214 protein-coding genes, 2 tRNA genes and 1 riboswitch (2 of these 217 only partly in view) are annotated in these 221,085 nt (G+C 70.8%); of the genes, 112 read left to right on the forward strand and 104 right to left on the reverse strand.

Annotation, left to right across the window (positions count from 1 at the left end; genetic code table 11):
- Positions 1-857 carry the 5' portion of a BaiN/RdsA family NAD(P)/FAD-dependent oxidoreductase gene (locus J3S20_RS10795; protein WP_216836490.1) on the reverse strand. It extends 379 nt beyond the left edge of the window, so 857 of the gene's 1,236 nt are visible here — the first part of the coding sequence; it begins with the start codon at positions 855-857; the stop codon falls past the left edge of the window.
- A gap of 80 nt (positions 858-937) precedes the next feature.
- Between J3S20_RS10795 and J3S20_RS10800 the strand changes: the two genes are divergently transcribed.
- The gene (locus J3S20_RS10800) at positions 938-1,969 is read left to right on the forward strand and encodes an NAD-dependent epimerase/dehydratase family protein (RefSeq protein WP_216836491.1); all 1,032 of its coding nucleotides are present in this window, start codon (positions 938-940) and stop codon (positions 1,967-1,969) included.
- Positions 1,969-4,341, forward strand: coding sequence for a xanthine dehydrogenase family protein molybdopterin-binding subunit (locus J3S20_RS10805; RefSeq protein WP_216836492.1), 2,373 nt, complete (start codon positions 1,969-1,971; stop codon positions 4,339-4,341). Before J3S20_RS10800 ends, J3S20_RS10805 begins: the two co-directional genes overlap by 1 nt.
- A gap of 5 nt (positions 4,342-4,346) precedes the next feature.
- On the opposite strand, the gene J3S20_RS10810 is transcribed toward J3S20_RS10805, so the two are convergent.
- From J3S20_RS10810 to J3S20_RS10830, 5 genes are all read right to left on the reverse strand, one after another.
- Complete coding sequence (locus tag J3S20_RS10810; RefSeq protein WP_216836493.1) at positions 4,347-7,301, reverse strand: ATP-binding cassette domain-containing protein; 2,955 nt, start codon at positions 7,299-7,301, stop codon at positions 4,347-4,349.
- A gap of 2 nt (positions 7,302-7,303) precedes the next feature.
- Entirely contained in the window at positions 7,304-9,481 is a 2,178-nt protein-coding gene (locus J3S20_RS10815; RefSeq protein ID WP_216836494.1) for an NHLP family bacteriocin export ABC transporter peptidase/permease/ATPase subunit, read from the reverse strand.
- The gene (locus J3S20_RS10820) at positions 9,478-10,767 is read right to left on the reverse strand and encodes an NHLP bacteriocin system secretion protein (protein ID WP_216836495.1); all 1,290 of its coding nucleotides are present in this window, start codon (positions 10,765-10,767) and stop codon (positions 9,478-9,480) included. The genes J3S20_RS10815 and J3S20_RS10820 overlap by 4 nt, the downstream gene beginning before the upstream one ends.
- A gap of 234 nt (positions 10,768-11,001) precedes the next feature.
- Complete coding sequence (locus J3S20_RS10825) at positions 11,002-12,060, reverse strand: dipeptidase (RefSeq protein ID WP_216836496.1); 1,059 nt, start codon at positions 12,058-12,060, stop codon at positions 11,002-11,004.
- Positions 12,061-12,091: 31 nt separating this feature from the next.
- On the reverse strand, positions 12,092-12,865 hold the full coding sequence (locus J3S20_RS10830; protein WP_216836497.1) for an amino acid ABC transporter permease: 774 nt from the start codon (positions 12,863-12,865) through the stop codon (positions 12,092-12,094).
- 121 nt (positions 12,866-12,986) lie between these two features.
- Between J3S20_RS10830 and J3S20_RS10835 the strand changes: the two genes are divergently transcribed.
- On the forward strand, positions 12,987-13,781 hold the full coding sequence (locus J3S20_RS10835) for a transporter substrate-binding domain-containing protein (RefSeq protein WP_216836498.1): 795 nt from the start codon (positions 12,987-12,989) through the stop codon (positions 13,779-13,781).
- Positions 13,782-13,785: 4 nt separating this feature from the next.
- On the opposite strand, the gene J3S20_RS10840 is transcribed toward J3S20_RS10835, so the two are convergent.
- The 4 genes from J3S20_RS10840 to J3S20_RS10855 all read right to left on the reverse strand — a co-directional run bounded on the left by J3S20_RS10840 (position 13,786) and on the right by J3S20_RS10855 (position 16,289).
- Entirely contained in the window at positions 13,786-14,073 is a 288-nt protein-coding gene (locus tag J3S20_RS10840; protein WP_216836499.1) for a hypothetical protein, read from the reverse strand.
- Positions 14,074-14,185: 112 nt separating this feature from the next.
- Complete coding sequence (locus J3S20_RS10845) at positions 14,186-14,917, reverse strand: pyridoxine 5'-phosphate synthase (RefSeq protein ID WP_216836500.1); 732 nt, start codon at positions 14,915-14,917, stop codon at positions 14,186-14,188.
- Entirely contained in the window at positions 14,914-15,897 is a 984-nt protein-coding gene (pdxA, locus tag J3S20_RS10850; protein ID WP_216836501.1) for a 4-hydroxythreonine-4-phosphate dehydrogenase PdxA, read from the reverse strand. The genes J3S20_RS10845 and pdxA overlap by 4 nt, the downstream gene beginning before the upstream one ends.
- Positions 15,898-15,929: 32 nt before the next feature.
- Positions 15,930-16,289, reverse strand: a complete 360-nt coding sequence (locus J3S20_RS10855) for a kynureninase/PvdN C-terminal domain-containing protein (RefSeq protein ID WP_216836502.1) — start codon at positions 16,287-16,289, stop codon at positions 15,930-15,932.
- 110 nt (positions 16,290-16,399) lie between these two features.
- Here J3S20_RS10855 and kynA point away from each other — a divergent pair, with 110 nt between their 5' ends.
- From kynA to J3S20_RS10870, 3 genes are all read left to right on the forward strand, one after another.
- Positions 16,400-17,959 (forward strand): tryptophan 2,3-dioxygenase, encoded by a 1,560-nt coding sequence (gene kynA / locus J3S20_RS31115; protein WP_343215205.1) that lies wholly within the window; start codon positions 16,400-16,402, stop codon positions 17,957-17,959.
- A 63-nt stretch (positions 17,960-18,022) separates the two neighbouring features.
- Positions 18,023-18,781, forward strand: coding sequence for an urease accessory protein UreH domain-containing protein (locus J3S20_RS10865; RefSeq protein ID WP_216836503.1), 759 nt, complete (start codon positions 18,023-18,025; stop codon positions 18,779-18,781).
- A 78-nt stretch (positions 18,782-18,859) separates the two neighbouring features.
- Entirely contained in the window at positions 18,860-21,103 is a 2,244-nt protein-coding gene (locus tag J3S20_RS10870) for a calcium-binding protein (RefSeq protein WP_216836504.1), read from the forward strand.
- Here J3S20_RS10870 and J3S20_RS10875 read toward each other — a convergent pair whose 3' ends face one another.
- Entirely contained in the window at positions 21,104-21,928 is an 825-nt protein-coding gene (locus J3S20_RS10875) for a DUF2189 domain-containing protein (protein WP_246602688.1), read from the reverse strand.
- A 166-nt stretch (positions 21,929-22,094) separates the two neighbouring features.
- On the opposite strand from J3S20_RS10875, the gene ccoN reads away from it, so the two are divergent.
- Genes ccoN through J3S20_RS10920 form a run of 9 tightly spaced genes read left to right on the forward strand, consistent with a single transcriptional unit; the run spans position 22,095 to position 30,043 of the window.
- A complete protein-coding gene (gene ccoN / locus J3S20_RS10880; RefSeq protein WP_216836505.1) occupies positions 22,095-23,555 on the forward strand; it encodes a cytochrome-c oxidase, cbb3-type subunit I in 1,461 nt (486 codons plus the stop codon).
- A gap of 11 nt (positions 23,556-23,566) precedes the next feature.
- The gene (ccoO, locus tag J3S20_RS10885; protein ID WP_216836506.1) at positions 23,567-24,295 is read left to right on the forward strand and encodes a cytochrome-c oxidase, cbb3-type subunit II; all 729 of its coding nucleotides are present in this window, start codon (positions 23,567-23,569) and stop codon (positions 24,293-24,295) included.
- Between the two features lie 11 nt (positions 24,296-24,306).
- Positions 24,307-24,474 (forward strand): cbb3-type cytochrome oxidase subunit 3, encoded by a 168-nt coding sequence (locus J3S20_RS10890; protein ID WP_216836507.1) that lies wholly within the window; start codon positions 24,307-24,309, stop codon positions 24,472-24,474.
- A 13-nt stretch (positions 24,475-24,487) separates the two neighbouring features.
- Complete coding sequence (ccoP, locus tag J3S20_RS10895; protein ID WP_216836508.1) at positions 24,488-25,360, forward strand: cytochrome-c oxidase, cbb3-type subunit III; 873 nt, start codon at positions 24,488-24,490, stop codon at positions 25,358-25,360.
- 10 nt (positions 25,361-25,370) lie between these two features.
- Positions 25,371-26,873 (forward strand): cytochrome c oxidase accessory protein CcoG, encoded by a 1,503-nt coding sequence (gene ccoG, locus J3S20_RS10900; RefSeq protein WP_216836509.1) that lies wholly within the window; start codon positions 25,371-25,373, stop codon positions 26,871-26,873.
- A complete protein-coding gene (locus tag J3S20_RS10905; RefSeq protein WP_216836510.1) occupies positions 26,870-27,349 on the forward strand; it encodes a FixH family protein in 480 nt (159 codons plus the stop codon). The genes ccoG and J3S20_RS10905 overlap by 4 nt, the downstream gene beginning before the upstream one ends.
- Positions 27,346-29,709: a heavy metal translocating P-type ATPase gene (locus J3S20_RS10910; protein WP_216836511.1), complete on the forward strand. Its 2,364-nt coding sequence runs from the start codon at positions 27,346-27,348 to the stop codon at positions 29,707-29,709. The genes J3S20_RS10905 and J3S20_RS10910 overlap by 4 nt, the downstream gene beginning before the upstream one ends.
- Complete coding sequence (gene ccoS / locus J3S20_RS10915; protein WP_216836512.1) at positions 29,709-29,870, forward strand: cbb3-type cytochrome oxidase assembly protein CcoS; 162 nt, start codon at positions 29,709-29,711, stop codon at positions 29,868-29,870. The genes J3S20_RS10910 and ccoS overlap by 1 nt, the downstream gene beginning before the upstream one ends.
- Positions 29,867-30,043, forward strand: a complete 177-nt coding sequence (locus tag J3S20_RS10920) for a hypothetical protein (protein WP_216836513.1) — start codon at positions 29,867-29,869, stop codon at positions 30,041-30,043. Before ccoS ends, J3S20_RS10920 begins: the two co-directional genes overlap by 4 nt.
- An 8-nt stretch (positions 30,044-30,051) precedes the next feature.
- On the opposite strand, the gene J3S20_RS10925 is transcribed toward J3S20_RS10920, so the two are convergent.
- A complete protein-coding gene (locus tag J3S20_RS10925) occupies positions 30,052-30,507 on the reverse strand; it encodes an Lrp/AsnC family transcriptional regulator (protein ID WP_216836514.1) in 456 nt (151 codons plus the stop codon).
- A 111-nt stretch (positions 30,508-30,618) separates the two neighbouring features.
- On the opposite strand from J3S20_RS10925, the gene J3S20_RS10930 reads away from it, so the two are divergent.
- From J3S20_RS10930 to J3S20_RS10950, 5 genes are all read left to right on the forward strand, one after another.
- Positions 30,619-34,026 (forward strand): indolepyruvate ferredoxin oxidoreductase family protein, encoded by a 3,408-nt coding sequence (locus J3S20_RS10930; protein ID WP_216836515.1) that lies wholly within the window; start codon positions 30,619-30,621, stop codon positions 34,024-34,026.
- 21 nt (positions 34,027-34,047) lie between these two features.
- Complete coding sequence (locus tag J3S20_RS10935) at positions 34,048-35,202, forward strand: acyl-CoA dehydrogenase family protein (RefSeq protein ID WP_216836516.1); 1,155 nt, start codon at positions 34,048-34,050, stop codon at positions 35,200-35,202.
- 50 nt (positions 35,203-35,252) lie between these two features.
- Positions 35,253-35,612 (forward strand): hypothetical protein, encoded by a 360-nt coding sequence (locus tag J3S20_RS10940; protein ID WP_216836517.1) that lies wholly within the window; start codon positions 35,253-35,255, stop codon positions 35,610-35,612.
- A gap of 91 nt (positions 35,613-35,703) precedes the next feature.
- Complete coding sequence (locus J3S20_RS10945) at positions 35,704-37,104, forward strand: M20/M25/M40 family metallo-hydrolase (protein ID WP_216836518.1); 1,401 nt, start codon at positions 35,704-35,706, stop codon at positions 37,102-37,104.
- A gap of 125 nt (positions 37,105-37,229) precedes the next feature.
- A complete protein-coding gene (locus J3S20_RS10950; RefSeq protein ID WP_216836519.1) occupies positions 37,230-37,784 on the forward strand; it encodes an EF-hand domain-containing protein in 555 nt (184 codons plus the stop codon).
- Between the two features lie 89 nt (positions 37,785-37,873).
- Here the strand turns inward: J3S20_RS10950 and J3S20_RS10955 are convergent.
- Positions 37,874-37,948 (reverse strand) — tRNA-Val (locus J3S20_RS10955).
- A 97-nt stretch (positions 37,949-38,045) separates the two neighbouring features.
- On the opposite strand from J3S20_RS10955, the gene J3S20_RS10960 reads away from it, so the two are divergent.
- The gene (locus tag J3S20_RS10960; protein ID WP_216836520.1) at positions 38,046-38,843 is read left to right on the forward strand and encodes a DUF3108 domain-containing protein; all 798 of its coding nucleotides are present in this window, start codon (positions 38,046-38,048) and stop codon (positions 38,841-38,843) included.
- On the opposite strand, the gene J3S20_RS10965 is transcribed toward J3S20_RS10960, so the two are convergent.
- Positions 38,820-39,470: an HAD-IA family hydrolase gene (locus J3S20_RS10965; protein WP_216836521.1), complete on the reverse strand. Its 651-nt coding sequence runs from the start codon at positions 39,468-39,470 to the stop codon at positions 38,820-38,822. The two genes, J3S20_RS10960 and J3S20_RS10965, sit on opposite strands and share 24 nt — an antisense overlap.
- A gap of 113 nt (positions 39,471-39,583) precedes the next feature.
- On the opposite strand from J3S20_RS10965, the gene glmU reads away from it, so the two are divergent.
- Complete coding sequence (gene glmU / locus J3S20_RS10970; RefSeq protein ID WP_216836522.1) at positions 39,584-40,894, forward strand: bifunctional UDP-N-acetylglucosamine diphosphorylase/glucosamine-1-phosphate N-acetyltransferase GlmU; 1,311 nt, start codon at positions 39,584-39,586, stop codon at positions 40,892-40,894.
- Positions 40,894-42,717 (forward strand): glutamine--fructose-6-phosphate transaminase (isomerizing), encoded by a 1,824-nt coding sequence (gene glmS, locus J3S20_RS10975; protein ID WP_216836523.1) that lies wholly within the window; start codon positions 40,894-40,896, stop codon positions 42,715-42,717. The genes glmU and glmS overlap by 1 nt, the downstream gene beginning before the upstream one ends.
- Positions 42,718-42,727: 10 nt before the next feature.
- On the opposite strand, the gene J3S20_RS10980 is transcribed toward glmS, so the two are convergent.
- The 5 genes from J3S20_RS10980 to J3S20_RS11000 form a co-directional block, all read right to left on the reverse strand.
- Positions 42,728-43,354 (reverse strand): CDP-alcohol phosphatidyltransferase family protein, encoded by a 627-nt coding sequence (locus tag J3S20_RS10980; protein ID WP_216836524.1) that lies wholly within the window; start codon positions 43,352-43,354, stop codon positions 42,728-42,730.
- Positions 43,351-44,970: a peptide chain release factor 3 gene (locus J3S20_RS10985; protein WP_216836525.1), complete on the reverse strand. Its 1,620-nt coding sequence runs from the start codon at positions 44,968-44,970 to the stop codon at positions 43,351-43,353. Before J3S20_RS10985 ends, J3S20_RS10980 begins: the two co-directional genes overlap by 4 nt.
- Before the next feature lie 18 nt (positions 44,971-44,988).
- On the reverse strand, positions 44,989-45,591 hold the full coding sequence (locus tag J3S20_RS10990) for a class I SAM-dependent methyltransferase (protein ID WP_216836526.1): 603 nt from the start codon (positions 45,589-45,591) through the stop codon (positions 44,989-44,991).
- Positions 45,588-45,947, reverse strand: a complete 360-nt coding sequence (locus J3S20_RS10995) for a hypothetical protein (RefSeq protein ID WP_216836527.1) — start codon at positions 45,945-45,947, stop codon at positions 45,588-45,590. Before J3S20_RS10995 ends, J3S20_RS10990 begins: the two co-directional genes overlap by 4 nt.
- A gap of 79 nt (positions 45,948-46,026) precedes the next feature.
- The gene (locus J3S20_RS11000; protein WP_216836528.1) at positions 46,027-46,203 is read right to left on the reverse strand and encodes a hypothetical protein; all 177 of its coding nucleotides are present in this window, start codon (positions 46,201-46,203) and stop codon (positions 46,027-46,029) included.
- Positions 46,204-46,443: 240 nt separating this feature from the next.
- On the opposite strand from J3S20_RS11000, the gene J3S20_RS11005 reads away from it, so the two are divergent.
- Complete coding sequence (locus J3S20_RS11005) at positions 46,444-47,412, forward strand: Bug family tripartite tricarboxylate transporter substrate binding protein (protein WP_216836529.1); 969 nt, start codon at positions 46,444-46,446, stop codon at positions 47,410-47,412.
- A 102-nt stretch (positions 47,413-47,514) separates the two neighbouring features.
- Positions 47,515-47,952 carry a DUF6481 family protein gene (locus J3S20_RS11010; RefSeq protein WP_216836530.1) on the forward strand — a complete coding sequence of 146 codons (438 nt, stop codon included), beginning with the start codon at positions 47,515-47,517 and terminating at the stop codon, positions 47,950-47,952.
- 63 nt (positions 47,953-48,015) lie between these two features.
- On the opposite strand, the gene J3S20_RS11015 is transcribed toward J3S20_RS11010, so the two are convergent.
- Genes J3S20_RS11015 through J3S20_RS11030 form a run of 4 tightly spaced genes read right to left on the reverse strand, consistent with a single transcriptional unit; the run spans position 48,016 to position 52,133 of the window.
- The gene (locus tag J3S20_RS11015) at positions 48,016-48,759 is read right to left on the reverse strand and encodes a maleate cis-trans isomerase family protein (RefSeq protein WP_216836531.1); all 744 of its coding nucleotides are present in this window, start codon (positions 48,757-48,759) and stop codon (positions 48,016-48,018) included.
- Entirely contained in the window at positions 48,756-49,904 is a 1,149-nt protein-coding gene (locus J3S20_RS11020) for an FAD-dependent oxidoreductase (protein WP_216836532.1), read from the reverse strand. The genes J3S20_RS11015 and J3S20_RS11020 overlap by 4 nt, the downstream gene beginning before the upstream one ends.
- Positions 49,894-51,156 carry an MmgE/PrpD family protein gene (locus tag J3S20_RS11025; RefSeq protein ID WP_216836533.1) on the reverse strand — a complete coding sequence of 421 codons (1,263 nt, stop codon included), beginning with the start codon at positions 51,154-51,156 and terminating at the stop codon, positions 49,894-49,896. The genes J3S20_RS11020 and J3S20_RS11025 overlap by 11 nt, the downstream gene beginning before the upstream one ends.
- Positions 51,153-52,133 (reverse strand): Bug family tripartite tricarboxylate transporter substrate binding protein, encoded by a 981-nt coding sequence (locus J3S20_RS11030; protein ID WP_216836534.1) that lies wholly within the window; start codon positions 52,131-52,133, stop codon positions 51,153-51,155. The genes J3S20_RS11025 and J3S20_RS11030 overlap by 4 nt, the downstream gene beginning before the upstream one ends.
- Before the next feature lie 164 nt (positions 52,134-52,297).
- Between J3S20_RS11030 and J3S20_RS11035 the strand changes: the two genes are divergently transcribed.
- Positions 52,298-52,510, forward strand: coding sequence for a hypothetical protein (locus tag J3S20_RS11035; protein ID WP_216836535.1), 213 nt, complete (start codon positions 52,298-52,300; stop codon positions 52,508-52,510).
- A 6-nt stretch (positions 52,511-52,516) separates the two neighbouring features.
- Positions 52,517-52,672, forward strand: coding sequence for a hypothetical protein (locus tag J3S20_RS11040; protein ID WP_216836536.1), 156 nt, complete (start codon positions 52,517-52,519; stop codon positions 52,670-52,672).
- A 38-nt stretch (positions 52,673-52,710) separates the two neighbouring features.
- On the opposite strand, the gene J3S20_RS11045 is transcribed toward J3S20_RS11040, so the two are convergent.
- Positions 52,711-53,517, reverse strand: a complete 807-nt coding sequence (locus J3S20_RS11045) for an enoyl-CoA hydratase (RefSeq protein WP_216836537.1) — start codon at positions 53,515-53,517, stop codon at positions 52,711-52,713.
- An 11-nt stretch (positions 53,518-53,528) separates the two neighbouring features.
- Positions 53,529-54,737 carry a CaiB/BaiF CoA transferase family protein gene (locus J3S20_RS11050; protein ID WP_246602692.1) on the reverse strand — a complete coding sequence of 403 codons (1,209 nt, stop codon included), beginning with the start codon at positions 54,735-54,737 and terminating at the stop codon, positions 53,529-53,531.
- 91 nt (positions 54,738-54,828) lie between these two features.
- On the opposite strand from J3S20_RS11050, the gene J3S20_RS11055 reads away from it, so the two are divergent.
- From J3S20_RS11055 to J3S20_RS11075, 5 genes are all read left to right on the forward strand, one after another.
- A complete protein-coding gene (locus tag J3S20_RS11055) occupies positions 54,829-55,584 on the forward strand; it encodes an FCD domain-containing protein (RefSeq protein ID WP_246602694.1) in 756 nt (251 codons plus the stop codon).
- Positions 55,585-55,712: 128 nt separating this feature from the next.
- The gene (locus J3S20_RS11060) at positions 55,713-56,735 is read left to right on the forward strand and encodes a TAXI family TRAP transporter solute-binding subunit (RefSeq protein WP_216836539.1); all 1,023 of its coding nucleotides are present in this window, start codon (positions 55,713-55,715) and stop codon (positions 56,733-56,735) included.
- A gap of 96 nt (positions 56,736-56,831) precedes the next feature.
- Positions 56,832-58,862, forward strand: a complete 2,031-nt coding sequence (locus tag J3S20_RS11065; RefSeq protein WP_216836541.1) for a TRAP transporter permease — start codon at positions 56,832-56,834, stop codon at positions 58,860-58,862.
- 136 nt (positions 58,863-58,998) lie between these two features.
- Positions 58,999-60,465 (forward strand): amidase, encoded by a 1,467-nt coding sequence (locus J3S20_RS11070; RefSeq protein ID WP_216836542.1) that lies wholly within the window; start codon positions 58,999-59,001, stop codon positions 60,463-60,465.
- Positions 60,462-61,724: an NAD(P)/FAD-dependent oxidoreductase gene (locus J3S20_RS11075; RefSeq protein ID WP_216836544.1), complete on the forward strand. Its 1,263-nt coding sequence runs from the start codon at positions 60,462-60,464 to the stop codon at positions 61,722-61,724. Before J3S20_RS11070 ends, J3S20_RS11075 begins: the two co-directional genes overlap by 4 nt.
- A 75-nt stretch (positions 61,725-61,799) precedes the next feature.
- Here the strand turns inward: J3S20_RS11075 and J3S20_RS11080 are convergent, their stop codons facing one another.
- On the reverse strand, positions 61,800-62,252 hold the full coding sequence (locus tag J3S20_RS11080; protein ID WP_216836545.1) for an Lrp/AsnC ligand binding domain-containing protein: 453 nt from the start codon (positions 62,250-62,252) through the stop codon (positions 61,800-61,802).
- 131 nt (positions 62,253-62,383) lie between these two features.
- On the opposite strand from J3S20_RS11080, the gene putA reads away from it, so the two are divergent.
- On the forward strand, positions 62,384-65,992 hold the full coding sequence (gene putA, locus J3S20_RS11085; protein WP_216836546.1) for a trifunctional transcriptional regulator/proline dehydrogenase/L-glutamate gamma-semialdehyde dehydrogenase: 3,609 nt from the start codon (positions 62,384-62,386) through the stop codon (positions 65,990-65,992).
- Positions 65,993-65,995: 3 nt separating this feature from the next.
- On the opposite strand, the gene J3S20_RS11090 is transcribed toward putA, so the two are convergent.
- A complete protein-coding gene (locus tag J3S20_RS11090; protein ID WP_216836547.1) occupies positions 65,996-67,882 on the reverse strand; it encodes a bifunctional sugar phosphate isomerase/epimerase/4-hydroxyphenylpyruvate dioxygenase family protein in 1,887 nt (628 codons plus the stop codon).
- A 122-nt stretch (positions 67,883-68,004) separates the two neighbouring features.
- Here J3S20_RS11090 and J3S20_RS11095 point away from each other — a divergent pair, with 122 nt between their 5' ends.
- Positions 68,005-68,877 carry a shikimate dehydrogenase gene (locus J3S20_RS11095; protein ID WP_216836548.1) on the forward strand — a complete coding sequence of 291 codons (873 nt, stop codon included), beginning with the start codon at positions 68,005-68,007 and terminating at the stop codon, positions 68,875-68,877.
- A 3-nt stretch (positions 68,878-68,880) separates the two neighbouring features.
- On the opposite strand, the gene J3S20_RS11100 is transcribed toward J3S20_RS11095, so the two are convergent.
- The 3 genes from J3S20_RS11100 to J3S20_RS11110 form a co-directional block, all read right to left on the reverse strand.
- The gene (locus tag J3S20_RS11100) at positions 68,881-69,522 is read right to left on the reverse strand and encodes a TetR/AcrR family transcriptional regulator (protein WP_216836549.1); all 642 of its coding nucleotides are present in this window, start codon (positions 69,520-69,522) and stop codon (positions 68,881-68,883) included.
- Positions 69,523-69,583: 61 nt separating this feature from the next.
- A complete protein-coding gene (locus J3S20_RS11105) occupies positions 69,584-70,249 on the reverse strand; it encodes a GntR family transcriptional regulator (protein WP_216836550.1) in 666 nt (221 codons plus the stop codon).
- Positions 70,246-70,977 (reverse strand): GntR family transcriptional regulator, encoded by a 732-nt coding sequence (locus J3S20_RS11110; protein WP_246602695.1) that lies wholly within the window; start codon positions 70,975-70,977, stop codon positions 70,246-70,248. The genes J3S20_RS11105 and J3S20_RS11110 overlap by 4 nt, the downstream gene beginning before the upstream one ends.
- A 159-nt stretch (positions 70,978-71,136) precedes the next feature.
- On the opposite strand from J3S20_RS11110, the gene dctP reads away from it, so the two are divergent.
- The 9 genes from dctP (at position 71,137) to J3S20_RS11155 (ending at position 77,516) form a co-directional block, all read left to right on the forward strand.
- Positions 71,137-72,126, forward strand: a complete 990-nt coding sequence (gene dctP, locus J3S20_RS11115) for a TRAP transporter substrate-binding protein DctP (RefSeq protein ID WP_216836551.1) — start codon at positions 71,137-71,139, stop codon at positions 72,124-72,126.
- 4 nt (positions 72,127-72,130) lie between these two features.
- Complete coding sequence (locus J3S20_RS11120) at positions 72,131-72,610, forward strand: TRAP transporter small permease (RefSeq protein ID WP_216836552.1); 480 nt, start codon at positions 72,131-72,133, stop codon at positions 72,608-72,610.
- The gene (locus J3S20_RS11125) at positions 72,607-73,899 is read left to right on the forward strand and encodes a TRAP transporter large permease (protein WP_216836553.1); all 1,293 of its coding nucleotides are present in this window, start codon (positions 72,607-72,609) and stop codon (positions 73,897-73,899) included. Before J3S20_RS11120 ends, J3S20_RS11125 begins: the two co-directional genes overlap by 4 nt.
- Before the next feature lie 27 nt (positions 73,900-73,926).
- A complete protein-coding gene (locus J3S20_RS11130) occupies positions 73,927-74,367 on the forward strand; it encodes a type II 3-dehydroquinate dehydratase (protein ID WP_216836554.1) in 441 nt (146 codons plus the stop codon).
- Positions 74,368-74,432: 65 nt separating this feature from the next.
- Entirely contained in the window at positions 74,433-74,651 is a 219-nt protein-coding gene (locus tag J3S20_RS11135) for a hypothetical protein (protein ID WP_216836555.1), read from the forward strand.
- 4 nt (positions 74,652-74,655) lie between these two features.
- Positions 74,656-74,805, forward strand: a complete 150-nt coding sequence (locus tag J3S20_RS11140; RefSeq protein WP_216836556.1) for a hypothetical protein — start codon at positions 74,656-74,658, stop codon at positions 74,803-74,805.
- Entirely contained in the window at positions 74,802-76,613 is a 1,812-nt protein-coding gene (locus J3S20_RS11145) for a Rieske (2Fe-2S) protein (protein WP_216836557.1), read from the forward strand. Before J3S20_RS11140 ends, J3S20_RS11145 begins: the two co-directional genes overlap by 4 nt.
- Positions 76,610-76,813, forward strand: a complete 204-nt coding sequence (locus J3S20_RS11150) for a hypothetical protein (RefSeq protein ID WP_216836558.1) — start codon at positions 76,610-76,612, stop codon at positions 76,811-76,813. Before J3S20_RS11145 ends, J3S20_RS11150 begins: the two co-directional genes overlap by 4 nt.
- Complete coding sequence (locus J3S20_RS11155; protein WP_216836559.1) at positions 76,806-77,516, forward strand: SDR family NAD(P)-dependent oxidoreductase; 711 nt, start codon at positions 76,806-76,808, stop codon at positions 77,514-77,516. Before J3S20_RS11150 ends, J3S20_RS11155 begins: the two co-directional genes overlap by 8 nt.
- A gap of 16 nt (positions 77,517-77,532) precedes the next feature.
- Here J3S20_RS11155 and J3S20_RS11160 read toward each other — a convergent pair whose 3' ends face one another.
- Positions 77,533-78,447, reverse strand: coding sequence for a LysR family transcriptional regulator (locus J3S20_RS11160; protein ID WP_216836560.1), 915 nt, complete (start codon positions 78,445-78,447; stop codon positions 77,533-77,535).
- 123 nt (positions 78,448-78,570) lie between these two features.
- Between J3S20_RS11160 and J3S20_RS11165 the strand changes: the two genes are divergently transcribed.
- Both J3S20_RS11165 and J3S20_RS11170 read left to right on the forward strand, forming a co-directional pair.
- The gene (locus J3S20_RS11165) at positions 78,571-79,338 is read left to right on the forward strand and encodes an enoyl-CoA hydratase/isomerase family protein (protein WP_216836561.1); all 768 of its coding nucleotides are present in this window, start codon (positions 78,571-78,573) and stop codon (positions 79,336-79,338) included.
- Between the two features lie 28 nt (positions 79,339-79,366).
- Positions 79,367-80,188: an SDR family NAD(P)-dependent oxidoreductase gene (locus J3S20_RS11170; RefSeq protein WP_216836562.1), complete on the forward strand. Its 822-nt coding sequence runs from the start codon at positions 79,367-79,369 to the stop codon at positions 80,186-80,188.
- A gap of 10 nt (positions 80,189-80,198) precedes the next feature.
- On the opposite strand, the gene J3S20_RS11175 is transcribed toward J3S20_RS11170, so the two are convergent.
- The 4 genes from J3S20_RS11175 to mutL all read right to left on the reverse strand — a co-directional run bounded on the left by J3S20_RS11175 (position 80,199) and on the right by mutL (position 84,570).
- A complete protein-coding gene (locus J3S20_RS11175) occupies positions 80,199-81,200 on the reverse strand; it encodes an NAD-dependent epimerase/dehydratase family protein (RefSeq protein WP_216836563.1) in 1,002 nt (333 codons plus the stop codon).
- Positions 81,197-82,168: a Bug family tripartite tricarboxylate transporter substrate binding protein gene (locus J3S20_RS11180; protein WP_216836564.1), complete on the reverse strand. Its 972-nt coding sequence runs from the start codon at positions 82,166-82,168 to the stop codon at positions 81,197-81,199. Before J3S20_RS11180 ends, J3S20_RS11175 begins: the two co-directional genes overlap by 4 nt.
- A gap of 95 nt (positions 82,169-82,263) precedes the next feature.
- Positions 82,264-82,722, reverse strand: coding sequence for a BLUF domain-containing protein (locus J3S20_RS11185; protein WP_216836565.1), 459 nt, complete (start codon positions 82,720-82,722; stop codon positions 82,264-82,266).
- A gap of 39 nt (positions 82,723-82,761) precedes the next feature.
- Positions 82,762-84,570 carry a DNA mismatch repair endonuclease MutL gene (mutL, locus tag J3S20_RS11190; protein ID WP_216836566.1) on the reverse strand — a complete coding sequence of 603 codons (1,809 nt, stop codon included), beginning with the start codon at positions 84,568-84,570 and terminating at the stop codon, positions 82,762-82,764.
- A 177-nt stretch (positions 84,571-84,747) separates the two neighbouring features.
- Between mutL and J3S20_RS11195 the strand changes: the two genes are divergently transcribed.
- Positions 84,748-85,341, forward strand: a complete 594-nt coding sequence (locus tag J3S20_RS11195; protein WP_216836567.1) for a hypothetical protein — start codon at positions 84,748-84,750, stop codon at positions 85,339-85,341.
- Positions 85,342-85,432: 91 nt separating this feature from the next.
- On the opposite strand, the gene J3S20_RS11200 is transcribed toward J3S20_RS11195, so the two are convergent.
- The gene (locus J3S20_RS11200; RefSeq protein WP_281419505.1) at positions 85,433-86,062 is read right to left on the reverse strand and encodes a YqgE/AlgH family protein; all 630 of its coding nucleotides are present in this window, start codon (positions 86,060-86,062) and stop codon (positions 85,433-85,435) included.
- Between the two features lie 118 nt (positions 86,063-86,180).
- Between J3S20_RS11200 and J3S20_RS11205 the strand changes: the two genes are divergently transcribed.
- From J3S20_RS11205 to J3S20_RS11215, 3 genes are all read left to right on the forward strand, one after another.
- Positions 86,181-86,663 carry a peroxiredoxin gene (locus J3S20_RS11205; protein ID WP_216836568.1) on the forward strand — a complete coding sequence of 161 codons (483 nt, stop codon included), beginning with the start codon at positions 86,181-86,183 and terminating at the stop codon, positions 86,661-86,663.
- Entirely contained in the window at positions 86,660-86,929 is a 270-nt protein-coding gene (locus J3S20_RS11210) for a hypothetical protein (protein WP_216836569.1), read from the forward strand. Before J3S20_RS11205 ends, J3S20_RS11210 begins: the two co-directional genes overlap by 4 nt.
- Positions 86,930-87,064: 135 nt before the next feature.
- A complete protein-coding gene (locus tag J3S20_RS11215) occupies positions 87,065-87,502 on the forward strand; it encodes a hypothetical protein (protein WP_216836570.1) in 438 nt (145 codons plus the stop codon).
- A 56-nt stretch (positions 87,503-87,558) separates the two neighbouring features.
- On the opposite strand, the gene J3S20_RS11220 is transcribed toward J3S20_RS11215, so the two are convergent.
- The gene (locus J3S20_RS11220) at positions 87,559-87,969 is read right to left on the reverse strand and encodes a rhodanese-like domain-containing protein (RefSeq protein ID WP_216836571.1); all 411 of its coding nucleotides are present in this window, start codon (positions 87,967-87,969) and stop codon (positions 87,559-87,561) included.
- 76 nt (positions 87,970-88,045) lie between these two features.
- Here J3S20_RS11220 and ftrA point away from each other — a divergent pair, with 76 nt between their 5' ends.
- The 5 genes from ftrA (at position 88,046) to J3S20_RS11245 (ending at position 92,630) form a co-directional block, all read left to right on the forward strand.
- Positions 88,046-89,092, forward strand: a complete 1,047-nt coding sequence (ftrA, locus tag J3S20_RS11225) for a transcriptional regulator FtrA (protein ID WP_246602696.1) — start codon at positions 88,046-88,048, stop codon at positions 89,090-89,092.
- A gap of 79 nt (positions 89,093-89,171) precedes the next feature.
- Positions 89,172-89,750 (forward strand): GbsR/MarR family transcriptional regulator, encoded by a 579-nt coding sequence (locus J3S20_RS11230; RefSeq protein WP_216836572.1) that lies wholly within the window; start codon positions 89,172-89,174, stop codon positions 89,748-89,750.
- Positions 89,751-89,753: 3 nt separating this feature from the next.
- Positions 89,754-91,136: a cytochrome ubiquinol oxidase subunit I gene (locus J3S20_RS11235; protein WP_216836573.1), complete on the forward strand. Its 1,383-nt coding sequence runs from the start codon at positions 89,754-89,756 to the stop codon at positions 91,134-91,136.
- Positions 91,133-92,146, forward strand: a complete 1,014-nt coding sequence (locus J3S20_RS11240; protein ID WP_216836574.1) for a cytochrome d ubiquinol oxidase subunit II — start codon at positions 91,133-91,135, stop codon at positions 92,144-92,146. Before J3S20_RS11235 ends, J3S20_RS11240 begins: the two co-directional genes overlap by 4 nt.
- 22 nt (positions 92,147-92,168) lie before the next feature.
- The gene (locus J3S20_RS11245; protein ID WP_216836575.1) at positions 92,169-92,630 is read left to right on the forward strand and encodes a DUF427 domain-containing protein; all 462 of its coding nucleotides are present in this window, start codon (positions 92,169-92,171) and stop codon (positions 92,628-92,630) included.
- Positions 92,631-92,634: 4 nt separating this feature from the next.
- Here the strand turns inward: J3S20_RS11245 and J3S20_RS11250 are convergent, their stop codons facing one another.
- From J3S20_RS11250 to J3S20_RS11265, 4 genes are all read right to left on the reverse strand, one after another.
- Complete coding sequence (locus J3S20_RS11250) at positions 92,635-93,201, reverse strand: DedA family protein (RefSeq protein ID WP_216836576.1); 567 nt, start codon at positions 93,199-93,201, stop codon at positions 92,635-92,637.
- A gap of 172 nt (positions 93,202-93,373) precedes the next feature.
- On the reverse strand, positions 93,374-94,114 hold the full coding sequence (locus tag J3S20_RS11255; RefSeq protein ID WP_216836577.1) for an ATP-binding cassette domain-containing protein: 741 nt from the start codon (positions 94,112-94,114) through the stop codon (positions 93,374-93,376).
- A complete protein-coding gene (devC, locus tag J3S20_RS11260) occupies positions 94,114-95,301 on the reverse strand; it encodes an ABC transporter permease DevC (protein WP_216836578.1) in 1,188 nt (395 codons plus the stop codon). The genes J3S20_RS11255 and devC overlap by 1 nt, the downstream gene beginning before the upstream one ends.
- Positions 95,298-96,278, reverse strand: coding sequence for an efflux RND transporter periplasmic adaptor subunit (locus J3S20_RS11265; RefSeq protein WP_216836579.1), 981 nt, complete (start codon positions 96,276-96,278; stop codon positions 95,298-95,300). Before J3S20_RS11265 ends, devC begins: the two co-directional genes overlap by 4 nt.
- A gap of 334 nt (positions 96,279-96,612) precedes the next feature.
- Between J3S20_RS11265 and J3S20_RS11270 the strand changes: the two genes are divergently transcribed.
- Entirely contained in the window at positions 96,613-97,215 is a 603-nt protein-coding gene (locus J3S20_RS11270; protein ID WP_216836580.1) for a TetR/AcrR family transcriptional regulator, read from the forward strand.
- 34 nt (positions 97,216-97,249) lie between these two features.
- Here J3S20_RS11270 and rnhA read toward each other — a convergent pair whose 3' ends face one another.
- Genes rnhA through ispH form a run of 3 tightly spaced genes read right to left on the reverse strand, consistent with a single transcriptional unit; the run spans position 97,250 to position 99,692 of the window.
- Positions 97,250-97,720 carry a ribonuclease HI gene (gene rnhA / locus J3S20_RS11275; RefSeq protein WP_216836581.1) on the reverse strand — a complete coding sequence of 157 codons (471 nt, stop codon included), beginning with the start codon at positions 97,718-97,720 and terminating at the stop codon, positions 97,250-97,252.
- Positions 97,704-98,684, reverse strand: a complete 981-nt coding sequence (locus J3S20_RS11280; protein WP_216836582.1) for a homoserine kinase — start codon at positions 98,682-98,684, stop codon at positions 97,704-97,706. Before J3S20_RS11280 ends, rnhA begins: the two co-directional genes overlap by 17 nt.
- 9 nt (positions 98,685-98,693) lie before the next feature.
- A complete protein-coding gene (gene ispH, locus J3S20_RS11285) occupies positions 98,694-99,692 on the reverse strand; it encodes a 4-hydroxy-3-methylbut-2-enyl diphosphate reductase (protein WP_216836583.1) in 999 nt (332 codons plus the stop codon).
- Between the two features lie 204 nt (positions 99,693-99,896).
- Between ispH and J3S20_RS11290 the strand changes: the two genes are divergently transcribed.
- On the forward strand, positions 99,897-100,481 hold the full coding sequence (locus J3S20_RS11290) for a hypothetical protein (RefSeq protein WP_216836584.1): 585 nt from the start codon (positions 99,897-99,899) through the stop codon (positions 100,479-100,481).
- Between the two features lie 3 nt (positions 100,482-100,484).
- Here the strand turns inward: J3S20_RS11290 and J3S20_RS11295 are convergent, their stop codons facing one another.
- From J3S20_RS11295 to J3S20_RS11310, 4 genes are all read right to left on the reverse strand, one after another.
- Positions 100,485-101,093, reverse strand: coding sequence for a glutathione S-transferase family protein (locus tag J3S20_RS11295; protein WP_216836585.1), 609 nt, complete (start codon positions 101,091-101,093; stop codon positions 100,485-100,487).
- Between the two features lie 75 nt (positions 101,094-101,168).
- A complete protein-coding gene (locus J3S20_RS11300; RefSeq protein ID WP_216836586.1) occupies positions 101,169-101,639 on the reverse strand; it encodes a GlcG/HbpS family heme-binding protein in 471 nt (156 codons plus the stop codon).
- Positions 101,640-101,707: 68 nt separating this feature from the next.
- Positions 101,708-103,159, reverse strand: a complete 1,452-nt coding sequence (locus J3S20_RS11305) for a hypothetical protein (RefSeq protein WP_216836587.1) — start codon at positions 103,157-103,159, stop codon at positions 101,708-101,710.
- Between the two features lie 25 nt (positions 103,160-103,184).
- Positions 103,185-104,834 carry an electron transfer flavoprotein-ubiquinone oxidoreductase gene (locus J3S20_RS11310; RefSeq protein ID WP_216836588.1) on the reverse strand — a complete coding sequence of 550 codons (1,650 nt, stop codon included), beginning with the start codon at positions 104,832-104,834 and terminating at the stop codon, positions 103,185-103,187.
- 180 nt (positions 104,835-105,014) lie between these two features.
- Between J3S20_RS11310 and J3S20_RS11315 the strand changes: the two genes are divergently transcribed.
- From J3S20_RS11315 to moaB, 3 genes are all read left to right on the forward strand, one after another.
- Positions 105,015-105,806, forward strand: coding sequence for a uracil-DNA glycosylase (locus J3S20_RS11315; protein WP_216836589.1), 792 nt, complete (start codon positions 105,015-105,017; stop codon positions 105,804-105,806).
- A 264-nt stretch (positions 105,807-106,070) separates the two neighbouring features.
- On the forward strand, positions 106,071-107,753 hold the full coding sequence (locus tag J3S20_RS11320; protein ID WP_246602697.1) for a lytic transglycosylase domain-containing protein: 1,683 nt from the start codon (positions 106,071-106,073) through the stop codon (positions 107,751-107,753).
- Positions 107,754-107,800: 47 nt separating this feature from the next.
- Positions 107,801-108,340, forward strand: a complete 540-nt coding sequence (moaB, locus tag J3S20_RS11325) for a molybdenum cofactor biosynthesis protein B (protein WP_216836591.1) — start codon at positions 107,801-107,803, stop codon at positions 108,338-108,340.
- Between the two features lie 169 nt (positions 108,341-108,509).
- On the opposite strand, the gene J3S20_RS11330 is transcribed toward moaB, so the two are convergent.
- Positions 108,510-109,409 (reverse strand): hypothetical protein, encoded by a 900-nt coding sequence (locus tag J3S20_RS11330; protein ID WP_216836592.1) that lies wholly within the window; start codon positions 109,407-109,409, stop codon positions 108,510-108,512.
- Positions 109,410-109,581: 172 nt separating this feature from the next.
- Here J3S20_RS11330 and J3S20_RS11335 point away from each other — a divergent pair, with 172 nt between their 5' ends.
- The 5 genes from J3S20_RS11335 to J3S20_RS11355 are packed head-to-tail and all read left to right on the forward strand — an operon-like array spanning position 109,582 to position 117,049.
- Positions 109,582-110,313, forward strand: a complete 732-nt coding sequence (locus J3S20_RS11335; RefSeq protein WP_216836593.1) for an inositol monophosphatase family protein — start codon at positions 109,582-109,584, stop codon at positions 110,311-110,313.
- Positions 110,222-111,751, forward strand: coding sequence for an N-acetylneuraminate synthase family protein (locus tag J3S20_RS11340; RefSeq protein WP_216836594.1), 1,530 nt, complete (start codon positions 110,222-110,224; stop codon positions 111,749-111,751). The genes J3S20_RS11335 and J3S20_RS11340 overlap by 92 nt, the downstream gene beginning before the upstream one ends.
- 34 nt (positions 111,752-111,785) lie before the next feature.
- Positions 111,786-112,496, forward strand: coding sequence for an acylneuraminate cytidylyltransferase family protein (locus J3S20_RS11345; RefSeq protein WP_216836595.1), 711 nt, complete (start codon positions 111,786-111,788; stop codon positions 112,494-112,496).
- Between the two features lie 36 nt (positions 112,497-112,532).
- Complete coding sequence (locus tag J3S20_RS11350) at positions 112,533-115,139, forward strand: glycosyltransferase (protein ID WP_216836596.1); 2,607 nt, start codon at positions 112,533-112,535, stop codon at positions 115,137-115,139.
- Entirely contained in the window at positions 115,136-117,049 is a 1,914-nt protein-coding gene (locus J3S20_RS11355; protein WP_216836597.1) for a DUF6212 domain-containing protein, read from the forward strand. The genes J3S20_RS11350 and J3S20_RS11355 overlap by 4 nt, the downstream gene beginning before the upstream one ends.
- Positions 117,050-117,091: 42 nt before the next feature.
- Here the strand turns inward: J3S20_RS11355 and J3S20_RS11360 are convergent, their stop codons facing one another.
- Genes J3S20_RS11360 through J3S20_RS30805 form a run of 4 tightly spaced genes read right to left on the reverse strand, consistent with a single transcriptional unit; the run spans position 117,092 to position 121,915 of the window.
- Positions 117,092-118,267 (reverse strand): M20 aminoacylase family protein, encoded by a 1,176-nt coding sequence (locus J3S20_RS11360; protein ID WP_216836598.1) that lies wholly within the window; start codon positions 118,265-118,267, stop codon positions 117,092-117,094.
- 17 nt (positions 118,268-118,284) lie between these two features.
- Positions 118,285-118,941 carry a DUF1028 domain-containing protein gene (locus J3S20_RS11365; RefSeq protein WP_216836599.1) on the reverse strand — a complete coding sequence of 219 codons (657 nt, stop codon included), beginning with the start codon at positions 118,939-118,941 and terminating at the stop codon, positions 118,285-118,287.
- Between the two features lie 23 nt (positions 118,942-118,964).
- Positions 118,965-119,657 carry a glutathione S-transferase family protein gene (locus J3S20_RS11370; RefSeq protein ID WP_216836600.1) on the reverse strand — a complete coding sequence of 231 codons (693 nt, stop codon included), beginning with the start codon at positions 119,655-119,657 and terminating at the stop codon, positions 118,965-118,967.
- Positions 119,654-121,915 carry a hypothetical protein gene (locus J3S20_RS30805; protein ID WP_216836601.1) on the reverse strand — a complete coding sequence of 754 codons (2,262 nt, stop codon included), beginning with the start codon at positions 121,913-121,915 and terminating at the stop codon, positions 119,654-119,656. Before J3S20_RS30805 ends, J3S20_RS11370 begins: the two co-directional genes overlap by 4 nt.
- Before the next feature lie 163 nt (positions 121,916-122,078).
- Between J3S20_RS30805 and J3S20_RS11380 the strand changes: the two genes are divergently transcribed.
- Genes J3S20_RS11380 through J3S20_RS11410 form a run of 7 tightly spaced genes read left to right on the forward strand, consistent with a single transcriptional unit; the run spans position 122,079 to position 130,640 of the window.
- A complete protein-coding gene (locus J3S20_RS11380; protein ID WP_216836602.1) occupies positions 122,079-123,788 on the forward strand; it encodes a hypothetical protein in 1,710 nt (569 codons plus the stop codon).
- Positions 123,778-124,875: a hypothetical protein gene (locus J3S20_RS11385; protein ID WP_216836603.1), complete on the forward strand. Its 1,098-nt coding sequence runs from the start codon at positions 123,778-123,780 to the stop codon at positions 124,873-124,875. Before J3S20_RS11380 ends, J3S20_RS11385 begins: the two co-directional genes overlap by 11 nt.
- Complete coding sequence (locus J3S20_RS11390) at positions 124,872-125,957, forward strand: hypothetical protein (protein WP_216836604.1); 1,086 nt, start codon at positions 124,872-124,874, stop codon at positions 125,955-125,957. The genes J3S20_RS11385 and J3S20_RS11390 overlap by 4 nt, the downstream gene beginning before the upstream one ends.
- Positions 125,954-127,441 carry a glycerol kinase GlpK gene (glpK, locus tag J3S20_RS11395; protein ID WP_216836605.1) on the forward strand — a complete coding sequence of 496 codons (1,488 nt, stop codon included), beginning with the start codon at positions 125,954-125,956 and terminating at the stop codon, positions 127,439-127,441. Before J3S20_RS11390 ends, glpK begins: the two co-directional genes overlap by 4 nt.
- Positions 127,438-128,619 carry a PLP-dependent transferase gene (locus J3S20_RS11400; RefSeq protein WP_216836606.1) on the forward strand — a complete coding sequence of 394 codons (1,182 nt, stop codon included), beginning with the start codon at positions 127,438-127,440 and terminating at the stop codon, positions 128,617-128,619. Before glpK ends, J3S20_RS11400 begins: the two co-directional genes overlap by 4 nt.
- Positions 128,620-128,639: 20 nt before the next feature.
- Complete coding sequence (locus J3S20_RS11405; RefSeq protein ID WP_216836607.1) at positions 128,640-129,278, forward strand: hypothetical protein; 639 nt, start codon at positions 128,640-128,642, stop codon at positions 129,276-129,278.
- A 51-nt stretch (positions 129,279-129,329) separates the two neighbouring features.
- Complete coding sequence (locus tag J3S20_RS11410; protein WP_216836608.1) at positions 129,330-130,640, forward strand: cation:proton antiporter; 1,311 nt, start codon at positions 129,330-129,332, stop codon at positions 130,638-130,640.
- A gap of 16 nt (positions 130,641-130,656) precedes the next feature.
- Here the strand turns inward: J3S20_RS11410 and phaC are convergent, their stop codons facing one another.
- Positions 130,657-132,729, reverse strand: coding sequence for a class I poly(R)-hydroxyalkanoic acid synthase (phaC, locus tag J3S20_RS11415; protein ID WP_456305694.1), 2,073 nt, complete (start codon positions 132,727-132,729; stop codon positions 130,657-130,659).
- A gap of 130 nt (positions 132,730-132,859) precedes the next feature.
- Here phaC and J3S20_RS11420 point away from each other — a divergent pair, with 130 nt between their 5' ends.
- From J3S20_RS11420 to J3S20_RS11450, 7 genes are all read left to right on the forward strand, one after another.
- A complete protein-coding gene (locus tag J3S20_RS11420; RefSeq protein WP_216836609.1) occupies positions 132,860-133,471 on the forward strand; it encodes a hypothetical protein in 612 nt (203 codons plus the stop codon).
- 51 nt (positions 133,472-133,522) lie between these two features.
- On the forward strand, positions 133,523-134,734 hold the full coding sequence (locus J3S20_RS11425; RefSeq protein ID WP_216836610.1) for an LL-diaminopimelate aminotransferase: 1,212 nt from the start codon (positions 133,523-133,525) through the stop codon (positions 134,732-134,734).
- A gap of 16 nt (positions 134,735-134,750) precedes the next feature.
- Positions 134,751-136,043: a homoserine dehydrogenase gene (locus J3S20_RS11430; RefSeq protein WP_216836611.1), complete on the forward strand. Its 1,293-nt coding sequence runs from the start codon at positions 134,751-134,753 to the stop codon at positions 136,041-136,043.
- Between the two features lie 119 nt (positions 136,044-136,162).
- Positions 136,163-137,179, forward strand: coding sequence for a class II fructose-bisphosphatase (glpX, locus tag J3S20_RS11435; RefSeq protein WP_246602698.1), 1,017 nt, complete (start codon positions 136,163-136,165; stop codon positions 137,177-137,179).
- Positions 137,176-138,978 (forward strand): single-stranded-DNA-specific exonuclease RecJ, encoded by a 1,803-nt coding sequence (gene recJ, locus J3S20_RS11440; RefSeq protein ID WP_246602705.1) that lies wholly within the window; start codon positions 137,176-137,178, stop codon positions 138,976-138,978. Before glpX ends, recJ begins: the two co-directional genes overlap by 4 nt.
- Positions 138,979-139,042: 64 nt before the next feature.
- Complete coding sequence (locus J3S20_RS11445) at positions 139,043-139,342, forward strand: hypothetical protein (protein WP_216836612.1); 300 nt, start codon at positions 139,043-139,045, stop codon at positions 139,340-139,342.
- Positions 139,282-139,680 carry a hypothetical protein gene (locus J3S20_RS11450; protein ID WP_216836613.1) on the forward strand — a complete coding sequence of 133 codons (399 nt, stop codon included), beginning with the start codon at positions 139,282-139,284 and terminating at the stop codon, positions 139,678-139,680. The genes J3S20_RS11445 and J3S20_RS11450 overlap by 61 nt, the downstream gene beginning before the upstream one ends.
- A gap of 318 nt (positions 139,681-139,998) precedes the next feature.
- Here the strand turns inward: J3S20_RS11450 and J3S20_RS11455 are convergent, their stop codons facing one another.
- Positions 139,999-141,048 carry an LLM class flavin-dependent oxidoreductase gene (locus J3S20_RS11455; RefSeq protein ID WP_216836614.1) on the reverse strand — a complete coding sequence of 350 codons (1,050 nt, stop codon included), beginning with the start codon at positions 141,046-141,048 and terminating at the stop codon, positions 139,999-140,001.
- Positions 141,049-141,103: 55 nt separating this feature from the next.
- On the opposite strand from J3S20_RS11455, the gene J3S20_RS11460 reads away from it, so the two are divergent.
- Positions 141,104-141,574 (forward strand): nucleoside deaminase, encoded by a 471-nt coding sequence (locus J3S20_RS11460; RefSeq protein ID WP_216836615.1) that lies wholly within the window; start codon positions 141,104-141,106, stop codon positions 141,572-141,574.
- A 192-nt stretch (positions 141,575-141,766) separates the two neighbouring features.
- On the forward strand, positions 141,767-142,417 hold the full coding sequence (locus J3S20_RS11465) for a PEP-CTERM sorting domain-containing protein (protein WP_216836616.1): 651 nt from the start codon (positions 141,767-141,769) through the stop codon (positions 142,415-142,417).
- 265 nt (positions 142,418-142,682) lie between these two features.
- Here the strand turns inward: J3S20_RS11465 and J3S20_RS11470 are convergent, their stop codons facing one another.
- The gene (locus J3S20_RS11470; protein WP_216836617.1) at positions 142,683-144,005 is read right to left on the reverse strand and encodes a DUF445 domain-containing protein; all 1,323 of its coding nucleotides are present in this window, start codon (positions 144,003-144,005) and stop codon (positions 142,683-142,685) included.
- 82 nt (positions 144,006-144,087) lie between these two features.
- Between J3S20_RS11470 and J3S20_RS30810 the strand changes: the two genes are divergently transcribed.
- Genes J3S20_RS30810 through J3S20_RS11480 form a run of 3 tightly spaced genes read left to right on the forward strand, consistent with a single transcriptional unit; the run spans position 144,088 to position 145,845 of the window.
- Complete coding sequence (locus J3S20_RS30810; RefSeq protein WP_281419508.1) at positions 144,088-144,222, forward strand: hypothetical protein; 135 nt, start codon at positions 144,088-144,090, stop codon at positions 144,220-144,222.
- Positions 144,219-144,974 (forward strand): metal ABC transporter ATP-binding protein, encoded by a 756-nt coding sequence (locus tag J3S20_RS11475; protein ID WP_216836618.1) that lies wholly within the window; start codon positions 144,219-144,221, stop codon positions 144,972-144,974. Before J3S20_RS30810 ends, J3S20_RS11475 begins: the two co-directional genes overlap by 4 nt.
- Before the next feature lie 7 nt (positions 144,975-144,981).
- Positions 144,982-145,845: a metal ABC transporter permease gene (locus J3S20_RS11480; RefSeq protein ID WP_216836619.1), complete on the forward strand. Its 864-nt coding sequence runs from the start codon at positions 144,982-144,984 to the stop codon at positions 145,843-145,845.
- A 4-nt stretch (positions 145,846-145,849) separates the two neighbouring features.
- On the opposite strand, the gene J3S20_RS11485 is transcribed toward J3S20_RS11480, so the two are convergent.
- Together J3S20_RS11485 and J3S20_RS11490 are read right to left on the reverse strand one after the other, a co-directional pair.
- Positions 145,850-146,059: a hypothetical protein gene (locus tag J3S20_RS11485; protein WP_216836620.1), complete on the reverse strand. Its 210-nt coding sequence runs from the start codon at positions 146,057-146,059 to the stop codon at positions 145,850-145,852.
- A gap of 42 nt (positions 146,060-146,101) precedes the next feature.
- Complete coding sequence (locus tag J3S20_RS11490; protein ID WP_216836621.1) at positions 146,102-146,602, reverse strand: YqhA family protein; 501 nt, start codon at positions 146,600-146,602, stop codon at positions 146,102-146,104.
- A gap of 51 nt (positions 146,603-146,653) precedes the next feature.
- On the opposite strand from J3S20_RS11490, the gene J3S20_RS11495 reads away from it, so the two are divergent.
- From J3S20_RS11495 to J3S20_RS11525, 7 genes are all read left to right on the forward strand, one after another.
- The gene (locus J3S20_RS11495; RefSeq protein ID WP_216836622.1) at positions 146,654-147,007 is read left to right on the forward strand and encodes a RidA family protein; all 354 of its coding nucleotides are present in this window, start codon (positions 146,654-146,656) and stop codon (positions 147,005-147,007) included.
- 132 nt (positions 147,008-147,139) lie between these two features.
- Complete coding sequence (gene rfbB / locus J3S20_RS11500) at positions 147,140-148,201, forward strand: dTDP-glucose 4,6-dehydratase (RefSeq protein WP_216836623.1); 1,062 nt, start codon at positions 147,140-147,142, stop codon at positions 148,199-148,201.
- A gap of 68 nt (positions 148,202-148,269) precedes the next feature.
- Complete coding sequence (locus J3S20_RS11505; protein WP_216836624.1) at positions 148,270-149,256, forward strand: NAD-dependent epimerase/dehydratase family protein; 987 nt, start codon at positions 148,270-148,272, stop codon at positions 149,254-149,256.
- Between the two features lie 24 nt (positions 149,257-149,280).
- The gene (locus J3S20_RS11510) at positions 149,281-150,411 is read left to right on the forward strand and encodes a DegT/DnrJ/EryC1/StrS family aminotransferase (protein WP_216836625.1); all 1,131 of its coding nucleotides are present in this window, start codon (positions 149,281-149,283) and stop codon (positions 150,409-150,411) included.
- Positions 150,412-150,706: 295 nt separating this feature from the next.
- The gene (locus J3S20_RS11515; RefSeq protein ID WP_216836626.1) at positions 150,707-153,538 is read left to right on the forward strand and encodes a phosphoenolpyruvate carboxylase; all 2,832 of its coding nucleotides are present in this window, start codon (positions 150,707-150,709) and stop codon (positions 153,536-153,538) included.
- 68 nt (positions 153,539-153,606) lie between these two features.
- On the forward strand, positions 153,607-154,095 hold the full coding sequence (locus tag J3S20_RS11520) for a DUF305 domain-containing protein (protein ID WP_216836627.1): 489 nt from the start codon (positions 153,607-153,609) through the stop codon (positions 154,093-154,095).
- A gap of 300 nt (positions 154,096-154,395) precedes the next feature.
- Positions 154,396-155,568, forward strand: a complete 1,173-nt coding sequence (locus tag J3S20_RS11525) for a glycosyltransferase family protein (RefSeq protein ID WP_216836628.1) — start codon at positions 154,396-154,398, stop codon at positions 155,566-155,568.
- 6 nt (positions 155,569-155,574) lie between these two features.
- Here J3S20_RS11525 and J3S20_RS11530 read toward each other — a convergent pair whose 3' ends face one another.
- Genes J3S20_RS11530 through J3S20_RS11555 form a run of 6 tightly spaced genes read right to left on the reverse strand, consistent with a single transcriptional unit; the run spans position 155,575 to position 159,668 of the window.
- A complete protein-coding gene (locus J3S20_RS11530; RefSeq protein ID WP_216836629.1) occupies positions 155,575-155,955 on the reverse strand; it encodes a rhodanese-like domain-containing protein in 381 nt (126 codons plus the stop codon).
- Between the two features lie 29 nt (positions 155,956-155,984).
- Complete coding sequence (locus J3S20_RS11535) at positions 155,985-156,383, reverse strand: DUF3574 domain-containing protein (protein ID WP_216836630.1); 399 nt, start codon at positions 156,381-156,383, stop codon at positions 155,985-155,987.
- Between the two features lie 10 nt (positions 156,384-156,393).
- Positions 156,394-157,539 (reverse strand): MFS transporter, encoded by a 1,146-nt coding sequence (locus J3S20_RS11540; protein WP_216836631.1) that lies wholly within the window; start codon positions 157,537-157,539, stop codon positions 156,394-156,396.
- A gap of 5 nt (positions 157,540-157,544) precedes the next feature.
- Positions 157,545-157,895 carry a DMT family transporter gene (locus J3S20_RS11545; RefSeq protein ID WP_216836632.1) on the reverse strand — a complete coding sequence of 117 codons (351 nt, stop codon included), beginning with the start codon at positions 157,893-157,895 and terminating at the stop codon, positions 157,545-157,547.
- On the reverse strand, positions 157,892-158,917 hold the full coding sequence (locus J3S20_RS11550; RefSeq protein ID WP_343215206.1) for a glycosyltransferase family 2 protein: 1,026 nt from the start codon (positions 158,915-158,917) through the stop codon (positions 157,892-157,894). Before J3S20_RS11550 ends, J3S20_RS11545 begins: the two co-directional genes overlap by 4 nt.
- A gap of 13 nt (positions 158,918-158,930) precedes the next feature.
- Positions 158,931-159,668: a class I SAM-dependent methyltransferase gene (locus J3S20_RS11555; protein ID WP_343215207.1), complete on the reverse strand. Its 738-nt coding sequence runs from the start codon at positions 159,666-159,668 to the stop codon at positions 158,931-158,933.
- Positions 159,669-159,848: 180 nt separating this feature from the next.
- Between J3S20_RS11555 and J3S20_RS11560 the strand changes: the two genes are divergently transcribed.
- The 5 genes from J3S20_RS11560 to J3S20_RS11580 are packed head-to-tail and all read left to right on the forward strand — an operon-like array spanning position 159,849 to position 165,003.
- Positions 159,849-161,453 (forward strand): hypothetical protein, encoded by a 1,605-nt coding sequence (locus tag J3S20_RS11560; protein WP_246602707.1) that lies wholly within the window; start codon positions 159,849-159,851, stop codon positions 161,451-161,453.
- The gene (locus J3S20_RS11565; RefSeq protein ID WP_216836633.1) at positions 161,453-162,286 is read left to right on the forward strand and encodes an FAS1-like dehydratase domain-containing protein; all 834 of its coding nucleotides are present in this window, start codon (positions 161,453-161,455) and stop codon (positions 162,284-162,286) included. The genes J3S20_RS11560 and J3S20_RS11565 overlap by 1 nt, the downstream gene beginning before the upstream one ends.
- Entirely contained in the window at positions 162,279-163,223 is a 945-nt protein-coding gene (locus tag J3S20_RS11570; RefSeq protein WP_246602708.1) for a DMT family transporter, read from the forward strand. Before J3S20_RS11565 ends, J3S20_RS11570 begins: the two co-directional genes overlap by 8 nt.
- Positions 163,223-164,134 carry a DMT family transporter gene (locus tag J3S20_RS11575; RefSeq protein WP_216836634.1) on the forward strand — a complete coding sequence of 304 codons (912 nt, stop codon included), beginning with the start codon at positions 163,223-163,225 and terminating at the stop codon, positions 164,132-164,134. Before J3S20_RS11570 ends, J3S20_RS11575 begins: the two co-directional genes overlap by 1 nt.
- A complete protein-coding gene (locus J3S20_RS11580) occupies positions 164,131-165,003 on the forward strand; it encodes an MBL fold metallo-hydrolase (RefSeq protein WP_216836635.1) in 873 nt (290 codons plus the stop codon). The genes J3S20_RS11575 and J3S20_RS11580 overlap by 4 nt, the downstream gene beginning before the upstream one ends.
- A gap of 3 nt (positions 165,004-165,006) precedes the next feature.
- Here the strand turns inward: J3S20_RS11580 and J3S20_RS11585 are convergent, their stop codons facing one another.
- The 6 genes from J3S20_RS11585 to J3S20_RS11610 all read right to left on the reverse strand — a co-directional run bounded on the left by J3S20_RS11585 (position 165,007) and on the right by J3S20_RS11610 (position 171,471).
- Complete coding sequence (locus J3S20_RS11585; RefSeq protein WP_216836636.1) at positions 165,007-165,774, reverse strand: hypothetical protein; 768 nt, start codon at positions 165,772-165,774, stop codon at positions 165,007-165,009.
- 90 nt (positions 165,775-165,864) lie between these two features.
- A complete protein-coding gene (locus J3S20_RS11590; RefSeq protein WP_246602709.1) occupies positions 165,865-166,542 on the reverse strand; it encodes an NUDIX hydrolase in 678 nt (225 codons plus the stop codon).
- On the reverse strand, positions 166,535-167,347 hold the full coding sequence (locus J3S20_RS11595; RefSeq protein ID WP_216836638.1) for a nitroreductase family protein: 813 nt from the start codon (positions 167,345-167,347) through the stop codon (positions 166,535-166,537). Before J3S20_RS11595 ends, J3S20_RS11590 begins: the two co-directional genes overlap by 8 nt.
- Before the next feature lie 22 nt (positions 167,348-167,369).
- Positions 167,370-169,409 carry an acetate--CoA ligase family protein gene (locus J3S20_RS11600; RefSeq protein ID WP_216836639.1) on the reverse strand — a complete coding sequence of 680 codons (2,040 nt, stop codon included), beginning with the start codon at positions 169,407-169,409 and terminating at the stop codon, positions 167,370-167,372.
- Positions 169,406-170,560, reverse strand: a complete 1,155-nt coding sequence (locus J3S20_RS11605; RefSeq protein ID WP_216836640.1) for an acyl-CoA dehydrogenase family protein — start codon at positions 170,558-170,560, stop codon at positions 169,406-169,408. The genes J3S20_RS11600 and J3S20_RS11605 overlap by 4 nt, the downstream gene beginning before the upstream one ends.
- Complete coding sequence (locus J3S20_RS11610) at positions 170,560-171,471, reverse strand: SDR family NAD(P)-dependent oxidoreductase (RefSeq protein WP_216836641.1); 912 nt, start codon at positions 171,469-171,471, stop codon at positions 170,560-170,562. Before J3S20_RS11610 ends, J3S20_RS11605 begins: the two co-directional genes overlap by 1 nt.
- A 114-nt stretch (positions 171,472-171,585) precedes the next feature.
- On the opposite strand from J3S20_RS11610, the gene J3S20_RS11615 reads away from it, so the two are divergent.
- The 3 genes from J3S20_RS11615 to J3S20_RS11625 are packed head-to-tail and all read left to right on the forward strand — an operon-like array spanning position 171,586 to position 174,084.
- Positions 171,586-172,356 carry an ABC transporter ATP-binding protein gene (locus J3S20_RS11615; RefSeq protein ID WP_246602710.1) on the forward strand — a complete coding sequence of 257 codons (771 nt, stop codon included), beginning with the start codon at positions 171,586-171,588 and terminating at the stop codon, positions 172,354-172,356.
- A complete protein-coding gene (locus tag J3S20_RS11620) occupies positions 172,349-173,110 on the forward strand; it encodes an ABC transporter permease (RefSeq protein ID WP_216836642.1) in 762 nt (253 codons plus the stop codon). Before J3S20_RS11615 ends, J3S20_RS11620 begins: the two co-directional genes overlap by 8 nt.
- Before the next feature lie 20 nt (positions 173,111-173,130).
- Complete coding sequence (locus J3S20_RS11625) at positions 173,131-174,084, forward strand: ABC transporter substrate-binding protein (RefSeq protein ID WP_216836643.1); 954 nt, start codon at positions 173,131-173,133, stop codon at positions 174,082-174,084.
- 132 nt (positions 174,085-174,216) lie between these two features.
- On the opposite strand, the gene J3S20_RS11630 is transcribed toward J3S20_RS11625, so the two are convergent.
- The 3 genes from J3S20_RS11630 to J3S20_RS11640 all read right to left on the reverse strand — a co-directional run bounded on the left by J3S20_RS11630 (position 174,217) and on the right by J3S20_RS11640 (position 176,868).
- A complete protein-coding gene (locus J3S20_RS11630) occupies positions 174,217-176,169 on the reverse strand; it encodes a hybrid sensor histidine kinase/response regulator (RefSeq protein WP_216836644.1) in 1,953 nt (650 codons plus the stop codon).
- Between the two features lie 175 nt (positions 176,170-176,344).
- A tRNA-Leu gene (locus J3S20_RS11635) sits at positions 176,345-176,429 on the reverse strand.
- A gap of 28 nt (positions 176,430-176,457) precedes the next feature.
- Positions 176,458-176,868: a cupin domain-containing protein gene (locus J3S20_RS11640; RefSeq protein WP_216836645.1), complete on the reverse strand. Its 411-nt coding sequence runs from the start codon at positions 176,866-176,868 to the stop codon at positions 176,458-176,460.
- A 126-nt stretch (positions 176,869-176,994) separates the two neighbouring features.
- On the opposite strand from J3S20_RS11640, the gene otsB reads away from it, so the two are divergent.
- Both otsB and J3S20_RS11650 read left to right on the forward strand, forming a co-directional pair.
- Entirely contained in the window at positions 176,995-177,723 is a 729-nt protein-coding gene (gene otsB / locus J3S20_RS11645; protein WP_216836646.1) for a trehalose-phosphatase, read from the forward strand.
- A complete protein-coding gene (locus tag J3S20_RS11650) occupies positions 177,720-179,132 on the forward strand; it encodes an alpha,alpha-trehalose-phosphate synthase (UDP-forming) (protein ID WP_216836647.1) in 1,413 nt (470 codons plus the stop codon). The genes otsB and J3S20_RS11650 overlap by 4 nt, the downstream gene beginning before the upstream one ends.
- Positions 179,133-179,245: 113 nt before the next feature.
- On the opposite strand, the gene J3S20_RS11655 is transcribed toward J3S20_RS11650, so the two are convergent.
- The 4 genes from J3S20_RS11655 to J3S20_RS11670 all read right to left on the reverse strand — a co-directional run bounded on the left by J3S20_RS11655 (position 179,246) and on the right by J3S20_RS11670 (position 184,294).
- The gene (locus J3S20_RS11655) at positions 179,246-181,198 is read right to left on the reverse strand and encodes a TonB-dependent receptor plug domain-containing protein (protein WP_216836648.1); all 1,953 of its coding nucleotides are present in this window, start codon (positions 181,196-181,198) and stop codon (positions 179,246-179,248) included.
- Between the two features lie 158 nt (positions 181,199-181,356).
- Positions 181,357-181,587: riboswitch (cobalamin riboswitch) on the reverse strand.
- Positions 181,588-181,625: 38 nt separating this feature from the next.
- The gene (locus J3S20_RS11660) at positions 181,626-182,264 is read right to left on the reverse strand and encodes an exopolysaccharide biosynthesis protein (RefSeq protein ID WP_343215208.1); all 639 of its coding nucleotides are present in this window, start codon (positions 182,262-182,264) and stop codon (positions 181,626-181,628) included.
- 19 nt (positions 182,265-182,283) lie between these two features.
- Positions 182,284-182,913, reverse strand: coding sequence for an exopolysaccharide biosynthesis protein (locus tag J3S20_RS11665; RefSeq protein ID WP_216836649.1), 630 nt, complete (start codon positions 182,911-182,913; stop codon positions 182,284-182,286).
- Positions 182,914-183,316: 403 nt separating this feature from the next.
- Positions 183,317-184,294: a Bug family tripartite tricarboxylate transporter substrate binding protein gene (locus tag J3S20_RS11670; protein ID WP_246602712.1), complete on the reverse strand. Its 978-nt coding sequence runs from the start codon at positions 184,292-184,294 to the stop codon at positions 183,317-183,319.
- Between the two features lie 89 nt (positions 184,295-184,383).
- On the opposite strand from J3S20_RS11670, the gene J3S20_RS11675 reads away from it, so the two are divergent.
- Together J3S20_RS11675 and J3S20_RS11680 are read left to right on the forward strand one after the other, a co-directional pair.
- On the forward strand, positions 184,384-185,007 hold the full coding sequence (locus J3S20_RS11675) for a DUF1194 domain-containing protein (protein WP_216836651.1): 624 nt from the start codon (positions 184,384-184,386) through the stop codon (positions 185,005-185,007).
- Positions 185,008-185,055: 48 nt separating this feature from the next.
- On the forward strand, positions 185,056-186,171 hold the full coding sequence (locus tag J3S20_RS11680; RefSeq protein WP_216836652.1) for a 2-aminoethylphosphonate--pyruvate transaminase: 1,116 nt from the start codon (positions 185,056-185,058) through the stop codon (positions 186,169-186,171).
- A 75-nt stretch (positions 186,172-186,246) separates the two neighbouring features.
- Here J3S20_RS11680 and J3S20_RS11685 read toward each other — a convergent pair whose 3' ends face one another.
- The 4 genes from J3S20_RS11685 to J3S20_RS11700 form a co-directional block, all read right to left on the reverse strand.
- Positions 186,247-187,224, reverse strand: coding sequence for a Bug family tripartite tricarboxylate transporter substrate binding protein (locus J3S20_RS11685; protein ID WP_216836653.1), 978 nt, complete (start codon positions 187,222-187,224; stop codon positions 186,247-186,249).
- 69 nt (positions 187,225-187,293) lie between these two features.
- A complete protein-coding gene (locus tag J3S20_RS11690) occupies positions 187,294-187,503 on the reverse strand; it encodes a DUF1289 domain-containing protein (protein ID WP_216836654.1) in 210 nt (69 codons plus the stop codon).
- Positions 187,504-187,567: 64 nt separating this feature from the next.
- Positions 187,568-188,206 (reverse strand): OmpW/AlkL family protein, encoded by a 639-nt coding sequence (locus tag J3S20_RS11695; protein ID WP_216836655.1) that lies wholly within the window; start codon positions 188,204-188,206, stop codon positions 187,568-187,570.
- A 157-nt stretch (positions 188,207-188,363) separates the two neighbouring features.
- Positions 188,364-189,338 carry a Bug family tripartite tricarboxylate transporter substrate binding protein gene (locus J3S20_RS11700; RefSeq protein ID WP_216836656.1) on the reverse strand — a complete coding sequence of 325 codons (975 nt, stop codon included), beginning with the start codon at positions 189,336-189,338 and terminating at the stop codon, positions 188,364-188,366.
- 144 nt (positions 189,339-189,482) lie between these two features.
- Here J3S20_RS11700 and J3S20_RS11705 point away from each other — a divergent pair, with 144 nt between their 5' ends.
- The 4 genes from J3S20_RS11705 to J3S20_RS11720 all read left to right on the forward strand — a co-directional run bounded on the left by J3S20_RS11705 (position 189,483) and on the right by J3S20_RS11720 (position 194,548).
- Positions 189,483-190,469 (forward strand): Bug family tripartite tricarboxylate transporter substrate binding protein, encoded by a 987-nt coding sequence (locus tag J3S20_RS11705; protein ID WP_216836657.1) that lies wholly within the window; start codon positions 189,483-189,485, stop codon positions 190,467-190,469.
- A gap of 8 nt (positions 190,470-190,477) precedes the next feature.
- Positions 190,478-191,620, forward strand: coding sequence for a M24 family metallopeptidase (locus J3S20_RS11710; protein ID WP_216836658.1), 1,143 nt, complete (start codon positions 190,478-190,480; stop codon positions 191,618-191,620).
- Positions 191,621-191,657: 37 nt separating this feature from the next.
- Positions 191,658-192,644, forward strand: coding sequence for a Bug family tripartite tricarboxylate transporter substrate binding protein (locus J3S20_RS11715; RefSeq protein WP_216836659.1), 987 nt, complete (start codon positions 191,658-191,660; stop codon positions 192,642-192,644).
- Positions 192,645-192,877: 233 nt separating this feature from the next.
- Positions 192,878-194,548 carry a formate--tetrahydrofolate ligase gene (locus tag J3S20_RS11720; protein WP_216836660.1) on the forward strand — a complete coding sequence of 557 codons (1,671 nt, stop codon included), beginning with the start codon at positions 192,878-192,880 and terminating at the stop codon, positions 194,546-194,548.
- A 24-nt stretch (positions 194,549-194,572) separates the two neighbouring features.
- On the opposite strand, the gene J3S20_RS11725 is transcribed toward J3S20_RS11720, so the two are convergent.
- From J3S20_RS11725 to J3S20_RS11735, 3 genes are all read right to left on the reverse strand, one after another.
- Positions 194,573-194,749, reverse strand: a complete 177-nt coding sequence (locus J3S20_RS11725; RefSeq protein ID WP_216836661.1) for a hypothetical protein — start codon at positions 194,747-194,749, stop codon at positions 194,573-194,575.
- Positions 194,750-194,833: 84 nt separating this feature from the next.
- Positions 194,834-195,619, reverse strand: coding sequence for an SGNH/GDSL hydrolase family protein (locus tag J3S20_RS11730; protein ID WP_216836662.1), 786 nt, complete (start codon positions 195,617-195,619; stop codon positions 194,834-194,836).
- Positions 195,620-195,627: 8 nt separating this feature from the next.
- Positions 195,628-196,791, reverse strand: coding sequence for an OpgC family protein (locus J3S20_RS11735; RefSeq protein WP_216836663.1), 1,164 nt, complete (start codon positions 196,789-196,791; stop codon positions 195,628-195,630).
- A gap of 29 nt (positions 196,792-196,820) precedes the next feature.
- Between J3S20_RS11735 and J3S20_RS11740 the strand changes: the two genes are divergently transcribed.
- Positions 196,821-198,026 carry a methyltransferase gene (locus tag J3S20_RS11740; protein ID WP_246602714.1) on the forward strand — a complete coding sequence of 402 codons (1,206 nt, stop codon included), beginning with the start codon at positions 196,821-196,823 and terminating at the stop codon, positions 198,024-198,026.
- Here the strand turns inward: J3S20_RS11740 and J3S20_RS11745 are convergent.
- The 10 genes from J3S20_RS11745 to J3S20_RS11790 form a co-directional block, all read right to left on the reverse strand.
- Positions 198,023-198,757: a nucleotide-binding protein gene (locus J3S20_RS11745; protein ID WP_216836664.1), complete on the reverse strand. Its 735-nt coding sequence runs from the start codon at positions 198,755-198,757 to the stop codon at positions 198,023-198,025. The two genes, J3S20_RS11740 and J3S20_RS11745, sit on opposite strands and share 4 nt — an antisense overlap.
- The gene (locus J3S20_RS11750) at positions 198,754-199,653 is read right to left on the reverse strand and encodes a flagellar biosynthesis protein FlhF (RefSeq protein ID WP_216836665.1); all 900 of its coding nucleotides are present in this window, start codon (positions 199,651-199,653) and stop codon (positions 198,754-198,756) included. The genes J3S20_RS11745 and J3S20_RS11750 overlap by 4 nt, the downstream gene beginning before the upstream one ends.
- A 28-nt stretch (positions 199,654-199,681) precedes the next feature.
- Positions 199,682-201,745: a flagellar biosynthesis protein FlhA gene (flhA, locus tag J3S20_RS11755; RefSeq protein WP_216836666.1), complete on the reverse strand. Its 2,064-nt coding sequence runs from the start codon at positions 201,743-201,745 to the stop codon at positions 199,682-199,684.
- 3 nt (positions 201,746-201,748) lie between these two features.
- Positions 201,749-203,137: a sigma-54-dependent transcriptional regulator gene (locus tag J3S20_RS11760; RefSeq protein ID WP_216836667.1), complete on the reverse strand. Its 1,389-nt coding sequence runs from the start codon at positions 203,135-203,137 to the stop codon at positions 201,749-201,751.
- Positions 203,138-203,141: 4 nt separating this feature from the next.
- Positions 203,142-203,465: a flagellar motor switch protein FliN gene (fliN, locus tag J3S20_RS11765; protein ID WP_246602715.1), complete on the reverse strand. Its 324-nt coding sequence runs from the start codon at positions 203,463-203,465 to the stop codon at positions 203,142-203,144.
- The gene (locus tag J3S20_RS11770) at positions 203,462-204,097 is read right to left on the reverse strand and encodes a FliH/SctL family protein (RefSeq protein WP_216836668.1); all 636 of its coding nucleotides are present in this window, start codon (positions 204,095-204,097) and stop codon (positions 203,462-203,464) included. The genes fliN and J3S20_RS11770 overlap by 4 nt, the downstream gene beginning before the upstream one ends.
- Positions 204,094-205,092 (reverse strand): flagellar motor switch protein FliG, encoded by a 999-nt coding sequence (fliG, locus tag J3S20_RS11775; RefSeq protein ID WP_216836669.1) that lies wholly within the window; start codon positions 205,090-205,092, stop codon positions 204,094-204,096. Before fliG ends, J3S20_RS11770 begins: the two co-directional genes overlap by 4 nt.
- Positions 205,089-206,795 carry a flagellar basal-body MS-ring/collar protein FliF gene (gene fliF / locus J3S20_RS11780; RefSeq protein WP_216836670.1) on the reverse strand — a complete coding sequence of 569 codons (1,707 nt, stop codon included), beginning with the start codon at positions 206,793-206,795 and terminating at the stop codon, positions 205,089-205,091. The genes fliG and fliF overlap by 4 nt, the downstream gene beginning before the upstream one ends.
- Before the next feature lie 236 nt (positions 206,796-207,031).
- A complete protein-coding gene (locus J3S20_RS11785) occupies positions 207,032-207,484 on the reverse strand; it encodes a GNAT family N-acetyltransferase (RefSeq protein ID WP_216836671.1) in 453 nt (150 codons plus the stop codon).
- Positions 207,481-208,056, reverse strand: coding sequence for an NUDIX hydrolase (locus tag J3S20_RS11790; protein WP_216836672.1), 576 nt, complete (start codon positions 208,054-208,056; stop codon positions 207,481-207,483). The genes J3S20_RS11785 and J3S20_RS11790 overlap by 4 nt, the downstream gene beginning before the upstream one ends.
- A gap of 118 nt (positions 208,057-208,174) precedes the next feature.
- On the opposite strand from J3S20_RS11790, the gene J3S20_RS11795 reads away from it, so the two are divergent.
- The 4 genes from J3S20_RS11795 (at position 208,175) to J3S20_RS11810 (ending at position 211,713) form a co-directional block, all read left to right on the forward strand.
- The gene (locus J3S20_RS11795; RefSeq protein ID WP_216836673.1) at positions 208,175-208,621 is read left to right on the forward strand and encodes a YHS domain-containing (seleno)protein; all 447 of its coding nucleotides are present in this window, start codon (positions 208,175-208,177) and stop codon (positions 208,619-208,621) included.
- Between the two features lies 1 nt (position 208,622).
- Positions 208,623-209,255, forward strand: coding sequence for an RNA polymerase sigma factor (locus J3S20_RS11800; protein ID WP_246602716.1), 633 nt, complete (start codon positions 208,623-208,625; stop codon positions 209,253-209,255).
- Positions 209,242-209,883, forward strand: coding sequence for an NrsF family protein (locus J3S20_RS11805; RefSeq protein ID WP_216836674.1), 642 nt, complete (start codon positions 209,242-209,244; stop codon positions 209,881-209,883). The genes J3S20_RS11800 and J3S20_RS11805 overlap by 14 nt, the downstream gene beginning before the upstream one ends.
- Positions 209,884-210,291: 408 nt before the next feature.
- Complete coding sequence (locus J3S20_RS11810; protein WP_216836675.1) at positions 210,292-211,713, forward strand: FAD-binding oxidoreductase; 1,422 nt, start codon at positions 210,292-210,294, stop codon at positions 211,711-211,713.
- A gap of 6 nt (positions 211,714-211,719) precedes the next feature.
- Here J3S20_RS11810 and J3S20_RS11815 read toward each other — a convergent pair whose 3' ends face one another.
- The 9 genes from J3S20_RS11815 to J3S20_RS11855 all read right to left on the reverse strand — a co-directional run bounded on the left by J3S20_RS11815 (position 211,720) and on the right by J3S20_RS11855 (position 219,930).
- Positions 211,720-212,478: a GntR family transcriptional regulator gene (locus tag J3S20_RS11815; protein WP_216836676.1), complete on the reverse strand. Its 759-nt coding sequence runs from the start codon at positions 212,476-212,478 to the stop codon at positions 211,720-211,722.
- A gap of 84 nt (positions 212,479-212,562) precedes the next feature.
- Entirely contained in the window at positions 212,563-213,399 is an 837-nt protein-coding gene (locus J3S20_RS11820; RefSeq protein WP_216836677.1) for a sugar phosphate isomerase/epimerase family protein, read from the reverse strand.
- Between the two features lie 10 nt (positions 213,400-213,409).
- Positions 213,410-214,135, reverse strand: a complete 726-nt coding sequence (locus J3S20_RS11825; RefSeq protein WP_216836678.1) for an SDR family NAD(P)-dependent oxidoreductase — start codon at positions 214,133-214,135, stop codon at positions 213,410-213,412.
- Between the two features lie 2 nt (positions 214,136-214,137).
- Positions 214,138-214,920: an SDR family oxidoreductase gene (locus tag J3S20_RS11830; RefSeq protein WP_216836679.1), complete on the reverse strand. Its 783-nt coding sequence runs from the start codon at positions 214,918-214,920 to the stop codon at positions 214,138-214,140.
- A gap of 1 nt (position 214,921) precedes the next feature.
- Entirely contained in the window at positions 214,922-215,821 is a 900-nt protein-coding gene (locus J3S20_RS11835) for a dihydrodipicolinate synthase family protein (protein WP_216836680.1), read from the reverse strand.
- The gene (locus J3S20_RS11840) at positions 215,818-216,894 is read right to left on the reverse strand and encodes an ABC transporter ATP-binding protein (RefSeq protein ID WP_216836681.1); all 1,077 of its coding nucleotides are present in this window, start codon (positions 216,892-216,894) and stop codon (positions 215,818-215,820) included. Before J3S20_RS11840 ends, J3S20_RS11835 begins: the two co-directional genes overlap by 4 nt.
- Entirely contained in the window at positions 216,891-217,709 is an 819-nt protein-coding gene (locus J3S20_RS11845) for a carbohydrate ABC transporter permease (protein WP_216836682.1), read from the reverse strand. Before J3S20_RS11845 ends, J3S20_RS11840 begins: the two co-directional genes overlap by 4 nt.
- Positions 217,706-218,602 carry a carbohydrate ABC transporter permease gene (locus J3S20_RS11850; protein WP_216836683.1) on the reverse strand — a complete coding sequence of 299 codons (897 nt, stop codon included), beginning with the start codon at positions 218,600-218,602 and terminating at the stop codon, positions 217,706-217,708. Before J3S20_RS11850 ends, J3S20_RS11845 begins: the two co-directional genes overlap by 4 nt.
- Positions 218,603-218,610: 8 nt before the next feature.
- Positions 218,611-219,930, reverse strand: a complete 1,320-nt coding sequence (locus tag J3S20_RS11855; protein WP_216836684.1) for an ABC transporter substrate-binding protein — start codon at positions 219,928-219,930, stop codon at positions 218,611-218,613.
- Positions 219,931-220,122: 192 nt separating this feature from the next.
- Between J3S20_RS11855 and J3S20_RS11860 the strand changes: the two genes are divergently transcribed.
- Positions 220,123-220,926 (forward strand): IclR family transcriptional regulator domain-containing protein, encoded by an 804-nt coding sequence (locus J3S20_RS11860; protein ID WP_216836685.1) that lies wholly within the window; start codon positions 220,123-220,125, stop codon positions 220,924-220,926.
- Here the strand turns inward: J3S20_RS11860 and J3S20_RS11865 are convergent.
- Positions 220,904-221,085 carry the end of an NAD(P)/FAD-dependent oxidoreductase gene (locus tag J3S20_RS11865; RefSeq protein ID WP_216836686.1) on the reverse strand. The gene runs 961 nt beyond the window's last position, so the window shows 182 of its 1,143 coding nt (coding positions 962-1,143); its start codon lies off the right edge, out of view; the stop codon is at positions 220,904-220,906. The genes J3S20_RS11860 and J3S20_RS11865 overlap by 23 nt on opposite strands.

The raw sequence follows: 221,085 nt of genomic DNA on the forward strand, positions 1-221,085 counted from the left end.
GACGCGAGCCGTTCCGCCACGATCGCCTCGCTCAGATCCGGGCGCAGGTCGAGCTCGATGCGGGTCGATCCCTGCGCGGCGATCGCCTCCCGCAGCGGGGCCGAGAGGGCATAGAGCGCGCCGCCTTCCAGGCCGGTCCGCGTCACCATGGCCTCTCCGCGCACGGCGATCGCGCCGAAGCGCAGGCCAATGCGCTTCAGGGGCGTGCCCTGGTGGCGATCCCGGAAATGGTCGGACCAGGCGACGGTGAATCCCATATTCGCCGGGGCCCAGGGCGCCGTCCGGATGCCCGGCAGCAGCGCCGGCCAATGGCCATCCGAGCCCAGCCTTGGCCAGGAGGCGCCGCCGAGCGCCAGCACCGTGGCGGCCGGCGCCTCGGCTGCCTGCTCGCCCTCGAACAGCGGCTCGCCGGCGGGACCCCACCCGATCCAGCAGCTTCGGCTGCGCAGTTCCACGCCGAGGCCGGCCAGACGCTGCAGCCAAGCCCGGAGGAGCGGGGAGGATTTCAGGCTCGTCGGGAAGATGCGCGCGCTGCTGCCCGCGAAGGTCGGCACGCCCAGCCCCTCGCACCAGGCGATCAGCGCGGCGGGCGGAAAGCCGCGGACCGCCTCGATCAAGGGTGGCGCCGCAGGGCGATAGCGGGTGAGCAGAAGCTCGAGCGGCTCGCCATGCGTCAGGTTCAGGCCGCCCCGCCCAGCCATCAGGAACTTCCGGCCGACCGAGGGCATGTGGTCATGCACCGTCACCGCGAGACCCGCCGTGGCCAGCACCTCCGCCGCCATCAGCCCGGCGGGGCCGGCACCGATCACGGTGACGCGGTTGTGGGGCGGTGCAGGCGGGGCGGGCAGTTCATTCATGGCGGCTTTCTGCGGCGGGTGGCTCGGGATATCCAGGGGCTGGGCCTCATTTCGGGCTGATCGCTGCCAGGGAGTCGCGCATGACCGCCGTCCTCGTCACCGGAGGGGCCGGGTTCGTCGGTCTCAACCTTGTTGAGGCCCTGCTGGGCCGCGGTGAGCAAGTGGTCGTCTTCGGCCAGGAGGCGACGCTGCCGGAGCCGGCCGGCGAGATCTTCGGCCGGCTGCCGGGCCGGCTCGAAGTGATCTCCGGCGATATCCGCGATCCGGAGGCACTGGCGCGGCTGTTCCGGGAACGGCGCATCGACCGCGTCTTTCCCTTCGCCGCCGTCACCGCGGGTCCGGCGCGAGAGGCGGCCTCGCCCGGGTTGGTGCTGGACGTCAATCTGCAGGGTGTCATCGCCACCCTGGCCGCGGCGCGGGATGCCGGCACGGTGCGGCGCGTGGTGCTGCCGGCCTCCTCTGCCGTCTATGGCGAATCGGCCTATGACCATGCCTGGCTGGACGAGGTGACGACGCCCTGCATCCCCATCAGCCTCTATGGGGTGACGAAGTACGCGGTGGAACGCGCCGGCCTGCGGCTCGCCGGCCTCTGGGGACTCGATGCGGTGGCAGCCCGGATCGGCGCGACCTATGGCCCCTGGGAACGTGATACCGGCCTGCGCGACACGCTGAGCCCGCATCTGGCGATCGCCCAGGCGGCCTTGCGGGGGGAGGAGGCGGTGCTGCCGCCGGCGCCCCTGCCGAGCTACGACTGGGTCTATGTGCGCGACCTCGCCGCGGGGCTGATCGCCCTGCTGGACTGCCCCGCGCCCCCGGGACGGGTCTTCAACCTGGCCTCGGCGACGGATTGGTCGCCGCATGCCGCGGCCTGCTGCGACACCATGGCCCGCGCGATGCCGGGATTTCGCTGGCGCCATGCGGCGCCGGGCGAGGCGGCCACCATCCCCTTCAACGATACGCGCCCGCGCGGCCTCATGTCGATCGAGCGGGCGGCCGCGCTGGGCTGGGCGCCGGCCTTCGCGCCGGAAGCGGCCTATGCCGATTATGCCGCCTGGCAGAAGCAGACGCAGCGCCCCTCCCTCTCTCCCGCCGAAGCGACCGTGAGGACCTGATGCCAGACACCCATCTGCTGGACGCGACGCGCCTGAAGTTCGGAATTGGCCAGCCGGTGCCCCGGGCGGAGGATCCAATCCTGCTGACCGGCCAGGGCCGCTACACGGATGATATCGCCCTGCCGGACCAGGCCTGGTGCGTCATGGTGCGCAGCCCCTATGCGCATGGCGTCATCAACCACATCGTGACGGAGGCCGCGCGCGCCATGCCCGGCGTGCTCGGCATCTGGACCGGCGCGGATCTCCTCGCCGCCGGCTATGGGCCGATGACCTGCGCCATGCCGCTGAAGAACCGCGACGGCACCGCGCTGCGAACCACGCAGCGCCACGCGCTGGCGACGGACAAGGTCCGCTTCGTCGGCGACCCCCTGGCCTACGTGGTGGCGGAAACCCGCGCGGCGGCGAAGGATGCCGCCGAGGCGGTGGAACTCGACATCGACATGCTGCCCGCGGTCACCCAGGCCTCGGCTGCCGCCGAAGCCGGCGCGCCGCAGCTCTACGACGGGATCGCCGGCAACCTGGTGCTGGACTTCCACCAGGGCGACAGCGCCAAGGTCGCTACGGCCTTCGAGGCGGCGGCGCATGTCACCCGCCTGTCCATCCGCAACAACCGCATCGTGGTCTGCGCCATGGAGCCGCGCAGCGCGATCGGGTCCTTCGAGGACGGTCGCTACGTGCTGCGGGTCGGCTGCCAGGGCGTCTTCGGGCTGCGCGCGCAGATGGCGAAGGACGTGCTGAAGGTGCCGGTGGAGCAGGTTCGCATCCTTACCGGCCAAGTCGGCGGCAGCTTCGGCATGAAGGCGAATGCCTATCCGGAATATGTCTGCCTGCTGCATGCCGCGAAGCAGCTGGGCCGGCCGGTGAAATGGACCGATGAGCGCACCGGCAGCTTCCTCTCGGACCAGCATGGCCGCGACCATGAGGTGGAGGCGGAACTGGCGCTGGATGCGGAGGGCCGCTTCCTGGCCGTGCGGCTGACCTCCTTTGCCAATATGGGCGCCTATCTCTCCACCGTCGCGCCGCTGATGGGCACGGCGAATTTCTGGAAGAACGTGCAGTCCAACTACCGTACACCGCTGATCGAGGTGGCCACGCGCAGCTACCTGACCAATACCAGCCCCGTCTCGGCCTATCGCGGCGCGGGCCGGCCCGAGGGCAATTACTTCATGGAGCGGCTGATCGAGGCCGCGGCGCAGGAAATGGGCCTCGATGCGGTTGAGCTCCGCCGCCGCAACCATATCCGCCCCGCCGAGATGCCCTATGCCGCCGCCTCCGGCAGCACCTATGACGGCGGCGACTTCACCGCGCTGATGGAGCGGGCATTGCAGGCCGCGGATGTCGGCGGCTTCACCACACGGAAGGCGGAGAGTGCCGCGCGCGGCCTGCTGCGCGGTCTGGGCATCGGCAACTTCCTGGAATGCACCGCGCCGCCGACCAAGGAACAGGGCGGCATCCGCTTCGAGAAGGATGGCACCGTCACCATCATCACCGGCACGCTGGACTATGGGCAGGGGCACTGGAGCGCCTTCGCCCAGGTGCTGCACCAGTCGCTCGGCATTCCCTTCCAGCAGATCCGGCTGCTGCAGGGCGATTCCGACGAGCTGGTCGCCGGCGGCGGCACCGGCGGCTCCAAGTCGCTGATGGCCTCGGGCGCGGCCATCGTCGAGGCGTCCGAACTTGTGGTCGAGAAGGGCCGGGCCGCCGCGGCCTGGGCGCTGGAGGCCGCGGTCGCGGACATCGAATTCGAGGCGCATGCGGAGGGCGGGCAGGGCCGCTTCCGGATCGTCGGCACCGATCGGGGCATCGGCATCATGGAACTGGCGCATCGGCTGCGCCAGGCGCCGTCCCTGCCGGAGGGCGTGCCGGCGACGCTCGACGTCACCCATGTCTTCAATGAGGCCCCCCAGGCCTATCCGAACGGGTGCCATGTCGCCGAGGTCGAGGTCGATCCGGAAACCGGCGTCGTGCGCATCGACCGCTACACCACGGTGAACGATTTCGGCGTGATCGTGAACCCGATGCTGGTGGCCGGCCAGGCGCGTGGCGGCATCGCCCAGGGCATCGGCCAAGCGCTGCTGGAGAAGGTCGCCTTCGGCGAGGACGGGCAGTTGCAGACCGGCAGCTACCTCGACTATGCGCTGCCGCGGGCCGGAGACCTGCCGGCCTTCGGCTTCCTCAGCCACCCGGTTCCCGCCACCACCAATCCGCTGGGCGCCAAGGGCTGCGGCGAGGCCGGTTGCGCCGGGTCGCTGCCGTCGGTGATGAATGCGGTGGTGGACGCGTTGTCCGGCCTCGGTATCCGTCACCTCGACATGCCGGCAACGCCGGAGCGGGTCTGGCAGGCCATCCAGTCGGCGCGCGCCGGCGCCTGAACGGATCAGTCCGCTTTGGCCGCCGGCGTTGGTGCGCTGGCGGCCTGCCAGCGGGCTTCCTCGGCATATTGGCGGGCGAAAAGCCCGCCCTTGCGCTGGATCAGCTGGTCGAAGGTGCCGCTTTCGACGATGCGGCCGCCATCGAGGACGATGATCCGATCGGCGTTGCGGATGGTGGAAAGGCGATGCGCGATGACGATGCGCGTCGCCGGCATGGTGCGGATCGCCCGCATGGTGGCGCGCTGGGTGACGTTGTCCAGCGCGCTGGTGGCCTCGTCCAGGATCAGCACCGCGGGCTTCTGCAGCAGCGCGCGGGCCAGCAGCAGGCGCTGCACCTGGCCGCCGGACAGCACCCGGCTGGCATCGGTCAGCATCGTCTCCAGCCCCATCGGCATGGCGCGGATATCCGAGGCAAGGGCGGCCTGTTCCAGCGCCTTCCAGATCTCCGCCTCGCTCACCTGCGCCAAGCCACGGACCGCGTCGCGCAGGCTGCCCGGCGGCACGCGGCCGGATTGCAGGACGGTCGCCACCTGCTGCCGAAGCACGGCCAGGTCCAGGCCGCGGATGTCGTGGCCATCCATGTAGATGGCGCCGTTGCTGGGCTCCTCCAGCCCTAGCAGAAGCCGGACCAGGGTGGACTTGCCGGCGCCGGAGCGGCCGACGATGGCGACATACTCCCCGGCCTCGATGCGCAGCGACAGGCCGGCGAAGACCCAGGCCTCGCTTGGGCCGTAGCGGAAGGCGAGGTTGGACAATTCGATCGCGCCGCTCAGCCGGCCCGGATCGACCTTGCCCGTATCGGCCTCGGGCAGCGCATCCAGCAGGGGCTGCGCGAATTTGCGGGTGGGCATCAGGAACCACAGGGCGAACATGGTCTTCGCCAGCTGCGTGCCGGAGGCGACCATCAGCCCATAGGCCGCGATGAAGGTCATGACGGAGGAGAGGCTGGGCGGCGGCTCGCCGACCTCCACCCGCTGCATCATGGCGATGATCAGGAAGGCGGCGGCGGTCGAGAGCACGGTGAAGCCGGCGGCGAAGGCATCGTAGCCATTGCTGATCTGCCGTGCCGCGGCCAGGCGCCGCCGCATCTCGGCAAAGCGGCCGGCCCAGACGGTCTGCGCCCGCGCCTCCGCCCCCGCGAGGCGCAGCTTCACCAGGCCGGAGACGATCTGGAAGACCATGGCATCGGCCAGGCCCGACAGCGCCTCGCCGGTGGCGAAGGCGCGGGCCTGCAGCCAGCCCGCCAGATTGGCCGCGGCCAGCTGCAGCACCAGCATGCCCACCGCCACCGCGGCGGCCAGCGGCTGGGCCAGCAGCATCAGCACGCAGGAGGACAGGATGGTGGCTACCGCGCTGACGATGACGAAGCCGAAGGCGCGCAGCTGCGTGGCGAGCGAGATGGCGGAGACGGCGCGGCCGGATGTCTCGCCCACCGTCTGGCGGTTGAGCGTCGCCAGCGGCAGGCGCATCACCCGGTCCCAGATCGCCGCATGCAGGGCAGGGCCCGCCTGCGCCTCGATCCTTTGTCGCGCGATTTCGCTGCCCAGCTTCACCATCCAGCCCACGGCCGCGACCACGACCAGGGCGAGGCCCAGCTGCACCAGCTCCCCCAGATGCCCACCCGGGATGAGCAGGGAGAAGGCGACGCCGGTGGCCATCGGCACGGCCTGGCCCAGCGCGGCGCCGATCAGCATGGTGATGAAGATTGCCGAAACGTCCCCGCCGGTGCCGCGCATGCCGCTGCCGATCAGGTCCATCAGGCCGAGGGGCTTGCGCGGCAGCGGGATCAGGGGGGCGAGCGCCTCGCGACTCACCCGCTGCGCGAGGGCCTTGTCCACCCGGACGCCCGCCAGATTGTTCGCGGCGTAAAGGCGATAGCCACCGCGATGCGGCAGCAGGGCGACCGGCCCGACGCCTTGAAGGCTGCTGAAGAGCGGACCGTGGTCGTCGTCCCACCAGGCATCCGGCAGATGAGCGGGCCGCAGGCGCAGGCCGGATGCGCGGGCAAGTTCCTCCAGCGTCGGCACGGCATCGATATCTGCCCGGCGGACGCGGATGGGCCGCTTGGCGCGGATGCCGAGATGCGCCGCCACGATGCGGAACACCGGCATCAGCGGATCGCCATCCGCCGCCGCCGGTAGCTCCGGCGCATTGCCCAGGATGGCGGCAAAGGCCGAACGCTGTTCCGCCCCGGCCTCCTCATCCCGCTCCCGCCGCAGCGTCAGGCGGTTGAGCTCATCCGCTGCATCCAGGGCGAGGGCCGAGGAGAGCGCGGCCAGGCCCGCCGCGTTGAAGGTCTCGAGGCCCGCCTGCCAGGCCGGCTCGGCCACCGCAGCGCTCGCCGGCACAGCCTCGATCGTGCCGCCGCTGCCGGTGAGCCAGGCCTCTGCCGGCAAGGGGACCAGTCCCGCCACGGGTTCCAGGCCGAGCAACAGCCAGGACCCCTCCGGCAGGCGAACCCAGATCGGCGCGCCGCGGGCGGCAATGGTCGCGCCCGGCGCCGTCCTCACCGCGCCCAGCGCTGCGGAGACGGCGACATCCGTGCGCGGGCGCGGCGACATGGGGCGGGCCAGGCCTTCGGCCAGCGCGCGGCACCAGGCGGTGGTCGCGGCGGCGAGACGGCTTTCGCCGTCAGGCGCCTCCGTCAGGCTGGGCAGATCGAAGGGCGCGATCTGCGTCTCGGCGGTGCCGATGGCGATCAGCGTGGCGCCGGCCTCGTCGGTCCCGAGGCCGCAGAGCATGCCCCCAGTCGCGACCGTGCCGATGTAGCGGCGCGGGCCCTCCGTCGCTGGCGCGCGCGGAGGACGGGTGGCGAAGAGGGAGACGCTGCCGGCGGTGACCAGCCAGCGCTGCGTCGGGTCATCCAGGCGCAGGGGCGCATGGGCCGGCAGCGGGAGGCTCGGCGGCGGCTCGGCGCGGGCCGGCGCCTGCCCCTGATCGGCGGAGAGGTTGTCGGACATGGTCAACCGCTGGCGAGCATCGTGCGGAAGGGGCCCTCGATCCGCGCCAACTCGTCGGGATGGCCGCGCTGAACGATCTGCCCCCGATGCATCACGACCACCTCATCGCAATCGCGCACAAGGGCCAGGCGATGCGCGATCACGATCATGGTGCAGCCGCGCCGCCGCAGGTTTCGCATCAGCGCGGCCTCGGAGCGGTTGTCGAGCGAAGCGGTGGCCTCATCCAGCACCAGTATCGCTGGATCCGTCACGATGGCCCGGGCCAGTTCCAGCCGCGCGCGCTGCCCGCCGGACCAGTTGCGGCCTTCCTCTGCCACCACCCCGGCATAACCGCCGCGGCGGGCGAGGATCTCGTCATGGATGGCGGCATCCTGCGCGCATTCGACGAGACGCTCATCGGCCAGGGTCGGGTCCCACATGGCGATATTGTCGCGGATCGTGCCGTCGAAGAGGTAGCCCTGCTGGTCGACCACCGCGACCTCCCGCCGCAATTCCTCGCGCGGGATGGAGTCGAGCGGTCGGCCATCGATCCGGATCTCGCCGGACCAGGGTCGGTAGAGGCCCGCGATCAGCAGAGCCAGGGTCGACTTGCCGGAGCCCGAGCCACCGACGATACCGAGCCGGCGCCCGGGCTCGATGGTCAGGGAAATGCCGTCGAGCAGCGGCGCTTCCAGCCGGCTATGCCCGAAGACGACGTCGCGCAGCTCGATATGGCCGGCGAAGCGGGCCGAAGCCGCCCGAGCCGGCGGCTGGGCGAATTCCTGCGCCAGCGGGTGATGCAAGGTGTCTTCGAGCAGGGTCAGATTGGCCTTCGCGTCCTGCATCTGCGTCGCGACGCCGAGCAACTGCGCCACCGGCCCCATGAAGCCCATGGTCAGCGCCTGGAAGGCCACAAGCTGCCCCACCGTCATCTGGCCTTCCATGATACGCGCGCCGCCCAGCACCAGCACGGCGGCAGCGGCCAGGATGGCCACGAAGGCGGGCAGCCCTTCCAGCATGCCCCTGCGCAGCGCCAGGCGCTGGGTGATATTGGCGACGCCGGCGCGGGTTCCGGCCAGCTGGGCCAGCAGCAGGCTCTCGCTGCCGGCGGAGCGATAGGTCTCGATCATCTGCAGCCCCTGCTTGCCGAGCCCATCCGAGCGGAGGGTGCACGACAGCAGGCGCTGGTTGTCGTCGCTAAGCGAGCGGCTGAGCAAGGCGAGAGCCACCAGGTTGACGATCGCCGCCAGGACCACGATGGCGGTCAGAAGCAGGTCGTAGAGCGCCATGGCCAGGGCGTAGACAAAGGCGGTGACCAGCCCCAGGAGGCCGCGGCCGACATCGCCCGAGACCAGTCGCGCGATCCTGTCGTTCAGCACGACGCGGCCGGTGACATCGCCGGGATGGCGCTGGGCGAAGAAGGAAACCGGCAGCTTCGTCAGCCGCTCCAAAAAATTGGCGGATCCGGCGACCGAAAGCCGCGTCTCCAGTCGCAGCAGCAGGTTGAGCTGCAACCAGGTGATCAAGGCCATGGCCGCGGCGGCGCCGGCCATGCCGTAGAGCAGCGGCTCCAGCCATGAATCGAAGCGGCCGACCAGAACATCGTCCACGAAGATCTGGGAGAAAGCCGGAACCAGCAGGGCGGGGATCATCAGCAGCAGGCTGATGCCAAACAGGAAGCCGAAACTGGCCTCGTTGCCGCGCAGGCGGCGGAGGATGCCACCCAGCGCGCGCGGCGGCTCGCCACCCTTGCGGAAGTTCGGACCGGGTTCCAGCACCAATGCCACCCCGGTGAAATTGCGGTCCAGCTCCTCCTTCGTGATCCGTCGAGGGCCGCTGGCGGGATCGTTGATGTAGACGTGGCGAGGCCCGATCCCCTCGATGACAACGAAGTGGTTCATGCCCCAATGCGCGATCAGCGGCATCTTCATGCCGGCAAGATGGCCCGGTTCCATGCGGAAGGCCTGCACTGCCAGGCCGTACTGTCGGGCGGCCGCGGCCACATGGCTGGCGCGGCTGCCGTCGCGGGACACGCCGCAGGCCACGCGCAGCTCCTCCAGCGCCAGCCAGCGGCCGTAATGGGCCAGGACGATGCCGAGTGCCGCGGCACCGCATTCCACGGCCTCCATCTGCAGGACGGTGGGGGTGCGGACCCGGGTGCCGGAACGTCCGGGCCGCGGCGTCGCGGTGCCGGCATTCATGGCGTGGCCGCGTCGGCGGTCCGGGTCAGCCAGCCGCGCAGGGCCGGGAAGGCGAGCCCGATCAGCCGCACGGAGCGGACCGTGAACTCGGCTTCGGCCAGAGTGCCGGATTCGACCGCGAAATCAGGTCCACCGCCGGTGGACCAGCGCAGGCCGCTGCGGGTGGTCGGGTCACGCTCCAGAGCCACCTCCACCTCGAAGGGCGTGCCGAGCGCGGTGGTGAAGTTGCGCACCAATTGGTCGTTCTGCAGGGTGCGCAGCAGGCCGGCGGAGGAGGCGGGAACATCGGCCACCCGGACGACGCGCCCATACACGAAGCCATGCTCCTCGCGCCGCGTCGAGGAGGGCGAGACTTCCACGCGCAACCCCTCGGCCAGCCGCTTGCCATCCTGGGCGGTGACATAGACGACGGCCATGGTTCCGCCATGGCCTTCGGTGGGATCACGTTCGATCGTCAACAGGGCCGTGCCGCGCTGGACGACCTGGCCCTCGTTCACCTTGGCCTCGACCACAGTGCCCGAATAGGGCGCCAGCACGGCGCCCAGGCGCAGCAGGCGATCCCGCAGGGCCTGCGCCTGGCGTTCCGTCTCATCCGCCCGGCGCTCGGCCTCCATCGTCTCCCGCTCACGCTGCGTGCGCTTGAGGGCTTGGTCCAGCACAAGCTGCTCGCGTTCGTTGCGGGCGGCGGCGATCTGTTCGCGGACCTGGAAGACCTCCACGCGGGCGAAAAGCGCGCGGTCACGGTTCACCAGATTCTGCTGCGAAAGCCCGCGAAGCACGTCCTCCCGCTGAATCATCATGGAGAGACGTTCCTCCAGCAGCCGGAGGTTCTGCGTCAGCGCCGCGTCGCGGGCGACACGGAAGGCATCGGCCGCCGCTTCCTCGCGGCGATGGAACTCGATGAGCTCGCGGCGGTGCCGGGCGGCATCGGCGGCCTGGCCTTCGGCAAGGGAGAGCTGGAGGCGGACCTCGGATTGATCGACCTGGGCCACCGGCCGCCCGGCCTCAACGCGGTCGCCCGGTCGCACCAGCAGGGACTCGATCCGGCCATCCGTGTCCGCGACGATGTCCACCACGCCACCCGGCGGCAGAAGGATCCCGCGCCCGGACACCTTGACCGGAACGTCGATCAGGGAGGCCCAGACCAATCCGATGATGGCCATGGCCAGCAGGGCCCCGCCGACCGCCCAGGTCCAGGGCCGCATGACCCGCAGCGCCTCATCATAGCGATCTGGCGCCGCGGCCTCGGTAACGGCCTCCGAGCGGAACAGGGATGGTGACGACATGAGCGCGGCAAGGTTCCCAGGCTGCGTCTCAAGCTCTGCGCAGCTGGCCTTGAGTGTGCCGCAAGTTCTTCATCTTGCAAACGGGCAAAGAAGTTGAGATTCGCCCAGCGCTTGGCGCTTCATTGCTGGCCCATATGGGGGGCGGCGATCCAGGACGATTGACGTTCCATCCGGCAGGGCCTGCGCCCAAGGAAGCTTATTGAGATGGCTGCGTAGTGCCAGGTCTCACCGAGGTCAGCCTGCTGCGCGCAGGACGGCGCGCCAGATGCGAAGGAAATTTCCTGACCAAAGGAGGCCTAGCTCCCGTGCGCCGTAGCCCCGGCGAAGCAACTCGGCGCTCAGCTGCCCCGTGGTGGAGGCGTCCTGCCACCCCTCCACGCCGCCGCCGCCATCGAAGTCGGAGGACAGCCCGACATGGTCGATGCCGATCCGGCGCACCGCATAGTCGACGTGATCGGCCATCTCCGCGACGCTGGCGCGCGCCGTGCCATCGGGACCCGGATTAACCAGGAAACTCGGCATGGCCGTGATCTGGATCAGCCCGCCCACATCGCGCAGCGCATCGAGCTGGACATCGTCCAGGTTGCGCGGATGGTCGCGGAGCGTCCGGCAGCAGGCATGGGTGGCCACGATCGGCGTGCGCGAAAGCTCCGCCGCCTGCAGCATGCCGCTGCGCGCCACATGCGAGACGTCGACCATCAGGCCGACCCGGTTCATCTCCCGGATCGCATCCCGGCCTAGCGCGGAAAGCCCGCCATGCAGCGAGACGGCGTCGCCCAGCTCCGCGCGCGGGCGCGCCGCATCGGACAGCGCATTGTGCCCGTCATGAGTGACGGTAACATAGATGGCGCCGAGGCTGCGCCACAGGGCGAGCCGGGACAGATCCGTCCCCATGGCATAGCCATTCTCGACCCCAAGCAGGATGGCGAGCGTACCTTCGGCCGCGCAGGCCTCGAACTCATCCGGGGTGGTGCAGAGTTGGCGCCGCATCGGCGCATCGCCGGCGGTCGCGGCAATGGCCCGCAGCATGGCCTCCGCCCTGGCCCCGGCTGCGTCATGCCCCTCCGGCGTCCGCGGGCCCTGCGGGACATAGGCGATGAAGACCACGCCCTTGAGCCCACCGGCCAGCATCTTCGGGTAGTCCACCCGCCGCGAGGTCGCCGTCGCGGGGTCGGGCGTGGCCGGCCAGGGGATGTCGACATGGGTGTCGAGGGTCAGGGTGCTGGCATGGATCGCCTGGTACGCGGCCAGGGCATCCGGCGCGATCGCCGGGAGGTCGGAGGACTGGGTCATGCTGCGACGCTGGCCGGGCGCGCCGCGGGCGTCAACCGTCCCGCCGACGCCCCTGGTCGGCGCCCAGCCGCCGCTCCAGCCATCGCGTGCCGGCGGAGATCAACAGGATCAGCACCAGGTATTCCAGGATCAGGATGGTGTAGATCTCGAGTGGCCGGAACACCGACACCACCAGCTCATTGGCTCGCCGCGTCAGGTCCTGGTAACCGATCACGCTGGCCAGGCTGCTCATCTTCACGACATAGACGAACTGGTTGGCGATGGGCGGCAAGATGCGGCGCACCGCCTGCGGCAGGATGACAAACCGCATGGTCTGCCAGCGCGACAGGCCGAGTGCGGCGGCGCCCTCGCGCTGTCCCTGCTCGATGCTCTGGATGCCGCCGCGCAGGATCTCGGCCTCGAAGGCCGAATCGCAGATAGCGATGGCGAGCAGGGCCGCGGTGAAGACATCGAGCCGGATGCCGAGCACGACCGGCAGCCCGTAGAAGACCCAAAGGATCAGGACCAGGATCGGCACGGCGCGGAACAGCTCGACCCAGAGGCGGTTGGCCAGCCGCAGCGCCCGGTAGCGGGAGAAGCCGAGCAAAGCGACGGCGGTGCCAAGCAGGACCGAGAGCAGGATGGCGGCCAGGGAGAGCGAAACCGTCGCCCAGAGCCCCTCCGCCATGAAGCCCAGATTGGCGCGCCCCCTTGCGTCGAAGGGGTCGACCACGTGCCAGCCCCAATTGCCGCCACATCCCGCCAGAAGCACGGGTAGCAGCAGAATCCAGGGCCTGGGCAGGGTGCGCGGCGGTTGGGGTGGCATGGCGCCTGTCTCCCACGCTTTGCCCGGGCCGGCGAGATGGACCGTTGCAGTTGATTTCCGGTCTGGACGTTGCGCATCTGCCAGCGCAACCAAACTCCGCTTCCGAAACAGGAGCCACCGCATGCACCGCCGACACATCCCGGCCGCCGCCGCCGCAGCCGCCCTTCTGGTGCCCGCCCAGGCACTGGCGCAGCCCGCGGCGGCAGGGCGCCTTCAGGCGATCCAGTCGGCCGGCCGCATTCGCATCGGCACGACCGGCGACTTCAACCCGATGAGCTTCCGCGACCCGGCGACCCGCTCCTATCGCGGCCACCAGATCGAGGCCGCGGAGCAACTGGCACGCGACATGGGCGTGCGCGCGGAATTCGTGGCGACGGATTGGCGGACGCTCATCAGCGGCCTGCAGGCCGATCAGTACGACGTCGTCTTCACCGGCACCTCCATGTCGGTGGCCCGCGCCCTGGCGGCCAGCTTCACCATCCCCTGGGGGCGCACCGGCTTCATCCCCCTGACGACCAGGCGCAACGCGGCGCGATTCGCCAATTGGGACTCGCTGAACCAGAGGGGCGTGACGCTGGCGACCAACCTCGGCACGACGATGGAGCAATTCGTGCAGCAGGCGCTGCCGGCCGCCACCCTACGCCGCGTCGAAAGCCCTGCGCGAGACTGGCAGGAACTGCTGGGCGGGCGGGTGGACGCCACCATGTCCACGGTGATCGAGGCGGCCTTCCTGACCCGTGAATACCCGGACCTGGTCGCGCTGTTTACCGACCAGCCGCGCAATCCGATCCCCATGGCCTTCATGGCGCCGCTGCAGGATCCGGTCTTCCTGAACTTCCTCAACGCCTGGGTGACCATCCGGCTGGCCAGCGGCTTCTTTGCCGAACTGGGCCAGAAATGGGGGGTGAGCGCCTGACCTCTCAGGCCAGGAGCTGCAGCAACAGCATGCCAAAGCCCAGCAGGGCGGTGGGCGTGGCCAGAGCCAGCAGCGCGGTCAGCGGCAGCGGAGCCTCCGGCATGCCCCGTTCTGCGCGCGACGGAATCGCGATGGCCGCGGGATAGGTCAGGACCCTGCGCCGACGCGCGGAGGGCGGGGGCAGGCGGATCACCTTCGCGCCGCGCCCCGTGGCCTCCTCCGGAAGGCCTGCGTCATCGGTCCGCAGGAACCAGAGCGGGATGGTCTGCCGAGCAATCCGGGCTGAGGTCATGATGGTCTCGCATCCTGCAATGCGGCGCCCCCCGGCCGCTGACCGGCGGGACAGCCGCTGCGACCCGAGGCAACCGCCATGCCATGCAGATTGCAAGGGCGTGGCCTCAGGCCTACCCGGCGCGGGCAGCGTCGATCAGGTCGCGCATGCGGCGCACCGCGCTGGGCAGGCCTTCGAAGATGCTCTGGCCGATCAGGAAATGCCCGATCGAGACCTCGGACACCTCCGGGATCGCGGCGATGCCGCCGATGCAGTCGAAATCCAGCCCATGCCCGGCGTGGCAGAGCAGCCCGGCCTCGGCGACCAGCCGCGCGCCCTCCACCAACCGGGCCAGGTGCGGCGCGCGGGCCGCCGGCGCCGCATCGGCATAGGTCCCGGTGTGCAGTTCCACGCAATTCGCTCCGATCCGGGCCGCGGCCTCGATCTGCCGCGCATCCGCTTCGATGAAGATCGAGGTCCGGATGCCGGCGCCGGTCAGGCGCTTGACCATCTCCGCAAAGGCAGGACCGGCCCGCAGGATGTCGAGCCCGCCTTCGGTCGTCAGTTCCTGGCGCTTTTCCGGCACCAGGCAGACGGCTTCCGGCAGCAGCGCGGTGGCGATGCCGACCATCTCCTCGGTCGCCGCCATCTCCAGGTTCAGCTTCGTCGGCACTTCGGCCTTCATGCGCTCCACATCCCGGTCGCGGATGTGCCGGCGATCCTCACGCAGATGCACAGTGATGCCCTCGGCCCCGGCGGCCAGGCAGAGATGGGCCGCGGCGACGGGATCCGGGAAGTGGCCGCCGCGCGCGTTGCGGAGGGTGGCGACGTGGTCGACGTTGATCGACAGCAGCAAATGATTCATGGCGTGCTCCTCGCGCGGCTTTGGGCGATCTCGGCGGCCAGGCGCAGGGCCGCGATCAGGCTTCCGGCTTCCGCCTGGCCTTTCCCCGCAATATCCAGGGCCGTGCCATGGTCCGGGCTGGTCCGCACGATGCGCAGCCCCAGCGTCACGTTCACCCCGCCATCCATGTCCAACGTCTTCACCGGGATCAGGGCCTGGTCGTGGTACATGCACAACGCACAGTCGTAGCTGGCCCGGGCGCGCGGCGTGAACATCGTGTCGGCCGGAAGCGGTCCACGGGCATCGATGCCCTCGTGGACAAGGGCGGCGATGGCAGGCGCCACGACCTCAATATCTTCCCGGCCCATGGTGCCGGCCTCGCCCGCATGCGGGTTGAGGCCGGCAATGGCGATTCGGGGGCGGGCGATTCCGAAATCCCGGCGCAGGGCCGCAGCAACGACACGACCCTGGTCGAGGATCATGGCCGTGGTCAGGCTGCGTGCGGCGGCGGCCAGCGCCATGTGCACCGTCACCGGCACCACGCGCAGCCCCGGGCAGGCCAGGAGCATGACGGGTGGCTGGCCCGTGCCGGCGAGCTCGCCGAGGAATTCCGTATGGCCAGGATGCTGGAATCCTGCCGCCGTCAGAACGGATTTCTGAATCGGGTTGGTCACCACGCCGGCAATGCGTCCATCCAGGGCGTGCTGGACTGCCGTGCGGATGGAGCCGATGACGGCGCCGGCATTGGCCGGGTCCGGATGACCCAGGCAGGGTGGGCTTGGCAGGCGCTGGGTCAGGACGGGCAGAGCCTGTTGGAATACGCCCACCGCCTCTTCCGGCGCCTCGATGCGGCGCGTCGGGATGCCCTGCAGCGCCTCCGGATCGCCCAGGAACAGGAAGGCGGGCCCGGAGGTCCGCAGCGCCTGCCAGGCCTTGCACGTGATCTCGGCGCCGATCCCGGCCGGCTCGCCCATGGTCAGGGCCAGTGGAAGTGCTGTCATGGCTGCGGCCTAATCCCTCCGCGGCTTCGCGCCTAGACCTGCCGCAGGCGGGCCAGCAGCGCATCCACCTCCTGGGCCGTCTGGTAGATGCCGAAGCCGAAGCGCAGCCGGCGGCCGCGGCGGTCGGTGACGATGCCGGCCTGGTGCAGGCGCTGCTGCCAGGCCTCCGCCTCGTCGAGGTCGAAGCTGAGGAAATTGCCGCGCCGCCACTCCTCCAACGGCACCACCAGGCGGTCGGCCGACAGGCCGGTCCCGTCGAGCCCGGCGACGAAGCGGGTCTGCAGCGCATGGGCATGCGCCTGGATGGCGGCGGTGGAGAGACCGACCTGGTCCACCCAGCCCAGCGCCGCATCCAGCCGGTAGAGGCCGGCGGGATCGAAGGTGGCGCCCATGAAGCGCCAGCCATCCGCGGCATAGCCGGTGCCGCCGCCAGGCTGCTCCAGCGCACCGAAGGCGGCATACCAGCCGGTGGCGCGGGGCCTCGGCAGCCAGCCGGGCGGCAGTGCAGGAAGCAGGCGCCTTCGCCCGCCATGGCGTATTTGTAGCCGCCCGCCGTGTAGAAGGCGCGTTCGGCCAAGCGACCGAGTTGCACCGGGCGGGCCATGAAGGCGTGGTAGCCATCGATGACCAGCACGGCCTCCCCGGCTGCTGCGGCCAGTTGCTCCAGACCCTCCAGCGCGAAGCCGGAGGCGAAGAAGACCTCGCTGACCCAGATCAGGTCGAAGCCCACCGCGGCCGCTTCGACCAGGCGCGGCAGGCACTCGGCGCCCGGCTCGCTGGCAATGCGCGTAACGGCCACGAGCCCCTCTTCCTCCAGCCGTGCCAGCTGGCGCGCCAGGCTGTGGAATTCGCCATCCGTCGTCAGGATGCGCGGAGGACGATGGCAAGGCAGCGCGGAGAGGATGCGCAGGATGAAGTCGTGCGTATTGGGCGCAAAGACGAGCGTCGCAGGATCAGGCAGGCCAAGCTGGGCAGCCACCTGCTTCTGGCACCGCGCGAGAAGCGGGCCCAGCACTTCCTCCCACTTCCCGTCCTGCAGCCGTGCGGCACTGTCCCAGGCCGCAAGCTGGGCCTCGCGCGTGACATCCGGCCAGGGATGGTGGCTATGGGCCGCGAAGTGCAGCCGGTCCGGATCCGCGCCGAGGAAGCGGGAGAAGTGGGATCGCAGGTCGAGCATGGAGGCTTCCATGTGGCATTCCCGGGCCGGCCGTCTAGATTGCCACGATTCTGCGGTGGAGATGGGCGAATGGTCGAGGGCGCGGAGACGGATTTCAGTCGCCGGATGAGCTATGGGGATTATCTGGGGCTGGACCAGCTGCTCGCGGCGCAGAATCCCCGCAGTGGGCAGCATGACGAGATGCTGTTCATCGTCATCCACCAGGTCCAGGAGCTTTGGCTCAAGCTGATGGGGCATGAGCTGGACCTGGCCATGGACCGGATCCGCGCCGATGACCTGGCGCCGGCCTTCAAGGCGATGGCCCGCATCAGCCGCATCCAGCGCCAGCTGGTGGAGGCCTGGGACGTGCTGACGACACTGACGCCGCACGACTACCTGGCCTTTCGGGAAAGCCTCGGCGCCTCCTCCGGCTTCCAGTCCTGGCAGTATCGCCTGATCGAATATCGCCTGGGCAGCCGGGAAGCCTTCATGATGCGCCCGCATGCTCATGTGCCGGAGGTGCATGGCAAGCTGCGCGCCGCCTTCGAGGCGCCCAGCCTGTATGACGAGGCATTGCGCCTGCTGCAGCGGCGCGGGCTGCCGGTGCCGGACGAGGTGGTCACGCGCGATGCGCGCCAGGCGCATGAGCCGCATCCTGGGGTCGAGGCGGTCTGGGCCACCGTCTATCGCGACGCATCCGCCCATTTCGACCTCTACGAATTGGCCGAGGAACTGGTGGATCTGGAGGATGCCTTCCAGACGTGGCGCTTCCGCCACCTGAAGACGGTGGAGCGGATCATCGGCCATCGCCAGGGAACGGGGGGAAGCGCGGGCGTGTCCTATCTGCGCACCGTGCTCGATCGGCGCTTCTTCCCCGAACTTTGGTCGGTGCGGACCAGCCTGTGACATTCCTCCGCGGCAGTTGACCTGCCGCAAGGTCCCGGGCGGGCGCCCGCGCTAGCCTGCCGCATGCTCGCTAATTGTCTGCACGACCTCACGGCGCTCGGCTCCGGAGCTTTGGCCTCGGTCGCCCTGGCAATGCTGCTGGCCGGCTTGGCGGGTGGGGTGACGCATTGCGCCGGAATGTGCGCGCCCTTCGTGCTGGCGCAGGCTGGCGCGGCATCCGGACGGGGCGGGGGAGGTTTCCTGTCCCGCATGAGTGGCGCGGCGCTGGTGCCGTATCATGCGGGCCGGATGATCGGTTATGCCGCGCTCGGCGGGCTGGCGGGCGCGACGGCCGGCGCGGTCAGCCAGGTCACCGGGCTGCGGCAGCTTCTTGCCGCTCTGCTGCTGCTCGCCGCCGTGATGATGGCGCGGCAGGCGGTGGGCAGGCTGCCGCTGAGCTGGCGCCGGCGATTGCTGCCGCGCGGCGGGCCTTCCGCAGCCGTGGCCGGCAGCTACCCCGACCTTTTGCTGCGTCCGATCGGCCGCCTGATGGCCGCGCCGGGGGGATGGAACGGTTTCGGCCTGGGGCTGCTGCTGTCAGGCCTGCCCTGCGGCCTGCTTTACGCGGCGCTGGCCGCGGCCGCGGCGACAGGCAGCGCGCTGGCTGGCGCGCTGGCCATGCTCGCATTCACGCTCGGGACCATCCCTGCGCTGCTGGGCGTCGGCCTGTTCGGGCGCTTCTTCCTGCGTCGCGCCGGCCCATTGACGCAGATGGTGGGCGGCGTGTTGTTCCTGCTGAACGCGGCCCTGTTGGCGACGATGGCGGTCCAGCTGGCGGCCTGACCGATCGAATTGCCTCCTCGTTGACGGCATCTCAACCATGCCGGCGCTTTCTGCACGGGCACCAGGATGGGGCCCAGCATGTGCGCGTCGTTCGTCGGGACGATACCCGACACGATCTATGAGAATGCCCAGCGGGGCGACTGGATCGTCTATCTCACCTTCTCGTCGGATGTACTCTCGGCCGGGCTGACCGGAAGGGATGCGGGCCTCTTCGTGTCGACCTTCAGCAGCGGCCGACGCCTCATGACGATCACCCCGCTGCAGGCCTTCGATGCCGAGGCCTGGGCGGAACCGCCCGAGTTTCGTATCGGCCTTTCGCTGAAGACGGCTGCGGCCGGTTGGAATCCTCTGCCCGACGTCTTCACGATACGGCTCATCGATGTGGACGACACGGCACCCCAGGATCTCCGTTTCAGCTCGGGCGGGGTGGTGCTGGCCAACGACGTCGGCGCACCGATCGGCAACCTGATCGCGACTGACCCGGATAGCGTCGGACCGCTGGAATACCGCGTAGCCTGGCCGGATTCCGATTGGTTCGAGATGGTGGGCGATGAATTGCGCCTGCGGCAGGGCGTGGACCTCATCGGCCTGGGTGGCACCCAGCGCGAGGTGGTGATCGAGGTATCTGACGGGCGCAACCTGGCAAGCTACCCGATCACCATCACCATCCTCCAACCCGGCCCTGCCTCACCCTTCCAGGTTGTCGATGGAACGCTGGGGGCGGATACACTGGTCGGTAGCGCATCCGACGATGCGCTGTTTGGGCATGCCGGTGATGACGTTCTGACGGGTGGGGCAGGCGCGGATAGCCTTCATGGCGGAATGGGCTCCGATCGGTTGAGTGGCGGCGACGGGGCGGACACGCTGCGCGGCGAGGAGAGCAGTGACCTCCTGGAAGGTGGCGAGGGCGCTGACAGCCTCTTCGGAGATGCCGATAACGACTGGCTGGTGGGTGGACCAGGCATCGATCGCCTGGTCGGTGGGGAGGGCGCCGATACCCTCGACGGCGGTGGCAACGGCGATCGCCTGATCGGGGGCAATGGGAATGATGTCTATCTGCTGCGCAGCATGAATGACACCTGGCTGGAACTGCCAGGTGGCGGCATCGACGAACTCAGCGTGCGCTGGTCCATGACCATACCCGCCGAGATCGAGCGGCTTCGGCTTCGCGCAGGTGCTGGCGACGTCTCCGCCTTCGGCGCTGACGGTGACGACTCGCTCTATGGGAATGAAGGCGCCAACACCCTGTCCGGCGGCCTGGGCAACGACATGCTGGAGGGCGGCGCCGGTGCTGACACGCTGTTCGGCGGCGGCGGCGCCGATACGCTGCTTGGCGGCTCGGAGGATGACCGGATATTCGGCGAGGTGGGTAACGACACGATCAACGCAGGTGATGGGGCCGATGAAGCGACCGGCGGGGCGGGAGCGGACTTGCTGGACGGCGGCGCCGGTGATGATCGACTCGCGGGTGGGGATGACAATGACTGGCTGTTCGGCGCGGCCGGCGATGACCTGCTTGCAGGAGGGTCCGGCGCCGACACCCTCGATGGTGGCACTGGCCGGGACCGGTTGCTGGGTGGCGACGGCAACGACGTGCTGTTTGGTGGCGAGGAGGCCGATCTCCTGGATGGAGGGGCGGGCGCCGACACCCTCGACGGCGGGGCCGGAGCTGATCAGGTGCAAGGTGGACCCGGGGACGACGTGTTGCGGGCGGGAGCGGGTGCCGGCGACTTTCTGCGCGGGGGGGCTGGCGCAGATACCTTGGATGGCACCGCCGCCGATCGGCTCGCGGGACGCTTCTTCGGCGGCACCGGGGACGATCTCTATATCATCGACAACCGCGGCGACCTGGTGTTCGAGGAAGTTTCGGGCGGCATCGACACGGTCTGGGCGCAGCTGCCGAGCGGTGGCTATGTCCTGCCAGTCAATGTGGAGCGCTTGGTCCTGCTCGGCGCCGCCTTGTCCGGCTTCGGGAACGGCCTGGATAATCTGATCATCGGCAATCCCCTGCCCAACCTTCTGCTGGGTGGTGCGGGGGCGGACACGCTGCGCGGTGGTCTGGGCGATGACACGCTGGGTGGCAGCCTGGGCGCCGATTGGCTGCAGATCGACGCGAATGCGGGCATCGACACCGTGCTCGATTTCACGCCCGGGCAGGATCGCTTGCTGGTGCCCGCCGCCATCTACGGAAGTCCGGCCGCCGCCCTGGCTGCGATCCAGAGCATCTCCGCCGGCGCCTACCTGCCCCTGGGGTCGGGTGGGGCCGTCCTTGTCGGGCTGGCGCCCTGGCAGCTCAGCGCCGGTGATTTCCAGCTGTTCTGATCAACGGACCAGGTCGCGATAGGCGTGCCAGGTGGCGTGTCCGATCAACGGAAGGACGAGCGCCAGGCCCAGGAAGAAGGGCACGAGTGCCATGGCGGTGAAAACCACGATCAGCCCTGCCCAGAGCGCCATGGCGCGCCAATTCTGGGTGGTGACCCGGATGGAGATGAGGATCGCCTCGATCACCGAGATGTCCCGGTCGATCATCATCGGGATGGACACCGCGGAAATGGCGAAGGCGACCGCCGCGAGGACGAAGCCCACGCCTGTGCCGATCACCAGGAAGGGCAGCAGCATGCCGGACCGGAGCATCGCCATGGGCAGCATCTCGATGGCTGGCGAGAAGCCGATGCCGAAGAAGACGGCGAAGAGAAGGCCCGCCGTGCGAATCCAGAATAGATGCAGCAGCAGCAGCACCACGCCCATGAGCGCGAGCTGCGGCGCATTGCGGCGGAACCCCTGCAGGCAGAGCGCGAGCGTGACAACCTCGCCCCGCTCCCGCCTCCGGCTGGCCTCGTAGAGGCCTGCGCCGATCAAGGGGGCGACCAGGAAGAAGCCCGCGGTTGCCGGCAGGACCGCCCAGGCGATCCCCGCATTGAGCAGGAGGGCGCTGAGCAGCCAGCCGGCCGCGACAACCGCCCCTCCGTAGACAAATCCGATATGCGGCATTGCCCTGAGATCCTGCCAGCCCGCGTTCAGCCACAGCCAAGGGCGGTCTAGCGGGACCAGCTGCGCGACCTGCTCTTGCGGCTGGGCCATCGGTGCGGCGGCGTCTTCCATCTCGCTGTGCCCTGCTTTCCTGGATCTCGTCCCGGCAGCCACCATAACCGCCGCGCAGCATCGTTCCATTGATCCGCATCAAGGACAGAGGCGCCCCAGGCGGGTCATCTGCGCCGACCACACCGCCCAATTCGCGACCACGGTGTGCCGAGGGGAGAGTTTTGCCATGGCTGCAGCAGGCTACGCCGCCAATCCAGCCGGAGCGGCTGCGATGTCGCGGTCCGAGCCCTATGTGGAGGCGCCGATCAGGGCCTTCGCGATCGCGACCGTCTTCTGGGGCGTGGTCGGCTTTCTGGTCGGGGTCGTCATTGCCTCGCAACTGGCCTGGCCATTGCTCAACCTCGACCTCGAATGGACGACCTTCGGCCGGTTGCGGCCGGTGCACACCTCCGCCGTGATCTTCGCCTTCGGCGGCAATGCCCTGCTCGGCACAAGCCTTTACGTTGTCCAGCGCACCTGCCGGGCGCGGCTCTTCGGCGGCGAGTCGATGGGCTGGTTCCTGTTCTGGGGCTACCAGTTCTTCATCGTCGCGGCGGCCGTCGGCTACGTCTTCGGCGTGACCCAGGGCAAGGAATACGCCGAGCCCGAGTGGTTCGTGGACCTGTGGCTGACAGTGGTGTGGGTGCACTACCTGGTCGCCTTCGGCGGCACGATCCTCCGGCGCGAGGAGCCGCATATCTACGTGGCGAACTGGTTCTACCTCGCCTTCATCGTCACCGTGGCGATGCTGCATATCGTCAACAACCTGGCGCTGCCGATCACGCTCGGCCATGGCAAGAGCTACGGCCTCGCGGCCGGGGTCCAGGATGCGATGATCCAGTGGTGGTACGGCCACAACGCGGTGGGCTTCTTCCTGACCGCGGGCTTCCTCGGGATGATGTACTACTTCATCCCGAAGCAGGCGGACCGCCCGGTCTATTCCTACCGCCTTTCGATCGTGCACTTCTGGTCGCTGATCTTCCTCTATATCTGGGCGGGTCCGCACCACCTCCACTACACCGCGCTGCCCGACTGGGCGCAGACGCTGGGCATGGTGTTCTCCGTCATGCTGTGGATGCCGTCCTGGGGCGGCATGATCAACGGCCTGATGACGCTCTCGGGCGCCTGGGACAAGCTTCGCACCGATCCGGGCCTGCGCTTCTCGGTCACCGCGGTCGGCTTCTACGGCATGTCGACCTTCGAAGGTCCGGTGATGTCGATCAAGGCGGTCAACGCCCTGTCGCACTACACCGACTGGACCATCGGCCATGTGCACTCCGGCGCCATGGGCTGGGTCGGCTTCATCACCTTCGGCGCGCTCTACTGGCTGTATCCGAAGCTCTGGGGAAAGAAGGCGCTGTATAGCCAGAAGCTCGTCTCCTGGCACTTCTGGATCGCGACGCTGGGCATCGTGCTCTACATCACCGCGATGTGGGTCTCGGGCATCCTGCAGGGCCTGATGTGGCGCGCCTATGACGAGCTGGGCTTCCTGCAATACGCCTTCATCGAAAGCGTGGCCGCGATGCATCCCTACTACGTCATCCGCATGATGGGCGGTGTTCTCTACCTCAGCGGCGCGCTGATCATGGCCTTCAACCTCTGGAAGACTGTGACGAGCGACGAATTGGCTGATGCGGTGCCTGCGCCTGGCTCGGCCGGCATTTCCGCCCCCATTCCCGCACCTGCCGAATAAGGACGCCCGCCATGCGCTGGTTCAACCACGGGATCATCGAAAAGAACCTCATCCTGATGGGCGTGCTGACGCTCATCACCGTGTCGATCGGCGGGCTTGCCCAGATCGTGCCGCTTTTCACGGTGGAGAGCACGATCGAGCGGGTCGAGGGCGTGCGCCCTTACACGCCGCTCGAGCTCGCCGGACGCAACATCTACGTGCGTGAAGGCTGCTACCTTTGCCACAGCCAGATGGTGCGACCCTTCCGCGACGAGCTGGAGCGCTACGGGGCCTATTCGCTGGCGGCCGAGAGCATCTACGACCATCCCTTCCAATGGGGCTCGAAGCGCACCGGTCCGGATCTGGCGCGCGTTGGCGGCCGCTATTCGGATGACTGGCACGCCGCGCATCTGCGCAGCCCGCGGGCGGTAGTGCCGGAAAGCGTGATGCCGCCCTATGCCTTCCTGGATCGTCCGCTCAATGCAAGCGACATCGCCTCCCACCTGCGGGCACAGGTGGCGGTTGGGGTCCCCTATACGGCGGAGATGATCGCCAACGCGCGCGCCGACCTTGAAGCCCAGGCGCGGCCTGAAGCGGACGGTGCGGCATTTGCGGCCCGCTACCCGCGCGCGCGCCAGGGCAGCTTCGACGGCAACCCTGCCGTGGTGACGGAGATGGATGCGCTGGTGGCCTATCTGCAGATGCTCGGCACGCTGGTTCGCTTCAGCGACGTCACGCCCGACCAGGTGCGGCAGCAGTAGGAAACGCAGCCATGGATATCGTCGCCCTGCAGCCCTTGTTCTCCACCCTCTGGGTGGTCTGGTTCTTCGTCCTCTTCATCGGAATCCTGCTTCGGGTCCTCGCGCCCGCGCGCAAGCGCGAGTTCGAGCAGGCCGGGGGCATCCCCTTCCGTGAAGACGTTTCTGACCGCCGGCGCTGAGGAGTCCCGCAGCATGCCTACCAAGATCGAGAAGGACAGCCTCACCGGCAAGGATACCACTGGCCATGAGTGGGATGGGCTGCGCGAGCTGAACACGCCGCTGCCGAAGTGGTGGCTCTATACCTTCTATGCCTGCATCCTCTTTGCCGCTGTGTATGTCGTGGTCTATCCGGCCTTCCCCTTCCAGGGTGCCACCGGCATGACCGGCTGGATCGCACGCGAGGCGGTGGTGGACGATGTCCGCAACGCGCAGGCGCGGATGGCCCCGATGATGCAGCGCCTCCGCGAGGCAACGCCCCAGCAGATTGCGCAAGACGCGGAACTGCGCGGCTTCGCCATTGCCGGCGGTCGCATTGCCTTCGCCAATAATTGTGCGGGCTGCCACGGTGCGGGCGGGCAGGGTGCCGTGGGTGGCTTTCCATCCCTGGTCGATGATGACTGGATCTGGGGCGGTCAGCACGACGCCATCCACACGACCATCACCCATGGAGTTCGTGCGGGTGAGAGCGACGCCGAGCGCACCAGCATGATGCCGCGCTTCCTGGCGGATGGCGTGCTGACCCTGCCGCAGGTGAACGACACAGCCGAGTACGTCCTCTCGCTCAGCGACCGGTCTACCGATGCCGCTGCGGCGCAACGCGGTGCCAATCTCTTCGCCGAGAATTGCGCGGCCTGCCATGGCGAGCGCGGCGAGGGGAACCGCGATGTCGGCGCGCCCCTGCTGTCCGATCGCATCTGGCTCTATGGCGGCGACAAGGCGTCCATCGTGCGGAGCATCAGCTACAGCCGCGCCGGCGTGATGCCGGCATGGGGCGGCAGGCTGAACCCGGCGGTCATCAACATGCTGACCGTGTACGTGCACGCCCTGGGCGGCGGCGAGAACTGAAGTCAGGATCATGAGCACCATCCAGCCCAAGGACCGGCTGCTGCCGACGGGGGCCACGCCGCCGCCGGCACCGTCGCTCTATGCCGACCGCCCGAAGGTCTACCCCAAGGCGGTCAGCGGGCCGGTGCGCCGCGCGAAATGGGTGGTGCTGGCGCTGTGCCTAGCAGCCTACTATCTCGTGCCCTGGCTGCGCTGGGACCGCGGGCCGGGAACTGCGGACCAGGCCGTTCTGGTCGATATCGCCAATGGGCGCCTGTTCTTCTTCTTTATTGAGATATGGCCGCAGGAGGTCTATTTCCTCACCGGCCTTCTGGTGCTGGGGGCCATCGGTCTCTTCGTCGCCACCAGCCTGTTCGGTCGCGTCTGGTGCGGCTTCACCTGCCCGCAGACGGTGTGGACCGATCTCTTCATGTGGGTTGAGCGGCAGATCCAGGGCGATCGCAACGAAAGGATGCGCCTGGACAAGGCCCCCTGGTCCGTTGCCAAGTTCCGCAAGAAGGCGCTGACGCACCTCGCCTGGCTGCTGATCGCGGCGGCGACCGGCGGTGCCTGGATCATGTACTTCAACGACGCGCCGACCGTGACGTGGGAGGTCCTGACCGGTCGCGCCTCGGTCGAAGTCTACTTCTTCTTCGCCCTCTTCTCCGGCACCACCTACCTGCTGGCCGGCTGGGCGCGTGAGCAGGTCTGCACCTACATGTGCCCCTGGCCGCGTTTCCAGGCGGCGATGCTGGACGAGAATTCGCTGGTCGTGACCTATCGCGACTGGCGTGGGGAGCCGCGCGGCAAGTCCAAGCAGGAAGGTGTCGGCGATTGCGTCGATTGCCGCGCCTGCGTCAATGTCTGCCCGACCGGGATCGACATCCGCGATGGGCAGCAGCTGGAATGCATCGGCTGCGGCCTCTGCATCGATGCCTGCGACGACATCATGACCCGGCTCGAGCGGCCCAAGGGCCTGGTTGCCTTCGAGACCTTGGCCAATCTTGCCGCCTCCACGGCGGCAGCGCAGCCGCTGCAGCCCGGCCCGGCGCGTCTCTCGGCCGGCATGGCGGCGCGGCGCGTGCCGCGCTTCATCCGGCCGCGCACCATTCTCTATGCGACCATGCTCGGTGCCGTGGCGGCGGTCATGCTGGGTGCCCTCCTGCTGCGGGAGACGGTGACGCTTTCGGTGCTGCGCGATCGCGCGCCGCTTTTCGTCACCCTCTCCGACGGGTCCGTCCGCAATGCCTATACGCTAAAGATTGCCGACAAGGGACGGGTCAGCACGACGCTGGTGCTCGAGATCAGCGGCCCGCAGGCGCTTCGCATGCAGGTTCAGGAGGGGGCCGTGATGGGCGAGAACCGCTTCGGCGTCACGACCCGCCCTGACGGCATCACGCAATGGCGGGTGCTGGTCACCCAGCCGGCCGGCCAGGCGGCCCGGGATTCAACAGACGTCGCCTTCCGGCTGAGCGATGCGCAGGGGCGGGTCGTCGCTTCGGCACACAGCGTCTTTCTGGGACCAAGGCCATGAACGAAGTTGCCGTGACGGTCGATCCTCGCCGCAGCCGCTGGATCCCCTGGGTCTTTGTCGGCGGCATGCTGCTGGTTGTCGTGGTGAATGGCGGGCTGATCTGGGCGGCACTCTCGACCTTCACCGGGGTGACCGTCGGCAAGTCCTACGATCGGGGGCGCACCTATAATCACGTGCTGCAGACCGCGGCGCGGCAGCAGGCGCTGGGCTGGCAGGCCGAGGTGACGCTGCGCGCCGGGACGCTCGTGGTCTCGGTGACGGACCGGCAAGGCCTGTCGGTCGACGGCGTGCTGGAAGGCCTTCTGCAGCGACCGCTGGAAGCCGTGCAGCAGCCACTCACCTTCCGCCAGACGCGCGGCGGCCAGTTCGAATCCAGCACCGGCGTGCTGCGCCCCGGCCAATGGGAGGCACGGCTTCTGCTGCATGGGCCGGGCGGCCAGACCTTCGACATCCGCCGGCGGGTGTTGGCGCCGTGACCATCGAAGCCGCCAGCCGGGAGCGTTTCCAGCCGGGCCAGATCGGCGTGTCCCGCTCGCACTGCGCGCATTGCGGCACAGCGCTGCTTCCCGGCCAGGGCGCCTTTTGCTGCACTGGCTGCAGCGGCGCCCATGCGCTGGTGCGCGGTCTCGGCCTGGATGCCTTCTATGGCCGGCAGGAGACCGCGGCCGGCAGCCTGCGCCCGCCCGAGGCGCCACCCTCCTTCGACGCGACCTCGTTCGCTTGCGCCGGACCGAACGGCACGCAAAGCCTGGAGCTGATGGTCAGCGGGCTGACCTGCGGCGCCTGCATCTGGCTGGTCGAGCAGGCCCTGGCCGCCGAACCCGACGTGCTGCGCGCACGGGCCAGCCTAACGGCCCGCCGGCTGACCATCGTCTGGCGCGGCCCGGCGGAGTGTGCGCGGGACCTCGCCGCCTTGGTGGCGAAGCTCGGTTTTCGCGTCGCGCCCTGGTCGCCGGCCTGCCTGCGTGCCACGGAGGATGCGGAAGGCCAGGCCCTGCTGCGCGCGCTGGGGATCGCCGCCTTCGGCTCGATGAACGTGATGCTCGTCTCGGTCGCCGTCTGGGTCGGCGGCGACATGGGGGAGCAGACGCGGGCGCTGATGCATTGGCTCGCGGCGCTGATCGGCCTGCCGACCGTGCTGGTGGCCGGCATGCCCTTCTATCGCTCCGCCTGGCAGGCGGTTCGCGCGGGCCGCGCCAATATGGATCTGGCCGTCTCACTCGGCGTCATCGCCACCACGGCGATGAGCCTCAGCGAAGCCATCCGGAACGGCCCCTATACCTGGTTCGACGGCGCCACCGCCCTGCTGGCCCTACTGCTCGCGGGACGGGTGCTGGATCGTGGTATGCGTCGCCGAGCGCGACAGGCGGTGGCGGAGCTGCTGGCGCTGCAGGATGGCACGGTCGAGCTCGTCTGCGCCGATGGCACGACGCGGGGTGTTCCGGCCGAGAGCGTCCGCGCCGGGGACCTGGTGCTGGTTGCCTCGGGCGATCGCCTGCGGCTGGACGGCACGGCGTCGGCGGATGTCGTCCTCGACCTCGGCGCGACGACCGGTGAATCCGTGCCGCGTCACCTGGCAGCCGGCGAGATGCTCGCGGCCGGTTCCGTGAACATGGGCGCGCCGTTCCAGATGCGGGTTGCCGCGGCGGTGCGCGACGGGTCGCTGGCGGCGCTCGCCCGCTTGCTGGAGCGGGCGGAGCAGGGGCGCGGCCGCTTCGTCTCCATCGCCGATCGCGCCGCGCGCCTCTATGTGCCGGTTGTGCATGTGGTGGCGGCGGGGACCTTCCTGGGCTGGTGGCTGGGGGCGGGGGTCACCTGGCAGGAAGCCCTGGTGCCGGCCGTAGCCTCCCTGATCGTGACCTGCCCCTGCGGCCTCGCTATCGCGGTGCCGGCGGTGCAGGTGGCCGCGGTGGGCGCCCTGTTCCGGCGCGGCATCCTGGTGGCTTCGCCGACGGCGCTTGAACGGCTGGCGAGCGCCAACCATGCCGTGCTGGACAAGACCGGCACCCTGACCGAGGGTCATCCGGACCTCATTGAGGATGCCTCGGTGCCGCCCGCGGCGCTATGCCTCGCCAGCTCCCTGGCCCGTGCCAGCCGCCACCCGCTGTCGCAAGCCCTGGTCCGCGCCTGTCCCGAGGCGCCGACCCTCGACGGAGTCGAGGAGGTGCCGGGCTGCGGCCTGCGGCATGGCGACATCCGGCTGGGGAGCGCGGCGTTCTGCGGCGTGGAGGAGACGCCGGATTCAGGCATGAGCCTGTATCTGCGGCAGCCGGGCCAGCAGTTGGTCGTCTTTCGCTTCCGCGACCGCCTCCGCAATGATGCAGGCCGCGTCGTCTCAGCGCTCCAGTCCCTCGGCCTGGAGACGGAGCTTCTCTCCGGCGACGCCATTTCGGCGGTCGAGGCGGCGGCCACGGCCACCGGCATCGGCCCCTGGCAGGCAAGGGCGACGCCGAGCGACAAGGCGGCGCGGATCGAGGCGCTGCGTGCCGCGGGTGCCAGGCCGCTGATGATCGGCGACGGCATCAACGATGCGGCGGCCCTGGCCTTGGCGCATGTCTCGGCGAGCCCGGCGAATGGCACCGATATCGCCCAGGCGGCGTCGGATATCGTGCTACGGGGCGATGGCCTGTCGGCCCTGCCCTATGCCATCCGCGTGGCCCGCCGCGCCCAACTGCTGGCGCAGCAGAACATCGGCTTCAGCCTGCTTTATAACGTGGTCGCAGTGCCCGCCGCGGTCTTCGGCTTCGTGACGCCGCTCATCGCGGCAGTGGTTATGGCGAGCAGCTCCATGATCGTCATCCTCAACGCCCTGCGTGCCGGAAAGGAGGAGGCCTGATGAATGCCCTGATCCTGCTGGTGCCGCTGGCCTTGGCGCTCGGCCTGCTTGGACTCGCGCTGTTTCTCTGGACCCTGCGCGCGCGCCAGTACGAAGACCTTGATGGCGCCGCCTCCCGCATCCTGTTTGACGATCTGCCCAGGAAGGATCTGCCGCAATGATCTACTTCATCGCCCTCTCGGCCATCATCTCCCTCATTGGCCTCGCCGCGGCCGCCGCCGCGCAGGAAACCAGCCTCGCCGTCTTCGGCCTGGCGCTGTTCGGCTTCGGCGTGCTGTTCGGCTTGCTGCAAGTGAAGTATCACTTCGATGCGCAGGATGCGGCCCGCCACTGAGCCGGGGCTCAGCCTGGGATGGGCGACATTTCCTGCTTCAGGCAGCGCAGGGCGAAGCTGCTGCGCGTGTGGCGTATGCCGGGCAGCCGGTACAGGCGGTCGCGCAGCAGGCGCTCATAGCCCAGCGTGCCGCCGACGGCCGCCTTGATCATGTAGTCGTATTCGCCTGTCACCAGGTGGCATTCGAGGACCTCCGGAATGGCCTGCACCGCTTCCTCGAAGCGGCGCAGGCTGTCCTCGTCGTGCCGTTCCATCATCACCTCGATGAAGACCGTATCCGGCAGGCCGAGCGCGGCCTGGTCGAGGATGGCGGCATAGCCCTTGATGACGCCTGCCTGCTCCAGCCGCCGAACCCGGGTCCAGCAGGGGGAGGCTGAGAGCCCGACTTCCTCGGCCAGTTCCGCATTGGTCAGCCTGCCCTTGCGGGCCAGGGCCCGGAGGATCCGTTTGTCGATCGCGTCCATGCCGGAAGTTTCTGCCGTTTCTTCGGCGCTGCACAATAGAATTCGGAAAAGCTCCCTTGTGCATCCGGGCCATCCTTTCCAAGGTCTGGAACCTGCAGCGGGAGAGTGCGCATGGGCAGCCTGCAACGCCCTGAAGCCAGCCTCGAGGATCGGTGGAACCTGGCCGGGGAGCCGGTGGTGCTCACCGGCATCCAGGCGCTGGTGCGCCTGCCGCTGCTGCGCAGGCAGATCGACCAGGCGATGGGATGGAACACGGCTGGCTTCATCAGCGGCTACCGTGGCTCGCCCTTGGGGGGCTACGACCTTGAGCTGGGGCGACAGGCGAAGCGGCTGAAGGAGGCCGATGTCGTCTTCCAGCCGGGGCTTAACGAGGACCTGGCGGCCACCGCCGTCTGGGGCACCCAGCAGGTCGGCCTCTCGCCCGGAGCCCGGCACGACGGTGTCTTCGGCATCTGGTACGGCAAGGGGCCGGGACTGGACCGCAGCGGCGATGTGATGCGCCATGCCAATTCGGCCGGCACCGCGCCGCGGGGCGGCGTGCTGGCGCTGTCGGGGGATGATCCCTCGGCCAAATCCTCCACCGTCACCTCGGGCTGCGAATTCAGCTTCCAGGACCTGGAGATCCCGCTGCTCGACCCGGGCGAGGTGGCGGAGGTGCTGGAATTCGGCCTGAAGGGCATCGCGCTGTCCCGCTTCGCCGGAACCTGGACCGGCCTGAAATGCGTGGCGGAGACGATGGATGCCAGCCAGACGCTGCGCATCGACATCGCCCGCTACGCCACGCAGCTGCCCGAAGGGGTGGTGCTGCCGCCCGATGGCCTCGGCATCCGTTTGCCCGATGCGGCCCTGGCGCAGGAACGGCGGCTGCGCATGCACAAGCTGCCGGCGGCGATCGCCTTCGCCCGCGCCAATGGCATCGATCGGATGGTGCTGGACAGCCCACAGGCGCGGCTCGGCATCGCGGTGCGCGGCAAGGCCTTTGCCACGCTTCGGCAGGTGCTCGCGGAATGCGGCATCGCGCCGGAGATGGCGCGGCGGCACGGGCTGCGGCTGTGGAAGGTCGGGCTGGCCTGGCCTTTGGATGCGGAGGCTGCGCGCGGCTTCGCCCAGGGGCTGGAAGAGATCCTCGTCATCGAGGATCGGCGCGCGTTTCTGGAGACCCAGCTGCGCGACGCGCTCTATGGCACTCCGAACCCGCCACGAATCCTGGGCAAGCGCGACGCCTACGGTGCACCGCTGCTGTCCGAGCTGGCCGAGCTGGACGGCGCGCAGATCCTGCGGGCCCTGGCGCCGCTGCTACCTGAGGCGCTGCGGACCGAGGCGATGGCCGCCCGGCTGCGGGAATTGCAGCAGCTCGAAGGCCTGGCCGCCGAACCGCTTTCCGTCCGCGACCCCTTTTTCTGCCCCGGATGCCCACACAATACTTCGACGCGCGTGCCGGAGGGGTCGCAGGCCCTGGCCGGAATCGGCTGCCACTGGCTCGTCACCAAGATGCCGGAGCGGGAGAGCCTGCCCTTCACCCAGATGGGCGGGGAGGGGGTGCCCTGGCTGGGCCAGATGGCCTTCACCGACACGCCGCATATCTTCGCCAATATCGGCGATGGCACCTGGGCCCATTCCGGCAGCCTGGCCCTACGCGCGGCGGTCGCCGCCAGGGCCAACATCACCTTCAAGGTGCTGGTGAATTCGGCCGTCGCCATGACCGGCGGCCAGCATGTGGAGGGCGAGGTCACCGTCCCCCGCATCGCCGCCCAGCTGCGCGCGGAGGGTGTCGAGCGCATCGAGATCGTGGCGGATGACCCGGACCGGCACCGCGGCGACCCGATGCTTCCGCCGGGCATCGGCTTCCATCATCGCAGCGAGCTGGATGCGGTGCAGCGCAGCCTGCGCGAGACCTCCGGCGTGACAGGGCTGATCTACGACCAGGAATGCGCGACGGAACGACGCCGCAAGCGCAAGCGCGGCACGGCCGCGAAGGCCGAGCGCCGCGCGATGATCAATCCGCGCGTCTGCGAGGATTGCGGCGAGTGTTCGCGGGTTTCCAACTGCATCGCGGTGGAGCCGATCGCCACGCCCTGGGGCCGCAAGCGGCGCATAGACCAATCTGCCTGCAACCAGGACCTCTCCTGCGTCGAGGCCTTCTGTCCATCCTTCGTCACCCTCCTCGGTGCGGAGCCGGCGCGGCCGAAGCCTCTGGAGGTGAAGGACATCACCCTGGCGGATCCTGCCCTGCCGGAATTGCGGGATGGTGCCGCCTGGAACGTGCTCGTGGCCGGCGTCGGCGGGCAGGGGGTGACGGCGCTCGGCGCCATCCTGGCCATGGCCGCGCATCTGGACGGCCGACCGTCCCGTTCGGTCGATACGCTGGGCTTTGCGCAGAAGGGCGGCGGCGTCTTTGTGCAGCTGCGCATCGGGCGGGTCGGGGCGACGGAGGAGAGCATTCCGGCGCCCCGCATCGGCGCCGGCCAGGCGGATCTCCTGCTGGCCTCGGACATGGTGGTGGCGCATGGCCGCAGCGCACGACCCATGCTGGGGCCGGGCCGAACCGCCGCCGTGGTGAATGCGGAGCTCTCGCCTACGGCGCAATTCGTCCGCGACACCGCCACCCGCTATGCGCCGGAGGCGATGCTGGGCAACCTCGCCGAGGTCTGCCGCGACCTTACGGCGGTAGATGCGGTCTCCGAGGTCGTGGCGGAACTCGGCGATGCCATCTTCCTGAACATCTGGCTGATGGGCCTGGCCTTCCAGCGCGGCCTGCTGCCAATCAGCGCCGAGGCCCTGCGGCAGGCCATCACGCTCAATGGCGCGCAGGTGGAGCGGAACCTCGCCGCCTTTGCGCTGGGCCGGCAGGCCGCCGCGGAAGGGCGCCGGGCCGTGCCACGCCAGGTGGAAAGCCTGGAGGCCCTGGTGGAGCGCTGCGCAGCGGACCTCCGGGCCTACCAGAACGCGCGCTATGCGCAGCGCTATCTGGAATTCGTGGCGAAGGTGCAGTCCGCCGAGCAGGCGGCGGTGCCCGGCGCGCAGCGCCTCGGCCGGGCCGCTGCCACGCAGATGCATCGCCTGATGGCCTTCAAGGACGAATACGAGGTCGCGCGCCTGCACAGTCTGCCGGAATGGCGCGAGAGCCTGGCCGCCAGCTTCGCCGGCCAGCCGCGGGTCGAGCTGAACCTGGCGCCGCCGCTGCTCTCGGGCGCTGATCCGAACACCGGCCTGCCGCGCAAGCGTCGCTTCGGTCCTTGGATGCTGCGCATGATGGGGCTGCTGCGTCACGGCAAGGTGCTGCGCTTCACGCCCTTGGATCCCTTCGGCCGGACCGAGGAGCGGCGCATGGAGCGCAGCCTGATCGAAGAGTATCGCGCCGCCCTCGACGCCTTCCTGCCGCGGCTCTCGCCAGGCACCCACGAGGCGATCTGCGACTGGGCGGAAGCGGCTTCCGGCATCAAGGGCTTCGGCCCGGTGAAGGCCCGGAACCTGGCGGCGGTCAGGCAGCGCTGGCAGGAGATCGCGGCGCGCCTATAGTCGCCGCGGGAGGACGTCACGATGGCCGAGGATCCGGCAGGCTTCGAGCTGCCCGAAGCAACGCAGGCCCTGCGCGAGACGGCCCTGGCCTTCGCCCGCGAACGCCTGGCGCCGCATGCGCGGGACTGGGACGAACGCCGGCATTTTCCGGTCGATGTGCTGCGTGAAGCCGCCGGCCTCGGCATGGCCGCGCTTTACGTGCGGGAGGAGAGCGGCGGCGCCGGGCTGACGCGCCTCGACGCGGCCGTGGTCTTCGAGGCGCTGGCCACGGGCTGCCCGACCATCTCGGCCTTTCTCTCGATCCACAACATGGTCACCTGGATGGTGGATCGCTACGGCACGCCCGCGCAACGGCACGAATGGCTGCCAAGGCTGATCCCTATGGAGGCGATCGCCAGCTACTGCCTGACGGAGCCGGGGGCCGGCAGCGACGCCGCGGCGCTGGGCACGCGCGCGACGCGGGACAATGCGGGCTATGTGCTGGACGGCACCAAGCAGTTCATCAGCGGGGCAGGTGTTTCCGACCTCTACCTCACCATGGTGCGAACCGGCGGCCCGGGCGCGGGCGGCGTCTCTGCCATGCTGGTGCCGAAGGCGACCGAGGGGCTGAGCTTCGGGGCGAATGAAAGGAAGATGGGCTGGAACGCGCAGCCGACCCGTCAGGTGATCTTCACCGGTGCCAGTGTGCCGGCGGAGGCGCTGCTGGGGGCTGAGGGGGATGGCTTCCGGATTGCGATGAGCGGGCTGGATGGCGGCCGCCTCAATATCGGCGCGTGCAGCCTGGGCGGCGCGCAGGCCGCACTCGATGCCGCGATCGCCTATGTCCGCGAACGGCGCGCCTTCGGCAAGGCCATCGTCGATTTCCAGGCGACGCAATTCCGCCTGGCCGATATGGCGACGGAGCTGGAGGCGGCGCGGACGCTGCTCTGGCGCGCCTGCAGCAAGCTGGATTCCGGTGCCGCCGATGCCACCGCCTTCTGCGCGATGGCCAAGCGCTTCGCGACCGATACCGGCTCCCGCGTGGCTGATGAGGCGCTGCAGCTGCTGGGCGGCTATGGGTACCTGGCCGAATACGGCATCGAGAAAATCGTCCGCGATCTGCGCGTCCACCGGATCCTGGAAGGCACCAACGAGATCATGCGGGTCATCATCGCGCGGCAGTTGCTCGGCCGCTGATGCGGAAAATCAATGGGACGCCGATCTGAGTTTGCGGGTAGAGTGCCTGCATGCTGTCGCGCATCCTGCTTCCCGCCGTCCTGCTGCTGGCCGCCGCGGAGGCGCGGTCCCAGCCTTTGCAGCGGCTCGTCGTAGGGGGCGATGCGGCGGTGGCCGTTCCGCCGCGCACCGTCGCGCTGGGTGGGGCGCTGCAGCCCATGGGAGCCGCGGCGGTCGTCGCCAGCCCTTTGCCCTCCGCGCCTCTTGTGGCCCTGGCGCCTGCCGCGGTCGCCGGCACGGGGCTCGGGGCCGGCCTGGCGGGGGCAATGCCGCTTCTGCTGCCGGTGGCGACGGCGGCGACGGCCGCGGTGCTGGGGGGCGGGCTCCCCGGCTCGGGCAATGCCGGCAGCGCGCCGGCCTCGACCCGCTAGCCGACCAGGCCACCCCGGTCGCCGCTGGTTGGACAGGGCCCCGGTGCTGCGCCATCCTGCCGACCGTCAGTGAAGCAGGATCGTGAGGCTCATGGGTACGCGGGAGGGCGCTGTCGGGCGCGCATTGGAGTTCTTCGACGGCGGTGGATTCCAGCAACTGCTGACCGACCTCGTGGCGGTCCCCTCCACCTCGCAGGAGGAAGCTGCCGCGCCGGCCCTGTCCGCCTACCTCGAGACAGCAATGCGGCCCTGGCTGGAGCGGCTGGGCTTCGCGATCACCATTTCGCCCAATCCGCTGGCGGGCTTCGGGCCCATTCTGACGGCGATGCGCATCGAGGATCCGGCCAAGCCGACCGTGCTGCTCTACGGGCACGGCGACACGGTGCGCGGCCTGGAGGATCAGTGGCGCGCGGGCCTGTCCCCCTGGAAGGTGACGGCCGAGGATGGCCGCTGGTACGGCCGCGGCACCGCCGACAACAAGGGGCAGCATGCGATCAACCTGGCGGCGCTGGAGGCCGTGCTGGCCGAACGCGGCGGCAAGCTCGGCGCCAATGTGAAACTGGTGATCGAGATGGCGGAGGAGCGCGGGTCCCGCGGCCTGCGCGAATTCGTGGCGGCCCATGCGACGGAACTGGCGGCCGATGCCCTGATCGCCTCCGACGGCCCACGCGTGGAGCCGGAAGTTCCGACCATTGCCACTGGCACCCGTGGCACCTTCCACTTCGACCTCGTGGTCAAGCTGCGCGAGGGCGGCGTGCATTCGGGACATTGGGGCGGGCTGACGACGGATCCGGCGATCCGCCTGGCGCATGCGCTGGCCACCATCATGGACCGCGACGGCAAGATCCTGGTGCGCGACTGGCTGCCGCAGGGTGGCGTGCCGCGGCGCGTGAAGGCCGTGCTCGAAGGCTGCCCCGTGGGCGGTGGGGATGGGGCCGCAACCATCGATGAGGGCTGGGGCGAACCGGGACTCACATCGGCCGAGAAGATCTATGGCTGGAACAGCTTCATCGTCCTGGCGATGGTTTCCGGCCGGCCCGAGAATCCGGTGAATGCCGTGGCCCCGGATGCCCGCGCGCATTGCCAGATCCGCTACACCGTCGATACCGACCCCGACAGCTTCGCGCCGGCACTGCGCGCGCATCTGAATGCGCACCATTTGCAGGATGTGCGGATCGAGAATGCCTTCATCCGCATGCCCGCGAGCCGCACCGCCCCCGACCACCCCTGGGTCGGCTGGGCACAGGCCTCGGTCGCGCGCACGCTGAACAAGTCGGTCCAGATCATCCCGAGCAGTTCGGGCGGCCTGCCCGGCGATGTCTTTGTCGATCATCTCGGCGTGCCGCTGGTCTGGATCCCGCACAGCTACAATGGCTGCAAGCAGCATGGGCCGGACGAGCACCTGCTGATCTCCGCGGCGCGTGAAGGGATCGCGAGCTTCGCCGGAATCTGGTGGGATCTGGGTGAGGCAGGAACACCGCCACGGACCTGAATGCGGGGCGGCTACAGCGCGTTACGCTTCCTCACCCGAAGGGGGGTCCTTCGACACGCGCCTGTTGCAGGCGCGACCCATCTTCCTGCTGTCGCCGGCATCGGGTCGGCCAGTGGAGAACGAAGATGTTGTCAAAGAGGATCGCCCTTTTCGCCGGTGCCGCCCTGACCCTCGCCGCGGGTGCGCTGCCGGTTCTCGCCCAGCCCGCGCCCGGTCCAGGCCCGGGTGGCCCGCCCCGCGGCGGCCACGGCTTTGCCATGGGCGAAGCCTTCGCGCGTGCCGATGTCGACAACGACGGCCGCGTCGCGCGCGACGAGGGTTGGGCCTGGCTGCAGGCGCGCTTCCAGGAAGTGGATGCCGACCGCGATGGCGGCGTCTCGATGGAGGAGATGCGCACCTTCGCGACGGACCGCATGGGTGGACGTGCGCCGCGCCGCGGCATGGAGCAGCGTGCGCAGGGCATGTTCCGGGCGCTGGACGCGAATAGCGACGGCAAGGTGACGCTGGAGGAGATGCGGCCCTTCGCCGAGGCCATGTTCCGCGCGCGCGACGTCAACAGCGACGGGGCGCTGACGCGGGAAGAGGTTCGCCCGCGGCACCAGGGCCCGCGTCACGGACATCACCAACATCATGGCCCGGCCGATCGGAGCGGCCCGCCGCCTGCGCCGCCGGCCAACTGACGCCGCATCGAGCCGCAAAAGGTCCGGAGGGGCGCAGCGTCCCTTCGGACCATCCGCGTTCGGCGACCAAAGGTTTAGGAAACCCGGGATGGTGGGCGCGACAGGGATTGAACCTGTGACCCTTCGCGTGTGAAGCGAATGCTCTACCGCTGAGCTACGCGCCCATCCCGGGGTGCGGGGGATAATGCGCTGGGGGCGGGTGTGTCAAGCGGTGCCCGGGCGAAGCCTTGGAAGCTGGCTCGGCTCACCGATATGCAGGCTATGAAGATCTCCGCCCCGGCCGTCCTGTCGTTCCTCGGCGCGCTCCTGGCCGTCGAGTCCGCCAGGGCCCAGCCCATACGCGCCGTCTACGATGTCTATGCCGCGGGGATGACGGTCCTGCAGCTGGAGGCCGTCTTCGATCTTTCGGCGACCGGCTATCGGGTGGAGACGCAGCTGCGCACCCGCGGCATTGCCTCCACCATCGTGCCGGGGCAGCAGGTCGCGCAGGTGGTCGGTGCCTGGCAGGCGGGGCAGGCAAGGCCCAGCAGCTACCGGTCGCACGGCACCTGGCGCGGCCGTGAGCGGGTGGTGGTGCTGGCCTGGGAGGCGGGGAATCCTGTCGTCCAGGCGCTGGTGCCCCCGGATGAGGAGGAGCGGGAGGTCGTCCCAGCCGACGCCCGGCGCGGCACCATCGACGCCCTCTCGGCACTGGCCCTGCTTTCACGCACGGTCGCCGGCAGCGGAGGCTGCCAGGGCCAGGCCCCGGTCTTCGACGGACGTCGACGCAGCGACTTCGCCAGCCAAGGCGGCGCGCTGGAGATCATCCGCCCATGGGGCGAGGCGTGGCACGGCCAGGCCTTGCGCTGCAGCTTCATCGGCCGCCAGGTCGCCGGTTTCTTGCGAGACCAGCCGCGTGGCGAGGCGGCGAGGCCGCAGCAGGGCACGGCCTGGATGGCTGCCCCCTTCCCAGGCGCGCCACCCATCCCGGTGCGCATCGAAATGCCGAGCCGCTGGTTCGGGACGGCAACTGCAGTTCTTCTCCGGGCCGAGTCGTCAGCCGTGGCGCAGCGACGCTAGGATTGCCGGCAGATCCGCCGGCCTTTCCGCAACCGTGGCGTGTGCCGCCATGCTCCGCGGCCCATAGCCCCAGCCGGCGAAGACGGCGGGCACTGCGGCACCCCGGGCGGCGGCCATGTCGTTGTGATGGTCCCCGATCATCACGGCGTGGCTGGCCATGCCGCCTGCGTCGCGCAGTGTGTGGAGGAGATGCGCCGGGTCCGGCTTTCGGGTCGGGTAGGAGTCACCCCCACCAATGGTGCGGAAATGGTCGCTCAGCCCGAGCGCCCGCAACAACGTGATCGCGGGCGCCACCGGCTTGTTTGTGCAGACCGCAAGCCGCCAGCCGGCCTTGGTCAGCTCCTCCAGCGCCTCGCGAATGCCCTGGAAGGGCGCGGTCTCGACCGCGGCGTTGCGGCCGTAATCCTCCAGGAACACGTCCAGCGCCGGCTGGTCGAAGGCCTTGCCACGCGCGGCCAGCGCACGCTCCACCAGCACCTTGGCGCCGTCTCCGATCATCCCGACCACCTCCGCCCGGGCGAAGCCTGGCAGGTTGCGGCTCGCCATGAGCCGGTCGAGGGCGGCGTGGAGATCCGGCGCGCTGTCCACCAGCGTGCCATCGAGGTCGAAGACGGCGATCGGTTGCATGGGCCCCGTTAAGCCCGGGACGGCATGCGCCGCAAGCCAAGCCGTTACGTGACGCAATGCGACGTGACCGGTGCCACCTTGCGGCACGGTGCAGGGTCGGATTACCGGGGGCCATGAGCAAAGCCGCCATCATCCTCGCCGCCGGCCTCGGCACCCGCATGCGGTCGCGCCTGCCGAAGGCCCTGCATCCCATCGCCGGCCGACCCATGCTGCAGCACATCCTGGCCGCGGCTGCCGAGGTCTTCGATCGGGCGGTCATCGTCGTGGGGCCGGATATGCCGGAGCTCGAGCGGGCCGCGGCGCCACATCCGGTGGTTGTGCAGACCGAGCGGCTCGGCACCGGGCATGCGGCGCTGCAGGCGGCATCCTTGCTGGAGGATTTCGAGGGGGATGTCGCCGTGCTTTACGCCGACAACCCGCTGATCACCCCCGATACGCTGCATCGCCTGGCCGCGGCACGCGGCGGCGCCGGACTGGCGCTGGTGGCCATGCGCCCGGCCGATCCGGGCCATTACGGCCGGGTCCTGACCAATGCGGCGGGGGAGGTGGAGCGCGTCGTCGAATGGGCGGATGCCTCGCAGGAGGAGCGCGCCGTGGGGCTGTGCAATGCGGGGGTGATCTGCGCGCCGGCTGCGGAGCTCTTCGGCTGGCTGCGGGCGGTCCGCAACGACAATGCCAAGGGCGAGTTCTACCTGACCGACGTGGTAGCCCTGGCGCGCCAGGCGGGGCGCCGGGTCGTGGCGGTCGAGGCGCCGGAGGCGGAGCTGCGCGGTATCAACAGCCGGGTCGAGCTGGCGGCGGCGGAGGCGACGGCCCAGGCCCGGCTGCGGGAGCGCGCCATGACCGGCGGGGCCACGCTGATCCAGCCGGAGAGCGTGAACTTCGCCTTCGACACGCAGCTGGGCCAGGATGTCACCATCGGCCCGAACGTGGTTTTCGGCCCCGGCGTGGTGGTGGAGGACGGGGTCGAGATCCGCGCCTTCAGCCATCTGGAGGGCTGCGTGGTCCGCGCCGGCGCGGTCATCGGGCCCTTCGCCCGGCTGCGGCCCGGCACGGTGATCGAACGCCATGCCCACGTCGGCAATTTCGTCGAGTTGAAGGCTGCCGTGCTGGGGGAGGGCGCCAAGGCGAACCACCTCAGCTATCTCGGCGATGCCATGATCGGCGCGGGCGCGAACATCGGCGCCGGCACCATCACCTGCAACTATGATGGCGTGAACAAGCACCGCACCGAGATCGGCGCCGGCGCCTTCATCGGCTCCGACACTGCGCTGGTCGCGCCGGTCAGGGTCGGGGCGCGTGCCCTGGTCGCGGCCGGCAGCGTGATTACCGAGGATGTGGCGGACGATGCCATGGCGATCGCGCGCGGCCGCCAGGCGAACAAGCCCGGACGAGGCTTCCGCGGCAAGGGAGTGAAGGCCTGATGTGCGGGATCGTAGGCGTTGTGGGGATGGAGGCGGCCGCGCCGCGGCTGCTGGAGGCGCTGCGGCGCCTGGAGTATCGCGGCTATGACAGCGCCGGGGTGGCGACCCTGGTGAATGGGCATATCGAGCGGCGCCGCGCCGAGGGCAAGCTGGTCAACCTGGCCGTGGTGCTGGAGAACAGCCCGCTTCCGGGCACGACCGGCATTGGCCATACCCGCTGGGCGACGCACGGCGCGCCGGTCGAGCGTAACGCCCACCCGCACGGCACGCCGCGCGTCAGCGTCGTGCACAACGGCATCATAGAAAACCATGCCGAGCTGCGCGCCGAGCTCGAGGCCAAGGGCCAGGAATTCGAGACGGAGACGGATACCGAGACGTTTGCGCGGCTGGTCGACTGGCACCTGCAGCAGGGCGCCGCGCCGGAACAGGCGGCCTCGCAGGCGCTGAAGCGGGTGCATGGCGCCTTCGCCCTGGCCATGATGTTCGCCGGCCATCCACGCAAGCTGATCGCGGCCCGCCAGGGCGCGCCGCTCGCCATCGGCTTTGGCGATGGCGAGATGTTCGTGGGCTCGGACGCGCTGGCGCTGGCCCCGATGACGCGCCGCATCGCCTATCTGGAGGAGGGCGACTGGGCCGTCGTCTCCGACAGCGGGGCAGATTTCTTCGATGCCGCGGATCATCCTGTGCAGCGCGAGGTGCGGCTGACCGCGATTTCCGGCGCCGCCGTCGGCAAGGGCAATTTCCGCCATTTCATGGAAAAGGAGTTGCATGAGCATCCGGCGGTGCTGGGCGACACGCTGCAGCAGTATCTCGACCCCGCGACGCGCGCCGTCGCCTTGCCGCCGCTGCCCTTCGACCCCGCGGTCGTGCCGCGGCTGACCATGTCCGCCTGTGGCAGCGCCTTCCTTGCGGCCCAGGTCGGGCGCTACTGGATCGAGCAGCTGGCGCGCATCCCCGTGGATGCGGATGTCGCCAGCGAGTTGCGCTACCGCGAGCCGCCGCTCGCTGACGGAGGTGGCGCGATCCTGGTCTCGCAATCCGGCGAGACCGCCGACACCATGGCGGCGCTTCGCCTGCTGCGGCAGGGCGGACAAAGGGTGCTGTCGCTGGTCAATGTGCCGGAGAGCAGCATGGCGCGCGAAAGCGATGGCGCGCTGCTGACGGTGGCGGGGCCCGAGATCGGCGTTGCCTCCACCAAGGCCTTTACCGCCCAGCTGGCGCTCCTCGCCTGCCTTGCCATCGGCTTCGGCCGGGCCCGCGGCACGCTGGACGAGGCGACCGCCCGCCTGCTGGGCTCGACGCTGACGGAAGTGCCGGGGCATGCGGCGCAGATCCTGGAGAAGGACGAGGAAATCCGCGCCATGGCAGCGGAGGTCGCCAAGGCGCGGGACGTGCTGTTCCTCGGCCGCGGCGCGTTGATGCCGATTGCGATGGAGGGCGCGCTCAAGCTGAAGGAACTGTCCTACATCCATGCCGAGGGCTATGCGGCCGGCGAGATGAAGCACGGACCCATCGCGCTGATCGACAGCGCGGTGCCGGTCATCGCCCTTTGCCCGAGCGGGCCGCTCTTCGAGAAGACGGCTTCCAACCTGCAGGAAGCTGCGGCGCGTGGCGGGCGGATCATGGCCTTCACCGATGCCGTGGGCGCCCGGTCCCTGCGCGGCTTTTCCGAGCGGGTGATCGAGCTTCCGACGGTGCATCCCTTCGCGGCGCCGATCCTGCACGCCATTCCGGTGCAGGTGCTGGCCTATCATGTCGCGGTGCTGAAGGGCACGGACGTGGACCAGCCGCGCAATCTGGCGAAGAGCGTGACGGTCGAGTAGCCGGGCCGCTTCAGCGTCGCAGCGCGGCCGCGCCGGCCAGAAGCCGGCGCAGCGCCGTTGCGCCGGCCAGCAGCGTGATCGCCATCAGCACAGCGGTCGTGATCGCTGGGCCGAACCAGGCCGTTGGCGCCAGCCCGGCCCAGATCGCCAGGACCGTGACCAGGGCCATGCGGTGCTGCTTGGCCATCGGCCCGCGAAAGTCGCTCGGCGCGCCGGCGGTCTTGATGACGGCGCGGATATAGGCGGTCGCCATCGCTGCCAGCGCCGCAGCCAGACCCCAGGCCGGGCTGCCGGCCGCCACGCCCAGGCCCAGCAGTACCGCGGTGTCAGAAACCCGGTCCGGCACCTCGTTCCACAGCTCGCCGACCGGGGAGGCGATGCCGCGCCCGATCGCCACCATCCCGTCCAGCAGATTGGCCAGCAGCCGCAGCTGCACCAGCAGCGCGCCCACCAGCCAAAGCGGCCGCGCCGCCTCCGGCGCCCAGGCGATGCCGGCAAAGGCAAGGCCTGCCAGGAGCCCGGCCACCATGCCCGCCGCCGAGATCCCATTCGCGGAGGCGCCGCGCGCCACCAGCCAGCCCGCCACCCGCCCGGTAAGCGCCAGGTCGCGCGCCGCGATGGGCCGGCGATCGGTCATCGGACCATCGCCACGAGGCCGCTTTGCTCCCGCACCGCGTCGAAGCGCAGGTCGGGGAATTCCTCCTCCGCCCGCTTGCGGCGCCAGTCGCTGCCAAAGAGCGCGACATATTCGCCGTCATGGTCGGCCGCGGTGTCGCCGCGGTTGGTGGTGGCCCATTTCTCGATGGCGGCGCGGTCCCCCTTGGGGGAGGAGATCCAGCGCATGGTCTGCCAGCGCGTCTCGTCGAAGCCCGCCGGCACGCCGTATTCCACCGCCAGGCGGGATTTCAGCACGTCCAGCTGCAGCTGCCCGACCACGCCGACCACGGGGGGCGAGCCATCCAGCGGCCGGAAGACCTGCACCACGCCTTCCTCCGCCAGCTGGTCCAGCGCTGTGCGCAGCTTCTTGGCCAGCATCGGGTCGCCGAGCCTCACATGCCGCAGGATTTCCGGCGCGAAGCTGGGGACCCCGCGGAAATTGATGTCCTCGCCCTCGGTCAGCGTATCGCCGATGCGCAGCGTGCCGTGGTTGGCGATGCCCACCACATCGCCGGGCCAGGCTTCCTCCGCCACCTGGCGTTCCTTGGCGAAGAAGAAGAGGGGGGCGTTGACCGGCACCTGCTTGCCGGTGCGCACCTGGCGCAGCCGCATGCCCTTGGTCAGCCGGCCCGAGCAGAGCCGCACGAAGGCCACGCGGTCCCGGTGGTTCGGGTCCATGTTCGCCTGCACCTTGAATACGAAGCCGGTCAGCTTCTCCTCCGCCGCGGCCACCGCGCGCTTGTCGGCGGCACGGTCGCCGGGGGGCGGGGCGAAATCGGCCAGGCCTTCCAGCAGATGGCCGACGCCGAAATCGCGCAGCGCCGAGCCAAAATAGACCGGCGTCAGCGTCCCCTCCCGGAACTTGACCAGGTCGAACTGCGCCAGCCCGGCTTCGGCCAGGAGGATGTCCTCATACAGCTGGACTGCGCGTTCCTCCCCCACCAGCTCGGCAATCTTCGCATCATCCGGCCCGCTGACGGGGATGCCGCCTTCCTCGGTGGCATCCACCGGCATCAGGCGCTTTGCCAGGATGTCGTAGGTCCCCCAGAAGGTGCTGGCGCGGCCGACGGGCCAGGCGACGGGGGCGGCGTCCAGCGCCAGGGTCTGCTGGATCTCGTCGATCAGCTCGAAGGGATCCCGCGCCTCGCGGTCCATCTTGTTGACGAAGGTGACGATGGGGATGTCCCGCAGCCGGCACACCTCGAACAGTTTGCGGGTCTGGCTCTCGATACCTTTGGCGGCGTCCAGCACCATCACGGCGGCATCGACGGCGGTCAGGGTGCGGTAGGTGTCTTCCGAAAAGTCTTCATGGCCCGGCGTATCCAGCAGGTTGAAGACCATGCCGTCGCGCTCGAAGGTCATCACGCTGGTCGCGACCGAGATGCCGCGATCCTGCTCGATCTTCATCCAGTCGGACCGCGTACGCCGGGCATTGCCCTTGGCGCGCACGGCACCGGCCAGCTGGATGGCGCCGCCCTTCAGCAGCAGCTTCTCCGTCAGCGTGGTCTTGCCGGCGTCCGGATGGGCGATGATGGCGAAGGTGCGGCGCCGGGCGGCTTCGCGCGCGACGGTATCAAGGGCCGAGGTGTCACTCATGCCGGGGGCTATAGCTGGTCAGAGCGCTCGGGCGAAGGCCAGCCTTGTCCAATGCACCCCGTCACGGCCCAGCGTGTCGCCCGTCTCCCGCCGCCGCAGCAGCGTGAGGCCGGCGGCGGCCGCCTGGGCGATCACCTCCGCAGGGTCCACCGCATGCATCACCCGCCCCTGCGGCACCGGCCCATGGCGCAGCGACAGCCACAGCCGCCCGCCCGGCGCCAGTAGCCCGGCCAGTACCGGCATGGCCTGGCCGCGGTCGGCGGCAGCGAGGTGCATCCACACGGCCGTCAGCAGCACCAGGTCGTAGCACTGGCCGAGCGCCACCACGCGGGCGAGCTCCGGCAGCCCGTCATCCTGCCAGGCGAGGCGTGGGGAGGGGTGGAGCGCTGCGCCGCCGGCCCGCAGCTCCGCCGTCGGCTCCACCGCCAGCACCTGGTGGCCCATCTCGGCCAGCGCTGCGGCATCCCGCCCGGTGCCGGCGCCGATATCCAGCACCCGGGCCGGGGCGGGCGGGATCAGGTCGAGGAAGCCGGCGTGCAAATCCTCGAAGCGGATGCTCTCAGATTGCCGCAACAGCGCCTCGGCCTCGGCCGCATAGCCCTCGGTTCCGTGCCGAGTCATGGGGCGAGCAGCCCGTCCGGGTCCGGCAGGGCGATATTCGTGCCCTCCGCCACCAGGCGCAGCGGCCCCGGCGTGACCTCCGGCAGGCGCAGACGGAAGCCGCAGGAGCCCCGGACGAAGCCTGCGGAGGCGGCGCCGGGATGGAACAGCTGCGCCCGCCTGGCACCGAGTGGCGTCGCGCCGGCCACCAGCCGCAGCCTGACCGGCCGGTTCGGCAGCAGGTCGGCGGCCCAGCCGTGCACCAGGCCGCCCTCCAACCGCGCCACACGGCCGAGCAGATTGACCGGCGGGCGTCGCGGCACGGCAGGGCGGGCGAGGAAATCAGCGACATGGGCGAAATCCGGCCCGGCACGCACCGCCTCCGCCCAGGATAGCGTTCGAAGACCGCCTCGCCGGCACCCTCCGCCAAGGCCGCCTTGTAGCCGAGGAAGGCGGCTAGTCCGGGCTTGAAATCCGGCCCTCCGCCGCGCAATCGGCCGCCAGCTGTTCGCGGGCGGCATCATGCAGCGACTGGTTGTTGGCGAAGAGGTTGCGATGCGCCTCCGCCTGCTCCCGCGCCGCCGCCCACAAGGCCGCCTGTTTCGGCGCCAGCGATGTGACATTGCGCGCCACATTCTCAGGCGGCGCTCAGCCGAGCCGGCGCGCGATGAGCAGCAGGGATCGGTCGAAATCCACGGTGATGCCGACCACGGCCAGCGCGTCGCTCAGATAGGCCATCGCAGCTCCAGCGTCCTTGACCTCTGCAATCGCAGCTTTACGGAGCCCGTGGCTAGCGCATAAGCCGATGAATTCGCACTGGCGCGCCGCGGCGGGCCAGGGCGAGATTGCGCGACCACTGCCGGAGGTGCCTCCATGCCCACCCGTCGCGCCACGCTTCTGTTGCCCTGCCTGGCGATTGCCCAGCCCGCTTTGGCGCAATCTGCCTGGCCGTCACGCCCGGTGCGGCTGCTGGTGCCCTTTCCCCCCGGCGGCACCACCGATGTGTTGGCGCGTGCCATTGCCGCCAAATGGCAGGAGTCCTGGGGCCAGCACGTGGTGGTAGACAATCGGGGCGGCGGCGGGGGCGTCATCGGGACCGAAGCCGCCTTCCGCGCGGCGCCGGACGGGTTGACCCTGGTGCTGGGCAATAACCAGACCCATGCCACCAACGGCGCGCTCATCCCGGGCCTGCCCTACGACCCTTCCGGCTTCGCGGCCATCAGCCTGGTGGCTCGGGCGCCGCATGCCTTGGTCGTGCCCGCATCCTCCCCGGCGCGGACGGTGGCCGAGTTGGTGGAATTGGGGCGTCGGCCAGGCCCGGGGCTCTCCTATGCCTCCTCCTCCGCCGGCTCCTCCTCGCACCTGATGAGCGAGACCTTCTCGCGCCGCAACGGAATGCGGACAACGCATGTGCCCTATCGTGGCGCCGCGCCGGCGGCGCTGGACCTGGTGGCGGGCACCGTCGATTTCATGATGGCGACCTGGGCCAGCGTTTCCGCCCTGGCGGCCGATGGCCGGATCCGGGCGCTGGGCGTCGGCGGCGAGGCCCGCTTTCTCGACCTGCCGGAGGTGCCGACGCTGCGGGAGCAGGGCTATGACTATATCTCCGGTGACGCCTGGTTCGGCCTTTTCGCCCCGCGCGGCACGCCGGGCGCGGTGCTGCAGGCGGTCCACGCCGCGACGCATGCGGCGCTCTCCGATGCCACGGTGCGCGGCCGGCTGGAAGCTGCAGGCTTCCGCATCGCCACGATGCCGCCCGACGAATTCGCAGCCTTCCACCAGGCGGAGGTTGCCCGATGGGCGGCGCTAGTGAGGGAATCGGGCGTTACGCTGGCCAATTGAGGCCCGATTTCCACGAATCCTGCCCTTAAAGATGCCAGGGTTGCACCGCGCGCGCAGCGAAGCCCCCTTTCCCGACAGCATAGCAGGGGCTACATAGCGGTCATGCAGGCACGAAAACTGTTCGACTTCAATGACCGCCGCAATGCGGCGGAAGAGGCCCGGAAGAAGACCGCGGAGAAGTTCCAGGCGCTGAAGGCGCGCCTCGACGATCCGGAAGTCCAGCGGAAGCTGGCGGAGCAGAAGGCCATCGCCGATGCGCGCGCGGCCCGCATCGCGGAACGCGCCGCCGAGAAGGCTGCGGAAGCCGCCCGTATCGCGCGCGAGAAGGCTGCCGCCGAGGCCGCTTCCGCTGCGGCTCGCCGTGAGGCGGAGCGTCTGGCCGCCGAGGAAGCTCAGCGCGCCCGGATCGCGGAGATCGATGCGCAGAACCGCAGCATGATCCTGGATGCCGAGAAGAAGGCCCGGGCCCTGGCCCTGGCAGCGGAGCAGAAGGCCAAGCGCGACGCCCGCTACGCGGCGCGGAAGCAGCGCACCAAGTAAAGCCGAACCATGCGGCCGGCCAGGAAGCCTTCGGGGATTGCTTCGAAGGCTTTTTTTGCGTGCTCAGCCCAGCCGCGAAGCCAGCTCCGGGCAGCATCCGGTCAACGCCTGGCTTGGTGGAAGGCCAAGCCGTCGAGAGACGGCAAAGGCGCATGCGAGATTGGATGAGATCATGGGCACGCCAAGGCGGCCCGCCATCCAGCCCATAGCATCCAGCGTCGGCATTCCCGTGCCGGACAGCAGGACAGCGCAATCCGCCGGCGGCGCCAGCCGGGTAAGCCCGTCGGCCACCTCTTCCGGCGACAATTCATAGGCCCGGAAGGTGTCCGAGACCTTGTAGCTGTCCACGAGCGTAAGGCCAGCCGCGCGCCAATAGCGCTCCGCGCGTTCCGTCAGCCAGCCGGGATAGGGCGAGAAGAGCATTAGCCTGGGGCGGTCCAGCGCCTCCAGCGCCTCGGCGATGGCGCGCGCGGCCAGCAGCACGGGGCGGCCGGCGGCTTCGGAAAGCCGGTCCTGCAGCGCGGCATCCTCAGCAGGCGCCAGCGCGTAGCTCGGCCCGGTCAGGCCAACGATCAGGGCCTCCAGCGCCAGGGCGCCGAAGTCGCCCAGCGCCCCCTCGATCGCCGCGGGATAGGCGGCGTTGCGCTGTTCCAGCGTGGTGCCGGGCATCACGGGCAGGCGGGTGACATGCAGCGCGGCGCGCGGCACCAGCAGGTCCCGCAGCTCCGGCTCCACTGCCGGATTGGCGGAAGGTGCCAGCAGGCCGATCCGATGCGTTGGCAGAAAGCTCGGCGCTGGCCAGCTCATGACGGCATCCCCACCTTGGCGAGATCGAGCATCGAGGCCTCCCGCGCCCAGACCAGCTTTTCGGCATCGGTCAGGGCTGCCATACGCGCCACTTCCTCGGCCGGGCTGGCCGCCACGCGGCTGTCGGTGCGAGGCAGCAGCGCCTCCCGCACCACGCGCAGTCGCGCCTCGGCCCAATCCTGCAGCAGCTGGTCGGGCTCGCCGCCCAGCACCTGGTCGAGCGTCGCGGCCAGGGTCATGGCATCGTGGATGCCGGCATTCATGTTCATGCCGCCGCGCGTGTTCGTCAGATGCGCGGCATCCCCGGCCAGCAGCACGCGGCCGGCGCGATAGGCGGTGGCCATGGCGCGCTTCACGCCATAGACGTCGCGCCCCTCGATCTCCATCGCCGCCGCCTGCGGCAGGAAGCGCGCGATGCGGGCGCGGGCATGATCCTCCGCCATCGCCTCGGCATCGCTCATCTCCGGCGCGATCCGGAAGATCAGCCGCCAGTTGCGCGGCATGCGGAGGAGAGAGCAGGAGCCGGTTGCGTCGTATAGATAGCCGAGCCCATCGAGCCCCGGCACGACCTCGCGCAGATCCAGCGGCGTCAGCAGCCGCAGCACGCGATGGGCATAGTCATTGGTCTCGGCCGCAATGCCGGCCAGGCCGCGCAGCGCGCCGGAGGCGCCGTCGCAGCCCACCGCATAGCGCGCGCGATGCGTGCTGCCATCGGCCGCACGCAGCGTGACGCCGGCGGCGTCCTGCGCCAGCGCCGTCACGCCCGCGCCGAAGCGCACACAGCCGGCGGGCAGGGCGGCGAGCAGCGCCGGCGTCAGGTCCTGCTGCTCGCGGTGCCAGCGGAAGGAAAAGCCGGTCTCGCCGGCGAGGATACCGAGGTCGACCGCCGCGGCCGCGCCGCTATCGACGCGCCGCCACAGAATGTGGTCCACCCGCACGCCGCCAGGCAGCAGCGCCTCCAGCACGCCCAGTTCGTGCAGCGCATCGAGCGTCGGCGGGTGGAAGGTGGAGGCGCGGGAGGCGGCGGAGAGGCCTTCCCGCTTTTCCAGCACTCGCACCGCGACACCCCTTCGGGTCAGCGCGAGCGCGAGCGTAAGGCCAACCGGGCCGGCGCCGGCGATGACCACCTCGGTCTCATCGAACATCGAACAGGCCCTCTGCTGGGGCATCCTGCAGCATCGCTGAGATGGCCCGCGCGACTCCGGCCTCGCCCAGCGCCGGTGCGGCGAAGCGGATGAACTTCTGGACCGTCTCGGCCTCCGTCATGGGATGGCCGGGGTCGCCGGTGACGTGGCGGACCGTCTCCGACAGGCCATCAATGGTGACGGTCGCTCCGCGCAGCCCGGCGGCCGTCATGCCGGGATCCTCGACCAGCTCCACCGCGGCCTCCAGCGCCCGCAGCGCCGGATCGGCCAGCGCGGCCTCGGTATAGGCGGTGGGGCCGAGATCGCCCTGCACCAGCGCGGCGGCCACTGCCCAGCTCAGGCTGAACTGCGCCGAGATGGCGGCGGCCGGTGCGCGGTTACCCGCATAGCGCAGCGCCTCAGCGTAGGTCTGCACCACGATGCGCCGCGGCGGGCCGGACAGGCGCGGCCGCAGGGCGATGGCCGCGGCCGCGGCGTAATGCGCATGCCGCACACCGGCATAGGGTTTCTGATAGGCCTCTTCGATCAGCCAGGTTCCGGGCGGCGCGACTAGGGCCTCCGTCTCATGGCCCAGGGCCAGGCGGCGGGCCTCCGCGAAGCCGGCCTCGGGCGCGTCCATCCCGGAAGCGGCGGCGGCGGCGGCCATCTGGCCGAGCAGGGCGGCATGCGCGGGAAAGCTGTTGCGCCCATCCATGCCGGCGGCGATCGGCGCATAAAGCGCGAAGGGAATCTGGCAGGCGGCCAGTCGCACGGCGCGCGCCACGCCCTCGGCGTCCAGCCCCGCCAGCCGCGCCGCGGCGCCCGCTGCGCCCAGGCTGTGCCAGGACCCGTCTACATGCATGCCCGGCCGGATCCGCCAGGCCTCCCCGGCTCGCGCCGCGACCTCGTAGCCCAGCGCGAAGGCGGCCAGCGCCAGTGCGGGATCCGCGCCGCGGGCGCGCGCCACCAGGGCCAGCGGCGCAACAGGCAGGGCAGGGCGCCCATGCGCCCGCGCCAGCCCCTCATTCGCCTCGTCCCAGCAGGTGGCGGCCGAGAGCAGCGCGGCCGCACCGGCCGGCGCGAGCCGCGCGCCGCCCAGCGCCACATCGCCCGGAAATGTCGCTTGAAGGGCCTGCGCAAAAGCCTGCACGCGCGGGTGGTCGAGGCCCGCCAGCGCGCAGCCCAGACTATCCAGCAGCAGCAGCCGCGCCTTGGCGGCCGCTGCCCCCTCCGGCCCCGCGAAGGCGGCGGGGATGACGGCGAAGAGGCTCAATCCGCGCGCGCGCCGGAACGCGCCACCGCCTCACGCCAGACGCGACGTTCGCGCGCCATCACCTGGGCCAGCGCCACGCGGCCCTGTGGCATGGCATCCGCCTGGCGCTGTTCCAGCAGCGCCGCCCATTCCGGGCTTTCCAGCACGCGGCGGAAGCCGGCCTCCAGCGCATCCAGCACGGGCTCATCCAGCTTGGATTGCGCGAAGATGCCGTACCAGGGGCTGGCATCGAAGCCGGGCAGCGTCTCCGCCACCGCTGGCACCTGCGGCATGGCGCGGAAGCGGGTGCCGGAGGTCACGGCGATGGCGCGCAATGCGCCGCCAGGGCCGACTTGCGGGGCAGAGGTAGCCAGCCCATCGAAAGCGACGGGGATGGTCCCCGCAACCATGTCGGTCAGCAGCGGGGCGCTGCCGCGATAGGGCACATGCGTCATCTCGAGCCCGGCGACCGCGCGAAGCAACTCCATGGACAGGTGGGTGAAGGATCCGACGCCATTCGAGCCATAGGGCATGCCGCCCGGCGTGTTCCTGGCCGCCGCAATCAACTCCTGCAGGTTGCTGACATTGGGCAAGGCGCGCGGCGACACCACCAGCAGATTGGGCTGCTGCGCCAGCATGGCGATGGGGACGAAATCCTCGTCCGGGTCGTAGGGAAGGCGAGCGAAGAGGGCCTTGTTGATGGCGATGATGCCCTGCGTCGCCACCAGCAGCGTATGGCCATCCGGCGTTGCCCGCGCCAAGGCCTCTGCCGCCAGGTTGCCGCCAGCGCCGGCACGGTTCTCCACCACCACGGGCTGACCGAAAACGGGATTCAGCCGGTCTGCCACGGCACGCGCCAGGATATCCGTCAGCCCGCCCGGGGCAAAGGGTACGATCAGGCGAATGGGGCGGGAGGGCCGCCAGGCATCCTGTCCGCGCGCGGCGAAGGGGGCCGCCAGGGTTGCGCCCAGGATCAGGCGGCGGGTGGTACGGGTCATCCTCGTCTCTCCGGCATGCGGCGCGGCGCCTGGAGCGCCGCCGGCAGGTGCGCACAAGACCGCGGATCCCGCAGGCCGTCCAGGGGTCAGCGGCCACAGGCAGGGGCTTCGCCTCTCGGAGCGGTCTACGAGAAACGCAGGCATTGCAGAGAGGACCGAGTGCGATGAAGGGCGGTCCCGTTGTGCGCGGCGGCCAGGCGGCCAAACATGAAGCTGATCCGATGATGCCGCTCGAGGATGCGGCGCTGGACCGGGTGACTCGCGGCAGCCTCGGGGGTGGCACAAATCCGCGCTTCACCGGGGAACGCAACACGGCCATCGGCGAATGGCTGGTCCGTGGCGATACCGACACGATCCTTCTCCGCGACGTAAGCTGAAGCGACGTGCGGGTAGAATTTACCAAGGGCGGCTTCAGCGGGGAAATGCAGCCGGGCGGTACGGTGAACCTGCAGGCGAATTCGGCCGGGGTAATTGATGTCGGCGACCCGCGCGTGGAGTTCCGCGGTATCGCACTGATCATGGTGCCGCACGGCAGCTGAAGCGCTGCGGGGGGTGCGCCAGCATCCCCCGCCTTCGGTCAGCGGCCCTTGAACTGGGGCGGGCGCTTTTCCATGAAGGCGCGGCGGCCCTCGATATAGTCCTCGCTGGCGAAGCAGGCCTTCACCATGGCGTCGCAGGCGGCCTCGTCCGCCTCGCCGCGATCCTTCAGCGCCTGGCCGATGATGAACTTGGCGCTGCCCACCGTCAGCGGCGCATTGCCGGCGATGGTCTTGGCGTAGTCCGTCACGAAGGATTCGAGCTGGTCGTTCGGCACCACGCGGTTCACCAGGCCCATGATGCGCGCCTCCTCGGAGGACCACTTCTTGGCGGTGAAGAAGATCTCCTTGGCGAAGGATGGGCCGACCAGGTCGACCAGCTTGCGCAGCCCGTGCAGCGGATAGCCCAGGCCGAGCTTCGCCGCCGGCACGCCGAAGCTCGCCGTCTCGCCGCAGATGCGCATGTCGCAGCAGACGGCCAGCGCGGTGCCGCCGCCAATGCAATGGCCCTGGATCATGGCGATGGTGGGCTTCGGACAATCATACACGGCATCGTAGGCGCGCGCGGTCTGCGCCTGGTAGGCGGCGACCGCCGCCTCACCGCTGCGCTCGCTCTCGAACTTCGAGATATCGGCGCCGGAGACGAAGGCGCGGCCGCCGGCGCCGGTGAGGACCACGACGCGCACCGCCGGATCAGCGGTGAAGTCCGCCATGATCCTCTCCAGCGCCTCCCACATCTCCATGGAGACGGCGTTGTGCCGCTCCGGGTTGTTGAAGGTCACCCAGCCGATGCCGTCCGCCTTGCGGGCCAGCATCTTCTCCGAACCCGTCACGATCATGCCGTCCATCGTCGCTCTCCTCAAACCACCTGGCGCTTGTGCAGATCGGCGATGGTCGCCGCATCCAGGCCGAGCTCCGCCAGCACCGCATCGGTGTGCTCGCCGATCTCCGGCGGATGCGAGACGATGCGGGACGGCGTGCGCGACAGGCCGATCGGCTGGCCGACATAGGCCACATTGCGGTCGCCGCCGTTCAATGTCTGGGCGATGCCCAGGTGCTGCACCTGCTCGTCCGCGAAAACCTCGTCCACCTTGTTGATCGGGCCGCAAGGCACGCCGAGGTCGTTCAGCGCCTTCACCCAATGCGCGGTGGTGTTGGTGCGCGTCACTTCCTCGATCATCGCATTCAGCGCGTCGCGATTCTCGCTGCGCAGCGCGCCGCTGTTGAAGCGCGCATCGGTCTTCCATTCGGGCTTGCCGAGGCCATCCGCGCAGCGTTCCCAGATGCGCTGGCCGCTGGCTGCGATGTTCATGTAGCCGTCGCTGGTCTGGAAGACGCCGGTGGGGATGCTGGTCGGGTGGTTGTTGCCCGCCTGCTTCGGCACCTGGCCTTCCATCAGCCAGCGGCTGGCCTGGAAGTCCAGCATGAAGATCTGCGCCTGCAGCAGGCTGGTCTGCACCCACTGCCCCTTGCCCGAGACCTCGCGCTCCAGCAGCGCGATGAAGATGCCCTGGGCGGCAAAGAGGCCGGCGCAGAGATCGGCGATCGGAATGCCGACGCGGACCGGCCCCTGGCCCGGCAGGCCGGTGATGGACATCAGCCCGCCCATGCCCTGGGCGATCTGGTCGAAGCCCGGGCGGCCGGCATAGGGGCCGTCCTGGCCGAAGCCGGAGATCGAGGCATAGACCAGCCGCGGGTTCACGGCAGACAGCGCCTCGTAGTCGATGCCGAGCCGCGTCTTCACGTCGGGCCGAAAATTCTCGACGACGACGTCGGCCTTCTCGGCCAGCTTCTTGAGAAGGGCGACGCCGTCCTTGTCCTTCAGGTTCAGCGTCATGCCGCGCTTGTTGCGGTGCAGGTTCTGGAAGTCCGAGCCCTGGCGCGGGCCGCCCATCGGGTCGCCCTGGTCGAGGCCTTCCGGCATCTCGATCTTGATGACATTGGCGCCCCAATCGGCCAGCTGCCGCACGCAGGTGGGGCCGGAGCGCACGCGGGTCAGGTCGAGGACCGTGAAGCGGGACAGGGCGGTCGATGCCCGCGGCATCTCGGGCTTGTCGGCTTGCGGCATGGCTTTCTCCTTCTCGGGTGGGTGGTCTAGCACCACCCCGACCCCGGGCAAACTGTTGACAGACTGCACTTGGCCCCGCCACCGTCCCAGCATGGCGAAGATCAGGCAAGGTCCCTCGGCGCTGGAGATCGTGCGCACCCGCTCGCTGGCCTCGCTGGTGGGGCAGGAGTTGGAAGCGATGATCCTGGACGGCCGCCTGCCGGCGGGCGAGCGGCTGAACGAGCAGCAGCTGGCACTGCGACTTGGCGTCTCTCGTGGCCCGGTGCGAGAGGCGGTGCGCGGTCTGGAACGCTCCGGCCTCGTCGTGTCCGTCCGCAACCAGGGCAGCTATGTGCGCAGCATCAGCGCGGCCGAGGCGCTGGAGATCTATGATCTGCGCGCGGCGCTGACCGGCTTCGCCTGCGCCAGACTGGCGGGGGCCGCGACCGCCGCGCAACTCAGGGAGCTTGAGGCGCTGGTCCAGCGGATGGAGGCGGCGCGGGAGGCCGATGCGGCGCCCGCCTACTACGCCGCCAACCTCGAATTCCATGCGGCGCTGCTCACCCATGGCGGCGGGCCGCGTGGCCTCAGGATCTACGAGGATCTGGGCAACGAACTCCACCTGTTCCGCCGCCGCGCGCTGGTGGAGCCCGAAAACATGCGCGAGAGCAATGCTGAACACGCCGCCATCCTGGCTGCGATCGCCGCCGGCGATGCCGAGGTCGCGCGGGCGGCGGGGGAGGCGCATATCGCCGGCGGCAAGCGCCGCTTCCAGGCGACCGATGCCAGCCAGCCTGCCGCCCGACCGCCAGTGCGCCCGGCCGGGCCCCGCCGGACGGGGGCAGGTCGCCGGGAGGGCGCGGGGTAGGTCGCCGGGACGGCGCGGGGGAAATGGCCGGGACTGCGCGAGGTAGGTCGCCGAACCGGGGAGAGTTGTCGCCGGCGCCGGTCCCCGCCTAGGGTGGGGCCGCTGGCAGACTCCAACGAGGAAGAAAAATGACCGACTTTACCCTGACGCGGCGCGGCCTCGGCCTCGCCGCCGCCGGCGCCGCCCTGGCTCCCGGCCTGGCCTCCGCGCAGGCGCCGCAATTCTTCCGCATCGGCACGGGCTCGGCCGGCGGCACCTACTACCCCATCGGCGGCATCATCGCGAACGCCATCTCCTGCCCCCCCGGCGCGCCCTGCAACGCGGCTGGTGCCACCGATGGCGTCCCCGGAATGGTCGCCGTGGCGGTCGCCACCCAGGGCAGCGTGCAGAATGTCAACCTGATCCAGTCCGGCAATGCAGAGGCCGGCTTCACCCAGTCCGATGTGGCGCACTGGTCCTATACCGGCACCGGCCTGTTTGAGGGGCGGCCGAAGGTGGACCGCCTGCGCTTCGTGGCGCATCTGTTCCCCGAGCACATCCACGCCGTGGTGCGCCGCGACAGCGCCATTCGCAGCTTCTCCGACCTGTCCGGCAAGCGCATCGCCATCGGTCTGCAGGCCAGCGGCGCGCGCATCGGCGCGGAGATGATCCTGGAGGCGAACGGCCTGCGGGCAGGGCGCGAATACCAGGCGGAATACCTGAACCAGGCTCAGGGGACGGAGCGGATGCAGGATCGCGGCCTGGACGCGACCTTCACCGTGGTCGGCTACCCGGCGGCCGCCTTCACCGAATTCTGCAGCCGCACCGGCTGCCGCATCCTGCCGATCCAGGGCGAGGAGGCGCAGAAGGTCATCGCCCGCGCGCCCTTCTACGGCACCGGCACCATCCCGCGCGGCGCCTATGAGGGGCTGGAGGCGGATGTGCCGACCCTGACGGTGGGTGCCGTGCTGGCGGTGCGCGACACGGTGCCGGAGGCGACGGTCTATGCCATCACCCGCGCGCTCTGGTCCGACACGACGCGGGGCCTGCTGGACCGCGGCCACGCCAAGGGCCGCGAGATCGTCAAGGAGGGTGCGCTGACCGGCCGCGGCGTGGTGCCCTTCCATCCGGGCGCCGAGCGCTACTACCGCGAGAACAACATCCTGCGCTGATCCGCGCCGGCTGAACCCATCCCGCCCGGCCCACGCGAAAGCGTCGGGCCGGGTTCTGCGTTCTGGATTGTTTTCATTTCTCCCGAGGCCCTGACCATGAGCGGCTCCCCCGCGCCCAACCAACTCGACCTGGAGGCCGCGGCGCGGCTGGAAAAGGAGGCGGACAGCGAATTGCGCTTCCGCGACCTGACAGGCTTCACCGCCCGGCTGGTTTCCTTTCTCCTCGTTGCCTTGTCCGTCTTCCATTACTACACGGCGGGCTTCGGCATCCTGACCGAGCACTGGCACAAGGCGATCCACCTGGCCGCCGTGCTCAGCCTGATCTTCCTGCTGTTCCCGGGCGGTTTCCTGTCCATCGGGCCGCGCATCGGCGGCGTGCCGGTGCTGGACTGGATTTTTGCCGGCGCGATCGTCGTGGCCACCATCTACCTGCCGCTCATCTTCGACGACCTGACCTTCCGCATCGGCAATCCGAGCGAAACCGACGTGGTGATGGGCACTATCATGGTGGTGCTGGTGCTGGAGGCCACAAGACGGTCCATGGGGCCGATCCTGCCCATCATCGTCTGCATCTTCATCGCCTATGCGCTGTGGGGCAACCACCTGTCCGGCGTGCTGGCGCATCCGGGCTCCGACTGGTCCGGCTTCGTCAACCATGTCTATCTGACGGGCGAGGGAATCTTCGGCATTCCTGCCAAGGTGGTCGCGACCTTCGTCTTCCACTTCGTGCTGTTCGGCGTGATCGCGACGCGCATGGGCCTTGGCCAGTTCTTCATCGACCTGGCCAGCATCATGGCCGGCCGCTACCCGGGCGGTCCGGCCAAGGTGGCGGTGCTGGCCTCCGCCATGTTCGGCTCCATCAGCGGCTCCTCCATCGCCAACACCGTCACCACCGGGTCGCTGACCATCCCGGCGATGAAGAAGATCGGCTACAAGCCGCATTTCGCCGGCGCCGTCGAAGCGGCCGCCAGCGCGGGTGGGCAGATCACGCCGCCGATCATGGGCGCTGCCGCCTTCGTCATGATCGAGTTCCTGGAAATCCCGTTGACCACGCTGCTGATCGCGGCCGCGGTGCCGGCGGCGATGCATTTCTGGGGCGTCTTCGTGCAGGTGCATTTCGAGGCGAAGCGCCTGGGCCTGCGCGGCATGGAGGCGCATGAGATCCCGAAGTTGTGGCCGACGGTGCGCGATGGCTGGCCCACCGTGATCCCGCTGGTGGCCCTCGTCTGGGTCATCGTTGCAGGCTACACGCCCTACCTCGCCGCCTTCGTCGGCATCACGCTCTGCGTCATCGTGGGCTTCCTGAACCCGCGCAACCGGCTGACGCTGCGCGACCTGTGGGATGCGCTGGACATGGGCGCGCGCTACGCGCTTGCGGTCGGCGCGGCCGCAGCGGCAGTCGGCATGGTGGTGGGTGTGGTGACGCTGACCGGCGCCGGCTTCCGGGTTGGCTTCATCGTCACCCAGGCGGCTGCCAGCACGGCGCAGTTCTTCGCGCCGATCTTCGACATCCTGCCGGCCGGCTTCGGCAGCCTGGCGGGGCTGACCCTGTTCATGACGCTGCTCTTCGTCGCGCTGATCTGCATCGTCATGGGCGCGGGTATCCCCACCACGGCGCTGTACATCGTGCTGGCGGCGATCGCGGCACCGGCGGTCATCCAGCTCGGCGTGCCGCCGCTCGCAGCGCATCTCTTCATTCTCTACTACGGCATCCTGGCGGACCTCACGCCGCCGGTCTGCGTCGCGGCCTATGCGGCGGCGGGCATCGCTGGGTCCAACCCGTTCCGCACCGGGCTCACCGCCTTCCGGCTGGGGGCCGCGAAGGCAACGGTGCCCTTCGTCTTCGCCTATGCGCCGACGATGCTGATCATGGTGGATGACTTCACCCTGGCCAGCTTCCTGTTCGTCACCATCACCTGCGCGCTGGGCGTGCTGGTGCTGGGCATCGGGCTGACCGGCTATGCCTTCACCCATATGGGCCTGGCCTCGCAGCTCGGCCTGGTGGTGGCGGCGCTGATGACGATCTCGCCCAGCGGGCCGCTCACCGCCATCGGGGCAGCGATCGCGGTGCCGATCCTGGCGCTGAACTTCCTGCGCAGCCGGCGGGAGGGTACGGCTCTGGCCTGAGGCCTGCTTAGTTTCCGGCCGGGTGCTTCAGCGCTCGGCCGAGGAAGCGGGCGCTCAGGCATCAAGGCGCCACCCTGGCTTGCGCCGAAGCCGGGGGGCGTGGTCCCATCCGTCCGCTATTGGGCCGGAGGAGAGCATGGCGTCATCGCAATCAGGCCCTGCGCTGCTCTGCGACCTGCCGGCGGTGGAGTTGCGCCGGCTGATCGGCACGCGCCGCATTTCGCCGGTGGAACTGCTGGCCGATTGCCTGGCACGCATCGCCGCGGTGAACCCGGTGCTGAATGCCGTCGTCGCGCTGGATGTCGAAGGTGCCACGCAGGCAGCGCGCGCGGCGGAAGCTTCGGTGATGCGCGGCGAAAGGCTGGGCCCGCTGCACGGCCTGCCGATCGGCATCAAGGACCTGAACGATACGGCCGGGCTGCGCACCACCTATGGCTCGCCGATCTTCCGCGACCATGTGCCGCAGCGGGACGAACGCGTGGTCGCCGCGCTGCGTGCCGCCGGCGGCATCATCCTGGCCAAGACCAACACGCCCGAATTCGGCACCGGCGGCAACACGCTGAACGAGGTCTACGGCGCCACCGGCAATGCCTTCGATCCGGCGCTGTCCTGCGCCGGCTCCTCCGGCGGTTCCGGCGTCGCGCTGGCCACGTCCATGCTGCCGCTCTGCACCGGGTCGGATACCGGCGGATCGCTGCGCAAGCCGGCTGCCTGGTCGGGCGTGGTGGGCTTCCGGCCGACGCCGGGCCTCGTCGCCTCCGAGCGCCGCCGCCAGGGCTGGTCTGTCCTTTCGGTTCAGGGCCCGATGGGTCGCGATGTGGCGGATACCGCGCTGCTGCTCAGCGCCATGGTCAGCGCGGATAGCCGTGACCCCATGGCCGATCCGCGCCTTGGCGACCCGGTCACGCTGACGCTGCGGCGGCCGGTTGATCTCGCCACGCTGCGCGTCGCGACCTCCGTCGACCTTGGCTTCGCGCCTGTGGCGCCCAGCATCCGCCGCGTCTTCGCGGCGCGCATTGGCGCGCTGGCCCCGGCGTTGGGGCGGTGCGAGGCGGAGGATCCGGACATGGCCGGAATCGACCGCGCCTATCGCGTCATCCGCTGCACCAATTTCCTCGCCGCCTTCAAGGGGCACTACGAGCGCGACCCGATGCTGCTCGGCGCCAATACGCGCGGCAATTACGAGGAGGGTCTGCGCTACAGCCTGGCGGATCTGGCTGCAGCGCATGCCGAGCAGACCCGCATCTACCGCGCCTTCCAGGACTTCTTCACCCGCCACGACCTGCTGCTGCTGCCCTGCCAGGCCATGACGCCCTTCCCGAAGCAGCTTCCCTATCCGACGGAGATGGAGGGCTTGCCGCTGGAGGGATATTTCGCCACCTCCGGCATTACCTATGGAATCTCCATGATGGGCCATCCGGCCATCTGCATCCCCTGCGGGCGGGACGAGCAGGGCATGCCCTTCGGTTTGCAGATCGTCGGGCCGCGTGGCGGCGACGCCTTCCTGCTCGATGCCGCGCAGGCGCTGGAGGCGCATTTCCGCGACCTTCCGGACTGCCGGCGGCCTTTGCCGGATCTTGCGGCATTGGCGGCCGCGGCATGAGTGCCGCGCCGTCCCGCATCCTGGTCATTGGCGCCGGCATCGTCGGCATGGCGATCGCTTTTCGCCTGCGCCAGTCGGGCGCCGAGGTTACCGTGGTGGATGCGGAGCCGCCCGGAGAGGGCGGGGCAAGTTTCGGCAATGCAGGGGCCATCAGCGCCAGCTCCGTGGCCCCGCTCGCCATGCCCGGCCTGCTGCGCCAGGTGCCGCGCATGCTGCTGGACCGCGCCGCGCCGCTGCATGTGCCGGCCGGCTACTGGCTGCGTGCCGCGCCCTGGCTGGCGCGCTTCGTCGCCGCCGCGCGCCCCGCCGCCGTGACGCGCGCCACCGCCGCGCTGGATGGGCTGCTGCGCCTAGCGACGGAGCAGCACATGGCGCTGGCGCGGGAGATCGGCGCGCCGGAACTGCTGCGCCCGCATGGCCAGCTCTACCTGTACCGGGATGCGGCTCAGTTGGAGAAGGATCGCGCCAGCTGGGAGATCCGCCGCGCCCATGGCGCGCGGCTGGAGCAGCTGGACCGTGCCGGCATCATGGCGCTCGAGCCCGCGATCGGCCCCGCCTACCAGCTCGGCATCCTGCTGGCCGATCATGCGCATTGCGCTTCCCCGCTTCGCTACGTGCGTGCGCTGACGGCTGCCTTTGAGCAGGCGGGCGGCGTGGTGGTGCGCGACCGCATCGTGCGGCTGACAACGCAGGATGGACGCATGACCGGCGCTCAGGGCCAGGCGGGCCAGCACGCGGCAGAAGCGGTGGTGCTTGCGGCCGGCGCCTGGTCCGCGCGGTTGGCAGAGCCGCTCGGCTATCGCATCCCGCTGGAATCGCAGCGCGGCTACCACCTGGATCTGCACGATCCGGGCATCGCCTTGACCCGGCCGGTGATCCCGGCGGACCGCAAGGTCTTCATCACGCCGATGGAGACCGCGCTGCGTGTTGCCGGCACGGTCGAGTTCGGCGGGTTGGATCGCAAGCCGGATCCGGCGCGGGCGGAACTGCTCTATGCGGATCTGGCAGCCGTCTTTCCGGAGGCGCGGCCGGCGCGGGCCGAGGGCTTCTGGATGGGGCACCGGCCCTGCCTGCCGGATTCGGTGCCGGTGATCGGCCCTGCGCGGCGCGTGCCCGGCCTCTTCTTCGCCTTCGGCCACGGCCATCTCGGCCTGACCGGCTCTGCCCCCACCGCCGAGATGCTGGCCCCCGTGGTGCTTGGTCGCCCGAGCAACCAGGACTTGGCGCCCTATGCGGCAGAGCGCTTTTCAGGAGCCTGAGCAAGCAGGCGAAAGCGCCGTCCAGGTCACATCGCGGGACTCGCGGAATTCGCTGACCGGCGGCAGCGCGCGCCGTCAGATCGGCAGATCGCTGCCGCTCTTCACCTCTTCCATCACCGTATAGGTGTGCGTCTGCCGGATGCCCGGCAGCTTCACCAGGCTCTCGCCGAGGAAGCGGCGATAGGCCGCCATGTCGCGCACCCGCACCTTGATCAGGTAGTCGAAGCCGCCGGCCAGCATGTGGCATTCGATGATCTCGGGCAGGCGGCGCACCGCGGCGGCGAAATCGTCGAAGACGGTGGTGCTGGTGCGGTCCAGCGTGATCTCGACGAAGACCAGCAGCGCGCGATCGAGCAGGCTGGGGTTCAGCCGCACCGCATAGCCCTCGATCACCCCCTCCCGCTGCAGCCGCCGGATGCGTTCTGAGGTGGCGGCCTGGCTGAGATTCGCCTGCTTCGCCAGATCCACATTGGACATGCGGCCATCGCGTTGCAGCAGGCGGAGGAGGCGTCGGTCGGTGTCATCCATCGGCCAAAGTTTTCGCGAATTCTGCCGCATCTGACCATGAATGATTCGCCGACCCGCCGCAAAATCCGAACCCTCTTCGGCACCGGGCGCTCTACAGCAGGAATCGCCAGTTCTCCCAGGGACGCCCGCCCATGTCCGCCACCGCCTTCGCCAACGTCACCCCGCTGCCGCCGCGCGACGCCCTGCACGCCCGGATCACCACCGCCTGCCGGCCGCCCGAGGCCGATTGCATCGCCGCCCTGTTGCCCGCCGCCACCCTGCCGCCCGAGACCAGCCGGCAGGCCAGTGCGCTCGCCACCCGGCTGGTCACCGCGCTGCGCGCCAAGGGCCAGCGCGGCGCGGTCGAGGGGCTGGTGCAGGAATACGCCCTCTCCTCCCAGGAGGGCGTCGCGCTGATGTGCCTGGCGGAGGCGCTGCTGCGCATTCCGGACAGCGCGACGCGGGATGCGCTGATCCGCGACAAGGTCGGCAGCGGCGACTGGCGCCGCCATGTCGGCCAGTCCCCTTCGCTTTTCGTCAATGCCGCCACCTGGGGGCTGGTGGTCACCGGCAAGCTGGTGGGCACCGCGGATGAGACCGGCCTCGCCCAGGCGCTGACCCGCCTGCTGGCCAAGGGCGGGGAGCCGCTGATCCGCAAGGGCGTCGACATGGCCATGCGGCTGCTGGGCGAGCAGTTCGTCACCGGCCAGACCATCGCGGAGGCCCTGGCAAGGGCGCGCCCGCTGGAGGCGCGCGGATTCCGCTATTCCTACGACATGCTGGGCGAGGCAGCGACCACGGCCGCGGACGCCACCCGCTACACGCAGGCCTATGAGGGCGCGATCCAGGCCATCGGCCAGGCCGCCGCGGGGCGCGGCCCCTACGAAGGCCCCGGCATCTCCATCAAGCTCTCCGCTTTGCATCCGCGCTACAGCCGCGCGCAGCAGGACCGGGTGATGACGGAGCTGCTGCCGCGCCTGCTCGGCCTCGCGCGGCTGGCGCGCCGCCACGACATCGGCCTGAACATCGATGCGGAGGAGGCGGACCGGCTGGAGATCTCGCTCGACCTGCTGGAGGCGCTGTGCATGGACCCCGAGCTGGCCGGCTGGAACGGCCTCGGCTTCGTCGTGCAGGCCTATCAGAAGCGCGCGCCCTTCGTGCTGGACTGGCTGGTGGACCTCGCCCGCCGCAGCGGCCACCGGCTGATGGTCCGGCTGGTGAAGGGCGCCTATTGGGACAGCGAGATCAAGCGCGCCCAGCTGGACGGGCTGGCGGATTTCCCGGTCTTCACCCGCAAGCCGCATACGGATGTTTCTTACCTGGCTTGCGCCCGCAAGCTGCTGGCGGCGCCGGATGCCATCTTCCCGCAATTCGCCACGCACAACGCCGCCACCCTGGCCGCCATCCACAGCCTGGCGGGCCCGGACTTCCACCCCGGCCAATACGAGTTCCAGTGCCTGCACGGCATGGGGGAGCCGCTGTACGAGGAGGTGGTCGGCCCCGCCAAGCTGGACCGCCCCTGCCGCATCTACGCCCCCGTCGGCACGCATGAGACGCTGCTGGCCTATCTGGTGCGCCGGCTGCTGGAAAACGGCGCCAATTCCTCCTTCGTCAACCGGGTGCAGGACCCGAAGGTGGCGGTGGCGGAGCTCGCTGCGGACCCTGTCGTGCAGGTGGCCGCCATGCCGACGCCCGGCGCGCCACATCCCCGCATCGCCCGGCCGCCCGCGCTCTTTGCACCGGAGCGGGAAAACTCCGCCGGGCTGGACCTGGCGGATGAAGCGACGCTCGCCAGCCTGGCCCAGGCGCTGCGCGAGAGCGCGACCCAGGACTGGCGCGCTGCCCCGCCCGGCGCCGCCGCCGGCCCCTGGCAGCCGGTCCGCAATCCAGCCGATGCGCGTGACCTAGTCGGCCAGGCCGCCTGGGCCACGCCAGCTGAGGTGGAAGCCGCCCTGGCCCGCGCCGCCGCCGCCCCCTGGCAGGCGACGCCGCCCGCGGCCCGCGCCGCCTGCCTGCAACGCGCCGCCGCGCTGATGGAGGCGCGCCGCGTGCCGCTGCTCGGCCTGCTGGTGCGCGAGGCCGGCAAGACGCTGGGCAATGCCGTGGCGGAGCTGCGGGAGGCGGTGGACTTCCTGCGCTACTACGCCGCCCAGGTCGCACGGGACTTCGACAATGCCACCCATGCCGCCCTCGGCCCGGTCGCCTGCATCTCCCCCTGGAACTTCCCCCTCGCCATCTTCACCGGCCAGGTCGCCGCCGCGCTCGCCGCCGGCAATCCGGTGCTGGCGAAGCCGGCGGAGGAAACGCCGCTGATCGCCGCCCAGGCCGTCGCCCTGCTGCACGAGGCCGGCGTGCCGCCTGACGCCCTGCACCTGCTGCCGGGCGATGGCGCGGTCGGCGCGCAGCTCTGCGGCGATGCGCGGGTGCGCGGCGTGGTCTTCACCGGCTCCACCGAGGTGGCGCGGCTGATCGCGCGGCAAGTGGCACAGCGCCTGAACCCGGATAGCAGGCCGGTGCCGCTGATCGCGGAGACGGGCGGGCAGAATGCCATGGTGGTGGATTCCTCGGCCCTGGCGGAGCAGGTGGTGGGCGATGTCATCGCCTCCGCCTTCGATAGCGCCGGCCAACGATGCTCCGCGCTGCGCGTGCTGTGTTTGCAGGAGGAGGTGGCGGATCGGATCCTCAGCATGCTGCGCGGCGCGGTGGCGGAACTGGCGATCGGCAACCCGGATCGGCTGGCGACCGATGTCGGACCGGTCATCACGGCGGCGGCGCGAGACGGAATCCTCGCGCATATCGCCGCGATGCGCGAGGCCGGCTGCACCGTGCACCAGGCCGCCCTGCCGCCGGGCTGCGAGGACGGCAGCTTCGTCCCGCCCACCATCATCGAGCTGGATGACCTCTCCCGCCTGACCGGCGAGGTCTTCGGCCCGGTGCTGCATGTGCTGCGCTGGCGGCGGCAGGATCAGGCGCGGCTGATGCAGTCGATCAATGCCACCGGCTATGCGCTGACCTTCGGCATCCACAGCCGCATCGACGAGACCATCGACCAGCTCACGCGCCAATCGGCGGCGGGCAATGTCTATGTGAACCGCAACATGGTCGGCGCCGTGGTGGGGGTGCAGCCCTTTGGCGGCCATGGCCTCTCCGGCACCGGGCCGAAGGCGGGCGGGCCGCTCTATCTGCGGCGGCTGCTGGCGCGTTGCCCTCAGCCACTCGGCCTGGGGGCGGGCGAGGTGCCGGCCGCCGCACAGGCCTGGCGGGATTGGCTGGGCACGCGGGATGCCGCCGCCGCCGCGCGCCTGGCCCGGCTGCACGTCCCCCCGCCGCACGCGCTGGACCTGCCGGGGCCGGTGGGAGAACGCAACTTCTATGCGCTGCTGCCGCGCGGGCGAGTCCTCTGCCTGGGCGGAACGGAGCCGGGCGCGCTCTGGGCGCAGGTGGATGCGGCGCTGCTGTCGGGCAATGTCGTGCTGCTCGGCCCCGGCATCGCCCTGCCGGAGGGCCTGCCGCCGGCGCTGGCCGAGCGGGTCCGTCCGGCCGTGGCGGAGGATGAGGCTGCGGCGGTGCTGGCGGAGGGCAATGCAGCGCGGCTGCTGCCGATCCAGGCCGCGCTGGCGGCGCGGCCCGGCCCGATCCTGCCGCTGATCGTCCCCGATGAAGCTGGTGTCTATCCCTTGGACCTGCTGCTGCGGGAGCGCAGCGTCAGCACCAACCTGGCCGCGGCCGGCGGCAATGCGAGCCTGATGATGCTCGGCTGAACCTCAGCCGATCTCGGGCGGCACGGCCCTCGCGCCGCGGCGCTGCGCGGCCATGCGGGCGGGCGCATTGGCCGCGCCGAAGCCGGCATAGCCGCCGCTGCGCTCGGCGATCTCCAGGAAGACACCGTCGCGGAAGGCGGTGGTATAGGCGTGGCGGAAGACGCCGCCCTGCGGGTCGCGGTCATAGAGCAGGTGGCGCTGCCGCAGCGCCGACAGCTCCGCATCCGTCACGCCGAAGCGGGCGCCGAGATCCTCGTAGTAGTTCTCGGGGATATCGAGCAGCGGCGCCTGGCGCGCGGCGGCCTGGTCCACCACCGCCGCCGCATCGCCGGTGGCCAGCGCCAGGTGATGCACGCCGGCCCCGGCCAGGCTGGAGACGAAGCGCCCGGTGCCGGTGCGGGTGCTTTCCGAGACGTTCAGCGGCAGGCGCAGGCTGCCATCGGGCGCCACGAAGGCGCGGGAGCGGACCAGGCCGTAGGGGTCCGGCAATTCCCACAGCGTCTCCGGCACCAGGCCAAACAGGGCGCGGTAGAACAGCACGAAGCTGTCCATCATCCCCGGCGCCACCGCCTGCGCCGCATGGTCCAGGCCCAGGAAATGCCCCGGCTCCAGCGCCGCGGGCGACAAATGAAAATCATCCTCCCAGATCGGCCGGGCGCCGAGGGCCGGGTCCTCCACCAGGTAGATCAGCGTGCCATCCGGCGCGCGGATCGCCGGGATGGCGCGCTCCCCCGCGCCGGTCCGCTCGCGCCAGACAGGGTATTGCAGCGCCTGCGCCCGGGCGACGAGGCGCGCGGGATCGTCGACGCGGATCGCCATGGCGCAGACCGCGGGGCCCAACTGCTCGAAGCGCTCGGCGGCCGCGCTGTCCGGCTCCGCATTCAGCACCAGATTGGCGCCGCCATTGCGCCACAGCTCGACATCCTTCGAGCGATGCGTCCCGGCGCGGCGGAAGCCCAGCGTGCTCAGCATGGCGCCGAGCTCCGCCCGCGCCGCATGGTCCAGCGCGAATTCGACGAATTCCAGCCCGCTCAGCCGCGGCAGCGCCGGCAGCACGCCACCTCCCATCTGGTCCCGCAGCCAGGTCAGGCTGCGCCGCGCATCGCGCGCGATGCGGCGGGAGGGGGCGGCGCGGAATTCGTCGTTGAAGATCTCGAGCGAGAGCGGCCCGGCATAGCCGGCGCGCAGCACCTCGGCCAGGAAGGGGGCGACGGGCAGTTCGCCCTGGCCGGGAAACAGCCGGTGGTGCCGGCTCCAGGACAGCACATCCATGGACAGGCGCGGCGCATCGGCCAGCTGCAGGAAGAAGAGTTTTTCCGCCGGCACCTGCTCGGCCAGCCCTGCCAGGTCGTCGCCCAGCGACAGCGTGTGAAAGCTGTCCAGGCAGAGGCCCAGCGCCGGATGCCCGGCGCGCTGCACGATGTCCCAGGCCTGGCGCCAGCGGTTCACATGCCGGCCCCAGGCCAGGGCCTCGTAGCAGACGCGCAGGCCGCGCCGCGCGGCGCGGTCGGCCATCTCGCGCAGGTCCGCCGCGGCGCGGGCCGGGTCGTCCAGCGTGGCGGGCTGGGTGTTGGAGCAGACCAGGATCAGCTCCGTCCCCAGCGCCAGCATGATGTCGAACTTGCGCTCGGCGCGGTCCAGGTTGCGCGCGCGCTGCGGCTCCGGCATCGCCTCGAAGTCGCGGAAGGGCTGGAAGATGGTGATGGCGAGGCCCAGCTCCTCGCACATCCGTCGCACCTCGGCGGGGGTGCCGTCGAAGGTCAGCAGGTCGTTCTCGAAGATTTCCACCCCCTCGAAGCCCGCGGCGGCCGCGGCCTCCAGCTTGTCGGGCAGGGTGCCCGAGAGGCAGACGGTGGCGATGGAGGTCGGCAGGTGCTCGCGCGGCGTCACGGCGTCCTCCGCAATCCCGGGTGCGGTGCTGGCATGCGGCCCCCGGTCAATGGGCCCCACTTGAAGCCAATGTACCAGTTGGTTCAAAAGCCGATCAAGCCGCCGCGCGGAGGAGGATCTCGATGACCACCTGGGACCGGAATCCCGCCATTCTCGCCGGGCTGATCGGCCAGGGCATCCAGGCCTCCCGCACCCCCGCCCTGCATGAGCGGGAGGGGGCGGAGCAGGGGCTGCGGCTGATCTACCGGCTGATCGACCTGGACCGCCTGGGGCTGGGGCCGGAGGCGTTGCCGGAGCTGCTGACGGCGGCCGAGCGCATGGGCTTCCAGGGCCTGAACATCACCTTCCCCTGCAAGCAGGCGGTGCTGCCCCTGCTGCACGAGGTCTCGCCCGAGGCCCACGCGCTGGGGGCGGTGAACACCGTGGTGCTGCGCGACGGGCGGCGCATCGGCCACAATACCGACTGCTCCGGTTTCGCCGAGGGGTTTGCGCGCGGCCTGCCGGATGTGCCGCGGGGGCGGGTGGTGCAGCTGGGCGCCGGCGGCGCCGGGGCGGCGGTGGCGCAGGCGCTGCTGGACCAGGGCGTGCAGCGGCTGGCGATCACCGATACCGATGCGGGGCGGGCAACGGCGCTGGCCGAGAGCCTGGCGGCCCGCTTCGGCGCCGGGCGGGCGGAGGCCTGCGCCGACCTGCAGGGCGAAGTGGCCGCGGCCGATGGGCTGGTGAACTGCACGCCGGTCGGCATGGCGAAGTTGCCGGGCACGCCGCTGCCGGTGGAATGGCTGCATTCCCGACTCTGGGTGGCGGAGATCGTCTATTTCCCGCTGGAGACGGCGCTGCTCCGCGCCGCCCGGGCGCTCGGCTGCCGCACGCTGGATGGTGGCGGCATGGCGGTGTTCCAGGCGGTCGGCGCCTTCCGCCTGTTCACCGGGCGCGAGCCGGATGCGGCGCGCATGCTGCGGCACTTCGCTTCCATGTCCGACGAAGCCGGATGAAGCTCAGGGCTGCACGTAGCGCAGCACCGCCTCCGTGATCATGCGCCGATGCGCTTCGGCGACCTCCGGCTGCGTGCCGCAGCGCCCGAAGATGGCGCGCAGCGTGTGGCGGTTGGAGACGCGGTAGAAGCAGAAGGCGGAGATCAGCATGTGCAGGTCCAGCGCATCGATCCCCGGCCGGAAGGCGCCCTCCCGCTCGCCCCGCGCCAGCAGCGCTTCCAGCATGCCGATCACCGCCGCATTGCGTTCGCGGATGGTGGCGGAGGTTTCGACGATGCGGGCGCCATGGATGTTCTCCACGCTCACCAGCCGGACGAATTCCGGATGCGCCGCATGGTGGTCGAAGGTGACGCCGACCAGGCGCGCCAGCGCCTCGCGCGGGGCCAGCGCCTCCAGCTCCAGCGCGGCTTCCGCATCGCGCATGCCGCCATAGAGGCGTTCCAGCACGGCGGCATAGAGCTGCTGCTTGCCGCCGAAGTAGTAGTAGATCATGCGCTTGGTGGTGAGGGTGCGCGCGGCGATGCGATCCACCCTTCCGCCGGCAAAACCCTTCTCGGAAAACTCGGCCGTCGCCGCCTCCAGGATCTCGCGCCGCGTCTGCTCGGGCGCGCGGGGCCGGGGCGGCGTTCTGGGCGGAAGCACCATGCGGGCGGACCCTTTGGTTCACCGCTGGGCCATAGCATGCAGCGCCGCCCGTAACCCAGAGTCAGGGGCCGCCTTGCGCCAGCGCGTGGTCGACCCCGCCCAAAATATGCCGCGCCAGCACCTGCCGCGCCGTGACGGCATCCCGCCGCAGCGCGCAGTCGCAGAGCGCCGCGTGTTCCTGCACCGCGATCTCGCCGCGGAAGCCGAGCGCGCGGTTCTGGTAGCGCTGGTAGCGATCGAAGACGGCGGCGTGTGTCGCCATCAGCGTGCGCGACCCGCAGGCGGAGATCAGCGTCTGGTGGAACTGCGAATCGAAGCGCCGCCAGGGGTCCAGCGCCGTCGCATCCCCCGCGCCCAGCCGTTCCTCCATCTGCGCCAGCTTGTGGTTGGCGGCGACGACATGCGCCTCCCACTCCACATCGCCGGCGCGGAAGGCCTGTTCCAGCGCATGGCCCTCCAGCAGCAGGCGCAGATTGGCCAGTTCGCGCAGCTCCGCCGCCGAGAAGGGCGCCACCTCAAAGCCGCGCTGGCCCTCGGCCAGCACCAGCCGCTCCGCCACCAGGCGGTTCAGCGTCTCCCGCAGCGTGCCGATGCCGGCGCCATAGGCGTCGCGCAGCGCATCCAGCTTCAGCTTCTGGCCGGGGGCCAGGACATTGCGCAGGATATCGGCGCGAATCTGCCGATAGGCGCGCTCGCCAGCGGTCTCGGCCTCGGTGATGCCGGTCATCGCGCCATCGCCCGCCGTGGCTCGGCGGTCCGGCGCGGGGTGAAGGGCAGCAGCGCGCCGGTGCGCGCCACATGCTCGACGCAACTCGCCACATGCGCCTCCAGCACCCGGCAGGCGCGGTCGGCGTCGCGGCGGAGTGCGCAATCCAGTAGCGCCGCATGCTGCTCCGCCGCCACCGCGCCGCGGAAGACCACGGCCACCATCTGGTAGCGCAGGTAGCGGTCATAGGCGGCGCCATAGGTCTCCAGCAGCACGGCGGAGCCGCAGGCCTCGATCAGCGCCTGGTGGAATTCCAGGTCGTAGCGCTTCCACACTACCGGGTCTGCCGCCTGGCCCGCCAGCAGGCGCCGCTCCAGCACCGCCAGCTTGTGATGCGCACCGACCACGCGCCCCTCCCAGTCCAGGTCGCCGGCGGCGAAGGAATCGCGGATGGCGTGGCGTTCCAGCAGCAGGCGCAGGTCGGCGATTTCGGCGAAATCCTCGGCGGAAACCGGCGCCACGCGGAAGCCGCGCTGGCCCTCGGCCACCACCAGCTCCTCCGAGGCCAGGCGGGTCAGCGCCTCCCGCAGCGTGCTGACGCCGGCGCCATAGGCCAGGCGCAGCTCCTCCAGCCCCAGCTTGCGGCCGGGGGCGAGGCGCCCGGCGATGACGTCCGCGCGCAGGCGGCGATAGGCCACCTCGCCCGGCGTATCCACGGCCGCCGGAGCGCGCGTCGGGCCGGCGATCATGCTGCAACCTCGCTCATGCGGCGGAGTATCGGCGCCGGCGGGGTGTCTCGCAACACATGACGTTCGCCCAAATATCCAAGGTTCTGCAATTTCACCCTTGATGCCGCCGATCCGCCGACATAGCGTTCCGATTAACAGAATCCCGGGAAGGAAACACGCATGTCATCGCCCCTCGGCCGCCGTGCCCTGCTGGCCAGTGCCGCCCTCCTCAGCGCCGCGCCCGTGGCGGGCGCCCGCGCCCAGTCGCGCCGCCGGCTTCGCTTCACCGCCGTCTTCTCTGACCAGGACATCCGCGCCGACGCGATGCGCGGCTTCCAGCGCGACCTGGCTGCGGACTTCGACGTGGAGCTTCACCTGAACGCCACCCTGTTCCGCCAGGGCACGGAGCTGGTGGCGATCCAGCGCGGCAATGTCGAGATGGCCAATCTGTCGCCGCAGGACCTGTCGCGGCAGATCCCGGCCTGGTCCGTGATGGCCTCGGCCTATCTGTTCCGCGACGCCGACCACATGCGCAAGGTCTTCGCCGGCCCGATTGGCGCCGAGTTCAACCGCATGGCGCGCGAGCAGCTGAACGTGCATATCCTGGGCCCGCTGTATTTCGGCACCCGGCACGTGAACCTGCGGCCGCGTACCCGCATCTCGACGCCCGCCGACATGCGCGGGCTGAAGCTGCGCATGCCGCCGGGCGAGACCTGGCAGTTCCTGGGCGAGGCGCTGGGCGCGAACCCGACGCCGGTGGCCTTCGCCGAGCTCTATACCGCGCTGCAATCCGGCACCGTGGACGGGCAGGACAACCCGCTGCCCACCAGCCGTACCATGCGCTTCCATGAGGTCACCACGCAGTTCGTGCTGACCAGCCATCTGGTGGCCTACGACCTGCTGTCCGTCTCTTCCCGCGTCTGGGATGCGCTGACGCCGGCGCAGCGCCAGGCGGTGCAGGCCGCGGCGGACAAGGCGATCGAGGAAAGCACCCGCCGCCACCTGGCGCAGGAGGAGGAGATGATGGCCTTCTTCCGCAGCCAGGGCCTGGAGGTCTATGCGCCGAACCAGGACGCCTTCCGCGCCGAGGCGCAGCGCCGCTACCTGGCCTCCGCCCAGTCGCAGAGCTGGCCGGCCGGAATCCTCGACCGCGTCGCCGCGGTGCGCTGACGCGATGAGCCTTGCGTGCCGCCTGTTCGGCTGGGCCAGGCGGCGCGCCGAGAACCTGCTCTCGCTGCTGCTGGTCGTGATGTTCGTCGCCTTCCTGCTGCAGATCGTCACGCGCTACGTGCTGAACGCGCCGCTGAGCTGGACGGCGGAGCTTTCGACGCTGGCTTGGCTTTGGGGCGTGCTCTGGGGTGCGGCGCTGGTGCTGCGGGACGAGGAGGAGATCCGCTTCGACGTCGTCTATGGCGCGCTCGGCGATGGCGCCCGGCGCGTCTGCGATGCCGTCACCGGCCTGGCGGTGGTCGCCGTCTTCGGTTGGTCGCTGCCGGCGATGTTCGACTACGTCACCTTCATGAAGGTCGAGCGCAGCGCCTATCTCGGCATCCGCTTCGACATCCTCTACTCCGTCTGGCTGGTCTTCGCCGTGGCGATGATCGTGCGCCACGCCGCCATCGCCTGGCGCGCCGTGGTGGGGCGGCGGGCATGACGCCTTTCACCCTATCGATCCTAGCGCTACTCGGCCTGTCGCTGATGGGCCTGCCGCTCGGCCTCACCATGATCGTGGCCGCCATCATCTATCTCGGCGCCGCCGGGCAGGACATGTCGATCGCGGCGGAGCAGGTGCTGAACGGGCTGAACGGCAGCTATGTGCTGCTCGCCGTGCCGCTGTTCATCTTCTCCGCCGGGCTGATGAATGCGGGCAGCCTGACGGACCGGCTGCTGCGCTTCTGCAACCTGCTGGTCGGCCGCATGCGCGGCGGGCTCGGCCATGTGAACATCGTCCAGAGCGTGATCTTCGCCGGCATGTCCGGCTCCGCCATCGCCGATGCCGCGGGCAGCGGCAAGGTGCAGATCGAGATGATGGCCCGCGGCGGCGCCTATCCGGCGAGCTATGCGGCGGCGCTGACGGCGGTGACGGCGGTGATCGGGCCGATCATCCCGCCCTCCATCCCCATGGTGCTCTACGCGCTCGTGGCCGATGCCTCGATCGGCTACCTCTTCCTCGCTGGGGTGATCCCGGGCCTGCTGATGGCTTCGGCGCAGATGGGCATCAACAGCTGGATGGCGCATCGCCACGACTTCCCGATCGCGGAGCGCGTGCCGCTGCGCGAGGTGCCGCGCCTGACGCTGGAGGCGCTGCCGGCGCTGCTGATGCCGGTGATCCTGCTGGGCGGAATCTATGGCGGCGTGATGACGCCGACCGAGGCCGCCGCGGTGGCCGCGGCCTATGCCTTCCTCATCGCCGCGCTGTTCTACCGCAGCCTGACGCTGCGCCAGACCTATTCCGCCGTGGTGGACAGCGCACGCTCGACCGCCGCCATCGGCATGCTGATCGCCGGCGCGCTGGCCTTCAACTACGTCATCACCAGCGAGAACGTGCCGAATGCGGTGCGCGACCTGCTGGCGGGGTGGAACCTGTCGCGCCTCGAATTCCTGCTGGTGGTGAACCTGATCCTGCTGGTGCTGGGCTGCCTGATGGAGGGCAGCACCATCCTTCTGGTGGTGGTGCCGGTGCTGGTGCCGACGGCGCAGGCGCTGGGCGTGGACATGGTTCATTTCGGCATCGTCGTCGTGGTGAACATCATGATCGGGCTGGTCACGCCACCCTATGGCCTGCTGCTGTTCATCGTGGCCAAGCTCTCCGGCGCGCCGATTTCCGCCGTGGTGCGCCACACGCTGCCCTTCCTGGCCGCCATGCTCGCCGCGCTGATGCTGATGACCTTCGTGCCGGAGATCGTGCTCTGGCTGCCCCGCCGCTTCGGCTACCAGGGCTGACCGGCACCCCCAGGAGGAAACAAGGCCTTGCCCAGGACCATCCACGTGCTGAACGGCCCCAACCTGAACCGCCTGGGCAAGCGGGAGCCGGAAATCTACGGCCGCACCACGCTGGCCGAGGTGGAGGCGCTGTGCCGCGCCGCCGCCGGCGCGGACAGCCTGGTGTTCCGTCAGACCAATTACGAAGGCCAGCTGGTGGACTGGATCCATGAGGCGACGGATGCCGAGGCGGCCGGCATCGTCATCAACCCCGCGGGCCTGACCTTCACCTCCATCCCCGTGCTCGACGCGCTGAAGATGTTCAAGGGCCCGATCGTCGAGCTGCATATCTCGAACATCCATCGGCGGGAGGCGATCTACCACCGCAGCCTGGTCTCCACCGTGGCCACGGCGGTGATCGCGGGCCTTGGCGCCGCCGGCTATGCCACCGCGGTGCAGGCGCTGCAGGGGCTGCTGGACGCCGCGTAACCGCGCCACGCCGCGCGGCGAAACCACGGATGCCGGGCACTCCGCCCGGATCGTGGAGACGCTGCATGCCGATCTGGATCGCGGAAGCCGTGCTCGCGGCCGGCATGGGCTATGCGCTGGCCGGGCTGGCCGTGGCCATCGCCTTCCTGGCCTTCGGCATCGAGCGGGTCGATCCCGCGGCGCGCGGCGCCTATGGCATGCGCCCGCTGCTCCTGCCGGGCCTGGCGCTGCTCTGGCCGTTGGTAATCTGGCGCTGGGCGCGCCTGGCCGCTGGCCGGGGCTGAGCGGATGCAGCTGCGGCACCGTCGCGCCCATCGGGCGGCCTGGATCTTCCTGACACTGCTGCTGCCGCTGCTGCTGGCGGCCGCCTTTGCGCTGCGCGGCGGGCCGGAGGTGGAGGCACCACGCCGCCTGGCCCCGCCGGGCGCGGCAGGATGAGCGCGCGCCACCGCCCGGTCTCCTGGACGCCGGCGAAGCGGCTGTACGACGCGGCGCTGCTGCTCGGCATCCTCGGCTATCTGCTGGCCTTCCTGCATCTGGCGCCGCGCTTCTCGGGCCAGGAACTGGACGGGCAGAGCCTGGCGATGCGGGCCTATGGCAGCTGCGCCTTCCTGCTGCTTTCTGCGGCGCTGGCGATCGGGCCGCTGGCACGGCTGGCGCCGGCCGCGCTGCCGCTGCTGTATAACCGCCGGCACCTCGGCGTGCTGACCTTCCTGGTGGCGCTGGCGCATGCGCTGGAAGTGCTCGGCTGGTACTTCGCCTATAGCCCCGTGCCGCCGCTGGTCGCGCTGCTGTCCAGCGAACCGGCGCCGGGCCTGGCCTTGGGCCTGCCCTTCCTGCCGCCGGGCATCCTGGCGCTGCTGATCCTCTTTGCCCTGGCCGCCACCAGCCACGACTTCTTCCTGTCCTTCCTGACGCCCGCCGCCTGGAAGGCGCTGCACATGGCGATCTACCCCGCCTATGCGCTGGTGGTGGCGCATATCGCTTTCGGCGCCCTGCAGGATGCATCGAGCCCAGGCCTCACCGCCCTGCTGCTGGCCTGCGCAGCGCTGGTGGCGGGGCTGCACCTGGCGGCGGCGCTGCGCCAGCGCGGGGTGGAGCGGGCCCAGCGCGCCCTCGGCGCCGCGCCCTGGCTGCGGGTCGGTCCCGCCGATGCGGTGCCGGAGGGCGCGGGCCTGGTGGTGCATCCGCCGGAAGGCGAGGCGGTGGCGATCTTCCGGCACCAGGGCCGGCTTTCCGCCGTGACCAATCTCTGCGCGCACCAGAACGGCCCGCTGGGGGAGGGGCGCGTCGTCGATGGCTGCATCACCTGCCCCTGGCACGGCTTCCAGTACCGGCTGGAGGATGGCTGCGCGCCGCCGCCCTACACGGAGAAGCTGGCGACCTACCGGCTGGCGCTGGAGGGTGCGACGCTGCTGCTCGACCCGCGGCCGAACCCGCCCGGCACGCGGGTGGAGCCGCTGGCCCTGCCAGGGCCGGTGGCGACCGCCGCCGAGGCCGGCGGCTTCTTCATCGGCTGGTCCGGCACCCTGCCGCCCGCGCTGCGCCGGCTGGCGGGCGGCGCCCTGGCCGCCACCCTGCTCGGCCTGCCCGGGCTTGGCCTGCTGATGGGGCTTGCCGCCGGCGATCCGGCGGGGCCGGCCTTCGCCACCGTGCCGGGCAGCCCGCCGCGGCTCGATCTGCCGGAACCCGCCGCGCTGCGCGGCCTGGTGATCGACGGCCCCTATCCGCTGCTGCACCTGCCCGCCAGCGGGCCGGCAGGCCGCGGCCGCACGCTCCTGCTGGCCAGCGAGGGCAAGCTCGGCGCGTCGGAGGAGGTCCGCGCCCTGCATGGCCGGCTGGTGGCGGCCGAGGGCGCGGTGCTGCGCCGCGGAGATATCGAGATGCTGGTGCTGGGTGCGCCGTTGGTCCCGCTGGAGGACACCGCGCCACTGCCGCCGGCCGAGCCGCTCGGCCGCTGGCGCATCCAGGGCGAGATCTGCGATGGCAAATGCGCGGCCGGCGGCATGCGGCCGGGCACAGGCATCGCGCATCGCGCCTGTGCCACGCTCTGCCTGGACGGCGCCCTGCCTGCGGTTTTCGTGGCGACGCGGCCGGTGGCGGGCCACGCCTTCCTGCTGCTGGGCGATGCGGCGGGCGGCCCGGCGCTGCCCGCCTTTCGCCACCTGGTCGGCCATCGCGTGACGCTCGAGGGGGAGGTGACCCGGCTGGGCGACCTGCTGGTCTTCCGGGCGGAGCGGCCATGAGGGCGGCCGCCATCACCCTGGCCCTGCTGGCCCTCGTCTGGCCGGCCTGGCTGGCGACCGGCTGGCTGGCCGATCGCCTGGCGCCGGAGGGCACCGTGCTGCTGCTGCGGGCGGCGCTGCTGCTGTTGCTGCTGGATCAGGTCGGCGGCCTGGTCGAGCGCCGGGAGGACCGCCGGCAGGGAGGCGAAGGGCATGGCTGAGTTGGAGGGTCCCGTCCTGGTGACGGGGGCGGCGGGCAATCTGGGCCGCGCCGTGGCGGCGGCGCTGGCCGCGCGCGGCGCGGCGGTGGTGGCGCTGGACCGCGTGGCGGCGCCGCTGAAGGCGATGCTGGCCGCACTGCCCGGGCCGGGCCGCCACATGGCGCTGGCGGAGGTGGACCTGGCCGAGCCCGAGGCCTGCGCCCAGGCCGTGGCGGCCGTGCTGGCGCGTCACGGACGGTTGGCGGGCGTGGTGCATACGGTGGGCGGCTTCGCCATGGCCCCGATCGCGGAGACGCCGCCCGCGATGTTCGAGGCGATGTTCCGCCTGAACCTGCTGACCACCGCCAATCTCTTCGGCGCCACCGTCGCCGCCATGCGCCCGGCCGGGCGCGGCAGCCTGGTGGCGATCGGCGCCGTGGCCGGGCTGCGGGCGCCGGCCGGCATGGCCGCCTATGCGGCCTCCAAGGCCGGGGTGCTGCGGCTGGTCGAGGCCTATGCGGAGGAACTGAAGCCCACAGGGCTGCGCGTGAATGCGCTGCTGCCCGGCACGCTCGACACGCCGCAGAACCGCGCCGCCATGCCCGAGGCCGATCCCGCCGGCTGGGTCGCGCCGGCGCAGGTGGCCGAGGCCGCCTGCTTCCTGGTCTCGGGCGCCGCCTCCGGCATCACCGGGGCGCTGCTGCCGGTGACGGGGCGCGGCTGAGGCGGGCGGGCCGGCGTCAGCCCTGCCCGCCCAGCCGCGCATCGGCGGCAAATTCCTCCGCCAGGAAGTCGATCATCGCCCGCACCTTGGGCGCCAGGTAGCGGCGGGTGGGGAAGACTGCCTGGATCGGCAGCGGCGGCGCCTCCCAGTCCGGCAGCAGCCGGGTCAGGCGGCCGGTCTCGAATTCGCCATCGACGAAGTGCCAGACCGGCACCATGCCGATGCCCAGGCCCTGCAGCGTCGCCGCGCGCACCGCCTCCGTGCTGTCCAGGCGCAGCCGACCGCCGACCGTGACGCTGGTCGGCCCCTCCGGCCCCTGGAAAGGCCAGGCGGCGCCGGTGGCGAGGCCGGCATAGACGAGGCACTGGTGCCGGCGCAGATCCTCCGGCACCGCCGGCATGCCATGCCGCGCCAGGTAGTCGGGGGTGGCGGCGACCACGCGGCGCGACTGGCCGATGCGGCGGGCGACCAGGCCCGGATCCTCCAGCACGCCGACGCGCAGCGCCAGGTCGATGCCCTGTTCCACCAGGTCGATGAAGCCATCGCCCAGCACCAGGTCCAAGGCGAGGTCGGGGTGGCGCTCCAGGAAACGCGGCAGGCGCGGCAGGACATGCAGCCGGCCCATGACGCTGGAGGCGGCGAGCCGCAACGTGCCGGTGGCGCGCCCCTTGCGCCGGCCGACAGAGCCCTCGGCCTCCGCCACCGCCTCCAGCGCCCGGCGGGCGGTTTCGTAGAAGGCGCGGCCATCCTCGGTCAGCGTCAGGCGGCGCGTCGTGCGCTGGATCAGCAGGCAGCCGAGATGCGCCTCCAGCGCCGCCACCTGGCGGGAGATGGTGGGCTGGGTGGTGCCTTCCTGCCGCGCCACCGCGCTGAAGGACCCGGCCTCCACCACCCGGACAAAGCTGCGGAACAGGGGAAGCGGATCGCTCATTGATGCAGTTTATGTATGGATAAGGTTCCAACAAGCCATGTTCCGCGCAATCGGCGCATGAAGGAAGGTCCGGGTCACGCAGAAGCCGGCGCTGCCGCCGCGACCTGCCAAGGAGAGACCTCGATGACCACCCCCGCCTATTTCACCCGCTTCCCCAGCATCCGCTTCGACCGCGACGCGGAGGGGATCCTCACCATGGCGCTGCACAAGGATGGCGGCCCGCTGACCTTCGGCGCGGCCGAGCACGAGGCCTTCGTCGATGCCTTCTACGAGGTGGCCCGCGACCGCGCGAACAGCGTGGTGATCCTGACCGGCGCCGGCGGCGACTTCATCCCGGCGATCGACTTCGCCTCCTTCGGCGATGTCTCCGACCCGGATGTCTGGTCCAAGGTGCATGACGAGGGCACGCAGATCCTGGAGAACATCGCCAATATCCGCGTGCCGATGATCTTCGCCCTGGAAGGCCGGGCGCATGTGCATGCGGAATACGGGCTGCTGGCGAACCTGATCGTCGCGGGCGCCGGCGCCAGCTTCGACGACCTGCCGCATTTCGCCGGCGGCATCGTGCCGGGCGATGGCGTCCATACGCTCTGGTCGCATCTGGTGGGCCCCGGCCGGGCGCAGGCCATGCTGCTCGACCCGAAGCCGCTCTCGGCGCAGGCCGCGCAGGCGCTGGGCGTGGTGGCGGAGGTGGTGCCGGATGGCACGGCCCTGGCGCGGGCGAAGCAGATCGCGCGGTCCTGGCTGACCCGGCCCGCGGTGACCCGGCGCAATACGCGCATCCATTTCATCCAGCCGATCAAGGAAAGGCTGGTGCGTGAGGTCGGCTACGGCCTGGCGCTGGAAGGCGCCTCCGCCGCCGCGCTGGTGAAGAGCTTCCGCGCCGCCTGAACCATCGCAGCAGTCGAGGAACATCCCCATGAACATTCAGGGCAGACGCATCCTCATTACCGGCGGCTCCAGCGGCATCGGCCGGGAGATGGCGCGGCAGCTGGCGCTGAAGGGCGCGCAGCTGGTGCTGACCGGGCGCAACCCGGCAAGGCTTTCGGCCGCCGTTGCCGAGCTGCGCGCCGCGACGGGCGCCGTGATCCACGGCATCCCGGGCGATATCGCGGAGGCGGCGGTGCGGGACGCGCTGCCGGCCCAGGCGGTGGCGCTGCTCGGCGGGATCGAGGTGCTGGTGAACAATGCCGGCGGCGTCCGCGCCGGGCGGCTGGAGGAGACCGCGGAGGCCGAGCTGCGGGCGATGATCGAGGTGGACCTGCTCGCGCCGATCCTGCTGACCCGCGCCGCACTGCCGGAGCTGCGCCGCGGCGCGGCGGCATATGGCGGCGCCATGGTGGTGAACATCGCCTCCGGCCTCGCGCAGCTGGGCCTGCCCTTCTACGCCGGCTATGCCGCCGCCAAGGCCGGGCTCGCCCGCTTCGGCGAGGCGATGCGGCGCGAGCTGAAGGGGGAGGGGGTGCATGTCATGACCGTCTATCCCGGCGCCACCGACACGCCGATGATGGCCAGCTCCCGCGCCGATGCCAGCATGGGCTTCGTCCTGCAGCCGGTGGAGGAGGTGGTCGGCGCCATCATCGAAGGCATCGAGGCCGAGGCCTTCGAGGTGGTGCGCGGCGGCGCGGCGCGGCAGGCGCTGCTGGCGCAGAATCGCGAGGACCCCGCCGCCGTGGATGCCCGCTTCCTCGCGCTGAAGCCGCAGCTGCAGGCAGCCGTGCGGGACCATTCGGCGCTATAGGCAACCGCCTTCAGCCGGCGCCGTCGCGCCAGGCGAGCAGGCGGCGCAGGCCCTCCCGCATATCCACCTGCGGTTCCCAGCCGATGGCCTCCTTTGCCGCCGCGTGGACGATGGCGAAGGCGCCGCCCGACGTCAGGCGCACCTTGTTCGGATCGGGCGGCACCAGCTCCGGCGCCAGATCGGGGCGGCCGGCGAGTTCCGCCACCAGCCGCACCAGCTCCAGCGTGGCCACCGGGGCGGGGCCGGAGGCATTGAGGGCGATATCCGTCGCCGGCGCCTCCAGCGCCATGCAATTGGCGCGCGCCAGGTCGCCGACATAGACGAAATGCTTGGTCTCGCTGCCGTCGCCGATCACCTTCGGCCGCTCGCCACGCTTGATGGCATCGTGTGTTTCGACAATGTAGAGCGCATTGGCGGCGCGGTAGTGCTGGCGCTCGCCATAGACGGTGGAATAGCGCAGCACGACATAGTCCAGCCCATGCCGGCGATGCGCGTCGCGGCAGAGCTGCTCGCCCATGATCTTGCTGGCGCCATAGAGAATGGCGGCGGGCGGCGCGCCGGCGGCGTGGAAGGGCGTCGTCTCCACCAGATCGCCCTTCACGCCGGGACCATAGCCATAGACGGCGTTGGAGGAGGCGAAGACCAGCTTCCGCACGCGATTGGCGCGGCAGGCCTCCAGCACGTTCTGCAGGCCGCGGATATTCACGTCGATGCCGCCCCAGGGGTCGCGGTCGAAGTTCAGCGTCATGAAGGCGGCCAGGTGAACGATGCCGTCCAGCCCCTCCGTCGCCGGCAGAAGCTGGTGCAGCTTCAGCACATCGCCGGCCAGGATGCGGACGCGCGGATCGTCCTTCAGATGCGCGATATTGGCTTCCCCATCGAAGGAGAGGTTGTCGTAGATCACGACCTGCGCGGCGCCGCGCGCGAGCAGCGCCTCCACCGTGGCGGAGCCGACCAGGCTGGCGCCGCCTACCACCATGATGCGGCTGCCCTGCAGCGCAATTGCGCTCATTCGGCGCGGATGCCGGCTTCGGCGATCAGCTTCTCCCACTTCGCCGTCTCTTCCGCCACGAAGCGGGCGGCGGCCGCGCGGTTGCGCTCCGCGGCGGCCGGCACCTCGACGCCGAGCTCCACCAGCCGGGCTTGCAGCGCGGCATCGCCCAGCGCGGCGGTGATGGCGGCGGAGATCGCGGCCAGTATGGGTTCCGGCGTGCCGGCCGGCGCCAGCACCGCGTTCCAGGTGGTGGCGGCAAAGCCGGGCACCGTCTCCGCCACCGTCGGCAGGTCCGGCAGGGCGGAGGAGCGGCGCGGGCCGGTGGTGGCGATGCCGCGCAGCGCGCCGCCGCGCACCAGCGCCGCGCCGGTGGCGACGCTGTCCATCACCAGCGCGATGCGCCCGGCCATCAGGTCCACCACCGCCGGCGCGGTGCCGCGATAGGGGATGTGCTCGGCCTGCACGCCGGTCATGCTCTTCAGCAGCTCCACCCCGAGATGTGAGGATCCGCCGGCGCCGCTGCTGCCATAGGCGCGCGGCGCGGCGCGCAGGAAGTCCAGCAGCCCTGGCATGTCCCGCACGGGGCTCGAGGGCGGCACCATGATGACCTGCGGCACCACGCCCACCAGCGCCACCGGCGCGAAGTCGGCGGCCGGGTCGAAGCTCAGCCGCTGGCCGTGCAGCGCGCGATGCACCGCATGCACCACGGTGGTGAAGAGCAGGGTGGTGCCATCCTTCGGCGCCCGCGCCACCGCTTCCGTGCCGATCAGCGCGCCGCCGCCGGCGCGGTTTTCCACCACCACGCGCTGCGGCAGGTCGGCGGACAGACGCTCCGCCAGCAGGCGGGCGACGGTATCGGTGGGGCCGCCGGCGGCATAGGGCACGACCAGTCGCACCGGCCGGTCGGGCCAGCCTTGCGCCAAGCCGGAATTGGCCAGGAAGGGCAGGGCCAGCGCGCCCAGCAGGGCGCGACGCTGCATCATCATGGTTTCCTCTCCCCCTGACGGTCGCTGGCATGGCGCCGCCTTCGGCGCCGATCCTGCCGGCATTGGCCGCAGGGCGCCAGCCGGAGGGGAGGGCGTCAGGCGATGCCGGAGGCCACCTCGCCGGCCACGCGGCGGAACACGGCGCGGGCCTCGCCGGAGGTCGCCTGCAGGATGGCCCCCGCCCGCACCGCATCGCGGTTCCACATCCAGCTGCGCGCCGGGTCGTCCATCATGTCCCAGTCGGGAAACAGCCGGGCCGGCGCTTCGCCGGACCAGATCAGCGAAACCTCCATGTGCCGGTCATCGCGCAGGATGCGGCCGAAGGTGGCGGTGACCTTCTCGCGCGGGCCCTCCAGCAGCTGCAGGAACAGGTCGGCGCGGCAGATCAGCGCGCCGGTCAGCCCGTCCCGCCGGTTGTTGCGGCGCGCCGCCAGCAGGATGTCGTCCAGCATGTCGCCCGAGAAGCCGAAGGGGCGGGAGGCATAGATCAGCTGCATCAGCGGGCCGGCGGCGGAGGCAGGGCCAGCGACAGGGGCGTGGAGCAGGGTGGGCATGGGCGCGTCTCCCGATCATTGCGCGCATCATGCACAGCTTCAGCGGCGGCCGAACAGCTTCTCCAGCTCCGCGCGACCGAAACGCAGCACGGTGGGGCGGCCGTGGGAACAGGTGGCGGCGCGCGGCGTCGCCTCCATCTGGCGCAGCAGCGCCGCCATCTCGGCGCCGGCCAGGCGGCGCCCGGCGCGGATCGAGCCGTGGCAGGCCAGCCGCGCCACCGCCGCATCCAGCCGCGCCTCCAGCGCCAAGGCCTCGTCCATCTCGGCCAGTTCCTCGGCCAGGTCGCGCAGCAGCGGCGCCGGGTCGGGCGCGCCGAGCAGCGCCGGCATGGCGCGCACCAGCAGCGCGCCGGGGCCGCCGAAACCCTCGATCTCCAGGCCGAGGCGGGCAAGTTCCGCGCTGCGGTCCAGCAGGCGCGCGGCATCCGCGGCCGGCAGTTCCACCACGGCAGGCAGCAGCAGCGGCTGGGCGCGCACCCCGCCCTCCACCAGCTGGGCGCGCAGCGCCTCATGCGTCAGCCGTTCGTGGGCGGCGTGCTGGTCCACCAGCACCAGGGACCCGTCCGGCGCCTCCGCCAGCACATAGGTGTCGAGGATCTGGCCGAGTGGCCGGCCGAGCGGGCCCTCCTGGCCGAAATCGGGCAGGGGCGCCGGCGGCGGGGCGGGGGCGAAGCCGAGGGGGAGGGAGGGCGCGCGCGGGCGCTGCGGCAGCGGGCCGGCGGGCGGCTGCCAGCCGGGGAAGTGGCCGGCGGGCGGGCGGGAGTCATAGCCGGGCGCCACCGCCTCGGCGAAGCCGGCGGGATGCCATTGGGGTTGCCAGTCCTGCACGGCCACGGCCTCCGGCGCCGCGCCGGCCGCGCCCACGGCCAGCGCCCGGCCGAGCGCCGAGATCAGTAACCCGCGCACCGCGGCGGGGTCGCGAAAGCGCAGCTCCGTCTTCATCGGGTGGACGTTCACATCCACCGCCTCGGGCGGCACTTCCAGGAACAGCGCCGCCACGGGGAAGCGCTTGGCCGGCACCATGTCCCGATAGGCGACGCGCAGCGCCGTGCGCAGCAGCGGGTCGCGCACCGGGCGGCGGTTCACCACCAGGTGCTGCGCGGCGCCCGTGGCCATGTGATGCGTCGGCAGGCCGGCCAGGCCGGTCAGCGCCAGCCCCTGGCGCTCCGCCTCCACCGGCACGGCGGCGGCGGCGAAATCGGTGCCGAGCAGCGCGGCGATGCGGCCATTGCGGTCGGTGGGCGGCAGGTTCAGGGCGAGGCGGCCCTCCACCTCAACCCGGAAGGCCACTTCGGGCCAGGCCATGGCGAGCCGGCGCACAGCCTCCACCGCCTGCTCGGCCTCGTGCCGCGGGCTGCGCAGGAAGGCGCGGCGGGCCGGGGTGGCGAAGAACAGGTCGCGCACCTCGACCCGCGTGCCGGGCGGCCCGGCCGCCGGGCCCACGGCCGACTTGCGGCCGCCCTCGACCTGGATGGCATGCGCCGCGCCATCCGCGAGGCGGGAGGTGAGGGTGAGGCGGGAGACGGCGCCGATCGAGGGCAGCGCCTCCCCCCGGAAGCCCAGGGTGGCGATGCGGAACAGCATCGCCTCCTCCGCCAGCTTGGAAGTTGCATGGCGTTCGAGGGCCATGGCGAGGTCGGCCTCGCCCATGCCATGGCCGTCATCCTCCACCAGGATGCGGCCAATCCCGCCGTCCTCGAGCGAGACCAGGATGCGCCGGGCGCCGGCATCCAGGGCATTTTCCACCAGCTCCTTCACCGCGGCCGCCGGGCGCTCCACCACCTCGCCGGCCGCGATGCGGTTGGCGGTGGTCTCGGGCAGCAGGCGAATCCGGGGCGCGGGAGCCATGGCGCAAGGTGTGCGTCCGCGTGCCGCGCTGTGCAAGCGCCGAGCCGCCGCCGAGGTTGCGGAAGTGAGGCGAAACCGAGGCGGAATGGGGCGAAAAAAGGGCGAACTTCGCCGGAGGTGACCCGTTCCCCCGGGCAGCGCCGCCCCGGCGGCGCGCAGACAGAAGGAGGAAGCCTCATGAAGGCCAAGTGGATCAGCACCACCGCAACCGCCGCCCTGATCGCGGTCTCCGGCGCGGCGCTCGCCCAGTCGGGCGGGGCCACCCCGTCCAACCAGAACCGCCAGGGGCACAGCGCGACCTCCCAATCCTCGGGCCACTCCTCGGGCAGCCAGTCTGGCGCCAACTACAACCGGGCGGAAACGCGCGGTGCGCCGGCGGTGCCGGCGGGTGATGCGGAATATGGCCAGGCCATGCAGCGCCTGTTCCAGGCGGCGCAGCGGCTGCGGGAATCGGTGCAGGCCATGGCGGACATGCCGCCGGGCGAGCAGCGCAACCGCGCCATGGAGGTGGCGAACCAGGCCCTGCGCGAGACGCAGCAGGCGATGGTCAGCGCCCATGCGGCGAATATGGCCCAGTCCGGCGGCACCAACGGTGGCCGCCAGGCGAGCCAGGGATCTTCGGGCGAGCGCGCGTCCAGCCAGAGCGGTTCCAGCCAGGGTAGTTCCGCCCGCACCAGTGGCAGCCAGTCCACCGGCAGCTCGCCCAACCCCTCCTCCAGCCAGGGTGGCGGCCAGGGTGCCAGCCCGTCAGGCAGCCGCTCCAGCAACTGAGCCGGCGATCGGCCGGGCGGGGATCGCCCCCGCCCGGCCTTAAGGCACCAACTCTAGCGCACGAGATCCGTCCGAGAGGACGGATCGTGCGCTAGGCGTGGCCGGCGTGGCCCGAGAGCAGCGAGGGATCGACCCGCAGCTTGGCTAGCGCTTGGCGCCAGAGCTGCTCGGGCTCCTCGGCAAACAGCAGCGCCTCATCCGCCGGGACGCTCAGCCAGGCATTGCGCTGGATTTCCTCATCCAGCTGGCCGGGGCCCCAGCCGGCATAGCCCAGCGCCAGCACGCCCTGGCGCGGGCCGCCGCCCTCGGCGATGGCCTTCAGGATCTCGACGCTGGCGGTCAGCGCCAGGCCGTCCATCACCTTCAGGCTGCCCTCCGTCTCCCAATCCGCCGTATGCAGCACGAAGCCGCGGCCGCCCTCGACCGGGCCGCCCTGGGTCAGGCGGATGCGCCGCGCCGGCGGCACCGGGTCCAGCTTCAGCTGGCCCAGCAGCTCGTCGAAGGTCAGGCTTTCCAGCGGCTGGTTCAGCACGATGCCCATCGCGCCGTCCGGTGAATGGGCGCAGAGGCAGATCACGCTGCGGGCGAAGCGCGGATCGGACATGCTCGGCATGGCGACCAGGAGCTGGCCGGCCAGGTAGCCGTCCGTCTGCTTGTCCGCGGAAGCCGGGGCATCTTTCGGGGGGGAGGTATCGCGGCGTGCCATGATGAAGGGGAACATGGCGGTGGGTCGGTGCCATCGCAAGCAGCCCTGCCTTCGAACTGCGGGGTCCGGGACCCGCATGGACGCGGCCGGTGCTTCTGCTCTAATCAGCTGGCACGTTCAGGAGACCTTTCGGATGACGATCAAGCAAGGCGATGCGATTCCCGCCGCGAAGCTCATGCAGGCCACGGCCGAGGGGCCGAAGGAGGTCTCGACCGAGGAGCTCTTCGGCGGCAAGACCGTGGTGCTCTTCGGCGTGCCCGGCGCCTTCACGCCCACCTGCTCCGCCAAGCACCTGCCGGGCTTCGTGACGCAGGCCGATGCGCTGAAGGCCAAGGGCGTCGACACCATCGCCTGCATGTCCGTGAACGACGCCTTCGTCATGGGCGCCTGGGCCAAGGACCAGGGCATCACCGACCAGGTTGTGATGCTGGCCGATGGCTCGGCTGGCTTCACCAAGGCGCTGGGGCTGGAGCTGGACCTGACGGCGCGGGGCCTGGGCATCCGCAGCCAGCGCTTCGTGCTGGTGGCGAAGGACGGCCGCGTGACGCATGTGGCCGTCGAGGCGCCGGGCGCCTTCGAGGTCTCCAAGGCCGAAGCGGTGCTGGCCGTCCTGTGACGCATCCCGCCGCCTATGCGCTGTTCGCCTGGCAGGCAGGCTGGGTCTTCACGCTGCGCAGCCTGCAGCTGACGACCGACCCCGCCGGTGCCAGCGCGGCGCTGGCGGCCATGGTGGCGGAAAAGCAGAAGGCCTTCGCCGATGGGGCCTTCGCCGCCGGCCGCGCGGCGATGGCCGGCGCGCGGATGGATGTGGTGGCGGAGGCCGCGCTGCGCCCGGCGCGGCGGCGTGTGGCCGCCAATATGCGGGCCCTGCGGAAGGGCTGAGCTGCGCCATCGGCCCCCGTCATCGGCCCTCGCCATCGGCCCCCGCCATCGGCAGGGCCTCTGGCTGGCATAGGCGATGCCCTATGGGCAGCCCCCTGCCGCCCGTCCATGCTGCCAGTGCGGAAGCTGGTGGGTGTGGAGGCGGCGATGACCCTGCGAATGAGGCGTGACCTGCGCGCCCTGGCCTCGCTGACTGCAGCCGCTCTGACCATAATGGCGCTGGGCGGTGGCGCGCCGGCGGCCGCGCAGCAGGCCAGCTTCTGCGGCGGTGCGCTGGTCGGCCAGTCCTTCTACAGCACCGTGCAGAGCACCAGCGCCGGCGCCGTCGTCGATTATCATGGCGTGCTTCAGAACCAGGATCCGCAGCGGCGCACGCTGGTCGCGCTGCTGCTGCCTGTTTCGCGGATGGGCCAGTTCAGCGTGGCCTTCCAGGCCCCGCCGATCACGCTGCGGCCCAACGAGCAGAAGACCGTCCTGCTGTTGCGCCTGCGTCTCAACAATCCGAGCGGGGCAGGCGCGCCGACCTCCGCCCAGCTGGCCAACGAGTTCCGCCTCAGCTGCAGCTTTTCCTGATCCGCGCGCCTCGCCATCGGCGGGCGCGGCCTGGCTGGCGGTCAAAGCGGATCGGATCAAAGCGCCGCGGGTGCCTCGCCCTGGGCCAAGGCAAAACCCTCATCGATCCAGCCGGTGATCCCGCCGGCCATGATCTTCACCGGACGACCGAGCTGCGCCAGGCGCAGCGCGCCCCGGGCGGCGCCGTTGCAATGCGGTCCGGCGCAATAGGTGACGAAGAGCGTCCTCTCCGGCCATTGGGCCAGCTTGGAGGCGATGATCTTGCCATGCGGCAGGTTGATCGCGCCCGGCACATGGCCCTGCGCGAAAAGCGCCGGGCTGCGCACATCCAGCAGCACGAAGTCCGGGCCGCGTGAGAGCGCGTCGTGCACGTCCCAGCAATCTGTCTCGAAGCTGAATTCGGCGGCGAAATGCGCCTGGGCGAGGTCGCTGGGCGCGGCGGGGATGGCGGTGACGGCGCTGGGCATCGGTGCGGTCCTTTCATGGCCCGCCCATGTCGCCCGGGCGGTGGCGGACTTGCCAGTGGCACGAACGCCAATCACCATGCAGATCATGCCAAATCTCTCCGGACTTGTCGTCGGGGCCCCGGCGGGTTCTTTTGCCGGTGCCCCGGCGGGTTCTTTCGCCGGAGCCCCGGCGGGCCCGCTCGTCGTCGCGCTGCTCTATGACGGGCTCTGCACCTTCGAATTCGGCATCGTGGCGGAGGTCTTCGGCCTGGCCCGGCCGGAGATGGGGGAGGGCTGGTACCGCTTCGCCAGCTGCGCGATCGAGGACGGTCCGCTGCGCGCCCAGGGCGGCCTGCGCCTGACGCCGGAGCAGGGGCCGGAACTGATCGACCAGGCTGACATCATCGTGGTGCCGGGCTGGCGGGGCACGCCGGTGCCCGAAGCCCTCTGCGCGCGGCTGCGGGCGGCGCATGGCCGCGGCGCGCGGCTCGTCTCCCTCTGTTCCGGCGCCTTCGTGCTGGCGGCGACGGGGCTGCTGGATGGCGGCACGGCCACCACCCATTGGCGCTATGCGGAGGCGCTGCGCGCGCGGCATCCGGCCATCACGGTCGACCATGCCTCGCTCTATCGTTCGCATGGGCGCCTCTTCACCGCGGCTGGCAGCGCGGCCGGGATCGACCTGCTGATCGAGATCGTGCGCCAGGATTTCGGGCCGGAGGCGGCCAATTCGGTGGCGCGGCGCCTGGTGATGCCGGCGCATCGCACCGGCGGCCAGGCGCAGTTCCTGGAGCGGCCGGTGCCCGCCCGCCACCAGGCGGAGGTGGCGCCACTTCTCGATCGCATCCGCGCCGACCTCGCCGCGCCCTGGACCCTGGCGGCCATGGCCCGCGACTGCCGGATGAGCCTGCGCACCTTCATCCGCCGCTTCACCGAGGCGACCGGCGCGCCGCCGGGGGCCTGGTTGGTGGCGGAGCGGGTCGCGGAGGCGAAGCGCTTGCTGAGCGCCAGCCCACGCAGCATCGAGGAAATCGCCGCCTGCGTCGGCCTCGGCACCCCGGACACGCTGCGGCATCATTTCCGCAAGCTGGTGGGCATCAGCCCGCGGGAGTATCGTCTGCGCTTCGGGGGAAGTCCCGCCGCCTGACGCGACGGGGCGACGGAATCCCATTGACGGAAGACTGCACTGACCGATATTTCAGAAATTCCTGAAATGTCGGATCGCCATGAAGCTCCCCCCCCTCGTCCAGGCCTTCGTGCTGCACTTCGGTGAAATGGGCAGCCGCTGGGGCATCAACCGCACCGTCGGCCAGATCTACGCCCTGCTGTATGTCTCGCCGGACCCGCTGAATGCCGAGCAGATCGTGGAGGCGCTGGGCGTCTCGCGCTCCAACGTCTCGATGGGGCTGAAGGAGCTGCAGGCCTGGAACCTGGCCATCCCGAAGCACATCCCCGACGACCGGCGGGACCATTTCACCACACCCGACGATGTCTGGCAGATCCTGCGCACCCTGGCGGAGGAGCGGAAGAAGCGGGAGGTGGACCCGACCCTCTCGGTGCTGCGGGAGCTGCTGATGCAGACACCAGGCAATGCCGAGGAGCGCCACGCGCAGCAGCGGATGGCGGAGATGCACGGGCTGATCGAGCAGCTGACCACCTGGTACGATGACGTGAAGCGCCTGGAGACCGAAAGGCTGGCATCCCTGCTGGCGCTGGGCGCGCGCGTCACGCGGCTGCTGGAGGCAAAGGACAAGGTCGTCGGGCTCGTGCGGGGCCGCACGCCTGCAAGCGCAAGGGAGAGCTGAGCGATGGAACCCATCCTGCTGGCGCGCATCCAGTTCGCCGCCAATATCTCCTTCCACATCCTGTTCCCGACCATCACCATCGCGCTCGGCTGGGTGCTGCTGTTCTTCAAGCTCCGCTACGTGGGCACGAAGAACGAGGCCTGGATGGATGCCTATCGCTTCTGGGTGAAGGTCTTCGCGCTGTCCTTCGCGCTCGGCGTCGTCTCCGGGATCACCATGTCCTTCCAGTTCGGCACCAACTGGCCGGGCTTCATGGAAAAGGTGGGTAATATCGCCGGCCCGCTGCTGGCCTATGAGGTGCTGACCGCCTTCTTCCTGGAGGCGACCTTCCTCGGCATCATGCTGTTCGGCTTCAAGCGCGTGCCGGGATGGGTGCATACCGGCGCCACCTTCCTGGTCGCCTTCGGCACCACCATGTCCGCCTTCTGGATCCTGGTGCTGAATTCCTGGATGCACACGCCGGTGGGCTTCGAGATGCGCGACGGCGTCGCGCATGCCACCGACTGGTTCGCCATCGTCTTCAACCCCTCCATGCCCTATCGGCTGAGCCATATGCTGACGGCCAGCGGCCTGACGGTGGCCTTCCTGCTGGCCGGCATCTCCGCCTGGCGCTGGCTGCGCGGCGATCGGGCGGAGGGCGTGCGGCTCGGCCTGCGCACCGGCATCGTCATGGCCGCCCTGCTGGCGCCGTTGCAGATCGTGCTGGGCGACCTGCACGGGCTGAACACGCTGGAACATCAGCCGGCCAAGGTCGCCGCCATGGAGGCGAACTGGGAAACCCGCGGCAACGTCCCCCTGGTGCTGTTTGCCCTGCCGGACGAGGCGGCGCGGGAGAACCGCTTCGAGATCGCCATCCCCAACGGCGCCAGCCTGATCCTGCGGCATGAGGCGGCGGGCGTGGTGCCCGGGCTGAACCAATTCGAGGGCAACCACCCGCCCGTCGCCCCGGTCTTCTTCGCCTTCCGCATCATGGTCGGCATCGGCGTGCTGATGCTGCTGATGGGCTGGGCTGGCGCCTGGTACCTCTGGCGCCGCGGCAGCCTGCCGAAGCTGATGCTGCGCGGCTTCGTGGCGATGAGCTTCGCCGGTTGGGCCGCCACGCTGGCCGGCTGGTATGTGACGGAGATCGGCCGCCAGCCCTGGCTGGTCACCGGCGTGCTGAACACCGCCCAGGCGGCCGGGCCGCTGCCGGCTTCCTCCATCGGCACCACGCTCGCCATGTACCTGGTGCTCTATACCGCGCTGATGGTCGCCTATATCGCCACCATCTTCCGCCTGGCCCATGCCGGCCGCGCCGCGGACAAGGTGGACGGGGTTATGCTGAAGCCGGGCAGCGCGCCCGGCGATGCCACCCGCGACAAGATGGGCGAGGAGCTGACGGCATGACCCCTTTCCTGCCGGGTGACTGGCTGCCGATGATCTTCGCCGGCCTGATGGCGGTGGCGATCCTGGCCTATGTGGTGCTGGACGGCTTCGACCTCGGCGTCGGCATCCTGCTGGAAACGGTGGCGGAGGAGCATGAGCGCGACCGCATGATCGCCGCCATCGGCCCCTTCTGGGATGCCAACGAGACCTGGCTGGTGCTGGGCGTCGGCCTGCTGCTGGTGGCCTTCCCGGTGGCGCATGGGGTGATCCTGACCGCGCTCTACATGCCGGTCGCCATCATGCTGGTGGCGCTGACGCTGCGCGGCGTCGCCTTCGAATTCCGCGCCAAGGCGCGCGATGCCGCGCATAAGCGGCGCTGGGACCGCTGGTTCTTCGCCGGCTCCCTGATCTCCGCCCTCGCCCAGGGCTGGATGCTGGGCCGCTATGTGCTGGGCTTCGCCGAGGGCTGGGCGGCGCTGGGCTTCGCCGTGATGGCGGCGATCGGGCTGGCCATCGCCTATGCCTTCATCGGCGCCTGCTGGCTGATCTGGCGCACGGAAGGCGCGCTGCAGGCGCATGCCATCGCCTGGGCGCGGCATGCACTCTGGCCGGTGGCGCTCGGCATCCTGCTGGTCTCCGCCGTCACGCCGCTGGTCTCCGCCCGCATCGCCGCGCGCTGGTTCGACTGGCCGGGCATCGTCATGCTGGCGCCGCTGCCGATCCTGACGGCGCTGCTGGTCTTCGGCCTGGCGCGGCTGCTGGCCCGCATGCCGCTGGCCGAGGATGCCTGGCACGACATCCCCTTCTGGGGCGGCACGGGCCTTTTCGTGCTGTTCTTCGCCGGCCTCGCCTCCTCCTTCTTCCCCTATGTGGTGCCGGAACGGCTGACCATCTGGGAAAGCGCCAGCGCGCCGGAGAGCCTGTCCATCATCCTGGCCGGCGCCATCTTCGTGCTGCCGGTGATCGTGCTCTACACCGTCTTCGCCTGGCGGGTTTTTGGCGGCAAGGCGCGGGACCTGACCTATTACTGAGGGTCTTGATGGGGCGCGCCCCATGGAGCGGGTGGCGGATTATCCGCGCCCGCCGCGGCTGGAGGCGAGCCCGAGGCGGGTGCGCATCCGCCTCGGCGGGGTCTGGATCGCGGAGACCCGGGCCGCCTTCCGGGTGCTCGAAACCTTCCACCCGCCCAGCTGGTACCTGCCGCCGGAGGCCTTTGCGCCCGGCGTGCTGCGCCCGGCCAGCGGCAGCAGCTTCTGCGAGTGGAAGGGCGTGGCGCGCTACTGGGACCTCGTGGCCGGGGGCGTGACCGCCCGCCGCGCCGGCTGGAGCTACCCGGACCCCACCCCCGGCTTCGCCGCGCTCCGCGACCATGTCGCCGTCTATGCCGGGCTGATGCAGGAATGCCGGGTGGATGAGGAGGTGGTCCAGCCGCAGCCCGGCGGCTTCTATGGCGGCTGGATCACCTCGGAGCTGGTCGGGCCCTTCAAGGGCGGGCCCGGCACGCTGGGATGGTAGCGGCTTAGGCGGGAAGCGCCCGCCGCGCCGCGCGCCGCCGCAGCAGGCCGCGCGTCACCAGCACGCCCAGCGCCAGGAAGACCGCGCCGCAGATCAGCTGGAACAGCCGATCGACGCCCAGCCAGCTGCCGAGGAACCAGCCCGCGGCGACGAAGCTGCCGGCCCAGACCCCGGCGCCGATGAAGTTGAGGATGGCGAAGCGGCGATAGGACATGCCGGCCAGGCCGCAGGCGGCGGCGGCCACGTTGCGGATGCCATAGAGGAAGCGGAAGGACAGCACGAAGAGCGTGCCATGCCGGTGCAGCAGCCGCATCGCCTTGTCGGCATTGCACTGCCAGCGCGGGAAGCGCGCCAGCGCCGAGGGGCCGAAGCGGCGGCCGATGAAGAACCAGGTCTGGTCCCCTGCGAAGGACCCGCCCCAGACCACCACCATCAGCAGCCAGGGATCGATGCCCCCCGCCGCGGCGCCCACGGCGGCGGCGGCCAGGACGAAGGTCTCGCCCTCGAAGAAGGCCCAGAGGGCCGCGATGGCATAGGCGACGCCACCCCACTCTGCCCAGAGCTCAGCCATGGGCGGCGGCCATGCCCGGGTCGCCCGGCAGGGCGCGGTCAGGGTCAGGAAGGGCCATGGCACGGACATTCATGAGGAGGTTTCCCCGCGGAGGCGTCGCAGGATGCCGCAGAGTCCCTAAAGAAACAGCCCTTGATTCAGATCGGTGCAAAAAAAGCTGTGGCGGCGAAACTTACGAGACATCCCATCCCCGCCTGGGAGCCTTGGCCCCAGCGCCGCCCGCGCGCGTCTCGTCCTGCAGGATGCGACCATCCTCCAGCGTCAGGATCCGGTCGGCCAGTTCGAGGATCCGGTTGTCATGCGTGACCATCAGCGTCGTGGTGCCGCGTTCATGGCCGAGCCGCCGGAGCATCTCGACCACCGCCCGGCCGCTCTCGCGATCCAGCGCCGCGGTCGGCTCGTCGGCGAAGACAATGTCGGGGTTGCCGACCAGGGCACGCGCCACGGCCACGCGCTGCTTCTGCCCGCCGGAAAGCTGGGCCGGCAGATGGTGCAGCCGGTCGCCAAGCCCAAGCAGCCCGAGCAGATGCGCGGCGGCCACCTCGGCGCCCGGCAAGGGGCCGTGCACCGCAAGGCCCATCTGGACATTCTGCAGCGCGGTCAGGCTTTCGTGCAGGTTGTGCGCCTGGAAGATGAAGCCGAGGCGGCGGCGCGCCGCCACCATTTCCGCCTCCGCCGCGCCCGCAAGCTCCCGCCCCAGCACCACCACGCTGCCCTCCTGCACCGCGCGCAGGCAGCCCAGCAAGGTCAGCAGCGTCGTCTTTCCGGATCCGGAGGCGCCCATCAGGATCACGAGCTGCCCTCGGGGGATATCGAGGGCGATGTCCTGCAGCACCTTGCGGCGCGCCTCGCCCTCGCCGAAGGCGTGCGACAGGCCGGCGACGCGGATGGCGGGTCCGAGGCCGGGCGCCATCAGAACAGCGCCGCCGGTTCGGCACGGGCCAGGCGCCGCGTCGCCACTGCGCCGGACAAGGTGCACATGGCGATCGTGCCCAGAAGGACGCCAGCGAGCCGGAACCCATCCATCGAAACGGGCAGCCCGACGGCGGCGGTAACAAGCGCATAGAGGCCGGTGGCGACGAGCGAGCCCGGGATGAAGCCGAGCAGCGCCAGGATCACCGCCTCTTCGAAGACGATGCCGAGGAAGAAGCGCTGCCCATAGCCGATGGCCTTGAAGGTCGCGTATTCCCGAAGGTGGTCGGCCACGTCGGTGGACAGCACCTGGTAGACGATGATGATGCCGACCAGCGCGCCCATCGCGACGCCGAAGCCGAAGATGACGCCGACCGGGCGCTGCGTGGTCTGGAAGCGCTGGTCGCGCGCCACAGCCTCCGCCACCGTCCGCACGGCACTGTCGGATGCGGGCAATACGGCACGCAGGCGGCGCGCCAGCGCGTCGAGATCGGTCCCCGGCTCGGCCCGTAGCAGCACGATGTTCGGCGCGCCCGCGCTGCGCTGGGGGAAAAGCTTCAGGAAGGTCTGGTCCGAAACCACCAGGTAGCCATCCGCCGAGAAGCCGCCGCCGATGTGAAAGGTGCCGACCACGTCCACGGCGCGGCCCCCGGCCTCGAAATGCAGGGTCTGTCCGGCCGCGATGGCCTCGAAGACGGCGGGCGGCACGTTGCGCGTGCCGCTGTCCAGCAGGGCGGCGCGCGACAGGGTCAGCAGGTCGCGCTGCCGCTCGATCGCGCGCAGGCTGAAGCTGCGCGCGCGCGGATCGACGCCCAGGACATCGAGCGTGCGGACCGTCCCGTCCGGCTGCTTCCAGTCGAGCCGGCCGTAATGCAGCGCGGTCGCCGCCGCCACGCCGGGCACCGACAGCGCCTCCAGCATGCGCTGCCGCGGCAGGGGGCTGCCGTCCTGCAGGGTATTGGCGTCCGAGGCGAGAACCAGGAGGTCCGCAGCGAGCGCCTGATAGGGCAGCCGGATCGTGGAGATGAGGGCGCCGAGGAAGCCGAGCTGCATGAAGACCAGCACATTGGCGAAGGCGACGCCGGCGATCGCCGCAGCGAGGCGCCCGCGATTATGGGTGAGCTGCAGCCAGCCGATCGGCAGCCGGCCCAGCAGCCGCGTCAGCAGCCCGGTGACCGGCGCGGTCATGGTGCGGCCCCGGTCGTGATACGCGCCGTGACCTGCAGCCCCGGGAAGCGCGCCGCGACCGGCCGGGACGCATCATCGAGATCCACGGTGATGCGCGCGACGCGGCTGTCCGTATTCGCGGCCGGGCTCGTGTCGGTCAGGGTCTGGCGCAGGATTTCTGCCCCGACGCGGGAGACCCGTCCCGCCAGAGGCGCCGGCAAGGCGGGCGAGACGATCGTCACGGGCTGGCCGAGAGCCAGTGCCCGCAAATGGGTTTCATAGACCTCGATCTCCGCGACCATGTCCTCGAGGTCGGCGAAGCTGCCGAGACCGGCATCGCCGATGCGTTCCCCGGCGCGGGCCTGGAGCGTCAGGATGGTGCCGGCGAAGGGCGCGCGCAGCAGCGCGCGTTCCAGGTTCGCGCGGGCCTGCGCGGCATCGGCGCGCGCGGCCTCCAGCTCCCGTCGCGCCAGGACGACGTCGGCCTGCTGCTCCGGCGGGCCGTCGTAGCGCAGCAGGCTGGCGCGGGCACGGGCCTGGTCGGCCTCGGCCTCGGCCAGTGCGACGCGGCGCTGGTCCAGCACCTGCTCGGTGGTCGCGCCGCGCCCGACCAGGGTGAGGGCGCGGTCGAGATCGCGCCGGTTCGCCAGGATCACGGCCTCGGCCCGCCGCAGGCTGGCCTGCGCATCGTTCCGCGCGACCGCGGCGATGACGCGGGCCTGGTCGAGCGCGGCCTGGCGCGCCGTCACATTGGCCTCGGCGGCGACAAGGGCGGCCTGCAGCGAGGGCGCGCTGTCGAGCAGCGCGAGCACCTCGCGGGCCTCCACCCTGTCCCCCTCGTTGGCCTGGAGCTCCGCGATGCGGGCGTCGCCGCTTCCAAAGGGGGGTGCGAGCACCACGATCCGGCTGCGCGGAACAAGCCGGCCAAGCCCCAGCACGGTGCCCGGCGTGGCGGGCGAGGCCACCGGACCGCTCGGCAGGACCAGGGGTGCCGGCATGGCGGCGTCGGGCCGAGCGCCGCGGCCGAGCCAGACCGCGGCCGCCGCGGCTGCCAGCCCGAGGAGCAGGAGGAGGCCGAGGCCGCGCCACCATGCCGATCTGCCGCGCCTGGCCGCCCCAGCCGCTCGGTGCGCCGGCGCATCCGCCGCCTGCGGCGCAGCGCGATGGACCAGGGGCAAGGGAAGGCCGGGCTGGGTCTCGGCCATCGATGGGTCTGCCGGGGGCGGCATGCGGACCTCCGTTGCCCGCGCGGGGCATGTCGCTATAGTGACCCCCAGGTCAGTAACGCATCGCCCACCCAATGGGAAGGATTTAATGACTGAGGAGTCAGTAGTGCCCACCCGTCGTCGCCGCAAGGAGGCGCGGCCGGGGGAGATCGTGGAGGCGGGCCTGGCCGAATTCGGGGCGCGGGGCTTCGCGGCGGCGCGCATGGAGGATGTCGCCCGACGCGCGCAGGTCGCGAAGGGGACGGTGTTTCTGTATTTCCCGACCAAGGAGGCCCTGTTCGAGGCGGTGGCGGCGCGCGCGACCCCGCTGCAGGATGATCTGCTGGCGCAGATCGAGAGCGAGCAGGGAAGCAGCCTCGACCTGCTGCGCGCCCTGCTGTCGCGCCTCTATGCGGCGATGGCGCGGCCGGAAACGGTGGCGCTGATGCGCATCATGATCATGGAAGGACAGCGCTTTCCCGCGATCCTGGAGAGCTGGCACCGGGTCTCGGTCCAGCGGGCGCAGGTGATGCTGGAGCGCATCGTAGAACGCGGCATCGCGGCCGGGGAGATCCGCCCGGGTGCCCTGACGGCCCTGCCCATGGTCCTGGCTGGTCCCGCGGTCATGGCCGCGCTCTGGCGCATCACCTTCGACCCGCTCCAACCGCTGCCGATCGAGCAGTTCCGCGACGCCCACCTCGACCTGGTGACCCGCGCCTTCGGGCCCTGACGCAAAGCATCCGCCCGGCTGAGCGGGTCGTTCTCTACCCCAGCCCTTCCCGCGCCCGCGTCGCCAGCACGTCGGCGCGCTCGTTCATCACATCGCCATTGTGGCCGCGCACCCAGCGCCACTCCACCTCATGCGGCTTCGCCGCGGCCAGCAGGCGCTGCCACAGCGGGTAGTTGGCCACCGGCTGCTTGGCCGCGTTGCGCCAGTTGTTGCGCACCCAGCCCTTGATCCAGCGCTCCATGCCGTTGCGGACATATTCGCTGTCGGTATGCAGCACCACGCGGCAAGGTTTCTTCAGCGCCTCCAGCGCGGCGCAGGCCGCGGTGAGTTCCATGCGGTTGTTGGTGGTGGCGGCCTCCCCGCCGGTCAGCTCCTTCTCCACCGTGCCGGCGCGCAGGATGGCGGCCCAGCCGCCGGGGCCGGGATTGGGCTTGCAGCCGCCATCGGTCCAGATCTCGACGAAGGGCCGGTCTTCCGGCGGCGCGACGTCAAACTCCGATGGCACCGGGGGTCTCCACCTGCGCGAAGAAGCGCAGCTTTCGCAGGTATTCCAAGGGATCCTTCCGGGTCACCAGCGCATCCGCCGGCGTATGAGTCCAGTCATAGAGGCGGGTCAGCAGGAAGCGGATCGCCGCCCCGCGGCAGAGCACGGGCAGGGCGGCGCCCTCCGCCTCCGTCAGCGGCCGCAGCGCCTGGTAAGCCTGCACCATGGCGCGCGCCTTGGTCAGGTTGAAGGCGCCATCGGGCTCGAAGCACCAGGCGTTCAGGCAGACGGCGATGTCGTAGGCCAGCAGGTCGGTGCAGGCGAAGTAGAAGTCGATCACGCCGGAAACGCGCGGCCGGCCCTCGGCATCGGCCAGGAAGAAGACATTGTCCGGGAACATGTCGGCATGGATCTGCCCCACCGGTAGCGCGCCGGGTGCCGGCCAGGCGGCCAGGATTTCCGTCAGATGCCGGTCGAGTTCCGCCATCAGCCCGGGCTGCACCTCGTCGCCCCGGCCGCGGCAGGCCTCCAGCAGCGGCGCCCAGCCGGCCGGGCCCAGCGCATTGGGGCGGGTGGCGGCGAAGTCGCCGCTGGCCGCATGCAGCCGGGCCAGCGCCCCACCCAGCGGCGCCAGGTGTTCGGGGCGCACCCGGCGCGGCCAGACGCCTTCCAGGAAGGTGCAGATCGCCGCAGGCCGCCCGGCCAGTTCGCGCAGTGCCGCGCCGTCCCGGCCCCGCACCGGCGTCGGGCAGGCCAGGCCCGCGCGCGCCAGGTGCTCCATCAGCCCCAGGAAATAGGGCAGCTCGGCCGGGTCGACGCGCTTCTCGTACAGCGTCAGCACGAAGTCGCCCTGCGTGGTGCGCAGCGCGTAGTTGGAATTCTCCACCCCCTCCGCGATGCCGCGGAAGGCGAGCAGATCGCCGATCTCGTAATCCGCCAGGAAGGCGCGCAGCGCCTCATCGGTCACTTCGGTATAGACAGCCACGGCCTTGGTCTATTCGGCAGCCAGGGCCGGCGGCAGGCGGAACACCACCTTCTCCTCGGCCACCACGACCTCCTCCACCTCCAGGGTGAAGCGGGTGGACAGGCGCGCCAGCACCTCGTCCACCAGCACCTCCGGCGCGCTGGCGCCGGCGGTGAGCCCGATGGTCGCGCAGCCATCGGCGACGGAGGGATCGAGCCCCGCGCCGCGCTGCACCAGCAGGGACCGCGCCGCCCCGGCGCGACGCGCCACCTCCGCCAGCCGGACGGAGTTCGAGGAATTCGGCGCCCCCACCACGATCACCAGCTCCGCCCCGCGCGCCGCGATCGCCTTCACGGCAGCCTGACGATTGGTGGTGGCGTAGCAGATATCCTCCTTGGCCGGTCCGGCGATCTCCGGGAAGCGGCGCTGCAGGATGGCGACGATTCCGGCGGTGTCATCCACCGAGAGCGTGGTCTGCGTCGTATAGGCCAGGGGAAGGTCGCCGGGCGGTATCACCGTCTCGGCCTGGTCGGCGTCCTCCACCAGCGTCACGGCGCCGGGCGGCAGCTGGCCCATGGTGCCGATCACCTCGGGGTGGCCCTCGTGGCCGATCAGCAGGATGTGCTTGCCGCGGGCGTAATGCCGCTCCGCCTCCCGATGCACCTTGGAGACCAGCGGGCAGGTGGCATCGAGCGCGAACATTTTGCGCTGTGCCGCCGCCTCGGGCACCGATTTGGGCACGCCATGGGCGGAGAAGACGACGGGGCGGCCGTCATCGGGAATTTCCGACAATTCCTCGACGAAGACGGCGCCCTGGCGTTCCAGGCTTTCCACCACGAAGCGGTTGTGGACGATCTCGTGCCGCACATAGACCGGCGCGCCGTGGCGCTTCAGCGCCTCCTCCACGATCTTGATGGCGCGATCGACGCCAGCGCAGAAGCCGCGTGGGCCGGCGAGCAGCACCTTCAGCCGAGGCTTGGTGCCGGAAGTCCCGTTGGGGGAGGAGGAGGGCATCATGGTCTCGGGCATATGGGTGCTCGGCGCCTCGCTGCCCCCGGAAAATGCAGCCGGGGGGCTGCGCCGCCTGGGGGCGGGGGGTCGGGGATGGTCGGACGGCGCCGGCGATGCGATAGACGCAGCGTGGCGACGCCGCACCACCTTACCGGCCGCCCGCCCTGCTTCAAAGGGGGGCCGGCGGCACGGGTGGGTGGCGAGATCAGGAAGGGCGCCGGGATGGCACGATTCGGCATGGCTTCGGGGAAAAGGGGGCGCCTGGCGGCCCGTTCCGGTCTGCTGCTTGCGGGCCTGGCCCTGCTGGCGGCCTGCGGCGGCGATGGCGGGGCCTCCACGGCGGGGCAGGCGCCCTGTCCGCGAATCGTCATCCTGGCCGAGGGCGCGGACCTCACCCGCTTCCGCGGCAATGCCAGCGGCGACCTGACGGCGATGACCGCCGATGCCCGCATCGCCGGCTTCGACGCCACCTGCGACTATGGGGGGCGCAACCGCAGCCGGCTGGATGTGCGCGTGACCCCGCGCTTCGAGGTGGAGCGCGGCCCGGCGGCCGAGGGCCGCACGGTGGACCTGCCCTGGTTCGTCGCCCTGACCGATGCCGCGGATAGCGCCGTGCTCGACCGCCAGGGCTTCACCAGCCGCGTCGCCTATGCCCCGAACGTCGTCCGCACGGCCGTCCAGGGCCAGACGGCGCGGCTGACCATGCCGCTGGGCGAGGGCCGCCGCGCCGCCGACTACACGGTCCGGATCAGCCTGCAGCTGACGCCGGAGGAACTGGCGCTGAACCGCGCCCGCGGCCCGCGCTGAAGCTTACCCCTCCCGCTGCTTCCGCGCGGCCAGGGCGGCCGGGCGGTTGAGCGCGGCATCCAGCCAGGCCTTCACCTTCGGGAAGGGGCCGAGGTCGAAGCCATTGGCCCAGGCGCCGTAGAGCACGCCGGCCAGGTTGCAATCCGCGATGGTGAAGGCGGCGCCCAGCAGCCAGGGGCCACCGGCGGCCAGATGCGCCTCCAGCACGGCCAGCCGTTGCGCCAGCGCGGCGGCGCCGGCGGCGGCCAGCGCCGGGTCGCGCTTCTCGGCCGGCAGGATGAAGGTGTTGTAGGCCCATTGCATGGCCTGCGGCTCGGCCTCCGTAGCGGCCCAGAGGGTCCATTGCAGCACCCGGGCGCCATCGTCGCCGGCGGGCATCAGCGGCGCGCCGGCCTTGGCGCCGATATGCAGGTTGATGGCCAGGCTCTCGAACAGCACCAGCCCGCCATCCTCCAGCGCCGGGATCTTGCCGTTCGGATTGATCGCCGAGATCGCGTCCTTCAGGCCCGGGCCGAAGCCCACCGGCACCACCTCATAGGCCTGGCCGGCCTCCTCCGCCGCCCAGATGCAGCGGAAGGCGCGGGAACGGGGGATGCCATGGATGCGGAGCATTTTTTCGCGAATCTCTTGCGGTTGCGGGATGAAGTCTGGCCCGCAACCGCCCGATCGGCAATCAGGCCCCTTGCGTCAGGCTGGCGCGTCGCCGGTATCGGCGACCAGCCCGGCGGCCTTGATGCCGGCCACCGCGCAGACCTCGTCCTTGTCCGAGACATCGCCGGAGACGCCGACCGCGCCCAGCACCGCGCCATCCGCCGCGCGCACCAGCACGCCGCCCGGCACCGGCACGGCGCGGCCGCCCGCCAGGTCGGACAGCGCGTTCATGAAGCCCGGCATGGACTGGCTGCGCCGCGCCAGTTCGCGGGACCCGAAGCCCAGCGCCATGGCGCCAAAGGCCTTGCCCCAGGCGATATCGGCGCGTGCGAGGCTGCTGCCATCCTCCTTCAGCGCCGCCTTCAGCTGGCCGCCGGCATCCAGCACCACGACGGTCAGCGGCGCGAGGCCGAGCTCCCGCCCCTTGGCGAGGGTCGCGTCCAGGATGGTGCGGGCGGCGGCGGCGGTGATGCCGTGCTGGAATCCAGCGGGGGCCTGGTGGGTCATGCTGTGTCTCTCTTCAATGGGAAGCAGGATGATCCTGTGCCCGCAAGCCGGCCGCACGGGAAGAGGGGTCAGCGGATCTGCAGCGGCACCGGCTCGCCCACCTCGCCATCGGCATAGATCGGCGTCAGCACCAGCAGGCGCGCCTCCTCCGGCGGGGCGAATTCCACCAGGATGCGCGGCGGATCGCCTTCCAGCAGCGCGGCATCGGGTACGCCGACCGGCACGCGGCGCGGCGCGGCCTCGTCATCCGTCCGCCATTCCACCGCTTCCAGCCCGGCGCGGAAGGGGCCGGCGATGGGCAGGGGGTTGAGCTGGCCGGGCGCGGTCCAGCCGGGCTGATACAGGGCGAAAGGCCCCTGGCGCTGCAGCGCGCGCTGCGCCTGGCGGCGCAGGATGCCGACCGGATCGAAGGCATAGGACAGCGGCGCGGAGGGCTGACCCTCCCGGTCCAGGTAGCGCAGTTCCAGCTCCTGCGGCTGGAAGGGGCGCGGCATGCGCAGGGTGGGCGTGGCATCGCCGGGCGTCTCGGGCAGGGGCTGCCAGGCCTCCCCCTGGCGGATCTGCACCGCCTGGGCAGGTTCCGGCAGCTCGATGCGCAGCAGCATCGGCAGGCTGTTCTGGCCGGGCGGTGGCACCAGCGGCGTCACCGCCAGCCGCCGCGCCGCCAACTCCCGCGTCCAGTCCAGCGCCTCGATGCCCTCCCGCAGGCGGAGCGCCCGGAGGGGGTCCAGGAAGGTTTCGGCGAAGGCGGCGAAGCGGGCCTCGTCCGAGAAGGCCTCCACCGTGGCGGCGATGCGCGCGGCGTTGGCTATGGTCGGGCCCAGCGGCAAGGCTGCGGCGATGCGCGCCTGGGCGAGCGCGGCCAGGCCGAGCAGAGGGGCGTCCGGCGCCTCTCCCAGCAGCGCCTCCAGCGCCGCGAGCCGCGCCTGCGGATCGGGCAGGGACCGGGCTTCCAGCAGTGCGGCGGCCTCGGGCGCCACCTTCAGCTCGGCCAGCAACTCGCGCGCTTGCGGCCAGAAGCGCAGCGCCTCCAGCAGCAGCAGCGCATCCGGGCGGGGCTGCGGCGCCAGGCGCAAGGATTCTGCCAGGGCCGCCGCGGCGCCGGCGCGATCGCCCCGCGCGTCCAGCAGCAGCGCATTGAACAGGTATTCGTCCGAGGAGGCCGGGGCGGGGCGGGGCCGCGCGCCGGGCTGGGCCAGGGCCGCCCGCAGCCGTGCCGCATCCCAGGGCGGTGGCGGCCGGGTCTGCAGCACCTCGTCCTGCCAGGCAGCGAGCGCCGGCATATGCCCGCCAAGCAGCCCGCGCGGCGCGCCGGCCAGCCATTGCGCCAGGGCCAGGCCGGCGAAACCGAGCAGCGCCGCCGCCGCGATCCGCGGCGCATAAGCCGCCCGCCCGGCCGGCAGGGCCAACCCCAGCGCCAGCGCGCTGCACAGCGCCAGCAGCCCGGCGGCCGGCAGCACCGGCTGCGCCAGGTCGGCCGCGATGCCGAGCGGGATGCCAACCAGCGCCAGCAGGGCCATCGGCCAGCGCCGTGGCGCGGCCTGGCTACATGCCGCCGATGTAGTTCGGGCCGCCGCCACCTTCAGGGGTCTTCCAGTCGATATTCTGCAGCGGGTCCTTGATGTCGCAGGTCTTGCAGTGGACGCAGTTCTGCGAATTGATCACCAGGTGCATCTCGCCCGGCCCATTGCCGGCCTCCTCGCCCACCGCCTCATAGACCGCCGCCGGGCAGTAGCGGCTTTCGGGAGATGCGAACTTTTGCCAGTTCGTCCCCTTCCAGGCGGCTGGGTCGCGCAGCACCAGATGGCTCGGCTGGTGTTCCTCGTGGTTGGTATTGGACAGGAAGACGGAGGAAAGCCGGTCGAAGGTGAGCACGCCGTCCGGCTTGGGATAGGCGATCTTTTTGGACTCAGCGGCGGGCTTCAGCGTCTCGTGGTCGGCGTGATGGCCCCAGGTCCAGGGCGCCTTGCCGCGGAAGACGTAGGTATCCAGCGCGGCGGCGGCCATGCCGCCCCAGAAGCCATACTTCGCGAAGCCGGGGCGGATGTTGCGCACCCCCTCCAGCTCCGACCACACCCAGCTCGCCTTCAGCGCCGTGGGGTAGCTGTCCAGCACCGGGGCGGGGGCGTCGCCGTCCAGGGCGGCGGCGATCGCCTCGGCGGCCACCATGCCGGACTTCATCGAGGTATGCGTGCCCTTGATCTTCGGCACGTTCAGGAAGCCGGCGGCATCGCCCACCAGCATGCCGCCGGGGAAGACCAGCTTCGGCACCGCCTGGATGCCACCCTCGTTCAGCGCGCGCGCGCCGTAGCTGATGCGCTTGCCGCCCTCCAGGAAGCCGCGCACGGCCGGGTGGGTCTTGAAGCGCTGGAACTCGTCGAAGGGGGAGAGCCAGGGATTCGGGTAGTCCAGCCCGACTACGAAGCCGATCGAGACCAGGTTGTCGCCCAGCATGTAGAGCCAGGACCCGCCATAGGTGTCGGAGGGCAGCGGCCAGCCGGTGGAATGCCAGACCAGGCCGGGTGTGTGCTTCTCCTTGGGGATCTCCCACAGCTCCTTCATGCCGAGCGCATAGGTCTGCGGCGCGACGCCCTCGCGCAGGCTGAAGGTTTCGAATAGGCGCTTGGAGAGGCTGCCGCGGCAGCCCTCGGCAAAGACCGTGTAGGTGGCGCGCAGCTCCATCCCCGGCTCGTAGGAGGGGCCCTTGCTGCCATCCTTCAGGATGCCGGCCACACCGGCGACGACGCCGCGCACCTGCCCATCCTCCAGGATGAAGTCCGAAGCCGCAAAACCCGGATAGAGCTCCACCCCCAGCGCCTCCGCCTTGGCGGCCAGCCAGCGGCAGACATTGCCGAGGGAGACGACGTAGTTGCCCTCATTGTGCATCTGCGGCGGCGTCGGCAGTTTCAGGCCGCGCGTCTCCGTCAGCAGCATGAAGCGGTCGTCGGTCACCGCCGTGGCGAGCGCCGGCGGATCGTCGCGCCAATCCGGGAACAGCTCGTCCAGCGCGCGGGGTTCCAGCACGGCGCCGGAGAGGATGTGGGCGCCGATCTCGCCGCCCTTCTCCACCAGGCAGACATTGGTGTCCGGACGGGCCTGCTTCAGCCGGATGGCGGTGGCGAGGCCGGCGGGGCCGCCGCCCACCACCAGCACGTCGAACTCCATCGATTCCCGCTGTTCGGCCCCATCCGACATATGGCTTGTCCTCCGCCGTTCCTGCTCCGGCACCGGCGAATGCCCAGGTGCTGGGATCTGCGATTGTCGCGGGCCGAAAGCCCCTGCGCGGGGGAATCGCCTGCGGTATCCCGCATGTAGCCCTGCACCCCATTGCGCGGAACCCCGAAGCCGCCCGATATCGGCGCCATGCAGGCAGGAATGCGCGAGGAATTGCTGGCCGCCCTGCGGTTGCAGCTGGATTGGGGGGCGGATGAGGCGCTGGAACTGGCGCCGATCGACCGCTTCGCCGCGCGTCCGCCCGCCAATCCGCCAGTCGCGGCCCCGCGGGCCGAACTGGCGCGCCCCGCCATCCAGCCGGCCGCCCTGCCGCTGGTCGCGCCCCCCGCCGCGGCCGCCGGCGCACGGGCGGCGGAGGCGCAGGACCTGGCGGCGCTGCGGGCCGCCATCGCCGAGACCGACAGCCCGCTGCGCGACACCGCCACCAACCTGGTCTTCGCCGATGGCGTGGCCGAAAGCGGGCTGATGATGATCGGGGAGGCGCCTGGCGCCGATGAGGACCGCCTGGGCCGGCCGTTCGTCGGCCTCTCCGGCCAATTGCTGGACCGGATGATGGCCAGCATTGGCCTGGACCGGTCGCGCAACTTCTACCTGACCAATATCCTGCCCTGGCGCCCGCCGGGCAATCGCACGCCGACGGATGGGGAGATCGCGCTCTTCCTGCCCTTCCTGCTGCGCCATATCGAGCTGGTCCAGCCACGGCACCTGGTGCTGCTGGGCGGCACCCCGGCCAAGACGCTGCTGCGGGCGAAGGAGGGCATCACCCGCCTGCGCGGCCGCTGGCACCGCCTTCCGGGAGAAGCGGGCGGCCTGCCGGCCCTGCCCACCCTGCACCCCGCCTATCTGCTGCGCAGCCCGGCGGCCAAGCGGGAGGCCTGGATGGACCTCGTCTTGCTGCGGCGCACACTGGACGGCGAATTCACGCCGCCTTGAAATTTTACCAATGAGAAAAATGCGTTAACGGACTGATTTTCGCGGTGCGTCCAAAAAAGCCGCGAAGATGCGATGAATTGCGGAGTTGCCACGGCTGGTCGGGCGCCTTACGGGTGGCCCGCCATGCAAGCGTTCTGCCCCATGGCCCTGCGTTCCCTTGCGGCATCCCGCCTTCGCCATGCGGCCAAGGCCCTGCTTCTGGGGACGACGTTGACGCTGGGGGCTCAGGTCCCTGCCGTCGCGCAAGGGGTCGACCAGACCGCCATGAGCGTCCCGCGCCCTGCCATGCAGGGCCGGGTCGCCGGGTTCCCGCAACCGCTCGCGCCCTCGGACGCGGCGCGCCTTCGACGCATCTTCGAGCTGCAGGCCCGGGGCGAGTTCGGCCCCGCGACGCGGGAGCTGGAACGGCTGGAGGATCGGCGCCTGCTCGGCCATGTGCTGGCCGACCGCTGGCTGCGCCCGGGTGCCGAGCCGCCGCTGCCCGATATCGTCGCCTGGCTGGCCGATTTCAGCGACCATCCGGATGCGCCGGCGATCCACGCCAGCCTGGTGCGCCGCGCCCCGCGCGGCATGATGCTGCCCGCCGCCCCGTTGCAGGAGGCGCTGTCCGATACCACCGAGGTGGTGCCGGAGGAGCGCGAGCCGCAGGCCCGCCGCATCACCCGCAACCCGGCGCTGGACCGCACGGTGCGCGAGCGCGCCCGGGACGGGGAGGTGGCCGCGGCGCTGGCCGCCATCGAACGCAGCCGCGCCGAGGGCGCCTATGCCGCGCTGCTGAAGGCCGAGGTGGCGCAGGCCCTGCTGCAGCAGGGCCGCGACGAGGAGGCCTTCCGCATCGCCGCCGAAGCCGCCCGCCAATCCGGCGGCAGCGCCCTGCCGGGCTATATCGCCGGCCTCGCCGCCTGGGCGCTGAACCGGCCGGAGGCGGCGCTCGCCTATTTCGAACATGCAGCGCGGTCCGAGATCGCGGCGCCTGCCACCCGCGCCGCCGCCGCCTTCTGGACCGCCCGCGCCGCCGTCCGCGCCCGCCGTCCGCAGGCCTATGTGCCCTGGATGATGCAGGCGGCGCAGGAGCCGCGCACCTTCTACGGCCTGGTCGCGCGCCGCGCGCTGGGACTGCCCATGGGCTTCGCCTGGCAGAGCGAGGTGGCAGGCGAAAGCGAGGCCGCCGCCATGGCCGAGACCGCCGGCGGCTGGCGCGCGCTCGCTTTGCTGCAGATCGGCCAGGCCGCCCGGGCGGAGGCGGAGCTGCGCGTGCTCTGGCCGCGGGTGCAGGGCAATGCCGGCGTGGTGCGCGCCATGCTGCTGGTCGCCACCCAGGCCAGCATGTCGGAGCTGGCTTCCCAGCTCGCCGCGCTGTCGCAATCCGCCGATGGAAGGCCGCGCGACTTTGCCCGCTTCCCGCTGCCGCGGCTGGAGCCGCTGGGCGGCTTCCGCATGGATCCCTCGCTGCTCTATGCGCTGGCGCGGCAGGAATCGAACTTCAATCCGGCGGCGGTCTCCTCGGCCGGGGCGCGGGGCATCCTGCAGATCATGCCCTCCACCGCCAGCTACATCACGGGCGATTCCAGCCTGCGCGGGGCCAATGTCTCCCGCCTGCATGATGCCGGCTTCTCGCTGGAGCTGGGTCAGCGCTATGTCTACTACCTGGCCCGCAACGGCCAGGTGAATGGCGACCTGATCCGCTTGCTGGCCGCCTACAACAACGGGCCCGGCAATATGTCCCGCTGGCTGCCGGCGGTGCGGCACCGCGCCGACCCCTTCCTCTTCATCGAAAGCATCCCGATCGGCGAGACGCGGCTCTATGTGCAGCGGGTGCTGGCCTATTCCTGGATCTATGCCGCCCGCCTCGGCCTGCCCTCGCCTTCGCTGGACGCGCTGGCCACGGGCCGCTTCCCGCAGTTCCAGGGCGCCCCGGCGGTCGCCGCCATGCTGATCTCGCGCTGAGCCCTGGCCGGCCCTAGATTGGGGCTGGACTTCCAGGGGCAGGGCCGATGCCGATCGACGAGTCGAGAAAATTCCTGCCGGTGCGCATCGCCGTGCTCACCGTCTCCGACAGCCGCGACCTGGCCACCGACCGGTCCGGCGATACGCTGGTGGCGCGCATCGCGGAGGCGGGGCATGAACTGGCGGCGCGCACCCTGCTGCGCGACGAGGCCGCGCTGATCGAGGCGCAGCTGCGCGCCTGGATCGCGGACCCCCAGGTGGATTGCGTCATCACCACCGGCGGCACCGGCATCACCGGCCGGGACGTGACGCCGGAGGCCTTCGCCCGGGTGCTGGAGAAGGAGATCACCGGCTTCGGCGAGCTGTTCCGCATGCTGAGCTATGCGACGATCGGCACCTCCACCATCCAGTCCCGCGCCATCGGCGGGGTGGCGGGCGGGACCTATCTGTTCGCCCTGCCGGGCAGCACCGGGGCCTGCAAGGATGCCTGGGACGATATTCTTGTCCACCAGCTCGACAGCCGCTTCCGGCCCTGCAATCTGGTGGAGCTGATGCCGCGGCTGCAGGAACACCTGCGGGCGGCGTGATGGCTCAGAGACCGTTTGAGAATGCCGGCGGCTGAGGGACCGCAGGCGATTTTTCGTTCCTGCAAGGCGGGCGGTGCGGCCGATGCTGGTTGCATCGGCAAGCCGCCCAACGCCGCAGGGGCGGAAAAGCGCCGCGGAACCGACCCGTCCGGTGTTCTCAAACGGTCTCTCAGCCGCCCAGCCGCACCTCGTAGCCCAGCGCCTGGCGGATCTGCAGGCGCACAGGGTCCTGCTGCGACCGCTCCACGAACTTCACGCCGAAGACCTCCTCGGCCGTGTTGCGGGCCTTGAGCAGGGCGGGAAGGGCGGCGAATTCCTGCGCCGTCATCGCCTCCCGCCAGGCCTTCTTCCGGCCGGTCACGGTCTCGAAGAAATTCCCGTCCGTGGTCTGCACCAGGTTGCGCGCCAGGCGCAGCTGGCGCTTGGCCATATAGCCCGCGACCAGGGTCGGCACCGCGATCTCCTCGAAGGGGTAGTTCTTGAACCAGGGGCGGGTGGCGTCGAAGGACTCGCATTTCAGCATCAGCGCCATCAGCTCCAGGAAAATGTCCCGGCGGAAGAAGGCGCCCTCCACCCGGCCCTTGCGCAGGCGCCGGTCGGGCACGATCAGCTGGCAGAGTTCGAAGAAGTGGGTGTCGTTGGTCGCCCGCTCGTAATAGGGGTCTTCCTTGTAGAGATGCTCCCGCCAGGGGCAGCCGATGTCGCGGCTTTCGATGTAGCTGGCGGGAAGGCGGCGGAAAAACAGGTCGGAGCTGGTGTGGATCAGCACATAGTCGAAGGAAAGACCCAGCCGGATCGCCTCGATGACATTGGCATAGTGGAAGCCGAGCAGGGAGGAGATCACCCCGGTGCCACTGGAATAGGCGCTGCTATTGAAATGGACATTCGGCAGGCTGCGGAAATCGACGCCGGACCGGTCGGCCTCGGCGGCGAATTCGGCCTGGGTGTCGCGGGAGATATGCGCCATGTGGAGCAGCGGCGCCTCCACCGCGGCGTTGTAGTTCAGGAACTGCTCGTAAAGCTCCACCGGCCGGGCATGGGCGCAGACGCTGCAGAGAATCGTCGTCATTCACCTGATCCTTCAAACCGGCGCGGGCCGCGCTGAGCCCTTGGGGGCGTTGACTTTTTTCCGGCAGGGGGAAGAGTCTTGGCCCGACCTCCCTGGGCGGGCGGGGCCGGTGCCGGCTTGTCTAGGTAAGCGGCCGGCCGAAGGCAACATCACAGGTCGAGGCATATCGCGCATGCAGTTGCAGGAGGTGCGGTCCTTTCTCCGGGGCGCCGCGGACCTGGTGATGGAGAGCCTGCCCGCCGTGATGGAACGGCGGCGGGACATCACCTGGAAGGGCGATGGCAGCCCGGTGACGGCGGCCGACCTGCATCTCGAGGCGCTGGTCCGCGCCCACGTCGCCCACCACCTGCCTGGCGCCGATTTCGTGGGGGAGGAAAGCTACCGCGAAGGCGACGCCCTGGCCGGCGGCCATCTGGTGCTGCTGGACCCGATCGACGGGACGGAGAATTTCTGCTCCGGCCTCAAGGAATGGGGCGTCTCGCTCGGCCTCTGGCAGGGCCGGGACCATCTGGGCAGCCTGCTGCTGCTGCCGGAGCTTGGCCAGTCGCTGATGACCGGGGACCGGATCGTGCCGGAGCGGTCGCGCATCGTGGGCTTCTCCTCCTCCTTCCATGAGGAGATCGCCCGGCAGATGGGCGAGGTGCGGGAGTCGAGGATCACCGGATGCGCGGTCTATAACCTGTACAACGTGGCACGCGGCGCCTTCGCGCGCTTCTGCAACCCGAAGGGGGCCCATGCCTGGGACCTGCTGCCCGGGCTGATGCTGGCGCGCGAGCAGGGCTGCGATGTGATGGTCGATGGGAGCCGGTTTGATGGACGATTTCTCGAGCCTCATCGCCGATATCGCGTCGATATACAGCACCGACACGATCTTCATCCTGGGCAAGGGCCGCTCGGCGGATGAGGTGCGCAAGGAGGTCTTCCGCGGCTCCCTCGTCATCGGGCTGAACGATGCCGAGCGCATCGCGCCCACCGATATCACGGTCTTCCATGCCGAATGGGTGAAGCAAGGGCTGCGCGCGATGGCCCGCGGCGCGCAGCTCTATGTCACCTCGACCGATTTTGCCGTGCCGGGCCGCCGCGTGCTGCGCGTGCCGCACCATCCGCTGACGCAGGAATCCTCCGACCTCGTCATGCAGCGCTTCCTGACGGATGAGCTGGCGCTGGAGGATATCCTGTTCCTCACCGCGCTGAAGATCGCCCGCAAGGTGGCCGAGGCGCGCGGCCGGCCGCAGACCGTCTATATGGTGGGCTTCGATTTCCGGCCCGAGACGGGCTACAGCCACGAGATCACCACCGACTACGCGCCGCAATCGGCCGATGAACGCCAGGCCCGCATCTCGCAACAGGAATTCTACTTCCTCAACACGCTTTACTTCCTGCAGCAGTCGAACCTGGTCGTGAAGCATGTCGGCACGCGCGCTTTCAGCGCCATCGCGCCCGAGGATCTGAACCGCCTTTTCCTGGGCAGCGCCGCGGTGCCGGATGCGCCGCGCCATGCGGTGGCGGTGGTGGCGGAACTCACCACCAACCACTTCGGCGACCGCGCACGGCTGGAGCGGATGATCCGCGCCGTGCGCGCCGCCGGCGCGGATTTGGTGAAGCTGCAGAAGCGGGATGTGGAGACCTTCTATCGGAAGGAACAGCTCGACTCAGCCTACCGCTCCCCCTTCGGCCGCACCTTCGGCGACTATCGCCGCCAGCTGGAGCTGTCGGCGGAGGATTTCGCCTTCGTCGATGCGCTGTGCCGCGAACTCGGCCTCGGCTGGTTCGCCTCGCTGCTCGACCAGCCCTCCTTCGAATTCATGCAGCAATTCGCGCCCACCCTGGTGAAGCTGCCCTCCACCATCTCCGAGCACCGGGACTACCTGGCGCATGTCGCGCGCAGCTATCGCCACGGCGTCGTGCTCTCCACCGGCATGACCGACCAGGCCTATGAACGCTGGGTGCTGGAGACCTTCACGAACTGCGAGCGGCTGTACCTGATGCAGGCGAACAGCGCCTATCCGACGCCGCTGCACGAATGCAATATCGGCGTGGTCCGCCACTACGACCATTTGTCCAAGCAGCACCGTCGGATCGTGCCGGCCTATTCCAGCCACGACCTGGGCTGGAAGGGCTCGGCGCTCGCGGTTGCCGCCGGGGCGCGGATGGTCGAAAAGCATGTGAAGCTGGGCAATACGGAATGGGCGCATTTCGACGCGGTGGCGGTCGATCTCACCACGCCGAAATTCCGCGAATATGTCGAGGCGATCCGGGAGGCGGAGCTGATCACAGGCAGCGAGGAAAAGCGCGTGAACCCGACCGAGCACCACAAGTACTTCGTCCGGGCGACCGGCTGACCTGCCCCGCCCGCCCCTGCCGCCGGAGAGCCGCATGCCCCCCTATATCGGTTTCCTGCCCTGCCGCGCCGGCAGCGAGCGGGTTCCCAACAAGAACACCCGCCCCTTCGCCGGCTTCGAGAAGGGGCTGATCGAGCTGAAGCTGCGCCAGATGGCCGCGGTGCCGGAACTGGCCGAGATCATCGTCTCATCCAACGATCCGCAGGTGCTGGATTATGCGGCGGATTTCGCGGCGAAGCTCGATTCCCGCATCAAGCCCCTGCCGCGCCCGGACGAACTCGGCCGCAGCAGCACCGCGATGGACGACTTCATCCTCTATATCGCGGATCTGGTGCAGGAGGGTGTGATCGTCTGGAGCCACGTCACCTCCCCCTTCGTGCGGGGCGAGGACTACCGGCACTTCATCCGCGAATACGAGGCCTGCCTGGCCCGCGGTCATGATTCGCTCATCACCGTCACCACGCTGCACAAGTTCCTCTGGGACGAGAACGGGCCGATCAACTACAACCCGCATCCCATCAAGTGGCCGCGCAGCCAGGACATCAAGCCGATCATGGAAATCAATCATGCGGCCTATATCATGCCCTTCGCGCTGATGCGGGAAACCCGTGACCGCATCGGCCGCAAGCCCTACTTCATGCCGATCGCCGAGGACCTCGCCATGGACATCGACTGGCTGGACCAGTTCATCCTGCTGGAACGCCTGGCGCGGCTGCGCCTGGATGCCGGCGAGCAGCTGATCTGACCGCCATGACCGTCCCCCGCCGCCTGGAACCGACCGATGCCGGCTGACACGCTTCCCACCAGTGGCATCGGCGGCCTCGATATCGGCGTGGTCATCCCGGCCTATCGGCAGCCGGGCTTCCTGGCGGAGGCGCTGGAATCCGTCCTCGCCCAGCAGGGCCCGCTGCGCATCGGCGCCGTGGTGGTGAATGACGGCTGCCCCTTCGCGCAGACCCATGCCACGGGGCTTGCCTATGCCAGGCGCCATCCCGACCGCATCGCCTATCTGCGCCGCGCCAATGGCGGACTCTCGGCCGCGCGCAATACCGGCGTGGACTTCCTGCTGGCGGCCGCGCCGGCCTGCCGCGGCATCTTCCCGCTCGATGCCGACAACCGCCTGAAGCCGCCCATGCTGGCCCGCGCCCAGGCCTTGCTGGATGCAGCACCAGCCGATTGCGGCTGGGTCTATCCGGATTTCGACTTCTTCGGCTTCGAGGCGAACTACACCACCGCCGGCGACTATTCCCGCTTCATGCATCTCGCGGAGAATGTCTGCGAGGCCGGCAGCCTGGTGCGGCGAGAGGTCTTCGCCAGCGGCCTGCGCTACGACGAAAGCATGCGCCAGGGCTTCGAGGATTGGGACTTCTGGCTGCGCGCCGCGGCCGCCGGCTGGCGTGGCCGGCACCTGCCCCATTCCGGCTTCCAGTACCGCAAGCGGGCGGAGAGCATGCTCGCCACCTCGGAACGCCAGCGCGGCACCATCCTCGGCCAGATGCGCAACCGCCAGGCGCGGCAGCTGCAGGTGCGCCACCTGGCGCCGCTGGAGGCCGCGGAGGTGCCGCGCTTCGCGCTGTTCCTGGAAGGGGAGGAGCAGGTGGGCTTCCTGCTGGATCCCGCCGCGGCGCCACCGGCCAGCCAGCCCATCGCCGCGGCGCGCGACCGCTTCATCCAGGCCAGCCACACGCCGGCGGCGCTGCATTTCCCGCCGCATTGCGCCTTCACCACGCCAGCGACCCTGGCGGTGCTGCGCCGGTCCGGCCTGCTGCGCAACATCTTCTACCACGCCAACCTGGCGCTGCGGGATGCGCATGTGCTGGCGGTGACGATCGAGATGGCGGCGGATGGCGCGCTCGGCCTCGCCTTTACCCCCGCCCCCGCGGCGGATGGCCGCGCCAGCCGCGCCGCGCTGATCCTGGCCCGCACGCAATTGCTGCAGGAGGTGGCGCGGGACACCTATCGCGGCTGGATCAACTCCTTGCGGGAGGAGGCGCCGCGACCGCTGGTCGCGCATCTTGCCGTGACGCTGCCCGAGGCAACGGAGGCGCCGCCCGCTGTGGAGTTCCTGCTGGCCGAGGTCGACGCGATGCGCGACCGCACCCTGGCGCGTTCCGCCCTCGGCACCGAATGGCGGACGGATGACAGGCGTCCGCGCTTCTCGGCGCAGGATCTCTATCCGGAACTCGCGCGCTGCGGCGCCATCCTGCCCTATGTGCCGCCGGGAGACCGGCGCGACATCGGCTTCATCCTGCCGCTGTTTGCCTTCGGCGGCGTGGAAAAGGTGGTGTTCAACTATGCCGCGGCGCTGCGCGAACAGGGCTGGCGGCCGCATCTCTTCATCACCGGCGCGCATCGCATGCAGCCGCAGCCAGGCCATTTCGAGGTCTTCGAAAGCGTGAACTTCTTCGAAGGCCAAGGCATCGAGGGCGGCGACTACGAGAAGCTGCATCTCGGCGCCCCCGTCTCCGGCTTCGCCAATTGGCGCGACATGCGGGACGCGGTGGGGCTGCTGGCCAGCATGGATGTGGTGCTGAACACCCATGCGCTGGGCGGCCATGGCATCATGCAGCAGCTGCGCCAGCAGGGCGTGCAGACCTGGCTCGGCCTGCACTTGGTGGAGAAGGGGCCGCTCGGCAATCCGCTCGGCAATCCGCATATCGCGCTCGCCTATGAGGGCGCCTATGACGGCTTCGTCGTGATCTCCGACAAGCTGCGCGACTGGTGCATCGGCCAGGCGGTGCCGGAGGAGAAGATCGTCCGGGTCCTCAACGCGCCTTCCTACGCCGCCGATCCTTCCGCGGTGGCGCAGGGGCTGGCGGCGCGGCAGGTGGCGGAGGACCGGCCGCTACGGGTGCTTTATCTCGGCCGGCTGGATGCCCAGAAGGGGCTGGAGCGGCTGCGCGACATCATCCTGGAAACCCAGGGCCCCGCCATCACCTGGCGCGTGGTCGGCAAGGCCGTGCTGAACGAAACGGTCTTCGATCTCTCGGCCGCCGGGCTGGTCATCGAGCCGCCGGCGATGACGGCAGCGGCGCTGGATGCACTCTATGCCTGGGCGGATGTCGTGGTGCTGCCATCCCACTTCGAAGGCGTGCCGCTGACCATCCTGGAAGCCCAGCGCTTCGGCTGCGTCATGCTGGCCACCGATGTCGGCGCGGTGGCGGAGGTGGTGCGGGACCGAGTGGATGGCTTCCTCGTCTCCAATGCGCAGCAGGATCCGGCGCTGGTCTCGCAATGCGCCGTCATCCTGCAGCAGCTGGCGGCGGATCGCGCCAGGCTGCGGCAGATGGCCGCGGCCGCGGCGGCACGTGGCGCGGAATCGAGCTGGAGCCGCAATATGCAGGACTGGGTCCTGCGCATCGAGCAGGGGTTGAGGCGGACGGCATGAGCATCCTTCACATCCGGGCGGCCGACCTGCCGGCGCTGATGTCCGGCCAGCCCGCGGTGCTGGCCAGCGCCACCCTGCCGGGGGTGGAAAAGCTGGCCCTGCCGGGGCTGGCGCTCTGGCTGCTGGCGCGGCGGGAGGATCGGCTTCTGCTGCAGCGGCATGGCGCGGCGCAGGCCGAGGGCCCGCTTGTGCCACTGGCGTTGCCACCGGCCGGCGCCCTGGCCCTGCTGGCCGCGAACGAGGCCGAGGTCGCGCCCGTCGCCGCCTGGTGGCAGGCGGCCTCCGGCCAGCCTGCGCCGCTGCAGATCGTGGCCGATGCGGCCGCCGCGCTGCCCGATCTGCTCGGCCGCCTGCTGGCGGAGCTGCAGGACAGCCAGGCGCGCGCCGTGCAGCTGGAACGCAGCCTGGTCGAGACCCGGCTGGACTATGAGGAAACCCGCATCGCCATCGCCGCCGCCGCGCGCAGCCTGGGCCACCGCCCGCCGGCGCCGCTGACCCTGGCGCTGGCGCTGGAAGCCTCGGCGGAGCGGATCGGCGCGGCGGCGGAAGGGGAGCGCCTGTTCCTCCGCCAACCTTTGGCCCGCAGCCTGGACGGGCTGGCGGCGCTGGCGGTGCATATCGGCGGCATCAGCGCCGCCACCACCGGCCCGCTGCGGCTGCGCATCCGCGGCGAGGAAAGCGGCCGCATCGTCGCGTCCTGGACCGTGGAGATGGCGGAGGTGACGGAGGGCTGGCTGACCCTCGACCTGCCCACGCCCCTGGCCCCGCTGCGGGAAACGGCGGTGCTGGAAATCTCGGCCGATGTCGCCGGACCGCATTCCCTGGCCTTCTCCCTCGACCAGGGCTGGGTGCCGGCGGAAGCGGCGGCGACGCCGGCCGGCGGCGAGGGGCAGGGCCGCGCCCTGGCGCTGCGGATCTGGACCGCGGGGCTGGGCGCGCGCTTCGTGGTGCCGGCGCATTGGAACTGGGACGAGGCCGGCGCCAGCCTGCCGCTCACGGGCGTGCCGCAGGCCATCGCGCCCGCGGAGCTTGCGGCCGCGCGGGTGTTGTCCGGTGACTGGGACGGGTTGCAGGCGAAGCTGAACGGCGCAGGCACCGCCGCACTGCGGCTGCCGCGCGTGTCGCTGGGCGGGGCGGATGTGCTGCGCCTGCGCTGGAACCTTTCGGGCAGCGCCGCGCAGCCGCTGCGCCTGGCCGCCTGGGCGCTGTCCCCCGGCCAGCCGGTAACGCGGCTGGAGGCGCTGTCGGCGCAGGCTGCCTTCTCCGGCTGGCGCGACATCGTGCCGGGGCAGGAGGGGGCGCTGACCCTGCTGCTGCCGCTTGCGCTCGGCACCCAGGCGCAGATCGTGCTGGCGGTCGAATGCCCCGATGCCGCGGCCGAGGCGCAGCTACAGCTGACGGAGGCCAGCCTGCTCGCCACCCGCGACCCGGCCGTCCTGCGCACCCTGCAGCGGGAAGCGGCGGCGGAACTGGTGCCGGCGGAGCCGCCGGGGCCTGGTCTCGGCCGGGTGGAGCTGCTGCAGCACCTCGTCAGTGGCCGCTACCAGCATTTCGACCTGCTGCTCCATGAGGTGACGGGTGGCGGGCAGGACTGGCCGCAGCTGCGCTTCAAGCTGGCCATCGCCGCCAGCGGCCCGCTGCTGGAATTCCGCCGCGCCAAGGGCTGGCCGGATGCCTTCGCCCGTTGGCCGGGCACGGAGACGGACCAGTTCGGCCCCGTGCTGCGCGTGCGCCAGCCGCAGCTGCGCGAATTCCGCGATGGTCTGGCGCATCCGCGCGATGCGGCGCTGGCCGCCACGCTGCTGGCCCTGCTGGAGCAGATCGCCGAGGAAGCCGGGCGCCTCGCCAGCCTGGACGCCGAGGCCGCCACCGGATGGCGCGAGGCCGCGCTGGCGCTGCGCGACGCCTGAACTTCGCTCCCCCGGCGCAGGCCGGGGGAGGGGACGCCGCCTTCAGCCGCGCTTCAGCTCCTGCTCCACGATGCCGGCGAAGAAGCTGGCACCGATCGGCAGCAGGTCGTCGTTGAAGTCGTATTGCACCGTATGCACCGGCGCGCTGCCCTTGGCGCCGGCCGCCTGGCCCAGCTTGATATAGGCGCCCGGCTTTTCCAGCAGCATGAAGCTGAAATCCTCGCCGCCCATCACCGGCGGCATGTCGCGCCGGACCTTGCCCTCGCCCAGTATGCCGCTGCAGATGCGCGCGGCCAGCCGCGCATTCTCGGCATGGTTCACCGTGGCGGGATAGCCGCGGGTATAGGTGAATTCCGCCACCGCATCATGCGCCGCCGCCGTCGCCTCCACCACGCGGCGCATGCTGGCCTCCACCAGGTCCTGCACCGCGGGGTTCAGCGTGCGCACCGTGCCGTTCAGCACCGCCTCGTCCGGGATGATGTTGCTGGCGGTGCCGGCATGGAATTGCGTGGTGGAGATCACCGCGGATTCCAGCGGATCGACGCGCCGCGCCACGATGGTCTGCAGCGCGCCCAGGATCTGCGCGCCGACCACGATCGGGTCGATCCCGCCATGCGGCCGCGCCGCATGGCCGCCCTTGCCGCGCACCGTGATGGTGAAGACGTCGGAGGCCGCCATCATCACGTCGTCGCGGATATCCGCCTCGCCGATCGGCAGGGAGGGGTCGTTGTGCATGCCGTAGACGCTGTCGCAGGGAAAGCGCGTGAACAGGCCTTCCTCCATCATCACCTTCGCACCCGCGCCGCCTTCCTCCGCCGGCTGGAAGATGAAATGTACGGTGCCGTCGAAGTTGCGCGTCTCCGCCAGGTACTTGGCCGCGCCCAGCAGCATGGTGGTGTGGCCGTCATGGCCGCAGGCATGCATCACGCCGGGCGTCTGGGACGCATAGGGCAGGCCGGTCGCCTCCGTCATCGGCAGCGCGTCCATATCCGCCCGCAGGCCGATGCTGCGCGTGGAATTCCCGTTGCCGCGCAGCACGCCGACCACGCCGGTTGTCGCGATCTTCTCGTGCACCTCGATGCCCCAGGCGGCGAGCAGCTTCGCGACCTGCGCCGCCGTGCGGTGCTCCTCGTAGCGCAGCTCGGGATGGGTGTGCAGGTCGCGCCGCCACACCTCCATCTCCGGCTGCATCGCGGCAATCCTGTTGTTGATGGGCATGATGTCAGTCCTTGCGTCTAAAGGGCGATGGCGTCGTCGGGGTTCAGCACGCGCACCACATAGGCATCGACCAGCGGCGCATATTCCTCCCACAGGGCGCGCAGCGCGGGGATGGGCTGCGCATGGCCATCGGCGCGCAGGTCGACCAGCGCGAAGTCATGCACGCCATGGACCAGCAGGCTGGCGGAACGCACCTCGCCATGCTCGCCCCCCGCCGCCTCGCCCGCCTCCAGCCCCCGCACCAGCCGCTCCGCCAGCGGCAGATCGGGATCGGCCAGGAAGCCCGCCACCATCGCCTCCGGCACCTTGTCGCTGGCCAGGATGTTGCCGATGGCGACCACATCCGTGCCATGCGCGGCGCCATGTTCCGGCTTCACCCGCGCACCATGGAAATGCGCCGTGCGCCCCGCGGCATCGATCGCCGCAAGCTGCCGCCAGCCGTGATCGGGGGTGGAGGCGACCAGCGCCGCCACCGTCTCCGCCGCCGTGCAGCCGGAGCGCAGCAGGCCGATGCCGCGCGGGCCGAGGCGCGGATCCGTCCGATGCTGCGTGAGCACCGCGCCCACACCCGCCGCCACCGCATGCACCCGCGCCCCGACGGCGAGGGAGGAGGTGGTGGCCGCCGCGCCGAACTGCCCGGTGCGGGCGCAGCGGGCGATCAGGGAAAAGGTCATCCGCGGGCCTCAGTCGAAGTGCTTCAGTCGAAGGCTGGCACGTCGCGCGCCAGGCCGCCATGCAGGTCCAGCATGCGCTGCCGCCAGGCTTCCACCGGATCATCCGCCGCCAGCAGCTTGAAGGGGCTGACGCAGCGCGCCCATTGGAAGCCGCCGAAGACGATGGAATCGACATGCAGCGGCGCGGCGCCGCCCAGGAAGGGCTGCGTCCGCAGCATCATGCGCAGCGGCTGCAGGTCCTTCCGGAAGACCTCCACCTGCCGGTCGCGATCCGCCTGCACCGCCTCCAGGCTCATGCCGAAGCGGGCCTCCCGGCTCGTGCGGAAATACTCCACATCGCCGGGGTCCAGCACCTTCACGATATCCGCCACCACCAGCCGCACCAGCCCGGCCATCACCACCGCATCGGCCCAGGCATTGATGAAGCGCGCGCTGGCGCGGCCACCCTCGCCGCCGAACAGGCTGGGGCGTTCGGGATAGGTCTCCTCCAGGTATTCGGCGATGGTCCAGCTGTCGGAGACGGCGCGGTCGCCATCCAGCAGCAGGGGCACCTTCTCCCCGCCATGCCGGGCCAGCAGGTCCTTCTGCACGAAGCGCCAGGGGATGGTTTCCACCGGAAGCCCCTTGGCCGCCAGGGCCAGCTTCACGCGCCAGCAATAGGGGCTGAAACGCCGGGCCGGATCGGCACCGGCCAGGTCGTACATCCGCAGCGTCATGGCAGCTCCTCGATTTCCCCGCGCAGCACGGCGCGCGCGCCTTCCGCATCGCCGAGCGCGGTCAGCCGGGCGGCAATCTCCTGCCGCTCCGCCAGGCCCTCCGGCGTCGCCTCTGCCAGCGCGGCGCGGATGCGCAGCGCGGCCAGAAGCTCGGCACGGCGGCCCTGGCGGTCCAGCGCCGCCTCGTAGCGTGCATGCCAGCCGGCGCCGAGCACCGCCCCCGCCAGCTGGCGCAGCGCCGCCTGCGAATCCTGCGGCGCGGCGGCCAGCACCAGGAACAGCGCCGCCTCCCGCTGCGTGCGGTCGAGCTGCGGCAGCAGCGCGCGCAGCGCCTCCAGCCCCGGCCCGGCGCCCTCGCCGCGCAGCCGCGCCAGCACCAGGGGCGGGCCGAAGCGAGCCGGATCCTCCGCCGCGCGCTGCGCCAGCAGGGGCAGGGCCTCGGCCGGGGCCAGCACGGACACCAGCGCCAGCCGGTCGCGGCCGGCCTCGTCGCGCGCCTGCGCGCCGCGCAGCAGCCGCGGCAGCGCCGGGTGCTGGGCGGCGCCGAACAGGCCGGCGCCCGCCACTTCCGGCGCCGCCGCCAGCAGCGCCACCACCCGGTCGCGGGCCTCGATATCGCCCGCCCAGTCGAGCAGGTTCAGCGCCGCGGCGAGATTGGCAGGGCCGAGCGGCCGGGCCAGCGCCGCGGTCACCGCCACCTCCTCCGCCGTCCAGCCCTCGGGCAATCCGGGCAAGGACCGCAAGGCAGCGGAAGCCGCCTCGGCCAGCGCCGGCAGGCGGCGCTGCGCCGCCAGGGTCAGCGCCTCCGCCAAGGCGGGGGCAGGGGCGGTGCCGCCGCCGTGCAGGAAGCGCACCGCATCCTCCAGCTTGTCCTCCGCCAGGGCCAGGCGCAGCCAGGCCTCGCCCGCCACCGGGCTGTCGCCGCGCAGGCGCTCCAGCAGCGGCAGGGCGGCGGCGCGGCGGCTGGGCAGGTTGGCCAGCTCGGCGAAAAGGCGGATGGCCTGCGCATCGGGCGCGGCCTGGATTTCCCGCCGCAGCCGGTCCTGCGCCGCCTGGTCCAGGCCCAGCTCGCGCAGCACGGCGGCCAGGCCCCGCGCGCCCTCGGCGGTGGCGGGCGGCTGGTCCAGGGCAAGCTGCGCGTAACGGCGCGCCTCCGCCCGGTCGCCGCGCGCCAGGGCCAGCACCGCCGCAGCCTCCGGCCGTGCGGCCAGGCGGGACGGGTCCAGCCGGCGGGCGAGCGAGGGGTCGCGCGCGGCGCGGGCAGCCTCCAGCAGCCGCAGCGGCAGCCCGGCCGGCCAGGCGTCCGTCGGCAGCAGCGCGGCGACGGTGAAGGCTTCCTCCAGCTGGCCCTCGGCCAGGGCGAGGTCGATCAGCTGGGCGCCGCCGCCGGGGGGCAGGCCTGCGGTGGCGCGCAGCGCCATCAGCCGGGCGAGCGCCGCGCCGCCCCAGCCGGCGCGCGCCTCGGCCTGCGCCACGGCGAGCGCGATGGCGGGCTGGGCCAGCGTCTCCGCCGGCAGTCCTTCCAGCAGATACAGCGCCAGGTCCGGCCTTCCGTCCTTCATCAGGACGCGGCGCAGCGCCTCCATCAGGTCCGGCGCCACTTCCGCCAGCAGGGCGCCGAGCGGGCGCATCGCCATGGCCGGGTCGGGCAGCCGGGCGGCCGCCTGCATGGCCCGCAGGGCGAGCTCGGGGGTGGGGTTGCGGCCGATCGCGGCATGCAGGCCGGCAAAGGCGCCGGCGGCGTCACCGGCCTCGATGCGCAGCGCGGCCAATTGCCGCGCCTCCTCATCCGTCGTCGCGCCGATGGCGGAAAGCCGTTCCAGCGCCAGGCGCGCGGCTTCCGCATCGCCGAGGTCGCGGCGCAGCATCATCGCCTCCCGCAGCGCGGCGGGGTCCCCGGTCAGCGCATGCAGCCGTTCCAGCACCTCGGCCAGCTGCACCGGGCGATGGCTGGCCCGCAGCTGGGTGGCGAGGCGGCGCAGCGGCGCGGGATTGTCCGGCTGCGCCGCCACGGCGCGTTCCAGGCTGGCGGTGGCGCGGTCCTCCGCCGGGCGCAGCGGCTCGGCGAGGCGCAGCGGCGGGGGCGCGGCGGGGGGCGGCAGCAGCGCCGGGGTTGCCAACGCGGCCAGCCCGGCCGCACCCAGCGCCAGGCCGAAGCGCCGCGCCGCGGAAAGCCCCGCCGGCTGGCGGGGCCCGAGCGGGCCCAGGAGCATGGCCAGGGGCATGAGCGGCTGGCCGGGCAGGACGCGGGTGGACATTCGCCGCAACAGGTAGCGGGCATGACCCCAACCCGCCAGGGCTTTCGCGGCTTCGCCTCACAGGCGAGTACAACTCCCGCGCGGCCCTGGCGCGTCGCCGGCTTCACCGATATTGCTGGTGCGGGGCGCGGGTGGGGATGATGGCAGGTTCGGGGATGCGCGCGTGAAGATGCCGACGGCCGCGGCGGGGCGGCGTGCCGCCTCGCCACCCGCGTCGCCCGAAGGATCCGCCGAGGCCGCGGCGATTCGGCCGCACGGCCAGGCTGCGGCGCCCGAGCCGACCCCCGATGTGGTGCCGGACCCCTGGGCGGAACCCTGGGCGGCGCAGACGCCGCCGGCCGCCTCGCCACCGGCGCCCGGCGCGGCGCGGCGCGCCTGGTCCTGGCTGCGCCGCCCCCGCCCTGCGGAGGCCGCGGCGGCGCGGCTGCGCGCCATGGCCGAGCCCGAGGCCGAGCCCGAGGCCGGGGAGGCGCCACCGCCACCCGAGGCCCGGCCGCTGCCCGGGACGCTGCCCGAGACGCTGCCCTTCCCCAACCTCTCCCCCTTCAGCCTGCCGATGCGGCCGCTCGCCGAGGGGCTGGCCGGGCTGCTGCTGCTGGTGGTGCTGGACTGGGCGGTGACCGGGGGCAGCGGCTTCGCGCATTGGCCGGCCTCCCCCCTGGTTCTGCCGGTGCTCTACGTCGCCGCCCGCTACGGCATGGTAGCCGGCTGCGCCGTGGCCGTGGTGGCCGGCGTGCTGCGCCTCGGCCTCGCCGTCACCAGCGATCTCTGGAACAGCGGCGCCTGGGCGCTGCCGCTGGCCTGGCCGCCCCTCGCACTGATGGTCGGTGCCTTCACCGACCTGGCACGGCATCGCATGCGACAGGCCCAGGCCGCCGCGGCCGCCGCCATCGCGGACCGGGAGGCGATGGCCGAATCGAACCAGCGCCTGGCCGACCGCGCGCTGGAGCTGGATGCGCGGCTCGGCGCCCGGCTGCAGGCCACCACCGCGGTCTTCGAGGCCGCGCGCATCCTGGGCAATGGCACGGAAGGCGTCATCCGCGGCGCCACCGGCCTGCTGCGCGCCGCCACCGGCTGCACCGCCTGTTCCTTCTGGATGGCCGAGGACCGCACCCTGCACCTGGTGGCGGCGGAGGGCTGGCCGCCCGAGGGTAGCGGCAAGCTGTCGCAGGTCCTGCTGCCCGGCCCGCTGACCGATGCGATCGGCCGCGGCCGCGGCGCCCTGGTGGCGACGCGGCAGGCGGACCGCCTGGCCCTGGGCGGGGAGGGGCTGCTGGCCGCGCCGGTGCTCTCGCCCTGGGATGGCTTCCTGCTCGGCATGGTGAAGATCGAGGATATCGGCTTCAGCGAGCTGGGGCTCGAGACCATCGCGGCGCTGGAAGCCGCGGCCGGCTGGATCGGCGCCGCCCTGGCCGAAGCCCGCGCGCGGGAGGCGGCGGAGTCGGCCGCCGGCGGCAGCGCCCTGTCGGGCTTCCCGGCCGCCGGCGGGCTGATGGTGCCCGGCGAGGAAGCCTCCCGCGCCATTTCCGTGATGACCGGGCTGGCGCGCCGGCTGGGCTTCGAACTGGCGCTGCTCTCGGCCGAGATCCCGGCCGGGCCGCGCGGCGCGGCGGCGCTGGAGGCGACGCGGGCGGCGATGGCCGAGGCCTTCCGCGGCTCCGACCTGCTGCTGGAGGCGCGGCTGGAGGAACGGCGCCTGTCCATCCTGCTGCCCGGCGCCGCGGTGGCGGGGGCGGAAATCGCCGCCGCCCGGCTGCGCGCCCTGCTGGCCCAGCGCGCGCCCTCGGCCACCGCGCAGGTGGTGGTCAGCGTCGCGCTGCTGCATGGCATGACCGGCGGCGGCTGGCAGGTGGCCGAGGCGCATGGCGGTTAGCGCGGAACGGCGGCATCAGGAGCGCCGCGCCCGGCCGCGGCCGGGCCCGGACCGCCGCGCCCCGCGCGGCCTGCTGCCGGGCGGCGAGGGCCAGGGCCTGCCTGCCCTGGCCGGGCTCGGCCTGGCGCAGGCGCTGGTGGTGCTGGCGATGCTGGCTGGCTGGTGGGCGCTGGCGCTGGGCCTGCACCTGCTGGGCTGCCTGGCCCTGCCGAGCCTGCTGCGCCAGCGCCCGCCCGGCTGGCCGGGCGCGGTGCTGCGGCTGCTGGCCATGACGCTTCCGGCACTCGGGCCGCTGGCCATGCTGGGCGCCCTGGCCGCGCTGGCCATCGGCCTGCCGCGACGGCTGCGCGATGTGGCGCCGCCCTTGCCGGAAGATCCGCTGGATGCGCGGCTGGATGCCATCGCCGCGGCAGGGCCTGGCGGCGGGCTGCCGGATGGGCTGCTGCTGGAATCGCTCGGCGATGTGCTGCGCTGGGGCCATGCGCGGCAGAAGGCGCGGGCGCTGGACCTGGCGGCCGAACCCTCCCGCCCCGGCGGCGCCGCCCTGCTGCGTCTGGCGCTGAGCGATCCGGACCCGGCCGTGCGGGCGCGAGCCGAGGCGCTGCGCCCGGGGGTGGAACTGCGGCTGCTGGAGGCAGCGGCGGAATGCCGCGCCGCGGCGCGCGGCCAGTCCGGCGCCGCGGCTATCGCCGCGCAGCGGGCCCTGGCCCGCGCATTGGATCGCGCCGCCGGCTCCGGCCTGCTCGATGCCCCGCGCGCCGATGCCTGCCGGGCGGAGGCCGCCGGACTCTGGCAGGCGCTGGCCGAGGCGAGCGGCGCGGATGCGGAGGCCGAGGCGGCGCTGGGCCGCGAGTTGCTGGCGCTGGGCGATCTGCCGGCGGCGCGGCTCGCCCTGGAAGCCGCGGTGACGCGCGGGGCGGCGGGGACGGCGGCGCTCGGCTGGCTGGCCGAATGCCTGTTCCGCGCCCGGGATTTCGCGGCGCTGGAGGCGCTGGTGGCGCGCTGGCGCCCGGTGCTGGAGGCCGAGGCGCAGGAGGGTACTGCAGGCCCGCATGCTGGCGCCTGGCGCCTCTGGCTCGCCCGATGAGCGCGGCCCTGAACCCCCCGCAGGGCGAGTCCCCAATGGCCCCCGGCGCGCTGGTGGCCGGCGCCTGGCTGGGGCCGGCGCTGGCGGCGCTGGCCGGGCTGGCGCTGCTGCGCCTGGCCGGCATAAGCGGCGAATTCCTCGGTCTGCTGATCATCATCGGCCTGTCGCTGCTGGCCGGCGCGCCGGCGGCGCTGCTGGCGGCACGGCGGGGCCTGCAGGGGCTGCCGCTCGGCCTGGCCATGGGCGGCGCCGGCCTGGCCGCCTTCCTGCAACTGCATCTGGTGGACCGGCTGGGCCTGGCGGAGGCGGTGCCGGGCGGGCTGGCGGCGGCGGCGCTGGTGCTGCTCTGGACCGGGCTCACCCTGGCGGCGGGCTTCGGCCTGCCGCCGCTGGCGGGGCTGGCGGCGGGGCTGCTGGCGGGCGGGCTGCTGGCCTGGGGGCTGGGCGGGCTGGCCGGCGGCTTCGGGGGGCTGGCCCTGGCGGCGGCCATTGCCGGCTTCGTCGCAACGGTGCCGGCCGCTGCTCTGCCGCTGGGCCTGCCGCGCCGCCTGCCGCGGGGTGGCACTGACCCGGTGCTGGCCGGGCTGGCCCTGGCGCTGGCGGTGCTGGCCGGGCCGCTTTCCACCTATCTGCTCGGCGGGCCGCTGATGGCGGTGACCCTGGCCCTGCTGGTGGCGCTGCCGGGGCTGGTCTTCGTCGCCCTGGCCCGCGACCTGGCACCGCTGCCGCTGGCCACAAGGCTGCTCGGCCTGCAGGCCATGGCGGTGGTGCTGGGCCTGGTCATCGGCTCCGCCCCCGCCGCGGCCGGGCTGGTGGCCGCCGATTCGCTGCCCGCCTATCGCCTGGCGCTGCTCGGCGCCGGTTTCCTGCCGGCCTTCGCGGCGCTGCTGGCGGCGCTGCTGGCGCGCGAGGCGCCGGGGGCGGCCACGCTGGCGGCGGGGCTGCTGGCGGCGCTCTCGGCCGGGCTCGGCCCGCTGCTGGGCTGGGTCGATCCGCGCCTGTCGGATCACGGCGCGCTGCTCGCGCCGCTGCTGGCCACCGGCTTCGCCTTCTGGCTGCTCGCTCGGGAGCAAGACGCATGACGGACCTGCTGCTCGCCATCGACCAGGGCACCACCTCCACCCGCGCCATCCTGCATGGGCCGGACCTGGCGCCGCGCGCCAGCGCGCAGCTTCCCCTGGCGCAGCACTTCCCGGCGCCGGGCTGGGTGGAGCATGAGCCGGAGGAAATTTTTGCGGCGACACTCGCCACGATGCGGGACGCGCTGGCGCAGGGCGGTGCCTCGGCCGCGGACCTGGCCGGCATCGGCATCACCAACCAGCGCGAGACCACCGTGCTCTGGGACCGGCGCAGCGGGCGGGCCATCCATCGCGCCATCGTCTGGCAGGATCGTCGCACCGCGGCCCATTGCGCGCGGCTGGCGGCGGAAGGGGCGGGGGCGCTGATCGCGGAGCGCAGCGGGCTGCTGCCGGATCCCTATTTCTCCGCCACCAAGCTGGCCTGGCTGCTCGAGAATGTGGGCGGCGCGCGGGCGGCCGCGGAACGCGGCGACCTCGCCTTCGGCACCATCGACAGTTTTCTCCTGTGGCGGCTGACCGGCGGGCGGGTGCATGCGACGGATGCGACCAATGCGGCGCGCACCATGCTGTTCGACATCCGCCGCGGCTGCTGGGACCAGGACCTGCTGAAGCTGTTCGGCATCCCCGAGGCGCTGCTGCCGGAGGTGCGGGACAATGCCTGCGAGTTCGGCAGCACGGAGCCCGGGCTGCTCGGCGTGGCGGTGCCGGTGCGGGGCATGGCGGGGGACCAGCATGCGGCGATGCTCGGCCAGGCCTGCTTCGCCCCGGGCATGGTGAAATCCACCTATGGCACCGGCTGCTTCCTGCTGTTGAACACCGGCGATGTCGCGGTGCCCTCGCAGAACCGGCTGCTGACCACGCTGGCCTGGCAGCTTGGCGGCCAGCGGACCTATGCGCTGGAAGGCGCCATCTTCATCGCCGGCGCGGCGGTGCAATGGCTGCGGGACGGGCTCGGCATCATCAAGGACGCGGCCGAGAGCGGGCGGCTGGCGGCGCAGGCGGATCCGGCGCAGGGGGTGTATTTCGTGCCCGCCTTCACAGGCCTTGGCGCGCCGCATTGGGATGCCGAGGCACGCGGCGCCATCCTGGGCCTGACCCGCAACACCGGCCCGGCCGAGATCTGCCGCGCGGCGCTGGAGGCGGTGGCCTTCCAGACGCGGGACCTGGTGGAGGCGATGCAGGCCGATTGGGGCGCCCGCGGCGGCGCGACGGTTCTCCGAGTCGATGGCGGCATGACCGCCTCGGACTATGCCATGCAGGCGCTGGCGGACCTGCTGGGCGCGCCGGTGGATCGGCCGGTGGTGCAGGAAACCACGGCGCTGGGGGCGGCCTATCTCGCCGGGCTGCAGGCCGGGCTGCTGCCGCCGCCCGGCCCGGCCGTCGCGCATTGGCGGCTGGACCGCCGCTTCCAGCCGGCCATGCCCCGCGCCGAGGCGGATCGGCGCCATGCCGGCTGGCAGGACGCGGTGCGCCGCGTGCTGACATGAGCGCCCTGGCGGCGCTGGGCCTCGCGCCGATCATCAACGCCGCCGGCACCGTCACCCGCCTCTCGGGCGGCATCCTGGCGCCCGAGGTCGTGGCCGCCATGGCCGAGGCCTCCGCCGCCTGCTTCGACATGCTGGACCTCCAGGCCGCGGCGAGCCGGGAGATCGCGGCGGCGACGGGCGCGGAGGCGGGGATCGTGACCGGCGGCGCCTCCGCGGCCCTGCTGCTGGGCGCGGCCGCCTGCATGGCCGGGCTCGACCCGGTGGCCATGAACGCGCTGCCGGCGGCCGGGCCGCGTCGCGACTTCGTCATGAGCCGCAGCCAGCGCAACATGTACGACCGGGCACTGGAAGTGGCGGGCGGGCGGATCGTCGAGGTCGGCATCCCGGACCGATTCTCGGGCGCCGGGGTGCGCGATGCCTCGGCCGGCGAAATCGCGGCCGCCATCGGGCCGAATACGGCGGCGGTGTTCTGGGTGGCGCAGCCCTGGTCCGAGCCTTCGCTGGAGGAGGTGGTGCGCGTGGCGCATGCCGCGGGCGTGCCGGTGCTGGTGGATGCCGCGGCGCAGCTGCCGCCGCTGGCCCATCTGCGCGGCTTCCTCGAAGCCGGCGCGGATCTGGTCGCCTTCTCCGGCGGCAAGGCGATCGGTGGGCCGCAGGCCAGCGGCATCCTCGCCGGGCGGCGGAAGCTGGTGGCCAGCGCGCTGCTGCAGATGCTGGACCTCGACCTGCCGGAGGCGCAGTTCCGGCTGCCGCCCGAATTCGCCGGCAATGCCCTGATGCCCTTCCTGCCGCGGCATGGCATCGGCCGGTCCTGCAAGGCGGGGAAGGAGGAGGTGGTGGGCCTGCTGGTCGCGCTGCGCCGCTTCCTGGCGGAGGGCGAGGCGCCCCGCCAGGCGCGGATGCTGGCGCGGCTGCGCGCGGTGCAGGCGGCGATGGGGTCCACACCCTGCGAGATCGCGGAAGGCCCGACGCCGCTGCTGCTGCTGCGCTGCGGCGATGCCGCGGCCGCGGCGCGGGTGGAGGCGGCGCTGCGCGCGCGGCGCGTGCATGTGAACCAGGGCCGCCTGCGGGACGGCGTGCTGGTGGTGCATCCGGCGGCGCTGGCGGAGCGCGACCTGGTGCCGCTGGGCCAGGCCCTGGCCGCGGCCTTCGCCTCCGATCTAGGATGGGCGCCATGACTCGCCGGGAGACTCCCCTGATGCGGCCTGCCCTTCTGGCGCTTCTCGTCCTCGCGCTCGCCGGCTGCGCGGAATTGCGCGCGCCGCCGCCGGCTGCGCGGATCCCCGCCGTGCTCGGCGCCGGCAGCGCCGACCCGCTGCGCGATGCCGTGGGCCAGGCGGCGCTGGCCTATGCCGATGGCGGCCGGTCCCTGACGAATGACCCCGCGGCCATGGCGCGTGCCGCGGCGCAGGTCGAGCTGATGACGGTGGAATTCACCCGCGACCTGCGCTGGGCCGCGCTGCCGTCCAGCGTGCTGTTCGAGCTGCGCGGCGCCCGGCTGGAAGGCCGCGCCGCCCTCGGCATCCGCGCCGGCGCCGATCCGGACGAGGTGGTGCGGGCGTTGGCCGCCGCCCATGCGGCGCTGGCGCGCGGCGACCGCGCGGCGGCGGAGGCCGCGCTGCGGCCGGCGCTGTTCGAGCCGGGCGGGGCGGGGACGATGGACTTCCTGACCCGGCCCGGCCCGCTGCCGCAGGGCCGCATCGCCACCAGCCTGGCGCGGGACGAGGTGGACCGGCTGGCGCGCAGCCGCGTCTGGGGCCTGACCGGGGCGCTGGACCCGCAGGCCGGCTGGGTGAATCCGGAGCCCGGGCGGGGCATGGGCATCGGGCCGCGCTGAGCCTTCTGCCGGGGCCGGCGAACGGCGCGGGTCATGCGCCGTTAGCGGTGGATGCCCCCCACCGAAACCCTGCTGCCCGATGCCTATATCGTCGTCCTAACCGGCACCGGCCTGCTGATCGCGCTGGTGACCTGGCTGCCGCTGGTGTTGCGGCGCCTGCCGCTGTCGCTGCCCATCGTCTGCATCGCCCTCGGCGCCGCCATCTTCGCCCTGCCCATGGTGGGCTCGGAACCGCTGCCCCTGGCCTTTCCGGCCTTCACCGAGCGCTTCACCGAATTCGTGGTGATCATCGCCCTGATGGGCGCCGGGCTGAAGATCGACCGAGTCTTCCATCTCCGGCGCTGGGCCGTCACCTGGCGGCTGCTCGGCATCACCATGCCGCTGTCCATCCTGGCGATCACGCTGCTCGGCGCCTGGGCCGGTCTGCCCTGGGTGGCGGCGCTGCTGCTGGGCGCCAGCCTGGCACCGACCGACCCGGTGCTGGCCGCCGATGTGCAGGTGGGCCCGCCGCAATCGGGGGAGGAGGACGAGGTGCGCTTCGGCCTCACCTCCGAGGCCGGGCTGAATGACGGGCTGGCCTTCCCCTTCGTGCATCTGGCGATCGTGCTGGCGCTGGCGGCGGAGACCGGCGAGCCCTGGCTGCTGCACTGGCTGGGCTACCACGCGCTGTGGGAGATCGGCTTCGGCGTGGTGGCGGGCTGGGCCGTGGGCCGGGCCTTCGGTTGGCTGACCTTCCACATGCCGGGCGAAAGCAGGCTGGCCAAGACCGGCGACGGGCTCATCGCCATCGCCGCCACCTTCGTCTCCTACGGGCTGACGGAGATGGCGCATTGCTACGGCTTCCTGGCCGTCTTCGTCACGGCGCTGACGCTGCGCCACGCGCATCGGAAGCACGAGTTCCATCGCGAGATGCACGACCTGACGGAGCAGGTGGAGCGGCTGACCATGATGCTGCTGCTGCTGCTGTTCGGCGGCGCGCTGGTCTCCGGCCTGCTGGCGCCGCTCACCTGGGTGGATGTGGGCGTGGCGGTGGTCGTGCTGCTGCTGGTGCGGCCGCTGGCCGGGCTGGCGGGGCTGGTCGGGCTGCGCGCGGCCTGGGGCGAGAAGCTGACGCTCGCCTTCTTCGGCATCCGCGGCGTCGGCACCTTCTACTACCTGGCCTATGGGCTGAACCACGCGCCCTTCGCGCAGGCGGAGCGGCTCTGGGCGCTGGTCGGGCTGATCGTGCTGCTTTCCGTGCTGCTGCACGGGCTGACGGTGACGCCCGCGATGCGCTGGCTGGATCGCAGCCAGGGCCGCGATCCGGATGCGCCGGAGCGGTCGGAAACTCCGCCGCCCGGCCTGACGGGGCCCGCGCGCTGAAGCCGGGCGGCTTCCGTCAGTCCTTCGCCATCACCAGCACATAGCTGCCGGGCGCATCGCCGAGGCCCGCATCGGCCGGCTGGCGTGCCGGCACCAGGGCCTTGTCCTGCGCCGACACCCAGCGCTGCCAGTCCGGCCACCAGGACCCGGCGAGCTCCGTCGCGCCCTTGAACCAGTCCTCCGGATCCGGCGGCAGGCTGGTATTCACCCAATGGCTGTACTTCCCCGAGTCGGGTGGGTTCACCACGCCGGCAATGTGGCCGGAGGCCGCCAGCACGAAGCGGGTCGGGCCGCCATAGATCTGCGTGCCGCGATAGGTGGATTTCCAGGGCGCGATATGATCCTCCCGCGTCGAGATCAGGTAGCTCGGCACCTTGATCCGGCGCAGGTCGATCTTCACGCCGTCCAGCCCGATGGCGTCCGGCTTCACCAGGTCGTTCTGCTGGTACATGCGGCGCAGGTAGAAGCTGTGCATCTTCGCCGGCATGCGCGTGCTGTCGTCGTTCCAGTAGAGCAGGTCGAAGGGAAACGGCTCCTGCCCCAGCAGGTAGTTGTTCACCACGAAGGACCAGATCAGGTCGTTGGCGCGCAGCATGTTGAAGGTGGTCGCCATCTCCCGGCCCTCGAGGAAGCCCTTCTTCGACATCTTCTCCTCGATGCCGAGCAGCTGTTCCTCGTCGATGAAGACGCCGAGCTCGCCGGCCTCCTCGAAATCCGTCATGGTGACGAAGTAGGTGGCCGACTTGATCCGTGTGTCCTTCTTCGCCGCCATATGCGCCAGCGTGCAGGCCAGCAGCGTGCCGCCCAGGCAGTAGCCGATCGCGTTGACGGATGTCTCGCCGGTCGCCGCCTCGATCGCGTCGAGTGCCGCATAGGGGCCCTCGCGCATGTAGTCCTCGAAACCTTTCTCCGCGAGGTTCTCGTCCGGATTCACCCAGGAGACCACGAAGACCGTGTGCCCCTGCTCCACCGCCCATTTGATGAAACTGTTCTTGGGGCGGAGGTCCAGGATGTAGAACTTGTTGATCCAGGGCGGCAGGATCAGCAGCGGGCGCTTCAGCACCTGCGCGGTGGCCGGCGCGTATTGGATCAGCTCCATCAGCGCATTGCGGAACACCACCTTGCCCGGCGTCACCGCGATATTCTCGCCGACCTTGAACTTGCTGTCGTCGGTCATGCGGATGCGCAGGTTGCCCTTGCCGCGTTCCAAATCGGCCAGCAGGTGGGACAGGCCCTTCAGCAAATTCTCCCCGCCCGTCTCCGCCGTCCGGCGCAGCACTTCCGGATTGGTCATCAGGAAGTTGGACGGGCTCATCGCATCGACGAATTGCCGCGTGTAGAAATCCACCTTCTGCGCGGTCTTGTGGTCCAGCCCCTCCGCCCCCTGCACCACATTGGTGAAGTAGCGGGCGGAGAGCAGGTAGGACTGGCGGATGAAGTCGAAGACCTCGTTCTCGCGCCAGGCCTCGTCCTTGAAGCGCTTGTCGCCGCGCGGCTCCTCGATCACCGGCGGCGTGGCCTCGCCCATCATGCGGCGGGCGGTGTTCTGCCAGAGGGTCAGGTAGTCCTGCCAGAAGCCGATCTGCGCCTGCATCAGCCGCGCCGGATTGGCCATCAGCCGCGCCGTCATGTCGAGGAAGGCGGAGCCGATATGCAGCGGGTCCGGCCCGGTGGCGGGCGTGCCCTCCGCCTGGCGCTTCAGGAAGTCGCCGACGATGCGCTGCCCGCGCTCGGCCACATCGGCCATGGTGCGGGTGACCAGGTTGGGGTCGGGCAGGCGGAAGCCGGGGGTCTCGGCGCGCGGCGGCTCGGCGGCCGGGGACGGCCGGGCCGGGTGGGGGCCTTGGCCGTTGGGGGCGTGGCCATTGGCAGTTGGGCCCGGTACCGGCTTACCCGGTGCAGGCTGGTTCGGCGCAGGCTGGTTCGGCGCCGTGAGGCCGGCCGCCTCGGCCGCCTGGCTCGCTTCCTCAAGCGCCGCGCCAGTCCCAGCCCCGGCGGCGGGACGCCTGGCGCCCTTGCCGCCCGCCGCCCCAGGGGCTGGCTTGTCTCGGCCCGCCTTGCCCCGGCCCGCTTCCCTGTCCTGCGACATGCACCTGCATCCCCCCGAATCCGCCAGCGGCCGCTCCTCGGGGTGACTCTTCCCCGCCGATCCCCAGCCTTGGTGCTTTCGCCCGCAGGTGGTTCGGGGTAACCCTCGGCGCGCGAAGGATTGGGAAGCCATGCACCCGCGCGTCGGACGCCACGGGAAACACGTCGAAGGTAGGGGCCGCCGGGGGCGCGATCAAGCGCGCCTGGGCCCTTGGCCTGCCCATGCCTGCCTGCTGCTGGCGCTGGCCGGCTGCAGCGGGGGCATTCCGCAGGATGCGGACCCCCGCTACTGGTGGCGCAATATCAGCGGTGGCTACCTGGATGGGCGTGAACCGCCGCCGGGCCGCGACGCGCCCTACCCGAATCTCTCCACCGTGCCGCCCCGCCCGGTGCCGCCAAGCGCCGAGGAACGCGCCGCGCTGACCGCCGCCCTTGCGGCGGATCGGGAGGGGTCGCGCAGCGAACTGACCGGTGCCCCCATTGGGACCCCCACCCTGCGTGGCGCGCCCCCCAGCGGTACGGGCGCCGCGCCTCCCGCGCCGCCGACCCTGGCCGCGGTGCCGCCGATCCGTCTGGATCCGGTGCCCGCCCCGACCCAGCCGGCCGTCGCCGCGCCGCCTGTCCTGGCCGCGCCGGTTCCGGCGCCCGCGCCCCTGGCCGGCCCGCCCCCGGCGCCGAGCGGCGACCTCTTCGCCCCGCCGCCGCCGCCGGCCGGCGATCTCCTGGCGCCTCGCCGGAACTGAACCCTTCCGCTATCCTGTCTTTTTGCCGCTCAACCCACGGACCCGACGACAATGACCGAGGAGTTCCACCGCATCCGGCGCCTGCCGCCCTATGTCTTCGCCGAGGTGAACTCGGCCAAGGCCAAGGCCCGCGCAGCCGCCGAGGACATCGTGGACCTCGGCATGGGCAATCCGGACAGCCCGACGCCGCCGCATATCGTGGCCAAGCTGGTCGAGGCCGTGGCCGATCCGCGCACCCATCGCTACAGCGCCTCCAAGGGTATCCCCGGCCTGCGCAAGGCCTTGGCCGGCTATTACGAGCGCCGCTTCAACGTGAAGCTGGACCCGGAGACGGAGGTGGTCGCCACCCTCGGCTCGAAGGAGGGTCTCGCCAACCTGGCCGCCGCCATCACCTCGCCGGGCGACACCATCCTGGTGCCGAATCCCTCCTACCCAATCCACCAGTTCGGCTTCGTGCTGGCCGGCGCCTCCGTGCGCTCCATCCCCTGCACGCCGGACGATGCGATGCTGGAGGCGCTGGACCGCGCGGTGCGGCATTCCGTGCCGAAGCCCACCGCGCTGATCGTGAACTTTCCGTCCAATCCGACGGCGATGCTGGCGGACCTGTATTTCTACCGGAAGATCGTGGATTTCGCGCGCAAGCATGAGATCTTCATCCTGTCCGATCTGGCCTACGCGGAAATCTATTTCGGCAGCGCGGTGCCGCCCTCGATCCTGGAAGTGCCGGGGGCCAAGGACGTGGCGGTGGAATTCACCTCCATGTCGAAGACCTACAACATGCCGGGCTGGCGCATGGGCTTTGCCGCCGGCAATCCGCGCCTGGTCTCGGCGCTGACGCGGGTGAAGTCCTATCTGGACTACGGCGCCTTCGCGCCGATCCAGATCGCCGCCGCCGCCGCGCTGAACGGCCCGCAGGACTGCGTGCAGGAGATGCGCGACCTCTACCGTGAACGCCGCGACGTGATGGTGAAGGGCCTGGCCTCCGCCGGCTGGGAGGTTCCGGTGCCGGAGGCCTCGATGTTCCTCTGGGCGCCGATCCCGGACCGCTTCAAGCATCTGGGCAGCGTCGACTTCTCGAAATTGCTGCTGGCCAAGGCGAAGGTCGCGGTCGCGCCCGGCATCGGCTTCGGCGAGCATGGCGACGGCCATGTCCGCATCGCGCTGGTCGAGAACAGCCAGCGCATCCGCCAGGCGATGCGCGGCATCAAGACCTTCCTCGCCGCCGACAATGCCGGCCCTGTCGAGCAGACCGACGCGGCCTGAACTGGATAGTGAGAGCATGACCAAGCCGCTTTCCGTCGCGGTCGCCGGCCTCGGCACCGTCGGCGCCGGGGTGCTGACCCTGCTGCGCGACAATGCCGCCACCATCTCCGCCCGCGCCGGGCGGCCGATCGCCGTCACCGCCGTCTCCGCCCGCGACCGCACGCGCGACCGCGGCGTCTCGCTGGCCGGGCTGCGCTGGTACGACGATCCGGTGGCACTCGCCCATGACCCGGGCGTCGATGTGGTGGTGGAGGCGATCGGCGGCACGGAAGGCCAGGCGGCCGACCTGGTCCGCGCCGCGCTGCGCGCCGGCAAGCCGGTGGTCACCGCCAACAAGGCGCTGCTGGCCGTGCATGGCGCGGAACTCGCCGAGCTCGCCGAGTCCAAGGGCGTGGCGCTGGCCTATGAGGCCGCGGTGGCCGGCGGCATCCCCGCCATCAAGGCATTGCGGGAGGGGCTGGCGGCGAATGACATCACCCGCGTCCTCGGCATCCTGAACGGCACCTGCAACTACATCCTGACCCAGATGCGCGAGCGCGGCATCGAATTCGCGCAGGCCCTCAGCGAGGCCCAGAAGCTGGGCTATGCCGAGGCCGATCCGGCCTTCGACGTGGATGGCATCGACGCCGCGCACAAGCTGGCGATCCTGGCGGCGCTGGCCTTCGGCCGGCCGGTGGATTTCGACGCCGTGCATGTGGAGGGCATCCGCAGCATCTCCGCCCTCGACATCAAGCTGGCGGAGGAGCTGGGCTACCGCATCAAGCTGCTCGGCATCGCGCGGCGCACGGAAGCGGGGATCGAGACGCGCATGCATCCCTGCATGGTGCCGGTGGCGCATCCCATCGCGCGCGTCGATGGCGTATTCAATGCGGTGGTGGCGGAGGGCGATTTCGTCGGCCGCATCGTGCTGGAGGGCCGCGGCGCCGGGGCGGGACCGACGGCGAGCGCCATCTGCGCCGACCTGATCGACCTGGCCCGCGGCCGCATCACACCGGTCTGGGGCGTCGCCACGCGCGACCTCTCCCACCTGCCCAACCTGCCCATGGCGAAGCGCATCGGCGCCTATTACCTGCGCCTGATGGTGGTGGACCGCCCGGGCGTCATCGCCGATGTCACCGCGGCGCTGCGCGACCACCAGATCAGCCTGGAATCCATGCTGCAGCGCGGCCGTGCGCCGGGCGAGGCGGTGCCGGTGGTGGTCACCACGCATGACTGCGAGGAAGGCCAGATGCGCGCCGCCATCGCCCGGATCGAGGCGCTGGAAGCGGTGCTGGAAACGCCGGCGCTGATCCGGATCGAGGCGCTGTAGGACAGGCGCCGTCCCGTCGTCACCGAGACGGGACGCGCAAGCCCCTTTTCGCCGCCCCCGGTTCCGGGCAACAAGGCCCGCACAGCCATCGTCGCGCTGCCCAGCCGGAGGAGCCCACCTTGTCCGAGACCAATGCGCATCTGGAACGCCAGGTGCATGTCGACCGCAACCTGGCCCTCGAACTGGTCCGGGTGACGGAGGCCGCGGGCCTCGCTGCCAGCCGCTGGATGGGCCGCGGCGACAAGAACGCCGCCGATGGCGCCGCCGTGGAAGCCATGCGCCGCGCCTTCGACACCGTCGCCATCTCCGGCACCGTGGTGATCGGCGAGGGTGAGATGGACGAGGCGCCGATGCTCTATATCGGCGAGAAGGTCGGGCTCTACGCCAAGGCCGGCGGCGGGCCGGAGGTGGATATCGCCGTCGACCCGCTGGAAGGCACCACCATCACCGCCAAGGGCGGGCCGAATGCCATGGCCTGCGTGGCGCTGGCCCAGAAGGGCGGCTTCCTGCATGCGCCCGACGTCTACATGGACAAGATCGCGGTCGGCCCCGGCCTGCCCGATGGCGTGGTGCACCTCGATGCCTCGGTCGAGGAGAACCTGGCGAACCTGGCCAAGGCCAAGGGCCGCAGCGTGAACGACCTGGTCGTCTGCCTGCTGGACCGTGATCGGCACAAGGAGATCGTGAAGCGCTGCCGCGCCGCCGGCGCGCGCATCATGATGATCCCGGATGGCGACGTCTCCGGCGTGGTGGCCGTGTCGCAGCTCGATACGGGCGTGGACATCTACCTCGGCAGCGGCGGGGCGCCGGAGGGCGTTCTGGCGGCCGCCGCGCTGCGCTGCATCGGCGGCCAGATGCAGGGCCGCCTGATCTTTGAGAACGAGGACCAGGTGATCCGCGCCAAGGAAATGGGCATCACCGACCCGGCCCGCATCTATTCCATGACGGACATGGCCAAGGGCGACGTGATGTTCGCCGCCACCGGCGTTACCACCGGCCCGATGCTGCGCGGCGTGCGTGATTTCGGGAAGGGCGCCATCACCCATTCCATCGTCATGCGCTCGAAGTCCGGCACCGTCCGCTATGTGGAGGGTCACCACAACTTCGCGCTGAAGCCCGCGGCCTTCGCCGGTTGAACGACGCGGCCGCCCCATTGCTGGGCGCCCCCGGCGCCGAAGTGGCGCTGGGGGTGGCGCGCAGCGCCCTCGGGCGGCGCTGGATCTGGCGGCAGGGCGATGCGCGCACCGGCCTCGGCATCGCGCAGCGCCTGGCGCTGCCGGAGCTGGTCGGGCGGCTGCTGGCGGCGCGCGGCGTGGGGGTGGAGGCGGCGGCGGATTTCCTGGAGCCGACGCTCCGGGCGCTGATGCCCGACCCCTCCACCCTGCGGGACATGGATGCGGCGGCATCGCGCCTGGCCGATGCGGCGCAGGCCGGCGAGCAGGTGGTGGTCTTCGGCGACTACGACGTGGACGGCGCCTGTTCCGGCGCGCTGACCGTGCGCTTCCTGCGGGAGCTCGGCGCCCGGGTGGTGCATTACGTGCCGGACCGGATCGCGGAGGGCTATGGCCCGAATGCCAAGGCCATCGCCAGCCTCTGCGACCGCGGCGCCACGCTGATCGTCACGGTGGATTGCGGCATCGCGGCGGAAGTGGCGCTGGAGGCGGCGCGGGGCCGCGCCGATGTGGTGATCCTGGACCACCACAAGGCGGAAGGCCCGGTGCCGCGGGTGCGGGCGGCGGTCAATCCGAACCGGCTGGACTGCACCAGCGGCCTCGGCATGCTCTGCGCCGCCGGCGTCGCCTTCCTGGCCGCCGTCGCCACGGTGCGGGAACTGCGCCGGCGCGGCGCCTTCGCCACCCGGCCCGAACCCAGATTGCTGGAGCTGCTGGACCTGGTGGCGCTGGCCACCGTCTGCGACGTGATGCCACTGACCGGGCTGAACCGCGCCCTGGTCGCGCAGGGGCTGAAGGTGATGGCCCGCCGCGGCCGCGCCGGCATCGCCGCGCTGCTGGAAGTGGCCTTGGCCAAGGATGCGCCCAGCGCCCATACGCTGGGCTTCCTGCTCGGCCCGCGCATCAATGCCTCCGGCCGCATCGACGAAAGCGACCTCGGCCTGCGCCTGCTGCTGGAGGATGACCCGCTGGAGGCCCGCGCCATGGCGGAGCGGCTGGATGCGGTGAACAAGCGGCGGCAGGAGGTGGAGGCCGATGTGCTGACCGCCGCCATGGCCGAGGCCGAGCGCCAGGCGAGCCACGGCCATCCCGTCTTGCTGGTGGTGGGGGAGGGGTGGCACCCCGGCGTCGTCGGCATCGTCGCCGGCCGGATGAAGGAAAAATACAACCGCCCCGCCTGCGTCGCCGGGCTGAACAACGGCCTGGCCAAGGGCTCCGGCCGCTCCGTCGCCGGGGTGGATCTCGGGGCGGCCGTCATCGCCGCGCGCCAGGCTGGGCTGCTGGAGACCGGCGGCGGCCATGCCATGGCGGCCGGCTTCTCCTTCCTCGCGGCGCAGGAGGGAGAATTCCACGCCTTTCTGGATGAGCGCCTGGCCCATGCGGCGGAGCTGCCCGGCGCGGCCGACCTGCCGGTGGAGGGCTCGATCGCCGTCTCCGGCGCCACGGTGGAGGTGGCGAGCCAGATCGCGCGCCTCGCCCCCTTTGGCGCGGGGAATGAGGAGCCGATCTTCGTGCTGTCCCGCGCCCGGGTGGTGCGCGCCGATCGCGTGGGCAAGGAAGGCGGCACCATCCGCGCCTTCCTGGAGGGGGAGGGCGGCAGCGGCCGGCTGAAGGCCATCTGCTTCCGTGCCAAGGAGGGGCCGCTGGCCAGCGCCCTGCTCGGCGGCGGCATCCTGCACCTGGCCGGGCATCTGCGGGCCGAGAGCTGGAACGACAGCGTGACCGCCAGCTTTCATGTGGTGGATGCGGCGCCCGTGCCCTGAACCGTCACAGGCCGTAACAGACCCGCCCTTGAAGCCAGCGCCCGGGCGGGCAACATGACGCATCATGGAACCGCATCGCCCCCCGCCTGTCATCGACATGACGCCTGACGGGCAGTTCACGCAGCCGCCAACGCCGCCGCGTCCGGGCATGCTGGACCGCGTCCTGGCCCGCGTCGGCGGTGTGGCGCTGCTGGTGGCGCTGGTCGCCGGCGGGCTGGTGCTGGCCTCACTGGCCGTGCTCTTCGTCGGCCTGATCCTGCCGGTGCTGGTGGTGGCCGGGCTGATCGGCGCGGGGTCCCTCTGGTGGCGCCTGCGCCGCGCCCGGCAGCAGGGGCGGCCCGTCTTCGTCGTCATGCGGCGCTGAGCACCCCGCCCTTCCGGATCGATCCGGGAAGGCTCTACGAGGTTTCCCGCAGCGGCGCCGCCTGGACCGAAGGCGACCCGGCCGAGGCCGCGGCCCGGCTGCGCCGCATGCGCTGGCTGTTCGGCATCGGCCTGACGGTGAATGCCGTCACCTGGACCGCCTCCGGCGCCGCCTTCGCGTTGGGCGGCCCGCATTGGGGCGCAGGCTTCGGCCTGCTGGCAGTGCTGACCGCGCCGCTGCTTGGCCTGCCGGCCCTGGCCGAGGCCTTTGCCCGGCGGCGCGCCCGGCACCGGCATCGGAGCCGCCCGAAAGATTTTGCTGGTAACGTAACAAAATAATCAGGCTGCTAAGTAGGTGCTGCGCGACCACTGCACCCCGATTCCATCCATGAATGGCGGCAAGCGTAGTCGTGCACGGCGACGGCACCTTGGATGAAGCCGCCCATGCCGCCAAGAATTGCTGCGGTAGCAACCGCCACAGCTCCTGCCTTCTGCCAACGCGAGAGAGACAGCCGGCGCCCGATCTCTACCGGCTTGCCATCCCAGTAAAGGCGCCCGTCGTCATCCAGGCCAAGCCAACCTGTTTCATCAAGGGACATCTGCCGAACACCGGGCGGCCACTTTGATTGGTCAGGCTCGGTGCCCGGCGCGATTCTGCTAGGCATGTTGCAGAATGCCTTGTTCTAGATGGACCTTCGCGACCGCCTCCGCCAACAGCCGAAAGCTTTCCTGCCGGGCCTTGGGGTCGTGGCAGGGGGTCAGCACCGCCACCTCCTCCACCCCATGCGCCGCGGCCAGGGCGGCCAGCCGCGCCGCCACCTGTTCCGGGGCACCGACCAAAGCGCGGGCGCGCATCCGCTCGATCTTGGCCAGTTCCTCGGGCGTGTAGGTGTAGGCCTCGGCCTCCTCCGCGCTCGGCAGCGGCGGGTAGATGCCGCGATCGCGCGACAGGCGCCACAGGGCGCGGGACCGGAAATGGCGCTGCGCCTCGGCCTCCGTCGCCGCGGTCAGGGCATAGACGGCGACCACCCCCTGGGGCTTTGCCAGCCGGCCCGGCACGCCGGGATGCGGCCGGAAGCCCTCCCGGTACAGGCCCATCGCCTCCTCGCTGCCGCGCCCATCGGTGATGAAATGCGCAAAGCAGTAGGGCAGGCCGAAATAGGCGGCGAGCTGGGCGCCGAAGTCGGAACTGCCAAGAATCCACACCTCCGGCCGCGTCGGGATGGCGGGGTTGGCGGTGACCATGCGGAAGGGGTGGCTCTCGGGCAGCCCATCGCCCAGCCAGCCCATCAGGTCCTGCACCTGCTGCGGGAAGCGGTCTGCCGCGGCCGCCGCATCCGGGTTCAGCGCATAGGCGGTGCGGCCATCGGATCCCGGGGCACGACCGACGCCGAGGTCGATGCGGCCGGGCGCGATCGCCTCCAGCACCCGGAACTGCTCGGCCACCTTCAGCGCGGAATAATGCGGCAGCATCACCCCGGCGGTGCCGATGCGGATGCGCTGCGTGGTCGCCGCGATGGCGGCCACCAGGATCTCGGGCGCCGTGCCGGCGTGGGAGGCGCTGTTGTGGTGCTCCGCCAGCCAGTAGCGGCGATAGCCCCATTGGTCCGCCAGCCGGGCCAGCGCCAGCGTCTCCCGGATCGCCTCATCCGCGCCGCGGCCGGAGGCGATGGTCGATTGGTCGAGAATGGACAGCGCAAGCGGCATCGTTGACCCTCCACCCGCAAGGTGGGGCCTGCGGCCCGCCGCGTCGAGGTGGCCGATGACGGACGAGGATTTCATGCGCCAGGCCATCGCCCTGTCGCGCCGCGGCATGGAGGGCGGCGCCGGCGGGCCCTTCGGCGCCGTGGTGGTGCTGGACGGGCAGGTGGTGGCGGAGGGCTGGAACCAGGTCACCTCCACCAACGACCCCACGGCGCATGCCGAGATCGTGGCGCTGCGCCGCGCCTGCGCCGCCCTCGGCCGCTTCGAGCTGCGCGGCGCCACCGTCTTCACCAGCTGCGAGCCCTGCCCGATGTGTCTGGCGGCGCTGTACTGGTCGCGCTGCGACCGCGTGGTCTTCGCGAATGACCGGGCGCAGGCGGCCGCGATCGGCTTCGACGATGCGCTGCTTTACGAGGAGATTCCGAAGCCGGTCGAGGCGCGGCTGCTGCCCATGCGCCGGCTGCTGCAGGCCGAGGCGCTGGAGGTGTTTTACGCCTGGATGGAGAAGGCGGACCGAACCCTTTACTGAGGCGTAACGGCGCTGAACTGGACGTGCATGTCGACAAATCTGACGCCGGTCACTGCCGCGTTGTAAACTGCGCTCGATAAACATTCTGAATCAATGTCGTTACTGTCTGGCACGGACATTGCTGTTTCCCTTCCGCAGCGATCCCGCTGCATGCGCGGCGGCGGTCCCGTCGCACGGACAGAAAGACAGACGATGTTCGGAAAAATCCTCGGCGCCGCCGTCGGTGCCATGGCGCTGGTCGGCGTCTCCTCGGCCCAGGCGGCGCCGGTCAACTTCAACATCATCTCGGGCGGCTTCACGGTCGGCTCGGGCTACGGCAACAACGTCGGCCAGCTCGACGTGGTCTTCACCGACCTGCTGCAGGCGCAGAGCTTCAGCCTGGAGCTGGGCGAAACGGAATCCTTCCTCTTCGGCCGCGCCACGCTGGGCGAGGCCTGCATCACTCCCTTCGTCTGCCCGGCGCCGCTGAGCAATGAGACGGACAATCTGGGCGTGACGGCCAACCTGGTCTTCACCAGCCCCCTGGCCGACACCGTGCAGGTGGTGGCGGCGACGGGTGCCTTCGTCGGGCCGGTGGATGACGGCATCTTCGACGCCCTTTTCAACATCACCGACTACTTCATCGACTTCAGCCCGGTGGTGGTGAACTTCGGCGTCGGCGGCGCCTTCGTGGTGGATATCGGCGACATGTACTTCGCCCAGAACGGCTCCATCACCAACGGCGCCAATGTGACGCTGACGGCGGTGCCGGTGCCGGAGCCCGCTTCCCTGGTCCTGTTCAGCGCGGGCCTCTTGGGCCTGGGCCTGGCGCGGCGCAAGGCGCGGCAGGGCGTCGCGGCTTGAGGCTGCCGGGGCGCGACCGGATGGTCGTGCCCCCAACGGCCCCCTATCCGGCGCGGCGCGGCAGCAGCTGCCGCGCCGCCAGGTACATGGCATCGAGCAGCGCGAGCAGCGGGTCGCGGGAGACGATCGCCGGCTGGCAGAGAAGCGGGCGGCTGGCTTGCATGACTTGATGTCCCTTGCCTGGTGACCAGGGAAGCCTGCGCCGCACGCCGTACCAAAAACTTAAACTGGATGGATTTTCATCAAGTCCGTCCCAGCCAGTGGCTCATCCCGCCACCCGCCCGAAGATCGCTGTCAGCAGTGCATAGAGCGCCCCACCGACCAGGAAGCCCACCAGCGTCCCGTTCATGCGGACATATTGCAGGTCGCGCCCGACCCGCAGCTCGATCTTCTCCGTCACCGTCGCCGTGTCCCAGTTCCGCACCACGCCGGCGATGAAATCCGAAAGCTGGCTGCGGGCGCGCGGCAGCAGCGCGATCAGGGCGCGCTCGGCGCCCTTGTTCAGCCGATCCCGCGCCGCCTGATCCTCGGCCAGCACGGTGCCGAGATTGCCGAGGGCCGCCTGCAGCGCCTGCACGGTGCGGCCATTCGGATTGCTGGCATCGGCCTCCATCGCCGTGCGCAGCCGTGTCCAGATATCGCCGAGCCAGGCGGCGACGGCCGGATGGGCCAGCGCCTCCCGCAGCGCGCGGCCGACGGCGGCGGCGCGGTCCGGGTCCGTCTCCAGCCGGGTGATCTCGGCGCGGATCCAGCTCTCGAAGGCCGCGCGCAGGTCGCTATCGCCGGGCTGCACGCGGTCGAGCTCCGCATTCAGGGCGGAGAGCACGCGGCGCGCGATGCCGGCGCCGGCGATCCAGCCGACCAGCGCGCCGCCTTCCGCCCGAACCCGGGCCGCGATCGCGGTCTGCAACTGGTCCTCCTTCGCCACCAGCACCGCCTTGAGCTGGCCGATGGCGAGGTCGAAGACCTCCTGGTGCCGGCCGCCCTCGATCAGCGCGGTCAGGGCGCGGGCCAGCACCCGGGCGGCGCCGGGGCCGCCGGCGATGCGCGGCAGCAGTCGGGTCAGCAGGCGCCGCGCGCGGCCATCCTCAAGGCTGGCCAGGATGCGGGGCAGGGCCTTGGCCAGGGCATTGGCGGCGGGCTGCACCGCGGCAGGGTCGGAGAAGAAGTCGCCCAGCACCCGCGCCAGGTCCACCTTGGAGAGGACCCGGGAGACTTCGGCTTCCGTGAAGACGTGGTTCGCCACGAAGCGGCCGAGCCCGGCGCCCAGGCGTTCCTTCTGCATCGGGATGATGGCGGTGTGCGGGATGGGCAGGCCCAGCGGATGGCGGAACAGCGCCGTCACCGCGAACCAGTCGGCGATGCCGCCGACCACGCCGGCCTTGGCGGCGGCCTGCAGCAGGTCCGTGGCATAGCCCGGCGGCAGCGCGTAGCTGCCGAGCAGCAGCCCGCCCATGCCGGCCAACAGGCCGGTGGCGGCGGCGCGGTGGCGCTTGAGGCCACGGCGCAGCGCGGCCTCCGGGTCCTCGGCGGGCGGAAGAAGGGCGGCGGGGGTGGGGTTGGCGAAAGGCTGGGGTCTGTCCTGCATCGCCTGCGCAGGTAGTCCACCTGAAACCCTTTTCCCAGGCGCGGCTTGAAGGCTATAGGGGGCGCGACGTTATAAGGTAACCATGCGCCAGCTCCTGCCCCCCTTCCTCGCCGCCGATCCGCTCGCCCTCTCCTCGGGGGTTGGGGCGCGGATGCTGCTGGTGCTGGCGGTGCTGGCGGGGCTTTGGGGGGCGGTACTTTGGGCGCTGGCGGCATGAGCGGGGCGCAGACGGCCCGGCGCGGGCCGGCGGTGGAGATCGCGAACCTCACCGCCACGCATCAGCGGCATCCGGCGGTGCATCACGTCTCCGCCAGCTTCGCGCCGGGGGCGCTGGCCGCCATCGTCGGGCCGAATGGCGCGGGCAAGACCACGCTTCTGCGCAGCATCGCCGGGCTGCACCGGGTGGATGAGGGGCGGGTGACGCTCAGCGGCCAGAAGCCGCGCGTCGCGCTGCTGCCGCAGCAATCCGGCATGGACCGCGCCTTCCCGATCCTCTGCCTGGATGTGGTGCTGCAGGGGCTGTGGTCCCGCCTCGGCGCCTTCCGCGGCGCCAGCGCGGCGGACCGGGACCGGGCGCAGCATGCGCTGGAGGCGGTGGGCCTCGGCGGCTTCGGCCGCCGCCCCGTCAGCGCCATGTCCGCCGGCCAGTTCCAGCGGCTGCTCTTTGCCCGGCTGCTGGTGCAGGATGCCGACCTGATCCTGCTGGACGAGCCCTTCAACGCCGTCGATGCCCGCACCGCCGCGGACCTGCTGGCCGTCCTGCGCCGCTGGCATGGCGAGGGCCGCACCGTGCTGGCCGTGCTGCACGACCTGGACCTGGTCGAGCGCGAATTCCCCGACTGCCTGCTGCTGGCGCGCGAGACCATCGCCTGCGGCCCGACGGCGGAGGTGCTGACCGCCCGCAACCGCCTGCGCGCCCGGATGATGGCCGAGGCCTGGGACGAATCCGCCCCCGCCTGCGCGGCCTAGGCCGGCCATGGATTGGCTGTTCGGCCCCTTCCTGGAATTCGGCTTCATGCGCCGCGCTTTGGTGGGCTGCCTGGCGCTGGCCGTGGCGGCGCCGCTGCTCGGCGTGTTCCTGATGCTGCGGCGGACCTCCCTGACGGCGGAGGTGCTGGCGCATGGCGTGACGCCCGGCATCGCCGCCGGCTTCCTGATCGCGGGTCTATCGGTGCCGGCCATGTCGCTGGGCGGGCTGGTGGCGGGGCTGTTGGTGGCGGTCGGCGCCGGCGCGCTATCCCGCGCCACGGGGGGGCGGGAGGATGCGGCGCTGACGGCGCTGTACCTGATCGCGCTCGCGCTCGGCGTCACCCTGGTTTCGCTGCGTGGCGATACCTCGGACCTCACCCATTTGCTCTTCGGCCAGGTGCTGGGGGTGGATGACCCGGCGCTGCTGCTGATGGCGGGCGTCGCCACCCTGACCCTGCCGTTGCTGGCGCTCGCCTGGCGGCCGCTGGCGCTGGAGTGCTTCGACCCGGGATTCGCGCAGGCCGAGGGGGTGCGCGGCGGGCTATGGCACGCGCTGTTCCTGGTGCTGGTGGTGCTGAACGTGCTGGCCGCCTTCCAGGCCATGGGCACGCTGATGGCGGTGGGGCTGATGATGCTGCCCGCCGTCGCCTCCCGCCACTGGGCGCGGGAGCTGTCGGGGCTGGCCTATGCGGCGGTGGGGCTGGCGGTGCTGTCCGCCATCTTCGGCCTGCTGGCCAGCTACCACCTGGACCTGCCCTCCGGCCCCGCCATCGTGCTGACGGCCGGGGTCCTCTGGGCCATTTCCGTCATTGCCGGACCGGTGGACGGGCTATGGGCGCGCTGGGCGCGGCGGCCGCACCTGGCAGGGTGAGGGGTCAGTCCCCGTCCCGCGCATCGCGCAGCAGGTCCTCCCGCTGCTGCCGGAGATAATCCTGCATCAGATCCGCGACGGAGGGCGAGGGTCCGTAGCCGTAGCGGTCGCGTACGTCCTGCACCGGATTGTGCAGCCAGCCATAGCCGCCGGTGACGGCGGCCAGCTCGGCCTCATGCAGCGGCCGGGGGGCGGATTGGGGATTTTCGGACATGTCGCTTCTCCTGAGACCTGAACTCAGGATGCGATGCGAGGGTTAACCCTTCGTCTTCTTCCCTGCCAGCCGGTCCAGCACGCCCAGCGCCACGGCGCCCGCCACGAACATGCCGTGGATGGCCAGGCCCCACATCACCGTCCGGTCGTCATAGCTGGAGACCTCCATGAAGATCTGCAGCAGGTGGATGGAGGAGATGGCGATCAGCGCCGAGGCCAGCTTGATCTTCAGATTGCCGGGATCGACGTTGGCCACCCAGCTCACCCCCTCCGCATCCTCGTGCTTGTCCAGCCGGGAGACCAGGCTGTCGTAGGAGGAGATGATGACGGTGACGACGAGGGAGGCGACCAGCGCCGAATCCAGCAGGTGCAGCAGGTCCAGCAGCTGGCGGTTGTCGGCGCCGTTCAGCGCATTGCCGGCGAATTTCCACAGCTTCGCCAGGAAGCCCAGCGCATAGATCGACAGCGCCACGGCCAGGCCGAGCAGGAAGACCGCCAGCAGGTGGCGGCTGGCGAGGACGGCTTTGTCGATCAAGGCCTGCATGGCACCCTCCGGCTGACGCTGATTTGCCCCGTTACGGGGCCGGAGGGAAGCATGACGATACGCCGCATCGCAGAGGAACAGCGCCTATCGGGCGCCGTGGTGGGGGGCGGCCTGGTCTGGCTGGCCGGCCAGGTGGCCGATGACCCCAGCCTGGATGCGGAAGGCCAGACCAAGGACATCCTGGCCCAGATCGACGCGCTGCTGGCCGAGGCCGGGACGGACAAGCGCGCCTTGGTCAGCGTGACCATCGTGCTGGCCGATATCCGCGACGCGCCGGCGATGAACCGCGCCTGGGACGCCTGGCTCGACCCCACCGCCAAGCCCGCCCGCATGACGATCGAGGCGGCGCTGGTCGATCCGCGCTGGAAGGTGGAGATCACCGGGGTTGCGCTCGCGCCGGCGTGAGGCCCCCTCGACCGGCGGCGCCAGGACGGGCAATTTGCGCCCGTTCATCAAGGAATGGCCATGGCGCCGCCCGGGCATGGCCGCGGCGGCGCCGCAATCCGCAGGCTTAGATATGCCGACCGAGGAGTCTCCATGAACATCCTGCTGACCGGCGGCCTGGGCTTCATCGGCTCCGCCGTCGTCCGCCGCCTGATCGCCACCACCGACCATGTGGTGGTGAATGTCGACAAGGAGACTTACGCCGCGAGCCACGAGGCGCTGGGCGTCGCCCGCGGCCATGCGCGGCATGTGCATCTCAAGCATGACATATGCGATGCCGAGGCGATGTCCGCCGTGCTGGCGCAGTGGCAGCCGGAGGTGGTGATGCATCTGGCGGCCGAAAGCCATGTCGATCGCAGCATCGACGGCCCGGCAGAGTTCATCCGCACCAATGTCGTGGGCACCCAGGTGCTGCTGGAGGCGGCGCGCGCCTATTGGTCCGGCCTCGACGCCACGCGCAAGGCGGCCTTCCGCTTCCACCACATCAGCACCGACGAAGTCTTCGGCAGCCTGGAGACGCTGGACGCCAAGCCCTTCGACGAGCACACGCCCTACGATCCGCGCAGCCCCTATAGCGCGTCCAAGGCGGCCTCCGACCACCTGGTGCGCGCCTGGCACCACACCTATGGGTTTCCTTCCTTCGTCTCCAACACGACGAACAATTACGGCCCCTGGCAATTCCCCGAAAAACTGATCCCGCTGGTCTCGCTGAATGCGCTGGAGGGGCGGCCGCTGCCGGTCTATGGCGACGGCGCCAATATCCGTGACTGGATCCATGTGGAGGATCATGCGGAGGCGCTGTGCCTGGCGGCGCTCGGCGCGGGCCAGCCAGGCGGCACCTATTGCATCGGGCCGCGGCAGGAACGCAGCAACCTGGTCGTGGTGAAGACCATCTGCGCCGTGCTGGACCGGCTGCGGCCGGACCCGGCGGGGCCGCGGGAGAGGCTGATCACCTTCGTGAAGGACCGCCCGGGCCACGATTTCCGCTACGCCATGGATCCCTCCGGCGCGGAGAAGGTGCTGGGCTGGCGGGCGAAGTACGATTTCGAAAGCGGGCTGGAGCAGACGCTGCGCTGGTACCTGGACAACGAGGCCTGGTGGGGCCCGATCCGTGCCGCGCGGTATTCCGGGCAGCGGCTCGGTAAGGCTGGATGAACGAAAGCCCTTTCCCCCCACTTATTGGGGGAGAGGGCTTTGCAGGCGACGTTTGAGGATACGCAAACATGGACGGCTGGCGCGGCAAGCGCGTGTTGGTGACGGGCGGGGCAGGGTTTCTCGGCAGCGGGCTGTGCCATGCCCTGGCCGCGGAAGGCGCCCGCGTGGTGGCGCTGGACGCCATGGAGCCCGAGGGCGGCGCCAATTCGCTGAACCTCGAGGGCAGCAATGTCATGCTGGTGCGCGGCGACATCCGCGACGCGGAGCTGCACAGCCTCTGCAACGGCATCGACGTGCTGTTCAACATGGCCGCGCAGACCAGCCACATGGGCGGACAGCGCGACCCGGTCTCCGACATCGCCATCAATGCGGTGGCCCAGGTGCGCCTCATCGGCGTGATGCGCGAGGCCGCGCCCAAGGCCACGGTTGTCCACGCCTCCACCCGCCAGTTCTACGGCCGCCCGCAATACCTGCCGGTGGATGAGAAGCACACGGTGAACCCGCCCGATGCCAACGGCGTCTCCAAATGGGCGGGCGAGCAGTACTGGCTGCTGGAGAACCGCGTGCACGGCCGCCCCGTGGTGTCCCTCCGCCTGACCAACTGCTACGGCCCGCGGCTCCGCATCAAGGACGCCAAGCAGACCTTCCTGGGGATCTGGATCCGCCGCGTTCTCGAAGGCGAACCCTTCGAGGTCTGGGGCGGCGAGCAGCTGCGCGACCTGACCTACCTGGACGACGTCACCGACGCCTTTCTTCGAGCTGGCCTGCAGGCCGCGCGGCCTGAGGTGAACGGCAAGGTCTTCAACATCGGCGGCCCGCCCCCACTGTCCCTGCACGACCTGGCGGAACGCCTGATCGCCGCGAATGGCGGCCAGGGCAGCTTCGTCACGAAAACCTTTCCGGCCGACCGGGCCCAGATCGACATCGGCAGCTACGCCGCCGACGACCGCGCCTTCCGCGCCGCCACCGGCTGGTGGCCCCGCATCGAGGTGGATGAAGGGCTGCGCCGTTCGCTCGAATGGTACCGCCCGCGCCTCGCCGAATACACCGCCTGATCCCGCCACACAGGGAACGCCGCCATGAACGCCCCCCTCCTCACCGTGCCGCAGGCCGACCCCGGCGCCGGCTACCGCGCCCATAAGGCCGAGATCGACGCCGCGGCACTCCGCGCCCTCGGCTCCGGCTGGTACATCCTCGGCGCCGAGGGTGCCGCCTTCGAGAAGGAATTCGCCGCCTGGCAGGGCGCCGCCCGCGCCGTCGGCTGCGCCAATGGCACGGACGCGCTGATGCTGACGCTGCGCGGCATGGGCATCGGCGCCGGCTGCACCGTGGTCACCGTCTCCCACACCGCGGTCGCCACCGTCGCCGCCATCGAGATGACGGGCGCCACGCCCCTCCTCGTCGACATCGACCCCGATACCTTCACCATGGACGCGGACGAACTCGTCGCCGTCCTGAACGACCCGCCGCCCGGCCTGCCGCCGATCCGCGCCATCATCCCCGTCCACCTCTACGGCCAGGCCTGCGACCTCGACCCGATGCTCGCCGCCTGCCGCGAACACGGCGTGATGGTGATCGAGGACTGCTCCCAGGCGCACGGCGCGACGCTCGGCGGCCGCAAGGTCGGCACCATGGGCGACGCCGCCTGCTTCTCCCTCTACCCCACCAAGAACCTCGGCGCGCTCGGCGACGGCGGCATCCTTTCCACCGACGACGAAGCGCTCGCCGACCGCATCGGCGCCATCCGCCAATACGGCTGGAAAGAGCGCTACATCAGCGACAGCATCGGCGTGAACAGCCGCCTCGATGAAATCCAGGCCGCCATCCTGCGCACGCGCCTGCCGCACCTCGACGCCAACAACGCCCGCCGCGCCGAAATCGCCGCGCGCTACGACGAAGCCCTGGCCCATACCGCCTACACCCCGCCCGCCCGGCGCCCCAACGCCGGCCACGTCTTCCACCAATACGTCCTCCGCGTGCCCAACCGTACCGCCCTCATGGCCCGCCTCCGCGCCGAAGGCGTCGCTACCGCCATCCACTACCCGGCCCCCGTCCACCTCCAACCCGCCTACCGCGGCCGCACCCCCCTCGGCCCCGCCGGCTGCGCCGAAACCGCCCGCGCCGCCAGCGAAGTCATGAGCCTGCCCATGTTCCCGGAACTGACCGACGCCCAGGTCGAGCACGTCTGCGGAGTGCTGCGCGGATTGTGAGGGCGGCCTTGCAGGGGGCGCTGCCCCCTGCACCCCCGCCAAAGGGACAGTGGTCCCTTTGGAAACCCGTTAAGGGGTAGGTGGAGGGAGGGGCACGAAGGGACCGCCTGTCCGGAGCGCCCTCCAGCCCCTCCCTCCACCTACCCCTCATCCTCGGGTTCGAAGGGGCCACTGCCCCTTCGCGGGAGGGTGCAGGGAGGGCAGAGCCCTCCCTGCAAGCCGCCCTCATGAAACCGCGCGACAACCCCGCAAAACGTGCTGGCGTCTGGGGCCTTCGCAGGTGCAGCATCGGGGCATGGAGCAGAGCCCTGGGGCGCTTGTCGCCGAGCCTCGTCTGGATGGTGTGTCGCCTGCCGTGGATGCGGTGGGGGACGCCATTGGTGATCTGCTGGCCCGGTTGCGGGAGGCGCGGGAGGCGGCGGCCAGGGATCCTTTCGGGGATCCGGTGCTGTTGATCGCGCTGGCGATCAGTCGGCGGTTGGATGATGGGCGGCTGGATGGGCCGGCGGTGGGGGCTTTGATTGCCCGGCTGGCGGACCAGGCGGCGGCGGAGCGGGCGCGGCGCTTGGCGGCCTATGTCGGGCTGGAGCGTGGGGCGGCGACGCTGGATGGCTTGGCGGCGCGGCTGGTGCGGCCGGATCCGGAGGACAGCCCGGTGCCCTTTGCGGCCTATCGGGAGGTGGTGGAGCGGCCGCGGTTCGCGGCGGTGTTCACGGCGCATCCGACCTTTTCGCTGCCGCCGGGCACGGGGGCGGCGGTGGCGGCGGCGGCCGGGGGGCTGGCCTTGCCGGCGGGCCTGTCGCACCGGCCGGCGACGCCGACGCTGACCGAGGAATTTGTCCAGGCGGTGGCGGCGATCCAGCGCGGGCGGGATGCGCTGGATGCGCTGAGTGGCGCCTTGCTGCGGGCGGCGCGGGGGGTTTGGGGGGATCGGTGGCAGGCGCTGGTGCCGGCGCCGGTGCTGCTGGCCTCCTGGGTCGGGTACGACACGGATGGGCGGACCGATATCGGCTGGTGGGACACGATCGGCCTGCGGCTTACCATGAAGCGGCTGCAGCTGCAGCGGCTGGCGGCGCAGTTGGCGCCGCTTGGCGCTTGTGCGGAGGGTCTTTCGGCCCGGGTGGCGATGGCGGAGGCGGCGGTCTCGCGGCAATTGGCGGCCTTGCCGCAGACGCCGGTGCCGGAGACGGTGCAGGCCTTTGCCGCGACGCTGATTGGGGAGCGGGAGGCGGCGCTGACCGATCCCGGTCCGCTGGTCGGGCTGTTCCCTGCGGCGCTGGCGGCGGCGCCGGATGAGGCGACGCGGCTCGCTTTGGTGGTGGCGCGGGCGGGGCTGGTCGCGCATGGCCTGGCGCTGGCGCATACCCATACCAGGCTGAATGCCAGCCAGATCCACAATGCCCTGCGCCAGCGGCTGGGGCTGACGGCCAGCCCGGACGACATGGCCAGCCGGCGCGGGCTCTTGGCGCAGGTGAATGCGGCGCTGGGCGAGGTGGACGCGCAGCCGGTGGATTTCGGCGCGCTGCTCGCGGAGCAGGCCTCCGCCGTGCGGCTGATGATGACGGTGGCGCAGATCACCAAGCATGTGGACGCGTCCCAGCCCGTGCGCTTCCTGATCGCCGAGACGGAAAGCGGCTACACGCTGCTCGGCGCGCTGTGGCTGGCGAAGCGGCTGGGCATCGAGCGGCATGTCGAGATCTCCCCGCTGTTCGAGACGGCGGAGGCGCTGGAGCGTGGCGACAAGGTGGTGGAGGAGGCGCTGCGCAGCCCCTTCTTCCGCGACTATCTGCGCGCGCATGGAAGGCTCTGCCTGCAATTCGGCTATTCGGATTCCGGCCGCTATGTCGGGCAGCTACCGGCCAGTTATCTCGCGGAGCGGCTGAAGCTGCGGCTGGCGGACCAGTTGCGCCGGCATGGCCTGTCCGAGATCGAACTGGTCCTGTTTGACACCCATGGCGAGAGCATCGGCCGCGGCGGGCATCCGGACAGCCTGGCGGATCGGCTGGACTATCTTTCGCCGCCACAGGCGCGGGCGGCGCTGGCGCGGGCGGGCCTCAAGCTGCGGGAGGAAAGCAGCTTCCAGGGGGGCGACGGCTACCTGCTGTTCGGCACGCCGGCCTTGGCGACCGCGACGATTGCGCGGATCGCGGAACATGCCTTCGCGCCGCCGGCGACGGAGCCGGACCCGATCTACGCCGAGAGCGATTACGGCGCGGATTTCTTCGCCACCATCCGGCGGGAGATGCAGATCCTGGTCGAGGATCCGGGCTATGCGGCGCTGCTCGGCGCCTTCGGGCCGGGGTTGCTGGACCGCACCGGGTCACGCCCCGCGGCGCGGCAATCCGACATGGGCGGGCCGGCGCGGATCACCCATCCCTCCCAGCTGCGCGCCATTCCCAACAACGCGATCCTGCACCAGATGGGGTGGCTGGCGAATACGCTGCACGGCATGGGCGCGGCGGTCGCCGCCAATCCCGACAGTTTCGCGGACATGCTGGCGCGCAGCCCGCGCTTTGCCCGCGCGGTGGCCATGGCGGCGCGGGCGGCGGCCTGTTCGGATCTCGGCGTGCTGCGGGCGGGGGTGGATACGCTGGACCCCGGCCCCTGGCTCGACCGCGCGGGCGCCACGCGGCGGCCGGGGCGGCGGGAGGAGCTGATGCATGTGGCGGCGGCGCTGGAGCGGCTGGACCTGTCCTCCGCCGTGCGCCGCATGTTCCGCCGGCTGCAGGCGGACCACCTGGCGCTCCGCGCCGCCTGGCCGGAACTGCCGCGCATGCCGGACCGGCTGGTGCTGCTGCATGCGCTGCGCCTCGCCCTGATCCATCGCATCTGGCTGCTGGCCGTGCAGATCCCCGAATTCAGCCCGCGCCACGGCGCGACGCGGGAGGCGCTGATCCGCGGCATCCTGCAGCTGGATGTGGAACGCGCCCTGTCGCTGCTGGCGGAGGTGTTCCCGGCGCGGCCCGACCCGGCCAGCAGCCTTGATTTCCACGAGAAGGCGCCGGGCCGGGGCGGCGCTTCCTATGCCGCGGAGCATGCTGCGATCTTCACGCCCATGGCCGGGCTTTTCGCCCAGGTGCGCGAATGTTCCGCTGCCATCGCGCATGAGGTCGGCGCCTTCGGCTGACGATCGCCCACGGCGACGAACCTTTGCCGCGCGGCGCCGTTCAGGGCCAAAGGCAAAGGAGGCCGCCCATGGGATATGCCCGCTTCGGCGCGATGATCCTGGCATCCACCCTGGTGATGTTCGGGCTGATGTACCTGAACACCTGGTCGGTGGATCATCTCGCCTTCAGCCAGACGCGCGCCTGGATGGCCCTGCTGATGGGCGCCACCATGACCTTCGTGATGATGCTGTTCATGTTCGGCATGTATCCGAATCGCCGCGCGAATTTCGCGATCCTGGGTGGCAGCGTGCTGGTCTTCGCGGCCAGCCTCTGGCTGGTGCGCAGCCAAGCGACGGTGGGGCAGGTGGCCTGGATGCAGGCCATGATCCCGCATCATTCAATCGCGGTGCTGACCAGCGCGCGGGCGACGCTGCGGGATCCGCGGGTCCGCCGGCTGGCCGACGGGATCATCGAGACGCAGCTGCGGGAGATTGCCGAGATGCAGGCGCTGGTCGCCGATCTCCAGCGCAACCCGACCCCGGCGGAAGCGCCCGCCCTGCCGCCCAGGACGCCCTGACGCGCAAGCGGTCTGACTGGAAATCGAAAATTACCCTGAGATAAATGCAGATCTTTAAACGCATAACAGGAAAATTTTAAGTAAAAACTGTCGCGAGCGATCGCTCCAAGCGAAATAGAGTGGAGCTTCGGGATCAAGAATTTGCACCACCAGAGCTAATGCCAAAATATTGAGCTATCCGGCCCGTCCCATTTATTGAAATTGTCGCGCAATATCCGGCCCGCAGGGGGAGGGCGGAACGATGCGCCGGGATAAGGCAGAGTGGGGGGGCGGCAAGCCCCTGGGCAGAGGCTGCAGGACATGATGCAGCGCCCGGGCCCCATTGCCGTTGTGGAACTGTCCAATCGCCACGGCCGCCATGCGCCCTTCAACGCCGCCTTCCTGCGGACCATCGCCCTCGGCTTCCCCGGTCGACAGGTGGCCTTCTGGGCCGATCCCACGCATATCGAAGCCGTGCGGCCGCTGCTGGACAGCGCAGCGGGGCTGACCTTCCACCCCATCGCCCTGCACGAGGATGGCATGGGCGTCACCCATTCGTCCTTCCCGCGCATCCGCCACGGCCTGGCCAGGCTGCGCCAGGTTCATGCGGCGCATGAAGGCCGCGCCGTCGCCATGGTGGTCTCCGGCAGCTCGCCCTCCGCCATGCTGGCGGCCTGGCTGCTGCAGCGCATGGGCGGCCCCCCGGTACAGGTCCCCCTGCACGGGGAGGTGAATGCCCTGCGGGAGGGCTGGCGCTCGCGCAATCCGCTGGCGCGCTGCATCGACCTGATGGCCGCGCTGCGCCGCTGCCCGGGGCCGCGGCTGCGCCTGCTGGCGCTGGAACATCACGTGGCGGAGGCGCTGGTGGAACTCGCGCCCTGGCTCGCCGGCCTGGTGGATGTCATGCCGCACCCGGCGGGCGCGGCGCTGCCGGAGGTGCCGCTGCCGGCGCGGCCACTGCGCATCGGCACGCTGGGCATCGCGACGCGCGGCCGGGGCTTCGATCTCTGGCTGCGGCTGGCGGCGGAGCTGGGCGGGCTGCCAGGCCTCAGCCTGCATCACGTGGGCCCGCTGCACCGCGACTTCGCCGGCCGGCCGATGACGGGCCTGACCGACCCGCCCGATGAATCCCACCTGCCGCGGGAGGTCTATCTCAGCCGGCTGCAGGCGCTGCACTATGTCTGCGTGCCCGCGCAGGGCCGCTACTACGACCTGGCGGCCAGCGGCACGCTGCTGGATGCGGTGGCGGCGGGCAAGCCGGTGGTCGCGCTGCGCCACCGCAGCCTTGAGCGATTCTTCGAGGGCGCCGGCGATATCGGCTTCCTGTGCCGCGACGAGGCCGAGCTGCGCCAGGTGCTGCGCGACCTGGCCGTGGGCTTCGACCCGGCACGCCATGCTCGGCAGGCCGCCAATGTGCGGCGCCTGCAGCGGCAGCGCATGCCCGAGGCCCTGGCCGAGGGCTATGCGCGCGGCCTTGCAGCCCTGGTCCGGTAGGGCCGGTCAGGCGTTCTCCACCTCGCCGCCGCCCTCGACCCAGTCCTTGAATCCGCCGAGGTTGCGGACATCGCCATAGCCCATGTCCTTCAGCGTCTTGCCGGCCAGGGCGGAGCGGCCGCCGGAGGCGCAATAGACGATGATGGTCTTCGCCCGGTCGAAGGCCGCGTCATGCAGCGGGCTTTCGGGATCGGCGCGGAATTCCAGCAGGCCGCGGGAGACGGCGAGCGCGCCCTTGGCCTTGCCGCTGGCCTGCACCTCCGCCGCGTCGCGCACATCCAGCAGCACGGTCTGCGGCTGGGCCGCGAGCGCCTGGGCCTCGGCGGCGGAAATGCGGGGCACGGCGGCATTGGCGGCGGCGAGCATCTCTTTCACGGTGGTGGGCATGGCGGTTCCTTCCTGGGACGTGGCGAGGTTCAGAATCTCACACAGGCCCCGGACGTCGTCACCATCACGCTTTCCTGCGCGAAGCGGGCGCGAAACATGGCGACGACCGGCGCCAGCCGCGCCGTGGCCGCGGCCGGGGTCGCGCCCGGGGCCAGCACCACCAGAAGCTTGCTGCGCTCCCGCGCGATGCGGCCGCTGGCGCCGCGCCACTGGCCGGCGCCGTCCAGCACGGTCAGGCCATCGGGGAAGGCGGGGGTGACGACCTCGTCCAGGAAGCGGGCCCAGGCGGCCTCGTCCACCACCTCCGCCCCGCCGGCATCGCGGCCGAAATAGGCTTCCAGCCGTGTCGCCGCCTGGCTGCCGGGCGGGCAGGGCGGCGGGGTGGTGGCGCAGGCGGCGAGCAGGGGGAGGAGAAGCAGGATTCGCATGGCCTGCAGCCTAGCGCATCCGCGCCGCCACCCGCAGCAGCGCGAAGCCGCCCAGCATGGCCACCGCCGCCACCGCCAGCGCCGCCTGGGCGCCCAACGCCACCAGCAGCGGGGCGAAGATGCCGGGCGCGATCGCCATGGCCCCCGTCACCGGGGCCATCACCCGCCCGGCGACCGTGGCGTAGCCTTCCGTGCCATGCAGTTCGATCACGCAGGCCGGGCGCATGACGGACATGATGCCGGAGGCCAGGCCATAGGTCAGCACGAAGACCGGCGCCGCCACCGCGATGCCCAGCGGCGCCACCAACGGCAGCAGCAAAGCGAGCGGAATCAGCAGCAGCGCGGCGGAGGCGGTGGTCACGGCGCTGAAACGCGACCCGCCCAGCACATCCAGCGCCCGCGCCGCCACCTGCGCCGGCCCGACCAGCGCCGCCCACCAGATGGCGCTGGCGCGGTCCATGCCCAGCGCCTGCACCAGCAGCACCATATTCGCCAGGATGGCGCTGCCGACCAGGGTCTGCACGGTGAAGGCAGCGGAAAGCCAGCGCAGCCGGGCCGGCAGTCGCCCGCCGGGCAGCTTCGCCGGCCGGGCGCCGCGCGGCGCGGCCGGGATGCAGATCCAGTGCAGCGGCAGCGCCACCAGCAGATGCGCCGCGGCCGAGGCCAGCACCGCGCCGCGCCAGCCGAAGGCGGCTTCCAGCGCCGCCAGCGCCGGCCAGGTGACGGCGGAGGAGAGGCCCGAGGCCAGCGCCAGCAGCCCGAGCCGCCGCCGCGCGCCCTCCGCCCCCAGCGTGGCGAGCGCGGCATTGGCGGCCTCGGTCAGCGCCAGGGCGCCGGCCAGGCCCATCACCAGGCAGGACACCACCGCCAGCACCGGCCCCTGCGCCAGGGCCAGCAGCACCAGCCCCGCGGCGAAGGCCAGCGACCCGCAGGCGGTGGCGACCCGGGCGCCGTAGCGGTCGATCGCCCGCCCGACGATGGGCGAAAGCAGCCCCGCCAGGCCGAGCAGGATGGCGATGCCGAGAAAGGCGCCGCCGGCCGGCAGGCCGAGGTCCCGCTCCATGGCCGGCCCCAGCACACCGGGCAGGAAATAGGCGGTGCCCCAGCCGAGGATCTGCGTGACGCCGAGCGCGGCCAGGACCAGGCTCGGCCGCATCGCCCTCACGCCGTGGTGGCGAGCAGCACCACGCCGGCCGAGATCAGGCCGATCGCCATCATCTTGGCCGGCCCCAGGCTTTCCCCGAAGACCGACCAGCCGATCAGCGCGATGACCACGTAGCTGGCCGCCGTGCAGGGCAGCGCCACCGACATCGGGATCTTTCGCAGCGCAATGATGTAGAGCAGCGCCGCGCCGCCGTAGCAGCCGAGCCCGACAATCGTCTGCCAGCGGAACAGCTGGTCGACGAAGCCCGCTTCCGCCGCGACGGAGCCGGAGGCGCCAGCCTTCAGCAGGATCTGGCCGATGAGGGAGGTGGTGATGGCGGCGGCCAGCGTCGCCCAGGCGGTGATCACCGCGCCGTCCCCCCACCAGCCTGTTCACCGCCCCGCACCACGTCGCGCACCACGCCCTGCGGCTTGCCATTGGCCGAGAGGAAGGCGCGGCCGACATATTCGCCCAGCACGCCCAGGATCAGGAACTGCACGCCGGCGACCAGCAGCGTCACCGTCATCATCGAGGCCCAGCCGGAGGGGGTTTCCCCGCGCAGCCCCTCGAAGATCACGATGGCGGCGGCGATCAGCCCGAGCACGCCCATGGCGGCACCGGCCAGGATCGCCATGCGCAGCGGCAGGACGGAGAAGTTGGTGGCGAGGTTCAGCCAGAGCAGCACCAGCCGCTTCAGCGTGTAGTTGGACCGCCCCTCGGCGCGGGGCAGGTGCTTCACCTCGATGCTGTCCAGCCGCTGCGTCACCTGCATCAGCAACCCGTCCACATAGGGGTAGGGGCCGGAGTACCTGGCGACTTCCCGCACCGCGAGCGCGGACATGCAGCGGAAGGAGGAGAGGTAGAGGCCCTTCGGCTTGTCCAGCAGCAGGTCCGCCACGCCATTGGCGAAGCGGCTGCCCAGGTTGCGCCAGCCCTCATGCTCCTTCTTGGCGTAGCGGGTATAGACCACGTCCCAGCCGCCGAGGCGGGCATGATCATACAGGCGGATGACCTCCTCCGGCGGGTTCTGCAGGTCGTCATCCATGGTGATGACGAAGGCGCCGCGGGCCTGGCGCAGGCCGGACATGACGGCGTTGTGCTCGCCGAAGTTGCGGGCATGCTCGACATAGACCAGCGGTACGGTGGCGCTTTCGGCGAGCGCCCGGCAGACTTCGCCGGAATTGTCCGGGCTGCCATCGTTCACCAGGATGATCTCGAGCCCGCCGGCCGGGCGCAGCGCGGACAGCGCCTCGACCAGCGCGCCCACCGTGGCGGCGCCGCGATAGACCGGCACGACGATGGACAGGCCGACGGGGGCACTGCCGGAGGACAGGCCCGCCTCCAGATCGGCTTCGAAAGCCCCCAGGGGCCGGGCGAGGATCTCAGTCACGTCGCATTCTCCGTCAGGGCCGCGTGCCGATGACAAGGACGGATCCGCCGCCAGGCATGGGGATGCCGGCGCCGCCGATCCGCCGCTCGATCTCCGAGACGGCGTGCAGGGTCTTGTCGATCCAGGGGGGGAAGTGGGTCACGTCGCTGGGGGCATCCTCCCGCGCCTGCAGCACCTTGCGTTGCAGGGCCATCAGCGGCAGCAGCAGGCCGTTCCAGTAGCGGGTGGAAATACCCGTGAAGCCCGCCTGCTCCAGCAGGGCGCGGGCGCTGCCGGCGGTGTAGCGGCGGGCGGTGTGGACGCGGGCATCATGCGCGCTGCGCAGCCATTCATAGGCCGGCAGGTTCAGCACCACCGTGCCGCCGGGCCGCAGTACCCGGTGCAACTCCGCCATGCCGCGCGCCGGGTCCACCCCGGCATGGCAGATCACGTCGATGGAGACGGCGGCGCCGAAGCTGGCATCGGGGAAGGGCAGGGCATTGGCATCGCCGGCGGTGACCGGGCGGCCGGATTTCTGCACCGCGCGGCGCGCCGCATCGGCCATGTATTCCAGCCCGAAGGCCGGCCGTTCCGGCAGCTGCTGCGCCAGGCGCAGCAGGAAGCCGCCCGTGCCGCAGCCGGCATCGAGCACGGGCCCGGCGGCGCCGGGGCGGGTGCGAAGGGCATCGAGGACCCGGGCATGGGCGGCCCGGAACCACCACATGCCGTCCTCGGCCGCGTCCATCAATTCGTATTCTGCGGGTTCCACCACGCTCTTGTGACGCCGCATCGGGGCGACGGCAAGGCGGCCCGGCGTCCGCCGTAAGGCGGCGCGTGCCTTCCGCCGCGAGGCGAACTGTCGACTCGCGGGGCAGCCCTGCCGCATGCGCGCCGCAATGCGGTTGCACCTTAACCAAAGCCCGCCGAGGATGCGGCCGCCGTGAGCCTTCCGATGACCCCGAAGCCCCGCCCCAAGCAGGCCCTGCCCCTGGCTGAGGCGGCGCCCGTGCCGCGCCTGTTCAGCCCCGCCGTGCCGGCGACCCGGGCGCGGCTGCTGCGCGTGCTCGCCCTGCTGCCGGCGCTGGCCTTCTTCCTGATGGTGCTGACGCCGCCCCTGAACCACGACGTCGCCGCCATCCTGAACTTCGCCGAGCGCTGGGTGGCCGGCGAATCCCTGTTCCGCGACCTGATCGACGTGAACCCGCCGCTGATCTTCGTGCTGACCGCCATCCCGGCGGTGATCGACCGGATCAGCCCGCTCGACATCGTCCAGTCCTGGCTGCTCTGCGTGGTGGGGTTGCTGGTCCTGTCCTGGCGGCTCTGCCTACGGCTGCGCCAGGGGATCGAGGAAGGCCCGGTGGAACGGGCCGTGTTGGATGCGCTGATCCCGCTGGTCCTGGTGATGGTGGCCTATGATGTGGGGCAGCGGGAACACCTGATGGCGCTGTTCGCGCTACCCTACGCGCTGCTGGCGGCGCGCCGGGCGCAGGGCATCGCCACCTCACGCGGCCTGGGCCTGACGGTGACCATTGCCGCCGCGCTGGGTTTCGCTTTGAAGCCGCATTTCCTGGCGGTGCCGGCGCTGGTCGAGGCGCTGGTGTTGGTCCATCGCGGCCCCGCCGCGGCGCTGCGGGACCGGCTGCCCTGGCTGATGGCCGCGATCTGGGCGCTGTACCTTGCCAGCCTGCCGGTCTTCTTCCCGGATTATCTGGGCTTCGTCGTACCGCTGGTGATGGATTTCTACCTGTCCAACGGCGGCATCGGCCTGTTCAACGTGATCTTCACGGACAAGTTGGGCGCGGCGCTGCTGGCGCTGCTGGCGGTGCTGTCGATGCTCGCCTGGCGCGGCGCCGGCGTGCCGGCGCGGATGCTGGCGGTGGTGGGCATTGGCGGCTTCCTCTCCGCCTGGGTGCAGCACAAGGGCTGGTCCTACCATGTGGTGCCCATGGCCATGGCGACCGCGCTGATGGCCGGCTGGATCGTCGCCCGCTGGTTCGACCGCGCCCTGCCCGCCGGCCGCGCTGAACAGGCTGCGCCGGTGCTCGCCCTGGCCCTGGTGGTGGCGGTGGCCGCGGTGCATGTGCGCGGCGAAAGCCCCTGGCGGCAGATCTGGTACGGGACGCTCGCGGAAGGCCAACTGACCGCCACGCTGAAGCGGGAGGTGGCCGGGGAGCGGCTGCTGGTGCTCTCGCCCGATATCTACCCGGTCTATCCGGCGCTGAACTATGCCCGCGCCCGCTCCACCCTGCGGACCATGAACCTGTGGCTGCTGATCGGCGCCTATCCCGACTGCCCCGAGGGTGCCCCGCGCTATCGCGAGCCCTGGGAGATGTCCCGCCCCGAATTTTTGGTCTATCGCACCGTGGCCGAGGACTTCGCGCGCGCGCCGCCGGGCGCCGTGCTGGTGGCGAAGAATTCGGGCATCCCGCGCTGCGGGGCAGAGGATTTCGACCCGATCGCCTACTTCTCCCGCCACCCCGCCTTCGCCGAGACCTGGCGGCATTATACGCGGGTGGTGCACATGAACGCCTATCTTCTCTACCTGCGTGAGGATTGATGTCGCATCAGGATTACGTCGGCCGCAGCGAGACGCGCGAGGACCGGCTGGACCCGCGGCTGCTGCGCGGCATGGCCGCCACGCTGGGGCGGCCGGCGCCGGAGGAACTGCCGCCGCTCTGGCACTGGATGTTCTTCCAGGACTGGGTGATGCCGGACCAGGTGGGCCCGGACGGCCACCCGAAGCGCGGCGGCTTCCTGCCGCCGGTGCACGACCTGCCGCGCCGCATGTGGGCCGGCGGAAGGCTGCGCTTCCACCCCGTGGCGCTGCGGGCCGATGACATCGTCACCCGCACCAGCACCATCCTGAAGGTCGAGGAAAAATCCGGCGGCTCCGGCCGGCTGGTCTTCGTCACCGTCGCCCATCTGCTGCACGGCCCCGCCGGCCTGGCGGTGGAGGAGGAGCAGGACATCGTCTATCGCGGGGCGGAGGGCGCCGCGGTGAAGCCCGGCCAGGCGGCGCCCGATTGGCCAGGCGCCGCCACGACTACGGTGCTGCCGGACCCCGTCATGCTGTTCCGCTACTCCGCGCTGACCGGCAATGGCCACCGCATCCATTACGACCACCCCTATGTGACCGGCGAGGAGGGCTATCCCGGCCTCGTCGTGCATGGCCCGCTGCAGGCGACGCTGATGGCGCAGCACGCGCTGGACCATGCGCCGGGCCAGCGCCTGCACAGCTTCGCCTTCCGCGGCCGCCGTCCGGCCTTCGACGGGCGCCGCCTGACGGTGCTGGCGAAGATCGAGGGCGAGCAGGTGATGCTGGAAACCCGCGACGAAACCGGCGCCACCTGCATGCAAGCCGAAGCGGTACTGGCCCCGGCGGTTGGCTGACCGACAAACCGGCACGGCGGCAGCGCGCCCGCTGCTGCCGCTGACCCAGAACACGCTGCGCGGCATCGCCATCATCGTCGCCGGCTATACCGTGATCTCCGCCGCCGATGCCGCGGTGAAATGGGCCCTGCCGGAGGTGGGCGTGGCGGTGGCCATGATCTGGCGCGGCGTCTTCGGCATGCTGGCCATCGCCCTGCTGTCGCGCGGGCGCGGGCTGCGCCCGGTGCGCAAGCCGCTGCTGGCGCTGCGGTCCTGCCTGCATTGCGTGGTGACGGTGGCCTTCTACCTGGCCTGGTTCAACGCCTTCCCGCTCGGCGCCTCCTACGCCGTGAATGCCGCCGCGCCGCTGATCATGACGCTGCTGGCCATCCCGCTGCTGGGGGAGAAGGTGGGCTGGCGGCGCTGGACCAGCACCTGCGTCGGCTTCGCCGGCGTGATGATCATCCTGCAGCCCGGCGGCGAGCTGTGGCGTTGGGAGGCGGCGATGTTGCTGGCGGGTGCAGCGACGCTCGGCCTGACGCGGATCTGGACCCGCGTGCTGGCGGCCACCGATACGCCGCAGACCATCGCCTTCTGGCTGCTGGCGGCACATGTGCCGGTGGGGTTTCTGCTGTTGCCGGTGTTCCCGCCGCTGGGGCCGCTGGTGCCGCGCTGGGACATCTTCGTCTGCCTCGCCTTCCTCGGCATGGCGAATGGCTGCGCGCATCTGCTGTTCTCGCGCGCCTTCGCCATCGCGCCGGTCTCGGCCCTCGCCCCCTATGAATACACCACGCTGCTCTGGGGCGGGGTGCTGGGCTTCGTGATCTGGGCGGAGGTGCCGGCCTGGAACACGCTGGCGGGTGCCGTCGTCGTCATCGGGGCGGGGCTGTACAACCTGCATCGGGAGCAGGTGCGGCGTCGCGAGGATCGCGCCGCTGCGGCGATGGGGGCGCGCTGATGGCGCTCCGTCACGATCCCAAGCGCGGCGTGGTCTTCATGCTGCTGGCCTGCGCCCTGTTCGCGGGGATGAGCGTGCTGGTGAAGGACCTGGCCGGCCGCGTCCATTTCCTCGAGCAGATGTTCTTCCGCAGCTTCTTCGCCCTGCCCGTGGTGGTGCTGATCGTGGTGCGCCGCATCGGCCTGCGCGGCGACCTGGCGGGCGCGCTGCGCACCCGGCGCTTCCCCGGCCATGTGCTGCGCGCGATGACGGGCACGGCGGCGCAGGCCTGTTCCTTCTATGCGCTGGCGCATCTGCCGCTGGCCGAGCATACGGCGCTGACCAACACGACGCCGTTGTTCGTGACCCTGCTGTCGATCCCGCTGCTGGGGGAGAAGGTGGGCATCCATCGCGGTGGCGCGGTGGTGGCGGGCTTCTGCGGCATCGTCGTGATCGCGCTGGGGCAGGGCGCCTTCACCGGGGATTTCGGCGGCGCGGCGCGCTGGGGCATCCTTGCGGCTCTGGCGCATGGGATGTTCTCCGCCGGCACCACCATGCTGGTGCGCACGCTATCGGCCACTGAATCCTCGGGCACCATCGTGCTGTGGCAGTCGCTGCTGATGACCTTCTTCAGCCTGTTCTGGCTGCCCTTCGTCTGGGTGACGCCGAGCGTCATGGACCTGCTGATGCTGGTCGCCATCGGGCTGATCGGCGGCGCGGCGCAGACCCTGCTGACGGAGGCCTGGGCCAGCGCGCAGGTCAGCTTCCTCGCGCCCTATTCCTATTCGGCACTGCTCTGGGCGGTGCTGTTCGGCTGGATCGTCTTCGGCGATGTGCCGGGGCTGGCGACTCTGGCGGGCGCCTTGGCGATCGTGCTGGCCAGCCTCTACATCATGCACCGCGAGATCGTGCTGCGAGGACGGAAACGATGAGCATCCCCTTCCTGCGGGACGACGCGCTGCGACCGGGGCAGGCGGTGCAGGTGGCACCCGGCGTGCGGCGCATCCTCTGCGACAATCCCGGCCCCTTCACCTGGCGCGGCACCAATACCTATCTGATCGGCCGCGGGCGGGTGGCGGTGCTGGACCCCGGCCCGGCAGATGCGACGCAGCTGGAGACCATCCTGCGCGCGACGCAGGGCGAGACCATCACGCATATCCTGGTCAGCCACACCCATCGCGACCACTCGCCCGGCGTCGCCGCGCTGCAGGCGGCCACCGGCGCGCGCAGCTACGGCTTCGGCCCGCACCTGACGCCGCCTGAGCAGGGCGGGGAGGGCGGCGACCATGACTTCCGGCCCGATGTGACGCTGGCCGATGGCGAGATGCTGGAAGGCGACGATTTCCGCCTGACCGCGCTCCACACGCCCGGCCATTGCGCCAACCACCTGTGCTTCGCGCGGGAGGATGGCGTGGTGTTTTCCGCCGACCATGTGATGAGCTGGTCCACCACGGTCGTCAGCCCGCCGGATGGCGACATGGCGGCCTATATGGACTCGCTGGGAAAACTGGCGGCACGGGAGGCGAGCCTCTATCTGCCTGGCCACGGCCCGCCCCTGCCGAACCCCGCGCCCTTCGTCGCGGCGCTCGCGGCGCATCGGCTGGAACGCGAGGCGAAGGTGCTGGACGCGCTGCGCGCCGCCCGCCGCGCCACGGCGCTGGAGCTGGTGCCGCAAGTCTATGGCCCGGTGCTGGAGCCACGGCTGGTGCCGGCGGCGGCGCGCAGCCTGCTGGCGCATCTGATCAAGCTGGCGGCCGAGGGGCAGGCCCTGCGGGACGGGGAAAGCTTCGAGCCGCGCTGAATCCTACAACACCGTCACCGTCTGGATCGCGCCGGAGGCGGCGTAGAGGATGCTGTAGCTAGTCCAGTCGTGCTGGTTCAGCAGGTCGTAGTCGGTGACGCGCATCCGGCCATCCGCCAGGTGCTCCACCGCATAGTCCAGCCGGCCCTGGCTGTCGTAATCCTGGTCCAGGCTTCTGCCATCCGTGCCGGTGGTGCGGCGGTAGTCCAGCACGCCATTGGCGGAGTTGTAGTCCTCGCTGACCGTGCCGCCATTGGCCTGCTGGATATAGACGTAGTCGCGCTGGTTTGTGGCGACATCGTAGTCGATGGATTCGCGGGTGCCGTCCAGGCCGAGGGTGGAGATGAAGTCTGTGCGGCCGCTGGCGGCGTCATAGACAATGCTCTGCTGCCGGAAAGCGAAGACATCCTCGATGGGCGGACCGAGCGGGGGGACGAGGTTGAACTGGCTAACGGAAATGGTTCGGCCCTGAGCGTCCTTAACCGTATAGGTCTCGCTGCCACGAAATTCGTAGGTGTCGAAATAGGTGATGTGCAGCAACTGGCTACTGCCGTCATCCATCAGGATTTCCACATCCGTGAGCCGCGTCTGCTCGATCGTGCCGTCAACAATGATGTTGTTCTGGATGCTGTAGCGCGCCCAGGGATGCGCATCCGACAGATCATAATCAGTTGCGGATTGCGGCAGCAGCTCCACACCGGTGTCGTAGGGGACCCATTCATAGTCCACCTCCCCGCTGATGGGGTCGAGGACCGTGATCGTGCTGGACATGCCGTGCTCCGACGCTCTGCCAAAGTATACTAAGTTAACGGCACATGGTGTCCAGGCAGCGCCCCTTCCGCACACTCTCGTGAAGGCGTCTCAGCCGTCGCTCATCCGGTTGTCCTGCCCGCGGAAGACGATGCGCGGCCGCTCCGCCCGCTTCTCCGCCGGCACCTCCAGCCATTCGGCGAATTCGGTCAGGATCTTCGCCGTGATATCGGCGAGCTTCGCCGCGCGTGCCTGGCTCAGCGGATACCAGTCCAGACCCTCCAGCTCCCCGGACCCGCCGATCTCGCCGCGTACGGCCTCCGCCGGGGCGATCAGGAAGCGGGCGTTGAAGCGCATGCTGCGGGTGGTCGGCGTGACGGCGCGGCAGAGGTAGTCCAGCGGCGCGAGATCGGCGAGCAGGCGCTGCCCCTTCATCTCGCCCAGCAGCAGCCCGGTCTCCTCGTACAATTCGCGCGCCGCCGCAACGCCCAGCGCGCGCGCCAGGGATGGCTTCGCCCGATGTGCCAGCAGCCCGAAGGTTTCGGGCTTCATCTCGGACAGCGCCTTCACGCCATGATCCGCGCGATCCACCCGACCACCCGGAAACACCAGGATGCTCGGCATGAACTTGTGCTTGGCGTGGCGCATGCCCATCAGGATCTCGGGCTCGCCCGAACCTTGCCGCCAGACGATCAGGCTCGCCGCATGGCGCGGCACCACGGTGCGCTTGCGCGGGGTGGGCACCAGGTCGCCGGTGCCGCCGGGATTGTCGGCCGTTGCGTCAGCCAAGGTTAATGCCCCTCGTCGCCAGCCAGGCGCGGAAATTCGCGCGCTCGGGCACGGACAATTGCCGCGCCGCATTTTCGGACCAAGTGCAGCCTTCCGGCTTCGCACCATGCACCTCCGGATAGCGCGGCTTGCCGGGTGGGCGCAGCGCGTCATAGGCGGGCAGGGCGGCGGCGAGGCCGCTGTCGTCATAGGTCTCGCGATGCACCACCACCGAGGGCGGCAGGCGCGGCGAGGTCTCGTTGCGCCGCGCGGGGAAGCCCAGCGTCAGCCCGGCCAGCGGAAACACGCCTTCCGGCAGGCCGAACAGCTGCTGCACCAGCGCGAGGTTGTTGCGGACATAGGAGATCGGGCAGGTGCCGAGCCCCGCCGCTTCCGCCGCCATCACGCAGAAGCCCAGCGCCAGCGCCGCATCCGCGCTGGCATTGAGAAAGGTGTCGATGCTGTCATTGGCATGCGTGCGACCATGGGCGTCGCAGACCTGCCGGCCACGGCGGATATCGCCGCAGAACAGCAGCAGCACCGGTGCCTGCTTGATCCAGGGCATGGTGCCGATCGCATCCGCCACCTGCGCAATCTTGGTCGCATCCCGCGTCACCAGGATCGAATACTGCTGCAGGTCGGATTTCGCGGGCGCCGATTGCGCGCCAGCCAGCACCAGATCCAGTAGCGCATCCGGCACCGCATCCGGCCGGTAGCTGCGCGTCACGCGCCGGTCCAGCAGCAGGGCCAGGCCGGGCGGGATTTCCGCGGGCGGGGCGAAGGGCAGGGCGCCGTAGCGGGCGCGGATCAGGGCTTCAGCATCCATGATCCGCAGCCTGCCATGACAGCTACCGCAGCACCACCCAGGCATCCGCCACGGTGACACCCTCGCCCGGCCGGCCGACGATCAGCGGATTGATCTCCGCCTCCGCCACCTGCGGCACGGAGGCGAGGCGGGAGGCGGCGACCACCGCCTCCGCCAGCGCATCCAGATCGCCCTTCGGCAGATTGCGCCAGCCCGACAGCGGCTTCAGCGCGCGCACCTCCGCGATCATCTCCCGCGCTGTCTCCAGATCCACGGGTGCCAGCCGCAGCGCGATGTCGCGATGCAACTCCGACAGCACGCCGCCGGCGCCGAGCAGCACCACCGGCCCCACCTCGGGGTCGCGCCGGAAGCCGAGGATCGCCTCCGCCAGGCCCTTGCGCATCTGCTGCACCAGCAGGCCGGTGATGCGCGCGCTGGGCGCCGCCGCGGCGACGCGGGCGCGCATGGCGGCCGCGGCCTCGCGCAGCGCATCGGCAGCGGGCAGGTTCAGCACGACGCCGCCCACCTCCGTCTTGTGCGCGATATCCGGCGAGAGGATCTTGAGTGCCACAGGATAGCCCATGCCGCTGGGCGGCGTGTCCTGCATCACCGCGAAGGGGGAGGCGAGGCCGAGGGCCGCGAAGAGGCGGCGTGCATCCGCCTCATCCGGCTGGGCCGGCAGCGTGATGCTGGGCGCGGCCGGATCGGGCAGCTCGCGCGGTGCCTGCCAGGCGCAATAGGCATTGATGCAATCCGCCGCGCTCTCGGCGGTGCGGAAGGCGGCGATGCCGGCCTCGGCCAGCAGGCGCAGCGAGGCCTCGGCCTGCGGCGCGAGGAAGGCCGCCACGGGCTTGCCGGGGATCTTCGTGCCCTCGACGATGCCGGCCACTGCATCCTTCGGACGGAACTGCGCCGAGCTGCCGATGACGGCCAGCACCAGGTCGGTGTCGTCGGCCGCGCGCAGCGCATCCAGCGCCGCCATGACGCGATCCGGCCGCGCACCGGCCAGCGTCAGGTCCAGCAGCCGCGCATGGCTGTTGAACTTTGCCGCCTCCAGCTTGGCTGCGGCATGCGCATCCGGCTTGCGTGCCTCGATGCCCAGAACGCCGAGCGCATCGACGGCCAGCGCACCACCGCCGCCCGTCGTCGTCATCACGCTGACGGCGCGATGACTATGCGCCGGCGCGCGCCGGCCTGCGACCAGCAGCGGCAATTCCAGCAGGGATTCGAGCATGGAGACGCGGAGGATTCCATGCGCGCGGAAGAAGGCGTCCGCCGCCGCATCACTGCCGGCGAGCGCGCCGGTGTGGCTGGTGGCGAGCTCCGCGCCAAAGGGGCTGCGGCCGAGCTTCAGCGCGACGATCGGTTTCTTCAATGCGCGCGCCTTGGCGGCGGCGGCGGCCATCTGCTCCGGCGCGCGCATCGATTCGAGGAACAGCGCGACGACATCCACATCGGGGTCGTCGAGCAGCAGCGAGGCGATCTCGCCCGCCGTCAGATCGGCCTCGTTGCCCGTGCCCACGAGATGCGAGAAGCCCAGCCCCCGCGCGGCGCCGCGCGACAGCAGCGCGCCCATCATGGAGCCGGATTGCGAGACCAGCGCGACGCGCCCGGCCGGCAGCTCCTCCGCCTCCAGCGCCGCATTGGTGGTCAGCGCGGTGCGGGCGTTCAGGTTGACGATGCCCATGGAATTCGGGCCGAGCAGCCGCATTCCGCCCGCCTGTGCCGCGGCCAGCACGCGCGACTGAAGGGCCGCGCCTTCCGGCCCGGATTCCGCGAAACCATCGGCCAGCACGCAGGCCACGGGAATCTTCCGGGCTGCGCAGGCCGCGACCTGCGCTTCCACATTGTCCGTGCCGAGCAGGATATAGGCGAAGTCGATGTCGCCCGGGATATCCGCCAGGGAAGCATAGGCGCGCTCACCCAGCACCGTCTCCGCCCGCGGATTCACGGGGAAGAGTTCGCCCGAAAAACCGTGGCGGCGCAGGTAGCGTTGCGGCCGCGCCGTGAGGCGCTGTTCGTCGGCGGATGCGCCGATCAGCGCGACGCGGCGCGGATTCAGCAGGGCCTGGGCGAGGCTCATGCCTTGGGCGGCCGCTGCGAAAAGCTGCGGCCGAAGACGCCCTCGGCGATGCGGTTCTTCATCATCTCGAGGCTGCCGCCGGCGATCATCCAGCCGCGCGTCTTGCGCACGCAGTATTCGATCAGCAGGTCCTGGCTGTAGCCGGTGCCGCCCATGATCTGCATGGACTCGTTCGAGCACATCCAGCCCGCCTGGTTGCAGGCGTATTTTGCGAGCGCGACGTCCTGCGGATCGGGCAGCCCGCCCTTGGCGCGGACCGCGGCGCGATAGAGCAGCAACTGCGCGCTATCCAGCGCCACGCGCATCTCCGCGAACTTCCATTGCAGCCCCTGGAATTCCATCAGCGCCCGGCCGAACTGCTTGCGCTGCTCGGCATGCGCCTTGGCCTGGCGGAAGCAGTATTCGCCGAGTGCCAGCGCCCGCGTGGTGTTGCCTGCGCGCTCCACGTTGAAGCCGGAGATCTGCTTGCGAAATCCGCCTTCGCCGAGCAGCAGGTTTTCCTCAGGTACGAAGACATTGTCGAAATACAGGGCGCACCAGGTCTCGCCATTCATGTAGCGGCTGGGCTGACCGAGCCGAAAGCCCTCCATGCCGCGTTCCAGCAGGACGGAGCCGATGCCGTTCACGCCGGGGGCGAAGCGGCAGTAGATGACGAAGACGCCGGCATCCTCGGTGTTGGAGGTGAAGACCTTGCCGCCGTTCAGCACATAGCCGCCCTGCACCTTGGTGGCGGTGGTCTTCAGGTCGGTCAGTGCCGAGCCCGCATCGGGCTCCGTCATGCCGACGGCGGCGATGGTCTCGCCGCGCAGCAGCGGCTCGAAGTAGCGCTTCTTCTGGTCGGGCGTGGCGTATTCCGCGAAGGTGCGGAACGCTCCGAAATTGCCGGCCTGCAGCACATCGGCGCTGCGCGGGCAGACATAGGCGATCTGCTCCATGGCGAGGATCGCATCGAACAGCGTGCCGCCCTGGCCGCCATCCTCCTCCGGCACCATGATGCCGAACAGGCCGTTCTCGGCCATCAGCTTCGCGACATCCCAGGGGAAGCGCTCGTCATGCGCGCGGGCCAGCGCGTCCTTGGCCAGGTGCTGTTCGGCGAAGCGGCGGACGGAATCCTGGAACGCGACCTGTTCCTCGGTGAGCGAAAAATCCATCAGACGGGGTCCCAGGAAAACACGTCGCCGGAGCGATCGAGCGGCAGGAAGTGGCTGCGCAAGGCGGGCAGGGCGGTCTCGGCGATCGCCTCCGGCGTCCAGCCGCCGGCGCTGTGCGTGGAGCGGATCGGCCGCGGCTGGCTGAACAGGAACAGCTCGTTGTGGCGCGCCGCGAAGATCTGCCCGGTGACGTCTTTGGCGGCGTCGGAGGCGAGGAACACGGCCAGCGGCGCGTTCTTGTCCGGCGTCATCTGCTGCAGCCGCGCGACGCGTGCCTTCTCCGCCTCCGTGGAGGAGGGGATGGAGCTGGTCATGCGCGACCAGGCGAAGGGCGCGATGCAATTGGACCGCACGCCAAAACGCTGCATGTCCAGCGCGATGGATTTTGACAATGCTGCCACGCCGAGCTTGGCCGCGGAGTAGTTCGCCTGGCCGAAATTGCCGATGAGGCCGGAGGTGGAGGTCATGTGCACATAGGCGCCGCTGCCCTGCTTGCGGAACTGCTCCGCCGCAGCACGGCTGACGAAGAAGCTGCCGTTCAGATGCACATTGATGACCGCCAGCCATTCCTCGGGCGACATCTTGTGGAAGATCTGGTCGCGCAGGATGCCGGCATTGTTGACCACGATGTCGATTCGGCCGAAGGCGTCCAGCGCCTGCGCCACGATCCGCTGCGCGCTACCCCAATCCGCCACGCTGTCGGTATTGGCCACGGCCTTGCCGCCGCGCTGGTGGATGATGGCCACCGTCTGCTCGCCGGGAGTTGCGGAGGTCGGGCCCTCGCCGGTCAGGCTGGCGCCGATATCGTTTACCACCACGGAGGCGCCGGCCAGCGCCATGGCGAGGGCAATCTCCCGCCCAATGCCGCCGCCCGCACCGGTGACGATCGCCACCTTGCCTTCGAGCATCATCTTGTTGCCTCCTATCCGTGCACGGCGCTTCTAATCTTCCAAGGAAGGGGCGTGAAGCCGGGTTGCCGCATCACGGGGGTGCCCTAAACTCAAGCCTGGATACAAGTGGGGGACATGGTGGCCTTCGTGGAGCTGGATGGGGTCGGCATGACCTTCCGCGGGCGTACCGGCGCCTATGAAGCGGTGCGGGATTTCAACCTGGAGTTGTCCGAGGGCGAGTTCTTCTGCCTGCTGGGCACATCCGGCTGCGGCAAGACCACGGTGATGAACATGCTCGCCGGTTTCGATACGCCGACCTCCGGCCAGATCCGCCTGGAGGGCAAGCCCGTGCGCGGCCCCGGCGCCGATCGTGGCGTGGTCTTCCAGGGCCATGACAGCCTCTATGACTGGCTGACGGCGCGGGACAATATCGCCTTCGGCCTGCGCCTGCGCGGCATGGGCCGCGGCGAAAGGCGCGCCATCGCCGACCGCTTCCTGAACATGGTCGGGCTGAAGGGCCAGGGCGACAAGCACCCATCGGAGCTGTCCGGCGGCATGAAGCAGCGCATCCAGATCGCGCGTGCGCTGGCGAACGACCCGCGCATGCTGCTGATGGACGAGCCCTTCGGCGCGCTGGATGCGATGACGCGCGCGGTGCTGCAGGGTGAGCTTTCGCGCATCTGGTCGGAGAACCGGAAGACCGTGCTGTTCATCACGCATGACATCGAGGAGGCCTGCGCGCTGGCCACCCGCGTCGGCGTGATGAAGCGCGGCCCGGGCGGGACGCTGAAGGCGGTGGTGCCGATCGACCTGCCCTTTCCGCGTGAACGCACTTCCGATGCCTTCATGGCCAGCTTCCGCCAGGTGCATGAGCTGATCCATGCGGAGATCCACCCCCATGCATAGCCGCGCTGCCACCATCATCGGCTATGTGCTGGGCTTCGCGCTGCTGTTCGTCATCTGGCACCTGGCATCGCGCTACCTGGTCAGCTCCGTGCTCTTCCCCTCGCCCTTCCCGGTCTTCGAGCGCGGCTGGGTTCTGCTGGAGGAAGGGCTGCTGCAGGAATCCGTCTGGGCCTCGATGCGCCGCATCATCCAGGGGTTTCTCCTCGGCTCTGCCATCGGCATCCCGATCGGCCTGGCCATCGGCAGTTTCCGGCCGGTGCGGCTGCTGCTGGAACCCTGGACGGAGTTTTTCCGCTTCATCCCGGCCGTGGCCATGATCACCGTGGCGGTGATCTGGTTCGGCATCGGGGAGGAGAGCAAGATCTTCCTGATCGCCTATACCACCGTCTTCGTCGTGGTGATCGCGACGGCGGCCGGCGTCGGCGCCGTGGGCAAGGACAAGGTTCGCGCGGCACAATGCCTGGGCGCCAACAAGTTCCAGGTCTTCGCCCTCGTCGCCCTGCCGGCGACGGTGCCCTACATCCTCACCGGCATGCGGCTGGCGATGGCGAATGCCTTCGTCACCATCGTGGCGGCGGAGCTTGTGGCCAGCAATGATGGGCTAGGCAAGATGCTGTGGGATGCGCGGCTGTTCATGCAGGTGGAGGATATCTTCGTCGCGCTGATTTCGCTCGGCCTGCTGGGCTTCGCGACGGACCGCGTGTTTCGCCTGCTGATCCGCGCCTTCGCGGGCCGCTTCAACCCGACCATGTGACAAACAGGGAGAACAAGAACATGCTTCGCCGAACCCTTCTCGCCGCCGGTGGCGCCGCACTCGCCGCGCCGGCCTTCGCCCAGAACGCGCCGCTGCGCATGACCATCGCCACCGGCGTCGATCCCTCCTTCGCGCCCTACTACGTCGCCCGCGAAGGCGGCTTCTTCCAGCGCAACGGGCTGGACGTGACGGTGAATACCGGCCCCTCCGGCTCCGCGATGGTGGCCTTCCTGATCGGCAACCAGATCAACTCCGCCTATGGCGCCGAACAGGCCGGCGTCTCCGCCCATCTGGTCGACCCCAACGTGGTGGCGGTGGCGGAGGGCACGGCGCTGCTGCGCTGGATCAGCGTGCTCGGCCGCAATGTGGAGAATATGGAGGCGCTGAAGGGCAAGAAGGTCGGCGTCGCCCGCGGCACCGGCAGCGAGACCTTCTGGCTGTCCGTCGTCGCCAAGCTCAATCTCAACCCGGCCGACTATACCATCGTGAACGTCGAGGCGCCCGAGATGGTGGCGGCGCTGGAGCGCGGCAATATCGACGCCTTCGCGGTCTGGGAGCCCTGGCCGACGCGCGCCATGCGCGCCATCCCGAACACCAAGATCCTCGTCTCCAACGAGCAGATCCAGATCGTCCGCAACTTCGTCTACATGAACAAGGGCTGGGCGCAGTCCAACATGGAGGCGACGACGCGGCTGATGCGGTCGCTGATCCAGGCGCAGGAATTCATCGCCGCGAACCCGACCGAGGCCGCCGCCCAGGTCGCCCGCTTCCTGCGCCAGGACCGCGCCTTCATCGCGGAGCTGATGACCAAGGTCGAGTACAAGATGAACCTGACGCCCGACAGCGTCGGCAATATCCAGCTCGCCATCGACCAGCTGCGCGGCATGAACCGCCTGTCCAAGGAAGTGACGCCGGCCGAGGTGATCTGGAAAGAACCGCTGGCCGCCGCCGCTTCCGGGCGCGTGATGATCTGATACCTGCGGCCGCATGGGCGGTTGAGGCCACGAATGTGGCCCACCGCCCATGCGTCATGCCGGAGGCATGCCTTCGGCATGACGAGCCCAGCGGCCGGAGGCCGCGCCCGGTGCCTGAGGGCAGGAAACCGCTCAGCGCGGCTGCGTCACCCGGCGCAGCACGCGCGAAAGCTCCTCCGCGGCATAGGGCTTCTGCAGCAGCTCGAAGCCGTGGCGGCCCTCGGCGGCGAGGATATGGCTGTAGCCGGAGGTCAGCACCACCGGCAGGCCGGGATAGCGTCGGCGGATTTCCTCGCCCAGCTCGATCCCGCTGACGCCCGGCATCACCACATCGGTGAAGACCGCATCGAAGCGGTCCCGCGCCAGCAGCGTCAGCGCCTGTTCCGCATTCGCCGCCCAGCATGTCTCGTAACCGAGATCCTGCAGCAGCTGGGAGGAGAAGGCGCCGACCTCGGCATTGTCCTCCACCACCAGCACGCGGCAGCCGCGGCCATCCGCGATCGGCCCGCCGGCCTCGCTGGCCAGGGCCACCTGCGCCTTTTCCTGCGCCCGGGGCAGGTAGAGGGTGAAGGTGGTGCCGCGGCCCGGCTCGCTTTCCACCGCCACGTCGCCGCCCGACTGCTTGGCAAAGCCATAGACCTGCGAAAGGCCCAGGCCCGTGCCATGGCCGACCGGCTTGGTGGTGTAGAAGGGCTCGAAGATCTTGGTCAGGCTTTCGGGCGCGATGCCGACGCCGGTATCGGTTATGGAAATCGCGACGAAGGACCCGCCGGTGCCGAGATGCCCGCGGATCGAGGGCATGGCCGAGAGCGGCCGCAGCCGCAGCACCAGCGTGCCCTCCCCATCCATGGCATCGCGGGCATTCACCACCATGTTCACCAGTGCGGTTTCGAACTGGCTGGCATCGGCTTCGACGGAGCAGGTCTCGGGCGAGAGGTCCATCAGGATGTGCACCCGCGCCCCCACCACCGTGCGCATCATCTCCGCGATGGTGCGGATGTGTTCCGCCGGGTCGAACACCTCCGGCTTCAGCGCCTGGCGGCGGGCGAAGGCCAGCAGCTGGCCGGTCAGCCGCGCGGCGCGGTCCACGGTTTCCGCGATGGCGGCGACGTATCGGCTGCGGCGTTCCTCGGACAGGTTCGGCCGGCGCAGGAGATCGACGGAGGATCGGATGATGGTCAGCAGGTTGTTGAAGTCATGCGCCACGCCGCCGGTCAGCTGGCCCACCACCTCCAGCTTCTGCGCCTGGCGCAGCTGCGCTTCCGCCTGCTGCAGGGCTTCCCGCTGCGCTTTTTCCGCGGTGACGTCGCGGCCATAGGCATAGACCAGCTCCGCCTCCCAGGAGGTGTTCCAGGAGATCCAGCGTGGCTGGCCGTCGCGGTGCCGGTAGCGATTCTCGAAGCCGGTCAGGTCCTGCCGCCCGACGGCCTGATGCAGCGCCAGCGCGGTAGGCTCGGCGTCCTCCGGCCAGAGGAAATCGCGGTAGTGGCGCCCCACCACCTCCTCCGGCGCCAGGCCCAGGATGGGCAGCCAGGCGGGGTTGGCGGCGCGGAAGATGCCGTCGGCGCCGATCACCGCCAGCAGGTCGCGTGAATTGCGCCAGGCGCGGTCGCGTTCCGCGGTGCGCTCGGCGACCTGCGCCTCCAGCGTCGCATTCAGGTCGCGCAGCGCGGCCTCGGCCCGCTTGGTGTCCGAAATGTCCTGCACCAGGGAATAGAGGCCGATCACCTGGCCGGTGGCATCGCGGCGCGGCACGTATTCCACCTGGATGGTGCGGTGCCGGCCCTCGGCATAGGGCATGAACTGCTCGAAGGAGACGCGCTGCCCGGCCAAGGCCTGTTCCAGCCAGACCTGCACCCGCGCGTAGGCGGCCTCGCCCACCACATCCCGCACCAGGCGGCCCTGGATCTCGGCCCGGCTGGTGGGAAACCAGCTCTCGTAAATCTTGTTCACGAAGACGTAGCGCGGGCCTTCCTCGGTCCGCTCCAGATAGGCCACGAGAACCGGCAGAGCATCGATCAGCGGGCGCAGCTCTTCGCTGATATCGACGATGCTGGGGGCGGGCAGCGCAGACTGGAACGGCATGCCCCCGCCGTTCCATGCCGCCGCCCGCCTGTCAAACCAAATGCGCTGCAGCGGCCTTGCGGATATCCGGGGCGCATTGCGCCGCCCATCGCCTGCTGCGCGGGCTACGGCCCGGAGGCACGCAGGTGAACACAGTTATGCCAAGGCCTGGCGGGCGGCATCGCGCCAGAGAAAGTGGTGCGGGCGGTCGGAATCGAACCGACACTCCTCTCGGAACCGGATTTTGAGTCCGGCGCGTCTACCAGTTCCACCACGCCCGCTCGGCGATCAGGATAGCGGATTTGCGGCTCAGGGGGAACTGGCGGGAGGCAGGCCGGGCGCCTCGGTCGGGGCGGTTGCGAATTCGGCGGGGCTGGTGATCTCCAGCAGCTCCAGATCCTCGGAATGCGCCACCTCCACATGGCGCACCATGGGCGGCTGCAGCACGCTGTCGCCGGGGCGGAAGGTGACCTCGCCGATATCCTCGTAGGTGAAGGTCACCCAGCCGCGCAGGACATAGACCAGCTGGAAGCCCAGCGCGTGGGTATGCCATTGCGGTGCCGCGCCGCTGCCGGGCACTGCGCGGATGACATGGGCACCGAAGGCCCCGCCGGTCGCCTCCCGCACACCGAGGTCGCGATAGGCGAAGAAGCTGCGCAGACCCTGGTCGAAGACCGCGCCTTCGGCCCGGCTGATGGTGGTGCGTATCCGTGCCGTCATGACGTTCTCCCCGGTTTTCGGAACCGAGGCTAGCATGTGGCGCTGGGGCGTCATCGTCCGGGCAGGAGACTCACGATCGCGTGAGGGCGTGGCAACAGGGACGCCTGCATCGTGTTAGGTTCCGGCATGCACGCTTTACCCACCGCGCCCGAACACGCGGCGCTCTTCCTCGACTTCGACGGAACCCTTGTGGACATCGCCGAGCGGCCGGATGCCGTGATGGTCCCCGACGAGCTGCCGCGGATGCTGGAGCGTCTGGCCCGGCAGCTGGATGGCGCCCTGGCCATCGTCTCCGGTCGGCCGCTGGCGGAGCTCGACCACTTCCTGCCCGTGGCCATCGCCAAGGCCGGCAGCCATGGCGCGGAGCTGCGCCCGGTGCCGGAGGGCGGGACGGAGATGCCCGCCCTGCCATCCCCGCCGGCGGCCTGGCGCGCCCGCGCCGACCTGCTGCTGAGCGACTTCCCCGCGGCCTTCATCGAAGACAAGGCGCATGGCTTCGTGCTGCATTTCCGACAGGCGCCGGAGGCCGAGGAAGCCGGTCGCAGGCTGCTCGAATCCCTGGTGGCGGAAGCGCCCGATGCCTTCGCGCTGCTGCCCGCCCGCATGGCCTGGGAAGTGACGCCGCGCGGCGCCAACAAGGGCACGGCGGTGGCCAGCCTGATGGCGCGGTCACCCTTCGCCGGGCGCGTTCCCATCTTCGTGGGCGACGATGTGACGGATGAGGCCGGCATGGCCGTCGCCCGCGCGGCGGGCGGGCTCGGGCTGCGGCTGCAGGATGTCTTCGGTACGCCGGATGTCTTCCGCGGCTGGCTCGCCTCGCTGGAAACGCGCCAGGCGCGCGGGGCGGCGGCATGAGCCGCCTTGTCATCGTCGCCAATCGCGTGCCGGATCCGAAGGAAGCCGGCCCGACCGCCGGCGGCTTGGCGGTGGCGCTGAAGGATGCCCTGGCGAACCGCGATTCCATGTATTTCGGCTGGTCCGGCAAGACCGCGCCGCAGACCGGGACCGAGGCTGCGCTGCATCGCCATGGCACGACCACCTATGCCACGATCGACCTGGGGCACGACGACTACAAGCACTTCTACCAGGGCTTCTCCAATGCCGCGCTGTGGCCGGTGCTGCACTACCGGCTCGGCATCGCGCGCTTCGACCGGCGCGACTTCGCCGGCTACCAGCGCACCAACGCCGCCTTCGCGGCCGCGCTGGCGCCGCTGCTGAAGCCGGACGACACCATCTGGATCCACGACTTCCACCTGTTCCTGATGGCGGCGGAACTGCGCGCGCTGGGCTGCAAGCAGCGCATCGGCTTCTTTCTGCACGTGCCCTTCCCGCCACGCTCCGTCTTCAACGGCCTGCCGCATGCGGAGAAGCTGCTGGAGGCGATGGAGGCGATCGATGCCATCGGCATGCAGACCGAGGATGATTCCGAGAATCTGCGCGCCGCGCTGATCGCCGTCGGCAAAGGCGATGTGGCGCTGCGCGTCGGCGCCTTCGCCATCGGCATCGACGCCAGCGGCTTCGCCAAGCTCGCGGCGCAGCGCGCGGAGGCGAAGGAGGTGAAGCGGCTGCGCGATTCGCTGGCCGGCCGTTCGCTGGCCATCGGCATCGACCGGCTGGACTATACCAAGGGCCTGCCGCAGCGCATCGCCGGCTTCGGCGCCATGCTGGAACGCTTCCCGCGGCATCGCGGCAAGATCACCTTCCTGCAGGTGGCGCCGGTAAGCCGCGGCGATGTCGCCATGTACCGCGCGCTGCGGCGCGAACTGGATGAGGGCGTGGGCCGCATCAATGGCCAGATGGCGGAGCCCGACTGGGCGCCGATCCGCTACATCACCCGCGCCGTGCCGCGACCGACGCTGGCGGGCTTCATGCGCATGGCGCGCATCGGCCTGGTCACGCCGCTGCGCGATGGCATGAACCTGGTCGCCAAGGAATATGTGGCGGCGCAGGATCCGGCGGATCCCGGCGTGCTGGTGCTGTCGCGCTTCGCCGGCGCGGCGGTGGAGCTGGATGGCGCGCTGATCGTCAATCCGCTCGACCCCGACGATATCGCGGAGGCGCTGGATGCGGCGATGGACATGCCGGCGGATGAGCGGCTGGACCGCTGGAACCGCAACTGGGCCAAGGTGAAGGCTGTCACCGCCAGCGTCTGGTGCCGCCGCTTCCTCTCGGCGCTGGAAGGCACCAAGGACGTGGCCGATGCCGGCCAGGCCGAGGCCCAGCCGGCACGGCGCCGCAAGCCGCGCGCCAAGCGCGCGGCCTAGAGCACGATCCGTCCGGATGGACGGATCTCGTGTTCTAGAAGCCATTGTTTCTAAAGCACGAAATCCGATAACACCGCTTCAGTGTTATCGGATAGTGCTCTGGGCCCTTCGCCTCAGAAGACGAAGCGCGTGCCGACCAGAAGGCTGCGGCCCGGCGTGACGAAGCCGTTCGCCGGCTCCCACCGGCTATTGCCCAGGTTGCGGCCCTCGACATAGGTCGTGATGGCCGGCGTCACGCGATAGGACGCCGTCAGATTCAGCACCGTGCCGGACTTGTTGTAGTTCACGCCGGAGATGAAGCGTCCCGCATTGTCATAGGATGCCGTGTCCGGTGAGGGGCCGGTGAACAGCACTTCCGGGCTGATCACGATGCGATCCGTCGGCGCGATGCGCGCGCCGGCCGAGACCACGTTGCGCGGGCGGCGCGCCAGCGGCGCATCCGTCACCTCGTCCCGCGCCTCGGTGATGGTCCAGCCCAGCCGCGCATCCAGCCAGCGGAAAGGCCGTGCCGTCAGCGCCAGCTCCACGCCCTGGCTGCTCGCCTTCTCGATATTCTCCAACGAGGAGAAGCTGCGGTTGAAGTTGATCAGGTTGTTGGTGCGCGTGTTGAAGTAGGTGGCGCTGGCCGTCGCGCCATCGCTGCGGCCGAACAGCGGCAGGTCGGTCTCGGCGCCGATTTCCCAGGCGAAGCTGTCCTCCGCCTCCAGGTTCGGATTGCCGCGGAAGAAGCTGCCGATGCGGCCGAAGCGCTGATACAGCGAGGGCGCCTTGAAGGCGGTGCCGGCCGAGGCATGCAGGCGGGAGGCAACCTCCGGCAGCGCCAGCACGGTGCCGAGCCGCCAGGAAGTGAAGCCGTCATAGTCATCCGCCGAATCGCGCCGCAGCCCGGCCGAGAGGTCGAGGCGCGGGCCAAGCCGCGCCTGCAGGCCGGCATGCAGCGCCGTGCTATTGGCCGAGGCATCGGTGGTGGTGCGGAAGCCGGGGGAGCCGGAATTGGCTTCCACGCTCTCATGCTCATGCGTCACGCCGAAGGCGAGGCCGGCCATGGAGAAGGGGCCGAGATCGCCGAGCCGGATCCTGTTGCCCCAGTCCAGCGTCTGCCGCTGGCCGCGATACAGATCGTCCGTGGAGGCGCTGCTGCGCGAATCCGGCAGGTTCAGGTAGCGGCGCCGATCCTCCGTCACCGCGGCGCGCAGGCCGGTGGTCCAGATGCCGTCGAAGAGGCCGGTTTCGGCGCGCAGCTGGCCGAACCAGCGGCGGTCATTGCCCTCGTAGTTCGGGTCGTCGTTCGGGACATTGTCCAGCTCCAGCCGGTTCTCCCGCCAGCGCAGCAGGCCCTCCACGCTGGTGCTGCCGCCTGCCCAGCCGAAGCGCGCGGTGCCGGCGCCGGCACGGAGCGATTCGGTCTCCTTCGTGTCGTTGTTCATGCGGCGCGGCGTGGCGTCGCTGCCCTGCGTGGTCAGGCCCTGGCCCACCACCAGGTAGTTCCAGCCCTGCAGGCTGCCCGCCGCGCCGAGCGCGCCGCGCGCCGTGCCCTGGCTGCCGCCGGCGAGATCGCCGAAGACCTGCAGCGGCACGCCGGCCGGCGCGCGCCGCGTCACCAGGTTGATGACGCCGCCGATGGCGCCGGAGCCATAGAGGGACGAACCCGGGCCGCGCACCACCTCGATCCGCTCGATATCGCCCAGCAACTCATTGCCGAAGTTGAAGGCGCCATTGGGCTCGGAGGGATCGTTCACCGGCACGCCATCCAGCAGCACCAGCACGTGGCGGGATGCGGTGCCGCGGACGAAGATGCTGGCCTGCTGGCCGAGGCCGCCCGCCTGCACCAGGTTCATGCCCGGCACGGTGGCCAGCGCCTCCGACAGGGTCTGGTAGCCGCGTTCCTCGATATCCTGGCGCGTCAGTACGGTGATGGCGGCGGGCACGCGCTCCGCCTCGGTGGGAATGCGGGTGGCGGTGACGATGGTCTCGGGGATGGCCTGCTGCGCCGTGGCGAAGGTGGGCAGCAGCAAGGGCAGGGCGAGCGCGAAAGGCGCGGCCCGGAAAGCATGATTCAGTCGCATCGGTTTCCTCCGTGCGAGCGGACGACAAGCCACGCCCCCCTTGCGGGATGCGCAGCGGCTGGCGTCGTCGCCGCAGGCGGAGACGAGCGGCAGCCTGCGGGGAATGCCCGCCGGTGGCCTGTCGTTCCGTTGCGCCGGTGCACCCCGCCCGGCACGCGCGTGACGTCTCTGCGCCGGCCGGTCTCCTGGCTCGCGGAGCACCGGGAGGAGGCCTCCCGGATCCTGTCCCCGCCTTCTCGGGCCCGAGCGGGCCCAATGGCATGAGGGGGTCAGGCACTCCGCCTACAGTTGCGGGGGCAGCCGCGGGCTCGGCCCGGCGGCGGATGCCGCAAGACCTTCACGCGTTCCCGTTTCAGCCCTTGCGGGCCACCGGCGCATACCGAAGTGTTACCATCGCCAGCCCGCGTCGCACAATCGGGATGCGGCCTCAGAAGATCCAGCCCAGTGCCTGCAGCCCCAGCCAGCCGATCACGCCGAGCACGACGGTGGCGAAGAGGCAGCCGGCGATGGTCAGCACCACGCCCCACATCGTCACCGTGCTGTCATGCTCGATCAGGCCCAGCGCCATGACGATATTGCCGAAGGCGGGCGGCCCGTTGGTCCCCGGGCCCGGCAGGATCAGCATCAGCGCCACATAGGCGGTCAGCCAGCCGATGATGCGTTCCCCGAAGGGGGAGGTGAAGAAGCCCGGCCGCGGCTTCACATAGCGCTCGATCCGCCCGAGGCCCTTGGAGGAGGCGGAGGCCAGCCGCAGCAGGTCGGCCCGCTTGATGGTCTGCCGCGCCAGGATGCCAGGCAGCTTCGGCACGCGCAGGCCCAGGCCCATCTGCACGCCAAGGATCAGCAGCGGCGTGCCGAAGACGCTGGCCATGCCAGGTAGCAGGCCCGGCAGCAGCAGCAGCAGCAGCAGCAGGCCGAAGGCGCGGTCGCCGAACGCTTCCGCCATCTCGCCCAGGCTGATGCGCTCCCCCGGGAAGGCGGCCGCCACCTCCGCCACGATGCGCGAGATCGGCGCGGAGTCCTCGGACGTCGTTGGGGCCGCAACTGGCGACGGGTCCGGGATCACGCGCGCACCGCGCCGCGCATCAGAACAGGCCGACCAGCCAGGCGAAGCCCGCCGCCAGCATCCAGCCGACGCTGCCGATGATGGACAGGCCGATGATGCTGGCGATGATGCCGAAGGCGGCGCCGCCCAGGATGGTGCGCGAATCCTCCTCCATCAGCCCCATCGCCATGATCAGGCAGGCGAGCGAGGGTGGGCCGTTGGTGAAGGGCAGCGGCACCACCACGATGCAGCAGAGCCAGACGCCATAGGCGCCGATCAGCCTTTCCCCGGCGCGGCTGGTGATCCAGGAGGGGCGCGGCTTCACATAGCGTTCGACGCGCCGCAGCCAGGGCAGCGCCTTTTCCGTGATCAGCCGCAGATCCGCGCGGCGCATGGACCGGCGCGTCAGCAGCTTCGGCAACTTGGGCGTGGGCAGGCCATAGGCCAGCTGCGCGCAGATGATCATCAGCGGAAAGCCGAAGATCGGGCTCAGGCCGGGGATGTAGATGGGAAGCAGGTTGGGCAGGGCGAAGAGCACGATCAGCACGCCATAGCCGCGCGCGCCCAGCGCCTCCATCAACTCCCCCAGCGTCAGGCGCTCCGTCGGCCAGTCCTGCGCGATGCGGGTGACAAGTTCCGAGACCGGAACCGGATGGTCCGGCGGCGCCACCGGCCCATCCGGCCCATGCGCGATATCGTGCAGAGCGTCGATGGCGCGCCCTCTCCCCCCCCTGGCCGGCAGCTTTGGCCGGCAAGCCATTCCCTGGCGGCAGCGGTAGCATGGCGCGGGGGCGGTTCACAGGGGGGTTGTCACGGCGCCGTGAGGATGCGGCGCCTCGCCATGCAGGGCCGGTTCGTGCCTGGCCACCAGGCAGGGGCTGGACGGTCATGCGGCCGCAGGGCGGCCCGGCATCTGCGCCAGGCGCCCTGCAGGGCAGGAACCCCGCAATGCCCGCGCCTCGTCCCGCTTCGTCACGTCCATCCAGCCAGCCTCCCAACCCGTGCGGGTCGGATGCGAGACTAGGCCCGCCGGCTGCGCGGCGCCAGCCGGCGGGTGGCGCCGGCCAAGCCGGTCACTGCGGTTCGAAATTCGCGATCCGCAGCAGCTCCGCATTGCGGGCGACATCGGCGGTGATGAAGGCCTCGGCCTGGGCCACCGTCTCCGCCACCGGCTCGAAGCCGAGACCGGTCAGGCGCGCCACCACCTCCGGCTCCCGCAGCCCGCTGACGAGGGCGGCGTTGATGCGGTCCGCAATCTCCCGCGGCATGGCGCGGGGGCCCCAGACGCCGTACCAGGAATAGAATTCGAAGCCGGCGAGCCCGCCCTCCACCGCCGTCGGCAGTTCTGGGGCCAGCTGGGTGCGGGTGGCGGTGGCGATCGCCAGGCCGCGCAGCTGGCCGCCACGCACCATGGGCAGGGTGGCGAGCACGGGGTCGAACATCAGCTGCGCATTGCCGGCCGCTACATCGGTCAGCGCCGGCGCGCTGCCGCGATAGCCGACGATCTCGATATTTGCGCCGGTGACGCGGTTGAACTCGATGCTGGCGAGATGCCCGGCGGAGCCCAGGCTGCTGGTGGCGAAGGTCCAGCGCGCGGGGTCCCGCTTTGCCGCCTCCACCACCTGCGCGATGGTGGTCTGCGGCAGGCGGGGGTTGGAGACCAGTACCAGCGGCCCGCGGGCGGTGCGCGCCAGCGGCAGGAAATCCGCCACCGGGTCGTAGGGAGCGGCCTTCATCACGTGGCGGGCCATCGGGTGGATGGAGGCCGAGCCGAGCAGGGTATAGCCATCGGCGGGCGCCTGCAGCACGGCCTGGCTGCCGATGGCGCCATTGGCGCCGGCGCGGTTTTCCACCACCACCGTCACGCCCAGCTTTTCCTGCAGCTTCTGGGCCGAAAGCCGGGCCATGGCATCGGTGGCGGCGCCGGGGGTATAGGGCACGATCACGCGGATCGGCCTCGCCGGCCAGGCCTGGGCCAGCACCGGGGGGGCTGCCAGGGGGGCGGCCAGCAGGCCGCCGCCTGCCGCCAGAATGCCACGCCTGCCGATCATGCTGCACATCCCTGTCATGTTGCGCCGCCGCATGCTGGCACCGGTCGTGGCGCGAAGCAAACAAGGCGTGGATCAGGATTCTTGCACCGATGGATAGCGTGGATATCGCCCTCTGCCTGGCCATGGATGTCTCCGCCAGCGTTGACTTCGAGGAGTTCCGGCTGATGGCGGGCGGCACCGCGGCGGCGCTGCGCGACCCGGCGGTGCTGGCGGCCGCCACCGCGGGGCCGCGCGGCGCGGCGGCGCTGGCGCTGCTGCTCTGGTCCGGGCCGGGGCAGCAGGACCTGGCGGTGGGCTGGACGCGGCTCGCCGATGCGGAAGGGGCCGCGGCGCTGGCGGAGGCCATCGAGAACACGCCGCGCCTGCCAGCAGCCGGCGCCACCGCGCTGGGGGAGGGGATGGCGGCCGGCCTGGCCGTGCTGGCACGCGCGCCGGGCGACCCCACGCGGCTGGTGCTCGATGTCTCCGGCGATGGCCGCCACAATGCCGGCCGCGCCCCGGGCCCGGTGCGGGACCTGGCGGTGGCGGCGGGTCTTACGGTGAATGGCCTCGCCATCCTGAACGAGGAGCCGGACCTGATGGAGCACTACGTGGCCGAGGTGATCGGCGGCCCCGGATCCTTCGCCATGCCCTGCGCCGACTACGTGGATTTCGCGGAGGCCATCCTGCGCAAGCTGCGGCGGGAATTGCTGGGCGGCATGTTGGTCGTTTAGGCGGGGGTGGTATAGCCGGAGGATAACGCCCCAGACGGTGAAGACCCCATGCTGCTGCTGATCCCCGGCCCCGTGCAGACCCGCCCCGAAGTCCGCGCCTGCATGGCGGAGGACATCGCCCCCTGGGACGAGGATTTTCGCGCCGAATACGCGGCAATGCGGCCGGCCATCGTGCGCATCGCGGGCGGGGTGGAGGGGGTGCATACCGCGATGCCGCTGCCCGGCTGCGGCCATATGATCATCGAGGCCGCGATCCGCACCTTCGTCCCGGCGGGCCAGAAGCTGCTGGTGGTGCGCAATGGCGGCTATGCGGAGCGCCTGGCGCGGCTGGCGGAGACAGCGGGCCGGGTGGTGGTGGCGCTGGACGGGCCGGACAATGTGCCGATGTCGCCGCAGCGCCTGGCCCAGGCCTTGGCGGAGAATCCCGATTGCGGCCATGTGGCCCTGGTGGTGAGCGAGACCGGCACCGGCATCATCAACGACCCGCAGATCCTGGGGCCGGTGATCGCGGCGGCCGGGCGGCGGATGATCTGCGACGCCGTTTCCGCCTTCGGCGCGCTGCCCTTCCGCATCGCGGACCATCCGGAGTGCGACGTGGTTGTCTTCACCTCGAACAAGTGCCTGGAGGGGCTGCCGGGCTTCGGCTTCGCGGTGGCACCGATCGCGCGGCTGGAGGCCTGCCGCGGCCAGGCGGGGTCCTGGGTGATGGACCTTGCCGATGTCTACGACCACGCCCTGAAGAACGGCTGGGGCAGCTTCCGCTTCACCCCGGCGGTGCAGGCGCTGCGGGCCTTCGGCAAGGCGATGGAGATCTATGAGGCCGAGGGCGGGCAGCCGGCCCGCTTCGCGCGCTACAGCCGCAACCGGGACGTGATGTATGCGGGCCTCAAGGCGCTGGGCTTCACGCCCTATGTGGCGCCCGAGCACCAGGGGCCGATCATCGTCAATGTCTACCAGCCGGTGGACCCGGCCTGGAGCCTTGAGACCTTCCAGCGGAAGATGAAGGCGCGCGGCGTCATCCTCTCCGACTTCTCCTCGACCAGGCAGCCTTCCATGCGCTTCGGCTGCATCGGTGCGATCGGGGAGGAGGACATCCGCTTCGCCCTGAAGCAGGCCGAGGCGGTGCTGGAGGAGATGGGCGTCGGCCAGAGGGCCGCGGCCTGACGTCCCAGAGGGCCGCGGCCTGACGTCCCAGAGGGCCGCGGCCTGACGCCCCAGAGGGCCGCGGCCTGAGGGCCGCTACTCGATCCGGATGCCGCTCTCGCGGATGATCGGCGTCCACTTCGTCCGCTCCTCCGCGATCGCCGCGGTCAGCTGCTCCGGCGTCGTCCAGCGCGGCTCCAGCCCGTTGCGGTTCAGCACCTCGGTCGTCTCCGCATCCGCCAGCGCCACGCGCATCGCGGCGTTGAGGCGGGCGATGGCGGGCTCCGGCGTGCCGCGCGGCGCCATCACCGCATACCAGGACGGCACGTCGAAGCCGGGCACGCCGGATTCGGCGACCGTCGGAATCTCCGCCATCAGGCGCGAGCGTTCGAGATGCGGGATGGCGAGCGCGCGCAGCTTGCCCGCGCGCACCTGTTCCAGCACCGAGGCGGCGGTGGCGAAGGAGAAGTCGACGCGCCCCGCCAGCAGGTCGTTCACCACCAGCCCGCCGCCGCGATAATGCACCGCCGTGGTCTCGGTCCCCGCGATGCGGTCGAAGAGCAGCCCGGCGAGGTGCGGCCCGCCGGCGATGCCGCTGGTGCCGTAGGACAGCGTGCCGGGCGCGGCCTTCGCCGCGGCCACCAGGTCCGCCACGCTCCGCCAGGGCCGATCCACCGGCACCACCAGGATGTTGAACAGGTCGACCGCGACGGAGACGGGCACCAGGTCGCGCGCAGGGTCCACCGGCAGGCGGATCACCATCGGGCTGACCACCAGCGCGCCGAGGGTGGCCAGCAGCAGCGTATGGCCATCGGCCGGGCTGCGCGCCACAACCTCCGTCGCGATGTTGCTGCCGGCGCCGGGACGATTCTCCACGATCACGGGCTGGCCCAGCGCCTCGCCCATCTTGGGCGCGATGGCGCGGGCGGAGATGTCGGTGGCGCCGCCCGGCGTGAAGCCGACGATTAGCCGCAGCGGGCGGTTCGGAAACCCCTCCTGCGCCAAGGCGGGGGCGGCGAGTGGCAGGGCGGCGGCGCCCAGCAGGGCACGGCGGCCGACGGTGGGAATTGTCATGACGTTTCGTCCCAGGTGATTGTTCTTGCCACCCTTATGGCACGGATCGCCCTGGCGGCGAAATCTCCGCTACTTCTTCTTCTTTTTGGCCGCCGCCTCTCCGGTCGCGTGCCCGGCGGTAGCGAGTGCCGAAAGGCGTTGCGGCAAGGCGGCGCGGATGGCGGGGCGCTCCTCCTTGTCCTTCTTCCAGCGCTTCTTCTCGGGCTTCAGCATGCCGCAGCCGAAGCACCAGCCGGTGGTTTCGTCATAGCGGCAGATATCGATGCAGGGACTGGCCATGGCCCGCAAATGGGGCGCCGCAGTCAGGGCGGGAAGGGCATGGCTGCCCTTCCCGGAACACGCATCAGAAGCGGTAGCGGATGCTGGTGCCGATGATCCAGGGATCGATATGCGCCTCCGCCTGCACGGCGCCGTGATTCACGCTGACATCCGGCCGCAGCCACAGCCGCTTCACGTCGAAGTTCGCCAGGAAGTTCGGCGTGATCTCGTAGTCCACGCCGGCATTCACCGCGACGCCCCAGGCATTGTCGACATCGACATGGGTGATGCCGGCGCTGCGCCCGCCGCCCTCGCCGTAGAAGACCGTGTAGTTCAGCCCAACGCCGAGATAGGGGCTGAAGCGGCTGGCGGGCAGCGGATGGTATTGCAGCGTCACAGTCGGCGGCAGCGCCCAGACGCGGCCGAGGTCGATATTGCCGCCGGGCAGGCCGCGCACGGAGACATCATGCCGCGAGGTCGCGGCGATCACGTTCACCGCGAAATTCGGCGTGAGGAAATAGGTGAGGTCGAGCTGCGGGGTTGCCGTGGCACTCGCATGCGGCTCGCCGCCGATGCTGGTATTGCCGCCGTTCGAGGGCAGCACGCCGATCACGCCGACGCCGAGCACGATATCGCCCGCCAGCTTGCCGCGCAGATCCTGCGCCATCGCCGGCAGCGCCGCGACCATGCCCGCCAGGGCCGCTGCGCAGATTTTCGGAATCATAGCCAAGAGCCTTTCTCCGCGGCGCGCCCTGTGCGCGGCCGCGGAGGGGTTCTGGGCGTGGTGCTGTCACGCTGCCTTGATGCAGGTCATACCACCGGGCGTTTTCGAAACGCCTGTTGCAGCCTGACAACTTGGAAAATGTGGGAAGGCCCTGCCCCTACTCCGCGCGGATATTCGCGGCGCGCACCACCTCTCGCCAGCGCGCGATCTCCGCCTGCTGGAAGGTGCGATAGTCATCCGGCGAATTCGCCACGACATCGAAGCCGATGGCGTTCAGCCGCTGCACCGATTCGGGATGGCGCAGCGCTGCCACCACCGCCTCATGCACCTTCGTCAGGACCGGCTGCGGCAGGCCGGCCGGGGCCATCACCGCCTGCCACGATGTCACAACGAAATCCGCCATGCCCGCTTCCGCCGCCGTCGGCACATCCGGCAGCACGGGGCTGCGCGTGGCACTCGTCAGCATGATGGCGCGCAGGCGGCCGCCCTGGATATGCGCGGCGACGGTGCCGAGATTCTGGAAGGACAGCTGCACATTGCCGGCGATGAGGTCGGTGGCCGCCGCCGCGCCGCCCTGGTAGGGCACATGCGTCACATCCGTGCCCGTGCGCTGCTTGAACAATTCCATCGTCAGATGGTCGGAGGAGCCGACGCCGGAGGTGGAATAGCTGGCGCGGCCGGCATTCGCCTTCAGCCAGGCGATCACCTCCGGCAGCGTGCGCGCGGGGACCTTCTCCGCATTCACCACCAGCACGTTCGGCGTGGTGACGGCCATGGTGATGGGCGCGAAGTCACGCACCGGATCGTAGCCGAGGTTCGGGCGCAGCGCGGCATTGATGGCGAAGACGCCGATCGAGCCGACGAAAAGCATGTGCCCATCCGCCGGCGCGCGCATCACCAGCCGCGCCGCCACCTCGCCATTCGCGCCGGCGCGATTCTCCGCCACCACCGGCTGGCCCACCACCTGGGACATACGGTTGGCGATGGTGCGCGCGATGATGTCGGAAGGACCGCCGGCGACGAAGGGCACCATCACGGTGACCGGCCGCGTCGGCCAGGCGTCCTGGGCGCGCGCTGCGCCCGGCAGCAACGGGGTGGCGGCCAGCGCGCCCAGAAGGGTACGGCGATTCATGGACTTTTCCTCCGAGGTTTCGTTGCGCCCAGCATGGCGCGGGAATCGCCCGGCCGAAAGCTCGCCGAAGCGCGGCGAACTCGATTGCCGGTTTGGTGAACGTATGGTTACCCTTTCGTATCCCTCCTCCCGGACCGCCCCGCCATGACCCTCGCCGATTCGCCGCTGTCCCGCCGCCTGCTGCTGGGCGCCGGCGCCACGCTGCTGGCCGCCCCCGCCATCGCCCAGACCCCCTGGCCGAACCGCCCGATCCGCCTGGTGGTGCCCTTCGGCCCCGGCGGGTCCACCGATGTGCTGGCGCGGCTGCTGACGGAGCAGATGGCGCCGCGCCTCGGCCAGCCCTTCGTCATCGAGAACCGCCCCGGCGCCGGCGCCACGCTGGGCACCGGCCTGGTCGCGGATGCGGCGCCGGATGGCTACACCGTGCTGCTCTCCGCCATCAGCGCCTTCTCGGTCGGCAGCACGCTGTATCGCGGCCGCATCACCTGGGATCCGGTGCGCAGCTTCGCGCATGTCGGGATGATCCAGTCCGGCTACTACGCGCTGATGGCGCATAACGGCGCGCCCTATCGCAATCCGGCGGAACTGGCCGCCGCGGCGCGGGCCCGGCCGGGCATCGCCTATGCGACCAGCGGCGTCGGGTCCCTGCCGCATCTCTTCATGCTGCGCTTCGCCCAGCAGGCGCAGATCGAACTGCAGCACATCCCCTATCGCGGCGGCGCCCAGGCGGTGAACGACGTGGTGGCCGGCGTGGTGCCGGTGACGCTGGATGGCATCGCGAGCTCGGTGGCCCTGATGCGGGAAGGGCGGATCCGCGGCATCGGCATCACAGGCCCGACTCGCCAGGCGCTGTTCCCCGACATGCCCACCTTCGTCGAAAGCGGCTTCCCCGGCCTGGTGGCGGAAGGCTGGGCCGGCATGGCGATGCCCGCCGCGACGCCGCGCCCGATCCAGGACCGCTTCGCCGCGGTGCTGAAGGAGGTGCTGGAACTGCCGTCCATCGTCGCCCGCTACGCCCAGCTGGCCATCGACCCCGGCACGCGCTTCGGCGATGCCGCCCAGGCCTTCGTGGCGCAGGAGGTGGAAACCTGGCGCCCGCTGGTTCTCGCCTCCGGCGCCACTGTGGATTGAAGACAGACATGACCAATCGCCTCGCCGCCTTCCGGCAGAAGCTGGAGGGAAGGGTGGATCTCGCCTTCCTGCCGCTCGGCAGCACGGACCTGCACTATGCCGCGGGCCTCGCCCGCGACATTCCGAAGTATGGCGTCACCCTGCATCCCGGCGACTGGCTGGAGGGCGCCTGGGTTGCGCCCGGCCATCCGCCTGTGCTGGCCCTGCCGCGCATGACCGCCGAATTCGGCGGCCGCGGCGCGCCGGAGGGGGTGGCGCTGCGCGTGCTGGGCGATTGGGACGACCCCGCGAAGCTGGTGGCGGAGATTCTGGCCGCCTTCCGCCTGCCGGCGAAGCCGCGCATCGCCGTCTCCGAGCGCGCCCATGCCGACAGCCTGATTCAGCTGCAGGCGCTGCTGCCCGACGCCACCTTCGTCTCCGCGACAAGCATCCTGCGCGAGCTGCGGCTGATCAAGTCGCCGGAGGAGATCGCGCTGATGCGCGAGGCCGGCCGCCGCACCGAGGCCGCCTTCGCCGAGGTGCTGCCAAAGCTGCGCTTCGGCATGACGGAGCTCGATGTGGTGGCGGAGGTCGACTACCAGATGAAGCGCCAGGACAGCCTGGGGCCGACCTTCACCACCACGCTCTACAATACCGGCCCCGCGCATCCGCTGATGCTCGGCCGGCGGCTGGACAGCTGGAAGCGGAAGATCGGGCCGGGCGTCTCCGTCCTGTTCGATTTCGGCGCCTCGCATCAGGGCCTCTGCTACGACTACGGCCGCACCGTGTCCTTCGGCGCGCCCAGCGCGGCGCAGATCCGGGTGCATGGGCTGGTGATGCAGGCGCAGCGCGCGGGCATCGCCGCGCTCAAGGTGGGCGCCACCTGCGAAAGCGTCGATGCGCTGGCGCGCCAGGTGATCCTGGACGCCGGCCTCGGCGCCGGTTTCCGGCACCGGCTCGGCCACGGCATCGGCTGGGACGTGCATGAGCCCCCCTTCCTGACCCGCGGCGACGCCACGGTTCTGCAGGAAGGCATGATGTTCACCGTCGAGCCCAGCATCCTGCAGGATGACGGCGCCTCCGCCCGCACGGAGGATGTGGTGGTGGTACGGCCCGGCGGCGGGGAGAGGTTGACGGAGGGCTTCCAGGATCTGCTGGTGGTGGACCGCTAGCTCCGCCAGACTGCCTCCCAAAGGGAGGACCAGAAGCATGACGACACGGCGCGGGGCCCTTGCGGGGCTGGCGACGATCCTGGCTGCACCCCCGTTCCTTGCTGCCCGCAAGGCGCGGGCGCAGCCCGCCTGGACGCCGAACCGGCCGCTGCGCCTGTTCGTCACCTATCCACCCGGCGGCGTCACCGACATCGTCGGCCGCCTGGCCGCGGAGGCGCTGGGGCCGGAGATCGGCCAGCCGGTGCTGGTGGAGAACCGCGCCGGCGCCGGCGGCAATCTCGGCATGCAGGCGGCGCTGGCAGCACCTGCGGATGGCACCACGCTGATGCTCGGCACCGTCGCGCTCTTCGGCGTGAACCCGGTGCTCTACGCGAATTCCGGCGTGGACGGCGTGCGGGATTTCGCGCCGCTCGGCATGCTGGGGGAGGCGGCCAATGTGCTCTCCGCCGTGCCGGCGCGGCTTGCCGCGCGCAATGTGGCGGAGCTGGTGGCGGAGGGAAGGCGCCGGCCGCTGACCTATGGGTCGGTCGGCAATGGCAGCTCCTCCCACCTTTCGGCCGTGCTGCTGCTGAAGACGCTGGGGCTGGAGGCGACGCATGTGCCCTATCGCGGCTCCGCCCCGCTGGTCACGGCGATGCTGGCCGGCGAGGTCGATTTCGGCTTCGACACCACCGCCACCTCCACCGCCCATGTGCAGTCCGGCGCATTCCGCGCGCTCGGCGTCACCACGGCCCGCCGCGCGTCTTCCCTGCCGGAGGTGCCGACGCTGCAGGAGGCGGGGCTGGCCGGCTATGCGCTCAGCGTCTGGTTCGGCCTCTTCGCCCCCGCCGCCACCCCGCCCGAGCGCCGCGCACGGCTGGAGGAGGCGGTGGCCCGCAGCCAGACGCCGGCCCTGGCCGAGAAGCTCCGCCGCGCCTTCGTCGATCCGCTGACGGTACCACGCGCCGAACTTCCGGGCTGGGTCGCGGCCGATGCGGCCCGTTGGCAGCAGCTGGCGCGGGATGCGCGCATCGAGCTGAACTGATTTCGGCGGACCGGTCTGCTGACCGGTCCGAGGCCGCGAATGCGGCCCGCCGCTTATGCGGCGAAGCCAAGGAAACCGGAGGTTTCCGCGTCACGCCGAAGGCGTGCCTCCGGCACGACCGTCTGAGGGGCCCTGGAGCGGTTACGCGGAAGGGCTATTGCGAAAATAGCCGGGTTGCCGGTTGCGGAGGGGCCGGATAAGCCGGTCTCGACTTGCGGGAGACAGGGAAAGACATGGCCACCGACCTCGACATCGCCCGCGCCGCCACCTTGCGCCCGATCGCGGAGATCGCCGCCGCCGCCGGCATCCCCGATTCCGCGCTGGAGCCCTACGGCAAGTACAAGGCGAAGGTCGGCACGGCTTTCGTGGCGGAGGCCTCCGCCCGCCCGCCCGGCGCGCTGGTGCTGGTCACCGGCATCAGCCCGACGCCGGCAGGCGAAGGCAAGACCACCACGACCATCGGCCTGGGCGATGCGCTGAACGCGCTGGGCACCAGGACCATGATCTGCCTGCGCGAGCCCTCGCTCGGCCCCTGCTTCGGGGTGAAGGGCGGGGCGACGGGCGGCGGCTATGCGCAGGTGCTGCCGATGGAGGACATCAACCTCCATTTCACCGGCGATTTCCACGCCATCACCAGCGCGAACAACCTGCTCTCCGCCATGGTGGACAACCACCTCTACTGGGGCAACGAGCTGGGTCTGGACCCGCGCCGCATCTCCTGGCGCCGCGCCATGGACATGAACGACCGCAACCTGCGGGACTGCGTGGTGGGCCTGGGCGGCGCCAGCCAGGGCGTGGTGCGCGAGGACGGTTTCGACATCACCGTGGCCAGCGAGGTCATGGCGGTGTTCTGCCTGGCGAGGGACCTGGCGGATCTGCAGGAGCGTCTCGGCCGCATGATCGTCGGCCGCCGGCGCGACGGCACGGCGGTGACGGCGCGGGATGTGAAGGCGGATGGCGCCATGGCGGCGCTGCTGCGCGATGCGCTCTCGCCAAACCTGGTGCAGACCATCGCAGGCTCGCCGGCGCTGGTGCATGGCGGCCCCTTCGCGAATATCGCGCATGGCTGCAACAGCGTGGTCGCCACGCGCATGGGCCTAGGGCTTGCCGATGTCGTGGTCACGGAGGCCGGCTTCGGCGCGGATCTCGGCGCGGAAAAATTCCTGGACATCAAGTGCCGTCTCGCGGGGCTGAACCCGGCCGCCTGCGTCATCGTCGCCACCGTGCGCGCGCTGAAGATGCATGGCGGCGTGGCGAAGTCCGATCTGGGGCGGGAGGATGTCGCGGCGGTGGAGCGCGGCGTGGCGAACCTCGCGCGCCATGTCGAGAACATGCACAAATTCGGCCTGCCCGTGGTGGTGGCGCTGAACCGCTTCACCAGCGACACGCCGGCGGAGATCGCCGCCGTGCAGCAGGCGATGGCGCGGCTGGATACGCAGGCGATACTCTGCACCCATTGGTCCGATGGCGCGGCCGGTGCCGCCGAACTGGCGCAGGCCGTGCAGGCGCGCATCGCGGCCGGCGCCGCGCGCTTCGCCCCGCTCTATCCGGATGCGATGCCGCTGTCCGAGAAGCTGCGTACCATTGCGCAGCAGGTCTATCGCGCGAAGGACGTCGCCATCCCCGCCCCGGCCGCCCAGAAGCTGGCGCGGTGGGAGGCGGAGGGTTTTGGCCATCTGCCGGTCTGCGTGGCGAAAACCCAGTATTCCTTCAGCGCCGATCCCACCGCGCTGGGCGCGCCGGTCGACCACACCCTGCCGGTGCGCGATGTGCGGCTTTCCGCCGGCGCCGGTTTCGTCGTGGCCGTCTGCGGAGAGATCATGACCATGCCCGGCCTGCCGCGCCGCCCGGCGGCGGAAAGCATCGGGCTGGACCAGGACGGCAGGATCGAAGGGCTGTTCTGAAGGCGGGCAGGCGGGCCCGCGCCCTTAGTGGGTTTCCCGCACCAGGCGGAGAAGGTCCTCCGGCACCGGCTCCGCCAGCGCCTTGTCGTAGCGTCGGGCCAGCTCCTCCTGCAGCCACCTGTTGAAGGCGGCCGGCGGCGGCTGCGGAAGCTTCGGCCGATCCAGGGGTTGCAGGTGCAGCTTCATGTTGTGCAAGCGCATCGGCGGCAAGAGGGTTCCCGCCCGGTTCCGAACGCATCGCGGCGCAGCGTCGCGCCGCTCGCAGGGCCGCCCCGGATACCGGCCTCAGTTCTGATGCCGGCGGCCGCGCAGCGCCCCGTCCAGGATGAATTCGGTCAGCGCCTTGGCCAGGCAGTCGTGCAGTTCATCCGCCACCGCCAGGCGGCGGGCGCGCGGCGCCCTTTCGAGGTCCAGCCGCTCCGTCTCCACCCAATGGCGCATGATGACCCAGCGGCTGAACATCTGCGCGCCGCTGGCCGCGGCCGAGACACGCAGCCAGTCCCGATAGGCCTCCACATCGGCATTGCTGCGCAGGAAGCGGGAGAATTGCGGGTCCATCAGCACCACGTCGGTGCGCTCCCCCCGGATGGCGCGCAGGCGGGCGATGGCGGCCTGCACCACCTCCGCCATCTCCTCCATCGGCAGGCCGCGGGCGGCTTCCACCGTGCCGAGCTGCCAGATGATGAGATGCGGACGCACCCGCGGGCCCTGCTCGGCCAGGATCTTCGCATGGTCCGCCGCGGTGGTGCCGCGGCCGCCGAAGACCTTCAGCTGCACGGAAACGGGGGCGATGCGCGCCGCCAGGATGGCCTGCAGCCGCTCGGGCCAGGTCGCCTCCTGGCTGGAGGTGCCGCCACCCTGGGTCGAGGCGCTGCCCACCACCAGGATGCGCAGTTCGGTATGCGCCAGCGCGGCAAACACGCCGGGCATGGGCGCGGCTTCCATGGTCTCGGCCGGCGCGCCGCAGCCCGGGCCCTCCGCCTGCGCCAGGGCAGGGCCGGGGGTGACGGCCAGCGCGGCAGCCAGGAGGGCAGCCAGGGCAGGAAGGGGCAGCCATGGGGCGCGGGGCATGACGCGCATCAGCTAACGACACCGTGAGCGGGCGGCAAGCCCGTTTGCGGCTTGCGCTTGCTCTCTCCGCCATACCAGGCGGAGACCACCGCCACCGCGATCAGCGCCGCCAGGCCGAGTGCATTCACCAGCAGCTGCGCCAGGGCGCCGGATTCGGTTTCCAGCGCCAGCCGGCCGAGGAAGGACAGGAAGATCCCGGCGCAGAAGACCGCCAGCCCCTGTTGGCCCATATTGACGAAGGCGGCCGGGAGGGGGTGGTTCAGCCAGGCGGCCTGGCGCGGGATCAGATGCGCCACCAGCCAGCCGAGCAGCAGCACGGAAGCCAGCCGCGCCGGGTGCAGCCCGGCCTTGTCCACCGTGGCGATGGCGCCGGCCAGCCATTCCGGCGCCGCCAGGCCCAGCCAGGGCCCGTGCCAGACCATGTTCAGCGCCACCGCGCAGGCCAGCAGCAGCAGCCCCGCCAGCACCGCCACTGCGCGATTCCAGGGGAAGCGCCGCACCAGCGCCACAGGATCTGCCCGGCCCAGCACCACGCCGATGGCGAACAGCAGCTGCCAGGCGAAGGGGTTGAAGAACCAGCCGCCGCCGGTCCAGCTCGGCAGTGTCAGGCCGCTGGCGCGGGTGACGGCGTAGAGCGCGACCGAAAGGCCCAGCAGCCAGGCTGGCCGGCGGATCAGCGGCAGCGCCAGGGCGAACAACCCCATCACCACGATGTAGAGCGGCAGGATATCCAAGAAGGCCGGCTGGTAGCGCAGCAGCAGCGCCTCCAGCAGGGCGCGATAGGGTTCCTGCCCGAAGGGGTCGAGGTGCAGCTCGTCCAGATAGGCCGCCTGGTTCAGCGCGGCGGCGGAGAAGCCCACCTGGGCGGCGAAGACCACGAACAGGAATATATGCGCGACATAGAGCGTGCCCATGCGGCCGACGAGTCGCGCCCCCGCCGCCATCCAGCCGTCGCGTTCCAGCACGCGGCCATAGGCGATGCCGGCGGCATAGCCCGCCAGCAGCACGAAGACTTCCGTCGCATCGCAGAAGGCCACGTTGCGCAAGGTGGCGTGCGCCAGCAGATTGCCCGGCGTATGAGTGATGAAGATGAACCACAGCGCCAGGCCCCGCAGAAAATCCACCCTGATGTCGCGGGTGGGCCGCGCAGCCGGGCCGGGGGGAGGGGTCATGCCGGGGCAGCATCGCGGAAGGGGGCGGCTTGGCGCAAGTCTCGGCTGACGATCTGCTGCGCGAAGGCGCCGCCCGCCATGCGCGCGGCGAGCTGGCCATGGCGCAGCGCCTGTACCGCCGCGTGCTGAAGCTGCGGCCGGGCGATGGCAATGCGCTGAACCTACTGGCGGTCGCCGCGCGCCAGGGGGGCGACCTGCCGGCGGCCCTGGCGCTGTCCGCTGAGGCCCTGGCGAGCCAGCCGGCAAGCCCGGTCTTCCTGGCCAATCGCGGCGCCATCCTGGCCGAGGCCGGGCAGCTGGAGCCGGCGATCGCCGCGCTGCGCGAGGCGCTGGCCCGCCGCCCGGCCGATGCCACCACGCTGCGCAACCTGGGCCAGGCGCTCTGCGCCGCCGGCCAGGCCGCCGCCGCCCTCGCGCCGCTGCGCCAGGCGGTGCAACTCGCGCCCCAGGCCCCCGAGCCCTGGCTGGCCCTCGCCCATGCGCTGCGGGAGGCCGGGGAGCCAGGGGCGGCGGAGGCAGCGAAGCGCGTGCTGGCCCTGCCCGGCCTGGCGCCCGCCTTGGCCGAGCAGGCGCGCTTCCTGCTGGCCGCACTGGGCGAAGGCGCGGCGCCGGACCGCGCGCCGGCCGGCTATGTGCGCGACCTGTTCGACCAATACGCGCCGCGCTTCGACGATGACCTGCAGGACCGGCTCGGCTACCGCACGCCTTCGCTGCTGGCAGCGCTGCTCGAAGCGGCCGGGGTGGCGCCGGATGGAAGCCGCCGGGTGCTCGACCTCGGCTGCGGCACCGGGCTATCGGGGCTGGCGCTGAAACCCTGGGCCGGGCGGCTGGAGGGGCTGGACCTCTCGCCCCGGATGCTGGCGGAGGCTCGCCGGCGCGGGATCTATGACGCGCTGCATGAGGCGGAGCTGGTGGACTTCCTGGCCACGCGGCGCGCGGGCTTCGATCTGGTAGCGGCGGTCGATGTGCTGAACTACCTGGGCGACCTCGGCCCAGCGCTCGCCGGCATCGCCCAGGCCCTGGCGCCGGGCGGCATCGCCGCTTTCAGCGTGGAAGCCGGGCAGGGCGCGCCCTTCGCGCTGGGGGAGGGGCTTCGCTACAGGCACGACCCGGACCACGTCCTGGCTCTGGCGAAAGCCGCCGGCCTGGCACCGCTGGCCCGCCGGGAGGCGGCGCTGCGGGTGGAGAAGGGCGTGCCGGTGGCGGGCGTGCTGCTCGTGCTGGGGCGGGCTTAACCCGCCAGGCCGCGTGCCAGGGCCCGGACATCCTGCGCCGCGGCGCAGGCCGGGTGGCGGGTCAGCAGCGGGGTCTGGTGGCGGATGGAATCCGGCACCTTGGCATCCCGCCGCACCACCCCCGCCAGCACCAGCCCGCGCGCCAGGAAGCGCCGCGTCGCCGCCTCCAGCGTCGCATGGGTGCGCTGGCCGCTGGCGGCGCTGCCGGCCAGGTTCACCACCAGCCGCGCCTCGCCCCCGGGCGAATCCTTCGCGTGCAGCTTCAGCACGGCATAGGCATCGGTCAGGCTGGTCGGCTCCTCCGTCGCCACCACCAGCAGCAGGTCCGCCAGCGCGGCCAGCCGGCGCTGCGGCGCCTCCACCCCCGCGCCGAGATCCACCACCACATCCTGGAAGGCCTCGGAAAGCTGCCGCGGCAGGTCGAGCGCGGCTTCCAAGGCCGGGCCGGCCAGGCTGGCCAGCGCCCCGCTGCCGGACCGCCCCGCCAGCAGGTGAAAACCGGCGGGCAGGGCCTGGGTCGCCGTCTCCGCCGAAGCGCCCGCGAGAACCGCCGAAAGGTCGCGTGCCGGGTTCAGCCCCAGCTGCACATCCGCATTGGCCAGGCCCAGATCGGCATCCATCAGCACCACGCGACGGCCCTGCTCGGCCAGCGCATGCGCCAAAGTGATGGAGAGCCAGGTCTTGCCGACGCCCCCCTTGCCGGAGGCGACGGCGATGATCCGTCCCGTCATGCTCTCTCCTGCATCGCCGGCGGCGCGGCCAGGCGCCGGGCCAGGGCTTCCGCCGTCAAGGGTTCCAGCCCGTCCGAGGCATCAGGCCCGGTGCCGGCCTCGGTCAGCTTCAGCCCCACCGCTGCGGCCGCCAGCACGCTGCCCAGCCGCCGCGCGCTGTCGAGGCGCGTCGGCAGCAGGTAGCGGCAGCCGAGCAGCTGGAAGGCGCTGGCCGTTTCCGCCGCTTCCTCCGCATCCAGGCCCGCGGGCAGCACCAGCACGCAGGCGCCGCGCGCCACGTCCAGCATCGCCGCCAGGCCACGGGCGCCGGCCGGGTTGAAGGGGTCGCAGCCCGGCAGGTCCACCAGCACCGGCTGGCCCGCCGCGCGCCGGGCCAGGGCCTTGCCGAGCGCGGAGGGGGTATTGGCGATGCCCAGCGGCAGTTCCAGCACCCGGGCGAAGGCGGCCAGCTGTTCCGCCGCGCCGGCGCGCCTGCCATCGGCGCTGATCAGCAGCGGCCGCGTGCCGGCCAGCACCAGCCGCGTGGCGAGCTTCGCCGTCGTCAGCGTCTTGCCCGCGCCGGGCGGACCGGCCAGCAGCAGCGGCGCCGGGCCAAGCGGCAACTTCGCGAAGCCCAGCACGGAATCGAGCGCCGCCGGCAGCCGTCCTTCCGCCAGCCGCTGCGCCAGCGCGGCGGGCACGTTGTGGCGGGCGAGATCGGGCGGGATGGGGCGCGCGCGCGGCGCATCCGGCGCGATCATCAGCGGCTCGTCATCCAGCTGGTCCTGCGCCGCCGTCACCTCCACCCCGCCATGCACGCGGCGGGTGGAGAGCAGCACGGCATCCTCGCCCAGCTCGGCGCGCAACTGCGCCAGGGCGTCGGAAAGCTTGGCCGCACGGATCACGCGGAGTTTCAAGCGCGGGGCTCCGTCACTTCCCGGCCTCTCACTGGACCGTGCCGATCGTGCGGATGCGGGCGCGGGGATGAATCTCGGTATGCGCCAGAACCATGGTCGCGGGGCGGAAGCGTTCCACCACGGCGCGCAGATGCGCGCGGATGCTGCCCGAACAGACCAGCACTGCCGGCTCGCCCTGCGCGCTCGCCGCATCGAAGGCGCTGCGCAGCGCCGTCATGAAGGCGGAGAGTTTCGACGGCGCCATGGCGAGCTGTTTCTCCTCGCCGGGCCCGATCAGCGATTCCGCGAAGGCCTGTTCCCATTCGGCCGAGAGCGCGATGATCGGCACATAGCCCTGCGGCCCGCGCGCCGCATCGCTGATCTGGCGCGCCAGCCGCGTGCGCACCATGGCGAGGATCGGGCTGAGCGAACGCGCGCCACTGGCGGCCGCTTCCTGCATGCCTTCCAGGATGGTCGGCAGGTCGCGGATGGAGACGCGCTCCGCCAGCAGCGCCTGCAGCAGCCGCTGCACCGTGCCGATGCTGGTCTGCGCCGGCACCAGGTCCGCCACCAGGCGCTTGTGCTCCGGCGCCATCTCGTCCAGCAGTTTCTGTGTCTCGGCGAAAGACAGCATCTCCGGCATGTTTTCGCGGGTGACCTCGGTGAGGTGTGTCGCCAGCACGCCAGCCGCATCGACCACGGTGCAGCCCAGCGCCAGCGCCTCCTCGCGGCGAAACTCCTCGATCCAGGCGGCGGGGAGGCCGAAGGTGGGTTCCTGCACGCGCTCGCCGGGAATGGCGGGCGGGTTGCCGGAGGGGTCGATGGCCAGGTGCAGCGGCGGCTTCAGCGAACCGCGCCCGGCCTCAATCTCCTTCACCCGGATCACATAGGTATCCGGCGGCAATTGCAGATTGTCCTGGATGCGCACGCTCGGCAGCACGAAGCCCAGCTCCTGCGCCGTGGTCTTTCTCAATGTGCGAATCTGCTCCGAAAGCCGCGGCGCGTCGCCGGCGGCGAGGCTCAGCAAGCCGTAGCCGAGTTCCAGGCGCAACAGATCCATCTTCAGGGAATCGCTGGCCGGCGGCTCGCCCGGCGGCGGGGGCGGCGCCTCGGCCACGGCGCGCTTTACGCGCTCCGCGACATCCTGCAGATGCGCGGCCCAGAGGGCGCCGCCCGCCAGCGCGAGGAAAGGGATCAGCGGCATGCCCGGTAGCAGCCCCATCACCACCGCCGCGCCGGCGGCCAGGCGCATGGGCTTGGCGCCGCCGAGTTGCAGCGCCAGCGCCTCATCCGCACGGCCCTCGACGCCGCCCTTGGTCACCACGATGCCGGCGGCGAGCGAGACCAGCAGCGCGGGAATCTGCCCGACCAGCCCATCGCCCACCGTCAGCATGGAATAGGTCGTCACCGCCTCGCCGAAGGGCAGGCCCTGGCGGATGGTGCCGATGGCGATGCCGGCCAGCAGGTTGATCAGCGTGGTGACGAGGCCGGCGATGGCATCGCCGCGGACGAATTTCGCGGCACCATCCATGGCGCCGTAGAAGCCGCTCTCCTCCTCCAGCTCGCGCCGGCGGGTGCGCGCCTGGTCCTCGGTCAGCAGGCCGGCGGAGAGGTCGGCATCGATCGCCATCTGCTTGCCCGGCATGGCGTCCAGGCTGAAGCGCGCGGCAACCTCCGCGATGCGTCCCGAACCCTTGGAGACGACCACGAAATTCACCAGCAGCAGGATGGCGAAGACGATGAGGCCGACCAGCACGTCGCCGCCCATCAGGAAGCCGCCGAAGGCCGAGATCACATGGCCGGCGGCGGCCGGCCCCTCATGCCCATGCGTCAGGATGGCGCGCGTTGTGGCGACGTTCAGGGCCAGGCGCAGCAGCGTGGTCAGCAGCAGCACGGTGGGGAAGCTGGTGAAGTCCAGCGGCCGCTTCATGAACAGCGAGACCATCAGCACCAGGACGGAGGCTGTCATGGACAGCGCCAGCCCCGCATCCATCAGCCATGTCGGCAGCGGCACCACGAGCACCGCCACCAGCAGCACCACGCCGAGCCCGAGCGCGACGTCGCCGCTGGGCCGGGCGCGGGTCAGCCAGGCAGGTAGGACCAGGCTGCCCACCGGTCAGATCGCGATCTGCAGCGGCGCCTGGCCCGGCGCGGGCGGCACGGCAATGCCTGCGCTGCGGTATTCGCCGAGCTTGTTGCGCAGCGTTCGGATGGAGATGCCGAGGATCTCGGCGGCGCGCGTGCGATTGCCGAGGCAATGCGACAGCGTCTCCAGGATCAGCTCGCGCTCCACCTCCTCCACCTTGCGGCCGACCAGGGCGGAGACCTTGGTGCCGGACGGCGCCTCGGCGGCCGGCGCGGCATGCGGCCCGGCTGCGGCAGGCATGGGGGCGGGGGCGGCGGGGCGCGCCAGCTCGATCGCCTCCGGCCCGATCTCCGGCCCCTCGGCCAGCAGCACGGCGCGGTGGATGGCATTCTCCAGCTCGCGCACATTGCCCGGCCAGGGGTGGGCCAGCAGCAGGTGGCGGGCGAGCGGGGCCAGCGGGCGCGGCGGCAGGCCGTTCACCTGCGCATAGCGGGCGCTAAAATGCTCGGCCAGCGGCAGGATATCGGCGGGCCTTTCGCGCAGCGGCGGAATCCGCAGCGCCACCACGTTCAGCCGGAAATACAGGTCCTCCCGGAACCGCCCCGCCGCGACTTCCGCCGCCAGGTCCCGATGCGTCGCCGCGATGATCCGCACATCCACCTTCAGCGGCGCACCGCCGCCGAGTCGATCCACCTCCCGCTCCTGGATGACTCGCAGAATCTTGGCCTGCAGGCGGGGGTCCATCTCGCCGATCTCGTCCAGCAGCAGCGTGCCGCCCTCCGCCTGTTCGAACTTGCCCTTGCGCGTGGCGACGGCGCCGCTGAAGGCGCCCTTCTCATGGCCGAAGAGCTCCGATTCCAGCAGCGTCTCCGGCAGCGCGGCGCAGTTCAGTGCGACGAAGGGTCCGCGCGCGCGCTTCGACAGCGCGTGCAGGTGGCGCGCCATCACCTCCTTGCCCGTGCCGCTCTCGCCGGTGAGCAGGACGGAGGCCTCGGCGCGCGCCAGCGTCGCCGCCCGCGCCATCAGCGTCGTCATCGCCGGGTCGCGCGCCAGCGGCGCATCCGCCTCCCGCGTCGCCCCGGCCGCCTCCAGCATGGCGATGATGAGATCGGCATCCGGCGGCAGCGGCAGGAAGTCCCGCGCGCCGCCCTCGATGGCGCGCACGGCGGCATCCGCATCCTCGGCGCGGCCGCAGGCGACCACGGGGCAGGCGATGCGCTCGGCGGCCAGCGCCTGCACCAGCCAGACCACGTCGTGCCGCAGATCGACCAGGGCGAGATCCGCGCCCTCGCCGCGCAGCCGCTCCAGCCCCGCCGAGACGCCCTCCGCATGGCCGAGCTTGGCGCCGCGCGCGATGGCGACGCGCGCCGCGGCGCCCAGCTCGCCCTCCAGCGATCCGATGATGAGCAGCCGTGCCATCTGCTCAGCCGCCCCGGTCGGACTTGACGATTTCCGTCATGGTGACGCCCAGGCGGTTGTCGTCCACCATCACCACCTCGCCGCGCGCCACCAGGCGGTTGTTGACGTAGATGTCCACCGCCTCGCCCAGCTTGCGGTCCAGCTCCACCACCGCGCCGCGGCCGAGTTTCAGCAGCTGCGAGACCTGCATGGTGGCGCGGCCGAGCACGGCGCTGACCTGCACCGGAATGTCGTAGACCGCATCCAGGTCGCGCGGCCCGCCGGGGCTGGTGGAACCCTGCTGCGCTTCCGTCGCCGGCACCGCCTCGAAGCCATCCGTGCCGCTCATGCCCTCGGTTCCTCCCCCATTGTGGTGGGCTCTGTCGTGATATCCAGGCCGGCGATGCGCAGCACCTCCGCCACCGCCGCACGGCGCGCGGCGAGCGAGACCACCAGCGCGCCGTCGCGCCAGGCCAGCCGGGCATCGCCGGGTGCCACCGCGGCATCGCCGCGCACCTCCGGCCCGCCGGGCGGCATCCGCGCCGCGATCGCTTCCGCCAGCTCCGGCGCCACATGCAGCACCGCCTCCGGCCGATCCGCGATGGCGGGCAGCATGGGCACCAGCAGGCGCGGCACGATCTCCGCCCCCAGCCGCGCGGCGGCGCCGGGCAGGGCGTGGTCGATCATGCGCAGCGTCATCAGGGCCAGCGCCTCCGCCGCCGCCAGGGCGGTGTCGCGCCCGGCCTCCGCGGCTTCGGCCAGCAGCGCGGCCATGCGTTCCAGCGCGCGCTGGATGGCGGCTTCCTGCGCCCGGGCCTGTTCGGCGCGGCCTTCCGCCAACCCCGCCGCATGGCCGATGGCGCGGCCTTCCACGATGCCGGCGGCGCGCGCCTCGGCCAGCAGCACCTCCGGGTCCGGCGGAGGCGGCGGCGGCGGTTCCGGCGGCAGGCCGAGGTCTGGCAGGCGCAGCGCGTGCCTCATACCAGCATCTCGTCGTCGCGCCCGTCGGCGATCTGGATCTGGCCCTGCGCCGCCAGATCCTTGGCGATGCCGACGATCTGCGCCTGCGCCTCGTCCACGTCGCGCAGCTTCACCGGCCCCATGCCCGCCAGATCGTCCTTCAACAGCTTGGAGGCGCGTTCGGAGAGGTTGCGGAAGAACATGTCGCGCAGCGTTTCCGTCGCGCCCTTCAGCGCCAGCGTCAGCTTGTCCTTCGGCACGGCGCGCAGCAGCGCCTGGATGCCAGCCTGGTCCAGCCGCTGCAGGTCGTCGAAGGTGAACATCAGCGCGCGGATCTTCTCCGCGCTGTCGCGCGAGCGTTCCTCCAGCGCCGAGAGGATGCGGCCTTCCGCGGCGCGGTCGAGGTTGTTGAAGATCTCCGCCATCACCTCATGCGCATCGCGGCGCGAGCCGCGGGCGAGGTTCGACATGAATTCCATGCGCAGCGTGCGCTCGACGCCTTCCAGCGCCTCCTTCTGCACCGTCTCCATGCGCAGCATGCGCATCACCACTTCCATGGCGAAGCCTTCCGGCAGCAGCGACAGCACGCGCGCTGCATGGTCCGGCCGCACCTTGGACAGCACCACGGAGACGGTCTGCGGATATTCGTTCTTCAGGTAGTTCGCGAGCACCGCCTCATTCACATTGCCCAGCTTGTCCCACATGGTGCGGCCGGCGGGGCCACGGATCTCCTCCATGATCTGGGCGACGCGCTCCTTCGGCAGCGTCTTCAGCAGCATCCGCTCCGTGCTCTCATACGAGCCGACGAGATGGCCCGCCTGGCCGATCTGGTTGGCGAATTCCTGCACCACCTGCTCGACCGTCGCGGCGCCGACGGAACCCAGCGCCGCCATGGCCAGCGACAGGTCGCGGATCTCGTCCTCATGCAGCCGCGTGAAGATCTTCGCGGCATGCTCCTCGCCCAGCGCCAGCATCAGGGTGGCGGCCTTCTGCGGGCCGGTCAGGCTGCTGCTCATAGCCCCTCCTCCGGGGCCAGCCAGCGGCGGATCACCGTCACGGCGGCATCGGGATTGTTGTCGACCATCTCGGCCAGCGCGGCGAGGGCGGAGGCGCGCATCTGGCCCTCGATGCGCGCGACCTTCACCATCGGGTCCTCCTCCTCGGTCGCCGCCGCCTCGCCCTGCGGCAGCAGCGGGGTGGCGCCGGGGCCGCCCACCTGGGCGGGGCCGGTGATGGTGCCATTGGCCTGGGCCAGCGCCGCCTCTGCCGCGCTGGTGAAGGTCACCGTATTGCCATCCGGCCCGATGCCGACCAGCACCGGCTGCGGCGCCATGGCCAGCACCAGGCGGTTGGCCACCGGCTTGCCGATCAGCAGGATGGCGGCCAGCGCCACCAGGGCCAGGATGCCGCTTTCGATCAGCCGCCCCATCAGCGCCGGCGGAAGGGTCTGGCCGAGGATGGAGAAGCCTTCCGGCGCCGTCTCGCCCTGCGAAGGTTCGGCGAAGCGCAGGCTCACCACCTCCACCTTGTCGCCGCGCTCCTCGTTGAAGCCGACGGCGGAGCGGGCCAGCGACATGATGCGGCCGAGCTCATCCGCATTGCGTTCGCGGAAGCGCGGCGGCGCGCCATCCGGCTGCGGTTCCCAGACGCCATCCACCAGCACGGCCAGCGACAGCCGCTTCACCGCCGGCTGTTCCCGCAGCGTGTTGCGCGTCAGGCGGCCGATCTCGAAATTCGTCGTCTCCTCCGACCGCTGCTGCTCGTTGCGGCTGCCGCCGCTCTGAGTCTCGGCCCCCGGCAGCTGGTTGGCGACGGAGACATTGCCGGCCTCGCCGCTGCGATTGCTCTCGGTGCTGGACTGGGTGCTGCGCGGCACCTGGTTCTCCGGGTCGAAGCGTTCCTCCGTCGTCTGCACACGGTCGAAATCCATCTCGACCGAGGCCTCGGCGCGCACCCGCCCCGGGCCCAGCGTGCGCTCCAACAGATCCTCCACCGCGCGGGCCAGGCGCAGCTCCGTCGTGCGGCGCAGCTCCTCCGCCGTCTGGGCGGCGGCGGGGCCGGTCAGCGCCTGGCCGCCGCGGGCCAGCAATTCCCCGCGGCTGTCGACGATGGAGATCTGCTGCGGCCGCAGCCCGGGCACGGCGGCGGCCACCAGGTGCAGCACCGCCTGCACGCCTTCGCGGTCGAGCCGCTGCGCGCCCTGCATGGTCAGCACCACGCTGGCCTGCGCCTCGCCACGCTCACGGGAGAAGGGCTCGCGGCGCGGCAGCACCAGGTGGACGCGCGCCGTGCGCACGCCGGTCAGGCCGCGGATGCTGCGGGCGATCTCGCCCTCCAGCGCGCGCAGGCGGTTCACATCCTGCTGGAAGGGCGTGGTGGTCAGGCTTTCGCCGCGGTCGAAGATCTCGTAGCCGACGGAGCCGCCGCTCGGCAGGCCTTCGCGCGCCATCATCAGGCGGATGCGCGGCACGTCGGATTCCGGCACCACGATCTGCGCCCCGCCGGCGGACAGCCGATGGGGAATGCGGGCACGTTCGAGGGAGGCGACCATCTGCCCGGCATCGCGCGGATCGAGGTCGCCATAGAGCAACGCCATCGGCGGTTCCGAGGCACGCAGCGCCAGCATCGCCACCAGGCCGAGCACGCCGAGACCGACGCCGACGAGGGCCGCCAGGCGCAGCGGACCAAGACCGCGCAGCTGGGCGATCAGCGCCCCCATGCGGAAGCCTCCTCCTGCCTTGTGGCGGGCATCCTGGCCCCTCCCGTCGATCGCATCCTGCCATCCCCAGGCCGGACAATGCCGGCTCGGCAGGTTTTGCCGGGTCCGGGGTAACGGCGCGGTTAAAGCGGCTGCGGATTTTTCGGCGGAGGAGCATCGCGGATTGGCCGAGGCCTATCGGCGCGGCGGCGAATCCGGCACGGAATATCAGAAGCTTCCGAAATTAGGTGGAGAGGTCACACGAACTTCTTGTCGTAGGTGATCCACATGGTGCGCGTCGCCAGCCGGTCATAGACGCCGCGGCCGCGGTAATTGTCGTCCGCCGTGATCCAGCGGATCACGCCCCAGCCGCGCTGCCGCCCGATCTCGGCCACCGCCTCGATCAGCGCATCGGCGATGCGCCGGCCGCGCTGGGTGGGATCGACGAAGAGATCGTCCAGGAAACCGCCGGTGCCGGCGGCCAGCGGCCGGGCGAAGGGGCGGTAATGCGCCAGGCCCAGCGCGGTGCCATCGGCCTCCTCCGCCACCAGCGCCTTCACCTCATGCGCCGGATCCATGATCCAGCCCCAGACGCGCGCGCGCATCTCCGCCGTCTGCTCGACCTTGTAGAAGGCGGCGTAGCCGGCATAGAGCCTTTCCCAATCGGCGCGATGGCGCGGGGCGAGGGGTACAATGGTGAACCCGCTCATGCCGCGGCCTCCAGGCTGATCCGGCCGGCGGCGGCCAGGCCCACACAAATGGCGCCCACATGCATGGACTGGCCGATCAGCCCGCGCGGCAGCCCGGCCAGCACCTCCGCCACCGGCAGCGTTTCGACGCGGATCAATTCGGTGGGCTCCGGCGCCGCCGGCGCCACCAGCCGGATGCCGGTGGCCAGGACGATATGCAGGCGGTTGGTCTGGATCGCCGGATTGGCATGGCCGGCATAGAGGTAGGTCCATGCGCCGCCGCCAAAGCCCGTCTCCTCCAGCAATTCGCGGCGGGCGGCGGCGATCGGGTCGGCATCCTCCGCATCCATCACGCCGCCGGGCAGTTCCAGCGACCAGCTCTGCGCGCCATGCCGCCACTGGCGCACCATCACCAGCCGGTCCGCCTCATCCAGCGCCACCACAGCGCACCATTCGGGGTAGTCCAGCACGTACCAGGGCGCGATCTCCTGGCCGCTGGCGGTGCGCAGCCGGTCGGCGCGCAGGCGGATCCAGCGGTCCTCGACCAGGATTTTCGATTCGGTGGTGGTCCAGGGGGGCGTTTCGGTGTCCATGCCGCAGCCTCGCGCGGGGTGGCGGTGCGAGGCAAGGCCACCCTGGCCGTGACAATTCCGCGTAACCATCCGGTTGGTGGCGGCGAAGCCCGGGCAGAACAACCGAAAGGCCTGGCCCATGCATCGCCGCCTTCTCCTGGCCCTGGCACCCGCCCTGCTGGCCGGCAGCGCCCGCGCGCAGGCCTGGCCGCGCGCCGTCAACCACCGTTCGGGCGTGGCGCTCGATGGCTGGGACACCGTCGCCTGGTTCACCGAGGGCCGGCCGCGCCGCGGCGATCCCGCCTTCCGCGCCACGCATGCTGGGGTGGAATGGCACTTCGCCTCCGCCGCGCACCAGGCGCGCTTCCTGGCGGACCCGGCCGCCCATGCCCCCCGCTTCGGCGGCTTCTGCGCCTATGGCGTGGCGCGCGGCTACAAGGTGGATATCGATCCGGAGGCATGGCACATCCACCAGGGCGTGCTGTTCCTCAACTACGACCGGGGGGTGCAAAGGCAGTGGCAGCGGGATATCCCCGGCCATATCGCGCGGGCCGAGGCCAATTGGCCGCGGCTTGCGGAGAGCTGACATGCGCTGCGACGCGCTTTGGCCGGTCGGGCTGCCCTGCATGGTGCTGACGGCCGGCGAGGCGCGTTCCGCGCAGGAGGAGCGCTGGGGCGGGCTGCTGGCCGCCGCCCAGGCCGGCGACAGCCGCGCCTACGACACCCTGCTGCGGGAGGTGACGCCCCGGCTGCGCCAGCTGGCCCGCGCCCGCATCCGCGATGCGGCGGAGGTGGAGGATGCGGTGCAGGACGCGCTGATGACCATCCATGCGCTGCGCCATACCTACGACCCGACACGGCCCTTCGGCCCCTGGATGACCACCATCGCGACCCGCCGTGCGATCGACCGGCTTCGCCGCCGTGGCCGCGGCGCCGGCCGCGAATCGGATCTCGACGACCTGCCCGAGGGCGCGGCCGCCGTGGCGCCGGTGGCGGAGGAGCGCATCGCCGCGCGCAACCTGCGCGACGCCGTCGCCGAATTGCCGGAAAGCCAGCGCACCGCGCTGCGTCTGGCGAAGCTGGAGGATCTTTCGCTGGCCGAGGCCTCCGCCCGGTCCGGCCTCAGCGTGGGTGCGCTGAAGGTGGCGACCCATCGGGCCATGCGATCGCTGCGCCGTCGCTTCGGCGTGGAGGAAGGAGACGAGCGTGCAGACCGATGAGCTGATCAGCCGCCTGTCGCAGGGCCTGACCCCGGTGCGGCGGGTGACGCCGCCGATGCGGGCGGCGCTCGGCTGGCTGGCGCTGGCCTTCGGCGTGGTGGCGGTGGCCGTGGCGCTGTCCGGCTTCCGGCACGACCTGGAGCACCGGCTGATGCTGATGCATGAGCAGGTGAACATGGTGGCCGCGCTGGCCACCGGCGCGGCGGCGGCGGTGGCCGCCTTTCATCTCGCGCTGCCCGACCGCAGCGAACGCTGGGCGCTGCTGCCGCTGCCCTTCGCCGCCTTCTGGATCTCCGGCCTCGGCTGGGGCTGCATCGCCGAATTCGTCGAGCGCGGCTGGCCGGCGCTGGGCATGAGCCTGGGCTGCATGAGCTTCATCATCGGCTTCGGCCTGCCGCTGACGCTGGGCATGCTGTGGATGACGCGCCACGCGGCCCGCATCCGGCCTGGCCCCGTGGCGGCGCTGGCGGGCCTGGCGGCGGCGGCCATCGCCTCCGTCGGGCTTTCGCTGGTGCATCACCTGGATGCGGCGGCGATGGTGCTGATCTGGCACGGCGGTTCGGTGCTGCTGGTGATGCTGCTGGCGCGGCGCTGGGGCGCCCGGGCGATGCAGGCGATGCGGCCGTGAGGGGCCTCCGCCCGGGACAGAGGCTGTTCCAGGGCGGGGTGGCGACGGGCCGGGCGTTCAGCACCCGGGCGCGCCCATGGACCCACTCATCGCCGGGTCCGAGATAGGGCAATACGCCCGACGGGGCGCCTGTCCAACCGACGTGCTGCCCGCACCAGCGCGGGGCTGTTGCCGCGCGCTGGCACCGCCGGCGCAGCTTTCCAGCCCGGCGAAGCGGCGCACACCGGAATGTGTTCGCGCCAGGCGGCGCGGGGGCGCGAAAGCCCCGGCCGAAGCCGACAGAAGCCTATACGCAGACGCAAGGACGGGACAAATTCCGCCCCGCCCGCCCGGCCCCTGTGAGAGCACCTTGAATGGGGCCGCGAACCACCCGGAGCCCGCGATGACCCGACTGCCTGGCCTGGGACGATGAGCAGCCTGGCCGCCGCCCTGGCGCAGCGCCTGGGGGCCGCGCATGTCGCGACCGATGCCGCATCCTGCGCGCTGGCCACGGCCGACCTGGCCGATTGGCCCGGCGGCGCGCCGGCCGAGATGGTCATCCGCCCCGGCAGCACGGAAGAAACCGCGACCGCGCTGCGCCTGCTGGCCGAATTCGGCCGCGCCATCGTGCCGCGTGGCGCCGGCCTGTCCTATACCGCCGGCGTGGTGCCGCGCGCCCCGGCCGTGGTGGTGGACACCAGGCGGCTGGACGGCATCACCGTCGATGCCGAGAATCTGACGGCCGTGGTCGGCGCCGGCGCCACCTGGCAGGCCCTGGCCGCGGCACTCGCCCCGCATGGGCTGCGCGCGGCGCAGGCCTCGCCGGTCTCGGGCTCGGTCACCACCATCGGCGGCACGGTGGCGCAGAACCTGCCGGGCGGCATGGACGGCATTCTGGGGCTCGCCGTGGTGCTGGCGGATGGCAATGCGGTGCGCACCGGCGCGCTGGCGCTGCGCAACGCGCCGCCCTTCTGGCGGCATATGGGCCCGGACCTCACCGGCCTGTTCCTGGGCGATTGCGGCGCCTTCGGGGTGAAGACCGAGGTGGCGCTGCGCCTGGCGCCGAAATGCGCGGCCGCCTTCGGATCCTTCGCCTTCGACGACAGCGCGGCGATGATGGCGGCGATGGTGCGGATCATCCAGGCCCGGGTGGTGAACCGTGCCTTCGCCATGGACCCGCTGCCGCAGGCCGAGGCCAGCCGGCCGGAAGCCCCCTGGGCGCTGCACCTGACCGCCGAGGGCGTCACCGGCCCTTCCGCCGAGGCCGGGATCGAGGCCGCGCGCGGCCTGGCCCTGGCGCAGGGCGGGCGGGAGATTCCGGCGACGCTGCCGAAGGCGCTATGGGCGCGGCCCTACTCCATCCGTGGCCTGCTGGGGCCGGGTGGGGAACGCTGGGTGCCGGTGCACGGCATGCTGCCGCTGAGCGCCGCCGCCGATTGCCTGGCGGCGCTGGAGGCCGAGTACGCGGCCATGGCGTCCTCGCTGGCCGAGGCCGGGGTCAGCATCAGCCACATGATCTCCTCGCTCGGCGCCTATGTGACGATCGAGCCCATGCTCTACTGGCGGGATGCGCTGGAGGCGCTGCATCTGCAGCACCTGTCGGAGGCCAGCCGCGCCAGCTTCGGCCAGTTCCCTGCCAATCCTTCGGCGCGGGACCTGGTGCGCCAGGCGCGGGACCGGCTTTCGGCCATCATGGACCAGCATGGCGCTGTGCATGCCCAGCTCGGCCGCTTCTACAAGCTGGGCTCCCGCATGGAGCCGGGGGCGGCGCAGCTGCTGCATTCGGTAAAGGCGATGCTGGACCCGCGCGGGCGGATGAATCCCGGCGCGCTGGAGGGCTCGCAGGGCTGAAGGCGGTTACGCCGTCAGCTCCGCCTGCATCACCCCGGCGGGCAGCACCACGCGCAGCGCCAGGTCACGATCGGCGCGCAGATGCTGGCGCATCAGGCTTTCGGCCTCCTCCGGCCGGTTGGCGATCAGCGCCTCGATGATCTGGCCGTGCTCCGCCAGGGCGCGCTCCACCCGCCCGTGGCGCAGGGTCAGCAGGCCGAAGCGGTGCACCTGGTCGCCCAGCTGCGCCATGAACTGGGACAGGCGGGAATTGCCGGCCAGGCCCAGGATGCGGCTGTGCATCAGCACGGAGCTGTCATAGGCCGCGCGCAACGCGCCCGCCTGCATATGCGCCAGCGCGTCCCGGTGATCCGCCAGCAGCGCCTCCGCATCCGCAGGGCCCAGGCGCTCGGCGGCGATGCGCACGGCGAAGCCTTCCAGCTGTTCGCGTAGCTGATAGACCTCGACGATGTCCTGCACCGAGAGCTCGGAGACGACGATGCCGCGCTGCGGCAGGATGCGGACCAGCCCGCCGCCGGCCAGCTCCCGCAGCGCCTCGCGGATCGGGGTGCGGCTGATCTGCAACTCGTCCGCCAGCTGGTTCTCCGAGAGCAGCGCGCCGGGGGCGTAGCGGGAATCCAGGATGCCGCGCTTGATGGCCTCCAGCGCCTGTTCGCGCAGGCTGCGGGGCGCGGCCTCGCGCAGGCCGCCCTCGCCGATCTCGCGCTGGGCGCGGTCGGTCGCATCACGCGGCGCGCGGGCGGTCTCGGTCTTGTCCCGTGTCATCGGCGCTTCCGTTACCCAGTCGGGGCCGGCCTGAGGGGGCCAGCCGCGACCAAGGTGTATACCGGGAGCGCCCCTTACGGCAAATCAGCGTGATTTCCAGCCGAGTGATGCCAAAATGTCATGGCTCGCCTGGATATCCGCATCCGGATCGGAGCCGGGCTGCAGCGCATCCGTGATGATCTCCAGCACCGTCTGCCCCTGGTAGCCGATCTCCCGCAGCGCAGCGCCGGCCGCCGCCGCATCCACGATGCCGGTGCCCAGCCGGGTGTGCTTGAAGACCTCATAGCCGCTATCGGAGATATGGACGTTCTTGATGCGCTTGCCGAGCAGGCGGATGGCGGCGGCCACATCCTCCTTGATGAAGGCGCTGTTGCAGATGTCGAAGTTCAGCCCGACCTCCGGTCCGATTTCCTCGGCGACGGAAAGCATGTCCTGCGCGGAGGGCAGGTAGGTGAAGGGCACGTTCTCCAGGATGATCTCGACGCCCGAGCCCTTGGCGAAATCCAGCAGCTCCCGCATCCCCTCGATGAACCAGGCGCGCATCCAGGCGACGGGCGGGTCGATCAGCGAATTCACCGGGCCGGGAATGGCGCAGACATAGGGGCAGCCCCAATCGGCGGCGAGGTCGATGGCCTCCCGATATCGGTCCAGCGTGTAGCGCCGCATCTTCGCGCAGACGCTGTTCGGGTTGTTGTCCAACAGCGGATAGCAGAAGGAGGTGATGGCGGAGCCACTGTCGGCGAGCCACGCCTTGTATTCGCGGCGCTTCGCGGGCGTGAGTTCCGAGGGCCAGCAATGCGGCGGGAAGATCATCATCTCGAAGGCGCGATAGCCCTGGCGGTGCAGGTGCTGCATCGCGCCGAGCCCGTCATGCGAATACAGGAAGGGAAAGGTCGAGACGGCAACCGGCAGCGCGGCCATGGGCATCCTCCTACAGCGTGTGTTCGAGGCGGGTATTGACGATGAGCTCGGCGATGGTGGCGGTATCCGGCAGCCGCAGCAGCAGCGCGACGATTTCCGCGACGGTGGCGGGCGAGAGCCGCGTGGTGGAGATGCCGGGCAGGCCGGCCAGCAATTCCGTATCGATGGCGCCGGGGCAGAGCGCGGTGACGCGCAGCCCGTCTTCCCAACCCGCGAACTTCGCCGCCTGGCTGAGCGCGACGAGGGCCTGCTTGGTCATGGCATAGCCGATGGAGACGCTGGCATCGCGGATGCGCTTGCCGTCGGTGGAGGCAATGTTCACCACGCGCCCATGCCCCGCCGCGCGGAGGTGCGGGAGTGCGCGGCGTGTGGCCCGAAAAGGCGCCTTCACATTGACGGTCCAGAGCTCGTCGAGCTCCGCCTCGCCACCCTCGTCCCAGGTGACGCGGCGCAGGATGCCGGCATTGTTGATGAGGCCGTCGAGCCGCCCGTGCCGCGCCACGGCGGCATCGATCCAGCCTTCGGCGCTTTCGGGATTCATCGCGTCGTAGCGATGCGCGCTGATGCGCTCCTCACCCAGTCCGAGCCGCTTCGCCGCCGAGGGATCGCGCAGGCCGAGCGCCAGGGTGTAGCCCTCCGCATGCAGCCGCCGCGCGATGGCGGCGCCGAGGCCGCGCGAGGCGCCGGAAAGGGCGATGACGCGACCGGTGGCGGGCAGCAGCTCCGCATCGCGCATGGTCAGAACAGGCCCTGATAGACGCCACCGTCATTGACGATGTTCTGGGCGGTCATGAAGCCCGCCTGCGCGCTGCAGAGATAGGCAACCAGATCGCCGCATTCGGACGGGTCCGCGAAGCGCCCGGCGGGGCAGCCGGCGATGCGATCCTCCACCATCGCCTCATAGGTCGTGCCGCGGCGTGCGGCATGGCCGTGCAGGTTCGTGCGCAGCGCGTCCGTGTCGAAAAGGCCCGGGCAGACGGTGTTCACCGTGACATTGTGCGGGATGAGCTCCCGCGCGATCGAGCCGATGGCGCCCGAGAGCGCGACGCGCGCCGCATGCGAATGCGCGAAGCCGATCTGCGGAAACTTGATGAAGCTGACGGAGATGCTGACCACGCGGCCAAACTTGCGCTCGCACATGCCCGGCGTGGTACGGCGGATCAGCTCCATCGAGGAATGGAAATGCACATCCCACCAATAGAGCCACTCCGCGCGATCCCATTCCCGGAAGTTGCCGGGCACCTGGCGGACGCCGGGATTGCAGACCAGAATGTCCGGCGCCGGGCAGGCGGCGAGGATCGCGTCGCGGCCTTCCTCGGTGTTCACATCCGCCGCGACGATCTGCACCGCCACGCCGGTCTCGGCGCGCAGCCTTGCGGCGGCTTCCTCCAGCGCCTCCGCACCGCGCGCCACGATGGTGAGGTTGGCGCCTTCCTTGGCGAGCGAGCGCGCGCAGGCCTCGCCCAAGCCGCGGCTGCCGCCGCAGACCAGCGCGTGGCGACCCTTGATACCGAGATCCATGTCAGAGCAGCCCCAGTTCCTGCAGCCCGCTGCGCAGCCCATCCAGCGGCGCGCCGGTGAGCGGCCGCAGCGGCGGGCGCGGCGTGCCGCCGCCCGGAAAACCCATCATGTCCATCGCCGCCTTGGTCGCCGGATACAGCGTGCGGCCGCCGCTGACGAAAAGATCCGTCAGCCTGCGCCCCATCTCCTGCAGCTCCGCCGCGTCGTCACGCCCATCGCGCGCCGCGTAGTAGAGGTCCAGGCAGCCGGTCCAGACATTAGGGAAGCAATCGACCGTACCATCCGCGCCCAGCGCAACGGCCGGCACGCCGAAGACGGAGGAGGGGCCGCAGAAGACGCGCAGCCGATCCTTCACCGCCAGTAGCGTGCCGTAGAAATTGTTCCAGTCGCCGGAAGATTCCTTGATGGCGACGATCTTCTCCAGATCAGCCAAACGATCCGCCAGCGCGGGCGAAATCGCGTTCACCGCATTGCCGGGAATGTTGTAAGCGATGATCGGCAGCTCGACGGCCTCCGAGACCGCCTTGTAATGGGCAAAGATCTCGTCGTCGGTCAGCTTCACGAAATAGGGCGGCAGCACCAGCACGCCATCGGCGCCGGCCTCCTTCGCCTTGGCGGCCAGCGCGATGGTATCGGCCTCGCCGACGCAGCCCGTGCCGACGATGACGGTGCCGCGGCCAGCGGTCGCCTTTACCGCCTCATGATAGAGTGCAGCGCGTTCCTGCATGTTCAGCGCCCAGAATTCACCGGTGCAGCCGCAGGCGACCACGCCGGTGGCACCGGCATCCAACATGCGCGTGACATTCGCGGCGAAGCCGGCGCTATCGATGCGGCCCTGGCTGTCGAAGGGCGTGGTCAGCGCCGGCATCGGCCCCGACCAGTCGACATCGTCGCGGTTCATGCGGAAATCTCCTCGGTGGCACGCGCCTCGAGGCGCAGTTCGGTGGTGGCGTCGAACAGATGCAGGCGGTCCGCCCGCAGGGCGAAGGGCACAATTTCGCCCGGCCGCAGATGCGATTCAGCCGGCGCGCGCGCGGTCAGCGCCGCACCCTCCGCCTCCAGCATCACGATGGTCTCATGCCCCGTGGGTTCCACCACGCGCACGGTGGCGCGGAAGGGACCTGCGCCCAGCAGCACATCCTCCGGCCGCACGCCGAGAGCGACCCTGGTCGGCGCGCCGGCGACCTGGAAGGGCACGGTGATGGCGGGGTGGCGGAACACCCGGCCATTGAATTCGCCGTGGACGATATTCATCGGCGGCGTGCCGATGAAGCTGGCGACGAAGAGATTTGCGGGCCTGTCATAGACCTCCCGCGGCGGCGCGAATTGCCGCAGCTCGCCGCCCTCCATCACCGCGATGCGATCCGACATCGTCATCGCTTCCAGCTGGTCATGCGTCACATAGACAAAGGTGCGGCCAAGCTGGCGGTGCAGCTCGATCAGCTCCGCCCGCATATGCGCGCGCAGCTTGGCGTCCAGGTTCGACAGCGGCTCATCCAGCAGGAAGACTTTCGGGCTGCGCACCAGCGCCCGGCCAAGCGCCACGCGCTGCTGCTGCCCGCCCGAAAGCTGCCGCGGCTTGCGGTCCAGCAGCGCCTCCAGCTTCAGCATGGCGGCGATGCGCTTCACCTGCGCCTCACGCTCCCCGCGGGCCATACCCTGCTTCTTCAGCGGATAGGCGATGTTCTCGCCCACGGTCATATGCGGGTACAGGGCGTAGGATTGAAACACCATCGCCACGTCGCGCTTGCCCGGCGCCACGTCGTTCACCACGCGGCCGCCGATGCTGATCGTGCCGCTGGTCGGGAATTCCAGCCCTGCGAGCATCCGCAGGCTGGTGGTCTTGCCGCAGCCCGAGGGCCCGAGCAGGGAGACGAATTCCCCGGCGCCGATCGCCAGATCCAGCTCCCGCACCGCGACGGCATTGCCAAAAGCCTTGCGGACCTTGCAGAAGGTGACCTCCGCCGCGCTCATCCCTTCACCCCGCCCGCGCCGAAGCCGCGTGTCAGGTATTTTTGCAGAAAGGCGAAGATGATGATGAGCGGCACACTCATCATGACGGAGGCAGCCATCAGCAGGGACCATTCGATGTTGAAGGCGCTGACCAGCATGCTCATCACCCCGGTGGTGAGCGGCCGCGCCTCATCCGTGTTCACCAGCACCAGCGCGTAGAGATACTCGTTCCAGGACAGGATGAAGGTGAAGAGACAGGTGGAGATGATGCCCGGCAGCGCCTGCGGCAGGATGACGTCGACAAAAGCCTCCATCCGCGTCGCGCCATCCACCAGCGCCGCCGATTCCAGGTCGTCCGGAATGCCTTGCATGAAGCTGCGCAGCAGCCACAGCGCATAGGGCAGGGCGAAGCTCGTATAGGCAATCACCAGGCTCAGCAGCGAATTGGCGATGCCGAGCCAGACCATCAGCAGATACAGCGGCAGGATCAGTACGACGGAGGGCAGCAGATAGGTGAAGAGCACCAGCTGCGCCAGCCTTTCGCGGCCGGGATAGCGGAAGCGCACCAGGCTATGCGCGCCGAGCGTCGCGACAGCCACCACAAGCACCGTGGTGGAGAAGGACAGCACCAGCGAGTTTCGCATATAGGTGAGGAAGGGCGTCTCCCACAGCAGGCGCGCGTAATGCTCGAAGGTGATCTGCTCCGGCCAGAATGTGGGCGGCATGCGGAACAGCTCGAACTGCGGCTTGATGGAGGTCAGCACCATCCAGAGCAGCGGAAAAGCGGTGACCAGCACGATGGTCCAGGCCATCAGGTTGAAAAGTACGCGCCTCACTTGGCGGCATCCTGCTTCGCCTGCCGCAGGTACAGCAGCATGAAGACCAGCATGACGAACATCATGGCGACAGCCACCGCGGTGGCGCGGCCCATCGCATCCATGCCGAAGGCTTCCTTGTAGACCATCAGCGGAAGCGTCTGCGTCGCGATCAGCGGGCCGCCGCCGGTCATCAGGTAGATCAGGTCGAATTCCTTGAAGTCCCAGATGGCGCGCAGCAGCACCACCACCAACAGCACATCCTTCAGCTGCGGCAGCGTCACATCCCAGAAGCGCCCCCAGGCGCCGGCGCCATCGATCGTCGCCGCCTCATACAGATTGTCTGGAATGGTCTGCAGCCGAGCCAGCACAGCGATGACGACGAAGGGGAAGTATTTCCAGGCACCCACCAGCACGATGCTGACCATGGCGTTGGGCATGGAGCCCAGCCAGTCCAGCGGCATGTTCAGCAGGCCCGCCCAGATCATCAGGTGGTTCAGGATGCCGTAGAGATCGTTGAACAGCCAACGCCAGACCAGCACGGCGACGACGGTGGAGACGAAATAGGGAAACAGGATCAGGCTGCGCGCCAGGGATCGGAAGATGATGGCCTGGTGCAGCATCAGCGCAGCCGCGATGCCCAGCACCACCTGCAACGTCAGCGTGCAGACCGTCCAGATCAGCGTATTGGCCAGCGAATGCCAGAACTCGCCACCCGCCAGCAGCTCCGCGTAATTGGATAGGCCGACGAAGTTGCCCTGCAGCGTCGGCGTGTAGATCGAGAACAGGCTGAGATAGATGGCCGATACAAGCGGATAGACGATGACGGCGCAGAAGATCAGCACGCTGGGGGCGATCAGCATCACCCCCAGCCAGGCATCACGCCGGTCGAGCGGATTCGTGGCAGGCTTCACGCGCAGGATCAGCCGCGCATGATCTGTTCGAGCCGCTGCGCGGTGGTGGAGACCACCTGCGCCACCGGCTCGTTGTTGACCACGTAGCGCTGCACCGCTTCCGCCAGCACATGGCTCGCGATGATGCGGCCGGCCGAGGTGTTCGGCTTGTGCGAGGTGCTCTCCCAGCCCAGGTTGTGGCCGGCGGCGGCGGCGGTGGACATGCGATCCACCTCCGCGCGGTACTTCTGGATCAGCGCATTCTCCTGATAGGCGGGCATGGCGCTGATGGTCTTCAGCACCGGCAGCACATGGCCGGGTGCGGCATGCAGCTGGCGGATATAGCCATCGGCGCGGAACAGATGCGCCGCGAAGCGCTTCGCCAGCGCCATGTTCGGCGCGACCTTCGGGATCATCACGCTGGGGAAGTCGTTGAAGGTCCAGTGCGGCACGCTGGCGGAGATGGTGGGATATTCGGCGCAGGTGATGCTGTCCGCGATGCGCGGATTCTGCGCCGCCACATTTGCCAGCACGCGGCCCGTGTAGATGCCGGTGGCCGTGGCGCCGGCGACGAAGCCGGTCAGGCTCTCTCCCCAGGAGTAATTGGTGGCGCCGGGCGGGCAGAACTCCCGCATCGACTTGTAGAACTCCAGCGCATTGCGGAAGGCGTCGCTATCCACCGCCACCTGCAGGTCAGGCGTGAAGATCTGCCCGCCGGCGCCGTGCACGAAACAGATGAAGATCAGGCTGGTCATCGAATTGCGCGCATAGGGCAGGGGCGCGCCATAGATGCCGCCGCGCTGCGTGCGCCGGCACAGGTCGCGCAGCTGGTCCCAGGTGCGGGGCGCAGCATCGACGCCCGCGGCACGCATCAGATCCGTGCGCAGCCACATCATGTTGGCCGCAGAATTGCCGATGCCGGTGCCGGCATATTGGCCCTGCGTGATCTCATAGATCCGATTGGCACCGTCATAGTAGTTCTCGGTGCCGACGGCCGAGATCACGTCGTTCATCGGCTCCAGCAGGCCATTCTGCCAATAGGTCGCCACCGCGAAATGCGGCAGATGCGTCACCACCGAAGGAACCTGGCCAGAGGCGAAGGCCGCGGCCATCTGCGCCGGATAGCCCTCGTCGGACGTTGCCTCGAAGACCACGCGCACGCCGGGATTGGCTTCCTCGAAGCTGCGGATCTGGAAATTGTAGGCCTCGCGCTGCGCGGGCGCGGTCTGTGGCGACCACCAGCGCAGCGTAGTCTGCTGCGCTTCCGCGGGCCGCACGCCGGCGGCGGCGAGCCCCGCGACGCCGAGCCCGAGGCTGCGGCGGGTGAATCCCTTGCTGGTGCCCATCATTCTCTCGTCCCCACTGCTTCCCTGGTTGTTGTCGCCTTTAACGGGTGACCGCCAGGCGAACGAGTGGCCGCAGTGTGAAACCGGTCGAACCGTTCCCGCAAGGGTGAATCAGCCACTTTCGGCGTTGACCGTGACGATTCCGGCCCCCTATGTTCGCCCTGCGAACACCAGCACACATGGACTCCCGCGTCGATGGACGATGCCATCCCCCAGAATTTCACCCAGCCTCGCCCCGGCGAGGATCGGGAGATCGTGCAATCCGTGCTGCGCGCGCTCGATGTGCTGCGCAGCTTCGACCGGCAGACGCCGCGGCAGACGTTGTCGCAGGTGGCGGAACGCACGGGCCTTTCGCGCGCGACCGCACGGCGCTTCCTGCTGACCTTCACCCATGCCGGCTACATGGAGCAGGATGGCGGCCGCTTCCGCCCGACGGCGAAGCTGCTGGAGCTCGGCCATTCCGCCGTCGCCTCGCTGGGGTTGTGGGACCTGGCGCGGCCGGTGATGGCGGATCTGTCCGCGCGGCTTGGCGAAGCGGCTTTCGCTGCCGTGCTCGATGGGCAGGATGCGCTCTATGTCGCGCATGCGCCCTCGCCGGGGCGTGTGGTGGCGGTGGGTATCGCGGTGGGGCGGCGGCTGCCGGCGTATTGCACCTCCGTCGGCCGCGTGCTCCTGGCGGGTCTGCCCGATGCGGCGCTGGCGCAGGCGATGGCGGCGCTGAAGCCCACTGCCTTCACCGCGAACACGGTGACGTCGAAGGCGAAGCTGCGCGAAATCGTGGAGCAGACGCGGCGCGATGGATACGCGATCGTGGATGAGGAGCTGGAGGTCGGGCTGCGCTCCGTCTCCGTGCCGCTGCGCGCGCCGGGCGGCGCGGTGCTCGCCGCGCTGAATGTGTGTGGCCCTTCCTCGCGCGTGACGGCGGAGGCGCTGCACAGCCGCTTCCTGCCGGAGATTCTGCAGGCCGCGGACCGCATCAACCGCTCGCTGCGCGACTGAAGCGCGCCGGCGTGAAGCGATCCGTGGCGAAACCGGGATCGCGCCCCAGCAGCAGCGCCGCGGCCATGGAAGCCACCAGCGGGCCGAGCGTATAGCCGGCATCGCCAGGCACCGCGACGTGCACGCGCGGCTCCTGCGGCAGCGGGCCGAGGATGCATT

The organism is Falsiroseomonas tokyonensis (assembly GCF_019024325.1).
Lineage (GTDB): Bacteria > Pseudomonadota > Alphaproteobacteria > Acetobacterales > Acetobacteraceae > Falsiroseomonas > Falsiroseomonas tokyonensis.

Coding starts and splice junctions, on each gene's coding strand:
- J3S20_RS11370 (WP_216836600.1), bottom strand. CDS start 119,657: ATGACGCTGCGGATGTACGACCTGGCCGGTGCCGATCCGGCCCGGCGT.
- J3S20_RS10815 (WP_216836494.1), bottom strand. CDS start 9,481: ATGAATGCCGGCACCGCGACGCCGCGGCCCGGACGTTCCGGCACCCGG.
- J3S20_RS11585 (WP_216836636.1), bottom strand. CDS start 165,774: ATGTCCAGCACGATCACGGTCCTCGACCCCATCAGCGGGGAGGTGGAC.
- J3S20_RS11315 (WP_216836589.1), top strand. CDS start 105,015: ATGCGCGAGGAATTGCTGGCCGCCCTGCGGTTGCAGCTGGATTGGGGG.
- J3S20_RS11725 (WP_216836661.1), bottom strand. CDS start 194,749: ATGCGCTTGCACAACATGAAGCTGCACCTGCAACCCCTGGATCGGCCG.
- J3S20_RS11060 (WP_216836539.1), top strand. CDS start 55,713: ATGACCGACTTTACCCTGACGCGGCGCGGCCTCGGCCTCGCCGCCGCC.
- J3S20_RS11700 (WP_216836656.1), bottom strand. CDS start 189,338: ATGAATCGCCGTACCCTTCTGGGCGCGCTGGCCGCCACCCCGTTGCTG.
- J3S20_RS11715 (WP_216836659.1), top strand. CDS start 191,658: ATGACGACACGGCGCGGGGCCCTTGCGGGGCTGGCGACGATCCTGGCT.
- J3S20_RS11230 (WP_216836572.1), top strand. CDS start 89,172: ATGAAGCTCCCCCCCCTCGTCCAGGCCTTCGTGCTGCACTTCGGTGAA.
- J3S20_RS11030 (WP_216836534.1), bottom strand. CDS start 52,133: ATGACCCGTACCACCCGCCGCCTGATCCTGGGCGCAACCCTGGCGGCC.
- J3S20_RS11830 (WP_216836679.1), bottom strand. CDS start 214,920: ATGGATCTCGGTATCAAGGGTCGCCACGCGCTGGTCTGCGGCGGCAGC.
- pdxA (WP_216836501.1), bottom strand. CDS start 15,897: ATGACAGCACTTCCACTGGCCCTGACCATGGGCGAGCCGGCCGGGATC.
- J3S20_RS11745 (WP_216836664.1), bottom strand. CDS start 198,757: ATGACGGGACGGATCATCGCCGTCGCCTCCGGCAAGGGGGGCGTCGGC.
- J3S20_RS11600 (WP_216836639.1), bottom strand. CDS start 169,409: ATGAGCCTCGCCCAGGCCCTGCTGAATCCGCGCCGCGTCGCGCTGATC.
- ftrA (WP_246602696.1), top strand. CDS start 88,046: ATGCAGATCATGCCAAATCTCTCCGGACTTGTCGTCGGGGCCCCGGCG.
- J3S20_RS11180 (WP_216836564.1), bottom strand. CDS start 82,168: ATGATGATGCAGCGTCGCGCCCTGCTGGGCGCGCTGGCCCTGCCCTTC.
- moaB (WP_216836591.1), top strand. CDS start 107,801: ATGCCGATCGACGAGTCGAGAAAATTCCTGCCGGTGCGCATCGCCGTG.
- J3S20_RS11345 (WP_216836595.1), top strand. CDS start 111,786: ATGCCCCCCTATATCGGTTTCCTGCCCTGCCGCGCCGGCAGCGAGCGG.
- J3S20_RS11575 (WP_216836634.1), top strand. CDS start 163,223: ATGGCGCTCCGTCACGATCCCAAGCGCGGCGTGGTCTTCATGCTGCTG.
- J3S20_RS10800 (WP_216836491.1), top strand. CDS start 938: ATGACCGCCGTCCTCGTCACCGGAGGGGCCGGGTTCGTCGGTCTCAAC.
- J3S20_RS11800 (WP_246602716.1), top strand. CDS start 208,623: ATGCGCTGCGACGCGCTTTGGCCGGTCGGGCTGCCCTGCATGGTGCTG.
- J3S20_RS11340 (WP_216836594.1), top strand. CDS start 110,222: ATGGACGATTTCTCGAGCCTCATCGCCGATATCGCGTCGATATACAGC.
- J3S20_RS11135 (WP_216836555.1), top strand. CDS start 74,433: ATGCCGATCTGGATCGCGGAAGCCGTGCTCGCGGCCGGCATGGGCTAT.
- J3S20_RS11580 (WP_216836635.1), top strand. CDS start 164,131: ATGAGCATCCCCTTCCTGCGGGACGACGCGCTGCGACCGGGGCAGGCG.
- J3S20_RS11080 (WP_216836545.1), bottom strand. CDS start 62,252: ATGGATGACACCGACCGACGCCTCCTCCGCCTGCTGCAACGCGATGGC.
- J3S20_RS11290 (WP_216836584.1), top strand. CDS start 99,897: ATGGCACGATTCGGCATGGCTTCGGGGAAAAGGGGGCGCCTGGCGGCC.
- J3S20_RS11145 (WP_216836557.1), top strand. CDS start 74,802: ATGAGCGCGCGCCACCGCCCGGTCTCCTGGACGCCGGCGAAGCGGCTG.
- J3S20_RS10990 (WP_216836526.1), bottom strand. CDS start 45,591: ATGACTCGGCACGGAACCGAGGGCTATGCGGCCGAGGCCGAGGCGCTG.
- J3S20_RS11535 (WP_216836630.1), bottom strand. CDS start 156,383: ATGCGAATCCTGCTTCTCCTCCCCCTGCTCGCCGCCTGCGCCACCACC.
- J3S20_RS11515 (WP_216836626.1), top strand. CDS start 150,707: ATGGAGCAGAGCCCTGGGGCGCTTGTCGCCGAGCCTCGTCTGGATGGT.
- J3S20_RS11200 (WP_281419505.1), bottom strand. CDS start 86,062: ATGTTCCCCTTCATCATGGCACGCCGCGATACCTCCCCCCCGAAAGAT.
- J3S20_RS11690 (WP_216836654.1), bottom strand. CDS start 187,503: ATGGCCAGTCCCTGCATCGATATCTGCCGCTATGACGAAACCACCGGC.
- J3S20_RS11510 (WP_216836625.1), top strand. CDS start 149,281: ATGAACGCCCCCCTCCTCACCGTGCCGCAGGCCGACCCCGGCGCCGGC.
- J3S20_RS11815 (WP_216836676.1), bottom strand. CDS start 212,478: ATGACACGGGACAAGACCGAGACCGCCCGCGCGCCGCGTGATGCGACC.
- J3S20_RS11810 (WP_216836675.1), top strand. CDS start 210,292: ATGAGCAGCCTGGCCGCCGCCCTGGCGCAGCGCCTGGGGGCCGCGCAT.
- J3S20_RS11195 (WP_216836567.1), top strand. CDS start 84,748: ATGAAGGCCAAGTGGATCAGCACCACCGCAACCGCCGCCCTGATCGCG.
- J3S20_RS11050 (WP_246602692.1), bottom strand. CDS start 54,737: ATGCCGCAAGCCGACAAGCCCGAGATGCCGCGGGCATCGACCGCCCTG.
- J3S20_RS11160 (WP_216836560.1), bottom strand. CDS start 78,447: ATGAGCGATCCGCTTCCCCTGTTCCGCAGCTTTGTCCGGGTGGTGGAG.
- J3S20_RS11495 (WP_216836622.1), top strand. CDS start 146,654: ATGACGATACGCCGCATCGCAGAGGAACAGCGCCTATCGGGCGCCGTG.
- J3S20_RS10805 (WP_216836492.1), top strand. CDS start 1,969: ATGCCAGACACCCATCTGCTGGACGCGACGCGCCTGAAGTTCGGAATT.
- J3S20_RS11680 (WP_216836652.1), top strand. CDS start 185,056: ATGCTGCTGCTGATCCCCGGCCCCGTGCAGACCCGCCCCGAAGTCCGC.
- J3S20_RS30810 (WP_281419508.1), top strand. CDS start 144,088: ATGCGCCAGCTCCTGCCCCCCTTCCTCGCCGCCGATCCGCTCGCCCTC.
- J3S20_RS11760 (WP_216836667.1), bottom strand. CDS start 203,137: ATGGCACGGCTGCTCATCATCGGATCGCTGGAGGGCGAGCTGGGCGCC.
- J3S20_RS11565 (WP_216836633.1), top strand. CDS start 161,453: ATGTCGCATCAGGATTACGTCGGCCGCAGCGAGACGCGCGAGGACCGG.
- J3S20_RS10935 (WP_216836516.1), top strand. CDS start 34,048: ATGGCCGAGGATCCGGCAGGCTTCGAGCTGCCCGAAGCAACGCAGGCC.
- J3S20_RS10810 (WP_216836493.1), bottom strand. CDS start 7,301: ATGTCCGACAACCTCTCCGCCGATCAGGGGCAGGCGCCGGCCCGCGCC.
- J3S20_RS11455 (WP_216836614.1), bottom strand. CDS start 141,048: ATGCCGCTTGCGCTGTCCATTCTCGACCAATCGACCATCGCCTCCGGC.
- J3S20_RS11695 (WP_216836655.1), bottom strand. CDS start 188,206: ATGATTCCGAAAATCTGCGCAGCGGCCCTGGCGGGCATGGTCGCGGCG.
- J3S20_RS11860 (WP_216836685.1), top strand. CDS start 220,123: ATGGACGATGCCATCCCCCAGAATTTCACCCAGCCTCGCCCCGGCGAG.
- J3S20_RS11155 (WP_216836559.1), top strand. CDS start 76,806: ATGGCTGAGTTGGAGGGTCCCGTCCTGGTGACGGGGGCGGCGGGCAAT.
- glmS (WP_216836523.1), top strand. CDS start 40,894: ATGTGCGGGATCGTAGGCGTTGTGGGGATGGAGGCGGCCGCGCCGCGG.
- dctP (WP_216836551.1), top strand. CDS start 71,137: ATGTCATCGCCCCTCGGCCGCCGTGCCCTGCTGGCCAGTGCCGCCCTC.
- J3S20_RS11240 (WP_216836574.1), top strand. CDS start 91,133: ATGACCCCTTTCCTGCCGGGTGACTGGCTGCCGATGATCTTCGCCGGC.
- J3S20_RS11015 (WP_216836531.1), bottom strand. CDS start 48,759: ATGAGCTGGCCAGCGCCGAGCTTTCTGCCAACGCATCGGATCGGCCTG.
- J3S20_RS11100 (WP_216836549.1), bottom strand. CDS start 69,522: ATGGTGCTTCCGCCCAGAACGCCGCCCCGGCCCCGCGCGCCCGAGCAG.
- J3S20_RS11420 (WP_216836609.1), top strand. CDS start 132,860: ATGCACCCGCGCGTCGGACGCCACGGGAAACACGTCGAAGGTAGGGGC.
- J3S20_RS11605 (WP_216836640.1), bottom strand. CDS start 170,560: ATGGATTTTTCGCTCACCGAGGAACAGGTCGCGTTCCAGGATTCCGTC.
- J3S20_RS11445 (WP_216836612.1), top strand. CDS start 139,043: ATGGAACCGCATCGCCCCCCGCCTGTCATCGACATGACGCCTGACGGG.
- J3S20_RS11120 (WP_216836552.1), top strand. CDS start 72,131: ATGAGCCTTGCGTGCCGCCTGTTCGGCTGGGCCAGGCGGCGCGCCGAG.
- J3S20_RS11235 (WP_216836573.1), top strand. CDS start 89,754: ATGGAACCCATCCTGCTGGCGCGCATCCAGTTCGCCGCCAATATCTCC.
- J3S20_RS11705 (WP_216836657.1), top strand. CDS start 189,483: ATGACCCTCGCCGATTCGCCGCTGTCCCGCCGCCTGCTGCTGGGCGCC.
- J3S20_RS10925 (WP_216836514.1), bottom strand. CDS start 30,507: ATGGACGCGATCGACAAACGGATCCTCCGGGCCCTGGCCCGCAAGGGC.
- J3S20_RS11330 (WP_216836592.1), bottom strand. CDS start 109,409: ATGACGACGATTCTCTGCAGCGTCTGCGCCCATGCCCGGCCGGTGGAG.
- J3S20_RS11065 (WP_216836541.1), top strand. CDS start 56,832: ATGAGCGGCTCCCCCGCGCCCAACCAACTCGACCTGGAGGCCGCGGCG.
- J3S20_RS11295 (WP_216836585.1), bottom strand. CDS start 101,093: ATGCTCCGCATCCATGGCATCCCCCGTTCCCGCGCCTTCCGCTGCATC.
- J3S20_RS11125 (WP_216836553.1), top strand. CDS start 72,607: ATGACGCCTTTCACCCTATCGATCCTAGCGCTACTCGGCCTGTCGCTG.
- J3S20_RS11825 (WP_216836678.1), bottom strand. CDS start 214,135: ATGCGCGATGCGGAGCTGCTGCCCGCCACCGGTCGCGTCATCGCCCTT.
- fliN (WP_246602715.1), bottom strand. CDS start 203,465: ATGAGCGGCACGGATGGCTTCGAGGCGGTGCCGGCGACGGAAGCGCAG.
- J3S20_RS11175 (WP_216836563.1), bottom strand. CDS start 81,200: ATGAGCGCAATTGCGCTGCAGGGCAGCCGCATCATGGTGGTAGGCGGC.
- J3S20_RS10820 (WP_216836495.1), bottom strand. CDS start 10,767: ATGTCGTCACCATCCCTGTTCCGCTCGGAGGCCGTTACCGAGGCCGCG.
- J3S20_RS11400 (WP_216836606.1), top strand. CDS start 127,438: ATGAGCGCCCTGGCGGCGCTGGGCCTCGCGCCGATCATCAACGCCGCC.
- J3S20_RS10865 (WP_216836503.1), top strand. CDS start 18,023: ATGCTCGCTAATTGTCTGCACGACCTCACGGCGCTCGGCTCCGGAGCT.
- J3S20_RS11220 (WP_216836571.1), bottom strand. CDS start 87,969: ATGCCCAGCGCCGTCACCGCCATCCCCGCCGCGCCCAGCGACCTCGCC.
- J3S20_RS11405 (WP_216836607.1), top strand. CDS start 128,640: ATGCGGCCTGCCCTTCTGGCGCTTCTCGTCCTCGCGCTCGCCGGCTGC.
- J3S20_RS11110 (WP_246602695.1), bottom strand. CDS start 70,977: ATGATCGCCGGCCCGACGCGCGCTCCGGCGGCCGTGGATACGCCGGGC.
- J3S20_RS11785 (WP_216836671.1), bottom strand. CDS start 207,484: ATGAGCGGGTTCACCATTGTACCCCTCGCCCCGCGCCATCGCGCCGAT.
- J3S20_RS11630 (WP_216836644.1), bottom strand. CDS start 176,169: ATGCCGTTCCAGTCTGCGCTGCCCGCCCCCAGCATCGTCGATATCAGC.
- J3S20_RS11855 (WP_216836684.1), bottom strand. CDS start 219,930: ATGATGGGCACCAGCAAGGGATTCACCCGCCGCAGCCTCGGGCTCGGC.
- J3S20_RS11610 (WP_216836641.1), bottom strand. CDS start 171,471: ATGATGCTCGAAGGCAAGGTGGCGATCGTCACCGGTGCGGGCGGCGGC.
- J3S20_RS11045 (WP_216836537.1), bottom strand. CDS start 53,517: ATGGACGGCATGATCGTGACGGGTTCGGAGAAGATGCTGGCCCGCAAG.
- J3S20_RS11265 (WP_216836579.1), bottom strand. CDS start 96,278: ATGCCGGCACCCCTGGTCCTGCCGAGCGGTCCGGTGGCCTCGCCCGCC.
- J3S20_RS11485 (WP_216836620.1), bottom strand. CDS start 146,059: ATGTCCGAAAATCCCCAATCCGCCCCCCGGCCGCTGCATGAGGCCGAG.
- ccoS (WP_216836512.1), top strand. CDS start 29,709: ATGAATGCCCTGATCCTGCTGGTGCCGCTGGCCTTGGCGCTCGGCCTG.
- J3S20_RS11020 (WP_216836532.1), bottom strand. CDS start 49,904: ATGTTCGATGAGACCGAGGTGGTCATCGCCGGCGCCGGCCCGGTTGGC.
- J3S20_RS11505 (WP_216836624.1), top strand. CDS start 148,270: ATGGACGGCTGGCGCGGCAAGCGCGTGTTGGTGACGGGCGGGGCAGGG.
- J3S20_RS10945 (WP_216836518.1), top strand. CDS start 35,704: ATGGGTACGCGGGAGGGCGCTGTCGGGCGCGCATTGGAGTTCTTCGAC.
- putA (WP_216836546.1), top strand. CDS start 62,384: ATGTCCGCCACCGCCTTCGCCAACGTCACCCCGCTGCCGCCGCGCGAC.
- J3S20_RS11720 (WP_216836660.1), top strand. CDS start 192,878: ATGGCCACCGACCTCGACATCGCCCGCGCCGCCACCTTGCGCCCGATC.
- J3S20_RS11685 (WP_216836653.1), bottom strand. CDS start 187,224: ATGACAATTCCCACCGTCGGCCGCCGTGCCCTGCTGGGCGCCGCCGCC.
- J3S20_RS10920 (WP_216836513.1), top strand. CDS start 29,867: ATGATCTACTTCATCGCCCTCTCGGCCATCATCTCCCTCATTGGCCTC.
- J3S20_RS11490 (WP_216836621.1), bottom strand. CDS start 146,602: ATGCAGGCCTTGATCGACAAAGCCGTCCTCGCCAGCCGCCACCTGCTG.
- J3S20_RS10835 (WP_216836498.1), top strand. CDS start 12,987: ATGCACCGCCGACACATCCCGGCCGCCGCCGCCGCAGCCGCCCTTCTG.
- J3S20_RS11245 (WP_216836575.1), top strand. CDS start 92,169: ATGGAGCGGGTGGCGGATTATCCGCGCCCGCCGCGGCTGGAGGCGAGC.
- J3S20_RS11010 (WP_216836530.1), top strand. CDS start 47,515: ATGCAGGCACGAAAACTGTTCGACTTCAATGACCGCCGCAATGCGGCG.
- J3S20_RS11070 (WP_216836542.1), top strand. CDS start 58,999: ATGGCGTCATCGCAATCAGGCCCTGCGCTGCTCTGCGACCTGCCGGCG.
- J3S20_RS11520 (WP_216836627.1), top strand. CDS start 153,607: ATGGGATATGCCCGCTTCGGCGCGATGATCCTGGCATCCACCCTGGTG.
- J3S20_RS11255 (WP_216836577.1), bottom strand. CDS start 94,114: ATGGCGCCCGGCCTCGGACCCGCCATCCGCGTCGCCGGCCTGTCGCAC.
- ccoN (WP_216836505.1), top strand. CDS start 22,095: ATGTCGCGGTCCGAGCCCTATGTGGAGGCGCCGATCAGGGCCTTCGCG.
- J3S20_RS11320 (WP_246602697.1), top strand. CDS start 106,071: ATGAGCGTCCCGCGCCCTGCCATGCAGGGCCGGGTCGCCGGGTTCCCG.
- J3S20_RS11185 (WP_216836565.1), bottom strand. CDS start 82,722: ATGCCCACCCTGCTCCACGCCCCTGTCGCTGGCCCTGCCTCCGCCGCC.
- J3S20_RS11170 (WP_216836562.1), top strand. CDS start 79,367: ATGAACATTCAGGGCAGACGCATCCTCATTACCGGCGGCTCCAGCGGC.
- J3S20_RS10855 (WP_216836502.1), bottom strand. CDS start 16,289: ATGGGCGCCACCTTCGATCCCGCCGGCCTCTACCGGCTGGATGCGGCG.
- J3S20_RS11140 (WP_216836556.1), top strand. CDS start 74,656: ATGCAGCTGCGGCACCGTCGCGCCCATCGGGCGGCCTGGATCTTCCTG.
- J3S20_RS11150 (WP_216836558.1), top strand. CDS start 76,610: ATGAGGGCGGCCGCCATCACCCTGGCCCTGCTGGCCCTCGTCTGGCCG.
- J3S20_RS10840 (WP_216836499.1), bottom strand. CDS start 14,073: ATGACCTCAGCCCGGATTGCTCGGCAGACCATCCCGCTCTGGTTCCTG.
- J3S20_RS11335 (WP_216836593.1), top strand. CDS start 109,582: ATGCAGTTGCAGGAGGTGCGGTCCTTTCTCCGGGGCGCCGCGGACCTG.
- J3S20_RS11655 (WP_216836648.1), bottom strand. CDS start 181,198: ATGCGACTGAATCATGCTTTCCGGGCCGCGCCTTTCGCGCTCGCCCTG.
- J3S20_RS11790 (WP_216836672.1), bottom strand. CDS start 208,056: ATGGACACCGAAACGCCCCCCTGGACCACCACCGAATCGAAAATCCTG.
- J3S20_RS11460 (WP_216836615.1), top strand. CDS start 141,104: ATGACGGACGAGGATTTCATGCGCCAGGCCATCGCCCTGTCGCGCCGC.
- glmU (WP_216836522.1), top strand. CDS start 39,584: ATGAGCAAAGCCGCCATCATCCTCGCCGCCGGCCTCGGCACCCGCATG.
- otsB (WP_216836646.1), top strand. CDS start 176,995: ATGCACGCTTTACCCACCGCGCCCGAACACGCGGCGCTCTTCCTCGAC.
- J3S20_RS11360 (WP_216836598.1), bottom strand. CDS start 118,267: ATGCCCATCAACAACAGGATTGCCGCGATGCAGCCGGAGATGGAGGTG.
- J3S20_RS11770 (WP_216836668.1), bottom strand. CDS start 204,097: ATGAGGCACGCGCTGCGCCTGCCAGACCTCGGCCTGCCGCCGGAACCG.
- J3S20_RS11820 (WP_216836677.1), bottom strand. CDS start 213,399: ATGGCCGCGCTGCCGGTTGCCGTCTCGACCTTTCCCTTCCTGTATTCG.
- J3S20_RS10890 (WP_216836507.1), top strand. CDS start 24,307: ATGGATATCGTCGCCCTGCAGCCCTTGTTCTCCACCCTCTGGGTGGTC.
- J3S20_RS11095 (WP_216836548.1), top strand. CDS start 68,005: ATGACCACCTGGGACCGGAATCCCGCCATTCTCGCCGGGCTGATCGGC.
- J3S20_RS10930 (WP_216836515.1), top strand. CDS start 30,619: ATGGGCAGCCTGCAACGCCCTGAAGCCAGCCTCGAGGATCGGTGGAAC.
- J3S20_RS11475 (WP_216836618.1), top strand. CDS start 144,219: ATGAGCGGGGCGCAGACGGCCCGGCGCGGGCCGGCGGTGGAGATCGCG.
- J3S20_RS11620 (WP_216836642.1), top strand. CDS start 172,349: ATGCATAGCCGCGCTGCCACCATCATCGGCTATGTGCTGGGCTTCGCG.
- J3S20_RS11840 (WP_216836681.1), bottom strand. CDS start 216,894: ATGAGCGCGGCGGAGGTCACCTTCTGCAAGGTCCGCAAGGCTTTTGGC.
- J3S20_RS11675 (WP_216836651.1), top strand. CDS start 184,384: ATGGATAGCGTGGATATCGCCCTCTGCCTGGCCATGGATGTCTCCGCC.
- J3S20_RS10950 (WP_216836519.1), top strand. CDS start 37,230: ATGTTGTCAAAGAGGATCGCCCTTTTCGCCGGTGCCGCCCTGACCCTC.
- J3S20_RS11480 (WP_216836619.1), top strand. CDS start 144,982: ATGGATTGGCTGTTCGGCCCCTTCCTGGAATTCGGCTTCATGCGCCGC.
- J3S20_RS11305 (WP_216836587.1), bottom strand. CDS start 103,159: ATGGCCCTGCTGGCGCTGGTTGGCATCCCGCTCGGCATCGCGGCCGAC.
- J3S20_RS11390 (WP_216836604.1), top strand. CDS start 124,872: ATGAGCGCGGCCCTGAACCCCCCGCAGGGCGAGTCCCCAATGGCCCCC.
- glpK (WP_216836605.1), top strand. CDS start 125,954: ATGACGGACCTGCTGCTCGCCATCGACCAGGGCACCACCTCCACCCGC.
- J3S20_RS10845 (WP_216836500.1), bottom strand. CDS start 14,917: ATGAATCATTTGCTGCTGTCGATCAACGTCGACCACGTCGCCACCCTC.
- ispH (WP_216836583.1), bottom strand. CDS start 99,692: ATGCCCGAGACCATGATGCCCTCCTCCTCCCCCAACGGGACTTCCGGC.
- J3S20_RS30805 (WP_216836601.1), bottom strand. CDS start 121,915: ATGTCCACCCGCGTCCTGCCCGGCCAGCCGCTCATGCCCCTGGCCATG.
- rfbB (WP_216836623.1), top strand. CDS start 147,140: ATGAACATCCTGCTGACCGGCGGCCTGGGCTTCATCGGCTCCGCCGTC.
- ccoO (WP_216836506.1), top strand. CDS start 23,567: ATGCGCTGGTTCAACCACGGGATCATCGAAAAGAACCTCATCCTGATG.
- J3S20_RS11430 (WP_216836611.1), top strand. CDS start 134,751: ATGACCAAGCCGCTTTCCGTCGCGGTCGCCGGCCTCGGCACCGTCGGC.
- J3S20_RS11410 (WP_216836608.1), top strand. CDS start 129,330: ATGCCCCCCACCGAAACCCTGCTGCCCGATGCCTATATCGTCGTCCTA.
- J3S20_RS11310 (WP_216836588.1), bottom strand. CDS start 104,834: ATGTCGGATGGGGCCGAACAGCGGGAATCGATGGAGTTCGACGTGCTG.
- J3S20_RS10940 (WP_216836517.1), top strand. CDS start 35,253: ATGCTGTCGCGCATCCTGCTTCCCGCCGTCCTGCTGCTGGCCGCCGCG.
- J3S20_RS10870 (WP_216836504.1), top strand. CDS start 18,860: ATGTGCGCGTCGTTCGTCGGGACGATACCCGACACGATCTATGAGAAT.
- ccoG (WP_216836509.1), top strand. CDS start 25,371: ATGAGCACCATCCAGCCCAAGGACCGGCTGCTGCCGACGGGGGCCACG.
- devC (WP_216836578.1), bottom strand. CDS start 95,301: ATGACCGCGCCGGTCACCGGGCTGCTGACGCGGCTGCTGGGCCGGCTG.
- J3S20_RS11350 (WP_216836596.1), top strand. CDS start 112,533: ATGCCGGCTGACACGCTTCCCACCAGTGGCATCGGCGGCCTCGATATC.
- J3S20_RS11465 (WP_216836616.1), top strand. CDS start 141,767: ATGTTCGGAAAAATCCTCGGCGCCGCCGTCGGTGCCATGGCGCTGGTC.
- J3S20_RS11205 (WP_216836568.1), top strand. CDS start 86,181: ATGACGATCAAGCAAGGCGATGCGATTCCCGCCGCGAAGCTCATGCAG.
- J3S20_RS11165 (WP_216836561.1), top strand. CDS start 78,571: ATGACCACCCCCGCCTATTTCACCCGCTTCCCCAGCATCCGCTTCGAC.
- J3S20_RS11075 (WP_216836544.1), top strand. CDS start 60,462: ATGAGTGCCGCGCCGTCCCGCATCCTGGTCATTGGCGCCGGCATCGTC.
- J3S20_RS10985 (WP_216836525.1), bottom strand. CDS start 44,970: ATGAGTGACACCTCGGCCCTTGATACCGTCGCGCGCGAAGCCGCCCGG.
- J3S20_RS11035 (WP_216836535.1), top strand. CDS start 52,298: ATGAAGGGCGGTCCCGTTGTGCGCGGCGGCCAGGCGGCCAAACATGAA.
- J3S20_RS11525 (WP_216836628.1), top strand. CDS start 154,396: ATGATGCAGCGCCCGGGCCCCATTGCCGTTGTGGAACTGTCCAATCGC.
- phaC (WP_456305694.1), bottom strand. CDS start 132,729: ATGTCGCAGGACAGGGAAGCGGGCCGGGGCAAGGCGGGCCGAGACAAG.
- J3S20_RS11250 (WP_216836576.1), bottom strand. CDS start 93,201: ATGGCTGAGCTCTGGGCAGAGTGGGGTGGCGTCGCCTATGCCATCGCG.
- J3S20_RS11425 (WP_216836610.1), top strand. CDS start 133,523: ATGACCGAGGAGTTCCACCGCATCCGGCGCCTGCCGCCCTATGTCTTC.
- J3S20_RS11055 (WP_246602694.1), top strand. CDS start 54,829: ATGGCGAAGATCAGGCAAGGTCCCTCGGCGCTGGAGATCGTGCGCACC.
- J3S20_RS10905 (WP_216836510.1), top strand. CDS start 26,870: ATGAACGAAGTTGCCGTGACGGTCGATCCTCGCCGCAGCCGCTGGATC.
- J3S20_RS11355 (WP_216836597.1), top strand. CDS start 115,136: ATGAGCATCCTTCACATCCGGGCGGCCGACCTGCCGGCGCTGATGTCC.
- J3S20_RS11625 (WP_216836643.1), top strand. CDS start 173,131: ATGCTTCGCCGAACCCTTCTCGCCGCCGGTGGCGCCGCACTCGCCGCG.
- J3S20_RS11560 (WP_246602707.1), top strand. CDS start 159,849: ATGACCCCGAAGCCCCGCCCCAAGCAGGCCCTGCCCCTGGCTGAGGCG.
- J3S20_RS10960 (WP_216836520.1), top strand. CDS start 38,046: ATGAAGATCTCCGCCCCGGCCGTCCTGTCGTTCCTCGGCGCGCTCCTG.
- J3S20_RS11530 (WP_216836629.1), bottom strand. CDS start 155,955: ATGCCCACCACCGTGAAAGAGATGCTCGCCGCCGCCAATGCCGCCGTG.
- J3S20_RS11730 (WP_216836662.1), bottom strand. CDS start 195,619: ATGCCCCGCGCCCCATGGCTGCCCCTTCCTGCCCTGGCTGCCCTCCTG.
- J3S20_RS10875 (WP_246602688.1), bottom strand. CDS start 21,928: ATGGTGGCTGCCGGGACGAGATCCAGGAAAGCAGGGCACAGCGAGATG.
- J3S20_RS11670 (WP_246602712.1), bottom strand. CDS start 184,294: ATGATCGGCAGGCGTGGCATTCTGGCGGCAGGCGGCGGCCTGCTGGCC.
- J3S20_RS10980 (WP_216836524.1), bottom strand. CDS start 43,354: ATGACCGATCGCCGGCCCATCGCGGCGCGCGACCTGGCGCTTACCGGG.
- mutL (WP_216836566.1), bottom strand. CDS start 84,570: ATGGCTCCCGCGCCCCGGATTCGCCTGCTGCCCGAGACCACCGCCAAC.
- J3S20_RS11540 (WP_216836631.1), bottom strand. CDS start 157,539: ATGCGGCCGAGCCTGGTCCTGGCCGCGCTCGGCGTCACGCAGATCCTC.
- J3S20_RS11615 (WP_246602710.1), top strand. CDS start 171,586: ATGGTGGCCTTCGTGGAGCTGGATGGGGTCGGCATGACCTTCCGCGGG.
- J3S20_RS10830 (WP_216836497.1), bottom strand. CDS start 12,865: ATGCCACCCCAACCGCCGCGCACCCTGCCCAGGCCCTGGATTCTGCTG.
- J3S20_RS11470 (WP_216836617.1), bottom strand. CDS start 144,005: ATGCAGGACAGACCCCAGCCTTTCGCCAACCCCACCCCCGCCGCCCTT.
- J3S20_RS11710 (WP_216836658.1), top strand. CDS start 190,478: ATGACCAATCGCCTCGCCGCCTTCCGGCAGAAGCTGGAGGGAAGGGTG.
- J3S20_RS11735 (WP_216836663.1), bottom strand. CDS start 196,791: ATGACCCCTCCCCCCGGCCCGGCTGCGCGGCCCACCCGCGACATCAGG.
- J3S20_RS11640 (WP_216836645.1), bottom strand. CDS start 176,868: ATGACGGCACGGATACGCACCACCATCAGCCGGGCCGAAGGCGCGGTC.
- J3S20_RS11385 (WP_216836603.1), top strand. CDS start 123,778: ATGGCGGTTAGCGCGGAACGGCGGCATCAGGAGCGCCGCGCCCGGCCG.
- fliG (WP_216836669.1), bottom strand. CDS start 205,092: ATGAGCAGCAGCCTGACCGGCCCGCAGAAGGCCGCCACCCTGATGCTG.
- ccoP (WP_216836508.1), top strand. CDS start 24,488: ATGCCTACCAAGATCGAGAAGGACAGCCTCACCGGCAAGGATACCACT.
- J3S20_RS10825 (WP_216836496.1), bottom strand. CDS start 12,060: ATGACCCAGTCCTCCGACCTCCCGGCGATCGCGCCGGATGCCCTGGCC.
- J3S20_RS11365 (WP_216836599.1), bottom strand. CDS start 118,941: ATGACCTTTTCCCTGATCGCCCGCTGCGCCCGCACCGGGCAGTTCGGC.
- J3S20_RS11105 (WP_216836550.1), bottom strand. CDS start 70,249: ATGACCGGCATCACCGAGGCCGAGACCGCTGGCGAGCGCGCCTATCGG.
- J3S20_RS11005 (WP_216836529.1), top strand. CDS start 46,444: ATGCCCACCCGTCGCGCCACGCTTCTGTTGCCCTGCCTGGCGATTGCC.
- J3S20_RS11835 (WP_216836680.1), bottom strand. CDS start 215,821: ATGAACCGCGACGATGTCGACTGGTCGGGGCCGATGCCGGCGCTGACC.
- J3S20_RS11650 (WP_216836647.1), top strand. CDS start 177,720: ATGAGCCGCCTTGTCATCGTCGCCAATCGCGTGCCGGATCCGAAGGAA.
- J3S20_RS10965 (WP_216836521.1), bottom strand. CDS start 39,470: ATGCAACCGATCGCCGTCTTCGACCTCGATGGCACGCTGGTGGACAGC.
- J3S20_RS11795 (WP_216836673.1), top strand. CDS start 208,175: ATGCATCGCCGCCTTCTCCTGGCCCTGGCACCCGCCCTGCTGGCCGGC.
- fliF (WP_216836670.1), bottom strand. CDS start 206,795: ATGGGGGCGCTGATCGCCCAGCTGCGCGGTCTTGGTCCGCTGCGCCTG.
- J3S20_RS11595 (WP_216836638.1), bottom strand. CDS start 167,347: ATGGATGCTGAAGCCCTGATCCGCGCCCGCTACGGCGCCCTGCCCTTC.
- J3S20_RS11300 (WP_216836586.1), bottom strand. CDS start 101,639: ATGACCCACCAGGCCCCCGCTGGATTCCAGCACGGCATCACCGCCGCC.